Origin of the sequence: Pseudundibacterium arcticum, from assembly GCF_042646465.1 — a bacterium.
Taxonomy (GTDB): Bacteria; Pseudomonadota; Gammaproteobacteria; order Burkholderiales; family Burkholderiaceae_D; genus Undibacterium_A; species Undibacterium_A arcticum.
Map to the genome: position 1 here is coordinate 1 of NZ_JBHRTP010000038.1, position 163,989 is coordinate 163,989.

General features: G+C 58.5%; 137 protein-coding genes and 5 pseudogenes. 67 read left to right on the forward strand and 75 right to left on the reverse strand.

Annotated features, from left to right (window positions below; genetic code table 11):
- The 6 genes and pseudogenes from ACFOFO_RS12470 to ACFOFO_RS12495 form a co-directional block, all read left to right on the forward strand.
- Positions 1-201 (forward strand): annotated as a pseudogene (locus ACFOFO_RS12470) (MlaD family protein); the annotation flags it as partial.
- Entirely contained in the window at positions 191-436 is a 246-nt protein-coding gene (locus tag ACFOFO_RS12475) for a hypothetical protein (protein ID WP_390324791.1), read from the forward strand. The pseudogene ACFOFO_RS12470 and the gene ACFOFO_RS12475, both read left to right, overlap by 11 nt.
- Before the next feature lie 157 nt (positions 437-593).
- Entirely contained in the window at positions 594-1,223 is a 630-nt protein-coding gene (locus ACFOFO_RS12480) for a malonic semialdehyde reductase (protein WP_390331664.1), read from the forward strand.
- A 149-nt stretch (positions 1,224-1,372) separates the two neighbouring features.
- A complete protein-coding gene (locus ACFOFO_RS12485) occupies positions 1,373-1,639 on the forward strand; it encodes a DUF1275 family protein (protein WP_390331665.1) in 267 nt (88 codons plus the stop codon).
- A 16-nt stretch (positions 1,640-1,655) separates the two neighbouring features.
- The gene (locus ACFOFO_RS12490; protein WP_390328084.1) at positions 1,656-1,820 is read left to right on the forward strand and encodes a hypothetical protein; all 165 of its coding nucleotides are present in this window, start codon (positions 1,656-1,658) and stop codon (positions 1,818-1,820) included.
- A gap of 266 nt (positions 1,821-2,086) precedes the next feature.
- The gene (locus tag ACFOFO_RS12495) at positions 2,087-3,655 is read left to right on the forward strand and encodes a thioredoxin family protein (protein WP_390324789.1); all 1,569 of its coding nucleotides are present in this window, start codon (positions 2,087-2,089) and stop codon (positions 3,653-3,655) included.
- A gap of 141 nt (positions 3,656-3,796) precedes the next feature.
- On the opposite strand, the gene ACFOFO_RS12505 is transcribed toward ACFOFO_RS12495, so the two are convergent.
- The 10 genes from ACFOFO_RS12505 to mltG all read right to left on the reverse strand — a co-directional run bounded on the left by ACFOFO_RS12505 (position 3,797) and on the right by mltG (position 12,990).
- Positions 3,797-4,939, reverse strand: coding sequence for an extracellular catalytic domain type 1 short-chain-length polyhydroxyalkanoate depolymerase (locus ACFOFO_RS12505; protein WP_449369373.1), 1,143 nt, complete (start codon positions 4,937-4,939; stop codon positions 3,797-3,799).
- Between the two features lie 183 nt (positions 4,940-5,122).
- Positions 5,123-5,689: a TIGR01841 family phasin gene (gene phaP, locus ACFOFO_RS12510; RefSeq protein WP_390324787.1), complete on the reverse strand. Its 567-nt coding sequence runs from the start codon at positions 5,687-5,689 to the stop codon at positions 5,123-5,125.
- A gap of 296 nt (positions 5,690-5,985) precedes the next feature.
- Positions 5,986-7,356 (reverse strand): nucleotide 5'-monophosphate nucleosidase PpnN, encoded by a 1,371-nt coding sequence (ppnN, locus tag ACFOFO_RS12515; protein ID WP_390331666.1) that lies wholly within the window; start codon positions 7,354-7,356, stop codon positions 5,986-5,988.
- A 260-nt stretch (positions 7,357-7,616) separates the two neighbouring features.
- The gene (locus ACFOFO_RS12520) at positions 7,617-8,282 is read right to left on the reverse strand and encodes an ankyrin repeat domain-containing protein (protein WP_390324785.1); all 666 of its coding nucleotides are present in this window, start codon (positions 8,280-8,282) and stop codon (positions 7,617-7,619) included.
- A 7-nt stretch (positions 8,283-8,289) separates the two neighbouring features.
- On the reverse strand, positions 8,290-9,069 hold the full coding sequence (locus ACFOFO_RS12525) for a TatD family hydrolase (RefSeq protein ID WP_390331667.1): 780 nt from the start codon (positions 9,067-9,069) through the stop codon (positions 8,290-8,292).
- Between the two features lie 138 nt (positions 9,070-9,207).
- Positions 9,208-9,705, reverse strand: coding sequence for a GNAT family N-acetyltransferase (locus ACFOFO_RS12530; RefSeq protein WP_390324782.1), 498 nt, complete (start codon positions 9,703-9,705; stop codon positions 9,208-9,210).
- A gap of 107 nt (positions 9,706-9,812) precedes the next feature.
- Positions 9,813-10,193, reverse strand: coding sequence for a PilZ domain-containing protein (locus tag ACFOFO_RS12535; RefSeq protein WP_390324779.1), 381 nt, complete (start codon positions 10,191-10,193; stop codon positions 9,813-9,815).
- A 20-nt stretch (positions 10,194-10,213) separates the two neighbouring features.
- Positions 10,214-11,278, reverse strand: a complete 1,065-nt coding sequence (locus ACFOFO_RS12540; RefSeq protein ID WP_390331668.1) for a DNA polymerase III subunit delta' — start codon at positions 11,276-11,278, stop codon at positions 10,214-10,216.
- 42 nt (positions 11,279-11,320) lie between these two features.
- Positions 11,321-11,932, reverse strand: coding sequence for a dTMP kinase (gene tmk / locus ACFOFO_RS12545; protein WP_390324778.1), 612 nt, complete (start codon positions 11,930-11,932; stop codon positions 11,321-11,323).
- A gap of 71 nt (positions 11,933-12,003) precedes the next feature.
- On the reverse strand, positions 12,004-12,990 hold the full coding sequence (mltG, locus tag ACFOFO_RS12550) for an endolytic transglycosylase MltG (RefSeq protein WP_390324777.1): 987 nt from the start codon (positions 12,988-12,990) through the stop codon (positions 12,004-12,006).
- 129 nt (positions 12,991-13,119) lie between these two features.
- Between mltG and ygfZ the strand changes: the two genes are divergently transcribed.
- The 3 genes from ygfZ (at position 13,120) to ACFOFO_RS12565 (ending at position 15,396) form a co-directional block, all read left to right on the forward strand.
- On the forward strand, positions 13,120-14,226 hold the full coding sequence (gene ygfZ, locus ACFOFO_RS12555; RefSeq protein ID WP_390331670.1) for a CAF17-like 4Fe-4S cluster assembly/insertion protein YgfZ: 1,107 nt from the start codon (positions 13,120-13,122) through the stop codon (positions 14,224-14,226).
- Positions 14,227-14,356: 130 nt separating this feature from the next.
- Entirely contained in the window at positions 14,357-14,668 is a 312-nt protein-coding gene (locus ACFOFO_RS12560) for a DUF4936 family protein (protein WP_390331671.1), read from the forward strand.
- Positions 14,659-15,396, forward strand: a complete 738-nt coding sequence (locus ACFOFO_RS12565; protein WP_390331672.1) for an NRDE family protein — start codon at positions 14,659-14,661, stop codon at positions 15,394-15,396. The genes ACFOFO_RS12560 and ACFOFO_RS12565 overlap by 10 nt, the downstream gene beginning before the upstream one ends.
- Positions 15,397-15,431: 35 nt before the next feature.
- Here ACFOFO_RS12565 and ACFOFO_RS12570 read toward each other — a convergent pair whose 3' ends face one another.
- Together ACFOFO_RS12570 and ACFOFO_RS12575 are read right to left on the reverse strand one after the other, a co-directional pair.
- A complete protein-coding gene (locus tag ACFOFO_RS12570) occupies positions 15,432-18,452 on the reverse strand; it encodes an efflux RND transporter permease subunit (RefSeq protein WP_390331673.1) in 3,021 nt (1,006 codons plus the stop codon).
- Complete coding sequence (locus ACFOFO_RS12575) at positions 18,449-19,471, reverse strand: efflux RND transporter periplasmic adaptor subunit (protein WP_390331745.1); 1,023 nt, start codon at positions 19,469-19,471, stop codon at positions 18,449-18,451. Before ACFOFO_RS12575 ends, ACFOFO_RS12570 begins: the two co-directional genes overlap by 4 nt.
- Between ACFOFO_RS12575 and ACFOFO_RS12580 the strand changes: the two genes are divergently transcribed.
- Positions 19,392-19,718, forward strand: a complete 327-nt coding sequence (locus tag ACFOFO_RS12580) for a hypothetical protein (RefSeq protein ID WP_390331751.1) — start codon at positions 19,392-19,394, stop codon at positions 19,716-19,718. The two genes, ACFOFO_RS12575 and ACFOFO_RS12580, sit on opposite strands and share 80 nt — an antisense overlap.
- A gap of 316 nt (positions 19,719-20,034) precedes the next feature.
- Here the strand turns inward: ACFOFO_RS12580 and ACFOFO_RS12585 are convergent, their stop codons facing one another.
- Positions 20,035-20,460 carry a GNAT family N-acetyltransferase gene (locus tag ACFOFO_RS12585; protein ID WP_390324772.1) on the reverse strand — a complete coding sequence of 142 codons (426 nt, stop codon included), beginning with the start codon at positions 20,458-20,460 and terminating at the stop codon, positions 20,035-20,037.
- A gap of 335 nt (positions 20,461-20,795) precedes the next feature.
- On the opposite strand from ACFOFO_RS12585, the gene ACFOFO_RS12590 reads away from it, so the two are divergent.
- On the forward strand, positions 20,796-23,009 hold the full coding sequence (locus ACFOFO_RS12590) for an FUSC family membrane protein (protein WP_390324770.1): 2,214 nt from the start codon (positions 20,796-20,798) through the stop codon (positions 23,007-23,009).
- Between the two features lie 18 nt (positions 23,010-23,027).
- Here ACFOFO_RS12590 and ACFOFO_RS12595 read toward each other — a convergent pair whose 3' ends face one another.
- On the reverse strand, positions 23,028-23,381 hold the full coding sequence (locus ACFOFO_RS12595; protein ID WP_390324769.1) for a YkgJ family cysteine cluster protein: 354 nt from the start codon (positions 23,379-23,381) through the stop codon (positions 23,028-23,030).
- 347 nt (positions 23,382-23,728) lie between these two features.
- Here ACFOFO_RS12595 and ACFOFO_RS12600 point away from each other — a divergent pair, with 347 nt between their 5' ends.
- The 4 genes from ACFOFO_RS12600 to ACFOFO_RS12615 all read left to right on the forward strand — a co-directional run bounded on the left by ACFOFO_RS12600 (position 23,729) and on the right by ACFOFO_RS12615 (position 30,944).
- Positions 23,729-27,790, forward strand: a complete 4,062-nt coding sequence (locus ACFOFO_RS12600; protein ID WP_390324766.1) for a Pls/PosA family non-ribosomal peptide synthetase — start codon at positions 23,729-23,731, stop codon at positions 27,788-27,790.
- Positions 27,790-28,407, forward strand: coding sequence for a 4'-phosphopantetheinyl transferase family protein (locus ACFOFO_RS12605; RefSeq protein ID WP_390324763.1), 618 nt, complete (start codon positions 27,790-27,792; stop codon positions 28,405-28,407). Before ACFOFO_RS12600 ends, ACFOFO_RS12605 begins: the two co-directional genes overlap by 1 nt.
- Positions 28,408-28,469: 62 nt before the next feature.
- Positions 28,470-30,233, forward strand: coding sequence for an ExeA family protein (locus ACFOFO_RS12610; RefSeq protein WP_390324762.1), 1,764 nt, complete (start codon positions 28,470-28,472; stop codon positions 30,231-30,233).
- A gap of 3 nt (positions 30,234-30,236) precedes the next feature.
- Positions 30,237-30,944 (forward strand): general secretion pathway protein GspB, encoded by a 708-nt coding sequence (locus ACFOFO_RS12615; RefSeq protein WP_390324760.1) that lies wholly within the window; start codon positions 30,237-30,239, stop codon positions 30,942-30,944.
- Positions 30,945-30,983: 39 nt separating this feature from the next.
- Here ACFOFO_RS12615 and nhaR read toward each other — a convergent pair whose 3' ends face one another.
- A complete protein-coding gene (gene nhaR, locus ACFOFO_RS12620; protein ID WP_390324758.1) occupies positions 30,984-31,913 on the reverse strand; it encodes a transcriptional activator NhaR in 930 nt (309 codons plus the stop codon).
- Positions 31,914-32,063: 150 nt separating this feature from the next.
- Here nhaR and ACFOFO_RS12625 point away from each other — a divergent pair, with 150 nt between their 5' ends.
- Both ACFOFO_RS12625 and ACFOFO_RS12630 read left to right on the forward strand, forming a co-directional pair.
- Positions 32,064-32,744 carry a Bax inhibitor-1/YccA family protein gene (locus ACFOFO_RS12625; RefSeq protein ID WP_390331675.1) on the forward strand — a complete coding sequence of 227 codons (681 nt, stop codon included), beginning with the start codon at positions 32,064-32,066 and terminating at the stop codon, positions 32,742-32,744.
- Between the two features lie 89 nt (positions 32,745-32,833).
- Positions 32,834-33,862: a DUF475 domain-containing protein gene (locus ACFOFO_RS12630; RefSeq protein WP_390331677.1), complete on the forward strand. Its 1,029-nt coding sequence runs from the start codon at positions 32,834-32,836 to the stop codon at positions 33,860-33,862.
- Positions 33,863-33,913: 51 nt separating this feature from the next.
- Here the strand turns inward: ACFOFO_RS12630 and ACFOFO_RS12635 are convergent, their stop codons facing one another.
- The gene (locus ACFOFO_RS12635) at positions 33,914-35,440 is read right to left on the reverse strand and encodes an ABC transporter permease/substrate-binding protein (RefSeq protein ID WP_390328078.1); all 1,527 of its coding nucleotides are present in this window, start codon (positions 35,438-35,440) and stop codon (positions 33,914-33,916) included.
- Between the two features lie 294 nt (positions 35,441-35,734).
- Between ACFOFO_RS12635 and fusA the strand changes: the two genes are divergently transcribed.
- Positions 35,735-37,846, forward strand: coding sequence for an elongation factor G (gene fusA, locus ACFOFO_RS12640; protein WP_390328077.1), 2,112 nt, complete (start codon positions 35,735-35,737; stop codon positions 37,844-37,846).
- 310 nt (positions 37,847-38,156) lie between these two features.
- On the opposite strand, the gene ACFOFO_RS12645 is transcribed toward fusA, so the two are convergent.
- Positions 38,157-39,179: a helix-turn-helix domain-containing protein gene (locus ACFOFO_RS12645; RefSeq protein ID WP_390331679.1), complete on the reverse strand. Its 1,023-nt coding sequence runs from the start codon at positions 39,177-39,179 to the stop codon at positions 38,157-38,159.
- Between the two features lie 300 nt (positions 39,180-39,479).
- Between ACFOFO_RS12645 and adh the strand changes: the two genes are divergently transcribed.
- The 15 genes and pseudogenes from adh (at position 39,480) to ACFOFO_RS12720 (ending at position 60,697) form a co-directional block, all read left to right on the forward strand.
- Positions 39,480-41,000, forward strand: a complete 1,521-nt coding sequence (adh, locus tag ACFOFO_RS12650; RefSeq protein WP_390331680.1) for an aldehyde dehydrogenase — start codon at positions 39,480-39,482, stop codon at positions 40,998-41,000.
- A gap of 80 nt (positions 41,001-41,080) precedes the next feature.
- Complete coding sequence (locus tag ACFOFO_RS12655; RefSeq protein WP_390331681.1) at positions 41,081-41,452, forward strand: DUF779 domain-containing protein; 372 nt, start codon at positions 41,081-41,083, stop codon at positions 41,450-41,452.
- Between the two features lie 277 nt (positions 41,453-41,729).
- On the forward strand, positions 41,730-43,124 hold the full coding sequence (gene eat, locus ACFOFO_RS12660) for an ethanolamine permease (RefSeq protein ID WP_390324750.1): 1,395 nt from the start codon (positions 41,730-41,732) through the stop codon (positions 43,122-43,124).
- A 134-nt stretch (positions 43,125-43,258) separates the two neighbouring features.
- Positions 43,259-44,068, forward strand: coding sequence for a TorF family putative porin (locus ACFOFO_RS12665; RefSeq protein WP_390324749.1), 810 nt, complete (start codon positions 43,259-43,261; stop codon positions 44,066-44,068).
- Positions 44,069-44,174: 106 nt separating this feature from the next.
- A complete protein-coding gene (locus tag ACFOFO_RS12670) occupies positions 44,175-45,476 on the forward strand; it encodes an HAD family hydrolase (protein ID WP_449369375.1) in 1,302 nt (433 codons plus the stop codon).
- A gap of 111 nt (positions 45,477-45,587) precedes the next feature.
- The gene (locus tag ACFOFO_RS12675; RefSeq protein WP_390324747.1) at positions 45,588-47,012 is read left to right on the forward strand and encodes an ethanolamine ammonia-lyase subunit EutB; all 1,425 of its coding nucleotides are present in this window, start codon (positions 45,588-45,590) and stop codon (positions 47,010-47,012) included.
- A gap of 29 nt (positions 47,013-47,041) precedes the next feature.
- Positions 47,042-47,863, forward strand: coding sequence for an ethanolamine ammonia-lyase subunit EutC (gene eutC / locus ACFOFO_RS12680; protein ID WP_390331683.1), 822 nt, complete (start codon positions 47,042-47,044; stop codon positions 47,861-47,863).
- Between the two features lie 701 nt (positions 47,864-48,564).
- Positions 48,565-50,523, forward strand: a complete 1,959-nt coding sequence (locus tag ACFOFO_RS12685) for a serine protein kinase (RefSeq protein ID WP_390331684.1) — start codon at positions 48,565-48,567, stop codon at positions 50,521-50,523.
- A gap of 40 nt (positions 50,524-50,563) precedes the next feature.
- Positions 50,564-51,736 (forward strand): DUF444 family protein, encoded by a 1,173-nt coding sequence (locus tag ACFOFO_RS12690; protein ID WP_390331686.1) that lies wholly within the window; start codon positions 50,564-50,566, stop codon positions 51,734-51,736.
- 8 nt (positions 51,737-51,744) lie between these two features.
- Positions 51,745-53,142 carry a SpoVR family protein gene (locus ACFOFO_RS12695; RefSeq protein WP_390331688.1) on the forward strand — a complete coding sequence of 466 codons (1,398 nt, stop codon included), beginning with the start codon at positions 51,745-51,747 and terminating at the stop codon, positions 53,140-53,142.
- A gap of 190 nt (positions 53,143-53,332) precedes the next feature.
- Positions 53,333-53,795, forward strand: a pseudogene (locus ACFOFO_RS12700) (YaiI/YqxD family protein).
- Between the two features lie 227 nt (positions 53,796-54,022).
- Positions 54,023-55,237: a formate-dependent phosphoribosylglycinamide formyltransferase gene (gene purT, locus ACFOFO_RS12705; protein WP_390324743.1), complete on the forward strand. Its 1,215-nt coding sequence runs from the start codon at positions 54,023-54,025 to the stop codon at positions 55,235-55,237.
- Between the two features lie 3 nt (positions 55,238-55,240).
- Positions 55,241-57,880 carry a bifunctional diguanylate cyclase/phosphodiesterase gene (locus tag ACFOFO_RS12710; protein WP_390331690.1) on the forward strand — a complete coding sequence of 880 codons (2,640 nt, stop codon included), beginning with the start codon at positions 55,241-55,243 and terminating at the stop codon, positions 57,878-57,880.
- Between the two features lie 115 nt (positions 57,881-57,995).
- Positions 57,996-59,609: an L-aspartate oxidase gene (gene nadB, locus ACFOFO_RS12715; protein ID WP_390324741.1), complete on the forward strand. Its 1,614-nt coding sequence runs from the start codon at positions 57,996-57,998 to the stop codon at positions 59,607-59,609.
- Positions 59,610-59,767: 158 nt separating this feature from the next.
- Complete coding sequence (locus tag ACFOFO_RS12720; RefSeq protein WP_390324739.1) at positions 59,768-60,697, forward strand: hypothetical protein; 930 nt, start codon at positions 59,768-59,770, stop codon at positions 60,695-60,697.
- Between the two features lie 19 nt (positions 60,698-60,716).
- Here the strand turns inward: ACFOFO_RS12720 and nadC are convergent, their stop codons facing one another.
- From nadC to ACFOFO_RS12735, 3 genes are all read right to left on the reverse strand, one after another.
- A complete protein-coding gene (gene nadC / locus ACFOFO_RS12725) occupies positions 60,717-61,595 on the reverse strand; it encodes a carboxylating nicotinate-nucleotide diphosphorylase (RefSeq protein ID WP_390331692.1) in 879 nt (292 codons plus the stop codon).
- Positions 61,592-62,731: a quinolinate synthase NadA gene (gene nadA / locus ACFOFO_RS12730; RefSeq protein ID WP_390324738.1), complete on the reverse strand. Its 1,140-nt coding sequence runs from the start codon at positions 62,729-62,731 to the stop codon at positions 61,592-61,594. Before nadA ends, nadC begins: the two co-directional genes overlap by 4 nt.
- A 264-nt stretch (positions 62,732-62,995) precedes the next feature.
- Entirely contained in the window at positions 62,996-64,507 is a 1,512-nt protein-coding gene (locus ACFOFO_RS12735; protein ID WP_390324736.1) for an aldehyde dehydrogenase family protein, read from the reverse strand.
- Between the two features lie 296 nt (positions 64,508-64,803).
- On the opposite strand from ACFOFO_RS12735, the gene ACFOFO_RS12740 reads away from it, so the two are divergent.
- Positions 64,804-65,412 carry a hypothetical protein gene (locus tag ACFOFO_RS12740; protein WP_390331694.1) on the forward strand — a complete coding sequence of 203 codons (609 nt, stop codon included), beginning with the start codon at positions 64,804-64,806 and terminating at the stop codon, positions 65,410-65,412.
- A gap of 151 nt (positions 65,413-65,563) precedes the next feature.
- Here the strand turns inward: ACFOFO_RS12740 and ACFOFO_RS12745 are convergent, their stop codons facing one another.
- The 7 genes and pseudogenes from ACFOFO_RS12745 to ACFOFO_RS12775 all read right to left on the reverse strand — a co-directional run.
- Complete coding sequence (locus ACFOFO_RS12745; RefSeq protein WP_390331696.1) at positions 65,564-67,162, reverse strand: ABC-F family ATPase; 1,599 nt, start codon at positions 67,160-67,162, stop codon at positions 65,564-65,566.
- A gap of 297 nt (positions 67,163-67,459) precedes the next feature.
- Positions 67,460-68,377: a muramoyltetrapeptide carboxypeptidase gene (ldcA, locus tag ACFOFO_RS12750; RefSeq protein WP_390331698.1), complete on the reverse strand. Its 918-nt coding sequence runs from the start codon at positions 68,375-68,377 to the stop codon at positions 67,460-67,462.
- A gap of 161 nt (positions 68,378-68,538) precedes the next feature.
- Positions 68,539-69,072 carry a tRNA adenosine(34) deaminase TadA gene (gene tadA / locus ACFOFO_RS12755; protein WP_390331749.1) on the reverse strand — a complete coding sequence of 178 codons (534 nt, stop codon included), beginning with the start codon at positions 69,070-69,072 and terminating at the stop codon, positions 68,539-68,541.
- Between the two features lie 37 nt (positions 69,073-69,109).
- Entirely contained in the window at positions 69,110-69,556 is a 447-nt protein-coding gene (gene queD / locus ACFOFO_RS12760) for a 6-carboxytetrahydropterin synthase QueD (RefSeq protein WP_390324730.1), read from the reverse strand.
- A gap of 26 nt (positions 69,557-69,582) precedes the next feature.
- Positions 69,583-70,215, reverse strand: coding sequence for a 7-carboxy-7-deazaguanine synthase (gene queE, locus ACFOFO_RS12765; RefSeq protein ID WP_390331700.1), 633 nt, complete (start codon positions 70,213-70,215; stop codon positions 69,583-69,585).
- Positions 70,212-70,484 carry a DUF1272 domain-containing protein gene (locus tag ACFOFO_RS12770; protein ID WP_390324728.1) on the reverse strand — a complete coding sequence of 91 codons (273 nt, stop codon included), beginning with the start codon at positions 70,482-70,484 and terminating at the stop codon, positions 70,212-70,214. Before ACFOFO_RS12770 ends, queE begins: the two co-directional genes overlap by 4 nt.
- Positions 70,485-70,663: 179 nt before the next feature.
- Positions 70,664-70,894 (reverse strand): annotated as a pseudogene (locus ACFOFO_RS12775) (hypothetical protein); the annotation flags it as partial.
- Between the two features lie 174 nt (positions 70,895-71,068).
- Between ACFOFO_RS12775 and ACFOFO_RS12780 the strand changes: the two are divergent.
- On the forward strand, positions 71,069-75,493 hold the full coding sequence (locus tag ACFOFO_RS12780) for a DEAD/DEAH box helicase (RefSeq protein WP_390324725.1): 4,425 nt from the start codon (positions 71,069-71,071) through the stop codon (positions 75,491-75,493).
- A gap of 612 nt (positions 75,494-76,105) precedes the next feature.
- Here the strand turns inward: ACFOFO_RS12780 and ACFOFO_RS12785 are convergent.
- Positions 76,106-77,011, reverse strand: coding sequence for a DUF72 domain-containing protein (locus tag ACFOFO_RS12785; RefSeq protein WP_390324723.1), 906 nt, complete (start codon positions 77,009-77,011; stop codon positions 76,106-76,108).
- 247 nt (positions 77,012-77,258) lie between these two features.
- Between ACFOFO_RS12785 and ACFOFO_RS12790 the strand changes: the two genes are divergently transcribed.
- The 6 genes and pseudogenes from ACFOFO_RS12790 (at position 77,259) to ACFOFO_RS12815 (ending at position 81,758) form a co-directional block, all read left to right on the forward strand.
- Entirely contained in the window at positions 77,259-77,855 is a 597-nt protein-coding gene (locus ACFOFO_RS12790; protein ID WP_390331701.1) for a DUF6088 family protein, read from the forward strand.
- Positions 77,848-78,873, forward strand: a complete 1,026-nt coding sequence (locus ACFOFO_RS12795) for a nucleotidyl transferase AbiEii/AbiGii toxin family protein (protein WP_390331702.1) — start codon at positions 77,848-77,850, stop codon at positions 78,871-78,873. Before ACFOFO_RS12790 ends, ACFOFO_RS12795 begins: the two co-directional genes overlap by 8 nt.
- Before the next feature lie 154 nt (positions 78,874-79,027).
- Positions 79,028-80,356: a TIGR02677 family protein gene (locus ACFOFO_RS12800; RefSeq protein ID WP_390324720.1), complete on the forward strand. Its 1,329-nt coding sequence runs from the start codon at positions 79,028-79,030 to the stop codon at positions 80,354-80,356.
- 92 nt (positions 80,357-80,448) lie between these two features.
- A pseudogene (locus ACFOFO_RS12805) lies at positions 80,449-81,006 on the forward strand (TIGR02678 family protein); the annotation flags it as partial.
- Positions 80,987-81,355 (forward strand): TIGR02679 domain-containing protein, encoded by a 369-nt coding sequence (locus ACFOFO_RS12810; RefSeq protein WP_390328073.1) that lies wholly within the window; start codon positions 80,987-80,989, stop codon positions 81,353-81,355. The pseudogene ACFOFO_RS12805 and the gene ACFOFO_RS12810, both read left to right, overlap by 20 nt.
- Positions 81,240-81,758 (forward strand): annotated as a pseudogene (locus ACFOFO_RS12815) (TIGR02679 family protein). The gene ACFOFO_RS12810 and the pseudogene ACFOFO_RS12815 overlap by 116 nt, the downstream one beginning before the upstream one ends.
- Before the next feature lie 43 nt (positions 81,759-81,801).
- On the opposite strand, the gene guaA reads toward ACFOFO_RS12815, so the two are convergent.
- Genes guaA through guaB form a run of 3 tightly spaced genes read right to left on the reverse strand, consistent with a single transcriptional unit; the run spans position 81,802 to position 85,989 of the window.
- Positions 81,802-83,394, reverse strand: a complete 1,593-nt coding sequence (guaA, locus tag ACFOFO_RS12820) for a glutamine-hydrolyzing GMP synthase (RefSeq protein ID WP_390324717.1) — start codon at positions 83,392-83,394, stop codon at positions 81,802-81,804.
- A gap of 32 nt (positions 83,395-83,426) precedes the next feature.
- Complete coding sequence (locus tag ACFOFO_RS12825; protein ID WP_390331704.1) at positions 83,427-84,473, reverse strand: sensor domain-containing diguanylate cyclase; 1,047 nt, start codon at positions 84,471-84,473, stop codon at positions 83,427-83,429.
- Positions 84,474-84,528: 55 nt separating this feature from the next.
- Complete coding sequence (guaB, locus tag ACFOFO_RS12830) at positions 84,529-85,989, reverse strand: IMP dehydrogenase (RefSeq protein WP_390324714.1); 1,461 nt, start codon at positions 85,987-85,989, stop codon at positions 84,529-84,531.
- A gap of 159 nt (positions 85,990-86,148) precedes the next feature.
- Between guaB and ACFOFO_RS12835 the strand changes: the two genes are divergently transcribed.
- Positions 86,149-86,661, forward strand: coding sequence for a DUF4124 domain-containing protein (locus tag ACFOFO_RS12835; RefSeq protein ID WP_390331705.1), 513 nt, complete (start codon positions 86,149-86,151; stop codon positions 86,659-86,661).
- Positions 86,662-86,709: 48 nt separating this feature from the next.
- On the opposite strand, the gene ACFOFO_RS12840 is transcribed toward ACFOFO_RS12835, so the two are convergent.
- On the reverse strand, positions 86,710-87,036 hold the full coding sequence (locus tag ACFOFO_RS12840) for an RnfH family protein (RefSeq protein ID WP_390331706.1): 327 nt from the start codon (positions 87,034-87,036) through the stop codon (positions 86,710-86,712).
- Positions 87,029-87,460, reverse strand: coding sequence for a type II toxin-antitoxin system RatA family toxin (locus ACFOFO_RS12845; protein ID WP_390324709.1), 432 nt, complete (start codon positions 87,458-87,460; stop codon positions 87,029-87,031). The genes ACFOFO_RS12840 and ACFOFO_RS12845 overlap by 8 nt, the downstream gene beginning before the upstream one ends.
- 65 nt (positions 87,461-87,525) lie before the next feature.
- Here ACFOFO_RS12845 and smpB point away from each other — a divergent pair, with 65 nt between their 5' ends.
- Positions 87,526-87,975, forward strand: coding sequence for an SsrA-binding protein SmpB (gene smpB / locus ACFOFO_RS12850; protein WP_390331708.1), 450 nt, complete (start codon positions 87,526-87,528; stop codon positions 87,973-87,975).
- Positions 87,976-88,040: 65 nt separating this feature from the next.
- Here smpB and ACFOFO_RS12855 read toward each other — a convergent pair whose 3' ends face one another.
- From ACFOFO_RS12855 to ppsA, 3 genes are all read right to left on the reverse strand, one after another.
- Positions 88,041-88,964 (reverse strand): SPFH domain-containing protein, encoded by a 924-nt coding sequence (locus tag ACFOFO_RS12855; RefSeq protein ID WP_390324707.1) that lies wholly within the window; start codon positions 88,962-88,964, stop codon positions 88,041-88,043.
- A gap of 78 nt (positions 88,965-89,042) precedes the next feature.
- A complete protein-coding gene (locus tag ACFOFO_RS12860) occupies positions 89,043-89,453 on the reverse strand; it encodes an NfeD family protein (protein ID WP_390331709.1) in 411 nt (136 codons plus the stop codon).
- Positions 89,454-90,062: 609 nt separating this feature from the next.
- Positions 90,063-92,492, reverse strand: coding sequence for a phosphoenolpyruvate synthase (gene ppsA, locus ACFOFO_RS12865; RefSeq protein WP_390324704.1), 2,430 nt, complete (start codon positions 92,490-92,492; stop codon positions 90,063-90,065).
- A gap of 31 nt (positions 92,493-92,523) precedes the next feature.
- Between ppsA and ACFOFO_RS12870 the strand changes: the two genes are divergently transcribed.
- Both ACFOFO_RS12870 and ppsR read left to right on the forward strand, forming a co-directional pair.
- Positions 92,524-92,733 carry a hypothetical protein gene (locus ACFOFO_RS12870; RefSeq protein WP_390324702.1) on the forward strand — a complete coding sequence of 70 codons (210 nt, stop codon included), beginning with the start codon at positions 92,524-92,526 and terminating at the stop codon, positions 92,731-92,733.
- Positions 92,734-92,790: 57 nt separating this feature from the next.
- A complete protein-coding gene (gene ppsR / locus ACFOFO_RS12875; protein WP_390331711.1) occupies positions 92,791-93,636 on the forward strand; it encodes a posphoenolpyruvate synthetase regulatory kinase/phosphorylase PpsR in 846 nt (281 codons plus the stop codon).
- 96 nt (positions 93,637-93,732) lie between these two features.
- Here the strand turns inward: ppsR and ACFOFO_RS12880 are convergent, their stop codons facing one another.
- The 16 genes from ACFOFO_RS12880 to rpsB form a co-directional block, all read right to left on the reverse strand.
- A complete protein-coding gene (locus ACFOFO_RS12880; protein ID WP_390324698.1) occupies positions 93,733-94,518 on the reverse strand; it encodes a TrmH family RNA methyltransferase in 786 nt (261 codons plus the stop codon).
- Positions 94,519-94,659: 141 nt separating this feature from the next.
- Positions 94,660-95,271: a ribonuclease HII gene (gene rnhB, locus ACFOFO_RS12885; RefSeq protein WP_390324696.1), complete on the reverse strand. Its 612-nt coding sequence runs from the start codon at positions 95,269-95,271 to the stop codon at positions 94,660-94,662.
- A gap of 12 nt (positions 95,272-95,283) precedes the next feature.
- The gene (gene lpxB / locus ACFOFO_RS12890) at positions 95,284-96,441 is read right to left on the reverse strand and encodes a lipid-A-disaccharide synthase (RefSeq protein WP_390328070.1); all 1,158 of its coding nucleotides are present in this window, start codon (positions 96,439-96,441) and stop codon (positions 95,284-95,286) included.
- Between the two features lie 25 nt (positions 96,442-96,466).
- Positions 96,467-97,255, reverse strand: coding sequence for an acyl-ACP--UDP-N-acetylglucosamine O-acyltransferase (gene lpxA / locus ACFOFO_RS12895; RefSeq protein ID WP_390324694.1), 789 nt, complete (start codon positions 97,253-97,255; stop codon positions 96,467-96,469).
- The gene (gene fabZ, locus ACFOFO_RS12900) at positions 97,255-97,725 is read right to left on the reverse strand and encodes a 3-hydroxyacyl-ACP dehydratase FabZ (protein WP_390324692.1); all 471 of its coding nucleotides are present in this window, start codon (positions 97,723-97,725) and stop codon (positions 97,255-97,257) included. The genes lpxA and fabZ overlap by 1 nt, the downstream gene beginning before the upstream one ends.
- The gene (gene lpxD / locus ACFOFO_RS12905) at positions 97,725-98,780 is read right to left on the reverse strand and encodes a UDP-3-O-(3-hydroxymyristoyl)glucosamine N-acyltransferase (RefSeq protein WP_390331713.1); all 1,056 of its coding nucleotides are present in this window, start codon (positions 98,778-98,780) and stop codon (positions 97,725-97,727) included. Before lpxD ends, fabZ begins: the two co-directional genes overlap by 1 nt.
- 102 nt (positions 98,781-98,882) lie before the next feature.
- Complete coding sequence (locus tag ACFOFO_RS12910) at positions 98,883-99,356, reverse strand: OmpH/Skp family outer membrane protein (RefSeq protein WP_390328068.1); 474 nt, start codon at positions 99,354-99,356, stop codon at positions 98,883-98,885.
- Between the two features lie 81 nt (positions 99,357-99,437).
- Positions 99,438-101,762, reverse strand: a complete 2,325-nt coding sequence (bamA, locus tag ACFOFO_RS12915; RefSeq protein WP_390324690.1) for an outer membrane protein assembly factor BamA — start codon at positions 101,760-101,762, stop codon at positions 99,438-99,440.
- A 61-nt stretch (positions 101,763-101,823) separates the two neighbouring features.
- Positions 101,824-103,200 carry an RIP metalloprotease RseP gene (gene rseP / locus ACFOFO_RS12920; protein ID WP_390331714.1) on the reverse strand — a complete coding sequence of 459 codons (1,377 nt, stop codon included), beginning with the start codon at positions 103,198-103,200 and terminating at the stop codon, positions 101,824-101,826.
- Positions 103,200-104,372: a 1-deoxy-D-xylulose-5-phosphate reductoisomerase gene (gene ispC / locus ACFOFO_RS12925; RefSeq protein WP_390324689.1), complete on the reverse strand. Its 1,173-nt coding sequence runs from the start codon at positions 104,370-104,372 to the stop codon at positions 103,200-103,202. The genes rseP and ispC overlap by 1 nt, the downstream gene beginning before the upstream one ends.
- Positions 104,373-104,384: 12 nt before the next feature.
- On the reverse strand, positions 104,385-105,203 hold the full coding sequence (locus tag ACFOFO_RS12930; RefSeq protein WP_390324688.1) for a phosphatidate cytidylyltransferase: 819 nt from the start codon (positions 105,201-105,203) through the stop codon (positions 104,385-104,387).
- Positions 105,203-105,961: a polyprenyl diphosphate synthase gene (gene uppS, locus ACFOFO_RS12935; protein WP_390324687.1), complete on the reverse strand. Its 759-nt coding sequence runs from the start codon at positions 105,959-105,961 to the stop codon at positions 105,203-105,205. Before uppS ends, ACFOFO_RS12930 begins: the two co-directional genes overlap by 1 nt.
- Positions 105,962-106,002: 41 nt before the next feature.
- A complete protein-coding gene (gene frr / locus ACFOFO_RS12940; RefSeq protein WP_390324685.1) occupies positions 106,003-106,563 on the reverse strand; it encodes a ribosome recycling factor in 561 nt (186 codons plus the stop codon).
- A 182-nt stretch (positions 106,564-106,745) separates the two neighbouring features.
- Positions 106,746-107,462 (reverse strand): UMP kinase, encoded by a 717-nt coding sequence (gene pyrH / locus ACFOFO_RS12945; protein ID WP_390328066.1) that lies wholly within the window; start codon positions 107,460-107,462, stop codon positions 106,746-106,748.
- A 166-nt stretch (positions 107,463-107,628) separates the two neighbouring features.
- Positions 107,629-108,540 carry a translation elongation factor Ts gene (gene tsf, locus ACFOFO_RS12950; protein ID WP_390324684.1) on the reverse strand — a complete coding sequence of 304 codons (912 nt, stop codon included), beginning with the start codon at positions 108,538-108,540 and terminating at the stop codon, positions 107,629-107,631.
- Positions 108,541-108,673: 133 nt separating this feature from the next.
- The gene (gene rpsB / locus ACFOFO_RS12955; protein ID WP_390331715.1) at positions 108,674-109,420 is read right to left on the reverse strand and encodes a 30S ribosomal protein S2; all 747 of its coding nucleotides are present in this window, start codon (positions 109,418-109,420) and stop codon (positions 108,674-108,676) included.
- Between the two features lie 265 nt (positions 109,421-109,685).
- On the opposite strand from rpsB, the gene map reads away from it, so the two are divergent.
- From map to ACFOFO_RS12970, 3 genes are all read left to right on the forward strand, one after another.
- Positions 109,686-110,528: a type I methionyl aminopeptidase gene (map, locus tag ACFOFO_RS12960; protein WP_390331716.1), complete on the forward strand. Its 843-nt coding sequence runs from the start codon at positions 109,686-109,688 to the stop codon at positions 110,526-110,528.
- 5 nt (positions 110,529-110,533) lie between these two features.
- Positions 110,534-113,098, forward strand: coding sequence for a [protein-PII] uridylyltransferase (locus tag ACFOFO_RS12965; protein ID WP_390324680.1), 2,565 nt, complete (start codon positions 110,534-110,536; stop codon positions 113,096-113,098).
- Between the two features lie 61 nt (positions 113,099-113,159).
- Complete coding sequence (locus ACFOFO_RS12970) at positions 113,160-113,909, forward strand: pseudouridine synthase (protein ID WP_390324678.1); 750 nt, start codon at positions 113,160-113,162, stop codon at positions 113,907-113,909.
- 131 nt (positions 113,910-114,040) lie between these two features.
- On the opposite strand, the gene def is transcribed toward ACFOFO_RS12970, so the two are convergent.
- The 5 genes from def to smc all read right to left on the reverse strand — a co-directional run bounded on the left by def (position 114,041) and on the right by smc (position 122,386).
- Positions 114,041-114,577 carry a peptide deformylase gene (gene def / locus ACFOFO_RS12975; protein ID WP_390324676.1) on the reverse strand — a complete coding sequence of 179 codons (537 nt, stop codon included), beginning with the start codon at positions 114,575-114,577 and terminating at the stop codon, positions 114,041-114,043.
- Positions 114,578-114,742: 165 nt separating this feature from the next.
- A complete protein-coding gene (galU, locus tag ACFOFO_RS12980; RefSeq protein WP_390331717.1) occupies positions 114,743-115,630 on the reverse strand; it encodes a UTP--glucose-1-phosphate uridylyltransferase GalU in 888 nt (295 codons plus the stop codon).
- Entirely contained in the window at positions 115,627-117,723 is a 2,097-nt protein-coding gene (gene ligA, locus ACFOFO_RS12985; protein ID WP_390331718.1) for an NAD-dependent DNA ligase LigA, read from the reverse strand. Before ligA ends, galU begins: the two co-directional genes overlap by 4 nt.
- A gap of 2 nt (positions 117,724-117,725) precedes the next feature.
- The gene (locus ACFOFO_RS12990) at positions 117,726-118,859 is read right to left on the reverse strand and encodes a cell division protein ZipA C-terminal FtsZ-binding domain-containing protein (RefSeq protein ID WP_390331720.1); all 1,134 of its coding nucleotides are present in this window, start codon (positions 118,857-118,859) and stop codon (positions 117,726-117,728) included.
- Positions 118,856-122,386 (reverse strand): chromosome segregation protein SMC, encoded by a 3,531-nt coding sequence (smc, locus tag ACFOFO_RS12995; RefSeq protein ID WP_390331722.1) that lies wholly within the window; start codon positions 122,384-122,386, stop codon positions 118,856-118,858. Before smc ends, ACFOFO_RS12990 begins: the two co-directional genes overlap by 4 nt.
- A 23-nt stretch (positions 122,387-122,409) precedes the next feature.
- Here smc and ACFOFO_RS13000 point away from each other — a divergent pair, with 23 nt between their 5' ends.
- The 8 genes from ACFOFO_RS13000 (at position 122,410) to ACFOFO_RS13035 (ending at position 130,926) form a co-directional block, all read left to right on the forward strand.
- Complete coding sequence (locus ACFOFO_RS13000) at positions 122,410-122,670, forward strand: hypothetical protein (protein WP_390324674.1); 261 nt, start codon at positions 122,410-122,412, stop codon at positions 122,668-122,670.
- Positions 122,671-122,780: 110 nt separating this feature from the next.
- A complete protein-coding gene (gene dapC, locus ACFOFO_RS13005) occupies positions 122,781-123,992 on the forward strand; it encodes a succinyldiaminopimelate transaminase (protein WP_390324672.1) in 1,212 nt (403 codons plus the stop codon).
- 93 nt (positions 123,993-124,085) lie between these two features.
- Positions 124,086-124,925: a 2,3,4,5-tetrahydropyridine-2,6-dicarboxylate N-succinyltransferase gene (gene dapD, locus ACFOFO_RS13010; protein WP_390331724.1), complete on the forward strand. Its 840-nt coding sequence runs from the start codon at positions 124,086-124,088 to the stop codon at positions 124,923-124,925.
- Positions 124,926-124,989: 64 nt separating this feature from the next.
- Complete coding sequence (locus ACFOFO_RS13015; RefSeq protein WP_390331726.1) at positions 124,990-126,132, forward strand: PilT/PilU family type 4a pilus ATPase; 1,143 nt, start codon at positions 124,990-124,992, stop codon at positions 126,130-126,132.
- Between the two features lies 1 nt (position 126,133).
- Positions 126,134-126,499, forward strand: a complete 366-nt coding sequence (locus ACFOFO_RS13020; RefSeq protein ID WP_390324670.1) for an ArsC family reductase — start codon at positions 126,134-126,136, stop codon at positions 126,497-126,499.
- Positions 126,500-126,530: 31 nt separating this feature from the next.
- Positions 126,531-127,679, forward strand: a complete 1,149-nt coding sequence (dapE, locus tag ACFOFO_RS13025; RefSeq protein ID WP_390324668.1) for a succinyl-diaminopimelate desuccinylase — start codon at positions 126,531-126,533, stop codon at positions 127,677-127,679.
- Between the two features lie 181 nt (positions 127,680-127,860).
- Positions 127,861-128,754: a 50S ribosomal protein L3 N(5)-glutamine methyltransferase gene (gene prmB, locus ACFOFO_RS13030; protein ID WP_390324666.1), complete on the forward strand. Its 894-nt coding sequence runs from the start codon at positions 127,861-127,863 to the stop codon at positions 128,752-128,754.
- Positions 128,755-128,931: 177 nt separating this feature from the next.
- Complete coding sequence (locus ACFOFO_RS13035; RefSeq protein ID WP_390324664.1) at positions 128,932-130,926, forward strand: ATP-binding cassette domain-containing protein; 1,995 nt, start codon at positions 128,932-128,934, stop codon at positions 130,924-130,926.
- A 37-nt stretch (positions 130,927-130,963) separates the two neighbouring features.
- Here ACFOFO_RS13035 and ACFOFO_RS13040 read toward each other — a convergent pair whose 3' ends face one another.
- On the reverse strand, positions 130,964-131,527 hold the full coding sequence (locus ACFOFO_RS13040; protein WP_390324662.1) for a GNAT family N-acetyltransferase: 564 nt from the start codon (positions 131,525-131,527) through the stop codon (positions 130,964-130,966).
- 134 nt (positions 131,528-131,661) lie between these two features.
- Here ACFOFO_RS13040 and ACFOFO_RS13045 point away from each other — a divergent pair, with 134 nt between their 5' ends.
- Positions 131,662-132,771, forward strand: coding sequence for a CaiB/BaiF CoA transferase family protein (locus ACFOFO_RS13045; RefSeq protein WP_390324660.1), 1,110 nt, complete (start codon positions 131,662-131,664; stop codon positions 132,769-132,771).
- Positions 132,772-132,824: 53 nt separating this feature from the next.
- On the opposite strand, the gene ACFOFO_RS13050 is transcribed toward ACFOFO_RS13045, so the two are convergent.
- The gene (locus ACFOFO_RS13050; RefSeq protein WP_390324658.1) at positions 132,825-134,441 is read right to left on the reverse strand and encodes a DUF342 domain-containing protein; all 1,617 of its coding nucleotides are present in this window, start codon (positions 134,439-134,441) and stop codon (positions 132,825-132,827) included.
- Between the two features lie 412 nt (positions 134,442-134,853).
- Here ACFOFO_RS13050 and ACFOFO_RS13055 point away from each other — a divergent pair, with 412 nt between their 5' ends.
- Positions 134,854-135,672: a cystine ABC transporter substrate-binding protein gene (locus tag ACFOFO_RS13055; protein WP_390331728.1), complete on the forward strand. Its 819-nt coding sequence runs from the start codon at positions 134,854-134,856 to the stop codon at positions 135,670-135,672.
- A 103-nt stretch (positions 135,673-135,775) separates the two neighbouring features.
- Positions 135,776-136,441: an amino acid ABC transporter permease gene (locus ACFOFO_RS13060; protein WP_390324656.1), complete on the forward strand. Its 666-nt coding sequence runs from the start codon at positions 135,776-135,778 to the stop codon at positions 136,439-136,441.
- 39 nt (positions 136,442-136,480) lie between these two features.
- Here ACFOFO_RS13060 and ACFOFO_RS13065 read toward each other — a convergent pair whose 3' ends face one another.
- From ACFOFO_RS13065 to ACFOFO_RS13075, 3 genes are all read right to left on the reverse strand, one after another.
- Positions 136,481-137,653, reverse strand: coding sequence for a DUF1501 domain-containing protein (locus ACFOFO_RS13065; protein WP_390324654.1), 1,173 nt, complete (start codon positions 137,651-137,653; stop codon positions 136,481-136,483).
- Between the two features lie 76 nt (positions 137,654-137,729).
- Complete coding sequence (locus ACFOFO_RS13070) at positions 137,730-139,334, reverse strand: DUF1800 domain-containing protein (protein WP_390324652.1); 1,605 nt, start codon at positions 139,332-139,334, stop codon at positions 137,730-137,732.
- A 68-nt stretch (positions 139,335-139,402) separates the two neighbouring features.
- A complete protein-coding gene (locus ACFOFO_RS13075) occupies positions 139,403-139,825 on the reverse strand; it encodes a hypothetical protein (protein WP_390331729.1) in 423 nt (140 codons plus the stop codon).
- A 170-nt stretch (positions 139,826-139,995) separates the two neighbouring features.
- On the opposite strand from ACFOFO_RS13075, the gene ompR reads away from it, so the two are divergent.
- The gene (gene ompR / locus ACFOFO_RS13080; RefSeq protein ID WP_390331730.1) at positions 139,996-140,775 is read left to right on the forward strand and encodes an osmolarity response regulator transcription factor OmpR; all 780 of its coding nucleotides are present in this window, start codon (positions 139,996-139,998) and stop codon (positions 140,773-140,775) included.
- 57 nt (positions 140,776-140,832) lie between these two features.
- Complete coding sequence (locus ACFOFO_RS13085; protein ID WP_390331732.1) at positions 140,833-142,170, forward strand: ATP-binding protein; 1,338 nt, start codon at positions 140,833-140,835, stop codon at positions 142,168-142,170.
- A 363-nt stretch (positions 142,171-142,533) separates the two neighbouring features.
- Here the strand turns inward: ACFOFO_RS13085 and ACFOFO_RS13090 are convergent, their stop codons facing one another.
- The 3 genes from ACFOFO_RS13090 to ispD form a co-directional block, all read right to left on the reverse strand.
- Positions 142,534-142,824 (reverse strand): encapsulin-associated ferritin-like protein, encoded by a 291-nt coding sequence (locus ACFOFO_RS13090; protein WP_390324646.1) that lies wholly within the window; start codon positions 142,822-142,824, stop codon positions 142,534-142,536.
- 293 nt (positions 142,825-143,117) lie between these two features.
- Positions 143,118-143,606, reverse strand: a complete 489-nt coding sequence (ispF, locus tag ACFOFO_RS13095) for a 2-C-methyl-D-erythritol 2,4-cyclodiphosphate synthase (RefSeq protein ID WP_390331734.1) — start codon at positions 143,604-143,606, stop codon at positions 143,118-143,120.
- A gap of 96 nt (positions 143,607-143,702) precedes the next feature.
- Positions 143,703-144,416 (reverse strand): 2-C-methyl-D-erythritol 4-phosphate cytidylyltransferase, encoded by a 714-nt coding sequence (gene ispD / locus ACFOFO_RS13100; RefSeq protein WP_390331736.1) that lies wholly within the window; start codon positions 144,414-144,416, stop codon positions 143,703-143,705.
- 268 nt (positions 144,417-144,684) lie between these two features.
- Between ispD and mfd the strand changes: the two genes are divergently transcribed.
- The 3 genes from mfd (at position 144,685) to ACFOFO_RS13115 (ending at position 149,546) form a co-directional block, all read left to right on the forward strand.
- On the forward strand, positions 144,685-148,131 hold the full coding sequence (gene mfd / locus ACFOFO_RS13105; RefSeq protein ID WP_390331737.1) for a transcription-repair coupling factor: 3,447 nt from the start codon (positions 144,685-144,687) through the stop codon (positions 148,129-148,131).
- Between the two features lie 104 nt (positions 148,132-148,235).
- Positions 148,236-149,078: a phosphoserine phosphatase SerB gene (serB, locus tag ACFOFO_RS13110; protein ID WP_390324640.1), complete on the forward strand. Its 843-nt coding sequence runs from the start codon at positions 148,236-148,238 to the stop codon at positions 149,076-149,078.
- A gap of 105 nt (positions 149,079-149,183) precedes the next feature.
- Positions 149,184-149,546, forward strand: a complete 363-nt coding sequence (locus tag ACFOFO_RS13115) for a DUF4870 family protein (RefSeq protein ID WP_390324638.1) — start codon at positions 149,184-149,186, stop codon at positions 149,544-149,546.
- 165 nt (positions 149,547-149,711) lie between these two features.
- Here ACFOFO_RS13115 and ACFOFO_RS13120 read toward each other — a convergent pair whose 3' ends face one another.
- The 5 genes from ACFOFO_RS13120 to phaC form a co-directional block, all read right to left on the reverse strand.
- The gene (locus ACFOFO_RS13120; RefSeq protein ID WP_390324636.1) at positions 149,712-150,878 is read right to left on the reverse strand and encodes a cystathionine beta-lyase; all 1,167 of its coding nucleotides are present in this window, start codon (positions 150,876-150,878) and stop codon (positions 149,712-149,714) included.
- Between the two features lie 159 nt (positions 150,879-151,037).
- Positions 151,038-152,399 (reverse strand): 30S ribosomal protein S12 methylthiotransferase RimO, encoded by a 1,362-nt coding sequence (gene rimO / locus ACFOFO_RS13125; protein WP_390324634.1) that lies wholly within the window; start codon positions 152,397-152,399, stop codon positions 151,038-151,040.
- Positions 152,400-152,491: 92 nt separating this feature from the next.
- The gene (gene phaR / locus ACFOFO_RS13130; protein ID WP_390324632.1) at positions 152,492-153,046 is read right to left on the reverse strand and encodes a polyhydroxyalkanoate synthesis repressor PhaR; all 555 of its coding nucleotides are present in this window, start codon (positions 153,044-153,046) and stop codon (positions 152,492-152,494) included.
- A gap of 268 nt (positions 153,047-153,314) precedes the next feature.
- The gene (locus tag ACFOFO_RS13135) at positions 153,315-154,055 is read right to left on the reverse strand and encodes a 3-ketoacyl-ACP reductase (protein WP_390324630.1); all 741 of its coding nucleotides are present in this window, start codon (positions 154,053-154,055) and stop codon (positions 153,315-153,317) included.
- Positions 154,056-154,091: 36 nt separating this feature from the next.
- A complete protein-coding gene (gene phaC / locus ACFOFO_RS13140; protein WP_390331739.1) occupies positions 154,092-155,810 on the reverse strand; it encodes a class I poly(R)-hydroxyalkanoic acid synthase in 1,719 nt (572 codons plus the stop codon).
- 54 nt (positions 155,811-155,864) lie between these two features.
- On the opposite strand from phaC, the gene ACFOFO_RS13145 reads away from it, so the two are divergent.
- The gene (locus ACFOFO_RS13145) at positions 155,865-156,113 is read left to right on the forward strand and encodes a hypothetical protein (protein ID WP_390324628.1); all 249 of its coding nucleotides are present in this window, start codon (positions 155,865-155,867) and stop codon (positions 156,111-156,113) included.
- A 43-nt stretch (positions 156,114-156,156) separates the two neighbouring features.
- Here the strand turns inward: ACFOFO_RS13145 and pgeF are convergent, their stop codons facing one another.
- Together pgeF and ACFOFO_RS13155 are read right to left on the reverse strand one after the other, a co-directional pair.
- Positions 156,157-156,939 carry a peptidoglycan editing factor PgeF gene (gene pgeF / locus ACFOFO_RS13150; RefSeq protein WP_390324626.1) on the reverse strand — a complete coding sequence of 261 codons (783 nt, stop codon included), beginning with the start codon at positions 156,937-156,939 and terminating at the stop codon, positions 156,157-156,159.
- A complete protein-coding gene (locus ACFOFO_RS13155) occupies positions 156,933-157,973 on the reverse strand; it encodes an RluA family pseudouridine synthase (RefSeq protein ID WP_390324624.1) in 1,041 nt (346 codons plus the stop codon). The genes pgeF and ACFOFO_RS13155 overlap by 7 nt, the downstream gene beginning before the upstream one ends.
- 53 nt (positions 157,974-158,026) lie before the next feature.
- On the opposite strand from ACFOFO_RS13155, the gene ACFOFO_RS13160 reads away from it, so the two are divergent.
- The gene (locus tag ACFOFO_RS13160; protein WP_390324622.1) at positions 158,027-158,824 is read left to right on the forward strand and encodes an outer membrane protein assembly factor BamD; all 798 of its coding nucleotides are present in this window, start codon (positions 158,027-158,029) and stop codon (positions 158,822-158,824) included.
- A gap of 337 nt (positions 158,825-159,161) precedes the next feature.
- Here ACFOFO_RS13160 and yaaA read toward each other — a convergent pair whose 3' ends face one another.
- On the reverse strand, positions 159,162-159,938 hold the full coding sequence (gene yaaA, locus ACFOFO_RS13165) for a peroxide stress protein YaaA (protein ID WP_390324620.1): 777 nt from the start codon (positions 159,936-159,938) through the stop codon (positions 159,162-159,164).
- A gap of 28 nt (positions 159,939-159,966) precedes the next feature.
- Between yaaA and ACFOFO_RS13170 the strand changes: the two genes are divergently transcribed.
- A complete protein-coding gene (locus ACFOFO_RS13170) occupies positions 159,967-160,416 on the forward strand; it encodes a putative toxin-antitoxin system toxin component, PIN family (protein WP_390324618.1) in 450 nt (149 codons plus the stop codon).
- A gap of 235 nt (positions 160,417-160,651) precedes the next feature.
- On the opposite strand, the gene ACFOFO_RS13175 is transcribed toward ACFOFO_RS13170, so the two are convergent.
- Positions 160,652-162,634, reverse strand: a complete 1,983-nt coding sequence (locus tag ACFOFO_RS13175; protein WP_390331741.1) for a type IV pilus assembly protein FimV — start codon at positions 162,632-162,634, stop codon at positions 160,652-160,654.
- Positions 162,631-163,782, reverse strand: coding sequence for an acyl-CoA dehydrogenase family protein (locus ACFOFO_RS13180; RefSeq protein WP_390331743.1), 1,152 nt, complete (start codon positions 163,780-163,782; stop codon positions 162,631-162,633). The genes ACFOFO_RS13175 and ACFOFO_RS13180 overlap by 4 nt, the downstream gene beginning before the upstream one ends.
- Positions 163,783-163,989 lie beyond the last annotated feature (207 nt).

Consider the following 163,989-nt stretch of genomic DNA (forward strand, 5'->3'; position numbering starts at 1 on the left):
GTGGGGCAGACGAGCCAGGCTTTAAAAGATTCTCTTCCGCAATTGCACGGCATGATCAACGACTTTTCTCGTAGCTCTCATGTGCTGGACCGCGTGCTATCGGACGTCCAGCAGCAACCACAAAGTTTATTGTTCGGGCGAACGCCAGGATTACCCGGCCCCGGTGAACATGGATTTGTGGCGCCGCCTGATGCACATTAATTCATTGCGCCCCTATTCTGTCGCAATCGAAATCGCGCTTCATCCTGCTGACAATTCTCCGCCTCTTTCGCAGATCAATCGCTGGCGGAATTTTAATGGCGCATGGTGGTTTAAGTTGAAAAAAGTGCTGGCGAACGGTGATCACTCACGCTGTAATGATTGCGGAATTTTGCCAACCATGAATTTTCCAGCTCGGCGCAATTTAGCGATTCGCCAATATTGGGCTCAGCAATGAAGCAATCACTAAATGGCAGCACAGAAAAATTCCTGACAGCAGGCGCCATTCCACAGCGCGACTGACTCATGAGCAAAGTCATTCCATTTTGCTTGATTGCTCCTATACTTTTCTGGTGGCGGCATCGTCAACGCTAACCAACATTTGAGATATGACCATGAGCAACCAACTGAGCGAAGACGGACTTGATCTCCTATTTTTCAAGGCGCGCACGCACAATACCTGGCTAGATAAGCCGGTGAGTGACGATACCTTGCACCGCCTCTATGACATCATGAAATGGGGGCCGACCAGTGCCAATTGTTCTCCGGCGCGAATTTTATTCCTGCGCACGCCCGAAGCGAAAGAGCGACTACGACCGGCGCTGGCACCGGGCAATGTGGAGAAGACCATGGCAGCACCGGTCACGGCCATCATCGGCTACGACGGAAAATTTTTTGAGCTATTGCCAAAACTATTTCCCCATGCGGATGCACGCGCCTGGTTCGCCGATACCCCGGAACTCGCAGAGGTCACTGCCAGGCGGAACAGCTCGCTGCAGGGAGCCTACTTCATGATCGCGGCGCGCGCCCTCGGATTGGACTGTGGGCCGATGTCCGGATTCGACCAAACGAAAGTCGACCATGAGTTCTTCCCGGACACGAAGCGAGTGAACTTCGGGTACGAGTATTTTCCGGACAGCCACATCAAGACCAACTTCCTGTGCAACCTAGGCTACGGAGATCCAACTAAACTTTTCGCGCGCAGCCCTCGCCTCGATTTCGATGAGGCATGCAAACTACTTTGATCCGGAAACCAAAAACTTATAGTGTCTTAAAAATAGGCACTCTTTATCCGTCAGGCAGATACGGGAAAACGGTTTCCTTATTCATGAAAAAATACATCAACGGCAATGTCAATATGCCGACGTTGCCCTCCAACCGACGGTGACTGCCTTTGGGTTCCTCATTACCAGTCGTATTTCTAGTGTTGGGTTTAAAGGCGGCGCCGATCGCACAAGCCGATGCTGACGCGCTGCTGACGGTGATGACCGGCATGTTCGGCGTGGCGGCGATGGCTGTGCAAAACGCCGCATCGCGATTGCTGTTCGGCGCGCTGTCCCCTACCACAGTCATGACGGGGAATGTGACACAGGTGGTAATCGACGCGGTCGACATCTTGCGAAACGTCGGCAACCGTATCGGCCAACACCGGCGCGCCTAACACCGACGCGGCCAAAATACCAGCAAAAAAGATGGCACCCCTGGTGTTAGCCTTTGCCGTGGGCGCCATCGCCGGCGCATTGGGCTATCACACGCTGGGTTTTGCCTGCCTCGGCATCGCGGTAGTTATCTTGGCCGTGGTTTGCTGGATCGTGCCATCTGAGCAATCGCTCCTGCCTTAGGAGCGAGTCCCATTGGTCGAGGGCGAACGCGCACCGGTTACGCCGCCCTACTCCTCCTCGAGCTGCTCAAATCGCATTGCCAAAACGTCAATCAGCTTGCGAACGGAAGGACGCAATCCGCGCCTGGCCGGAAATACCGCTGAGGCGAGACAACGGCGCTCATTGGCCTTACTATGCTATCCGTATAGCAACATGTGATCGGCCGGTGTCGGACCAAACACGGTCGACTGCAAATGCTTATAACAACCATCCATGGAGCCCACACTATGTCTTTGCGTACCGCCGCGATCGTGGCATTACTGATTTCTGTGGCACCCGCCTTGTCGATTGCCGCCAACCTGAAACCCGCGACGATGTCTGCGTCAGGCCAGGCAAAATCGCCTGACGGTATCGCTTGGTACGATGGCGATATCGATGCTGCATTTGCTTATGCGAAAGCGCATGACAAGCCTTTGTTCTTGTATTGGGGCGCGGCCTGGTGTCCGCCTTGCAATCAGGTCAAGGCTACGATATTTAACCGTCAGGACTTCATCGAACGCTCCGGTTTCTTTGTCCCGGTCCATATAGACGGCGACGCACCAGGTGCCCAGAAGCTCGGCGATCGCTTCAAGGTGCGCGCCTATCCGACCATGATCCTGTTCAAGTCCGACGGCAAGGAAATTACGCGGTTACCGGGCGAGGTGGATGCAGACCGGTATTTGAAGACCTTAACCCTCGGCCTGAACGCCAATCATCCGGTCAAGGAAACCTTGGCGGCGGCGCTGGCCGGAAAAAAACTGTCCGCCGACGAGTGGCGGCTGTTGGCATTTTATTCCTGGGAAACGGACGAGCAGCAACTCGTCGGAAGCAGCGACCTGTTGCCGACCTTGCAGCGACTGGCCAAAATCGCTCCTGCCGGCGATACCGCAACGCGGTTGGCGCTCAGTGTACTGGTGGCCGCGGCTAACCAAAAGCCGGAACCAGTGTCGTTCGATAAGGCCGCCGCTAGCAAACAATTAATGGGCGTGCTCGCCACTCCGCGTATCGCCAGGGACAACATGGATTTGCTGGTGAATTATCCTGCCGAGATCGTTGGCTTCGTCGCGCCACCGAAATCCGCTCCCCGTGCGGCGTTGGTTCTGGCTTTCGATAAGGCAATGCAGGTACTCGACGCCGATCGCCGCCTGTCAAAAACTGATCGCCTGTCGGCGCTGGCGGCGCAAGTGTCACTGGCGCGCATCGACGTACCGCAAGGGCCCCTGTCTGCGGGCTTGCTGCAGCAAGTGAAAGCGCGAATTGCCGAAACCGATCGTGCTACCACCGATGTGTACGAGCGCCAGTCGGTGATTAACATCGCCGGCCACATCCTGACCGATGCCGGTCTGCTGGCTGAGTCGGACCTCCTGCTCAAGGCTGAGCTCCAGCGCTCGCATTCGCCCTATTATTTCATGTTGAGCCTGGCATCGAATGCCAAGAAACGCGGCGATAATGCCGCGGCGATCGGTTGGTATGAGCAGGCATATCAGGCTTCCAAGGGGCCCGCGACTCGTCTGCAATGGGGTGCAACTTATCTCAGTGGCCTGATCGATCTGGCACCACAGGATGAAGCCCGGATCGGCAGCGTGGCGCGCAGCGTTTTCGAGCAGGTCGGCCAGACGCCGGGGGCCTTTTACGAACGCAATCGTTCGGTGCTGGAACGCGTCAGCCGCAAGCTGACCGACTGGAACAAATCGGGCCAGCACGCAGCGGTATTGCGCAGTGTGCGTGCTCAGCTTGACGACGTTTGCCGCAAATTGCCGGCGGCCGATGACCAGCGTTCGACCTGTCAGGGGCTGCTCAAACCGGCCAAAGTCTGATCTCCCGCCCTTCCCGATTGCGTCTGCGCCGCAATCGGGCGGGGGACTGATCGTTTATTGAATGACGCCAGAATTGGCGTGCTGATTGTAGCCCTCGCTGCAGGATTGCGGCGACCTGAGCAAGGTGCAGGCGCCCATCGGCTACACGATAGGCGAACTCGTTTCAACCTCGCGCCGGTGTTTCGCAAAGAAATCCCACATCATCTTGCTGGCGTCGGGTCCCTTGTGCTCGTGAAAGCGCACCGAGGCATCCCCGCCACTCCATGCGTGATCCAGTTGCTGAATCTCGCAGATCTTCAATATCGGCTGTTTACCGATGAAGTATTCACTGGTGCTGTATGCATTACCGGAGCGAGGGCCGCCCGGCTTGCTCCCCTCCTTGATCAGTAGTGGCGCGCCTTTGCTGCCGGACAAGCGGTTCAGTACTCTGAATTGTCTGGTCAGGTGCACCAGATTGATCGGGCGCACGATTCCGTCCTGCTCGCCATGGATCAGGATCGCCGGCATGATCGGGAATAATTCGAATTTGGAGGTCGCGTGCCTGATGGCCGTTTTCAGTGCATCATCGGCACCGTTCTGCATCACCGAGTAGGCTTCCATGCGCGAATCGGCAGCGCCAAATACGGTCCCGGAGTGCAAACCGACGGCGGCGATCAGGTGCGGATGATTCAGTGCGACGATGTGGGCCATTGCAGCGCCGGCCGACAGACCGGCCACATAGATACGGCTCGGGTCGATCGGGTGTTTCTGAATCGTATTCTCGAGAATGGCGACGATCGATTTGACTTCGCCACCACCCTGCTGCACCGTTCGTTTATACCAGCGCCAGCATCGGCTCGGGTCGGGCGTCGCCGATTGTTGCGGATAGAGGACGGCAAAGCCGTGTTGTTCGGCCAGCAGATTCATCCGCGTACCCTGCGCAAACTGGGTCGCGCTCTGCGCGCATCCATGCAGCATCACCACTAGCGGCATCGGAGTGCGCATCTCCCGATCAGGCAAATAAAGCCAGTAGCTCATCCTGCTGGCCGTCCTCGCGCCGTCGATCAGCGGCGATGTGTAGGTTGATTTCAGCCATTTTCCTGGCGCAGTCGTCGCAAAGGCATGCGCCTTCTCAGGCGCGCTTGCCGGAGCCGAGCGGGTTCGTGATGGATTGACGCGGCGCTTCGCCTTGCCTGCCACTGTGGCAAACATACCTTTGACCAGCTTTAGATTCTTGCTTTGTTGGGATTTGATGATGCGTTTGACACTGCGACCCCAGATACTGGTGAGTTTTTTGAGTATCATTCGTTGCCTCGTTCAGTGCCGGACCATCCCGACACTGTGCTTCTGGCACATTCGTTGCGCCGACAATCGCCCGTTAAAACGATGGCCGAAGACGACAACGGGCCGCAAGCGCGACCCGTTTACTTCCTTTGGCTGAATATTCCGCCTCGTATGCTGCTTACATCTGACTCATGCTACCAATATTTATTTCTTTGAGGAAATATTCACTGCTTTTTCGGCGGCTTGGGTGAATTGGTCGGCGGCCTTGGTGACATGGGCTTCGACTTTTTCGGCGTTCTGCTTGACGCTCGTGGATAGTTGCTCGTAACCGGTATTGGCATTGGCTACGACCGACTTCAGAATGCCGACTGCGCTTTCGGAACCGGCAGGCGCATTTTTCGCGACTGCGTCGACTGCTGCATTCAAATTTGCCTTGGCCTCTGCGATTTGCGCTTCGGTTGTCTTGGCAAACTCTGCCTGGATGCCGGATACGATCTCGCCCAGGTGGCGGCCATACGACGTGGCTTTCTCGGCAGCCGGTTTGGCTTGGGACGCCGCTAATGCGAAAAATTCCTTGGCGTCCTTGGCGGCAAACAATTCCTTGGCCGATGCGGTCGATTCCTGTACCGATGCTTTGGTCGCGGCCAAATTCAACGCGATCACTTTTTCCGTACCTTCGAATGCTTTTGCGGCCAGCGCATGGAATGCGGCCAGTTGGGATTCGAAAGCGGCTTTGGCATTGTTTGAAAATTGTTCTTGAAATGAAAACATAAACTTCTCCTTGGAATGCAATGGGTTAAGTATGTAGATCGCCGTGGAAATGGTGCGCTGCAACAAAACCCATTTTACGCGAGGATGGCCGTATGTCTAGCGTTTTTTTAGCAAAAATTCGAATTCATGGAGATAACTGGCGTAGATTTTATTTAAGGCAATAAAATCAATTGCTTACAAGGAAAAAATTTACCTAAAGCATTACAAGACCTGCTTTCACGCGAACTGCCGTCGATGCTTTCGCAGCGTGAACTGATGTTGCTGCCGCGCAGCATGATGATGATGCGCAGCAGCGGTTATTTTACAATCCGATAACAAGGTTTGTACACGGTGCCAGGCAATTTCATCCGGTGTTGTGCGACAAAGGCTGCCAACAAGGCATCCATCGGTTCCATGATGCTGGCGTCGCCGTGAATCTCGAAAAGACCATATTGTTCGATCGCGCGTATGCCCTGATCCTTCACGTTGCCGGCCACCACGCCGGAAAATGCGCGGCGCAGATTGGCCGCCAGCAAGTGTGGTGGCTGATCACGTTGCAGGTGCAGGTTGCGCATGTTGACGTGCGTTGGAACGAACGGCTTTTGAAATTCATGGTCGATCCGCAACAACCAGTTGAAATAGTAGGCATCGCCCTTGCTCTTGCGGTATTCCCGCACCTCCTTGATACCTGCCTGCATTTCCTGCGACACCAGCGCCGGGTCGTCGATGATGATTTTGTAGCGTCGCTGGGCTTCCGGGCCCAAGGTAATGCCGACGAAGTCATCGATCTGGTTGAAATAATCGGCAGCGCTGGCGGGACCGGTAAAAATCAGCGGGAACGGCAACTGGGCATTATCGGGATGCATCAGGATGCCGAGCAGATAAAGGATCTCTTCGGCGGTGCCGGCGCCGCCTGGAAAAACCACGATGCCATGGCCGGTGCGGACAAATGCTTCCAGACGTTTTTCGATGTCCGGCAATATCACCAGGTCGTTGACGATCGGGTTCGGTGATTCCGCGGCGATGATGCCCGGTTCGGACAGGCCAAGATAGCGGCCGCCGGTGATACGCTGTTTGGCGTGACCAATGGTGGCGCCCTTCATCGGGCCTTTCATCGCGCCGGGACCGCAGCCGGTGCAGATGTCCAGTCCGCGCAGGCCCAGTTGATAACCGACTTCCTTCGTATAGTTGTATTCGGCATTCGAGATCGAATGTCCGCCCCAGCACACCACCAGATGCGGATTGCTGAGCGGTCGCAGCACATTGGCATTGCGCAGGATGTGGAATACCGAATCGGTGATCCCTTCGGACGTGCCGGCGTCGAACTTCGGGTTGTCGGTGATCTCGTCGCTGACAAAGATCACGTCGCGCAGCACGGCGAACAGATGCTCCTGGATCCCCTTGATCATCTTGCCGTCAACGAAGGCATCGGTCGGTGCGCCCTTGACCTCGAGCTTGATGCCGCGCTCGCGCTGAATGATGCTGATGTCAAATCCCTGGTAGCGCTCCAGCAGTTCCTTGCCGCTGTCGATCGGACTGCCGCAGTTAAGGGCGGCCAGCGAGCAGTTGCGAAAGATGCTGTACAAGCCGCCCTGGCTGGTATCGAGCAATTTGTTGACTTCGGCCTTGGACAACACGTCCAGACGGCCTTCCGGCGAGATTTGGGTGTCGATTACGTCGTATTTCATATTGCGCTTTCTGAAGAGGGGGCAATCCGACCTTGGGTGGAATGCCTCAGTACTTGCCATTGCCGCTGATCCAAAAGCCCAAGGGCAAGGTTAATGCGGCGCCATACATTGGGGCCGCGAATGCTACATCTTACCTTGATATACTCCATAGATTATATGGCTGCAGCCGCATACAATACAGTCTAATTTCACACATACTGTCAATGACGCATATGCCGATGATGGTGCCTCGACGTGACAGCGGCGCTGCAAGACAGGCCCTACCGTTTGCCCGCCTTCTTGAGCCGATAGGTCAGGCCTTCTGCAATGTCCTTGTGCTCGTACATCGTCGCGATATCGATTGCGGAGAGCCCCTGGACGTTCCTCAGCGTAGCGTCGGCGCCTTCATCGAGTAGCAGCTTTACCGTATAAATATGGCCGCCGCGTGCGGCCATCATGATCGGCGTCGTCTTGTTCGGGGATTCGGCATCGATATAGGCCGATTTGTCGAGCAGCAACTGGACGATCCGGTTGTTGCCGCTCGCCGCGGCGTAGTGCAACGCGGTCCAACCCGGTTGGTTGACCTCGGCGTCCTTGGCCAGCATCGCCTCGACCGCCGGCAGATTGCCCTTGAAGGCGGCGATCATCAGCGCGGTGTCGCCGTTGCGGGAACGCGCTTCGAGATTGATATCTGCGGCGTGCAGCAGCACCTGGAATACTTTCATCGAATCTTCACGCAGCGCCAGGATGAGACCGGTATCGCCGCGCTCTTCTTCGATCAAATTCGGATCGAGACCGCGCGCCAGCAAGGATTGGACCGCACTCGCGTTGTCGATCTGAACTGACTTGAAAAAGTCTGAATAAGACCCGGCGACACTGACGGCAGGCATCAGGAGCACGATGCACACGACCCAGAACCAGCGTCGAATTTTCGTCATAATCAACATTAAATTATCACCGTACTATATTGAATAATTTAAAGAAATTATCGGTAGTCTGCTGTGCCACCTGGGCCAGCGGGAGGCTTTTCAGTTGCGCCAAAAATTCGGCGACATGCTTGACATAGGCCGGCTCATTGGTCCTGCCGCGAAACGGTACCGGCGCCAGATAAGGAGAATCGGTCTCGATCAGGATCCGCTCCAGTGGGACGGCGCGCGCCACGGCCTGCAGGTCCTTGGCACTCTTGAAGGTTACGATGCCGGAAAACGAGATGTAAAACCCCATCGCCATCGCCGCCTCGGCAACTTCCAGTGATTCGGTGAAGCAGTGCATCACGCCGCCCACGCCGCCGGCATCGGTACCGGCGCCCTCCTCCTGCATGATACGGATCGTGTCGGCCGAGGCCGCGCGGGTATGGATGATCAGCGGTTTGCCGCTGGCGCGCGAGGCACGGATATGGACCCGGAAGCGCTCGCGCTGCCATTCCAGGTCGCCCTGCAACCGGAAATAATCGAGCCCAGTTTCGCCGATAGCGACGATGCGCGGGTGCCTGGACAACGCCAGCAGCGACTCGACGCTCGGTTCCGGCGTATCTTCATAGTCCGGATGGACCCCGACCGACGCATAGACGTTCGGATATTTTTCCGCCAGATCAAGCACTTGCGGGAAATCCGGCATGTCGACCGACACGCACAAGGCGTGACTGACCTGGTTTTCCGCCATGTTGCGGAAGATTTCCGGCAGGCGGGCCGCGAGATCGGGAAAATTGATGTGGCAGTGAGAATCGATATACATAGGGGAATTGTACGCTGCGGCCCGCATGTCTTGGCGTACCGGCCAGCACGGAAATTGAGATTTGGCAGGGGCCGACGCATATGGCCCGCTGAAAGAATGCAGCAATTAGAATGCAGCAATTGCGCGCCGCTGGTCAGACTAGGCGACGCGCTTGCCGACGATGATTACGTCCCGCTCGACGCCATCCAGTGTGGCCACGCGTGGCAGGGTGGCCCAGCGCTCGAAACCGAACGCATCAAACAAGGCCAGGCTCGGCATGTTGTGCCCGAAGATGAAGCCGAGCAGCGTGTGGACCGATATCTGCGGCGCAAATTCGATCGCCTGCATCAGCAGGTAGCGTCCCAGCCCTTTGCCGCGCGCCTGTTGACTGACATAGATCGACAGCTCGGCGGTGCCGGCATACGCCGGTCGACCATAAAAGTCGGAATACGACAACCAGGCAACCACCTTGTCATCCTGCTCCACCACCCACAGCGGGCGCCTTTCCGGGGTATGTTCCGCGAACCAGGGCAGTCTTGATGCGACCGTGATCGCTTCGGTATCGGCGGTGACCATCCGTGACGGAATGGTGGTGTTGTAGATCGCGACGATGGCGGCTAAGTCATCGATCACCGCATGGCGGTGGGTAGTGGACATGGGATGAAGTCGGTGTTGTTGCCAGCGGTGATGGCAGTTTTCTATGTTGATGAATTGCGGCAATAAAAAGCAGCGTTCTAAACCGCAACGCCTGTATCAAGCCTGTATCACAGCGTGTGCGTGCTGCGCGTCGATTTCAGCGCGACGCCGAGGAAATCCTCGATGCATTGCTTGGCGCGCAGGCCGCTTTCATCTTCCGGGAAGTGCACGCCGATGCCCTGCGCCTTGCTGTTGTTGGCGCCTGCCGGTGTGATCCAGACCACCTTGCCGGCGATCGGATATTTGTTTGGATCGTCCATCAGGGTCAGGATCAAATAGATCTCGTCACCAATCTTGTACGGTTTGTTGGTTGGTACAAAAATGCCGCCGTTCTTCAAAAATGGCATGTAAGCCGTGTACAGCGCCGACTTTTCCTTGATCCCGAGCGACAGAACCGATGGCCGCGCAACTGCAACGGCTTTTTCTGGGGTGGCATTGGTGGTGCTCATAATGGTCCTCGGTGTTCTTGTCAGGTCTGCAGTGGCAGTGGCGAAGGTAGCGACACGTAATCGAGCAGCATGTCTTCAATGAAGAGTTTGGCCGACAACGGGTGATCCGCGATCGCGCGGCGGTCGTTGATTGCCTTGCACGCACCGAGCAAATGCGTGACGTTGATCTGTGCCGCTTGCGCCATAATTTCTTTGCGGTAACGAGGATAATACCGGATTGTGCCCGACATCTTGTAAGAAAATAGGTCGTACAACCAGCGTTGTAACCACGCAACGAGCTGAATGGCTGGCGTTTTTTGCAATTTTTCCGCTGTTTTCAGCGCACCGTCGACACTCGGGTTCGATAATTGGCGCAGCAACTCTTCCATCTCGTCCCGATTGCCGTCCTGCGCCAGTTGCAACGCTGTCAGGGGTGCACCGCCCTGCTCCGCCAGCCACATGTCGGCATCCTTGACCCCTTGTTGTTGCAACCAGAGCAAGGACTCGGCCGGTGATGGCGTCGCCAGTGCAAACTTGCGACAGCGCGACAGGATGGTCGGCAGCAAGCGGTCGAGGCTGTTCGAAATCAGCAGGAATACGGTATTCGGTGGCGGTTCTTCCAGCATTTTCAGCAGCGCGTTCGAGGCGGCGGTATTGAGCGCTTCGGCCGGGTACAACACAATCACGCGCATCCCCTGGCGATGCGTCGAGACATTCATGAAGTCGGTCAGCGCACGGATCTGATCGATCTTGATTTCCTTGGACGGTGCTTTGGTCGCCTTTGCGCCTTTTTTTCCGTCGCCGGGATCGGCGGCACCAGCCTCTTCCGTGTCGGCGACGTCGCCATCTTCCAGTACTTCAGGCCGCACCCGCCGATAATCGGGATGTCCATATTGCAGGAACCAGCCACACGATGGACAGGTTCCGCAGGCATGGCCGTCGTCGGCCGGCGCCTCGCACAACAGCGATTGGGCGAATTGTTCGGCAAAAGCAGTCTTGCCGATGCCTTCGGCACCATGCAGCAGGATCGCGTGCGGCAGCCGCACGCGCATGTGCTGCAACTGCTGCCAAGCCTCATGTTGCCAAGGATACATCGAGTTAGTCATGCCGCTTCAAGTAGCCTATTTTTTTTAAAAAACATCAATAAATCAAATGCTTGCAACGATGTCCGCAAGTAGTGCGCGAACATCATTCAGGGGCCGCGTCGAATCGATCACGCGAAAACGCAGCGGAAATTGCTTGGCCCGCCGCAGGTATTCGTTGCGGGTCGCGGCAAAGAATCCAGCCTGTTCCTGCTCGAACTTGTCGAGTGCACGCGTCGCGTCCAGCCGGGCGCGCGCGATTTCCAACGGCACGTCGAACAGCAACGTCAGGTTGGGCTGCAAATGCGGGTGCACCCATTGCTCCAGCGCTTCGAGCTTTTGCAACTCCAGTTTGCGTCCGCCGCCCTGATAGGCAAAGCTGGCGTCGGTAAACCGGTCAGTAATCACCCAGTCGCCCCGCGCCAGCGCCGGCTCGATCACCTGCGCCAGATGTTCGCGCCGCGCCGCGAACATCAGCAGCGCTTCGGTTTCCAGATGCATTTTTTCGTGCAGCAGCAATTCGCGCAATTGCTCGCCGAGCGTGGTGCCGCCCGGTTCACGCGTCGTCACCACGGTCAGGCCGCGCGCCGCCAACAGTTCGGCGACATAACCGATATGGGTCGATTTGCCGGCGCCGTCGATGCCCTCGAAACTGATGAATTTGCCGCTTGCAGCCATGTTTACAGTCATCTTATACAGTCACACTCATTATGCATTGCTCTGAGAATCGATCTTGCTCATGAACCTGCTCATCTTTGGTATTGATTGACGGCCCGGTTGTGATCGGACAGCGTGCTGGAAAAGTGGCTGGAACCGTTGCCGCGCGCGACGAAGTACAGCGCATCGGTGCTGGCCGGATTCAGGGCTGCGTTAAGCGACTCGATCCCGGTCAGCGCAATCGGTGTCGGCGGTAAACCGCCGCGGGTGTAGGTGTTGTACGGCGTATCGCGTTCCAGATCACGCTTGCGGATATTGCCCTTGTACAGATCGCCCATGCCGTAGATCACGGTCGGATCGGTCTGCAGGGGCATCCCGAGCCTCAGCCGATTGACGAAGACAGCGGCGATCATGTCGCGTTCGGACTTTTGGCCGGTCTCCTTTTCGACAATCGATGCCATGATCAACGCCTCGTACGGTGTCTTGTATGGCAGCGACGGGTCGCGCGCGCGCCAGGCATCGTTCAGATGCTTGAGCATCGCCTGATACGCCTGTTTGTAGATTTGCAGGTCGCTGGCGCCCTTGGCAAACAGATAGGTGTCAGGGAAGAATAATCCCTCGGCAACCGGGTAGTCGCACGCAATTTTCGCGAGTATTTCCTGGTCCGACAATTGCGCCGTGTCATGCTTCAGCGCCGTATTGTCGGCCATCGCCTGCCGCATTTGCTTGAAGGTCCAACCTTCGATGATGACCAGCGATTCCTGTGCGAATTCGCCGCGCACCAGTTGATCGATCAGACGCAGCGGCGTCGTGTTCGGTTTCAATTCATAACTGCCCGCCTTCAGCTTTGCGCTCTTGCCGGTCGTGCGCGCCAGCAGGATCAACAGCATCGGCTCGACCGGTACGCCGGCATCGGCGATCTGCTGAGCGGTACTGCGCAGGCTGCTGCCGGGCTTGATCGAGAACTCGATGGCTTGCGGCGCCGTGCCGATTGGCTGTTGCGCCCAGAACGCGAGGCCGGCAGCGCCCAGCAGGCCGAGGAGAATAATGCCGACGAATAATTTTTTAATGAATGCCATGCGTGAAGTGGTGAAAGCGCTGAAAAAATGCTACTGCCGACGTGATTCTGGCGACATATCTATAATAAGACCGTAATCATAACGGCTAACCGGGAATCCTCTGAGAATATGCATAATTTGGCAAGCGACATGTTGAACAATACGGCCGGCGAAACGGTAGCGGCAAGCCTGTCGGACTGGCACCAATTTTTGACGCAATACGGCACGGCGACTAGCGCTGCACCTAATGGTGAGTCCCCCATCAGCAGCGGCGTCATTGGCAATGGATTTGTCGCCCCCTTGAACGATCTGGGCCTGATTGCCGTGGCCGGCGAAGACGCGACCAGTTTCCTGCACAATCAATTGACCAACGACGTCGAGCATCTGGGCGCCAACGACGTAAGACTGGCCGGCTATTGCTCGCCAAAAGGCCGGCTGCTGGCGACCATGCTGATGTGGAAGAGCGCGGACGCGATCATGTTGCAACTGCCGCTGGAGATTCAAGCGGCGGTACAAAAACGCCTCCAGATGTTCGTGCTGCGCTCCAAGGCCAAACTGGCCGATGTCGGCGCCCAGCAGGTGCAGCTTGGACTGGCTGGGGTAGCGGCGCAAGCCGTCCTCAAGAACTGGTTTCCCGATCTGCCTGGCGCGCCGTATGCGAAAGTCGACAGTGCGGCTGGGTCCTTGCTGCGCCTGGCCGACGCGCTCGGTGCGCCGCGCTATCTGTGGATCGCCACACCCGACACGGCAATTGCCGCCTGGCCGAAGCTGGCGACCAGCCTGACGCCGGCCGGCAGCCAGTGGTGGCGCCTGTCGGCAATCCATGCCGGGGTGCCGCAAATCACGCTGCCAACCCAGGAGCAATTCGTGCCGCAGATGGTCAATTACGAACTCATCGGTGGCGTCAATTTCAAGAAGGGTTGTTATCCCGGCCAGGAAATCGTCGCCCGCACGCACTATCTGGGCAAACTCAAGCGCCGCATGATGCTGGCCTCGATCCCGATGTCCGGCGCAGCAGTCGAAGCGCGCGCCGGCGCCGAAGTGTTTTCCAGCGCGGATCCGGATCAGCCCTGCGGCATGATCGTCAATGCGGAAGCCAATGGCGATCAGCGGATCGACTGTCTGGTCGAGCTCAAGCTGGCGGTGCTCGATGCTGGTAGCGTGCATCTCGGTTCGGCCAATGGCCCGGTATTGCAGTTCGCCGACCTGCCATACGCGTTGCCCCATGAGTTGCCGGCCGGGGCGAGTCCCGGCTGAGTTATTTGGTCGAAAATATACTGGATGGGGTATTTTTTTATCCGCGCCATAGCATTGCGGGATAACCCAATTATTAACCATACCCCCGCATTTTTTGTAAAAAGTGCATAAAATTGGAAGCGCCGCCGGCATGGATTTTTATATTTACTATCGGGTCCGGCCTGAGCACGCCGCGGCTTTGCAAACACGCGCCACCGCCATGCAGATGACGCTGCGACAGACCTTTGGCATCCGTGCCGGCATCAAGCGCCGTCCGGTGCCAGTCGAGAGCGGTGAACCAAACATGCAAACCTGGATGGAAGTTTATTTAGCAGTACCGCCGGAAGCCAGCGACGATTTCGCCGTCGCGCTGGACCGCGCAGTGCAGCAATCCGACTTGGCCTTGTTGATCGACGGCCAGCGTCATGTCGAACGTTTTATGGATGTCAGCCCATGTGCCTGATTGTTTTGGCGTGGCAGGTGGTGCCGTGCGCACCGTTGATCGCAGCCGCCAACCGCGATGAATTCTATGATCGTCCGACTGCCACCGCCGACTGGTGGCCTGACCATCCGCAGATCTACGCCGGGCGCGACTTGCGCGATGGAGGCAGTTGGATGGGGGTGACCCGCGACGGTCCGCGTGGCAGCCGCTTCGCGGCCATCACCAATATGCGATCCGCCGCAGAAAAGAAACAGGACGCGCCATCGCGCGGCATGCTGGTCGCCGATTTCCTGGCGTGCGAACTCACGCCGCAGGAATATATGGCGCAACTGGCGGAACGGGCCGATCAATTCAATGGCTTCAACCTGCTGGTCGCGGAGCGCGACACGCTGATCTGGTTTTCCAATCGCGGGCAGCAGGACCCGCGCAACGGCGTCCCGCTGGCGCCCGGAATTTATGGCTTGTCGAATGGGCTGCTCGATTCGGCGTGGCCGAAAGTAGTCCGCACCAAGGCGCAATTTGCCAGCCTGATCTGCCAGTGCGCGTCCGAAGAGGCCTATTTCGAGATGCTGGCCGACACCACGCGCGCGCCCGACGTGCGCCTGCCCGATACCGGTGTCGATCTGGAATGGGAAAGAATCCTGTCGTCGGTCTGCATCGAATCACCGAGCTACGGCACCCGTTCATCGACGTTGGTGCGCCTGCATACCGAGGCGCCGGCCATGTTGCACGAGCAGATCATCAGATAAGGTACTGTCTGACGGGGCGTTGCGTTAAAACATGTTCAGCATGATCGCCTGTCGTTGCTGTCACGCGGCACCATCAATCCTCCGACCACGGCGAGGCCGAGCGGTCTTCTGGCCTCGCCCCCGGCGCCGATACCCAAGGCGATCGGCAGCGTCCCGAGCAAGGCCGCCATGGTCGTCATCATGATCGGACGGAAGCGGGTCAAGCAGGCCTCGTGGATCGCTTGGTCAGCAGGTAAGCCGCGATGGCGGCTTGCTTCGATGGCGAAGTCGATCATCATGATGGCGTTCTTCTTGACGATGCCGATCAACATGATGATGCCGACGAAGGCGTAGATATTCAGATCGATATGGAACAACCAGAGTGTCAGCAGCGCCCCCAGTCCAGCCGTCGGCAGGCCGGACAGAATGGTAATCGGATGGATGGTGCTTTCATAGAGTATGCCAAGCACCACGTAAATGACGAATACCGCCATCACCAGCAGCAATCCCAAGCCGGTGACCGATGCCTGGAAAGCCTGGGCCGAGCCCTGGAAGCTGCCGGTCAGCGTATTGGGTATCCCCAAGTTGGCCTGTGCCTTGTTGATGTCATTGATAGCGGTGCCTAGCGCTACCCCCGGTTCGAGGTCGAATGAAATCGTCACCGCTGGCAATTGACCGAGATGATTCACAGTCAGCGGCGATACGCCACGACTCACATGCGTGACGGAGGACAGCGGCACCAGGCTGCCGCTGGATGAGCGCACATACAGCATCGACGGTGTGGATGGGTCGGCCTGGTATTGGGGAGCGACCTCCAGAATGACCCAATACTCGTTGCTCGGCGTATAGATCGTCGATGCCTGGCGCGATCCATATGCGGTGTACAAGGCGTTTTCGATCTGCTGGGCCGTCACGCCGAGCGCTGCCGCGCGGTCGCGGTCGATGTCGATGGCGATTTTCGGGTAAGTGATCTGCAGGTCGCTGGTGACGTCGCGCAGCCCAGGCAATGAGCGAATCTTGCCTTCGATCGCCGGTATCCAGCGATAGAGTTCGTTGGTGTCGGCATCTTGCAGTGTGTACTGGTACAGGCTTTTGGTGAGCTGGCCACCAATCCGTATCGACGGCACATTTTGCAGGAACACCCGCATGCCGGGAATCTGCGTCAACCGCGGGCGCAGCGTGTTGATGATGTCCTCCACCGGCGCACGCTGACTGCCTGGTTTCAGGCGGATGAACAGCCGGCCCTGGTTAAGCGTCTGGGTCGCGCCACCAGAGCCAATCGCCGACATCACCGATGCCACTGCCGGGTGCGCCAGCGCGATACGGGCGGCTTCGCGCTGTTTTGTCGCCATCGCATCGAACGAAATGTCTTGCGCCGCCTCGGTAATGGCAAAGATCTGCCCGGTATCTTCGCTTGGCAGAAAGCCCTTGGGCATGGTGGCAAACATCCAGCCGGTCGCCGCCACCACGACAGCGAAAGCGGCCATGGTGGCGCGGGGATGGCGCAACACCCGTTGCAGGCTGACGTCATAGCCATGCCGCCAGGCGTTGAACATCGACTCCATTAGATTGTAGAAACGGCCGTGCCGGATGGTGTCGCTGCGCTTGAGCATGGTCGCGCAAAGTAACGGGGTCAGCGTCAATGACACGAAGCCGGACATCAGCACGGCGACCATGATGGTGATCGAAAATTCACGCAACAGACGGCCGAGAATGCCGCCCATGAACAGCACCGGGATGAACACCGCCATCAGCGACAAAGTCATCGAGACAATCGTAAAAGCGACTTCCCTGCCCCCCTCGAGCGTCGCCTGCAACGGGCTTTTACCCATTTCCAGGTGGCGCGCGATATTCTCCAGCATGACGATCGCATCATCGACCACGAACCCGACGCAGAGTGTGAGCGCCATCAGCGAGATATTGTCGAGGCTGAAATGGAACAGATACATCACCGAGAAGGTGCCGATGATGGACATCGGCAGTGCGAGGCTAGGAATGATCGTCGCCGACAGGTTGCGCAAAAACAGGAAAATGACCATCACCACCAATGCCAGTGCCAACACCAGCGTGAATTTCACGTCGTTGACCGATTCCCGGATCGTCTGTGAGCGGTCATACAGAATGCTCATGGTGATGGCGGGCGGTATCTGGGCGCGGAACGACGGCAGCAGCGCGCGGATCGCATCCGCCAGGCCGATCGTATTAGTGCCGGGCTGGCGCTGAATTGCCAGGATGATGCCGCGGTTACCGCTGAACCAGGCTGCCACCTTGTCAGTCTGGACGCTGTCGATCACCCTGCCGACATCGGCAAGCCGCACCGGCGAACCGTTGCGGTAGGCGACGATCATGCGCCGGAATACGGTGGCGTCCTTTAACTGGCCGTTCGCTTCCACGTTGAATACCCGCTCCTGGCCGTACAGCGTGCCAGTCGGCAGATTCACATTCTGGTTGCCGATCGCGGTTTGCACCTCATCTAACCCGATGCCGCGGGATGCCAGCGCGTTGGGATCGACCTGTACCCGTACCGCGTATTTCTGCGATCCGAACACCTGCACCTGCGCCACGCCGGCGATGGTGGAAATGCGCTGGGCAAGCAGCGTTTGCGCGTATTCGTCCACCGCCGAGAGCGGCATGGTGTCTGAGGTCAGCGTCAGGTAAAAGATCGGCGAATCTGCCGGGTTAACCTTGCGAAATGACGGTGGCGTGGTCATTTCCGGCGGCAACAGGCGCAGTGCTGCGGCGATTTGCGATTGGACGTCGAGAGCCGCGGCGTCAATGTTGCGATCAAGCGAAAACTGCAGCGTGATCTGGGTCGACCCTTGCGCATTGACCGAGCTCATCGAGTCCAGCGCTGCGATCGTCGAAAACTGCTTTTCCAGCGGTGTCGCCACTGCCGCTGCCATCGTTTCGGAACTTGCCCCCGGTAGCGTCGCACTGACCTGGATGGTCGGAAAATCGACGTTGGGCAGGTCGGATACCGGCAGTGAGCGATAGGCAACGATCCCGAAGATCAAGATGCTCAACATGATCAAGCCCGTCATCACGGGGCGCCGCACAAAGGGCTCGATAACGTTCACGATCCGCTCGCTGTGCTCTTGATGCTGACGGCTGCGCCCGGTGCCAGGCGTGACTGGCCATCGACCACCACCGTTTCGCCGGGTGCCAGCCCTTTGGCTACCACGGTCAAAGGCCCTTCGATACGATCGACTGCAATATCGCGCGGCTGCACAATCTTCGTGGCCGGGTCCAGCAGATAAACAAATGTCCCGTTGGGCCCGTTCTGAAGCGCCGTGGACGACACCACGACCGCCGGTTGCTGGTTGCCGAGCAACAAGGCCGCGTGCACGAATTGTCCGGGCCATACGGCCGCATCGGCATTTTGCATTTCAGCGCGCAGCTTGACGGTTCCCGTGGCTGGATCGACGGCATTGTCGAGAAAGGCAAGTCGGCTGGTGCGTTTGAACCCGCCCGGACTACCGGGCAAGGTACTCACTTCCACCGCCAGCGGTCCGCCAGTCATTGCCGCGCGGATGCGCTCGATCTGAAGTTCTGACACGGCAAAGTTGACATAGATCGGATGGATCTGGTTGATGATCACGAGCGAATTCACGTCGTTGGCCTTGACCAGATTGCCAGCCTGGATCAGCGTCTTGCCTACGCGTCCGGCGATCGGCGCTCTGATGGTCGAATAGTCCAGTTGCAGCTTGGCCGATTCGACCGCCGCCATGTCGGCCGCGACCACGGCCCTGGCAGACTCCAGTGCGGTGCGGATCTGCGAATACGCATCGGCCGAGATGAAATGCTTGTTCAGCAAATCCTGGTAGCGCACATCCTGATCCTGAGCATGGTGCAATTGCGCGGTGTCGCGCGCCAGATTGGCCTTGGCTTGATTCAGTTGAGCCTGAGCAGGACGCGGATCGATCTCGAACAGCAACTGTCCTTTGCTGACCGCGTCGCCATCGTGAAACTTGACCTTGGCAATTTCGCCGTCGATGCGCGATTTTATTGCGACTGACATGATCGTTTCCACGCTTCCTACTGCTTCAATGCGCAACGGCACTTGGCGCCGCTCGACTTGGGCCACCACTACGGGCACTGGGTTGGGTCTATTCTTGGCGGCGGCATTGCGGGCATCCCCGCTCTTGTCGCAGCCGGCAATCGCCGTCATGAAAGTTATGGCCAGCGATGCGATGAGAGGCGAAAGCAAGCACTTATTCGCATTTTTCCATACCGGAAACAACGCAATCCGTCTCATGACCGCCTTGGGCGTATATCGCTGCATGAACCGCTATGTCGTCATGCAGGTGTTATGGAGGATTATTTTTCTATCGTCACGATTTTAAAAGACTGCGCACGATTTGAAGATTGTCCCTGCGATCATCATAGTATGAAGATTCAGCGGTATTGTTTCAATTTGTAACGACTTGACGAGGGGACGGATTACATGATGAAAGGCACTAACATCCGCATGAAATCATGGCGCTGGCGCGTGGCAGAAGGAAACGCACCATGCCCGTACGGGCCGATCCTGGCGCAAGCTGCAACTGGCCGTTGATGCCAATACCGACACACGCGGCAGCCCGGGCAGAGACTATTGAGTGCGTCATGAAGCGTGTGAATGGCGAATGATGAATGGTGAATGAAGCGCAGCTGGCGCGGTCACGCAAATTTCAGGCGCATCTCGATATGCGGGATTCCGGCATCGTCAAATTCATCGCCGTCGCGCACAAAGCCGAAGCGTCCGTAAAATCCTTCGGCTCGCGTCTGCGCGTTCAGCACCACACTCCTGTCTCCGCGTTGCTGCGCGGCCTGCATCAAGGCTTGCAGGATCGCGCCACCGACGCCGGTGCCGCGCGCCACTTTCAGCACCGCCATGCGGCCGATATGCCCGTCCGGTAACAGGCGGCCGGTGCCGACCGCTTGGCCGCCGGCGTCGTAGGCGAGCGCGTGCAGGCAGACCGGATCCATCTCGTCGAGTTCGATGTCCGCCGGGACCTGCTGCTCCCTGACGAAAACATCGAAACGAATCGCCTGCGCTTCCGGTTGCAAGGTGGTCCAGTCGCCGAGTTTGATGTGATATTTCATGATCGATAGATGGCAAATTTCAAGAGGCAGCATTATCACACGCGGAACCAGCGCCGATTGCGTGCAGACCGCGGCGCGCAGACCATGGCGCGCAGTCTGCCGGATGCAATGAAAATTTTATGAAGAGAATATACTGCCTTCAATACATCGCCATTTCGCTATAATTTAATGGCAATTATCGATATACTCTTCATTTAATGAAATATTTCAATTTCTGGCACGTTTGAAAATGACGCAACGGGCAGCTTTGTCCCGGTCCATGCCGGAGCGCCTTGCGATTTAAATAGTGCCTTCTACGTTACACTGCATTTTCGCCTTACTGCCACCAGCCGCCCATGCATTACGCGCTCAATCCCCGCACTTTCCTGTTCAGTCATTATTTTTATAGCGGCCTGCGGGTCGCGGTCGGCGTGATCGGATTGACGCTCGCGGTATTCGCCTACAGCAGTCTGCCGGTGGCGATGACGGTCTGTATCGGCGCGCTATGCACCAGCCTGATGGATCTGCCGAACCCGCTGCGTCACAAATTCAATGAAATGCTGGCCAGTGTGCTGTTGTGCACTGCCGTCACCCTGATCATCAGCCTGTGCGCGCCGGTGCATTGGCTGCTCGGTGTGATGCTGGTGCTGGTTAGTTTTCTGGCATCCATGATGGTGGTGTATGGGCGCAGGACCTTGCCGCTGCAATTTGCCGCGCTATTCATCATGACTTTATCGATGGAAAACGAGTTGACGGTGCCGCAAGCCTTTTTGCACAGCGCACTGTTCCTGGCGGGCGGGTTGGCCTATCTGGCGTATGCGATGCTGGTGGCCTGGTTTCTGCGCCGCCGGATCAAGCAGCAGGTGCTGGCCGAGGCCTTGTTCGAACTGGCGCGCTACATCGAGATCAAGGCCGATTTTTACGACATGCACACCAATCTGCATGCGCAGTTCAACAAGTTGGTGCGGCAGCAGATCGTGTTGGCCGACAAGCAGCAGGCATCGCGCGACCTGATCCTGCGCGGCACGCCCGGCGCGCGCGATGCGGTGCTGATCCAGGTGCATTACAGCATGATCGACCTGTACGAAACGATACTGTCGACGCACACGGACTATGCGCTGCTGCGCCGCCATTTCGCGGATACCGATGTGCTGAACCGGCTGCACGAACTGATACGCAAGGCGGCACACGATCTCGAATCGATCGCCTTCGCAGTAACACGCAAGCGCGCCTCGTATGCCGATGTCAGCTACGAGACCGAGTTTCAGGCGATCGAGACGGTATTGCAGCAATTGCAAACTGCGCATGCCCATGAAGACCGCCTCATGCCAGGCATGCCGGATGAAGCGGTGATCGTGTTGCGCACCTCCTACAACAAGGTGCGCGAGGTGGTCGACATGATCGGTCAGCTGCATCTGGCATCGCAAACCGCGGTTGCGCCGTTGCCGGTCTTGCCGCATGCCGACATGACGCCGTTCTTGACCCAGCAGAAGTATGAGCTGGGTCTGTTGATTGCCAGCCTGAATTTGCGCTCGTCGGTGTTCCGTTTCGCACTGCGGGTGGCGATGGCCATTTCCGTCGGTTTGCTGGTGGCCGAACATCTGCCGTATGCGTCACATGGCTACTGGATCGTGCTGACCATCGTCATCATCCTGAAACCCAGTTACAGCATGACCAAGCAACGGCGCGGCGACCGTCTGCTCGGCACTACGATCGGCTGTGCGCTGACCGCGCTGATCCTGCATCTGGTACATGCGCCGCTGGCGCTGCTGGGTTTTCTGTTCCTGGCGACCGTGGCGGTGCCGTCGTTCGTGTACATTAAATATCGTTACACCGCGATCGCTGCCAGCATGCAGATTCTGCTGCAGATCAACCTGATGATACCGAACAGCACCGGTGTGATCGGCGAACGATTGCTCGACACCTTGATCGGTGCCGTCATCGCGACCGCCTTCAGCTTCGTTCTGCCGAGCTGGGAATACCGCGCGCTACCGCGCCTGATCAAGAGTGTGCTACAGGCCAATCGGCGCTATATCGAAGCCACCCGCGACCTGTTGCAGAGCGGCGGGCGCGACGATCTGTTGTATCGGCTGTGCCGAAAACGCTTCATGGATTGCGTCGCCGGCCTGTCGGCGACGCTGGTGCGGATGCTCGATGAACCGGCCAACAAGCAATACGCGGTGGAAGAGCTGAATCTGTTTATTGTTGAAAATTACCTGGTGGTATCGCATGTCGCCGCAATCCGGTTGCTGCTGCGTCGGCATGCCGAAGGATTGCCGAAGGAGTCGGTCGACGCGATTTTGCAACAGGTCAGCGCTCGCGTCGGCAACATGCTGGATCAGGCGCAGCGATTGCTCGATGATCCGCCGCCATTGCAATCAGAAGCGGCAGAGACTAAGCCGTTGCATGATGACGTTGCCGGGCGCATTGCCGGGCCAGAACATTTAGCGTGGTCAGGTTGGCAGTTATTGCAACGCCGCTGCAAGATGCTGCAGGCGGATGCCGACAAAATAGTCGCGCGCAGCGCCGCACTCGGACGCGAATTGCGGGTATTCAGGCAGCGGGTGTGAGTGCCGTTGCCGCATGCATTACACCAGCACGTGGCGCACCTCTTCGAAGTAACGAAATATCTGGCGCTCAACCGCCGGATCGATCATGACTTCAGGCCGCTTGCCGTTAGGACAGACCAACTTCGGCGTGGTGCCGAACAGACGGCAGATCAGCGGACGCTCGTCATACACCTGACATCCGTGCTCGCCCAGATGCGGACAACTCAAGGCAGCGAGCGCCGCCTCATGCTCGACCTCGGTCTTGACAGGCAATGCCGCCATTTCTTCGGTCGAGGTCATCACCGGTCCGCAACAGTCGTGACACCCGGGCACGCAGGTGAATGACGGAATGCGCTCACGGAAAAACTTGATTTTGTGGGTATTTTCGGTCATGTAGCGAGTCCAGACGATAGGCTAAATGGTGCCGTTGCTGTCTTTGACATTCATGATTTCATTTCTTGTGCGTAAACCATACGAAGACGCCATTTTCCACTGTATTCCGGGGTTTTTCAAACAATTCGGGAAATCAGGATTACTTCGGTGAAAAAAGCCCTCTACAATTCGTTCTGGATTGATCGCGTGGCAACCGCCCACCCTCTCCAACGCAGCTTGCGCCCATATACTCCATAGTGTCGATGGCATGTTGCGCATATAAATAAACATTTTTTTCAACATACTGCCAATAGTTCAATGTTTTCGCATCAAGAGCCAGCCGTGCATACACAGAAAAGCACGATAAAATGAACGATCTGTCCACTGTTGCGCGTCGCCATGCGCAACTGCATCCCGACATCCTGTACGGGCCGAGTCAACCGGAATTGCTGCGCGACGAAGTACTGGCTGACCTGCTGGAGGCGAGCGCGCTGCGCTGTCCGGATCACACCGCGCTCATCTTCGGCGAGCGCCGGCTCAGTTATCGCGAACTGAACCAGCAGGCCGATCTGGTGGCGTCCAGACTGATCGAGGCCGGCGTGTCGCCGGGCCAGATCGTCGGCCTGTGGCTGCCGCGAGGCATCGACCTGCTAGTGATGCAGGCCGGCATCGCAAAGGCCGGCGCGGCCTGGCTGCCAGTCGATGAAGATACGCCGGTCGAGCGGCTGGAAGTGTGCCTGGACGATGCACAGGCCGCCGGTATCGTGAGTTGCGCCCAATTCGCGCCACGCCTTGAATTGCTAGGCCGCCCAGTCTGGAGCGCAGAAGCATTGCTGGCGCCGCCTGTATCCGCGGCACCATTCTTTCGCCGCAGCGACATGCTGCCGAGCCATCCGGCCTATGTGATTTACACCTCCGGCTCGACCGGCAAGCCGAAAGGCATCCTGATCGCGCAGCACAGCATTTGCCATTTCCTGCGCAGCGAGAACGCCGTCCTCGGCATACGCGGCGACGATCGCGTGTATCAGGGCTTTTCGGTCGCATTCGACATGTCATTCGAAGAAATCTGGATCGCGTACCTGGTCGGTGCGACCTTGTGGATCGCGCCGAAGGAAGTGACCGGCGACCCGGAGACCCTGCCCCGGCTGTTGGCAGCCAACCACGTCAGCGTGTTGCACGCGGTACCAACCCTGCTTGCGCTGTTCAATCAGGATGTCGCGAGCCTGCGACTGATCAATCTCGGTGGCGAGATGTGCCCGGAAACGCTGGTCGAGCGCTGGGCCAGGCCCGGGCGTCAGATTTTCAATACCTATGGCCCGACCGAGGCCACCGTGTCCGCCAGCCTGGCGCAATTGCAGCCCGGCCAGCCGGTGACCATCGGCACCCCGCTGCCCAATTACGGCTTGCTGGTGATCGATGCCGATGCCGGTGTCAATGAAAGTGGCGCGCATGGCTTGCGGTTGCTGCCACGCGGCCAAACCGGAGAGCTCTGCATCACCGGACCCGGACTGGCCGCCGGTTATCTCGGCCGCCCCGACTTGACCGCAGAAAAATTTCTGCCCAATCCATGGGCTAATGGCCAATACGATGCGCGACTGTATCGCACCGGCGATCTGGCGCGGATCGACGCCGATGGTCAGGTGGTATGTCTGGGACGGGCTGACGATCAGGTAAAGATACGCGGCTTCCGCGTCGAACTGGGCGAGATCGAGGCGCTGCTGGTGCAACAAGTCGGTGTCGGCACGGTCGCGGTGTTGCTGCGCAATGACGATGGGATGGATCAACTGGTTGCCTACATCGTTCCCGAAAACGCTGCCGATGCTGACACCATATCGGCCAGCGAGTTGCGCAAGGCATTGGCGGGACTACTTCCGCCTTATATGGTGCCGGGCCGATTCGAAATGCTGCCCGCGATGCCACGCCTGACCTCGGGCAAGATCGATCGCAAGGCGTTGAAGGCGCTACCGTTGGGAGCGGTGCCAGCCGGCAGCAACCAGGATTCCGATCTAGCGGAAACACCGGCCGAAGCGGCATTGTTTGCGGCGCTGGCCAAGCTGTTTCCGGGTCAGCCAATTCGGCGCGATGCGGATTTTTTCTCGGACCTGGGCGGCCACTCGTTCTTTGCCGCCAGGCTGGCGTCGGCCTTGCGCGCCGATCCGCGCTATGCCCACGTGACGGTGCGCGATATTTACCAGAATCGCGAGATCGGACGGATCGCCGCGGTGCTGGCCGATGCCCCAGACGGCGGTGGCACCATCGAACCGGACTGGACACCGCCATCGGCAGCGCGTCGCTGGCTGTGTGGCGCCGCCCAAGCCGTAGCCGTGCCCGGCCTGGTAACCTTGCGCATGGCGCAATGGCTGGCGCCATTTTTCACCTATCACTTCTTTACCGGCGATCCCAGCGACTCGATCCCGCGCGCGATCGCGGCATCGGTCGGCATCTTTCTGCTGGCGACGGTGATGGAATTTGGCATCGCGATCGCCGGCAAATGGCTGATCGCCGGCCGTTTGAAGCCCGGCAGCTATCCGCTCTGGGGTCTCACCTACTACCGCTGGTGGCTGGCCGACCGGCTGGTGGAATCGGCTCCGACCTATCTGTTGAGCGGCTCGTCGCTGTATGTGTGGTGGTTGCGTGCGCTCGGCGCATCGGTCGGGCGCGAGGTCATCATTGGTTCGATGACGCTGCGCGCCCCCGATCTGCTGCGCATCGGCGATGGTGTCAGCATCGGCAATGCGGCCAATTTCGAAAACGCTCGGGTTGAACGCGGTCAGTTGCGGCTCGGCATCATTACGCTCGGCAATGATGCCTGCGTCAGTTCCTACGCCATATTGGAAGGCAATACCACGGTCGAGCAAGCCGGCCACTTGGAAGGCCAGTCGGCGCTCGGCGATGGTGGCCGCGTTCCGGCCGGCCGGGTCTGGAGCGGCTCACCGGCGCGCGACATCGGCGTGTTCGATCCGAACGGGCAACCACCACGGCCGAGCGTCAGCTCCACCCGGCTGGCGCTGGAAGCGCTGTTCTTCATCTTCGGCATATTGCTGATCGCCACGCTGTTTTTCATGCCGGTGTTTCCTAGCTTCGTACTGATCGACTGGTTCGACGAGGCTAATCTGTTGCCCTGGTTGCAAGGCGATGATGTCCGGATTCAACTGGCACGTTATTTTGTGCTGGCATTCCCGGCCAGCGCCGTCCTGATCGTCCTGACCGCGCTGGTGTCGGCGGGTATCCGCTGGACTGTGCTGCCGCGACTGAAGGTCGGACGCTCGCCGGTGCACAGCAATACTTATTGCTCCAAATGGCTGGTCAGCCAGATTCAGGAGTCGAGCCTGAATGTGTTGCACGGCATATACGCGACGGTATTCGCGCCGGTCTGGTACCGTCTGCTCGGTGCCAAGGTCGGACGCGATGCGGAAATTTCGACCGCTTTAGGCGTGGTGCCCGATATGCTGACCTTGGGCGACGAAACATTTATCGCCGATGCCGTCATGCTGGGCGACGAGCAGATCGACGGCGGCTGGATGACGATGCAACCGACCGTCGTGTCCCATCGTAGCTTTGTCGGCAATGGCGCCTATATTCCGGACGGCACCGTCCTGCCGGAAAATGTACTGATCGGCGTCCATTCGCGCGCGCCGGACAATGTACAGATGGTCAGCGGCGATACCTGGCTCGGTTCGCCACCGATCAATCTGCCGGCCCGGGAACAGGTCACCGGCTATCCGGAATGGCTCACCTTCCGCCCCTCCCCGCTGCGCCGATTGGGCCGCGGGCTGATCGAAGCGTTCCGGATCGCGGCGCCGCATGCGGTCGTGATCGCCGTCGGCTACACCGTGGTGCTGGATGTGATGCCGGTTGCCGGCGCCGGCCACTGGGGCCAAGTGGTATGGGACCTCAGCCTGGCCGGGCTGGCTTACGGCATTGGCAATTATTTCTTCGTGATGGCGTTCAAATGGCTGTTGATCGGGCGTTACAGCAAACGCGCGGAACCGATGTGGACGCCGTTCGTCTGGCTGTCGGAAGGCGTGACCAACCTGTACGAAGGCATCGCCGTGCCGAACTTCATGCGTTACCTGCGCGGCACACCGTGGTTGCCGCTGGCGTTCAATCTGCTCGGCTGCAGGATCGGACGTGGCGTGTATCTCGATACCACCGACATTACCGAATTCGATTGCGTCGCGATTGGCGACTATAGCGAACTGAATGCGTTGTCCTGCCCGCAAACACATTTGTTTGAAGACCGCGTGATGAAGATCGATCACGTCAACATCGGCCGCCGTGTGTATATGGGACCGCGCAGTGCGGTGCTGTATAGCGCCGAGGTCGGCGACAATGCCAAGCTGGGTGCGCTGACCCTGGTGATGAAAGGCGAGAATATCCCGGCCGCCAGCAGCTGGGTCGGCTGCCCGGCGGCGCCGGCACGCGCCTGATGCCGGCGTCATCCTGGCTCGATCAGCGGGTCGAAAGGCGGACCGTACATCCCTGGTCGGGCGCGCTGCCGGTGCCTAGCGACGGCCTGATCGTGATTGGTATTGCGACAGCTGGCAACACAATCCGGGACCTTGCCCGCCAACAGATCAGGCTGGCGCTACAGCAACTGCTGGGCGAATTGCTGGGGCTGCCGCCGGACGGCATTGCGCTGAAGTCGGAAACGGGACAGGCGCCTCGCATCGCGCTGGGCGCCAACGCTGCCGCATGCAATGTCGGCTTGTCGATCAGTCACGAGGCGGGTCTGTCGCTGGCGGCGGTCAATCTGCATGGCGCAGTCGGCGTCGATCTGATGCAGGTGCAGGAGGTACCGGATTGGGAAATGGTCGCGCGCGATTATTTGGGCGCCGCGGTTGCCGATGCACTGGCCGGCACTTCGCCCGAGCGACGCGCGCAGGCTTTTGTCAGGGCATGGACCGCGCGTGAGGCCGGTCTGAAATGCCAGGGACTGCCGCTGACCGAATGGACGCCCCCGCCGCCGTGTCAGACTGGACCTTGCCGCAGCTTCGAACTTGCCCTGCCGCAAGGCCTGATCGGCACGCTGGCCATCCCGGCATAGCATCGCGCCTCGATCACGCACACGAATGTGCTAGCCTTGGCACAATATCTCCTTCGACAGCCATGTACACCCAATTTTTCGGACTGAATCAAGCACCCTTCTCGATTGCGCCCGACCCACGCTATCTGTTCATGAGCGAACGGCACCGCGAGGCGCTCGCGCATTTGCTGTATGGCGTCGACAGCGGCGGCGGTTTTGTGCTGCTGACGGGCGAGATCGGGGCCGGCAAGACTACGGTGTGCCGGTGCTTCCTGCAGCAAATTCCATCCAATTGCAACGTTGCCTATATCTTCAATCCGAAACTGACTGAGACGGAATTACTGCAGTCGGTCTGCGACGAGTTTCGTATCGGCCTGCCATCATCTGCAGGCAGCGTCGGCGGCGCGCCTGACAGCGCCAAGATCTACGTCGACGCACTCAATCGTTATTTGCTGGAGGCGCATGCGCGCGGCGAAAACAATGTGCTGATCATCGACGAGGCGCAAAATCTATCGGCCGGGGTGCTGGAACAACTGCGCCTGCTGACCAACCTGGAAACCAACGACAGCAAATTGTTGCAGATCATCCTGATCGGTCAGCCCGAGCTGCGCAGCATGCTGGCCCGACCGGAGCTGGAGCAACTGGCGCAACGGGTGATCGCGCGTTACCATCTCGATTCGCTGTCGCCGGAAGAAACCACGCGTTACGTCCAGCATCGGCTGTCGATCGGAGGACTGACATCGGCACTTCCGTTCGACAAACGCGCATTACCGGAAATTCATCGACAAACCAACGGCGTGCCGCGTCGCATCAACGTATTGTGCGATCGCGCCTTGCTCGGCGGGTATGCCGAAAACAAACACGTGATCGATCGCCGCATCGTGCGCAAGGCGGCGGCAGAAGTATTCGGCAACACCGCTGCGCCGCGGCCTGCAGCGATGCTGAACTGGCCCACCGTCGGCACGGCAACGCTTGCCGCAACGACCATCGCCGCTATCGCCATCGCCGCAGCCGCCGGCTGGGCCATGAACCAGCGTGTGCCATCCCAGCGCCCGAGCGTTGCGGCGAAGGCGCCGTCGGGGGCGATCAGCGCGATCGGCAAGCCTTCCACCGTGGCGGCAGCCGCCAGCGGCGCGGCTGTCACACAAACTACTTCACCGGATGCAGCCAGCAACCCGGCGAGGGCTTCCCCCAGTCCGCTGCCGATCGTCATCGAGGACTGGAACCCGATCAATACGGTCAGCCGCGACGAAACCAGCACCTACCGCCAGCTGGCACAGTTGTGGCAGGTGACGCTGGAAAATGCCGGATCGCTGTGCCGGGAGGGAGTGAAAGGCCCGTTGCGCTGCTACAAGAGCAGTGGCGGGCTGGCGGAAATCAGGCAACTTGACCGCCCGGTAGTACTGACCCTGCGCGACGACAAGGATCAGATTTATTATGCGTTGCTGACGGGCTTGACCAATGCCGAAGCCAGTTTGCGGATTGGCGATAGCAGCCAGACCGTCAGCCTGGCTGCGCTGGCACGGCGCTGGCGCGGCGATTTTTCGACCTTTTGGCGCGCCCCGCCCGGGTACCGCAAAGAACTGGCGCTGGGCGACAGCGGGGTAGAAGTCGACTGGCTGGCACGGCAACTGGCGACGCTGTCCGGTATCAAGGAACCACCCGCCGGCCGCCAATTCGAGCTGACGATGCGCCAGCAAGTGCGGGAATTCCAGTTGGCGCAGGGGCTGGCCGGCGATGGTGTCGCCGGACCCAAAACCTTCATGTTGCTCAACAACGCTGCCGGCGTGCATGAGCCGCGGCTGCAAAACAATCTGCTGGTTGCCAACGCGGTGCCGGGGAAATAAGTCATGTCATACATACTGGACGCATTAAAAAAAGCCGAAGCGGAACGCAATCTGGGCAGCATCCCCGACCTGCACGCACAAACGCATGCTGCGCCTGGAGTGCGCTCCACCGGTAGCCCGCCGTGGCGTAGCTGGATTGGCGTCGCTCTGACCATGACGCTGATATTACTGGCCGTGGCCTGGTTCAAACCATGGCAACCCAGCACTGCGGTAGTCGCGACAGCGCCTTTGCCGCAGACACCAACCGGCGGGCCGACCGCGACCGCGCTACCGCTCGCGACGGCTGCGCCTGAAGCGGTCGTTGTCACGCCAGCCAAACCAGACATGCCGGCCGGTCCTGCCAGCGCCACGGCGACCACGGCGCAGGCTGTTACAGCAATGCCAGCGGCAAAGCCGACGCCGACGGCACCAAAGGCCGCGGCGCAGCTCCCCAAAAAATCCGATGACAGAAAAACATCGCGCGATACAGCACCCGCAGACGATGGCGTTCTGACACAACGCGAACTGCCGCAGCATATTCAGAGCGAACTGCCGCCGGTGGCCGTCGGTGGCTATATCTATTCGGACAATCAGGCCGATCGTCAGTTGTTGATCAACAAGAGTTTGCGCCGCGAAGGTGATGAAGTCGCGACCGGGCTGGTACTGGAAAAAATGTCACCGCATTCGGCGATCCTGAACTACAGAGGTTATCGTTACCGGATCTCGTATTAGCGTGTATTTCGAGGGTTACGGCCCTGAGCCCTCGTTATGTCAAGCGGCATTGGCATCATCCCGGAATCGAAATATGCCGTCCCCCGTCGCAGTCAGGATCGCTTCGACCGCCGGATGCTTGATTTTGCGTTCGTTCGAGATCGCATAAAATTGTTCCCGCACCTGTGAAATTTCGCCGACCGGCACGGCGTCGAATCGTTCTTGCATGTCCCGCGCCAGTACCGACGGTGCTGGAAACAGGCCCAGTCCGCTGCTGCCGAAGGTGTTTAGCAATGCGCTGTCCTCGAATTCGCCGACCACCTCCGGACGCAAGCCCTGCGTTTCAAACCACTGATCGAGCCGGCCCCGGATCGCACTGTTGCGCGTCGGCAGTAATAGCGGCGCCCCATTCAAACTGTCGGGAAAACCGCTGCGATAGCGTTCGGCCAGTGCGCGCACGCCGAACAGCATGATTTCGCACTCGCCGAGCGAATGGCTGAACACCCTCAGGCTGGTGCCCGAACTGACCGGCCGGTCAGTCAGAACAACGTCCAGCTTGTGCAGCGCCAAGTCGCCCAGCAAGGACTCGAAGGCACCGTCGTAACATACCAGACGCACCGGTTGCGGCAGCTTCAACGCGACTTCCAGCAGGCGGAAGGCCACCAGTTTCGGCAACGCATCGGAAATGCCTACCGTCAGCCGCATGGTGCGCCCGATGTCGGCTTCATCCAGCGCATCCTGCATCTGTTCGCCCAGCAGGAAGATCTGGTCGGCATAGCCGAGCGCCAGACGGCCGGCTTCGGTCAGGACCAGACGCCGCCCCTGTTGGGTCAGCAAGGATTTGCCGATCGATTGTTCCAGCAGGCTCAATTGCATGCTGATGGTTTGCACTGCCACGCCCAGTCGTTCTGCGGCGCGGGTAATGCCGCCCTCCTTGGCCACCACCCAGAAATAATAAAGATGCCTGAAATTAACACCGGTGGTTTTCATTTTTCCGCTTCCATGGTTCTGTTTTTATGAAGTAATGATCATATTATCTTCGCTTTTTAAAAAATGGCAATGCTTCTACGATGACGGCTGCAATCGAAAGCGCAACGGCTGTGCCATGCGTGATTTGCATGAACCAACCAGGAGATAAGCATGAATGATCGTTTCAACACTCTGCGCGCGGCGCCGTCGGTCAGTACCGTGACAGACAGTTCGGCGCGGCGCGTTTTGCGCAATACCTATATGTTGCTGTCGCTCTGTCTCGCCTTCAGCGCGGTGACGGCAGGTGCGGCGGCGACGCTGGCGCTGCCACATCCGGGCCTCATCATCACGCTGGTCGGCTATTTCGGCCTGCTGTTCTTGGTCACCAAATACCGTGACAGCGGCGCCGGTGTCGCGCTGGTCTTTGCGCTGACGGGATTCATGGGCTATACGCTGGGGCCGATCATCAGCCATTATCTGAAGATGCCGAACGGCAGCCAGATCGTGATGACCGCGCTGGGTGGAACCGCCGCCATCTTCATGGGATTGTCGGCTTATGCACTGACCACCAAACGCGATCTGTCGTTTCTGGGCGGTTTTCTGACGGTGGGCGTGTTGCTGGCCTTCCTTACAGGACTGGCGGCGATTTTCCTGCAGATCCCTGCATTGTCGTTGACCGTGTCGGCCGTGTTTGTGCTCTTGATGTCGGGTCTGATCTTATTTGAAACCAATAATATCGTGCGCGGCGGCGAAACCAACTATGTGATGGCAACGGTCAGCCTGTTCGTCTCCATTTTCAACCTGTTCACCAGCCTGCTGCAATTGCTGGGCTTCGTCGGCAGCAACGATTAAATAATGCCGGCCGGGTTGCGATCTGCAACACACCACCACATCCATCCATTCTTATGGGCCGCGCCGAACGGGTGCGGCCCACGCTTTTTATGAAATCACTATTATCGTATTTCGGCGGCTCGCTGATCTTTTGCGCCATTGCAGTGATCGCGGCGTATTTTATTGGCGGCCCCCAAGCGGCGGTAACGGTCATTTTCCTGACCGTACTGGAAACCTCCTTGTCGTTCGACAACGCCATCGTCAACGCCGGCATCCTGAATGGCTGGAATGAAGTCTGGCGCCGCCGCTTCCTGCTGTGGGGCATCCTGATCGCGGTGTTCGGCATGCGTCTGGCTTTCCCGCTCCTGATCGTCGGCGTGAGTGGTGATGTCGGACCGATCCGCGCGATCGATCTGGCGTTGCATTACCCGGCAGAATACAGTCGGATTCTGGCATCGGCCCACCATCAGATCGCGGCGTTCGGCGGCACCTTCCTGATGATGGTGTTCTTCAGTTTCTTCGTCGCCCGCCACAAGACCGAACACTGGCTGCAGTTCATCGAAAAACCGCTTACCCGACTCGGTAAGATGGAAGCGATCGAGGCCGCGTTGACACTGATGGCACTCGTCGCGGCCGCCAGTCTGCTGGATCCGGCGCTGCGCAACGGTTTCATCGAAGCCGGCGTATGGGGCGTGATCACCTTCATATTGGCAAAAGGCGTGGCGGCGTTGCTGGGTGGCGACGAGTCGGGTATCGCCCAGCACGTCGTCAAGCAGGGTATCGGCGGATTTCTGTACCTGGAGTTAATCGATGCCAGTTTTTCTTTCGACGGCGTGATCGGCGCATTCGCGATGACCAATAATCTTTTCATTATCGCGCTCGGTCTGGGCGCCGGTGCGATGTTCGTGCGCAGTTTTACCCTGCAACTGGTCGACCATGGCACGCTGACGCGCTTTCGCTATCTGGAACACGGCGCGTTCTGGGCGATTGGCGCGCTGGCGGTACTGATGCTGATCGGCGTCGGCATCCATATCTCGGAAGCGGTGACCGGCCTGCTCGGCGCCGCATTGATCACGGCGTCGTTGGGCAGTTCCATTCTGGCCAATCGCAAGAAGTCAGGAGTCTCGGAAAAGGTTTGATTCAGGGCCACGAGGTAGTCCGGGGCGCCGCGCCCTAAGTCCGGCAGGCTCCTAGGATCGGGTGCGCAGCATTGCCCACTCGATCAGTTCAAACAGCAATTGCGTGACTAAGGCCAGCATCGCTGCCGGAATCGCACCGGCCAGCAACATCTGATTGTCGTTCAGCGCCAGTCCGGTCGCGATGCGTTCGCCGTAGCCGCCGGCACCGATGAAGGCGGCAATGGTGGCGGTGCCGACGCTCATGACCGCTGCCGTTTTAACACCGGCCAGTATCACCGGCATGGCCAGCGGCAAGTCGATCAACAGCAGGCAATCCTTCGGTTTCAGTCCTAGGGCCCTCGCCGCCAGTCGCAATCCTTGCGGCACTTGGCCGATGCCGGTGCAGGTGTTGCGCACAATCGGCAGCAACGCATACAGAAACAGTGCAATCAGTGCCGGCGCGGTTCCGATCATGCCCAGCACCGGGATCAGCATGGCCAGCAAGGCCAGCGACGGCACGGTCTGCAATACCCCGACGACCGCCATCACGGCTTGCCGCATGCGCGGCACAAACGCAGCGACAACGCCGAGCGGGATCCCGACGATGGCGGCGGCCGCAACCGACAGCACCACCAGCAGGATATGTTGCCGTGTCAGACGCCACAAATTGCCATCGAACAATTTGTTCCAGAATCCGTTTTCCATGTTTGCGTCGGAACCAACGCGCTTTTCTCGACTTTTCTCGCCGGACACCATGGACGATGCGAGAAAGGACTGCGCAATGCCCCGAAACGACTTGCCCTCCAGTTCGGCGGCCGCATTCATCGCAATCATGTCGTCGGCATGGATGCCGCCCTGCAGTTGCTGCAAACTGTGCCAAGCTTGCGGAAAACGCTGCGCCACGTCCAGCCGGTACAGAATCACCGCATCGTAGCGCGGAAAGTAGCCGGCATCGTCGACCAATACGGTCAGTCCAAGCGATTTGATCTTGGCGTCGGTCGAATAAATGTCGATCACGTCGACCTGGCTGCTGGCTAGCGCCTCGTAGGCGATGCCATGATCGAGGCCGACTGGTTTTTGCGGCAAGTGATAACGCTGCGCCAGCCCGGGCCAGCCATCGGCACGGCCCAGGAATTCATGCGACAGGCCCAATTTCAAATCGACGTGCTGCGCCAGATCGCTCAGGCGCTGAATCGCCCGCTGCCGGCTGTCGGTGGCGCGCATCGCCAGCGCATAGGTATTGTTGAAGCCGAACGGCACGGCGACGCCCAGACCCAGTGGCGCCAGTTCGCGATTGATCGCGTCGATGCCGCCCGGCGTGGTGTGCTTCAAGATTTCCTGGTCGATCGTGCCCAGATATTCCGGATAGAGATCGATGCTGCCGGTCTTCAATGCCTCAAATACGATTGCCGTATTGCCCAAACCCTGCCGGTGTTCCGCTTGGGTCGATGCAGCTGCGGTTTGGGTCAGGATTTCGCCCAGGATATACGACTCCGTGAAACGTTTTGAACCGACATGCAGTACCGGATCGCTCGCCGCGTGCACCATGCCGACCGCTGGAAGGAACGCCCACCAGCCGCAGCAGACTACACCCGCCATCAGACGCGCCCAAGGTACCGGTATGATACGGAAGATACGACGTGGACCCATGCGATTCCCGGAAAAGTGATCGAGCGCCGCAGCCGCGTCACGAGGGATACAGCCGGCGACCCGAACAAACATGCTATGCGGGCAAGTATAACCAGAAGCGGCAATTCGTTGGTGGCCGCGATTCCCATGATGACCAGCGTAACTATCTGAACAATTATTTGCCTGGATCAAACACTGGACGCTAAAAGCGCCGATGCTGTTGATTGGTAAAATCATTTGATCCACATCATGAAAAATAACGAGCTGCTGCGACAAACGACGATCGAACGCTATCGCAATATCGGCATTTCGGCGCATATCGACGCCGGCAAGACCACGCTCACCGAACGTATCCTGTTCTACACCGGTGTCAGCCACAAGCTGGGCGAGGTGCATGAAGGCGCGGCGGCGATGGATTGGATGGCGCAGGAACAGGAACGCGGCATTACCATCACTGCGGCGGCGACCACCGTGTTCTGGAAAGGCATGGCGGGTAGCTATCCCCGGCATCACATCAACATCATCGATACGCCGGGCCACGTCGATTTCACGATCGAGGTAGAACGATCGATGCGGGTGCTGGACGGTGTGATCATGGTGTACGACGCGGTCGGCGGGGTGCAACCGCAGTCCGAGACAGTATGGCGTCAGGCCAATAAATATGCGGTGCCACGGTTGGCCTTTGTCAACAAGATGGACCGGGTCGGTGCTGATTTTTTTCGGGTAGAGAGCCAGATGCGGGAGCGGCTAGGCGCCAATCCGGTGCCAATCCAGATTCCGCTAGGTAGCGAAATCGACTTTCATGGCGTGATTGACTTGATCAGCATGCAGGCAATCAGTTGGGACGATGCCACACAGGGCGTTAAGTTCAGCTTCGGCGAGATTCCGGATCACCTGCTGGAGTCGGCGCGGCAATGGCGCGACCGCATGCTGGAGGCAGTCGCCGAGGCATCCGACCTGCTGATGGAAAAATACCTTGGCGGCAAGACCTTGTCCGATGCCGAGATCAAACAGGGGCTACGCCAGCTCACAATCGCGGGTCAGATCGTGCCGATGGTGTGCGGTGCCGCATTCAAGAACAGGGGAGTGCAGGCGTTGCTGGACGCGGTGATCGACTACCTGCCTTCGCCGCTCGACCTGCCACCGATCGAGGGCAAACTGGACAATGGCGAGCCGGCCCAACGCCATGCCACCGATGATGAACCGTTTGCCGCACTGATCTTCAAAATCATGACCGATCCGTTTGTCGGACAGCTGATTTTCTTTCGCGTGTATTCCGGCGTAGTCCATGCCGGCGACATGGTCCGCAATCCAGACAAGGGCAAGAACGAGCGTATCAGCCGCATCCTGCAAATGCATGCCAACCATCGCGAGGACATCAAGGAAGTGCGCGCCGGCGATATCGCGGCGGCGATCGGTTTCAAGGAGGCGACCACCGGCGACACGCTATGCGATCCGTCGGCCATCATCATTCTGGAAGGGCTGGAATTTCCGAAGCCGGTGATTTCCCAGGCGGTGGAGCCGAAAACCGCCGCCGACCAGGAGAAAATGGCGCTCGCCCTGCACCGCCTGGCGCAGGAAGATCCGTCCTTCATGGTCCGCACCGATCAGGAGTCGGGCCAGACCATCATTTCTGGCATGGGCGAGCTGCATCTGGAGATCCTGGTGGAGCGAATGCGGCGTGAGTTCGGCGTCGAAGCCCACGTCGGCAAGCCGCAGGTTGCGTATCGCGAAACCATCCGCCGCAGCTGCCCCGAAGTCGAGGGAAAATTCATCAAGCAGTCCGGCGGCCATGGCCAATACGGTCATGTGGTGCTGAAGCTGGAGCCGCAGCCGGCCGGTAGCGGGGTGGAGTTCGTCGACGCAATCAAAGGTGGCGTGATCCCGCGTGAATTCATACCGGCCGTCAACAAGGGCGTGCAGGACTCGCTGACCGCCGGCGTCCTGGCCGGTTATCCGGTGGTCGACGTCAAGGTCACGCTGCTGTTCGGTTCCTATCACGAGGTCGACTCGAACGAAAACGCGTACCGGATCGCCGGTGCCATCGCCTTTACCGAAGGCATGCGGCATGCTCAGCCCGTCTTGCTGGAGCCCATCATGGCGGTAGAGATCGAGACGCCGGAAGAATTCATGGGCCACGTCATGGGCGACCTGTCTGCGCGCCGCGGCAATATTCTCGGGATGGATGCCATGTCAGGCAGCATTAAATCGGTCCGGGCCCAGGTACCCTTGGCAGAGATGTTCGGCTATTCGACTGCGTTGCGCTCGCTGACGCAGGGGCGCGCCAGTTACTCGATGGAACTGGCGCATTACACCGATGTGCCGCCCCATGTCGCCGCTGCGCTGCTGGTCAATACCGCCAAACGTCGGCATTAGTCGGTATCACCTACGGCGACCAGCCGTCAGTACTTTGGCAATTTCCGCCATGCGCTTATCTGGGAATGCGCGATCGGCATTGCATTCTAGACCGATGCCGACCTCGGTCCGCCTCATGATCCATGATTAGCTCAAGCTGTTGTTATACCCGCCTCTTTCATATTAATCATACTGGCAGGTGTATTTTTACACGCCGCCTAAACATTGGGGCACAGCGCAGAATTCAGGGCCCACAACACAAGGGTCAACGAAATCGCTGATACAAATTTACTTTACACCGGTCAACGGGGAACCATTTTGCGTCAGTCTATTAGTGCGTGCGCTGCCGCAACGATTCCGACGGACTCTGGCCAAATAATTTCCGGTAGTCACTGGAAAACTGGCTGAAATGCCAAAATCCCCAATCTGCCGCAACATCCCGCACCGTCAGGCTACCTGACAAACCTTCCCGCAGATGCCGACGTGCACCGTTGAGGCGGATGATACGCAGATACTGTATTGGACTGATACCCAGCACGTCTTCGAAACAATATTGCAGGGTGCGGCGACTGACATGCAGACGTTCGCACAACTCAGGCACGGTAATCACTTGGTCGCGGTGCGCCAGCACATAGTCACGCGCCTGCGCAACGATGCGTTGGCGCCGCATGAAGCTGTTGCTGACTGCACGGTCCACCTCGCTGGTATCAAGCATGGATAGCATCGCCATCATCACGGCTTGCTGCGGCAACTCCAGGCTGGCGACCGGATTACGTTCACTGCACACATCATCTTCCGAGAGCAGATATGCCAGCGTCTGCAGGCAGGCTGTCTTTGCCGGCTCCGTCACATGCAACACTTCGGCACTGGCCAGTCGTAACCAGTCAATCCGGCAGCCCATTTGGTCGGCTACACACAACAAGGCATTGCGCTGGATAACAATGCCGTAGATGGCGTAATCGACCGGCGTCACCAGCTCAAACTCGCAATTGCCCGGCCGCACCATGATTGCACCCGCATCGCCCAAACGGCCATTGATACGGCCATTGACGCGCCCGCTATCCGCATGACCCTGCAGACCGAACCAGAATGCATCTGGCCAGACGCAGCAGGATTGGCGCACAGCCTGGCTGGTTTGCTCGAGAAACACCTGCATCTGCGGCATCTGCAACTCCGCCAGCATCCCGTGAAATTGCCCTGGCGTAATCTGGTCGTAACTCTGCTCCCATGCTGTCAAATTGCGCGCATGGTCATCAGCATCGTGCGCTTCGACTGTGCGAATTTGGTGCGCCCCGTTCCGCAATGGCGCAGCCTGAACCTCGGCCTTGGGCTGCGAATCCGATGTCAACAGCATCTTGCACTTCCTTCCAACAGTTAACTTGCGACCAACTTGCGACTAATTACAGACTGTTGCTGCAGCTATTCTAACCATGTCTGGGGCGTATCCCAAAGCGCATAGCGAAACTTTGCCGAAATTCGATAACGCCAGAAAATGGGTCTTGTTATATTTAAAGTCAAGCAAATGCCATACCGCCAATCGGCTCTGATCGCATTAATTGTCGTGGGCAGAATTTGTTTACCGTAGGTAAGTCGCGTAATTGTTCCAAACCATTTGCAATCACATACCACAATCACATACCAGTTAGAGGACGACATGAATCTCGCAGACATCAGCAAACTTGGCGTAAAAAATCCATTCAAACAACGCTACGACAATTTCATCGGCGGCAAATTCGTGCCACCGGTCAAGGGTGAATACTTCGCCAATATCACACCGATTACCGGCCAGCCATTCTGCGAAATCGCCCGTTCAACCGCCGAAGACGTCGAACTGGCGCTCGATGCAGCGCACGCCGCCAAAGCCGCCTGGGGCAAGACCTCGCCCGCCGAACGTGCCAACATCCTCAACAAGATCGCCGATCGCATGGAAGCGAATCTGGAACTGATCGCCACTGCCGAGACCATCGATAACGGCAAGCCGATCCGTGAAACCATGGCCGCCGACATCCCGCTGGCGATTGATCATTTCCGCTACTTCGCCGGCTGCATTCGCGCCCAGGAAGGCTCGGTTGCACAGATCGATGCAGAAACCTATGCCTATCATTTCCACGAGCCTTTAGGCGTGGTTGGCCAGATCATCCCCTGGAACTTCCCGATTCTGATGGCAGTATGGAAATTGGCACCCGCCCTGGCGGCAGGCAACTGTGTGGTCATGAAGCCGGCCGAGCAGACCCCGGCATCGATCATGGTCCTGATCGAAATCATCGGGGATTTGTTGCCGGCCGGCGTATTGAACATTGTCAACGGCTTTGGCCTGGAAGCCGGCAAACCGCTGGCCTCCAGCAAGCGCATCGCCAAAATCGCCTTCACCGGCGAGACCGGCACCGGTCGCCTGATCATGCAATACGCGGCGCAAAACCTGATTCCGGTCACGCTGGAGTTGGGCGGCAAATCGCCCAACATCTTCTTTGCCGACGTAATGGACCAGGACGACGAATTCTTTGACAAATGCCTGGAAGGTTTCGCGATGTTCGCGCTGAACCAGGGCGAAGTATGCACCTGCCCATCGCGGGTGCTGATCCAGGAATCGATTTACGAAAAATTCATGGAGCGTGCGTTGAAACGCGTCGCCGCCATCAAGCAGGGCAACCCGCTGGATAGCGCGACGATGATCGGCGCCCAGGCGTCGCAAGAGCAGCTGGAAAAAATTCTGTCGTATATCGATATCGGCCAGCAGGAAGGTGCAAAAATGCTGACCGGCGGCGAGCGCAACAACCTCGGCGGCGATCTGGAAAGCGGCTATTACATCAAGCCGACAGTATTCCAGGGCAACAACAAGATGCGCATCTTCCAGGAAGAGATTTTCGGACCCGTGGTCTCGGTCACTACCTTCAAGGATGAGGCCGAAGCACTGGAAATCGCTAACGACACGCTGTACGGGCTGGGCGCAGGCCTGTGGACCCGCGACGGTTCGCGCGCTTTCCGCGTCGGTCGCGGCATCCAGGCCGGTCGCGTCTGGACCAATTGTTACCACCTTTATCCGGCCCACGCAGCATTCGGCGGCTACAAGCAGTCTGGCATCGGCCGTGAAAATCACAAGATGATGCTCGATCACTACCAGCAAACCAAGAATCTGTTGGTAAGTTACAGCCCGAAAGCACTGGGTTTCTTCTGATCGTCGATTTGAAGTGAAGCCTCAGGCGCGCCAGCGAATATGCCGGGTGCGCCTGAGGTTTTTTGATTGGGAGGTAGTCCATGCAACATCTTATTTCGCGCGTTCTGGCCACTGAGGCGGCGCTGGAGCTGATTCGGACGCTGCGCCAAAAACACGGTCCACTGCTCTTCTTCCAGTCCGGCGGCTGTTGCGATGGCAGCGCGCCGATGTGCTATCCGGCCGATGACTTCAATATCAGTGCAACGGACATTTATCTGGGCAACCTGGATGGTGTGCCGTTCTATATAGGGTCGGAACAATATGAATACTGGAAGCATACGCAGCTCATCATCGATGTGGTGAGCGGCAATGGTGGCATGTTTTCTCTCGACAACGGAACCGGAAAGCGCTTTCTGACGCGCTCGCGTTTGTTCTCGGATGAGGAAAACGCTGCCGCATCCGGAAGAAATTAGAGTCAAGGCAAGCCGCTGCCGTAGATGGCGTCATCGGCCAGTTCCAACGGCCCAGACTCTCAATTGCCCGAGTGCACCAGACATCCGGTCAGTCTTCCTTATGCCCGGAGCACGCTCCAGAGGTCGTCCTGAAACTTTGCCGAAATTCGATAACGCCAGAAAACAGGGATTGTTATAGTAAATCCAGGGCAATTGCCATGTCCGCCGATTGGCCGCTATGTGGCTGATTTTAAAACTATTACTGGCACCAGAGACTAGATAGGATAGGAGAACACAGATGAATCCAAATACGCACTTGCACGGTGGACACGTGCTCAAGCCGGTACTCAGCACCCTGCAACTATGGGGCATTGCAGTCGGCCTGGTTATTTCCGGAGAATACTTCGGCTGGAGCTACGGCTGGGCCTCCGCCGGCACGCTCGGCTTCACCATCACGTCGATTTTCATTGCCGCGATGTATGGCACCTTCATCTTCAGCTTCACCGAACTGACCACTTCGATTCCGCACGCAGGCGGACCGTTCGCCTACAGCAAGCGCGCTTTCGGCGAGACCGGCGGCTATCTGGCCGGCGCTGCCACCCTGATTGAATTCGTGTTCGCGCCGCCCGCCATCGCATTGGCAATCGGCGCCTACCTGAACGTGCAATTCCCGTCACTCGATCCCAAGACGGCTGCCTTGGGTGCGTATATCGTGTTCATGACACTGAATATCATCGGAGTGCAGATTGCCGCCACTTTCGAACTAGTTGTGACGCTGTTCGCGATTTTCGAGTTACTGGTATTCATGGGCGTGGTTTCTCCCGGCTTCTCGATGGCAAACTTCACCAAGGGTGGCTGGTCCGGCCAAGACAGCTTCAGCCTGGCGTCGATTCCTGGCATGTTTGCAGCGATTCCGTTTGCGATCTGGTTCTTCCTCGCGATCGAAGGTGTCGCAATGGCGGCAGAAGAGGCTAAAGATCCGAAACGCTCGATCCCGATCGCCTACATCACCGGCATCCTGACGCTGGTGGTGCTAGCCATCGGTGTAATGGTATTTGCCGGCGGCGCTGGTGACTGGACCAAACTGGCCAACATTAACGACCCGTTGCCGCAAGCGATGAAACTGATTGTAGGCGAACACAGCGGCTGGCTGCACATGCTGGTCTGGCTTGGCCTGTTCGGTCTGATCGCTTCCTTCCACGGCATCATCCTTGGTTATTCGCGCCAGATTTTCGCGCTGTCACGGGAAGCTTACCTACCGTCGTATTTTGCCAAGGTGCATCCACGCTTCAAGACCCCACATCGCGCCATTCTGGCGGGTGGCGCAATCGGCATCGCCGCCATTTACAGCGATGAACTGATCAAGATCGGCGGCCAGACCCTGACCGCCAATATCGTCACCATGTCGGTGTTCGGCGCTATCCTGATGTACATCATCAGCATGCTGAGCCTGTTCCAGTTGCGTCGCAAAGAGCCGAACATGGCGCGCCCTTTCCGTGCACCGTTTTACCCATTCTTCCCAGCCTTCGCACTACTGGGCGCTTGCGTCTGCATGGCCACGATGATTTATTACAATCTCTTGATTTTCGGCATTTTCGTGGCTTTCCTGGCACTCGGTTACGGTTACTTCCTGTTGACCGGCCACCATCGCGACAACGCGGTCTCTGCCGCAGCGGAGTGGGTCGGAAGCTGATCCAGGAGCCTGCCGGGCTTAGGGCTCGGCATCCCCCCGGAGAATCGGCTACAAAATACCCTGAGTCCGACGGACTCTTAGGCTGCTCCATCGCTGTTTTGTCGCTACCAAAAAATCATCAGAGAAGACGTAATATGAAGTATTCAGTCAATCAACTCGTGCCGGCACTATGTCTCAGCTTGTTGGCGGCGGCGGTGCAGGCGCAAACGGCCGAACCGGACAACAAGGCCTTACCAGTTGCCTCGTCGACCGGGCCGATTACCGCCAACGTCAGCTTGGCAACGCAATATATCTCGCGCGGATTTCGGCAGACTTGGGGGCAGCCAGCCTTACAAGGCGGCCTCGACTATGCCCACCCGAGCGGCTTTTCGGCCGGCACCTGGCTCTCCAATATCAGCAATCGCTACATTGAAAACGGCACGCTCGAATGGGATTTGTATACGGGTTATGCGGCCACTGCGGGCGATATCGGCTATAGCGGCATGATTTACTATTACAAATATCCCGGCGCCGAATATAAGGCGACGGCGACGAAATATGACTACGGCGAGTTGTCGTTTGGCGTCACCTACAAATTCCTGTACGCCAAATACAACTACACCTACACCAAGGATTTTTTCGGTATAACTAATGCGCGCGGCACCGGCTATCTAGATGTGGGCGTCAACTATGATATGGGTTCCGGCTATACCTTGAATCTGCATGCAGGCGATGGGCGCGTCGCCGGCACCGGCAACAATATCTGGAACTGGAAGGATATTAAGGTCGGCGTCAGCAAGACATTTGAAGGCGGCTGGACCGCGGCCGGCGCTTACACCAAGGCGAAGGGCGCGACCAATGTATATGACTCCTACACGACCGGCGCGCTCAACTCGGCTGGCGTGGCGGAGTCGTCGAATCCAGCAACCGGCACCTTGGTTTTATCTATCAACAAAGCGCTCTAAAATTATGCGTTGAGCAAACGCTAGTGAAACCAGGCCCAGCGTGAATACGATGCGTTGGCTTGCATCACAGTTTTGTTGCCCCACTTTTTAATCAGGAATACACGTAATGAAAAAAATGATACAGGGAGTAGAACGAAGGGGCTTTTTGGGCGGCTTGCTGACGACCGCAGCCGGTGCGGCATTAGCGGGCGTGCCCGCGATAGGCAATGCTGCACCGGCGAAGAACACTGGCGTTGGTCTGGACCGCGCCAAATGGTCGCCGCGCAACCGACAACTGATAGCGGACCTGATCGCAAGCCACGGCAGCACTGCGCCCGGTTACAAGGCCAGCCGTCGTCCTTATGCGGTATTCGACTGGGACAATACCAGCATCATGAACGACTGTGAGGAAGCGCTGCTGATGTATCAGATCAATACGCTGTCATTCAAGCTGACCCCGGCCGAGTTCAGCGTGATCATCCGTCAGAATGTTCCGTCCGGGCCGTTCGCGGCCGATTTCAAGAACGCGGCCGGCACAGTTGTTGACCTGGAGTCAATCTGCGCCGATCTAGACGCTGACTATGCCTTCCTGCACGCAAATTTCAAGGGGTTCGCGGGCAACAAAACGCTGGAAGAGATCAGTGCCACGGTCCAGTTTCTGGATTTCCGCGCCAAACTGTATTACCTGTATGAAGCGGTCAATGACACGCATGGCGTCAATGTCGGCTATCCGTGGGTGATCTACTTCTTCGCCAACATGAGCGTCGCCGACGTGAAGGCACTGACCGAAGCGTCGAATGATGCGGCGTTAGGCGCGGCGCTGACCAAAGTCAAATACACCAGCCCCGCTGCGCAACCCGGTAAAGCCGGCGTGGTCAGCGTCACGCATTTTCACGGTATTCGCTTGTGCACCGAAATCGGCGGTCTGATGGGTACCTTCCGCGATCACGGCATCGATGTCTACGTCAGCTCCGCATCGCTGGAAGACGTGGTCTCCGTCTTCGCCAGCCTGCCGAAATACGGCTACAACGTGCTGCGCCAAAATATCCTGGGCCTGCGCCTGGAGCGTGACGGTGAGATCTACAAAAATGCCTACCTGAAAGGCTGGCCGCTAAACTGGGGACCGGGCAAAACAGAAGTGATCAAACGCGAACTGTCCGGCAAAAAAGGCTACGGTCCAATTTTCGTTGCCGGCGACAGCGACGGTGATTACGACATGCTGCGTGACTTCCCGGATACCAAGCTGGGCATGATCGTCAATCGGATGAAAAAAGGCAAGATCGGCGATCTGTCCAAGCTGGCTGCCGAGAAATTGCAGGCCGCGCACCCGCGTTTCCTGTTGCAGGGACGGCAGGAATCGACGGGCAACTGGCTGCCGGTGGAAACCAGCATCAAATTCGGCAAGTCGGAACCGCTATTGACCGCATGAACAGCGCCCGTCAGCGTTCGCCGGCGGTAGGCTGCCGACGAACGCAACAGGCCGAAGTTGACGGGGCCGCTGATGCAGCGCTCCGAAGCACTCCCAACGGATTTCCTCATCATGACCAATACAAGTACCGTGCCACCACATCAGTACACCCACACCGTCGGCAGCAAGACTTACGGCTTTCGCGACCTGAAGGATCTGATGGCCAAGGCCACACCGGCGCGCTCCGGCGACATGCTGGCGGGCGTTGCCGCGCACAGTGCGGAACAGCGCGCAGTGGCACAAATGGCGCTAGCTGAATTACCGCTCGCCACCTTCCTAAGCGAAGCGCTGATTCCCTACGAAGACGACGAGATCACGCGCCTGATCATCGACAGCCACGATGCCGCCGCCTTTGCGCCGGTCAGCCACCTGACGGTCGGCGACTTCCGCAATTGGCTGCTTGGCGACGAGGTGGACGGTGCCGCGCTGGCTGCACTGGCGCCAGGCATCACGCCGGAAATGGCGGCCGCCGTGTCCAAGATCATGCGTAACCAGGATCTGATTCTGGTTGCGCAGAAGTGTCGCGTGGTGACCGCCTTCCGCAACACCATTGGGCTGCCGGGGCGCATGTCGACCCGCCTGCAGCCGAACCATCCGACCGACGACGCCAGCGGCATCGCCGCCAGCCTGCTCGATGGCTTGCTGTATGGCAGCGGCGATGCGGTGTTCGGCATCAATCCGGCCACCGACAACGTGCCGCAAGTCATCAAGCTGGTGACGATGATGAATGACATCATCGCCCAATACGATATTCCGACGCAATCCTGCGTGCTGACCCACGTCACCAACACCATCGAAGCCATCAATCGCGGTGCGCCGGTAGACCTGGTGTTCCAGTCGATCGGCGGCACCGAGGCCACCAACCGCAGCTTCGGCGTCAGCCTGGACCTGCTGGGCGAAGCGCGCAGCGCGGCGTTGTCGCTGAAACGCGGCACGGTCGGCGATAACGTGATGTATTTTGAGACCGGCCAGGGCAGCGCGCTGTCGGCCAATGCGCATCACGGTGTCGATCAGCAGACCTGCGAAACCCGTGCCTACGCGGTGGCGCGCCAGTTCAAGCCGCTGCTGGTGAATACCGTGGTCGGTTTCATCGGCCCCGAATACCTGTACGACGGCAAGCAGATCATCCGCGCCGGCCTGGAAGACCACTTCTGCGCCAAGCTGCTCGGCTTGCCGATGGGCTGTGACGTCTGTTACACCAACCATGCCGAAGCCGACCAGAACGACATGGACGTGCTGCTGACCCTGCTCGGGGTGGCCGGCTGTACCTTCGTGATGGGGATTCCCGGCTCGGACGACATCATGCTCAATTACCAGACCACCTCGTTCCACGATGCACTGTACGCACGCCGCACCTTGGGCCTGCGGCCCGCGCCGGAATTCGAGGCATGGCTGCAGAAGACGCAGATATTCAGCAGCGGCGGGCAGTTCCGGCTGAATCCGTCCTTGCCGCCATCTTTTGACAAAGCATTATTACGCCTGTCCCAGTCGGCCTGACGCATCAATGCCGCGAATAAAAACATGCAATGAACGATAAAAAATCACCCGTCATCGCCAACCCATGGGAAGCCCTGCGCCAATTTACCGATGCCCGCATCGCCCTCGGGCGTGCCGGCGTGAGCTTGCCGACCGCAGCACAACTGGCATTCCAGCTGGCGCATGCAAAGGCGCGCGACGCGGTACATCTGGCTCTGGATGTACCGCAGTTGGCACGTTCATTAAGCGCATCGCTTGAAGAACAAGGTACGTCTTGCCGAACGTTGCATAGCGCCGCCGCCGACCGCAACATCTATCTGCAGCGCCCCGACTTGGGACGCAGGCTTGACGCCGCATCGCGGGAAGCACTGAAGACCCCAGTAAAACCGCAGTCGGCACGCCCGTACGACGTGGCATTCGTGGTGGTTGACGGCCTGTCGGCCCTGGCAATCGAGCAGAACGCAGCGCCATTCCTGACTATCCTGCAGCGCCGGATCGCTGCGGAAAACTGGTCCATCGCACCGATTAGCATCGTCCAGCAAGGGCGGGTTGCGGTCGGCGACGAAGTGGCCGAATTGCTCGGCGCCAAGGCCGTCGTGGTGTTGATCGGCGAACGGCCGGGATTAAGCTCGCCGGACAGCATGGGCTTGTACCTAACCTGGATGCCGCGCGTCGGGCTGACCGATGCCAGCCGCAATTGCATCTCCAACGTGCGCCCTGCTGGACTGCGCTATGAGGAAGCCGCCTACAAGTTGCACTATTTATTGTCGGAGTCACACAAGCGACAATTGTCCGGCGTCGACCTCAAGGACGAAACGGCGGGCGACCCTGGCCTGCTGACTGCGCCGCAAAAAAATTTCCTGCTGGAATAAGCGCTCTTCCACAGTCGCAGAGCAAGCAATGCCTGTAATCGCCTTGCTCATCAGCGACGTGCCGGGTTAACCGCCGCAGTGCTACCTTTTTATAATCAAGGTAATCGGAGCTTGCATCCAACGCGACGACAAATGATTTCTTGCTGGCAGCACTTTGCCACTGTAATTGTTGCTTGCATACAAAGTGGATGTAGACCACTCTTATCCCTATCCCCGCGAAAATAGAATTTCCGTGAATGATTTCCGCGTCCGCCATGATGCAATTCGTTACAGATTATGACTATATTTGCATGAACTTTTGCAGCGGAAAATTGCCGAATGAATATACAATTAATGAATCATCAGTTTCTAGTTGTCGGGTCCTAAACAGATGAGACCCGACATATTGATACCTCTGAACGACGGGAGGTTTTGTTGTGAGCGGGTGTTTTTCAGTCATGGGAAACGACACACATCGTGATCTACAACCTCGGAACGAGCCGTACGCCGGCCACATGACGGGCTGGCATTTTTTGGAGGCGTCGGGCGTCGGTCAGACCTCGCCGACTAGCTTTTACGAGAAAATATTGCACTTGCCGTGATTGCAAGTTGTTTATTTGGCGCATATTTCATGGAAGACATGATGATAGTCAAAAAAATGTCCAAGGTTTTGCGCTATACCTGAATCAGGACCCAATTTCATTTGGGTTGGGAGGATAAGGATGAACCACGATAATCTGGATCCAAATCGGGTTGGACAGCAAGAAAATTTTGTAAAGAGCCTGGTAGCGTTTACCAAGGATCACAAAGCTGCACACTGGTCTGGACCGTTTTCCGACTTTGTCTCCAGCATCTTGGCGGCCGACACGCAAGGTGTGGCGCGCAGTTCGCACCAATATATGTGGGACATGATCCGCTGGACCGGCTGTGAAGACCAACATGGTCATTTCCGATGCCGGCTATTCGAGGACGAATTGTTCGGCGTCGATGAAGCGATCGAGCGCGTGGTCGATTATTTCAAGGCAGCGGCCGCTGGTTCTGAAGTTGGGCGGCGCCTGCTGCTGCTGTTGGGCCCGCCATCGGGTGGCAAGTCGACCCTCGCAATCCTGCTGAAACGTGGCCTAGAAGAATATAGTTACACCGATGCCGGTGCACTGTATGGCATCCAGGGTTGCCCGGTGCACGAATCACCGTTGCATCTGGTGCCGCACACCCTGCGCCCATCGTTCCGCACTACCTACGGCGTTGAAGTCATCGGCGAAATCTGCCCGTATTGCCGCGCGCGACTCGAGGATCAATACAACGGCGATTTCATGCAGATGCCGATTGAACGCATCTTCATCTCGGAAGCCGGCCGGATCGGGATCGGCACCTATGCGCCGCACGATCCCACCACCGCCGATCTGGCGGATCTGGTCGGGTCGGTCGACCTGTCCAAGGTTGCGGAATATGGCGATGAAGGCGATCCGAGGGCGTGGTCATGGTCGGGCGCGGTCTACGCGGCCAGCCGCGGGCTGTTGGAAATGATCGAAATCCTGAAGGTCAAACGCGAGTTCCTGTACCTGTTGCTGACGTTGACTCAGGAAAAGAACGTCAAGGTATCGCGTTTTCCACTGATTTTCCTGGACGAAACGATTCTCGCACACACCAATCTGGCCGAATTCCGCAAGTTCCTGCAGGAAAGCGAAAACGAGGCGCTGCTGGATCGTATGGTGATCATCCAGGTGCCCTACACGCTCAACTACAAGGAAGAGGCGCGGATCTATAAAAAACTGATTTCATCGGCCGCACCGGCCTTCCGTGACGTCCATCTGGATCCCCATGTGCTGCATGCGGCCGCAGTGTTCGCGATCCTGACCCGGATGCATGAAAATGATGACAAAGAAGCCGAACTCACCAAGAAGGTCAGGATCCATGGGGATGAAGAAGTCGAAGGCGTCAACCGGGCCGAAGCAACCCGGATCAGGCAAAAGGAAAAGCTGCCCGACGAAGGCTTGTCCGGGATCTCGCCGCGCTTTGTCATTAATGCGCTGTCCAATGCGATCATCCAGTCCGATGTGAAGAGCCTGACGACGATGGATGTCTTGCTTGCGATCAAGGACGGGATTGAGAGCGATGCCCGCATCGAGGCCAAGAAGAAACGTAAATGGGTCGATTACCTGGTGCTGGCACGCAAGGACTTTTATAACCGCTGGGTCAAGGAAGACGTGCACAAGGCGCTGTTCGTGTCATTCGAACAGGAAGCGCAGGATTTGCTGAACAAGTACCTGGATGAAGTCGAAGCGACGCTCGACAACCGTCAGATCAAGGATCCGATCACCAACGAAGAGCGCAAACCGGACGAGCGTTTCCTGCGTGCGGTCGAGGAAAAAATCCAGATTTCGGATTCCGGCAAGCAATCATTCCGGCAGGAGGTCGTGCGCAAGGCCATGGGCGCCTACAAGCGCGGCGAAAAATTCACGCTCGACAGCCACGCCCAGTTGCACGAGGCGGTCCAGCAGTATCTGTTCGAGCAGCGACGGGATGTATTGCGGTTGGTCAGCTCGAATACCCGCCCCGATGAAGAAGTGAAGCAAAAGATCTCGGTGGTCGAAAAACGGCTGGTCGACGAATACGGTTACGACCTGCATAGCGCACGTGAAGCGCTCAACTACGTCACCACGTTACTGGCGCAGGAATGACCTGACGTGGCGGCTTGACTTTCGAGTCTAAAGGAGGCATGTGAACCGTAACACTATCCTTGCCGAAACGCCGTGGTATGAGTTGTTCTCGCGCGGCGCACGTGACTGGCTGCGGCACAATGAAAAAGTCCGCGAGGCGGTCCAGGGCCATCTGGCCGACATCATCGCCGGCCCGGATGTCATCACGGGTTCCCAGGATCGCACCGTGCAGGTGCCGGTGCGCTTGCTGGAGCATGCGCGGTTCCGGCTGGCCGACAAGGAGTCGCAGACCGGTGCCGGTCAAGGTGAAGGTGAGGCGGGCGAAGTGTTGCGCCCCTCCTCCCCGCGCCCGGGCGACAATGACGGCGACGACGGGCGCGGCGGCAACGAGGATGGCGGGGTCAAGCTATTACTCGAGTTCAAGATTGACGACATCGTCGACTGGCTATGGGAAGAACTGAAGCTGCCCGATCTCATTCCCAAGCGCTCCAGCGGCAGTGATGAGCAGGAACTGGTGCGCGAAGGCTGGGACAAGCGCGGTGCCCGCTCGCGGCTGGATCGTCGGCGCACCATCAAGGAAGCGATCAAGCGGCGCGCGATTCAGGTAAATCCGGCGCCATTCACCAATGATGATCTGCGCTTTCGCCAACTGGTCAAGCGTCACAAGCCGGTGACCAATGCAGTCGTGATCTTCGCGGTGGATGTGTCGGCCAGCATGACTGATGCCGAACGCAAACTGGCCAAGACGTTCTTCTTCTTCGCGTTGCAGGGTATTCGCCGCAAGTACGCGAAAGTCGAGACCCGTTTCATTGCACATACGACCCAAGCCTGGGAATTTTCGGAAAGCGAATTTTTCCAGGTCGCCGGTTCAGGTGGGACGATGGCATCGACCGCTTTCCATCTGACACAGGAATTGCTGCATCAGCAGTTCGACCCCGCTCAATACAACAGCTACCTGTTCTATGCTTCCGATGGCGAAAATTTCACCGAGGACCGCAGCGCCGCGGCAGAACTCCTGGCCCACTTGACCGCACAGATGAACTACATCGGCTATGTCGAAACGCTACCGGGCATGCGTCCGCCAAACAAGACAGAAATGATGAAAATATGCGATGAACTCGAGCGCAACGGCGCCCAGATCGGCAGTAGCGTGCTGGCTAATCCGAATGATGTCTGGCAGGCCATCCGAAAATTTTTTGTGCAGCAGGCAGAGCACGCGGGAGCGCAGGCATGAGCACACCCATGAACACACCCGCCCCTGTACTGAAGGATTATGCCGAGCGCATCGAGCAGCTCGCGACCAAGCTCGGCCTGGATTTTTACCCGGTCGATTTTGAACTGGTCCCGAACAATTTCATGATGGAAATCGCCGTCTATGGGCTACCGGTACGGATGCGCCACTGGTCGTTCGGCGTGCGTTACATCCATCAGCTGATCCGCCAGAGCATGGGACATTCCCGTATCTTCGAGGTGATGTTTCCGGGCGACCCCTGCCATGCCTATCTGGTCGAGAACAACTCGCTACCGGAAAATACGCTGGTCACCGCCCATGTGCTTGGCCATGCCGATTTCGCCAAGAACAACCATCTGTTCGCCCGCTTCATGGAAATGGCCGGCGGTCATATTCTGGAGCAGGCCGCAGCACGTGCACATCGGATCGAGGCTGCGCTGACACAGTACGGTCAGCAACGGGTCGAAGCGATCCTTGATGCAGCGCTGGCGCTGGAGCCGCATATCGACATTAATCAGGAATTGCACCGCCGCCCGTACGACACCAACAACGGCGCGGTACCTGCCGGCGCTGGCTTCGAACCCGCCGCTTTTCAGAAGCGCTACCAGAATCTGCCTGGCGAGAAAACGGCATCGAGACCGCAGCCGACATATTCACGCGCGCCGATTCCGCCGCAACCGGAATACGATCTGCTGTGGTTCATCGCCAACTATGCGCCCGATCTGGAAGGCTGGGAGCGCGACATCTTCCTCGCTGTGCGCGAAGAATCGTATTATTTTTATCCAGTCTTTGCCTGCCAGATCATGAACGAGGGCTGGGCCTCGTACTGGCATGCACGACTGCTGCGCGAGGCCGATTTTCTGCCGCACGACTTGTATCTGTCCGCCATCAAGGCCCACTCCGACGTGGTGCGACCGTATGCCAGCGGAGACCAGGTCGCGTTGTCGATCAACCCGTATCACCTCGGCTTTTCGATGTGGGAACACATCATCGAAACCCGCGGCCTGGCGGCGGCGCGCCAAATATGCAAGGAAGAGGACGACTTCGGCTTCATCCGCAATTATCTCGACGAGGACCTGGCGGAAAAATTGGGACTGTTCGTCTATCAGGCCGATCAGGATGGTGAAATCAAGATCGCCGACCGCGACATTCACGCGGTGCGAGAAGCGATCCTCGCGCCCAAATTCAATTACGGCGCACCAAGGGTGGCTGCCAGCCTGCTGCACCTCGACGGCAGCCTGGAACTGACGCACGATTCCAATAGCGACGGTGGCGGCCTCGACACCGACAGTGCGATGCGGGTCCTCGATTACGTCGAACGCATCTGGCGCCGCCCAGTGACCTTGCATACGGTCGATCGTCGCGGCGACCCGCGCCGCGTCAGCAGCAAGAGCAATTTTGCGAGCTAGGCGCTCCCGGTCACCGAATTACCTGCATTTTGACAGGAGTATCTGTCAAAACAGGCGTATTCCCCGCGCAGTCATTGGGCATTAAAAAATACTGGATGGTGTATTGCGATGATAAAAAATCATCGTAATATGCCACGCAGGCCAAAACGGATCGTCACGAAAGCGACGTCCGCCTTCCACTGGACACCACATGCAAATCTGGATCGATGCCGACGCCTGTCCGCTCGTCATCAAGGAAATCCTGTTTCGCGCCGCGCAACGCACTTCCTGCATGCTCACACTGGTCGCCAACAAGACGCACCGCATTGCGCCGTCACTGTTTGTCACTGTTGATCAGGACGCTTCAGGTGCCGTCCGGTTTTGATGTCGCCGACAACAAGATTGTGGCGCTGGTTCAGGTCGGCGACCTGGTGGTCACGACCGACATTCCGCTGGCGGCCGAGGTGCTGGCAAAGGGTGCGCATGCACTCGATCCGCACGGCGATTTCTATACCACGGACAACATCCGTGAGCGCCTCAGCACGCGCAACCTGATGCAGGAACTGCGCAGCAGCGGGTTCGAAACTGGCGGCCCCGCGCCGTTTAGCCAACGCGACCGGCAGCTTTTTGCGAATCAGCTGGACCGTTTTTTGATACCGCAAATACACAATTAAACGCATCGGTTCGCATTGAATCAACGCAGCGCAAACCATGAAGCGCCGACTGTTTAGCATATGCTGCTCTGCAGCAAGCATGACGGTTTGGCTGTCCAAAACTGCAAAAATTTGATATTGTCGGTTACGCCATTTTATTGCCCAAACAGATTTTCCTCAGGGCAATCACCCGTGCCTGTTTTTGTTTAATTTCGACTAGCATCCGACCTCCATTCCCGACAGCCCATATGAAGATACCGAACCGCCTTGGCACGCCCTTATCGCCGTCCGCCACCAAAGTCATGTTGCTCGGTTCGGGCGAGCTTGGCAAAGAGGTCATCATTGCGCTGCAGAGGCTGGGCGTCGAAGTGATTGCGGTGGACCGTTATCCGGGCGCGCCCGGCCATCAGGTGGCGCACCGCGCTCATGTGATCGACATGACGGACGGCAAGGCGCTGGCGGCCCTGATCGCGCAAGAGCAACCCGATCTGGTCGTGCCTGAAATCGAAGCGATCGCCACCCAGACCCTGGTCGACCTGGAGCGCGCCGGCAAGGTCAATGTGATTCCGACCGCACGCGCCGCCTGGCTGACCATGAACCGCGAAGGCATTCGACGACTGGCGGCGGAAGAATTGGGCCAGCCGACGTCACCCTACCGTTTCGCCGACACGCTGGCGGAATTGAAGGCCGCGTGCGCCGAGATCGGTTTTCCCTGCCTGATCAAGCCGGTCATGTCATCGTCCGGCAAGGGCCAGTCCAAGATCGACGCCGCGGACGAAGTTGCCGACGCCTGGGACTATGCGGCGGCCGGCGGACGAGTCGGCGCTGGCCGGGTAATCGTCGAAGGCTTCATCGATTTCGACTACGAGATCACCCAGTTGACGGTACGCGCCATCGGCGCCGATGGCGCAGTCGAAACCCATTTCTGCGAACCGATCGGCCATCTGCAGGTAAAAGGCGATTACGTCGAATCGTGGCAACCGCATCCGATGCCCGCGGCGGCGCTCGCCAAGGCACGCGAAATCTCCCAAAAAGTGACTGACAATCTCGGCGGTCTCGGCATTTTTGGGGTCGAATTGTTTGTCAAAGGCGATATGGTGTGGTTCTCCGAGGTCAGTCCGCGGCCGCACGATACCGGCATGGTGACGATGGCGAGCCAGGTGCAGAGCGAGTTCGAACTGCACGCAAAGGCGATACTCGGCCTGCCGGTCAATGTTGCGTTGAGGAACCCGGCAGCGTCAGCCGTGATCTACGGCCAGCACGAGGCACTCGGCATCGCGTTTGAAGGGGTGGCCGACGCGTTGAGGGTGCCGGGCGTCGATATCCGGCTGTTCGGCAAGCCGGAATCGTTCGCGCGCCGTCGCATGGGTGTCGCGCTCGCCAGCGCCGATGATGTCGGCACCGCACGGCGTCACGCCAAGGAAGCGGCAGTCCGGATCAGACCGGTGCTGCCAGACAACTAAACGATGAAACGCAATTTTTTACCGTTCAAGGACATCATCACCGGGGTTGAAATATTCCGCCTGGTGTCGCCTATTTTTTATGTGACACTGTTGCTGCAGCTGGCCATGTCGTCATACGGGCAATTACCGGTGTTATCGGATACCAGCAGCATCGCCGGCATCTGCCTGATGTTCCTGTTCTTTGCGACGCTGGCGCGTTTCTTTCGCTTTAAAGCCGTGGCGATCGGCCGCGGTCAGGTGCTGCTGGAATTTGTGGTCGCCAACCTGATCATTACGGTGTTAACGCTGCAACGCACGGTCCCGGCACTGCCCTGGCCCTGGCTGGTGGCGATGGCGGCATTATTCCCGCTGGTGGTCGAAGGCTGGCTGGCGGTAGCGCCATTGACAGCGCTGGCGCTGATCGGATGCGGGCTCAGTCTCGCCATCGGTATGCCGCTTGGCGACTGGCTACCCTCGCTGTTCCAGATTCTGTTCATCGGTATGCTGTCGATCCTGCTGTCGCGCGTGCTGCTGATCAATGTCTCCGCAATTCGCCACGCCAGGACCAACAGCGCGCGCTTTGAAGCGATCGTGCATGTGACCCAGCACGTATTCCTGATGACGGACGACCATTACACACCGATGTTCATCAGTCCGGCGATCCAGGACATGCTCGGCTATACGGTCGACGAAATCACGCAAGCGCATGTGCAGCCGAAAGTGCATCCGGACGACCTGAAGGAGCATCAGGAAAAATTGCGCTTCCTGGCGCAGACGCCCAACAGCAGCATCTTCATCTGTCACCGCATGCAGCATAAGAACGGCACATGGTTATGGCTCGAAACGCGCGGCTACAACATGATGCACGATCCAGCCATTCATGGCCTCGTGTTCGGCACCAAGGATGTGACGCTCAGGCGCACCGCGGAGCTGAAGCTGGAGCAGGAGCGCGCTTTGCTGCACGCGGTGCTGGACCATAATCCGGCGATGATTTACGCCAAGGATACCGACGGTCGCTTTACGATCAGTAACGTCGGTTTCCAAAGGCGCTTCGGTTTTTCATCCGAAGATGAAGTACGTGGCAAAACGGTCTATGAGGTATTGCTGAACCGGGTGCTGGAAGGCCAGGAGGCGAAGGCGCATGAGGTTGCTGAAAAAATCCACCAGCAGGACACCGCTGTGATCGAGTCGGGCGAGCCGCTGGAAGACCTGGAGAGCGAGGGATTCTGGCGCCAGAATGCCCAACGATGGTACCGCACCAATAAATACCCGCTGCGCGACGCACAGGGTGAAACGGTCGGTGTGCTCGACGTCACGCGTAATGTGACCACCCGCAAGGAATTCGAACTGCGGATGAAACATCAGGCCTTGCACGATCCGCTGACCGGCCTGCCAAACCGCCGTTATCTGCTCGAAGAAATCAGCGACGCGATCGACCGCACGCGTGGACATCACCTGAAATTGGCGCTGCTGTTCTGCGATCTGGACGGTTTCAAAAACGTCAACGACATCCACGGTCACGAGTTCGGGGACAAATGCCTGAAGGAAATCACGCACCGGATTCAGGCGCATTTGCACCCATCCGACTTTTTTGCCCGCTTTGGCGGCGACGAGTTCGTGGTCCTCACCAATGCATCAATGCTGGAAGCGAACGCCAAGGCGCAATCGTTGCTGCAAGCCATGTCGCTGCCGTTGGTAGTCGACGACGTCTTGGTCAAGATTGGCAGCAGCATCGGCGTCGCGATGCTGCGGTCGGACCATACCAGCCCGGCCGAACTGATCCACGATGCCGATGCCGCGATGTACCAGGCCAAGGAGTTGGGCCACAATCGTGTTGAAATTTTCGATTCGGCACTGCAAAGCCGCACCACCAAGCGCGCTCAGATGGACGTCGCGCTGCGCTTTGCGCTGGAACGCAACGAACTGACTGTGGCGTACCAGCCCAAGGCCTGCCTGCAGACGGGGCGCTTGCAAGGTTTCGAATTGCTGCTGCGTTGGGACAGCCCGGAATATGGTCATATTTCGCCGGCCGAATTCATCCCGATCGCCGAACATTCCGGCGTGATCGTACCAATCGGCTTATGGGTGTTGGAACAGGCTTGCCAACAATTTGCCACTTGGCAAGAGCAATACCCGGGCATGGGTAATATCACTATCGCGGTCAATGTGTCGATGCGTCAGTTGTTGCATTCATCTTTCCTGACCGAAGTTACGCGCATCCTTTCCACCAGTCATATCCGTCCGCAATCGCTGGAGCTCGAATTGACCGAAACCGCGGTCATGGCCAATCCGGTGCAGACCATAGAAAACCTGACAATGTTGAAAAAGCTGGGGCTGCGTCTGGCGCTGGACGATTTTGGTACCGGTTATTCGTCGCTCGCCTATCTGCAGCGACTCCCGATCGACGTGCTGAAAATCGATCGCGCGTTCGTACATGGACTGGGAGAAAATAAGGGCGATGCCGAGATCGTGCGGCTGATCGTCGCGTTATCCAAGGCCCTGAATCTGGAGACCGTTGCAGAGGGGGTCGAAACCATTGAGCATGTGAAACAGCTCAATAGACTGGGTTGCAATCTGGGACAGGGTTATGCGTTCTCGCCCGCCATTTCTGCCGACGAAGCCGAGGAGCTGCTGCGCTTTCCACGTAATTTCCTGGTCGCCTGAAGCCGTTCAATTATCATGCAGCAACACGATCCACGGCAAAATCTCGCCAAATCGACTATAGTCATTGGTCGCGCTACCAATCGCAATTATCGCAATTTCAATAAAAATGAATCTCATGAAATTTGATGTCGCCATCGTCGGCAGCGGCTTGGCCGGTCTGTCGGTCGCCCTGCATCTGGCAGAAACACGCAAAGTCGCAGTCATTTCCAAGCGCGCGCTGCTCGATGGCGCCAGCAACTGGGCGCAGGGCGGTATCGCCGCAGTGCTCGATTCGCACGACAGCTACGGCGAACACATCTCGGATACGCTGATCGCCGGTGGCGGTTTGTGCGATGAACCAGCCACCCGCTACATCGTCGAACACGGGCGCGAAGCGGTCGAATGGTTGATCGCACAAGGCGTGCCGTTCACCCGCGACGACTCGGCCGAAATGGGTTATCACCTGACCCGCGAAGGTGGCCACAGCCAGCGTCGCATCATCCACGCCGCCGACGCCACCGGCCATGCGGTGCAGGTCACGCTGGAACAGAAAGTCCGCTCGCATCCGAACATCAGCCTGTTCGAGCATCACTGTGCGATCGACCTCATCACCTCCGACAAGATCGTCGCCGCGCATGCATCTCGTCACGGCGCGTCGCAGTGCTACGGTCTGTACGTGCAGGATGAAGCCACCGGCCAGGTGCTCACTTTTGCCGCCGATCAAACGGTGCTGGCCACTGGCGGCGCCGGCAAGGTCTACCTATACACCACCAACCCGGACACCGCGACCGGTGACGGCATCGCGATGGCGTGGCGCGCCGGTTGCCGCGTGTCGAATATGGAGTTCATCCAGTTCCATCCGACCTGCCTGTACCACCCGTATGCCAAATCCTTCCTGATCACCGAGGCGATCCGCGGCGAAGGCGGTCTACTGGTCCTGCCGCCGGAAGCTGGCGCCGCCGCCGGCACCCGCTTCATGCCGGCCCACGACGCGCGCGCCGAACTGGCGCCGCGCGACGTGGTGGCACGCGCCATCGACTTTGAAATGAAGAAGCGCGGGCTCGATTATGTCCACCTCGACATCAGCCACAAGTCGCCGGAGTTCCTGAAAGAACATTTCCCGACGATCTATGCGCGTTGCCTCGCATTCGGCATCGACATCACGAAACAACCAATCCCGATCGTGCCGGCGGTCCACTTCACCTGTGGCGGCGTCGTCACGGATTTACATGCCCGCACCGACCTGCGCGGCTTGTATGCGGTCGGCGAGACCACCTGCACCGGCCTGCATGGCGCCAACCGGCTGGCCAGCAATTCGCTGCTGGAATGCCTGGTCATGGGCCGCGCGGCCGCGCAGGATATCGAACGCCAGCCCAAGGTCGACCTGCCGCCGTTGCCGGCCTGGGACGAGAGCCGCGTCACCGACGCCGATGAGGAGGTCGTGATCGCGCACAACTGGGACGAGTTGCGGCGCTTCATGTGGAACTACGTCGGCATCGTGCGTACCACCAAGCGACTGGAGCGCGCGCAGCACCGGATTCGGCTGCTGAAGGAAGAAATAGACGAGTATTACGCCCATTTCCGCATCACGCACGATTTGCTGGAGTTGCGCAACCTGGTCGACGTCGCGTCGCTGATCATCGAAAGCGCGCTATCGCGTCGTGAAAGCCGTGGCTTGCATTTTAGCCGCGATTATCCCGAGACCTTGCCCAAGGCCTTGCCCAGCGTCTTGTCGCCGGCCCGGCGCTAAATCTGAAGCGCAATAATTCGTTACAGTATGTGATGAGGTTCACGATTATACTTGCGGGCTAACGCCGTTGTTGACGGAGTATATGCCGGCAAGAGCGTGATCCTTTTGAACTTCAGGAGCGGGGCGCCGTCACATCCGGATAGCCACTCTTCGCAACAATGACAAAAAACTCCCCCGATCTGCGCACGCTGGGCGCGCCTGCATATGGCAACCCATCGAAGCGCCGCAGTTCGATCGCGACCGGCATCCTGCTGAGCCTTCTGATGCACGGGATAGCACTTTGGTTTGTCATGCATCGCGACCCGATGATTATCAAGCCGGCGCAGCGCGCGGCTGCCGGCGGCACGATGGTCTATCTGTCGCCGCTGGCGGCCAATCCGACCGAGCGGCGGCCGAAACCGACTGCGCCTGCGCGCAAGACACCGCCGAAGCCCCCAACCACTGCACCCAGGCCGAAAAAAATCCCGCCGCCGAAGCAGGCCAAGACACCCGAAAATCCGGCCGCGATCGCTCTCCCGGCAGCGCAAAACGCGATCGCCGAACCGGCGCCCGCACCGGCGCCGGCCACGAAACCGGATGCATCCGCGCCCGACGACATGTTTGCCTACGTGCAGGCGGCGCGGAAACGCCGCGCCGCTGCCGAGCCGACGCCTTCGACCGAGACCGAGAACACGCCGCCAGCCGAAGACGCTAACCAGCGCGCCAATCGGATCGCGAGAGAAAACGTCACGTTCTCGCAAAAGCACGGGCCCGGCGCGGAGCGCGACGATAGCGGCGGCCTGTTCCAGCTTCGCAATGTTGGCCTGAACCATGCCGAATTCCTGTTCCGCGGCTGGAACACGAATTTCCGCCGAAACTGGAGCCAGATGGTCGCGGTAGATCAGGGTGGCGAGCTCGATATCGAAACGGCAGTGGTGAAGAAAATGATCGAAATCATCCGTAGCAAGAAGTCGGACGATTTTATCTGGGATTCACATCGCCTGGGCAAGGAAGTGACACTCAGCGCTAGACCAGAACACAGCCGCGAACTGCAGCAATTCCTGTTGCGGGAATTTTTCCCAGACTACGCGCCGCTGGCGCGGCGCTGATGGAAGAGGCGGCGTTAAACTAGCCCACAATCCGCAGCGAATAATCGGTCGCCCGTACGTCCTTGGTCAGGCTGCCGATCGAAATTCGGTCGACCCCCGTCTCCGCAATCGCGCGCACGGTCTCCAGATTGACGCCACCGGACGCTTCCAGCAGCGCCCTGCCCGCCGTGACCTGCACTGCCTGGCGCATCGCGTCCAGCGTGAAATTATCGAGCAGTACCGACGTCGCGCCGGCCGCCAGTGCCTGCTCGAGTTCCTGCAGGTCTTCGACCTCAACCTGGATCGCGACGCCGGTGGGCAGCTTCTGGTTTACGGTTTGCGCCGCAAGCACCGCCTGGGTCACGCCGCCAGCGGCGGCGATATGGTTTTCCTTGATCAGGATGCCGTCGTACAGCGCCAGCCGCTGGTTCTGCCCGCCCCCGACGCGCACCGCATATTTTTGCGCAAGTCGCAGCCCCGGCAAGGTCTTGCGGGTGTCCAGCACAGCGGCACGGGTGCCCTTGACCACGTCGGCGTAACGGCGGGTCGCGGTGGCGACGCCGGACAGCAACTGCAGGAAATTTAGCGCTGCCCGCTCAGCGGTCAACAGGCTGCGTGCCGGGCCATCGATGGAGCACACCTCGCTGTCGGCGCTCATCATCTGGCCTTCCTCATAGCGCCAGTCGATACGGATATGCGGATCGATGCTGACCATCACGCCCTCGAACCACGCGGCGCCGCACAGCACGGCGGCCTCACGTACGATGACGCGCGCCTTGACCCGTTCGTTCTCCGGCACCAGCAATCCGGTGAGGTCGCCGCTACCGATATCTTCGCTCAAGGCTACCGCGATATTGGCTTCAAATGCAGCGGCCAGCGCCGGATCGAACGGCGCGTGCGGATTCTTCAAGGTGCTCATGCAGGACCTATTCCTGAAAATAATTTTTGTTCTTGTGCCAAATCGCTGCTTGGGCGCACCTTGGCTTTTTGTTGTGCCGCGAAGTCGAGCATGCGGTCGATGCTTCTGACCGCCAGCTTACCGATGGCGGGGTCGACGTGAATCTCGTTACCGCCATTTTCCAGCACGTCGGCCAGATTTTGCAGTCCGTTCATCGCCATCCACGGACAGTGTGCGCAGCTCTTGCAGGTGGCGCTGTTGCCGGAGGTCGGCGCTTCGATGAAGCGTTTGCCGGGCGCGGCCAACCGCATCTTGTGCAGGATGCCGTTGTCGGTGGCGACGATGAATTCTTGCGCATCCAGTGTCTGCGCGGCGGCGATCATTTGCGAGGTCGAGCCCACCACGTCGGCCAGCGCCACTACCGCCGCCGGCGATTCCGGATGCACCAGCACCTTGGCGTGTGGATGCTCGCGCTTCAGCAATTCCAATTCGATGCCCTTGAATTCATCATGCACCAAGCAGGAACCCTGCCACAGCAACATGTCGGCGCCGGTCTGCTTCTGGATATAACTACCCAGATGCTTGTCCGGCGCCCACAGGATTTTTTTGCCCTGTGCGTGCAGATGGGCCACGATTTGCAGTCCGATGGACGAGGTCACCATCCAATCGGCGCGGGCCTTGACCGCTGCGCTGGTATTGGCGTACACCACCACGGTGCGGTCGGGATGGGCATCGCAGAAGGCGGCGAATTCATCGGCCGGACAGCCAAGGTCAAGCGAACAGGTGGCGTCCAAATCGGGCATCAGCACGCGTTTCTCAGGGCTGAGAATTTTCGCGGTTTCGCCCATGAAACGCACGCCGGCGACGACCAGCGTCTTGGCCGGGTGATCGCGTCCAAAGCGCGCCATTTCGAGCGAATCGGACACGCAGCCGCCGGTCTCCTCGGCCAGATCCTGAATATCCGGATCGACATAGTAATGCGCGACCAGCACTGCTCCACGCTCCTTCAGCAGGCGTCTGATGCGTTCTTTGAGCACGGCTCTTTCTGCCTGCGTCGGCGTGGCCGGGGTGCGCGCCCACGCTTGGGCCGTGCAACTGGCGCCGCGATCCATTTGCGGGCGCTCGAATTCGACGGTTTTGATGGATTGAGTCTGCATGGTTCTGTCGCGCTTATTGATGTGGGTCTGATACAAAAATCGATTTAACTGAACACTGGTCCCGAGTTTCCTCGCCATGGTTGGGTCATCCAACCAAGGTTAAGACCCGCTGTCTGGTGTGATTTTTTTGCCTAACTACATTTTATGCCAACAAATCGGATCCGTGTCTGCCGCGCACGCCACTGTAACGACACATTCATGAGTATATTGAAATTCAGAATGTATACTGGCTCACGCAGCCGATAACATAGGGAGTATATAGGTCTAGGCAGCAGCGCTCGTCATTTGCAAGGCCTTGAACTGCAAATATTCCTCCAATCCGTAGCAGCCATTTTCGCGCCCCACCCCCGACTGCTTGTAACCGCCGAACGGCGCCAGTGGATTAAACGCACCGCCATTGATGTCGACCTGACCGGTCCGGATGCGACGTGCGACCCGCACCGCGCGATCCTCATCGCCACTCCAGACAGCGCCGCCCAGACCGTAAATGCTGTCGTTGGCGATGCGAATCGCATCGTCTTCGTCCTGATAAGGGATGATGGTCAGTACCGGACCAAAGATTTCTTCCTGTGCCAGCACCGCTTTCGAATCATTGGTCGCAAAGACGGTCGGCTTCACATAAAAGCCGGTCGGCAGCGGTGCGCCGGGGCCGCCTGTCACCAATTCCATGCCGTTTTCGATACCTTTTTCAATCAAACTCACCACCCGGTCGCGCTGCACTGCCGATACCAGCGGGCCCAGGCGCGTGGATTCGGCGCGCGGATCGCCGACCGTGTAGCCGTCGGCAAAACGCTTGGCCAAAGCCTTCGCCTCCTCGACGCGGAGGCGCGTGGATTCGGCGCGCGGATCGCCGACCGTGTAGCCGTCGGCAAAACGCTTGGCCAAAGCCTTCGCCTCCTCGACGCGGCTGTGCGGCACCAGCATACGGGTATGTGCCGAGCAGGTCTGACCGGAATTGAGGAAACAAGCGCCGACGGTGCCCTTTATCGCCTTTTCGAAGTCTGCATCGTCCAGTATCACCGACGCCGACTTGCCGCCCAATTCGAGTGCGACGCGCTTGACACTGGCAGCGGCCAGTTCCGCCACGCGCTTGCCGGCGCGGGTCGAACCGGTGAAGCTGACCATGTCGACATCCGGATGTGACGCCAGCACTTCGCCGACCACCGGGCCATAACCGGTGATCATGTTGAAGACACCGGCCGGCAGCCCGGCAGCATGGATAACTTCGGCCAGGATGAACGCATTGATCGGCGCGACTTCGGACGGTTTGAGCACCACCGTGCATCCGGCAGCGAGTGCCGCGGCAACCTTCAGCGTGATCTGGCTGAACGGGAAATTCCATGGCGTAATGCACGCCACCACGCCGATCGGCTCCCGCACCACCAAGGAATTACCCACTTGCTGTTGCCACTCGAAGCTTTGTATGATTTTCGCGTAATTCCCCCACTGCCAGATCGGTCCGCTGACCTGCAGCCGTCCCGACACTCTGAGCGGGATGCCGACTTCGTCCGAGATGGTCTGCGCCAGCTCCTCGCTGCGCGCTTTCAGACCATCCGCAATTTTTTGCAGATAATCGGCGCGCACTTCAGGTGGTGTTTGCGACCATGCGTCGAATGCCGCACGCGCGGCGGCGATCGCCTGCTCCGCTTCTTGTACCGTAGCTTCTGGAATACGGGCGATCACCTGCTCGGTATGAGAATTGACGACGTCGATCTGTGACTGCTGGCTAGGCTTGACCCAGGCGCCATTGATATAGAACTGTGTCGTTTGTGTCATCGAAAAACCTTTTTATTGGGGTCTGGCTATCGTAAATATATGATTTTGGGAAAATATGCAGGATACTAGAAGTGCATGTCGGCAACTTGTTGGCAACGAAATGAGCACGGTCGCCTTGTTCGATGATTTAATTCGATTTTGAATCCGATAGGCTTCATGCTGCAGAAGTGACAGTGGGCGTAAAACGATGACAGTTTTTTATTATAAATTCGATTCCGGATTTGCGCCCGGTTCTGGTCGGCGTGAACAAGTCGGGCAGCGATCGTAACCTTTCCCCATCGCACATCAATAAACACATGACGACACTAATTTTTGACAAATCGGACAAAGGGCGCGAAGAAATTGCAACGCGCAAACACCAACTCGCATCGCGCCTGCGCAGCTTGCTGGTATTGATCGATGGCAAACATCCAACCGAAGATTTGCTGAAAAAAGTCGTTGGCCTTGGGCTCGACATTCAGAGCGTCAACGAATTGCTCGACGGCGGCTTCATCAACGGGATTCAAGCGCCCGCGGCTGCACCTGCAACGGCACCAGCAACACCACTCGCGGCGGAGTCCGCGGTATCCATGACTGTCCCCGGAGAACGGCGCGGCACCGGATTGCCGGCAGAAGATGCGCGTGTTCTATCTGAGACTAATGGGCCGTTGCGCGCCGGCGAAAATACAATTCAGGCGCTGCACGCGTTTTTCAATGAAACGATTAAAAGCACCATCGGTTTGCGTGGCTTTACCTTGCAACTGAAGGTCGAGCGCGCCAATACAGTGGCCGATTTCCGCGAATTGCGGCAGCCATATCTGGAAGCGGTACTGAAGGCAAAAGGCAACGACATCGCGCGCGGCTTGCGCGATCGTCTCGATCTGTTGCTATTGCACGCCGACGCGGCGGCACTGAACAAACACTGATCGACCGCGGTCCAACGCGACCCGGTCCATCGCGACCCGGTCCAGCGCCATCAAATAGACGCACAATGGACGCAAAACGGCAACGCACATGACGGCCTAAAAAAAACGGCACGGATTTCTCCGCGCCGTTTTTTATTGGGTATCGATAAACTTAGTCGATGCCTTGGCTGGTCAGGTAATCCTCGTAGTTACCGTGGAAGTCGATAATCTGATCCTCCTTCACTTCCAGCACCCGGGTCGCGAGCGATGACACGAATTCGCGGTCGTGCGACACGAAAATCAGGGTGCCGGCGTATTTTTCGAGCGCGATGTTGAGCGATTCGATCGACTCCATGTCCATATGATTGGTCGGCTCGTCCATCAGCAACACGTTGTGCCGGCCCAGCATCAGCTTGCCATACATCATGCGGCCCTTTTCGCCACCGGACAGGACCTTTACGGATTTCTTGACGTCGTCGCCGCCAAACAGCAGACGGCCGAGGATCGACCGTACCGCCTGGTCGTCGTCGCCTTCCTTGGTCCACTGCCCGATCCAGTCGGTCAGATTTTTGTCGCTCGCAAAGTCTTCGGTCGGATCTTGCGGCATGTAACCGATGTTGGCATGCTCGGCCCATTTGGTCATGCCCTTATCGGCCGCCAGACCGGTCACCTGCGACGCCATGCAGCGCAGCAGCGTGGTCTTGCCGGCGCCGTTGGCCCCAATGATTGCGATCCGCTCACCGGCTTCGACCATCAGGTTGAAGTTGTTGAAAATCGTGCGATCGTAACTCTTGGTCAGACCCGCAATTTCGACTGCCTGGCGATGCAGCTTCTTCTCACCGTCGAAACGGACGAACGGGTTGGCGCGGCTCGATGGCTTCAGATCTTCCACCTTGATCTTTTCGATCTGCTTGGCGCGCGACGTGGCCTGGCGTGCCTTCGACTTGTTGGCCGCGAAGCGACGCACAAATTCCTGCAGTTCCGCGACCTTGTCCTTGGCTTTCGCGTTGACTGCCTGCTGCTGCGCACGGGCCTGGGTCGATGCGAACATGTAGTCGTCGTAATTGCCCGGATAAACTTTGAGCGTGCCGTAGTCCATGTCTGCCATGTGGGTGCAAACCTGGTTCAGGAAGTGGCGATCATGCGAAATGATGATCATGGTCGAATTGCGCTCGTTGAGCACATCTTCCAGCCAGCGAATGGTGTTGATGTCGAGGTTGTTGGTCGGCTCATCGAGCAGCAGGATGTCAGGATTCGAGAACAGTGCCTGTGCCAGCAGTACGCGCAGCTTCCAACCCGGCGCCACGTTGCTCATCGGCCCTTGATGCTGGTCGATCGAGACGCCAACACCCAGCAGCAATTCGCCGGCGCGGGCCTCGGCGGTGTAGCCATCGTATTCCGCGAATCTGGCTTCCAGGTTGGCGGCTTTCATGTAATCGTCGTCGGTCGCCTCGGGATTGGCATAAATCGCATCGCGCTCGGCCATCGCGGCCCACATTTCTGTATGGCCCATCATGACAACGTCCAGCACGCGCATCTCTTCGAACGCAAACTGATCCTGCCGCAATTTGCCCAGACGTTCGTTGACGTCGAGCATCACCGTGCCGGCCGACGGCTCCAGATCGCTGCCCAGAATCTTCATGAAGGTCGATTTGCCGCAGCCGTTGGCGCCGATCAGGCCGTAGCGATTGCCATCACCAAATTTAACGGATATGTTTTCAAACAACGGCTTGGGGCCGAATTGCATCGTGATATTTGCAGTAGAAAGCACTGATAACGCCTTTTATAACGAGAATTAGATAACCTTTTATTTTACCATGCGCGGTTTTCCCCGCCCAATGTGACAGGCGTAATGCCGTGCCGCGCACGAAAGCGGCTCGCGGTCGCTTGTAATCTGCAATCCAGGAGGATGGTTCGGCTATCCCGACAGAACATCGCGCAGCGCGAACTTCCTGCATCTGGATGCGATCCTTGCGACACTGATCGGACCGGCGTGGCGGTCAAGCTTGCTCGATCTATTTTTCCGCTTGCGCACGGCACGCGGGAGCGGCCGCCAAACGAAGGCCTGTCAGCATTCCAGCACAGGGTAGCCGCGCATCGTCAGCTGCCAGTTCTGCGTATCCGAACGCAGCGTCGCCTGGCAGCCGACGGCCAAGGTCGCCTTGTCGCGGACGTGACCAAACGGCAGCCCGGTCAGCACCGGCACCGGCGATTGCGCCCGGAAGTAGGCCAGCATCGCGTCGAAATCGTAGCCATTGTCGAAATCGCCGAGGCGATAATTGGAAAAATCACCCAGCAATACTGCTTTTTGGCGCGCCAGCACGCCCGAATACAGCAGTTGCAGCAGCATGCGTTCGACCCGATACGGATGCTCGCTGACGTCCTCGACAAACAGGATGCCTCCATCGACCTGCGGCATGTACGGCGTGCCGACCAGATGAGTCAGCATGGTGAGATTGCCGCCCCACAGCGTTCCGCTCACCTCCAGCGCTGGATTATTCTGCGGGATCAAATTCGTCACGGCATGGGTCGGGCCGATCAGGCATTGCCAGAATTGCCCGCACATGAAATCGCTCGGCGCTTCGCGGGCAAAGTCATCGCACAACATCGGCCCGGAAAAACTCACTGCGCCGGTATGTTTCAGCAGCGCCATCTGAAACGCGGTCAAGTCGCTATGGCCGACAAACAATTTCCCGCTCTCTGCCAGCAGGTTGTAGTCGAGCACAGGCAGCAGGCGTGACAGCCCGTAGCCGCCGCGCAGCGCCATCACGATCTGCACTTCGGGGTCCGCTGCCGCCGCATGAAACTGCGCAAGTCGTGCCGCATCGGTGCCGCCGAAACGCTGGAATTTTTCGGCCGGATCGTAATAATTGTGTACCCGGCAACCCTGCGCCTCCAGCGCTGCGATGCCACGCTGTAATGCAGCCGGATCCGGCGCGAAACCGGCCGGCGCGACGATGGCGATCCCGATCTTGTTATTGGACATGTTTGCGCTCATCCGCGTGCACCATTTTCGCTATGTGTTGAGGAATCTGCCGCAATATGCGACTCACATTGAGGGAGTATATGCAAAAACATATTAACTCCCCTAATTGTAATAACGGCATTTAAATATACAGGGCCGAGTATCTAAAGCGCACAGTAATCTCAGACAGCGGAATCAAGGCCGTCGTCGATCCCGGACGTGCGGCGTTGCGCCTGGCTGCGGCGCTCGGCAAAGAAGCCTTTCAGCAAAGCGCCGCAGTCTTCTGCCAGCACGCCGCCGATCACGTCCGTTTGATGATTCAGCTGTTGTTGTGCAAACAGGTTGACGACCGAGCCGCAGGCGCCGGTTTTCGGGTCGGCTGCGCCGTATACGACGCGCGCCATGCGCGCATGCAGCATCGCGCCGGAGCACATCACGCACGGCTCCAGGGTCACATACAGCTCGCAATCGGGCAGGCGGTAATTGCCGAGGAGTTCGGCTGCCGCACGCAAGGCGACAATCTCCGCATGCGCGGTCGGATCGTGGCTGCCAATCGGCTGATTGAAACCGGTCGCGATCACCACGCCATCCTTGACCACTACCGCGCCCACCGGCACTTCGCCCAGCGTCCACGCATTGTGTGCCTGGTCCAGCGCCAGTCGCATGAAGATGGTGTCGCGACCGTCCGCCGCGGTCGCAATCGCGTCGTCGGGCATCTCGGTCACCGTTACGCCGGATTCAAGCATCGCGCATTTAGTCTTCACTGATCTCGGCCCAGCAATTCGGCGTCTCGTGCAGTACCAGCTTATGCAGCCGCAAACCGGTGCCAAAGCGGTCCTGATACGCCGCCTTCAGGATGTCGAATGCAGTTTTCGCCAGATTTTCGACGGTCGGAATACAGTTGATGACAACTGTTTTATGGTCAGGGAGGCTATTCAGGAATTGCAGCACCTTGCTGTCCTTTTCATACACCAGGAAGGCGTGATCCCAGACATCGACCAGATGCTGCTTGGCTAACGCCTTGATGTCGGAAAAATCCATGATCATGCCGTTGTCGGAACTGCCCTCCTCGTCGATCACCGCGCCAAGCAAGGTGATTTCGAGCGTATAGCGATGGCCGTGCAGGTTGCGGCACTGGCTCTTGTGGTCGGGAATCCGGTGTCCGGCGTCGAATTCGAGTTTGCGGGTAATGGTCAGCATGGCGGGTTATATACCAAAATGGTTTCTTACGGAATCTGCAATAATTTATGGGTCTGCAAGCTTAACTTCCACTTTGGGTTGTTTTTGCAGGTATCAATCGCCAGTTGGGTATTGCGATCGAGATCGGGGCCGTCCATCGGTTGCACGAAGAAGTTATCGAAAGCCAGTGCTTCATAGTCAGCCAGATTCTGGTTGGCTTGCGGGATCACCGCCTTCAATTCATTGCCGCGCTGTACCACCAGGGTCGATCCGACTTTTGGGCTGACACAGACCCAGTCGACACCAGCCGGCACCGGCAGCGTGCCATTGGTTTCGATGGCAATCTCGAACCCTGCCTCGTGCATGCTGTCAATCAGCGCCTGATCCAGTTGCAGCAATGGTTCGCCGCCGGTGAACACCACGTACTTGCTGGCCGTATACGACTTTGGCCAGAGCCGGTTAATCGTCAGCTCCAGCGATTGCGCATCGTATTTGCCGCCGCGTTCACCATCGGTACCGACGAAATCGGTGTCGCAAAATTTACAGACCGCGGTGGCGCGATCGCTTTCGCGTCCGGACCACAGATTGCAGCCTGAGAAGCGACAAAATACTGCGGGTCGCCCGGCATGGGCGCCCTCCCCCTGCAAGGTGTAAAAAATTTCTTTGATGCTATAAGTCAATGTGTTTCCTGATCCTGAGAGTGCTGGCGGTATTGGCGATCCGCTGGTTGATGGACGCGTTTGGTGGATGGCGGATAAAGGGCAAGCTTTTCGGCGACGCGACGCGGCCGCACGACCAGCTCACCACCACAGTTTGGGCAGATGCCGCGCAATAATGTATCGGTACAGTCCGCGCAAAACGTGCATTCGAAGCTGCAAATGCGCGCCTGGGTCGAATCCGGTAACAGATCCTTGTCGCAGCATTCGCAATTCGGTCGCAACTGAAGCATTATCGTCCCCTTTGTTTGCCGGAAATCTGTTTAATCCACCGGCCAAACGAGTAATTTTAGCGCATTGCAACAAGAATGACCGAATGCTTGTTTACCGGAATGCAGTGCGCGCACGCGCCACCCGCGACCAGTCGAGTCTGCACTTGACGCTATAAGCACCGTTCAATTACTGCCGATCATTACGTCGATAGTGCGCGGGGGAAGGATTGCCAGTCAATGTACTCAAAAATGCGCGAAGGCCGCGCTTTTCTATCGACGTCATATTGATCGGTGCGACCAATGGACAGGGACTCACCGTCAAAAACGGCTTCGAACATGCCGCGATAGTCGGGAAACGCGCGTAGTCGGTCCAATACCTGGGCAGCGGATTGGTTGCCCATCTCATCACTGGCCAGTAGTGGGTCCCATCCCTGTTTCTGAAGGAGACTAAATCATTCCCATTCAATTGTTTCCTGCTTCTGCAAACCCGCATGGATATTAGGTCCGCTAGGGAGACACGTTCTGTTTACCGTAGCTTTTACCGTCAGAAAAGATCTGGACCAGCGCCGGATCGTCGTCCGTGCCCCGAGCTCATATAATATTTCATGACTACCCCATGTCCCGCCGCCGACAGCTGGGAGGATTTCCACCCCGCCGTCGCTGCCTGGTTCCGCTGCACCTTCACCAGCGCGACGGAAGCGCAACAGCGCGCCTGGCCGTTGATCCGCAGCGGGCGCCCGACTCTGGTCGCGGCGCCGACCGGATCGGGCAAGACGCTTGCCGCTTTTTTGGCGGCCATCGACGCGCTGGTCCGCGACGGCATTGCTCACGGAGGCGCACTACCGGACGCGACCACCGTGGTCTATGTCTCGCCGCTGAAAGCGCTGTCTAACGATATCCGCGTCAACCTTCAGGCGCCGCTAGAGGGCATCACGCGCGAACTGGCCCGCATGGGTCTGCCCGACCCCGCCATCCGCACGGCGGTGCGCACGGGCGACACCACCGCCCACGAACGGCAGGCGATGCGTAAGCGCGCGCCGCACATCCTGGTGACCACCCCCGAATCCCTGTATGTGCTGCTCTGCTCCGACAGCGGTCGCGCCATGCTGGCCAGCACGCGCACCGTCATCGTCGACGAAATCCACGCCGTGGCCGGCAACAAGCGCGGCAGCCATCTCGCGCTCAGCCTGGAGCGGCTGGACGCGCTGTGTGCCCGGCGCCCTACCCGCATTGGCCTGTCGGCGACCCAGAAGCCGCTGGACGCGGTGGCGCGCTTTCTGGTCGGGCGATCCAAGGAAGGTGACTGCGGCGACTGCGCCATCGTCGATGTCGGCCACATCCGCCGGCGCGATCTGGCGCTCGAACTGCCCCCGGTGCCGCTCGAAGCGGTAATGGCCAACGACGTCTGGGAACGGGTCTATGACCGGATGGCGGAGCTGGTGGCGCTGCATCGCACGACACTGGTGTTCGTCAACACGCGGCGCATGGCCGAGCGCGCCGCGCGTCATCTGGCCGACCGCCTCGGCCCTGTGGCGGTCGCAGCCCACCATGGCAGTCTCGCCAAAGAACACCGGCTGGACGCCGAACAGCGGCTCAAGCGCGGCGAGCTGCGGGTATTGATCGCCACCGCCTCGCTGGAGCTCGGTATCGATATCGGCGACGTCGATCTGGTCTGCCAGGTCGGCTCGCCGCGCAGCATTGCCGCCTTGCTGCAACGCGTGGGCCGCTCCGGGCACCAGGTTGGCGGCATCCCCAAAGGCCGGCTTTTCCCTACCTCGCGCGACGACCTGGTCGAGTGCGCGGCGCTGCTCGATTGCATCAGGCGCGACGAACTTGATGCGCTGCGCATCCCGCGCGCGCCGTTGGACGTCCTGGCGCAGCAGATCGTCGCCGAGGTCGCCTGCCAGGAATGGCACGAAGATGCGCTGTTCGCCCTGGTCCGCTGCGCCGAACCTTACGCAGAACTGGAGCGTGCGCGCTACGACGCGATCCTGCGGATGCTGGCTGAAGGCTACACCGGCCGCAATGGTGTGCGCGGCTCCTATCTTCACCGCGATACGGTCGCCGGCACGCTGCGGGGGCGGCGCGGCAGCAAGCTGACCGCAGTGACGTCCGGCGGCACGATCCCCGACAACGCCGACTACACGGTGTGGCTGGAGCCGCAGGGACACGCCATCGGCACCGTCAATGAAGACTTCGCCGTAGAAAGCCTGGCCGGCGACGTTTTTCAGCTGGGCAATACGTCTTACCGCATCCTGCGGGTGGAGGCCGGGCGCGTGCGTGTCGAGGACGCGCACGGCGCTGCGCCTAACATCCCGTTCTGGCTGGGCGAGGCTCCTGGCCGCAGCGACGAACTGTCGGCCGGCGTCGCGCGCCTGCGCGCAAAGATCGACCAGCTGCTCTCAGGCACGGCCGGCGCCCTGGCCGCGCGGGATACCGGCGTAACGGGAGATATCCCCGGCGCACCCGCCCTGAACACCGCCATCGACTGGCTGGTGGATAGTGTCGGCATCGACGCTGGCGCAGCGCGCCAGATCGTCGATTATCTGGCGCGCGCCCGCGCGGCGCTGGGTGCGCTGCCGACGCAAGACACCCTGGCGATGGAACGCTTCTTCGATGAGTCGGGCGGCATGCAATTGGTGCTGCATGTGCCATTCGGCAGCCGCATCAATCGCGCTTGGGGGCTGGCGCTTCGCAAGCGGTTTTGCCGTACCTTCAATTTCGAACTGCAGGCCGCCGCCACTGAAGACGCCATCGTATTGTCGCTGTCGACCAGCCACAGTTTCGCGTTGGACGAAGTATGGCGCTACCTGCGCTCCGGCAATGCCGAGCATCTGCTGATCCAGGCGCTGCTCGACGCACCGCTGTTCAACGTGCGCTGGCGTTGGAACGCGACGACCGCATTGGCCCTGCCGCGCTACAGCGGTGGACGCAAGGTCGCGCCACAATTGCAGCGGATGAAAAGCGACGATTTGCTGGCGGCGGTGTTTCCGGATCAAGCGGCTTGCCTGGAGAACGTGGTCGGCGAACGCGAACTACCCAGTCACCCGCTGGTCGAGCAGACGATAGCAGACTGCCTGCACGAAGCGATGGACAGCGACGGCTGGCTGGCTCTCCTCAGGCGCATCGAACACGGACAGCTGAAGCTGATCGCGCGCGATCTGCCCGCGCCGTCGCCGCTGGCAATGGAGATACTCAACGCGCGTCCCTATGCTTTCCTTGACGACGCGCCGCTGGAAGAGCGCCGCACCCAGGCCGTACTGAGCCGTCGCTGGACCGATCCCGCCTCGGCCGACGATCTGGGCGCGCTGGATGCGGACGCGATCGCAAGCGTGAGCGAGGAAGCGTGGCCGCGCGTGCGCGATGCTGACGAGATGCACGAAGCGCTGATGAGCCTGGCCTGTGTGACGCAAGCCGAGGCGCGCCAGCAGGACGGTTGGCCGGACTGGCTGGACGCGCTGGCGCGCAGCGGCCGGGCGACACGGATGCAGGTCAGTACCGGCGACATCTTGTGGGCGCCGCTGGAACGCGTAGCCTGCCTGCGCGCGGCCTATCCGCAGGCAGACTTCGCCCCGGCGCTAAAGGCCCCGGAAAGCTGCGGCAGAGCCTGGGACCGGGACGAGGCGATCGTCGAGATTGTGCGCGCCAGGCTGAGCGGCTTCGGACCGCAGCCCCTGTCCAGGATCTCGCAGGCGCTTGGGCTGCAAGCTAGCACCGTGGCCTCCGCACTGGCCCGCCTGGAAACCGAAGGCTATGTCATGCGTGGCCGCTTCACGCCGGGTACTGCGTCCGAGGAGTGGTGCGAACGGCACCTGCTGGCACGCATCCATCGCTACACTATCAAGCGCCTGCGCCGCGAAATCGAACCGGTCGAACGGCAGGATTTCATGCGTTTCCTGTTCGACTGGCAACACCTGGCTCCGGATGCACGACTGCAAGGACCTGACGCGCTGCCGCAGATCATCGCCCAATTGGAAGGATTCGAAGCGGCAGCCGGCGCATGGGAAAGCGACATGCTTCCCGCCAGACTGGGCGACTATTCGACCTCATGGCTGGACGACTTGTGCCGCGCCGGCAAGGTGGTCTGGACCCGGATCGCCGCGCCGCTGCGCGCGGCCGGCGGGCCGCTGCGCAGCACGCCGATCGTTGTGCTGCCGCGGCGCCATCTGGGCATTTGGAATGCCCTGCCAAACCTGGATGGGCAGCCCGAGATATCGGCACGCGCCCAGCGAGTTCATGCCGCACTGCTGCGCGACGGCGCGATGTTCTTCGATGAACTGCTCACCGATGCGCGTTTGCTGCCGGCCGAACTGGAAAATGCCTTGGGCGAGCTGGTCTCGACCGGCCTCGTCAACGCCGACAGCTTTGCGGGGCTGCGCGCGTTGCTGCTGCCGGCGGCCAAGCGCACAAGCCATGCGAGGCAACGGCGTCGCGGCTGGTCCATGCCGACAATGGACGAGGCCGGCCGCTGGGCGCCGGTGCGCCGCAGCGATGCAAGCAACACAAGCAACACAAGCAACACAAGCGTCAACGCCGGCCTGCCGGCCGTCCCCGGCAGGAAGCCACGAACAGATCCGCAGGCGCTGGAACACATCGCGCTGGTTTTGCTGCGCCGCTACGGCGTCGTGTTCTGGCGCCTGCTGGAACGGGAAGCCGGGTGGCTGCCGGCATGGCTCGAACTGCTGCCGGTCTTTCATCGTCTCGAAGCCCGCGGGGACATACGCGGCGGGCGTTTCGTCGGCGGCTTGGCCGGTGAGCAATTCGCATTGCCGGAAGCGATCCCGCTACTGCGCGAAGTCCGCAGGCGGCCTGCCGACGACAGCCTGATATGTATCTCGGGAGTCGATCCGCTCAATCTGTCCGGAACCCTGCTGCCCGGCGAAAAAATCCCGGCACTGGCCGGCAACCGCGTGCTGTTCCGTGACGGCCTGCCGGTCGCGACGATGATTGCGGGGAAAACACATTATTTGGTCGAACTGGAGCCGCCCGACAGGGAACAGGTGCGCGCCGCGCTGGTCGGGCGCCGCTGAAGGTCGCTGGCGGTTGCAGTGTCAGGGTAAGAGTGGCCACCGCGCCAGCGGCACAAATTTTCCTAATGTCAGCCAACATCGCAATTCAAGCATTTGACCGTAGCCTCTCAGGCGCATCTGTTCGCAGGCTTCAGATTTTCAATTTTAAAAACAAAATAGTCAGAAAAAAACATGCCGAGGAACGCCAGAACCTCTCTATGGTATGGATTGCCATAGTTTGGCGATCAATTGTCCCAAATTCGTCCCAGAAATCGGCTCGAAAACTGTGTTATAGCCCAGCGTGTGTGAGCGTATCCAGGACAGCCTTCGCTCCTTCGCAGCCCCTTTCCCTGGCTTGGGGAGATTCAATGGGTACGGAAGGTATCCACTGGTGCGTGGATAGTTCGACGGGCGCAAAGGGCTCGAAGACATACAACTCCAAGGAATTTTCGATCTCGACCAACGAAACATACACGCCTTGCAAGCACCGCTGTGCGGGCAGTGAACGCGTCTTGAAACGCGGGAAGCTTCATGCTCGTCGCCCGCCTACCGGTCATTTGCATACGCCGCTTTGCGATAGCGTAGGCCAAGCTTGCCGTTGGTGCGGCTGGCCTGACGGGCGGTGGGCGCCGTTCAGCCGGAGGGCTGGCCGAACGGCGCCAAATCCAGCTTTAGTCCCAGCTTGTCGATCAGGCGGCGCGCGTCGAACGGCGCCTTCACCTTGACGTCGTTATCGAAGTAGCAGTAGATGTCGCGGCTGGTCCGCTTCGGTGGCTTGGTGCTGGAAATCCGTTTGCCTTCTTCCGGTTGCGAACCGCTGTTCCAGGCGCGGATGCGTTCCGCCCAGTGATCGATGGCCTCCTCGGTATAACCGTCCGAGTACAATTCCTTCTCCCCATGCAAGCGCAGGTACATGAAGTCCGCGGTCACGTCTTCCTGGTAAGGCCATTTCCCGGCCGTGTCCGCCACCACCAGGGCCACATGGTATTTGCGCAGCAGCGCAATGAAGGATTCGTCGATAAAACTGTCATGGCGGATTTCCATCGCGTGGCGCAGCTTGCGCTTTTTGTCGATGGCCAGCGCGCTGTGGCCATGCATGCGCGGTTCGCAGTGGCGCGCCAGTTCCAGCGCCTCTTCCGTATCGTGCGGCAGCAGGCTGAGAAAGTGTTCAACCCGTTCGGCATCATAGCGAAAGCTGGGCGGGAATTGCCACAGGAAGGGGCCCAGCTTTTCGCGCAGGTTGAAGACGCCGGAGGCGAACACATTCGCCAATGGCCCTCCGATGTCGCGCAAGCGCTGGATATGGGTGATGTAGCGGTTGCCCTTGTGGCTGAAGATGAATCCCGGGGGCGTCGCCTCGTACCAGGCGGCATAACTTTCAGGCCGTTGCAGTGCGTAAAACGAACCATTGAGTTCGATCGACGGCAAGGCGCGCGAAGCGAACGCCAGCTCGTCGGCCTGTTTCAAGCCCTCTGGATAAAATACTCCGCGCCAAGGTGCATAACGCCAGCCGGCTATGCCGATGTAAATTTTTCCCATGAAATTAGTATAAATACAAACCGGAAACCGGGTGCGCCCGCTTGTGGCGTCCGGTAGCACGCTGTTGAACCAGCTGCATACGTTTGCGAGCCAGGTCGCGTACCGCTCGACGTCGCCACGGATTCAATTTGACGATGCATCAATCTGATTTCAGTCGGAAAAGTAATGGGTGTCTGGGCACCAAAGAATTCGTTCATAGTCAAATGTCAGAAACTGGTATAAGATTCTAACCATTCGAGGTGCCCATGTGAACACGCTGCCTAAAACCATCCTGCTGCACGCCCAATCCCTGCCCGAGGGCGGCGTGCTGTCGCCCAAGGAATTCCTGCATCTGGGCAGCCGGGCAGCCATCGATCAAGCCCTTTCCAGGATGACAAAGGAAGGCAAGCTGCTGCGTGTGGGCCGCGGAACTTATGTCACCCCGATATGCAGCCGGTTTGGCACGCGCCCGCCCGCGCCAAAAAAAGTCGTGGAATCCCTGGCCGCGCAAAGTGGCGAAGTGGTTGCCGCACACGGCGCTTTCGCGGCCAATGCGCTAGGGCTAACCCAGCAAGTGCCTATCCGCGAGGTCTACCTGACTTCTGGGCGCACCCGCAAGCTGAAGCTTGGCCGCTCTGAAGTGCTGGTGAAGCACGTACCAAGCTGGATGCTGGCCTTGGGCATCGGCCCGGCTGGCGCGGCAGTGCGCGCTCTGGCCTGGATGGGGCCGCCACATGTTGAAGAATCGTTGGCGACATTGCGCCGGACCCTACCTCCATCGGAATGGCGTGCATTGGCGTCCTCACGTGCGGCATTGCCATCCTGGATGGCGCGTGCGATCGGTGAGGAAGCGGCCCGTGGCTGAAGCTTTCTTTGCCCTCAGCCGAGACGACCAGCGCGAAGTCCTGGAACAAGTTCGCGCCAAAACGGATCGCCCAACGCATTTGCTCGAAAAGGACGTGTGGGTCGTCTGGACACTGGGCGCCCTCTTCGATTCATCACTGACCGCCGACCTGACATTCAAGGGCGGCACCTCCTTGTCCAAGGCCTACAAGGTCATTGATCGGTTCTCCGAAGACATTGACCTCACCTACGACATCCGCAGGCTGATCGAAGATTTGATTGACGGTGAAGGGGCTTTGCCAGCCAGCCGCAGCCAAGCCAACAAATGGACTAAGGCGGTGCGCGAGCGCCTGCCCGGTTGGATCGCGACAAACGTGCGCCCGATCATTGAGGCTGCGCTGGCCCGCGAACAGCTGGATGCCAAGCTCGAAATCGGCGGCGCGGAGAACGATAAACTGCTGCTGCATTATCCTGCGCTCAAGAACGGCACCGGCTATGTCCCTCCGGTCGTGGTGCTGGAGTTCGGCGGCCGTGCTACCGGCGAGCCGCATCAGGTGTTGCCCATCACCTGCGACATGGACGGGCACGTTCCGAATATCTCATTCCCCACCGCATCACCCCTGGTCATAAGTGTGGCGCGAACCTTTTGGGAAAAGGCAACAGCGGCGCACGTCTACTGTGCCCAGAGCCGGATACGCAGCGAGCGGTACGCACGGCATTGGCACGACTTGGCGGCACTCGGACGCAGCCAATACTTTGCTGGTGTGATTGCAGACCGCGCTGTAGCCGCTTCCGTCGCACAGCACAAATCGTTCTTTTTCATCGAAAAAGACAGTGCCGGTAGCGTCATCGACTACCTGCCGGCCGTGAGGGGGCATCTGAACATTGTGCCCGCTGGCGATGCGCGTACCGCATTGGCCGATGACTACGCGAACATGCGCGCCGACCAGGTTATGCTCGGTAATGCTCTCAGCTTCGATCAGCTGATGCAGGCTTGCAGTGAAGTCGAGACCCAAGCAAACAAGGCTGCCGTGCTATGACAAGCAAACCAGCCACCTCATGAGAACGGTGAACGATTCGGCCGAACTGTTCAGGCACGTCAGTGCCGAGAAGTCTGCGCTCTACCGCAACATCATGGACAGCTTCGCCGCCGCGCATTGAAGAAGTCCAGTCAGCACTGGCTCAACTCGCCGAGTGGGCAACCTCGAATCGCAGCCCGATACGGCCCGCGTCGCCAGCATCAGCGACTTCTACCGGGCGCGCTATCTGTACCGGCTGTCGCGGGGCGGCGAGGCCGTAGAATCGGCACTGGCGGTGTTCGAGCGAACCCTGCGCCACCGGGCCGAACTGCAGACCTTGGCGTTGGAAGACATCACCAACCGTCTGCAGACCTTGTTGACCCTTTCCAGTGAATCTCTGCCCGACGCCGCCAAAGTACACGAAACCTTGCGTGACCTGGTTCGCGTGTTCGAGAGTCTGGCCGACAACGCCCAGGCGTTCATGGCGGGCATCGGACGCAGCATCGAGTTGCAGCAGGCCGAGGCCAGCGCTGTGGTGGCCTACAAGAAGCGGCTGATCGACTACCTCGAACGCTTCATCGGCGACCTGGTCGCGCGCTCCGGTGCTATTGCACAGCACATCGTCGCCTTGTCGCCGCACATCGAACCCTTGCTGTGGCAGGCAGCGCAACGCGAAGCACGCGATGCTGCCCCGGGTGATGCTAACGAACAGGCCGATGTGGTGACACGCGGATGGCAGGCGTGGCGCGAGCGCTGGAAAGGGCTGCGCCGCTGGTTCGTTAGCACCGGCTTTGAGCCGCCGCAGGCAGAGCTGTTGCGATCTAAGGCGCGCTCGGCGATCCCGCAGTTGTTAGCAGCCGTTGCGGCACTGAACGAGCGCCGCAGCGGACGCAGCGGACGCAGCGACCGCTCCGCTGACTTTCGCATGCTCGCCGGCTGGTTCGCTGCCTGCGCCGACGACGCACAGGCCCATCGGCTGGCGCGCGCTGCCTTCGCGTTGAACCCGGCGCGGCACTTTTCGCTGAACTCTGCGCTGGAACCGGGCGCGCGGGATCTGCCGTCCAACACGCCCTGGGCTGAGGCGCCGCCGCTGCGCATCCACCCACGTTTGCGCGAATACGGCGAAGCCACGCCACGCGGTGCGCTTCCGCGCGTGCGGGAGCGCGATGAAGAACGCCGCTTGCTGGCTGCGCAGTTTCGTGAGGAACATGCGCAGATCGAAGCCGCACGTGAGCGTTTGGCGACTGGGAAACTGACGCGGCTGTCTGAGCTCGGTCAGCTCGACGGGCATGCATTTCAGTTGTTTCTGAGCTTGCTGAGTGAAGCACTGACCGTGCAGGCAACGCCCGATGAGGCGGTCGAATTGCAAAGCGGCGACGGCCTACTGCGCATCTACCTCGTGCCGCTTGGTGCCGAGTCGCGCGCTGAGGTGTCGACACCGACCGGTGTCTTCAGAGGCCGGGACCACTTCATCACCATCACCCAGATCGAGGACGCAGTGTAATGGTAGACAGCCGCAGTATCGGCCTGCAACAGGCCCAGCACCAACACGAGGAACGCAGCCAAGCTTTGCGCGCTTTGCTGATGGCCCCGTTGATGACACCGGCCCATGCCGAGTTCGCGGCAGTGCGCCGCCATGCCGACGATCTGCGCGCCTGGTTTGCCCGAAAGACTGGCTGGGCGCTGCACATCGAACGCGACTGCGCCCGGCTTTACAAGCGTCCGGCCAATCTGGTTGATGCGGGCCGTGGTCTACCCGGCTATGACAGACGACGCTACGTGTTGCTGTGCCTTGCCTGCACGGTACTCGAACGTGCCGATCCGCAAATCACGCTGCGCGTGCTGGGCGATCGACTGTTGGTGCTTGCCGCCGAACCAAGCCTGTTGTCGCGTGGCTTCAGCTTCACGCTGCAAGCCCAGCATGAGCGCCGCGAGTTGGTGGCGGTGTGTCGCAGCCTGCTCGAGCTCGGTGTGCTGCTGCGCGTAGCGGGTGACGAAGAAGGCTTCGTACGCAGTGGTGGTGACAACAGCGTTACCGACGCACTCTACGACGTACAGCGCCGCGTGCTGGCCGGAATGCTGGCAGCCGTGCGCGGCCCATCAACCTGGAGCCCCGAAGAAGCGCCGGTGACGCTTGACGACCGGTTGTCGGCGCTCGTTACGGAACACATTCCAACTGCGAGACGCGTGTGCGCACGCGGAACTCGCCACTCTACTTCAGATACCAAGCGGCCTTGGGCTGCTGAAACGCCTGGCCGGGCAAAACCGTGCGGCGGCGTCGTGTTTTCTGGAAGATGCTCAAGCCGTTCTCAACCGATTACCCGCCCAGGGACTCACACGTGCGCAGCTCGCAGCCCAAGAGCTTGGTGACGCACACGCCCGCCCTGATGCTCAACCTACCTGGTATCGCAACGCTTGGCGAACCCGCATACTTGTCGTTGCGCAACCTGCTACGCTCACCGCCCGAATGGACCGTCCGGGGGCGCACGGTCTTCGTGTATGAGAACCCCAACCTGATCGCCATCGTAGCCGATCACTTGGGCGCAAGCTGCGCGCCGATGGTCTGCACCGACGGCATGCCGGCCGCAGCGCAGCGCACCCTGTTGACCCAGCTCGCGCAAGCAGGTGCCACGCTGCGCTACCACGGCGATTTCGACTGGCCCGGCATACGTATCGGTAATCACGTGATGCGCGAACATGGTGCTCTACCGTGACGTTTCGGCGCGGCCGACTACCTAGCTGCGCTGGGCATCGCACCGCGGCCAAGTCGCCCGCTGCAAGGTGCTGAGGGCGAGCCGTCGTGGGATGCAACGCTTGCCTTAGCGATGCGCACAGAGCAACAAGCAATTGACGAAGAAATGGTGGCCGAGTTGCTGATTCAGGATCTCGCGCAGCGGAGCGAGTAACTATCCCCCCGCAAAACCGGTGGATAGTTACTCAAAGGGCTCCCTACTCCCACTCAATCGTGGCCGGCGGTTTCCCTGAAATGTCATACACGACACGATTGATGCCGCGCACTTCATTGATAATCCGATTCGATACCTTGCCCAGCAACTCGTGCGGCAGGTGCGCCCAGTGCGCTGTCATGAAGTCCTGAGTCTGAACTGCGCGCAAGGCCACCACGTACTCATAGGTGCGGCCGTCACCCATTACCCCGACTGATTTCACCGGCAGGAATACAGCAAACGCCTGACTGGTCAGTTCGTACCAGTTCTTGCTGCTGTTGATATCGACCGTATTGCGCAATTCTTCGATGAAAATGGCATCGGCGCGGCGCAGCAGGTCGGCGAATTCGCGTTTCACTTCACCCAGAATCCGCACGCCAAGACCAGGTCCCGGGAACGGATGGCGGTACACCATGTCGTGCGGCAGACCAAGCGCGACACCCAGTTCACGCACTTCGTCCTTGAACAGTTCACGCAGCGGCTCCAGCAGCTTCAGGTTCAGGGTTTCCGGCAAGCCGCCAACGTTATGATGGCTCTTGATGGTGTGGCCTTTTTTACCCTTGCCGGCACTCTCGATGACGTCTGGGTAAATCGTGCCTTGGGCCAGCCATTTGGCATTCTCAATCTTGCCCGCTTCCAGCTGAAACACCTCGACGAATTCACGGCCGATGATCTTGCGCTTGGCTTCCGGGTCAGTGACGCCCGCCAGATGTCCCATGAACTGCCCGCCGGCGTCGACACGGATCACCTTGACGCCCAGGTTCTTGCCGAACATGTCCATCACCATATCGCCTTCACCGAGGCGCAACAGGCCATGATCGACGAATACGCAGGTCAACTGATCGCCGATCGCGCGATGAATCAATGCTGCCGCCACACTGGAATCGACACCGCCGGACAGGCCGAGAATCACGTCATCGCTACCGACTTGCTCGCGGATGGCCGTGACTGCTTCGGCGATGTAATCGGGCATGTTCCAGTCCGACTTGCAGCCACAGATTTCATGCACGAAGCGACCGAGAATAGCCTTGCCTTGCTCCGTATGGGTGACTTCAGGATGGAACTGCACCGCGTAGAACTTGCGTTCCTCATCGGCCATGCCGGCAATCGGGCAATTATCGGTCGATGCCATCAGCTTGAAGCCGGGCGGCATTACATTGACCTTGTCGCCATGGCTCATCCAAACCTTCAGCATGCCGTGTCCTTCCGGCGTGACGAAGTCGCTGATGCCGTTAAATAGCGCAGTATGGCCGCGCGCGCGCACTTCGGCATAACCGAATTCGCGCAGCTTGCCGTTTTCAACCTCACCACCGAGTTGCGCCGCCATCGCCTGCATGCCGTAGCAGATCCCAAGCACCGGCACGCCCAGCTCAAACACCGATTGCGGCACCCGCGGCGTATCGTCATCGATCACCGAATTCGGTCCGCCGGACAGGATCACGCCACGCAATGCGCCATCCTTGGCGTAATTCGCTATAAATTCGTCGCTCACGTCGTATGGATGGACTTCGGAAAAAACACCGGAGTCACGCACGCGACGCGCGATCAATTGGGTGACTTGTGAACCGAAATCGAGAATCAGGATTTTAGAATGCATAGGACGCTTCAGGTAAGAGTAATACGGGCGAATCAGGTCGATGGCGGTACCGCCTGAACCACGCAGTTGCGCCCGCCTTGTTTGGCGGCACGCAATGCGCAATCGGCCTGGATAATCAGTTCTTCGGTTGTGGCGGACGGAAAACGGTCGGTCGACACGGTGCCGCAACTGACCGTCAGCTTCAATGCAGTATTGCCGATCTGCTCCACCTGCGACATGACCGCAAGCCGCATCCGTTCTGCGACTGCCATCGCGATGATGTGTGATGCACCGGGCAGCACGACCATGAATTTTTCACCTTCGTAGCGGCCGAGCGCGTCATGCGGGCGGATGCAGGACCGCAGCCGACTGGCGGCCTTCAGCAACACGGTGTCGCCGGCCGGATGGCCGTGACTGTCATTGATCGCCTTGAAGGAGTCGATATCCACGAAGACCAGCGACAGCGGCTTTTGTTCCTTGCCGCAGCGGTCGGCCTCGAGTGTTAGCAGACGCGTGATCGCTGCGCGATTCCAGGTGCCGATAAGCGGATCGACCATCGATTCGCGACGCAGGTTGCGATTCTTTTTCTGCAAATCGAGCTGGGATTCGTTCAATTTGCTGACGCGCAACTCGAGTTCGACCAGCTTGGCCAGATCGGCCAGCATTTGCCGGTCTTCCACCTCGAAATCACGCGCCGTATAATCAATCAGGTTGACACTGCCTACTGCCTGCTGGTCGCCATTAAAGATCGGCTGCGCAGCAAAGAAACGGATATACGGCGCGCCCATCACGGAGCGGTGCTTCGACAACGGTCCTTCGACTCGCGCATCCATCACGATCACAGGATCGTTTGCAATCGGAATACTGTCGCAGAACGCGGCCTCGATCGCCCCCATCGAGCGTTCGCCGATCGCGAAAGCAGCCGACGCATCGCCAAACGAGACGATGCAGCTTGCGACGCCAAACAAGCGCAGCCCAATACGCTCGATGCGCTGTACCTGCAAGTCGATCTCACCAGCTGGAAAACGTGACAACAGCTGGGACGAGCCGCCGCCGAACCCTTGCGTATGCAACTGACTGGACAAGTCGAGATTGGTCATAAGGTGGGCTTATGCATGTAACGGGCGAAAAGAGATGACAGCATTGGCGCCGCAATCAATCTGCGCGGTAATTCGGCGCTTCCTTCGTGATCTGCACATCATGCACGTGCGATTCACGCATACCGGCCGACGTGATTTCGACAAATTCAGCCTTCTCGCGCAACTCGTCGATGCTGGCGCAACCGCAATACCCCATCGACGACCGCACGCCACCGACCAGTTGATACAGGATCGCGATCACGCTGCCTTTGTAAGGCACCCGACCTTCGATTCCTTCCGGCACCAATTTATCGGACTTGCTGGCCGCATCCTGGAAGTAGCGGTCGGCTGATCCATCGGTCATGGCGCCGAGGCTGCCCATGCCCCGATACGACTTGTAACTACGGCCCTGGAACAGGATTACTTCACCAGGCGCTTCCTCGGTGCCGGCGAACATGCTGCCCATCATCACGCTGGAAGCACCGGCCGCCAGCGCCTTGGACACGTCGCCGGAAAAACGAATCCCACCGTCGGCGATACAAGGGATGCCCGTGCCTTTCAAGGCTTGGGCCACATTCGAAATGGCTGAAATCTGCGGCACGCCAACGCCGGCGACGATCCGCGTGGTGCAAATCGAGCCTGGGCCGATACCGACCTTGACCCCGTCCGCGCCGTATTCAGCCAACGCCTTGGCGGCGGCGGCGGTCGCGATATTGCCGCCGATGACTTCTACGTGAGGATAGTGCGTCTTGACCCATTTGACCCGGTCCAGTACGCCTTGCGAGTGACCGTGCGCGGTGTCGACCACGATCACGTCAACACCGGCATGGACCAGCAGCTCGATCCGTTCGTCGTTATCCGCACCTACACCGACCGCAGCGCCGACCAGCAACTTGCCGTGCATGTCTTTGGACGCCATCGGGTGCTCGGTCGATTTCTGGATATCCTTGACCGTGATCAGACCGCGCAATTCGAATGCGTCGTTAACCACCATCACGCGCTCCAGCCGGTGCTTGTTCATCAAGCGTTTGGCTTCGGACAGTTCGGCACCTTCCTTGACGTACACCAGCTTTTCGCGCGGCGTCATCTTGGCGCGAACTTCAGCGTCCAGCTCTTCTTCGAAGCGCAGGTCGCGGTTGGTGATGATGCCGACCAACATATTGCCGTCGACCACAGGGAAGCCACTAATGCCGTGTTGCTCGGTCAACGCGATCACGTCGCGGATCTTCATCGTCGGTGGAATCGTGATCGGGTCACGCAACACGCCGGACTCGAAGCGTTTGACCTTGGCCACTTCGCGGGCCTGCTCTTTTGGCGTCATATTCTTGTGAATGATGCCGATCCCGCCTTCTTGCGCCATTGCTATCGCCAGCCGCGCTTCCGTGACGGTATCCATCGCAGCCGAGACCAGCGGGATATTGAGCGAGATCTTGCGGGTCAGACGCGTTCTAAGGGAGGTATCGCTGGGGAGGATGTTGGAGTAAGCCGGGACCAGCAGCACGTCATCGAAGGTGAGTGCTTTTTGAAGTAGACGCATAGTATTTCCTATCGGCGCAAAACCGAATTATACAGATATAAATGAAAAACGTCGTTTCCGTGCACGACTAAATGACGGATAAACCTGCGAATTCATTGACATGGCGGACAAAGCGTGGCGAAATCTGAGGCGGCGCCTCACGACTGGATAAGGATGACAATGAAACAAGTTTTATTGAAAAAGACCGCCATGGCAGCAACAGCACTGCTCGCGCTGAGTTTGGCGAGTGTGGCTCTGGCGCAATATGTCTGGCTGGATGACAAGGGCGTCAAACAGTACTCGGACGTGCCGCCGCCGGCATCAGTGCCAGGCAAACGTATTCTGAAGGCCCCCGGACTGTCGTCGCGTCCCGCGTATTCCACTGGTGGAGCGGCAGCGACTGGAGAGGATAATGGCGCTGCCAACGCGGCACCGAACATCGCCGAAAAGAATGCCGATTTCATGAAACGTAAAATCGAGCAGGCCGACAAGGACAAGAAAACGGCTGCGGAAGCCAAAGATAAGGCAGACAAGGCAAAAAATTGCGAACGTGCCCGCGATTACCAGCAGGCGCTGGATTCGGGAGTGCGGATTGGGCAGGTAGACCAGAACGGTGAGCGCATCGCGATGACCGATGAACTGCGTGCCAAGGAATCGCAGGGGAACAAGCAATATCTGGTTGCCTGCAAATAGCAGGGGCGGCCAGCGTCGGCCACTTTGCGATTACGGTTAGCCGCGAAATCAGCCGATTTTAGTGCTGGCCTTTTTCTCTGCGCGTTTTCGTCGGGATTGTTTGGGATCGACGATCAGGGGCCGGTAAATTTCAACCCGGTCATGCTCGCGCAGCACGGTATCGAGCGTTTTCAGCTTGTTATAGATGCCGACCCGGCAATTGGACAGGTCGATTTCCGGCGCATCCAGCAACACACCGCTGTCCACGATCGCCTGCTGCAATGTGCATCCTTGGGCGACGATCAAGTCGCGCAATATCTGCCGTTGCGGTGTCGCATAACACACCTGCACCCTAATGGTTGCAGGCGTATCGGCGTCGGGAATGGTGTCAGCCATAGACGGTCTCCGCGCGCTTGCAGAACGAGTCGACGAAACTGTTGGCAATCATGCCGAATACCGGGCCGATGATCTGCTCCAGCAATCGGTTGGAGAATTCATAGTGCAGGTCGAACTCGATTTTGCAGGCATCTTCCCGCAGCGGCTTGAACGTCCAGGTGCCATCCAGGTGCTTGAATGGTCCCTCAATCAATCGCATGGTCATCGAGGTTGGTGGCAGATTGGTGTTTTCGGTGGTAAAACTCTGCTTGACGCCGTGATAATTGATCGCCAGCGTCGCAATCAGCTTGTTTTCTTCGCGCTGCTTGACGTCGACACTACCGCACCATGGCAAAAATTTGGGATAATCCTCGACCTTGTCGACCAGTGCAAACATCTGTTCTGCGCTATATCCGAGAAATACTGATTTATGCACTACTGCCATTGAATGAACCGTTTGATAAAATCGCAGCTTGCTAGTTTAACCGACCGCCAGAGATTCGCCACCCCATGACCATTGTTGACAATAGAAAAGCGTTTCACGACTACTTCATCGAGGACCGCTTCGAAGCCGGCATCATGCTGGAAGGCTGGGAGGTCAAGGCGATCCGCGACGGTCGGGTGCAATTGAAGGAAGCCTATGTGATTGTGCGCAAAGGGGAAATTTTCCTGTTCGGCGCCCATATCAGCGCGCTGCCAACCGCATCGACCCACATTCATCCGGAAGCGGTCCGCACCCGCAAATTATTGCTGCACGCGGCCGAGATCAGCAAATTGATCGGCAAGGTCGAGCGCTCCGGTTATACGCTGGTGCCGATCAATCTGCACTTCCTGAAGGGCCGCATCAAGTGCGAAATCGGCCTGGCAAAGGGGAAGAAGCAGCACGACAAGCGCGCCACCGAGAAAGATCGTGACAGCCAGCGCGAGGTGCAGTCGGCAATGAAGCAGCACCGCCGCTAGCCGGCCGTGGTTTGACTGGCCCCGGATTCTTGCCCCCCGAGGCGGAACCAGGCGCTGGCCAATAATCAGGCTTTTTGCTGCGACTTCACTACCTGCATCGCCGTCGCGATCAGGCCGCTCATGTCGCCCAGATTGGCCGGCACGATGATCGAATTATTGGTCTTGGCCAGATTCGCGAATGCGCCGACATACTGCTCCGCCACTTTCAGGTTGACCGCATCGGAGCCGCCCGGCTCCCGAATCGCGGCCGCCGTCATGCGCAGCGCATTGGCGGTCGCCTCGGCGATCGACACGATCGCGGCCGCCTGCCCCACGGCACGGTTGATCGAGGCCTGCTTTTCACCTTCTGACTTGGCAATCGATGCCTCACGTTCACCGGTGGCGATATTGATCTGCTCCTGCTTGCGACCCTCCGATGCTGCGATCAGCGCGCGCTTTTCACGTTCAGCGGTGATTTGGGCCTGCATCGCATGCAGGATTTCCTTCGGTGGCGTCAGATCCTTGATTTCGTAGCGCAATACTTTGACACCCCAGTTGGCGGCCGATTCGTCGATCGCATTGACGATGCTGGTATTGATGTGGTCGCGCTCTTCGAAAGTCTTGTCGAGTTCCATCTTGCCGATCACCGAGCGCAAGGTGGTTTGCGCCAGTTGGGTAATCGCGGCGATGTAATTGGACGAACCGTACGATGCGCGCATCGCGTCGGTAATCTGGAAATACAGGATGCCGTCGACCTGTAACTGGGTATTGTCCTTGGTGATGCAGACCTGCGGCGGCACGTCCAGCGGGATTTCCTTGAGCACATGCTTGTAGGCGATGCGGTCGACGAACGGCACCACGATATTCAGACCTGGCCCCAATACCGCGTGAAATTTGCCGAGACGCTCGACCACCCAGGCGTGCTGCTGCGGTACCACGTTGATGGTCTTGAATACGAAGACCAGCGCGAGGATAAAAAGGATGAAAGTGACGTTTCCGAAACTGAACATAGCGTCTTCCATAGTGAGCCCGATGATGTTGGTATTGTTGGCGTGCGCCCGATTAAGCTTACTTCAGTTCACATCGCTTCAGGCGCGCCGCACGATCAGCCGACTGCCCTGCACTTCCTTGATGATATAAACGCCAGGCACCGGCCGTTCGCCTGCGGCCAGATCGACGTCCCATTGCGCGCCGCGGTACATCACGCGCGCGGTGTCGTCGACATTCCAGTTGTCGACCGTGACTTTTTGCCCGACATCCATGTTGACGTTGGGATCGCTGCTCGCATCGGTTTGCGACGGAAGGGCAAATTTGGTCCGCCGCAGTGCCAGAATCGCGATCACGCTGACCACCCCGGCCGTCACCATCTGACTCGATGAACCGACGCCGAGCAAGGCCGCCAAACCACCGGCCGCCAGTCCGATACTGATCATCAACAGGTAGAAGGTGCCAGTGAATAATTCGGCAATCACCAAACAGCCGGCCCATACAAACCACATTATCCAATCCTGCATACGATTCCCTTATCTGCTGGTCGACACTCTTCGATCGCCACCATCGCCACTGAACCTTGACAACTACTATTACAAAAGCAAAAACCCCCGCCGGCTTGAAAGCTGCGAGGGTTTGCTACAGGGTGCGGGGGTATAAATATTATATTTCTGAAGTTGCCGGTAAGCTAAGTGTAGCGCAAATTGCAATTGGGTCAATTGAAAGCGATGATATTTCCATCATTTCAACGTTAGGCGGATCGAAATTTAATATACTCCACCAGAGTGGTATTCAACTCCGCTACAAATACACCGCACTATCAACATACTCCCAATAAAAAATCTTCATGTGGCTGTTCATCCCGCTATGACGGTTTGAATGATGGTAATAAAATACCGTTCGCCCTGGTAGTGAAGCGTATCGAAGGGGGCATATCGAAGGCTGGGCAGCCTTCGATATGCCCGATGGGCGACTCAGGATGAACGGCTGGTTGGGATTGCTAAATTATCGGTCGCTGCGGGCTGAATAGTTACTAGTTGCATCTTCATCCCGCAACCGGCCGTGCCATAGTGATTTCGTGTTCACCCGGGCACGGGCGGAGGCTGATTAGATCGGTGTCAGGCAACCGACTGCGCCAGCTTGGTCCAAGTGTCGATCACTGAATCCGGATTGAGCGAGATCGATGCGATGCCTTCCTTCATCAACCATTCGGCAAAATCGGGATGGTCGGACGGGCCCTGGCCGCAGATGCCGATGTATTTGCCCTGCGCCAGACAGGCGGCAATCGCGCGCGACAGCAGCGCCCGCACCGCCGGATCACGCTCGTCGAAATCGGCGGCCAGCAATTCCATCCCGGAATCGCGATCCAGACCCAGCGTCAACTGGGTCAGATCGTTGGAACCGATCGAGAAACCGTCGAAGTGTTCGAGGAATTCCTCGGCCAGAATCGCATTGGAAGGGACCTCGCACATCATGATCAGGCGCAGGCCGTTTTCGCCCCGCACCAGACCGTTCTTGCCCAGCAGTTTGACGACCTTGTCGGCTTGCCCCAGCGTCCGCACGAACGGCACCATGATCTCGACATTGGTCAGGCCCATCTCGTTGCGCACCCGTTTCATCGCCAGACATTCCATCTCGAACGATTCAGCGAAATCCTTGGCCAGGTAGCGTGCCGCACCGCGGAAGCCGAGCATCGGGTTTTCTTCATCCGGTTCATAACGCGAACCCCCGATCAGCTTCTTGTATTCGTTCGACTTGAAGTCGGACAGGCGAACGATCACCGGCTTGGGCCAGAATGCGGCGGCGATAGTGGCGATCCCTTCCGCCAGCTTGTCGACGTAGAACGCTTTTGGCGACGCATGGCCGCGCGCCACGGATTCGACCGCTTTCTTGAGGTCGGCGTCGATGTTCGGGTATTCGAGAATCGCTTTCGGATGGACGCCGATGTTGTTGTTGATAATGAATTCAAGCCGCGCCAGTCCGACGCCGGCGTTCGGAATCGACTGGAAGTCAAATGCCAGTTGTGGATTGCCGACGTTCATCATGATCTTCAATGGCAGCTTCGGTAATTCGCCGCGCGCCACTTCACTCACCTCGGTTTCCAGCAAGCCGTCGTAGATCCGGCCCTCGTCGCCTTCGGCGCACGACACGGTCACCAGCGTGCCGTCCTTCAGGATGTCGGTGGCGTCGCCACAGCCGACCACCGCAGGCACACCCAGCTCGCGCGCGATGATCGCGGCGTGGCAGGTGCGGCCGCCCCGGTTGGTGACGATCGCCGAGGCCCGCTTCATCACCGGCTCCCAGTTCGGGTCGGTCATGTCGGCTACCAGTACGTCGCCCGGCTGCACCCTTTCCATCTCGGATGCGTCGCGTATCACGCGCACCGGACCGGCACCGATCTTTTGGCCGATGGCGCGGCCGGAAGTGAGTACCGTGCCGCTGCCTTTGAGCTTGAAGCGCTGCTGCACGTCGGTCGCTTTCTGCTGCGATTTGACGGTTTCTGGCCGTGCCTGCAGGATGTACAGCTGGCCGTCACGCCCGTCCTTGCCCCACTCGATATCCATCGGGCGTTGGTAATGCTTCTCGATGATGACGGCGTACTTGGCCAGTTCGACCACTTCGGCGTCATTCAGCGAATAGCGATTGCGCAGCTCGATCGGCACGTCGACGGTCTTGACCGAATGACCGGCCTTGGTCTCACCGGTGAATTCCATCTTGATCAGTTTGGAGCCGATATTGCGCCGAATGACGGGCGACTTGCCCATTTCCAGCATCGGCTTGTGGACATAGAATTCGTCCGGATTGACCGCGCCCTGTACCACCGTTTCGCCCAGTCCGTAGCTCGACGTGATAAACACCACGTCCGTGAAGCCGGATTCGGTATCGAGCGTAAACATGACGCCGGCCGCGCCGAGGTCGGATCGCACCATCCGTTGCACGCCGGCCGACAGCGCGACGTCGGCGTGGGTAAAGCCCTTGTGGACGCGGTAGGAAATGGCGCGGTCGTTATACAGTGATGCAAACACATGCTTCATCGCGTCCAGCACGTTGTCGATGCCGACCACGTTCAGAAAGGTCTCCTGCTGGCCGGCGAAGGAGGCATCTGGCAAGTCTTCGGCGGTTGCCGAGGAGCGCACCGCAAACGACATTTCACTCGAAGAGTCAGCGACAAGCCGTTGATAAAATTCACCAATTTCTTTTTCGAGGCGCGGCTGGAACGGTGTTTCCACGATCCATTGGCGAATTTCGGAACCCGCCTGCGCCAGCGCGCGCACGTCGTCGATGTTCAGGTTCGCCAGACGGTCGGCGATGCGGGCCGCCAGCGGCTTGCCGCCCTCAGCGCTGTACGACAGAAAATCGCGGAACGCTTGCGCGGTGGTCGCAAAACCGCCTGGAACCCGCACGCCCGCACCCGCCAGTTGGCTGATCATTTCGCCCAGCGACGCATTCTTGCCACCGACCGAATCGACATCGGTCATCCGTAACTCTTCGAACGACGCGACATACCTAGCGCCGGCACTGCCTCCAATATTTGCTGCGTGAGACATAACAACCTCTTTTTAATGATAAGAAATCTTTATGCGCGCCGTCACCCTGCTTTTGTTATTCTTCTGTTGCAGTGCCGCGATCCAGCCATTGGGCGACATTTTACAGGTCGCGCCCGAATTTGGCAGTGCACAATACCAACTTTTGGCGCGATTTAATTCCATTTTCAAATCAACGCTGAACGCGGCGGCTCGCAGTCCTTACTTTAGTAAGGCAACAGCCGACAACAAAGTGCAGGTTTGATTGAAAATGGAATAACGTGCGGTCAAGCACCGCGGCGCCAATTCACCGAACGATACCATGATGCCAGACCATACCATCCCGCCTTCCAATATCGCCAGCAGCGCCGCGCGCACCGTGTTTTTTGTGTCCGATGGCACCGGCATTACTGCCGAGACCTTCGGCCATTCGGTGCTGACCCAGTTTGAGCTGCGCTTCCGGCAGATCCGTCTGCCATTCATCGATAGCATCGACAAGGCGCACGACGCGGCGCGCAAGATCAACGAGGCCTACACCAACGACGGCAAGCGCCCAATCGTGTTTTCGACGCTGGTCAAGCACGATTTGTCGAGCATCATCCGGCAATCGAACGGCATGCACATGGACCTGATCAAGACCTTCGTCGATCCGCTGGAGCAGGAACTGGGGGTGAAATCGACGCATACGATCGGCCGCAGCCACAATGTCGTCGATAGTGAGGAATATAAGAACCGGATCGAGGCGATTAATTTTTCGTTGGCGCACGATGACGGCCAGTCGCACAAGAGCCTGTCGACCGCCGACGTGATCCTGGTCGGCGTGTCGCGCTCTGGCAAGACACCGACCAGCCTGTATCTGGCGATGCAATACGGACTGAAAACCGCGAATTACCCGTTGATTCCGGAAGATTTCGAGCGCGGAAAACTGCCGTCGGCGCTACCGCTGTTCAAATCAAAGATTTTCGGCCTCAGCATTACCGCCGAGCGCCTGTCAGAAATCCGCAACGAGCGCATGCCAGGCAGCAAATATGCGTCAATCGCGAATTGCCGTTATGAAGTGAATGAGGCGGAACTCATGATGCGACGCGAAGGGATCCGCTGGCTGTCGTCGACTGCCAAGTCGATCGAGGAAATCGCAACGACGATATTGCAGGAAATTAAATCCTGATTGCCGCGCATTTCGTTATTTGCCGCCAGTATAGGCAATAACCTTATATATTACGTGCGAATACATCCAAGTATGACTGGAGTATTAACGCAATGATCAATTTTCCAGCTGGCGGACCTGCTCGAATAGGCACACCGCCGCGCAGGCCGCCACATTCAACGATTCCATCGGTCCCCGGTGGGGAATCATGACCCTGTGCCGTGCCAGGGCCAACAAATCGTCGGCCACGCCCTGCCCTTCATGCCCGAACAGCCACGCCACCGGCTGCCGTAAATCCAGTTGATAAATGGTCTGCTCGACGTGCGAACTGGTCGCTAGCACCGGCACGCTGGCGCCTCGCATCAAGGCCGCCAGATCGACATTTTCGTGAATCGTCAGCACAAAATGCGCGCCCATGCCGGCCCGCAACACTTTGGGCGACCACGCGAAGCTGGTGCCGGCACTACAAAACACCTGTTTGATGCCTGCCGCCGCCGCGCTGCGCAGGATCGAGCCGAGATTGCCCGGATCCTGCAGATTGTCGAGCAGCACCGCCGACTCCGTCAGCGCTGCGGGCAATTCCAGCTGCGGGGTATCGACGACGAACAATAGGCCGATCCCATGTTCAACTTGACTCAGCGCGCCAAATAGCGCATCGGGCAGCACGATGACTTGGGTGGGCGGGGCCCCACATTGGGCCAGGATATCGGCCACCTCCGGATGCGCCACGGCGCCTTCGCCAACCAGACACAACGGCGGCGCACCGCGATACTGCAAGTAACCCTGACACAGGTGAACCCCATCGAGCAACGTGCGCCCCGCCTGGCGACGCGCCTGCGAGCTGGTCGCCAAGTGTTTCAGCTCCTTGTAGAGCGGGTTGTCGCGGGACGTAATATGCTTCATGGTCAAGGCTGTTCAGTGGGAGGTTGGCACGATGTTGCTTGTGCCAGTCAGATTCTCAGCACGTTCTGGTGAGTATATTCGATGTTCATCTGTCTTATATGCGGATCAAGATGATTAACACTGGAGTATATTAGCTGCGCATCACGATTTTTCCAGCAGAATGCGGACCGGCGCATAGGAGCGGCGATGCACCGGCGACACGCCATGCAACCGCAGCCGCTCCAGATGCAACGCGGTCGGATAGCCCTTATGCTGGTCGAACGCATATTGCGGGTATTGCAGATGCAATTGCGCCAGCAGCGCGTCGCGCGCAGTCTTGGCCAGAATGGACGCCGCCGAAATCGCCGGCACCGTGTCGTCGCCCTGCACGATGGCCTCGGATCGGATCGTCAGTACCGGGCAGCGATTGCCGTCGATCAGCGCCAGGGTCGGCCGGGTACTCAACCCTTCCACCGCGCGCCGCATCGCCAGCATCGTCGCCTGCAGGATATTGAGCTGGTCGATTTCGGCTTCCGAGCACTGCGCGATGGACCAGGCCAGCGCATGCGCCTTGATCTCGACTGCCAGCCGGTCGCGCCGCGCTGCTGTCAGTTTTTTGGAATCGCGCAAGCCGTCGATCGGATGCAGCGGATCGAGGATCACCGCTGCCGCAAATACCGGCCCGGCCAAGGGGCCGCGCCCGGCTTCATCCACGCCGCAGAGCAGCTCGTTGGCGTGGTCGAACAAAGGCAAACTGAATTCGCGAGGTGTCACTGATGTTCCGTATTAATCGAGTTTAGGGCGCGCCTGGCGGCCTGACGATTGCCGCATTACCTGCAGCACCGCCTGCGCGCTTTCCTGCGCGGTATTGCGCAGCAGCGAGTGATGCATGTCGGTGAAGCGGCGCTGCAGCGTGGCGCGCAAGGCCTGGTCGTTGAGCTGGGTCCATAAAGCATCGGCCAGCGCCTGTGGGGTCGCGGCATCCTGCAACAATTCCGGCACGAGAAAATCGCGCGCCAGAATGTTCGGCAAGCCGATCCATGGCTGGTAGCCCATGTGGCGCATGATCTCCCACGATGCGCGCATCATCTTGTAGGCAATCACCATCGGTTTTTTGAACAAGGCAACTTCCAGCGACGCAGTGCCCGATGCGACCAGCACGGCATCGGCCGCCGCCATCGCGACGTGCGATTGGCCATCGATCAACTGCAGCGGCACATCCTGCATGCCAGCCGCTGCCACCAACTCCGTGAAATAGGTGCGCTGCCGTTGGCCCACCATCGGCACGACGAAGCGCAGTGCCGGATCGCGCTGCGCCAGTAGTTTGGCGGCACCAATAAATGCGATCGTGTTGTACTTCAGTTCCGACGTCCGACTGCCTGGCATGATGGTTACCACCCGCGCGTCCAGCGCAAGACCCAGCTTGCTGCGCGCCGCAGCGACATCGGGTTGCAGCGGAATCACTTCCGCCAGCGGATGCCCGACATAGGTTACCGGTATCCCGGCATTTCGGTAGATTTCCTCTTCAAACGGAAACACCACCAACATATGGGACACCGCTTTCGCGATTTTCTTGATGCGTCCGCCGCGCCAGGCCCAAATTTGCGGCCCTATGAAATGCATGGTCGGAATGCCGGCGCGTTTCAACTGCATTTCAAGCCCGAGATTGAAGCCCGGATAGTCGACACCGATGAACACGTCCGGTTTGTCGGCCAGCAATTGATCGCGCAGATCGTTCTGGATTTTCTTGATTTCGCGGTAACGAGGGATGATTTCGAACAAGCCGCGCACCGTCAGCTTTTCCATTGGCCAGGCACTGTGGAAGCCATATTCGGCCATATGTGGGCCGCCGATACCATGCAATCTGGCGTTCGGCAATTGCGGGCGCAGGCCCGATAACAACCGTCCGGCCAGCAAATCGCCGGAGGCTTCACCGGCCACCATCGCAATCGATGGCGCGCCGCCTTCGTTAGCGGATGATGCCACGGGTCGCGCCGTCGAGGAAAGAGCGCAGCAGGCCGATATGTGCGGACGACTCTACCGCGCTGGCTTGCTCCTTTTCCAGCGCGCTCTTGGCCTCTTCCAGCGACAAGCCGGATTTGTAGAGTAATTTGTAGGCGCGGCGTATGGCTGCGATCTGCGTGCTACTGAACCCGCGCCGCTTCAAGCCTTCGGCATTGATGCCGACCGGGGCTGCGCGATTGCCTGCCGCGGTGACGAACGGCGGCACATCCTGGCTGACCGCCGCGGTGAAGGCCGTCATGGCATGGGCCCCGATATGGCAGAACTGGTGAATGGTCGTGAAACCGCCCAGGAATACCCAGTCATCCAGCTGCACATGGCCAGCCAGAGTCGCGTTGTTGGCCAGAATGATCTGATCACCCAACTGGCAATCATGCGCAATATGGACATAGGCCATGATCCAGTTGTCGCTGCCGATGCGGGTCACGCCAGCATCTTGCGCGGTGCCAATATTAAAAGTACAAAACTCGCGGATCGTATTCCGATCGCCAATCTCGAGTCGGGTCGGCTCGCCCGCATATTTTTTGTCCTGCGGCGCGGCACCGATCGACGAAAACTGAAAGAACTGGTTGTCGCGGCCGATCGTGGTGTGGCCGTCGATCACGACATGCGGTCCAACGGTGGTCCCCGCGCCAATTTTGACGTGGGGCCCGATTACCGCGTAGGGACCCACGGCGACCGAACTATCGAGTTCTGCCTTCGGATCGATGAGCGCGCTGGGATGGATACCAGCCATTACTGACCCGCGGGCTGGCTGGCGTCGGTCGCGCTGCGCATCGTGCACATCAGCTCGGCTTCGACCGCCAGTTGGCCGTCAACCGAGCCTTTGGCGGCATACTTCCAGATCCCGCGTGCATTGCGCAGGATCTGCACTTCCATCTTTAGCTGGTCGCCCGGCACCACCGGACGCTTGAAGCGCGCGCCGTCGATACCGATGAAATACACCACCGACTTGTCATCCGGCTTCTGACCCGTTGTCAAAAACGACAGCAAGGCTGCGGTCTGCGCCAGCGCCTCGATCATCAGCACGCCCGGCATGACCGGCTTGTGCGGGAAGTGGCCGTTGAAAAATTCCTCGTTGGCGGTCACGTTCTTGATGGCCGTCATGCTCTTGCCTGCTTCCCAGTCCAGTACGCGATCGACCAGCAACATCGGATAGCGGTGCGGCAAGTATTCCTTGATTTGGGTGATGTCGAGAGTCTTCATTATTCTTTGGATGTGGGCGTTAGCGATTTAATGGTTTTTTCGAGCTTGCGGATTTTCTCACGCATGGATGACAAATTGCGCACGATGGCGGCTGATTTTTCCCAATCTGCATTTTTTGACAGTGGATAAAAACCGGTATATTGGCCAGCCTCAAGGATCGAGCGCGACACCATGCTGCCCGATGAAATATGCACGTGATCCACGATGGTCAGATGTCCCAGCACCATCGCGGCGCCGCCGAAGGTGCAGTATTTGCCGATCTGGGCACTACCGGCGACGCCGACACAACCGGCCATCGCGGTATGCGCGCCGATATGACAGTTGTGACCGATCTGAATCTGATTGTCCAGTTTGACGCCGTCTTCGATGATGGTATCGGCCAACGCGCCGCGGTCAATGCTGGTGTTGACGCCGATTTCGACATCGTTGCCGATGACCACCACGCCGGTTTGCGGAATCTTGATCCAGGTGCCGCCTTCATTGGCGAAACCGAATCCGTCTGCGCCAATCACCGCGCCGGAATGGATGATGCAGTTTTTGCCAATCCGGCAACCGGCGTGAAAAGTCGCGCGTGCGAACAGATGGGTGTTGGCGCCGATGACCGCACCGCGTCCAATGAAACATCCGGCATCGATGATGCAGCGGTCACCGATTATGGCGTCGGCCTCGATCGACACATGCGGACCGATGCAGGCAGTTGCTGCCACCTGTGCCGATGGATCAATAATCGCTGACGGATGGATGCCCGGCACGATCGGCGGCGCCGATTGCGCGGCAAACAACTGCGCCGTCCTGGCAAAATAGGCGTACGGGTTTTCAACAATGATGCGGGCTCCGGCATAGCGGCCAGCAATATTGGTATCGTCCGTCGCCGACAGTATCAGCGCCGCAGCTTGCGTCTGCGCTGCCTGCTGCCGCAGTTTCGGGTTGGCGAGGAAAGTGATATGCGAGGCGTTGGCGTCGTTTAACGGCGCGATGCCGGATATTTCGATATCCGGATCGCCCATCAATTGCCCACCCAAGCGTTCGACCAACTGTCCCAGTCGAGTGCTCATCGCGGTCCTAACAAAGATTGAGCGCAGCAACTAACTGCGGAAATTAAATGCAAAATGATTGAAAAACAAGTGCAACCCTGCTGACCAATTGACAGCACGGTCTTATTTGTTTAACGCCTTCAATACCTTGTCGGTGATATCGATACGCGGGCTGGCATAAACCGCTTCCTGAAATACGATGTCGTACTTTTCCAGTTCGGCGATTTGCTTGATCACCTTGTTGGCGCGCTCCAGCACCAACGCCAGTTCCTCATTGCGTCGCTGGTTCAGATCTTCGCGAAATTCGCGCTGTTTGCGCTGATAGTCCTTGTCGAGATCGGTCAGTTCACGTTGGCGTTTGACACGATCCGATTCGGACAACACGCTGGTGTCCTTATCCAGTTTCTCGGACATGGTTTTCAGTCGCGAAGCCAGATCCTGAATCTCTTTGTCACGTTTGGAAAACTCCTGCTCAATTTTTGCCTGCGCAGTCTTGGCTGGTGTTGCCTCACGGAAAATACGTTCGGTGCTCACGAAACCGATTTTCCCTTCTTGTGCATGGGCGAATGTGCACACGCACAAGCCCACCAAGGCGATATATTTAGAGACAGAAGCTGATGCAGTTAAGGACTTCAAGGTCGTTCTCCGTCATTCAAATGTGTATTTGCCGGTGGGGGATCAGAAGCCGGTTCCGACCTGAAACTGGAAATTCTGCTTTCGGTCACCCAGTTTTGCGTTCAAAGCCTTGCCATAACTTATCTTTAGCGGCCCCAGCGGCGATATCCAGCTCATTCCTATGCCGGCAGAATAGCGCAATTCCGAAAAACTCATTTTCTGGCCTTCCTGATAGACATTCCCGCCGTCGACGAATGTGAACCAGCGCAAGGTGCGGTCCTTGCCTGACCCAGGGAACGGAAATTGTAATTCAGCATTGGCAAACATGCGCGATGCGCCGCCGAGCGGGTCGCCATTGACAGGATCACGTGCGCCAAGCGACGAACTGTCATAGCCACGCACCGAACCGATACCGCCGGCGTAGAAGTTCTTGAACAGCGGATAAGCCTTGCCGCCGATGCCGTGCCCAAAATCAACTTCGCCATTCAAAGCCAGCGTTATATTGCTGAGAATCGGCTTGAAATATTGATGCTGATAGATCGCGCGATAAAATTTCAGGCTGCCAATGACGTCCAGCTCCAGATTTGCACGTTGATAGCGACCCATCGTCGGCGTAATCGCACTATCTCGGTTGTCTCTCTGCCATGCTGCGGTCAACGGTATCGAGGTAGTCGTCGCATTTACGCCGTCGCCGAAATCGGTGACATATTTTTTATAACGATAAGGACTGTCGGGAAAAGTTTCGACGCGGGTCCGTTCCAACCCCAGCCCGAAAAACACCGTATCCAATTCCGAAAACGGCACGCCAAAGTTAACGCTGCCGCCGGAAGTCTGGACCTTGTAGTCGCCGATCGTATTTACGGGCGGCCGCGTCGTGCGCAAAAAGAGTGAATAACTGCGGCTAACGCCGTCATCTGTAAAATACGGATCGGTTTGCGAAACTGAAATAGTACGGTTACGGGCGCCGGTGTTGACCTCCACGCCGACCGTGTTGCCGCTACCGGCGAAGTTGGCTTGCTGGATCGAACTGGAAATGGAGAATTTGTCCGCTTGCGAATAGCCGACACCGAACAGGAAATTCCCCGTCGGTTTTTCCACCACAGTCATCGCGACGTCGACCTGATCATTGGTGCCAGCCACTTCCGGCGTGTCGATGTTGACTTCCTTGAAGTAACCCAGGCGGTCGACGCGGTCGCGCGACAGGCGGATCTTGTTGCCGTCGTACCAGGACCCCTCGAACTGACGGAATTCACGACGTATCACTTCATCGCGCGTTTTGGTATTGCCGGCCAGGTTGATACGGCGAACGTACACACGCTTGCCGGGATCGAGCAGGATGGTGAATGCCACTTCCTTCTTTTCTCGATCAATTTCCGGATTCGCATTCACATTGGCGAAGGCATAGCCAAAATTACCCATCCGCTCCGAAATCCTTTTAGTGCTCGCGGTCAGTTTGTCGCCCGAATAAACATCGCCGCCTTTCAGCAGGATCAGCGATTTCAACTCATCTTCGCGGCCAAACATTTCACCTTCCAGCTTCACGTTCGACACCGTGTATTTTTCACCTTCGTTGATATTGATGGTGATATAAATGTCTTTCTTATCCGGTGTGATCGATATCTGGGTCGACTCCACCTGCATTTCGATATAGCCGCGATTCAGATAGAAAGACCTTAAGGCCTCGATATCGCCGGTCAATTTTTGCTTCGAATATTGATCCGCCTTGGTATACCAGGTAAACCAGCCCGGCGTTCTCAGGTCGATCAACTCCTTCAACTGGCCATCGGTAAAAGCCTTGTTGCCGACGAAGTTAATCTGCTTGATGCGCGCGACCTCGCCTTCATTCACGGCAAAATTGATCGTCACGCGATTGCGCTCGATTGGCGTCACGGTGGTGGTGATTTGTACGCCATACAAGCCACGCGACAGATATTGACGTTTCAGTTCCTGCTCTGCGCGATCGACCGAAGCCTTGTCAAAAATGCGGGATTCACCTACGCCGATTTCCTTCAATGCCTTGATCAGCACGTCTTTCTCAAACGATTTTGCGCCGGAGAAATCGACCGTTGAAATCGTCGGACGTTCTTCAACCAGCACCACCAGTACACCATCCTCGACTTCGATGCGCACGTCCTTGAAGAACCCGGTCGCGTACAGCGCTTTGATTGCGGTCACACTTTTTTCGTCGGTGAAGGTTTCACCGACGCGTACCGGCAAATAGGAAAACACGGTGCCGGCTTCGGTGCGCTGAATACCCTCGACACGAATATCTTTCACCTTGAATGGTTCGATCGCCAACGCGGGAGCGGTGCATAAGGCGAAGACTGCTGCGGCGACGAGATGACGGCGGAAATTCGGAAGGGACAGGCGCTCGGAATGTAATTTCATTGGCTATCGTTTTTATCTATGGACTTGTCAGACATGCAGTGAGCCAGGGGTCGCAAAATTTTTAGGACATGAGGCGCATGATGTCGTTGAATACAGCGACGATCATCAAAGTCAGAAGTATGCCCATACCAGCGCGCTGGGCAATTTCGCCGAACCGCTCCGATACTGGGCGTCCGGTCAAAACTTCCAGCGAATAATACAGCAAAAGCCCCCCATCCAACACGGGAATGGGTAGCAAGTTCATCACGCCGAGACTGATGCTGATAAAGGCGATGAAGCTGAGATAACTGATCGCGCCGACACGCGCGGTCTGGCCCGCATAGTCGGCAATCGTAATGGGACCCGTGATATTCTTCCAGGAGACTTCGCCGAGCACCATCTTGCCGAGCATTTTGATCGTCAGCACACTGGTATCCCAGGTTCGGACGACGGCCTTGACCAGTGCCGTGTACGGTGACACGCTGATCGTGACCATCTCCGGCGCCAGCGGCAATTCGACCTTGATTCTGCCGATGACATGGCCTGCTACGACTTCGGACTGCGGGATCACCGTCACGTTAAATTCCGTCCCGTCCTGGCCATGATGCAAGCCGCTGACTGTGAGCGGCTTGCCGGCGGACGCCCTCACCCGTTCGACAAAGTCGAGGCCGTCGACAATCGGTCTGCCGTTGACGGCCAGTATCAGATCGCCCTGTTCCAGTCCTGCCAGCATGGCTGGACCTTGCGGTTCAACCTTGCCGAGCGTCGCCTTGGGCCGCGCGAGCGCGACGCCCAGTTTAGCTAAAAAATCGCCATCGAGATCGTCCGCCGTCACACCATCCAGCCGAATCGTGACGGAGTCGGAGTGATTGCGATCTGGTCCTGGCGGTACGGGGCGCTGCACTTGCAGCCGTGCCGGGGTTTTTTCGAGTGCGAGTTGAATCAGTTTCCAGCGCAGATCCGCCCAGGTCTGGATCGGTTCGTTATTGACTGCCACGATCAGTTCGCCGCCGCGCAGGCCAGCTTGATAGGCTGCCGTATTTTCAGCGACCGCTCGCAACCGGGCCACCGGTTCCGGGGTGCCATGCACATAAATTGCGGAAAATATCGCGATGGCAAGCATGAAGTTGGCGATAGGTCCAGCGGCCACGATGGCGATACGACGCCACACGTTTTGCCGGGTAAATTCCCGTTGCAGCTCCTGCGCGGACAATGCGCTGACATCCTGCTCGCGGGCGTCGAGCATTTTCACATAGCCGCCCAGCGGCAACATCGAAATCGCCCATTCAGTCTGATCGCGTCCCAGTCGACGGGAGAAAACGACCTTCCCCATACCGACCGAAAAACGCAGCACCTTGACACCACACCAGCGCGCAACCAGATAATGCCCGAGCTCATGGATCACCACCAGCGATCCAAGCGCAACAGCAAATGCCAACAATGTCTGTAACAGTATCATCAGTCGATCAAGGCATAAGCCTCAAGTCGCGCCAGACGGTCTTGCTCGAGCAAGCTGTCGACGCAGGAAACGCTGGACTGGATCTGCACCTTGCCAAGTACGCGTGCGATCACCTGGTCTATCATACGGAAACCGATTCTACGATCCAGAAAAGCCTGCACCGCGATTTCATTGGCGGCATTCAATACTGCGGGTGCGGTACCGCCAGCCCTCAAGGCCTCGTATGCCAGTTTAAGGCACGGAAAACGATCGAAGTCCGGTGCCGCAAAATCGAGCGTCGCGAGCCGGGCGAGATCCAGCGGCTCGACACCCGACACGATGCGTTCCGGATATGCTAGCGCATGTGCGATCGGGGTGCGCATGTCCGGATTACCAAGTTGTGCCAGCACCGAGCCGTCGACGTAGGACACCATCGAATGAATCACACTCTGCGGATGAATCACCACGTCGATCTGGCTGGCTGGCGCGCCAAACAACCAATGCGCCTCGATGACCTCCAGGCCCTTGTTCATCATGGTCGCGGAATCGACCGAAATTTTCCGTCCCATCACCCAATTCGGATGGGCTACCGCTTCCTCGGGAGTGACCGTGTCGAGCGTTTCTACTGCACGCGTCAGAAACGGGCCGCCGGAAGCCGTCAATAAAATTCTGGCTATTCCGTGTTGATGCGGAACGCGCCGGTAATCGTGCGGTAAGCACTGAAATATCGCGTTGTGCTCACTGTCGATCGGTAACAGCGTGGCGCCGTTGATGTTGACGGCATCAATGAACAGCTGCCCTGACATGACCAGGGCTTCCTTATTGGCCAATAAGAGCTTCTTGCCCGCACGTGCCGCGGCCAGCGTCGGCATGAGTCCGGCGGCGCCCACGATCGCGGCCATTACAACATCGCATTCGGGTGCGCCGGCGACCGCACAAAGTGCCGCCTCGCCGTACTCAACTTGCGTATGCAGGCCTTTTTGCTTCAGTATCCGCGACAATCGTTGCGCTGCGTCGGCGGTACCGACTACCGCGACGGCTGGTCGAAATTGTTCACACTGCGCGGCAAGTTCGTCGACGCGGCTATGTGCCGTCAGTGCATGCACTGAATAGCGCTCGGGGTGGCGGGCCAGTACATCGAGAGTTGAAACACCAATCGAGCCCGTGGCGCCCAAAATTGTTATGCCTTGCATTCTGCGCCTATCTTAAAACCAGGAATCGAGTAAGGCCGCCAGCGGCAGCACGGGTATCAAAGCGTCGATCCGATCCAGCACACCGCCATGACCTGGCAACAAATGACTGCTGTCTTTGACTCCGGCCTTACGCTTCAACTGCGATTCAAATAAATCACCAACAACGCTGGCGGCTACCAGCACCATCAGTACCAGCACAAAGCCAGTCCAACCCCAGCGTGAAAAGGATTTTGCAGCAAAGGTATCACTCAGGGCTGGAATGAAGGTCGTCAACGCTGCGACCAGCAAGACGGAAAAGGCGCCGCCAACCGCGCCTTCCCAGGATTTTCCTGGTGATATGGATGGCGCAAGCTTGTGCTTTCCGAATGCCTTGCCAAAAAAATAGGCGCCGATATCGGCCATCCAAACGATAGCCATGACAGATAACAGGTAGAGCGCCGAATGCCTGAACAAGACGGTCATGGCGATAAAACAAGCCAGAATGGCGATGCCGTAAATGCCGTTCAGCAAGCGGCTGGCAAAACTGTCGATTGCCGGCAAGCCGATAAGCAACGACGGTACCAGCCGAATCAGCCAGATGACGATGCTCAGACCAAACAGTAAATTCGCGCGAGAAAAATCATCACGGAACAAGATGAAAGCGAAGACCACGGTCCAGATCGCCGCGCCAATGGCCGGTTGCTTGCTGTTGAACAGGCGAAAACACTCCCATGCCGCGGCCGCAAAAAAAATCGCGACGATCACGGCAAACGCCGGATATGAGCCGGAAAATAGCACCGGCAATAACACCGCAAGCAACAGCAGCGCGGTAATTACGCGCGTTTTCAGCATCAGGATGCCTTTTTCTGCGTCAGGAGTTGCTCACTGGTGCGGCCAAATCGTCTCTCGCGTTGCTGGAAAGAATCGATTGCGATATCCAGTGCCCCCACATCAAAATCAGGCCAATAGGTCTCGGTAAAAAACAGCTCGGTATACGCCAGCTGCCATAGCAGGAAATTCGAAATCCGCTCCTCCCCTCCAGTGCGGATAAAGAGATCGGGTTCCGGCGCATACGCCATCGCCAGATGCGGATTGAGCTGTTCTTCGGTATACGCGTGGCCCTTGCCATCGGCCGCGATCATCTTGTTGATCGCCTGCATGATGTCCCAGCGCCCGCCGTAGTTGGCGCAGATCGTCACAGTCAATTTGCTGTTGTTGGCGGTTTTGCGTTCCGCATTAACGATCAGTTCCTGCAATTTGGCATCGAAACGACTGAGATCGCCGACTACCTTCAACCGAATGCTATTGGCGTGCATCTTTGCGACCTCACGTTCGAGTGCCGTCACAAACAATCGCATCAACAACGATACTTCATCCGCCGGGCGCCGCCAGTTTTCGGAGCTGAACGCAAACAGGGTCAGGTATTCGACCCCGCGCAACATGCACGCCTCGACCACACCCCTGACCGCATCTACTCCCTTGACGTGTCCTGCCACTCGCGGCAGCATGCGTTTGGTGGCCCAACGGCCATTGCCATCCATGATGATGGCAATGTGGCGCGGTACTGCGCGCGGTTGCGGTACGGCTTGAGTCGAGCTTGAATATGTCATGAAAAGACCAATGCCGTAAATAGTTTGAGACAGGACAATGGTCAGACCGTCAGGATTTCTTTCTCTTTATCAACTACCAGTTTGTCGACATCTGCGACAAATTTGTCAGTCAACTTCTGGATCTCATCCTGTGCGCGGCGTTCTTCGTCTTCCGAGCAGGCCTTGTCTTTCACCAGTTTCTTCAACCCTTCGTTGGCGTCACGGCGGATATTGCGGATGGCAATCTTGGCATCCTCTGCCTCACCCTTGACCAGTTTGACCATTTCCTTGCGGCGTTCTTCGGTCAGTGGAGGTGTTGGCACGCGGATCATGTCGCCCTGAGAAGACGGATTCAGTCCCAGATCGGAATCCCGGATCGCTTTCTCGATGGCCCCGGCCATCTTCTTTTCATATGGTTGCACACCAATCGTGCGGGCATCGATCAGGGTCACGTTGGCAACCTGGCTCAACGCGGTCGGATTGCCATAGTATTCGACCTGGACATGGTCCAGTATGCCGGTATGTGCGCGGCCGGTACGTACCTTGGCGAGATCCGCCTTCAAGGTATCGATCGACTTATGCATTCTTTGTTCGGTGTTTTTTTCGACTTCAGCGATGCTCATGCTGCTCTCCTGTTAGGCGGCGAGTTGTTTGTGGCATCTCTATAAATCCACTGCGCGGCGCAATCTCGAATCTGCGGATTTGCAGGATGCGTCGCCGTACATCTTGTATGACAATGGCGCACGACTGCACTTCTCGATTCGACCTTGAGCCGCTCGCTACGATTTTTAGAGTTGCCCTTTAGTTATACGTGAACCAGTGTACCTTCGTCTTCGCCCATAATCACGCGCTTCAGCGCGCCGGGCTTAACGATGGAAAATACTTTAATCGGCAGTTTTTGGTCGCGGCACAGCGCAAACGCAGTAGCGTCCATCACTTGCAGATGTTTGGCGATTGCCTCATCGAAGCTGATGGTCGAATAACGCGTCGCATTCGAATCCTTTTTGGGATCGGCAGTATACACGCCGTCCACCTTGGTCGCTTTTAGAACGATTTCAGCGCTCATTTCCGAACCGCGCAGCGCGGCGGCCGTGTCGGTGGTAAAGAACGGGTTGCCGGTTCCGGCGGCGAAGATAACGACCTTGCCCTCTTCCAGATATTGCAACGCCTTCGGCCGCACATAGGGCTCCACCACTTGCTCGATACTGATGGCAGACATCACGCGGGCGGTGATACCAGCGTGACGCATCGCATCGGCCAGCGCCAGCGAATTCATGACCGTTGCCAGCATACCCATATAGTCGGCAGTGGCGCGATCCATCCCTTGCGCGCCGGGCGCGACGCCGCGGAAAATATTGCCACCACCGATAACGATGGCGAGCTCCACGCCCAAGTGCGCAATTTCCGCCACATCGGCCACCATGCGCTCGATCGATCCGCGATTGATCCCATACTGATCGTCGCCCATCAAGGCTTCACCGGAAAGTTTGAGGAGGACACGCTTGTAGGCAGGTTTTATCATGGGCAAAACTCCGTGTGATTGTCCGCGGGCAACAGAAATAAAATGATCTATCCTGCAAGTGTGAATGCCGGGATATTTTGGGGCAAAACCTGCCCAAAATCCATGCCTGGCCATTTCAGACGCAGACAGATTAAAAAAACGGGCCTTTCGGCCCGCTTTATATCGCTTACGCCTGCTTGGCGGCTGCGACCTGCGCCGCAACCTCTGCAGCGAAATCATCCTGCTTCTTCTCGATACCTTCACCGACCACGTACATTGTGAAAGATTTCACGGTAGTGTTGGCCGCTTTCAGCATTTGCTCAATCGATTGCTTGTCGTTCTTAACGAACGGCTGATTCAGCAAGGAAACTTCCTTCAGGAATTTCTGCACCGAACCATCGATCCGCTTGGCCAGGATTTCAGCCGATTGCGGCGTCTTGCCTTCGGCCTGCGCCTTGACGGCATCTTCAGCTGCCTTTTGCGACGCCACCGAGCGCTCTCTCTCGATCAGTTCGGCCGGCACTTGCTCTGACGACAGGGCAACCGGCTTCATGGCAGCCACATGCATGGCAACGTCCTTGCCGACTTGCTCGTCAGCACCGTTGAAATCGACCATCACACCAATCCGCGTACCGTGCAGGTAAGACGCCAGTTTGCCAGTGGTTTCGAAACGTGCGAAACGACGGATCGACATGTTTTCGCCAATCCGGCCAATCAGGGCTGCGCGCTGCGCCTCGACCGTGGAACCGTCCAGCGGCAACGCCGACAATGCGGCGACGTCCGCCGGATTGTGTTCGGCGACCAGTTTGGCGCAAGCATTTGCCAGCGCGATGAATTCATCATTCTTGGTCACGAAATCGGTTTCGCAATTGACTTCGACGATGGCGCCGACGCCACCAGCGACATAGGCCGCGACCACGCCTTCGGCCGTGATCCTGGACGAAGCCTTGGATGCCTTGCTGCCCAGCTTAACGCGCAACAGGTCTTCGGCCTTGAGCATATCGCCGTCGGCCTCGGTCAGTGCTTTCTTGCATTCCATCATTGGCGCGTCTGTCTTTGCGCGCAACTCGCCTACCATCGCTGCTGTAATTGCCGCCATGTCTTTCTCCTAACTATTTAAATATTCATGATGAATGCCTTGCGGCCTTTCACCATCAACCGAATTCAAAATTTACTTAAAAAAAGGGGTGCACTGCCGCCCCCTTTTTATACCCGACGGATCGGACTACGACTTACGCCTGCTCGCTGACCTCGACGAATTCATCACCACCCTTGATGGTTTCGATGACATCGGTCATTGCATTGGCACGGCCTTCGAGAATTGCATCAGCAACGCCACGGGCGTACAGCATGATGGCCTTGGACGAGTCGTCATTGCCCGGAATGACGTAGGTCACGCCTTCTGGCGAATGGTTGGTGTCAACGATGCCGATCACCGGGATACCCAGTTTGGCGGCTTCGGTGATCGCGCCCTTGTGGTAGCCGACGTCGACGACGAAGATTGCGTCCGGAATGCCGCCCATGTCCTTGATGCCGCCGATCGATTTTTGCAGCTTGGTCATCTCGCGCTGGAACATCAGCCCTTCTTTTTTGCTCAGCTTTTCAACGGAACCGTCTTCGATCGATGCTTCCATGTCCTTCAGGCGCTTGATCGAGGTCTTGATGGTCTTGAAATTGGTCAGCATACCGCCCAGCCAGCGTTGATCAACAAATGGAACGCCGGCGCGCTGCGCTTCGGTTGCAATGATTTCGCGCGCCTGGCGCTTGGTGCCGACCATCAGAATGGTGCCGCGATTTGCGGACAGTTGGCTGATGTACTTCATCGCCTCCTGGTACATGCCCAGGGTTTTTTCCAGGTTGACGATGTGAATCTTGTTGCGGTGACCGAAGATGAACGGCGCCATCTTTGGGTTCCAGAAACGGGTTTGATGGCCAAAATGGACGCCGGCTTCCAGCATTTCACGCATTGTAACGGACATAATATCTCCAGGGTTGGGGTCTGGAATCCGCTCAGTTACCCGCATCAGTCAGTTGATTTGGGCACCCTTTTCGAGCGGATTCGCGATTTAAAAATGTGCTTGATTGACAGTCAATCCAAGCAACCCGTAATTCTACTCCAAAACCACCGCTTCTTTCAAGTGCCGCGCCGCGCATTGCCTGAGCGAACGACAGGCGTCTCGTTTATAATTTCATACTGATCCGTCTTGATCCTATTACCGCCTTTCTGCTGATTGTGACCCTGCCATGACCTCAATTTCAATAAAATCCGATGACGATATCAAGGGCATGCGAATCGCCGGCCGACTGGGTGCCGAGGTGCTCGACTACATCACGCCGTTCATTAAACCCGGCGTCACCACCGGTGAACTGGATCGCCTGTGCCATGAATACATGGTCAACGTGCAGGGAACCATCCCAGCCCCGCTCAACTACTGCCCGCCTGGCTATACGCCGTATCCGAAAGCGATTTGCACCTCACTCAATGATGTGGTCTGTCATGGCATACCGGGCGACAAGGTTATCAAGAACGGCGACGTCATCAATCTCGACATCACGGTGATCAAGGATGGTTATCATGGGGACAACAGCCGCATGTTTTTTGTCGGTGAGCCGTCGATCCTGGCGCGGCGCCTGAGCGAAATCACGTATGAATGCATGTGGCTCGGGATTTCCAAGATCAAACCGGGTGCACATCTGGGCGATATCGGCCATGTGATTCAACAGCACGCCGAAAATGCCGGTTATAGCGTGGTGCGCGAATTCTGCGGTCACGGCATCGGCAAGGTTTTCCACGAGGAACCACAAGTACTCCATTACGGACGCCCCGGAACGCTGGAAGAGCTCAAGGCCGGCATGATTTTCACGGTGGAACCGATGATCAACGCCGGCCGCCGCGATATCCGCGAAATGGGCGACGGCTGGACGATCAAGACCAAAGATCGCAGCCTGTCCGCGCAATGGGAACACACCGTGCTGGTCACCGATACCGGTTACGAGGTGTTGACGGTGTCTGCGGGCACTCCGCCACCGCCCGCGTTCGTGCTCGCCGCCAGTGGCCCCGCCGCCGCGGTGGCCACTGCGGCATAAAGCGCATGGCGTCCCTTGCGCTGACGCTTAAGGAGCGACTTAAATCGGAACAGCAGGCCGCGATTGCGGTCTTCCAGTCCGACGGCAAGCCGGAAAAACTACTTAAAAAGCTACGTCAGAACGTTGATGCCGCGCTGACCGAGGCCTGGCAATATTGCGACCTGGGCGATCAAGCCACGCTGGTTGGCGTCGGCGGCTACGGCCGCGGCGAATTGTTCCCGCATTCCGACGTCGATGTGCTGATCCTGTTGCCGGAGCAGCCCAATCCTGCGCTAAAGACACGATTGGAGCAACTGGTCCAGTTGCTATGGGATATCGGTCTTGAAATCGGTCACAGCATTCGCACCATTGACGAATGCCTGGTCGAATCGGCAGCCGACATCACGGTCCAGACCAGCCTGCTGGAAGCTCGTCGCATCACCGGCAGCCTGAGCCTGTTTGGGTTGCTGGGAGAATGCTACGACGCCGCGATGGAGCCGCAAGCCTTTTTCCAGGCCAAGACCCTGGAAATGCGCCAGCGCCACGTGAAATATGAGGACACCCCATACAGCCTCGAACCTAATTGCAAGGAAAGTCCTGGCGGTCTGCGTGACCTGCAAGTCATTCTGTGGGTCGCCAAGGCGGCGGGATTGGGCAACTCCTGGGGTGAACTGGCGGAACGGGGCCTGATTACCGCGACCGAGGCGCGCCAGTTGACCGACAAGGAACGTGCCTTCAAGGACATTCGGATCCGGCTGCATATCCAAAGCGGGCGGCGCGAAGATCGGTTGCTGTTCGATGTGCAGACGCCAATCGCGGAGAGCTTCGGCTTTCAGACCACCGGCAGCGGGGCAAATACGCGGCGCGCCAGCGAGATGTTAATGCAGCGTTATTACTGGGCGGCCAAGGCGGTCACCCAGCTCAACACGATTCTGCTGCAAAATATCGAGGCGCGACTGTTCCCGCAACCGGCCAGTATCCAGGTGATCAACCAGCGCTTTAACGAAGTCAATGGCTTCATCGATATTGCCGCAGACAACACCTTCGAGACGACGCCGTCGGCAATGCTGGAAATTTTCCTGCTACTGGCCACCCATTCCGACCTGAAAGGCATGACCGCGCGCACCTTGCGCGCGTTGTGGCATGCACGTTTCAGAATCGACGCCCAGTTCCGGCGCGATCCGGCCAATCGTGCGCTGTTTATCAGTATTTTGCAGGCACCGGAGGGCATCACGCATGCGCTGCGCCTGATGAACCGCACCAGCATCCTTGGCCGTTACCTGCCGAATTTCCGCCGCATCATCGGTCAGATGCAGCATGACCTGTTTCACGTGTATACCGTCGATCAGCACATCCTGATGGTGGTGCGCAATGTGCGCCGCTTCACGATGACCGAACATGCGCATGAATACCCGTTCTGCAGCCAGCTGATCGCCAATTTTGGGCAGCCGTGGCTGCTCTATATCGCGGCCCTGTTTCACGATATCGCCAAAGGTCGCGGCGGCGATCACTCGCAACTGGGGATGGCCGATGCACGCCAGTTTTGCGTCGAGCATGGCTTGTCGGAACAAGAAACTGAATTGGTGGTGTTTCTCGTGCAACATCATCTGACGATGTCGGTGGTGGCGCAAAAACAGGATTTATCGGATCCCGATGTGATTCAGGGTTTCGCCACGCTGATCAAGGATGAGCGGCATCTGACGGCGCTGTATTTGCTGACCGTCGCCGATATCCGTGGCACCAGCCCGAAGGTGTGGAACGCATGGAAAGGTAAGCTGCTGGAAGATCTGTACCGGATGACGCTACGCGTGCTGGGCGGCGAGGCGCCGTCGGCCGACCGGGAACTGAAGAATCGGCAGCAGGAGGCGCATGCGACGCTGCGGCTGTATGGTTTGCCGGACGATGCGCACCTGGCATTGTGGAGCCAGCTCGATGTCGCGTATTTTCTGCGCCATGAGGCGTCCGATATCGCCTGGCAGACGCGGGCATTGCATGACAAGATCAACAGCGATAAACCGATCGTCAAATGCCGCCTGTCGCCTATCGGCGAAGGCTTGCAGGTCGCGGTCTACACCCGAGATCAGGCCGACTTGTTCGCGCATATCTGCAGCTATTTCGACCGCAAGAATTTCAGCATCCTGGATGCCAAGATCCATACGACCAAACACGGCTATGCGCTCGATACCTTCTTGGTAACGGAGCCAACCTTTGCCAAGAATTATCGCGACATCATCAACCTGATCGAGCATGAACTGACCGCGCTGCTGCAATTGAACGAGCCCTTGCCGGCACCCAGCAAAGGTCGCTTGTCGCGCCTGTCGCGCACCTTTCCGATCACCCCGACGGTCGATCTGCGGCCCGACGAGCGCGGCCAGTATTACCTGCTGTCCATTTCGGCCAACGACCGCAACGGCCTGCTGTATTCGATCGCCAATGTACTGACAAAATACAAAATCAACCTGCATACCGCTAAAATCATGACTTTGGGCGAACGCGTCGAAGACGTTTTCCTGGTCGATGGCCCGGTGCTGAATAATGCGCGTAGTCAAATCCAGTTGGAAACCGATTTGCTGGAAGCGCTGCGGGTCTGATCGGTCCCAGCGCCACCCCTTCCCTTCATTTCCTGCACTATTTACCTTAGCTTTGACTCCCATGACCGAACCGCTCCGCCTATCCAAACGCATGTCTGAACTCGGGCTCTGCTCGCGCCGCGAGGCCGATGCATGGATCGAACGCGGCTGGGTCCGCGTGGACGGTAAAGTGGTGTCCGAACTTGGCAGCAAGGTTTTGCCGAGCCAGCGCATCACGGTTGAACGCCAGGCCAGCGCCGAGCAATCGAAACGCGTCACCGTGCTGATCAACAAGCCGGTGGGCTATGTCAGCGGTCAGGCCGAGGACGGCTACACGCCGGCAGTCGCGCTGATCAAGGCTGAAAATCGCTGGAACGAGGACAAGGCGCCGGAGCAATTCCATCCGACCCAGTTGCGCAGCCTGGTACCGGCTGGTCGGCTCGACATCGATTCGATCGGCTTGCTGGTGTTGACGCAGGATGGCCGGATCGCCAAGCAGTTAATCGGCGAAGACACCGCGGTCGAAAAGGAATATCTGGTGCGGGTGCGCTACCTGAAGCCGCCGGGCAAGCTGCCCGATGCGGAGTTGAAGCGGCTGAACCACGGCCTGTCGCTCGACGGCAAGGCGCTGCTGCCGGCCAAAGTCCGGTGGCAAAACGACGACCAACTCAGCTTTACGCTACGGGAAGGGAAGAAACGCCAGATCCGGCGCATGTGCGAACTGGTCGGGTTGAAAGTTCTCGGCCTGAAGCGGGTACGCATCGGGCGCGTCAAACTGGGTGATTTGCCGGTCGGCCAATGGCGTTATCTGGGTCCTGACGAGCAGTTTTGAGTGCAATCCGTCGCATTGCAGTGCCCCTACGGACGCTCTTAGCGGCGCTGCGATCAGCATATACTCCACGATTTAAGCTTGATTAGCGCAGATACACAGTGCGCAAATGGCAAATACCCACTATATCGATGTCATTCTTCGTTGCCCGGGTCCAGATCGGGAAACAGCACATCAACATAGCCGAACTGCGACAGATCCTTCATCCGCATCGGATACAAGATGCCTGCCAGATGGTCGCATTCATGCTGCACCACGCGCGCATGGAAATCCTCGGCATCGCGGCTGATCCGGTTGCCGAACTGATCGAAACCTTCATAGTGCAGACGGGTCCAGCGCGGCACCACACCGCGCAGGCCGGGGACCGACAGACAGCCCTCCCACGCTTCATCGATCGCATCCGACAGCGGAGTCAGCGCTGGATTGATCAACACAGTCTCCGGTACCGCCGGTGCGTCGGGGTAACGCGCGTTCTGGTTGAAGCCATAGATCACCAGTTGCAGGTTGACGCCGATCTGCGGCGCGGCCAGGCCGGCGCCGTTGGCAGCATGCATCGTGTCGAACATGTCGGCGACCAGCGCCTCCAGTTCCGGCGTGCCGAACTCGGTCACCGCCTCAGCTTGCCGCAGCAGGCGCGGGTCGCCCATTTTGAGAATTGGTCTGATGCTCATTGACAGGTTGCGCGCGGTGCAGCGCGGTTAAAATTAAAATTAATTGGCAGTATATACATATTGCACACGAAAAACTTGCGCAATGAGATATCAGCGCAGAGAGTATGTTTTTTGCCAAGGGTACCCAAAATCTCGCCAAGCGGTCGCGGTCCGCCCCTCGCCCGATCAAGTCCGTGCCGAATATGTTTCATTCAGATAAGCTGAAAATGCCTTGGCGGTTTCCGGATGCTTCAATCCCAGCGCCAGCGTTGCCTTCAGGTACCCCAGTTTGGAGCCGCAATCATAGCGCTGGCCCTGATACCGGTATGCCATCACCGACTCGTGCTGCATCAGCGCGACGATGCCGTCGGTCAGTTGAATCTCGCCACCAACGCCCTTGCCCAATTTTTCAAGGTGGTCAAAAATCTTGGCGCTCAATATATAGCGGCCAACCACCGCCAGCGTCGAAGGTGCATCCTCCGGTGCCGGTTTTTCGACCATGCTGTTGACCCGTTCCAGGTTGGGTCGGTGCGGGCTGACGCTGACGATGCCATAGTTCCGCGTGTCCGCGCGCGGCACGTCCTGCACGGCGAGCAGACTGACGCCCTCCTCCGCATAGACATTGGTCATCTGTGCCAACACCGGCCGCTGGCCGACGTCGACATCCATCAGATCGTCCGCCAGCAGCACCGCGAACGGCTCGTCGCCAACCACCGGCCGCGCGCACAGCACCGCGTGGCCGAGACCGAGCGGGGCCGACTGGCGGATGTAGATGCACGTAATGTGCTTGGGCACCACATTCTGGATCGATTCAAGCAAGGCGATCTTGCCGGCCGCTTCCAGTTCGGTTTCGAGCTCATAGGCCTTGTCGAAATGGTCTTCGATGGCCCGCTTGTTGCGCCCCGTAATGAAGATCATCTCGTTGATGCCGGCCGCGACTGCCTCCTCGACCGCATACTGAATCAGCGGCTTGTCGACCACCGGCAGCATTTCCTTCGGCTGCGCCTTGGTGGCAGGCAGGAATCGGCTACCAAGACCGGCGACAGGAAAAACGGCCTTTCTGATTGGTTTCATAGTTCGACCCCATTTCGCGAATTTAACAAGTCCAGCAGTTGTTGTTCATCAAGTACGGTCACGCCCAGTTCCTGCGCCTTCGCCAATTTGCTACCGGCGTCTTCGCCTGCCACCACATAGCTGGTTTTTTTCGAGACCGATCCGGCGACCTTGCCGCCGGCAGCCTCGATCTGTGCCGATGCCTCTTCCCGCGTCAGGGTCGGCAGCGTGCCGGTCAATACAAAGGTCTGGCCCAGCATCGGCTTGGGCGCGGTTTCGGCGCGCTCGCTTTCGTTCCAGTGCACGCCGGCAGCACGCAGTTGTTCGATCAGTTCGATGTTTAAAGGATCAGTCAAAAATGCCTTGATCGAACGCGCAACCACTGGACCGATATCGGGGACCTCCAGCAGCTCCGTTTCGGATGCGTCCAGAACGGCATCGAGCTTGCAGAAATGTTGCGCCAGCGCCTTCGCGGTCGACTCGCCGACATGCCGGATGCCGAGTGCATAAATAAAGCGCGCCAGCGTCGTCGATTTCGATTTCTCCAGCGCATCGATCACATTTTGCGCCGATTTGGCGGCCATCCTGTTGAGCGCCGTCAACGAACCCAAGCCGAGCTTGTACAGGTCCGCGGCGGTCGTGATCACCTGCTTGTCGACCAATTGATCGATCAGCTGGTCGCCCAGGCCTTCAATGTCCATCGCGCGTCGCGACGCGAAATGCTGCAGGCCACCCTTGCGTTGCGCGGGACATTTGATCCAGCCGCCGGAGCAGCGTGCCACTGCCTCGTCTTCCAGTTTGACAATCGCCGACCCGCAAATCGGGCAGCTGACCGGCATCACGAATTCACGCGCATCGGCCGGACGCTGTTCCAGGACATGCGCCACCACTTCCGGTATCACGTCGCCGGCGCGGCGCACGATCACGGTGTCACCGATCCGTATATCCTTGCGCCTGACCTCATCCTCATTGTGCAGAGTCGCATTGGTGACGGTGACGCCGCCGACGAAGACCGGCGCCAGACGCGCGACCGGCGTGATGGCGCCGGTACGCCCGACCTGCACTTCGATATCCTGCACCGTGGTCAAGGCTTCCTGTGCCGGGAACTTGTGGGCGATGGCAAAGCGCGGCGCGCGCGACACGAAACCCAGGTGTCGTTGCTGGTCGAGACGATTGACCTTGTAGACCACGCCATCGATGTCGTACGGCAATTGCTCACGTTGTTCGCCGATCTGACGGAAATAATCGAGCAGACCCGTTGCGCCGGCCAGCACTGCACGCTCCTGACACACCGGCACACCGAGTTCGGCATACCAGTCGAGCAAAGCGGCATGCGAAGCGGGCATGTCGGCACCTTCCAGCGCGCCGATCCCGTATGAGAAAAAACGCAGCTTACGGTTCGCCGTGATGCGTGAATCGAGCTGGCGCAGGCTACCGGCAGCCGCATTGCGCGGATTAGCGAATTCTTTTTGCCCGGCATCGCGCTGACGCGCATTCAGCCTGGCGAAATCGCTTTTGAACATCAACACCTCCCCGCGCACATCCAGCACGGCCGGCGGCTTGTTCCCATGCAAACGCAAGGGAATGCTCTTGATGGTGCGGATGTTGACTGTCACGTCTTCACCCGTGGCGCCATCGCCGCGTGTGGCAGCTTGCACAAAAATGCCGTTTTCGTAGCGCAGATTGATGGCCAGACCGTCAAATTTCAGCTCGGCGGCATATTCGACTTCGGCGGCATGATTTTCCAGTCTCAAACCCTGTTTCACGCGCTGATCGAAAGCAATGATATCGCCGTCGCTGAAGCCGTTATTGAGTGATAGCATCGGCACCGAATGCGTCACCTGCGCGAACTGCGGCGAAGGTCGGGCACCGACCCGATGGGTTGGCGAATCAGCGGTCAAGAGTTCCGGGTGCGCCGCTTCGAGCGCCTGCAACTCGCTAAACAACTTGTCGTATTCAGCGTCCGGGATACTCGGATTATCGCGTACGTAATAGGCGTAATTGTGACGGTCCAGCTCGCTTCTGAGCCATGCCGCACGGGTCGGCCAATCCGTGTTGTCGGGCACCGAATTAGTGGAGTTCTTTGATGATGGGCTGAAGGAATCGGGCTGCATACTCAACTGAACAAACGCAACGCACGGGTCGCACCGGCAGGGATATCGACCGCTTGCATGTCGTCGTAGAACGCATCGACCTGGCCTGAAATCTCGCCCAGTGCCGCATCCGACAGCGCTTGATTACTGTCGTCGACGATCGTGCCATCGAGCCGCTTGACCAGCGATTTGGCACAGGCGACCATCGCGCCGAAACCGTCGCGCAGCGGCGCGACGCAAGGCACGTCCAGCAGCAAGGTCAAATGCGAAGTGGTCTCTGCCGCCAGCGTGACATTGGTAGACAACGAAAACAACACACCGCCATCGCCGTCCTGCATCACGAAGCGACCGTCCGGGCGCAGGTCAAAGCCTTGGCGCTCCAGCGCGGTCAGCAAGGTATTGATAGCCCACGGCGCGCCATTGGAATGGATATTCACACCGAGCTGTGCATCGTGCTCGGACACGAACTGATACAAGGCTTTGGCGGCCGACATCACTTCTCCCATGTCGGGTACGTCGAGCTCCGCTCCCAAGCCGTCGGCGATCTGACGTAGCCGCATCACGAGTTCGGAATATTCGATTTCATTGAGCGCGCTGCTGCGGTTCGCAATCTGCACACCGGCCTGCAACTCGGTGTAGATATTGCCATGGGTCACAGGCTCCCATTCGCCCTCGAGCCGCAAGCCAATGTAATGGATCGATTTATTGCCGACATGGCGCAAGCTCTGCAAGGCCGGAAGAATTTTTTCGCCGCGTAGCGGCGATTCCATTTCCAGCGCGATCGCGCAATCGATCAATTCGTCGACCGGCAGTTCGCGCACGGCAGCGGTGGTCAATGCATCAAATTCGTGGGTGTCTGGTGGGGCACTATCGGTCGGATCGCGTTCGATCGCGTTGGCGGCCCCATCTCCCGCCACATGAGGCGAAGGTGCCTCTGCGCCCCGTGCGACCAGCACTGGTTCCTGACGTTCCAGTTGTTGTTGCGTTTCTGCGCCAGGGGCCGCGGGTGCCGGCGTCATCAGGACATCGTCGTGCGCATTGGAAAACGCGCGTTCGACACTTTTTCTGGCCTTGTATTCATGCCATTTGTTATAGGAGTAGACGCCGGCCACGATGGCGCTACCGCAAAAAATCAGGATAGTTTGAAGATCTGTCATGCGGCTTGTACCTCGGTAGCGAAATCGGCGGCGGACTCCATATCCACCGCGACAATACGGGAAACTCCCTGTTCCTGCATGGTCACGCCGATCAATTGATGCGCCATTTCCATGGCGATCTTATTGTGCGAAATAAACAGGAACTGGGTGTTGATCGACATCCGTTTGACCATATTACAAAAACGTTCGGTATTGGCATCGTCGAGCGGTGCATCGACCTCATCGAGCAGGCAGAACGGCGCCGGATTGAGCTGGAACATTGAAAACACCAGCGCGGTTGCCGTCAACGCCTTCTCGCCGCCAGACAACAAATGAATTGTCGCGTTTTTCTTGCCGGGCGGCTGTGCCATCACCTGCACCCCGGAATCGAGAATTTCATCGCCGGTCATGGTCAGCTTGGCCTGGCCGCCGCCGAACAGTATCGGGAACAATTCCGCAAAATGGCCGTTGACCTTGTCGAAGGTGTCCTGCAACAGCTCGCGCGTTTCCTTGTCGATCTTGTGGATCGCATCTTGCAGCGTGTTGATCGCTTCGGTCAGGTCGGCGTTTTGCGCATCCAGGAAGTTCTTGCGCTCCGACGCTTGCGCCAGTTCGTCCAGCGCCGCCAGATTGACCGCCCCCAGTGCGGCGATCGCATTGTTCAGACGCGTCACCTCGCCTTGCAGGTAGGACGGCTTCAGGTCGGCGTGCAGTTTCTCGGCCAGCGCTGCTTCATCGGCCTGCGCCTCGACCAGTTGCTGCGCAAATTGTTCGTGATTTAACCGAGCCGCCTGCTCTTTCAACTGCAACTCCATGATTTTGTCACGTTGCGGCTGCAGGCTGCGCTCGGATTGCATGCGCGCTTCTTCTGCATGGCGCAGTTTTTGCGTCAACTGGTCCAGTTCATGCCGCGCATCGGCCAGCGCACGCTCCTGATCGGTGCGTTTCTCCAGCAGGGATTGCAAGCCGGCCTGGGCAGTCTGGTCGTCCAGATTTTCCAGCTCCAGATTGCCTTGCTGCATGCTGGCAAACAGTTGCGCCGATTGTTCCAGCGCGGTAGCAATATTGCGGCGTAACTCCTCGATCTTGTTGCGCTGCGATTTTTCGGCGTATTCCGCCTCCTGTGCGGCGCGCTCACCTTCGCGCAAGCGCTGGCGCGCATCGCTCAATTGCTGCTCTTTGGTCAGGTAATCGGTCTGGCCATCCTCGTGCGTTTCCTGCAATTGCGCCAGTTCGAGATCGAGCTGTTCGAATTTTTCTTCCGACTCCGCCTTGACTTGCTGATGCTCGGCTTCCTGCTCCGCAATTTCCGCCAGGTCGTTGACGATTTGCGCACTGCGCTGATTGAAACGCTCTTGCACTTCGGAAAGTTTCACCACGTCGATCTGCAGCCCATGCACCGCCTGGGTCAGGGTATTGACGCGTTGGCGGTATTCCTGCAACTGCCGCGTCACATTCGACAAGGCCGCCTCGGCCCGGACCGAACGGGATTTGGCTTCATCGGCCAACAATTGCTGGGCGCGATGCTGCTTGCCGATATTTTCGATTTCCTGTTGCCGCGCCAACATGCCGTCCTGTTCGGAATCGGACGCATAGAAGCGCACGCTGGTCTTGCTGATCACATGGCCCTGGCGGGTGATGAAATAACCACCCAACGGCAACTTGTCGCGCGCAATGAACGCCGCGGTGGCATCGTCGGCGATGAAAACATTGTGCAGCCAGTCCTGCAGCAGCGCGCGCAGACCGGGGTCATTCAGCTTTAGCAGTCCCAGCAGCGGCGCCAAGCCGGCCGGCGGGTCCTGATTGCTAGCGCTGGCATGTCCGTTGACCGTGAACAGCGCCAGCTTGGCCGGTGGCGCATCATTGAAAAATGCCTTGGCCCAGTCGATGTTCGATACTTCCAGCGCCGCGGTGCGCTCGCGCAGTATCGATTCCAGCGCGGTTTCCCAGCCCTGTTCAATCTGCAGCTTTTGCCATAGGCGCGGCAAGCCGTCCAGTTCATGTTTTTGCAGCCAGGGTTGCACCTTGCCCTGGGTTTGCACTTTCTCCTGCAACTGCTTCATGGCAGCCAGGCGCGCTTCCAGTTGAGCGATATTGGCGCTCTCCACGTTGACTTGCGCCTGCGCCGCGCGCCGCTCTTCTTCCAGCGCCGGTTGTTGCTCTTGCGCAGCTTCCAACAGTGCGCTGGCCTCTTCCAGCGCCGCGCGCTTTTCTTCCAGCTGCATTTGCAGATTCGACAGATGGGTGCTGTCGGGGATATTCAGTCCGTTCTTTTCTTGCGACAGGCGTTCGCGGCGTGTCGCCAGGCCGGACAGAATATTCGATGCATTGCGCTGATGCGCCGATTCCAGCTCGATCTGTTGCTGCGCCTGCATGATCCTGGCGCGCGATTCGGTGGTTTTCAGCTGGGCTTCGCGCCAGGCGTGCTCCAGTGCCGGTAACTTGTCGTTGTTTTGCTGTGCCGCTTCCTGCGATTGCTCGACCTTGGCCGCCAATTCTTCCAGCCGGAATTCGGCCTCGGTCAGGTCGTCCTGATGCAAGCTGCTCTGGCGCTGCCATTGGTCGCGTTGCGCAGTCAGCGAATTGAGCTGCGACTGCAGGCGGTTACGCGACTCGATGACGAACTTGATTTGCGCCTCCAGACTGCCAATCTCAGAATTGGTCTGGTACAGATGACCTTGCGCCTGGTGCATCTTGTCGCCGACCGCGTAATGGGCCTGACGCATATGCTCCAGCTCGGTTTCGACATGGCGCAGCTTGGCGGTCTGCTCTTCCAGATCGGTCTGCGCCTGTTCGATGTCGCGGAAAAATTTGGCCTGCTCGGTCTTCGCTTCGTTCTTGCGCAGCAGCCACAACAGCTTTTGCTTCTCGTCCTGATCCGATTGCAGCGCATGGAATTTATGCGCGACGGCGGCCTGTGCTTCCAGCTTTTCCAGATTCGCGTTCAGTTCGCGCAGGATATCCTCGACGCGAATCAGATTTTCCCGCGTGTCATGCAGCCGATTTTCGGTTTCGCGACGCCGTTCCTTGTACTTGGAGACGCCAGCGGCCTCTTCCAGGAATACCCGCAATTCTTCCGGCCGCGCCTCGATAATGCGCGAGATCATACCTTGGCCGATGATCGCGTAAGCACGCGGTCCCAGCCCGGTACCCATGAAGATGTCCTGAATATCACGCCGCCGCACTGCCTGGCTGTTGATGTAATAGGTTGACGTGCCATCGCGCGTCAGCGTGCGCTTGACGGCGATCTCTGCGTACTGGCTCCACTGCCCGGAGGCCTTGCCGTCACTGTTGTCGAATACCAGCTCGACCGAGGAACGGCCAGCCGGTTTGCGATGCGACGAGCCGTTGAAGATGACGTCCTGCATCGATTCGCCGCGCAGTTCCGACGCCTTCGACTCACCCAGAACCCAGCGCACTGCGTCGATGATATTGGATTTGCCGCAACCGTTCGGCCCGACCACGCCGACCAGCTGCCCAGGCACCTGGAAATTGGTGGGATCGACAAAGGATTTAAACCCCGACAATTTAATGGAAGTTAGGCGCACGTTATCTTATATATCGCGTATGTTTGAAGATGTTATCGATTTATGCCGAGAACAAAAAGAAATTTTGGCAGCTTTCTTCAGCTGCGGACAGTGGTCTCGCCAGCGACGCCAAGGCGTCAGCCCAAGGCGCCATTATCATAGCATTCCAACCAGTTTGTCCGACTTTCCGACCCGCGATCCGCACTAAAAGTTCCGAGAAGCAAATGCCTGGCCGCCATCATGCGCACGATGAACTGCCGCAAGGCAAGTTATTGGCGGCGATGGCACGCTATGGGACGCTATAATGCAGGATTAAAATTGCTGCGGCACGCATCATCGCTGCGATTCTCATTGTTTCATTGCTGTGTCATTCTTGTTTTCAGTCTCACCTCCTTTGCTCATTAGCGTATCCGCCGTGAATCCACTTCTCGACCAGCTGCAACCCTATCCTTTTGAAAAGCTGCGACAGCTTTTTGCCGGCATTACTCCCGATCCAGCGTATCGCCCGATCAGTCTCGGCATCGGTGAGCCCAAGCATCCGACTCCTGCCTTCATCCAGCAAACGCTGGCGGACAGCCTCGGCGGGCTGGCCAGCTATCCAACCACCGCCGGCTCGGACGCGCTGCGGGCGACGATTGCCGGCTGGCTGGAGCGGCGCTACGGTTTGCCGAAACTGGATCCTGCGACGCAGGTATTGCCGGTCAACGGATCGCGTGAAGCCTTGTTCGCACTGGCGCAGACGGTGATCGATCCATCCCGGGACGCGCTGGTGCTGTGCCCCAATCCGTTTTATCAGATCTATGAAGGCGCCGCCTATCTGGCCGGCGCACAGCCATATTTCGCCAATTCCGATCCGGCCCGCAATTTTTCCCCGGACTACAAGAGCATCCCAGCCGAAGTCTGGGCGCGCGTGCAACTGCTGTACCTGTGCTCGCCCGGCAACCCGACCGGCGCCGTGCTGTCGCTGGACGAGTGGGAGGAACTATTCGCATTGTCGGACCGCTACGGCTTCGTGATCGCCGCCGACGAATGCTACTCGGAGATTTATTTCAAGGACGTGGCGCCCTTGGGGGGCCTGGAAGCCGCGCACCAGCTCGGCCGCACTGGCTATCCGCGCCTGATTGCGTTTTCCAGCCTGTCCAAGCGCTCGAATGTGCCCGGCATGCGCTCCGGATTCGTGGCCGGTGACGCCGATATCATGAAAAAATTCCTGCTGTATCGCACCTACCACGGCAGCGCGATGAGCCCCGCGATCCAGGCCGCCTCGATCGCCGCATGGGATGACGAGGCGCACGTGGCGGAAAACCGTGCCAAGTACATCGCCAAATTCAGCCAGATTACGCCGATGCTGCAGCAAGTGCTGGACGTTGCGCTGCCGGACGCCGGCTTCTATTTGTGGGCGCACGTCGGGAAATTGACGACGCTGTCCGATACCGAATACGCCCGACGTCTGTATGCCGAATATAATGTGACGGTTTTGCCGGGAAGTTTCGTGGCGCGCGACGCGCATGGCATCAACCCGGGCCAAGGCCGCATCCGGATGGCGCTGGTGGCCGAACAGGACGAGTGCCTGGAAGCCGCACGCCGCATCGTCGAATTCACGCAAAAACAGGCGAATCGTCGCTAAATGACCCGATAATCACCCGACTATCACCAAGAATCACCAAGCATCATCAAGCAAACACCACATTTTCGCTAACCATTCAGGCAGATCAAGCAGATGACCCAACAACTCCAGCAAATCATCGACCAGGCATGGGAAGACCGCGCCTCCTTTTCACCATCGTCGGCACCTGCCGAAGTGCGTGACGCCGTCAGCCACATCATCGAACAGCTCGATCTCGGCTCCATCCGCGTCGCACAAAAGATCGGCAATGACTGGACCGTCAATCAGTGGGTCAAGAAAGCGGTGCTGCTGTCGTTCCGCCTGGAAGACAACTTCGTGATGCCAGCCGGTGCCGATGGCATCAATGCGATGCAGTTTTACGACAAGGTTCCAACCAAGTTCGCCAATTACACCGCGGCCGACTTCGCCAAGGGCGGGTTCCGCGTGGTGCCGCCGGCGGTCGCCCGCCGCGGCAGCTTCATCGGCAAAAACGTCGTCATGATGCCGTCTTTCGTCAACATCGGCGCCTATGTCGATGAAGGCACGATGGTCGACGCGTGGGCCACGGTCGGCTCCTGCGCCCAGATCGGCAAGAACGTCCACCTGTCCGGCGGCGTTGGTATCGGCGGCGTACTGGAACCGATGCAGGCCAATCCAACGATTATCGAAGACAACTGCTTCATCGGCGCCCGTTCCGAGATCGTCGAAGGCGTGATCGTCGAAGAAAATTCGGTCATTTCGATGGGCGTCTACATCGGTCAGTCAACCAAGATCTACGATCGCGCCACCGGCGAAGTCAGCTATGGCCGCGTGCCGGCAGGCTCGGTGGTGGTATCGGGCAACCTGCCGTCGGCCGACGGCAAATACAGCCTGTACTGCGCAGTCATCGTCAAGCGCGTCGACGCCAAGACCCGCGCCAAGACCGGCATCAATGAATTGCTACGCGGCGACTGAGCACCGGGAAGCCGTTTTCACCGGCTATTTTTCTTTCGTATTTCGTTAGAGGTAGGAGCGCATCATGGCGATGGACCGTTTGTTCCAGTTGATGAAGGAAAAAGAAGCGTCGGACATGTTCTTCGCGGTCAATTCGCCGGTCCATCTGAAGATCAATGGCAACGTGATCCCGATCAACCAGCAAAAGATGGACAACGCCAGCATCCTGGCGTTGCTGTCCGAGGTCGTATCTGCTGCCGAGCTACAAACGCTGGAACGCGACCACGAGCTGAACATGGGGATTTCGGCGCCCGGCGTTGGCCGTTTCCGGCTGTCCGCATTTCGCCAGCGCGGCACGTTTTCGGCGGTGTTTCGCTATGTACCGGTGACCATCCCGGCGCTGGATCAATTGGGTTTGCCGCCGATCCTGTCCGAGCTAATCATGGAGAAGCGTGGCCTGATGCTGCTGGTCGGTGCCACCGGGTCCGGCAAGTCGACCACCATCGCATCGATGCTCGACTATCGCAATGAAACCAGAACCGGTCATATCCTGACGCTGGAAGACCCGATCGAGTATGCGTTCCAAAACAAGAAATCGTTGGTCAACCAGCGTGAAATCGGCAGCGACGCGGTCAGTCTGCAAATCGCCCTGAAAAACGCACTGCGTCAGGCCCCCGATTGCATCCTGATCGGCGAAATTCGCGACAAGGAGTCGATGGCATCGGCGCTGGCGTATGCCCAATCGGGCCATCTGGTATTGGCCACGCTGCACGCCAACAACAGCTACCACGCGTTGAACCGCATCATCAGCTTCTACCCGATCGAAAACCGTCCGGCGCTGCTGCAGGATCTTGGCTCCACCGTCCGCGCCATCATTTCCCAGCGCCTGATCCGCGCCATTGATGGCGGCCGCCTCCCGGCGGTCGAGATCATGCTCAACACCCGCTATGTTTCCGATCTGATCGAAAAAGGCAGTATCGACCAAATCAAGGACGCGATCGAAAAGAGCCTGGCACCAGGTTCGCAGTCGTTTGAGCAAGCCTTGCTGAGCCTGATCAGGTCGGGTCTGATCACGCAGGATGAGGCACTGGACAATGCCGACTCGGCCAACAACCTGTTGTGGATGCTGAACAATAACGAGAAGGCCAGCAAGGTGTTCCAGCCTGAGGAAGAGAAGGTCAAGAATGATGCCGATGCCTCGTTCACCGAATTTACGCTCAATAGCTGAGATGCAGATCACGCTGTACGGTATCCCGAATTGCGACCAGGTGAAGAAAGCCCGCACCTGGCTAGACGCGCATGGCAAGCCGTATGCGTTCCACGATTTCAAGAAGGCCGGCATCAACCGCAGCATGATCGACGGCTGGCTGTCCGATCTGGCATGGGACGTATTGCTGAACCGCAAAGGAACCACCTGGCGCGCACTGCCGGACGAGCGCAAGGCAGTCGCCGTCGATGCTGTGGGTGCGGCCGCCCTGATGCTGGAATCGCCATCGATCGTCAAGCGGCCGGTATTATGCGTTCGCGATGCCGGCGGCGCGCAGCGTCATTTCACCGGGTTTTCGGACGAGCTGTACCGACAGATTTTTCAATAACGTAACTAAATACTACTAAAGCGGCACCACTATGAGCAAAACCCTGGCGCTCACCGAAGAACTGATCGCCTTATCCTCCGTCACGCCCGAAGACAAGGGCTGCCAGCAGCGCCTGATCGCACTGCTGGAGCCGCTCGGCTTCGTCTGCGAGACGATCCGTTCCGGCGACGTCACCAACCTGTGGGCCAAGCGCACCGGCGCGGCAGGTAACGGCGCGACGGCACAACCGCTCTTGGTGTTCGCCGGCCATACCGATGTGGTGCCGACCGGCCCGATCGAGCAGTGGCACTCGTTGCCGTTCGTACCGACCCGGCGCGACGGCAAGCTGTACGGTCGCGGCGCGGCTGACATGAAGACCTCGATCGCGGCGATGGTGGTGGCGGTGGAGGAATTCACCTCGGCCCATCCGGGCCACAAGGGTTCGATCGGATTTTTGATCACCAGCGACGAAGAGGGTCCGGCCACGGACGGCACCGTCGTGGTGTGCAATGAACTGAAAAAACGCGGCGAACAAATCGATTACTGCCTGGTCGGCGAACCGACCTCGGTCAATCTGCTTGGCGACATGAGCAAGAACGGGCGGCGCGGCTCGATGTCGGGCAAGCTCACGATTCGCGGCGTGCAGGGCCACATCGCCTATCCTCAGCTGGCCAAGAACCCGATCCATCTGGCTGCACCGGCGCTGGCCGACCTGGTGGAAGAACATTGGGATGCCGGCAACGAATACTATCTGCCGACTTCCTGGCAAATGTCGAATATCCACGGCGGCGCCGGCGCGTCGAACGTGATTCCGGGCGAAGTCGTGATCGACTTCAATTTCCGTTTCTCGACCGCCAGCACGGTCGACGGTCTGCAGCAACGGGTGCATGCGATCCTGGACCGGCACAAGCTCGAATACAGCCTGAAGTGGACCGTCAACGGACTGCCATTCCTGACGCCGCGCGGCGTACTCAGCGATGCACTGTCGGACGCGATTCGGGCCGAGACCGGGCTCGAGACCGAGCTGTCGACCACCGGCGGCACTTCGGATGGGCGCTTCATCGCGCAAATCTGCCCGCAGGTGATCGAATTCGGGCCGCCGAACGCCAGCATTCACAAGATCGATGAACATATCGAGTTACGCTTCGTCGAACCGTTGAAGAATATTTACCGGCGCCTGCTGGAAAACCTGCTGATATAGGAATGAGTGACGATGGCCGGCAATCGGGCGGACATGCCGGTTGCACGACCATCGAATACTCCCATCGCCAAGCCATGCTTCCGCAAATAAAAATTGGAGCGTGAGAACATACTCCATGAAAACACACTATTACCAATATCGGCGGCATCCGCATTGATCGCCCAGACCCCTTAAAGCTGCAATGAATCCACTCGCCCACACCTTCCAGACCCCGCGCGACTTGCTGCGCTATGCGATCACCCGCTTCAACGGCGCCAAGCTGTTCTTCGGTCACGGCAGCAGCGATGCGCTGGACGAGGCGGCCTATTTGATCCTGCACACGCTGAAACTGCCGCTGGACAAGCTCGATCCCTTCCTCGACGCGCGCCTGCTGCCGGAAGAAGTGGACAGCGTGCTGACCGTCATCGAGCGGCGCAGCGTCGAACGGGTACCGGCGGCCTACCTGACCAACGAAGGCTGGCTTGGCACCTACCGTTTTTACGTCGATGAACGCGTGATCGTGCCGCGCTCGTTTATTGCGGAACTGATCCCGCACCAATTGTCGCCATGGGTCGGCGATCCTGATGCAGTGACCGACATTCTGGATCTGTGCACCGGCTCCGGCTGTCTGCCGATCATGCTGGCCGATGCGTTTCCGCAGGCGCAGGTGGACGCGGTCGATATCTCGACCGATGCGCTGGCAGTAGCGCGGCGCAATGTCGACGACTATGCGTTGCAGGAGCGCATCACGCTGATCGAATCGGACTTGTACGACCAGGTGCCGGACAAGAAGTACGACCTGATTATCAGCAACCCGCCGTATGTCAATTCGGACTCGATGGCCAAGCTGCCGCAAGAGTACCGGCGGGAACCGCAGATCGCGCTCGCTGGCGGCAGTGACGGCATGGATCTGGTGCGCAAGATCGTTGCTGGCGCTAAACAACGATTGAAGCAAAACGGTGTGTTGATGGTCGAAATCGGCAACGAACGGGCATTTGCCGAGGCCGCCTTTCCCGATCTGGAGCTGACCTGGGTCTCGACCAGCGCCGGCGACGACATGGTGTTTTTAGTGACCGAGGAACAATTGAAACGATAAGCTGCCAAATTAGCGCAGCGTGGTCCCCAATGCGCGCTTTCCCCCGCAACAGGAACACCAGCAAGAGCAGCATCGCGGGAGTCTGACCCAAAGTCATACTCCCCTCTGTATTTTTTAACTCGCAACAAAAACATGCGGTAACAGCATGGTTTTACCGCATACTCCCATAGAAATAAGATGATTCGTTTTCAACAAGTAAGCCTGATGCGCGGCGTCAAACCGCTGCTCGAGTCGGTCGACGTCACCCTCAATCCCGGCGACAAGATCGGCCTGATCGGTGCCAACGGCGCCGGCAAGTCCAGCCTGTTCGGCCTGTTGCGCGGCGAACTGCACGCTGACCAGGGGGAAATCGACTATCCCGCCAAGTGGCGTGTCGCCTACGTCGCACAGGAAACCCCGGCCTTGGACCGCGCCGCGCTCGATTACGCGATCGACGGCGACATCACGTTGCGCAAGCTGGAAGCAGAACTGGCTGCGCTGGAGGCGCAACCGGAAACCACCGAAAACGGCATCGCCATCGGCAACCTGTACGGCGCGCTGGCCGACGCCGACGCCTACACCGTCAACTCACGCGGCGAGCAACTGCTGCTCGGTCTCGGCTTCACGCTGGACCAGATGCAGCAACCGGTCGCCAGCTTCTCCGGCGGCTGGCGCATGCGCCTGAATCTGGCGCAGGCGCTGATGTGCCAGTCCGACCTGCTGCTGCTGGACGAGCCGACCAACCATCTGGATCTGGACGCCATCATCTGGCTTGAAGACTGGCTCAAACGCTACGCCGGCACGCTCCTGATCATCTCGCATGACCGCGACTTCCTGGATGAAGTGGTGAACGTGATCGTCCACATCGACGAACGCAAGCTGAAGCGCTACTCCGGCAACTACTCCGGCTTCGAACGCCAGCGCGCGGCGCAGATGATCCTGGCGCAAGGCGCGATGGAAAAGCAGAACCGCCAGCGCGCCCATCTGGAATCCTTCGTCAACCGCTTCAAGGCGCAAGCGAGCAAGGCGCGCCAGGCCCAGAGCCGCATGAAAGCGCTGGAAAAGATGGCGGAACTGGCGCCGCTGCGTGCCGCTGCCGAATTCTCGTTCGAGTTCCGCGAACCCCTGAATGCACCGAATCCGCTGCTGGTGATGGAAGAAGTGAATGCCGGTTACCAGCTCAAGGATGAGCACGGCGACCAGATCGGCGAAAAAATCATCGTCAACAACATCAACTTCTCGCTCCAGATCGGCCAGCGCATCGGTCTGCTCGGCGTCAACGGCGCCGGCAAATCGACGCTGATCAAGACCATCGCCGGCGACATCAATCCGGTCACCGGCACCTTTACCACCGGCAAGGGCCTGACCATCGGCTACTTTGCCCAGCACCAGGTCGAAATGCTGCGCCACGATGAATCGCCGCTATGGCATCTGGCCAAGATCGCGCCGACCGTGCGCGAGCAGGAACTGCGCAACTTCCTCGGCAGCTTCAACTTCCCTGGCCAGATGGTGACCGCCTCGATCGCCCCGTTTTCCGGCGGCGAAAAGGCGCGCCTGGCGCTGGCCCTGATCGTCTGGCAGCGCCCCAACCTGCTGCTGCTCGATGAGCCGACCAACCATCTGGATCTGGAAACGCGCGAGGCGCTGACCGACGCGCTGGCCCAGTTCGAAGGCACGCTGGTGGTGGTCTCGCATGACCGCCACCTGCTGCGTGCGACCACCGACCAGTTCATCATCGTCGCCGACGGTAAGCTGCAACCGTTCGATGGCGACCTCGACGACTACAAGGACTGGCTGGTTCAGACCAAGCTCGGCAAGGGCACCCACGTGCTGCCGGTGGCCAAGGACAAGAGTGTCGACCTGCCGGTCGCGTCTCCGGTAGCGTTGGCTGCCACACCGACGGTCGATCGACGCGATCAAAAGAAACTCGATGCCGAACAGCGCCAACGCACGACGACGCTGCGCAAACCGATTGACGCCCGCATCAAACGGTTGGAAGAGCAGATCGCCAAACGCAATGTGCAAAAGGCGGAGATCGATGCGCAACTGGCCGAACCGGGTGTCTATGACAACGCCAACAAGGCCAAGCTAAAGACGTTGCTGACCGATCAGGCGTATTACACCAAGGACCTGGCGCAACTGGAAGGTGAGTGGCTGGAACAGCAGGAAGAGCTGGAAAAGCTGGCCGCGTGATGTTGCCTATCAAATGGGTTCTGGTTATCCCAACGGCCTAGCTGGAACAGCTCCGCTCGGTGGGAGGAGAAGGCGGTTGTAGGGAGAGCCCGCAACCCAGATCGCACCACATGTGCACCTTCGACACGAACTCGGCGCCAACGGCAACCGCAAACGGCTCCAGGCCAAACTGAACGAAGCCACAACGCTCATACAGCGCTTGTGCGGCCGCGTTGCCGTGCCTGACCGTGAGTTGCACCACCCTCACGCCGTCGCGGCCCCTCGCGTGCGCAAGCGCTGCCAGGACGAGTTGGCGACCGAGGCCGCCTTGCCGAGACTCGGCTGGCACAACCATGCCGAACAGCGTGGCCTTATGGCGTGCCTTCTCGCGTGACTCGAACGACAGGCCGGCCACTCCGGCGAGGCGCTCATCGCGAAATGCGCCGAACACCACCTCCGAGGCCAGCGGTTCAAGCTGGAGCCGGGACTCCCACCAAGCGAGCGGAAGCGCTGTGCGCTCGGACACGCTGGAGGTGAAGGCGTCGGGGTGACGCTGGTAGGCGTCGAGCATGAGTGCGCGATACGCGGGAGCATCGGTAGGGGTAAGGCGGCGGATGTTCATAGGCGGATGTTCGTCATCCCCGATCAAACTGGTGGAAACACCCTGCGGATATCAGGCCTCCGCCTTCCGAGATGTTGGAAGGCTTGGCGCATAATCTCGGCACAATCAATACCATCAATCAACCCAAACCGCCCATGAACACCTCCGTCGACCACCCCCTAACCGGCATCCGCATCCTCGACCTGACCCGCCTGCTGCCCGGCCCGGTCGCGACCCAGCACTTGGCCGACATGGGGGCCGAGGTGATCAAGATCGAGGACACCGGCGCCGGTGATTACGCGCGCAGCATGGGCCATGTGCGGCATCAGGTGTCGCAATTCTTCCTCGCGGTGAATCGCGGCAAGCAAATGCTGAAGCTGGACCTGAAGGATGCCGCCCAGCGCGAACAGTTCTTGCAGATGGTGGAGACGGCCGACGTGGTGGTCGAAAGCTTCCGCCCCGGCGTGATGGACAAGCTCGGGGTCGGCTGGCAGGTGCTGAAGGCACGCAACCCGAAACTGGTGATGTGTGCGATTAGCGGCTACGGACAGCATGGTCCGTTCGCGCATCTGGCCGGCCATGACATCAACTACATCGGTTATGCCGGCATGCTGGAGCAGAATGTCAGGCAAGCGGATGATCCGGCTGCACCACCCGCGACACCGGCGCTGCCGAATTTGCAAATCGGCGATTTGCTCGGCGGCGCGCAGACTGCGGTGCAAGGAATGCTGGCCGCGTTGCTGGCGGTAAAGATGGGCGGCGCGGGCAGTTTTGTCGATGTGTCGATGACTGACGCGGTGTTCGCCCACAACATCATGCCGCTGGTCGCGGTCAATAATTTCGGCCGGCCGGCGCAGCCGGGGCGCGATCTGCTGACCGGTGGCGTGCCTTGCTACAACGTGTATCGCACCAGCGATCAGCGCTTCATGGCGGTCGGGGCGCTGGAACTGAAATTCTGGGAAACTTGCTGCGATGTTTTGGGTCGTCCCGACCTCAAGGCTAGGCACTGGAGTTGCGGCCAGCAGATTGGCGGCGCCGACGCGATGGCGGTCAAGGCCGCGCTGGATGCGATTTTTGCCCAGCAGACCCTGGCATTCTGGACCGAAAAATTTGCCGGCGTTGACTGCTGTGTGACACCGATATTGCGCGCCGACGAGGCCATCGCGCATCCGCTGTTTGCGGCCCGCGCAATGGCCAAGCAGGTCAACCACGAGACCGAGGGTGACTATTGGCAGGCCGCGCCCGGCGTCAAATTTTTTGCATAAGGCGCGCTGTCACCGATTCACTAATTTTGCGCATCCCCCGCTGATCACAGCCGTCATGCGCGGACCGTGATCTTGCCGTCCCTCACCAGCACAGTGCCGGCGCCGATTTCATCTAATACTTGCCACACCTGATTGCCGATGCGCACTTCCACGCCGTCATACAGCGCCGTGCCGATTTCGATTCGCGCTTTGTCGATCGAACCCATTTTCTCGGACAGTTGGGCCTGTTCGGCACCGAGACTGTCGATCTCTTCCAGCAACCGCAGGCGGGTGGCTTCGGCCTTGGCGCCGATGCCACCGACGTTCTTGTGCGGATTCTTATTGAAATAGGTGATCAGCTTCAGCACCTGTTCGAAATCCCCCAACTTGCGCTGCTGCTGCTGCTCCAACCCGTGCAGCACTTGATCCAGATACGGATCAAAGCCGACCTGCACGCGGGTCTTGATGCCGTTCGGCGAACCGAGCAATCCGACTTTGACCCGATGCGTGGCCAGTGCGCTGCCGCCGACGATTTGACTGGATTTTGGATTCTTCTTGCCGACAATTATTTCATTCCTGGCCACCAACTCGCATTGGCGCGCACTGCCGTGGATCAGGATGGAATCGCCGGCCTCCACGTGGACGTTCTCCATGAACAACGCCTGTACAGAACCCTTGGAAATGATGCGTGCAGTCGATGGCGTTAGCACATTGCCGGCGAAGTGGGTGTCGGCATGTCCGATGATGCCGCCCTTCACGGCGACGTTACCGCCGGCGGTGATTTGCGCCGCCTCGACCGTTCCACTGACGAACACATCGCCCGTCACGTCCAGTCGCATGCCGGCCTTGACGTCGCCGCTGATGCGAATCGTCCCTGCAAACACGACATGGCCGGTACTCAGATCCACGTTCGGCACTTCGATCACCGAATTGACGATCACACCATCGGCCATCGGCACCGGCTGTCCGGCGATGGTCGCCAGCAGCAGATCCGGATCATCGGGCGCCGGCGCGGCGCCTTGCAAATTCTTGTCAAACGGCCGGTCCGGCACTGGTTTCGCGAGCAAGGTCTGGCCCCTGATATCGATCCCGTCACACCCCTGAATTGCCGGTGTACGCCGCATCAAGCGATCGCCCGGCTCAACCAGCAACAGATGGCCGAGATCGCGATATTGAATGTTCGCCATTTCATCTACGTGCGACAACTCCTGGTCCTTGTCGGCCAGCAGAGCTTCAAAACGTGCTTCGGTACCATCGAGCGGCCAATTGCCGGCGGCGATAATCAGATCCTCGCATGCACCGGCCGCCAGCGCCGCGTCCAACTGATTGTGCAAAATGCCGTGCACGATGCCTTGTTCTTGTAGCGCTGCGCGCACGGCGCCGGCCACCGCCCGGCCACCTTGCGGCGGGATCAGCGTCAAACGGGCCGACATCAGATCGGCAGCCACTTTCAAGGAAAATTCGCCATCGCGCCGTTTGCCGATCACGGCAGTCAGCTCGGTACTGGCAGTTCCGCAGGCGTTGATGAAACCCGTCAGCGCGTGCTGATAGATATGGAGGTTGCCAAAGCCACTATCGACCAAAGCCTGGTTAAATGTCGCGACATCGGGCGCCGGCGCGGCGACAGCCGGATCAAAGCGGACCTCCAGCTCGCCATTGGTGTCATTGCAGGTAAACGTTAGTGATGACAAGGTGAAATTGCTCCCTTATGTGCTTACTCGTGTGCCTGCAATTGATGCACCTTGCTGCACTGCTATGGCGGCCCGCTTGGGTGCGCAGCACGGTCGTCTCATGCTGGCCCGGAAAAGACCAGGCCTGACCTGGTTCCGGAAGATTGTGCGCAGAACAACACTCTGGCACAATTGCCACATCGTCAAACTAGCCGAGCGGTACGGCGGATTGGTCCGAATGAACTATCGGCACGCGGTTTCGCGAACGCCAGGGCATCTGTTTCGACTGTTCGAATTTATTAATATACTCCTGTTGGTTAGATCGGCTACCGCAAATATTAAACCGGGGATGTTAATATACTGGCAAGAAAATCAATCATCACTGCGATACCTCACCACGCATTTTTTCTGCAGTCCTTCTCAGGAGCCTTAAATGAAAAATGATTCGACCCACACTATTTCGCTGAAATTCTCAAAACTGCTCGTCGGCGCGCTGCTGGCCGGCGTTGCGTTACACGGCGTGGCGGCCGACCTGCTCGATACGGTCAAGGACCGCGGCACATTGAGAATCGCGGTCGAGGGCACTTACCCGCCATTCAACTTCAAGGACCAGACCACCAAGGAGTTGACCGGTTTCGATGTCGATGTGGCGAAATTGCTGGCTGCAAAAATGGGCCTCAAGCCGGAATTCACCACCACCGAGTGGAGCGGCATCCTGGCCGGCCTGGCCAGCGGCAAGTACGATGTGATCGTCAACCAGGTCGGGATCACGCCGGAGCGCGAAAAGACTTTCGACTTTTCCGATCCATACACCATTTCCAGTCCCCAGCTGATCGTGAAAAAAGACGAGAAGCGTAACTTCAAGGATCTGGACGACCTGAAGGGCAAAAAGCTCGGTGTGGGCCAAGGTAGCAACTTCGAACAAAAGGCCAAGGCCATCAGCGAAATCGACGTCAAGAGCTATCCCGGTGCCCCGGAATACCTGAACGACCTGGCGACCGGCCGCATCGACGCTGCGCTCAACGACAGCCTGATGGTGGCGTACCTGCTGAAGACCTCGCATCTGCCGATCAAGGCCGGCGCGCCGATCGGCAGCGTGGAGAAGATGGGAATCCCGTTCCAGAAAGATAATCCGAAGTTCAAGGCTGCCCTCAACAAGGCGCTGGCCGATGCGATCAAGGATGGCAGCTTCAAGAAAGTATCGGTAAAGTGGTTCGGCGTCGATGTCAGCAAGGCGCCCGCCGCCCGCTAAATTTTTCGTTTGCCGTTAATTTGCCCTGTTTCACCGTTCCAGTTAATAATGGAAACACTCCATCCCCGCACAGGCGGGGATGGTTTTATCAGGGGCGAGAACAATGGATTTTGCAGAATTACAGGGGCTGTTGCAGCTGGCTGCGCCCATCATGCTCAAGGGCGCCGGCTACACGCTGCTGTTTGCGGTAGCGTCGATGTTGGGCGGCCTGCTGCTGGGATTTCCGCTGGCGGTCGCGCGCATCCTGCCGTCGCCGCTGCTGCAACGCCCCGCCGCTGTCTATGTGAGCCTGATGCGCGGCACCCCATTGCTGGTCCAGGTGTTCGTGATCTATTACGGCTTGCCGAGTATCGGGATCGAGTTCACTCCCACCACCGCTGGCGTACTGGCACTGAGTCTGAATGCCGGCGCCTATCTGTCGGAAAGCCTGCGCGGTGCGATTTTGGGGGTCAGCAAGGGTCAATGGGCCGCCAGTCACAGCCTGGGCCTGACTTACGCCCAGACGCTGTATTACATCGTCGCGCCGCAAGCGTTGCGCATTGCAGTGCCGTCGATGAGCAATACCCTGATCAGCCTGATCAAGGACACCTCGCTGGTATCGGTGATCACGGTCACCGAACTGATGCTGGCAACCAAGGAAGTGATCGCAACCAGCTTCCGACCACTGCCGTTGTATCTGGCCGCCGCCGCGGTGTACTGGTGCCTGAGCCTGTGCTTTGAAGCGCTGCAACGCCGCGCCGAGCGCAAGTTAAACCAGGCACATCAATAAGGCTGGCTGGGGTTTTACTCGCCGGGAACGCATGGGCGATCAGGTCCGCAGCAAATCGAGCGTCTGGAATTTGTCGCCCAGCACCTTGCGCGAATTCACGCCCCACCACTGGTCCAGTACCATCGCATTCAGACTGCGGAAATCGACGTCAAACATCAGGTTGCCCGAGCCGTCGAGCCGCGCCAGATCAGGCGCCTTGCCGAATAGTCCGCCCTTGACGCGGCCGCCCATCACAAACTGCGGCGACACGGTGCCATGGTCGGTGCCTTTCGACAGGTTTTCTTTTGGACGCCGGCCAAATTCGGAATATGTCATCACCAGCGTCGAATCCCAGCGCTGCAACTCCTGTAGCGACGACTTCAGGGCGCTGATGCCTTCCGCCAGTTGTTTCAGCAAAGCGGCCTGGGTGCCTTGCTGATTTTGATGAGTGTCGAAACTACCCAGTGTCAGTCGCAACACCGCCACTTTTTTTCCGCTCTGTTCGCCATTGGCGATCACCTGCGCCGCGGTTTTGACGACATCGCCAAAGCCACCTTTCGGAAATTCTGTCTTGAAGTCAAACTTGCCCTGTGTCGGTCGCAGGCCGTCGGCCGCCTTGACGATGTCGGCCTCGACCTTGAGCATATGTTCCAGCGTCGCATTGCCATGCACCTTGGCCGGCATCGCCAGCCGTGCGTTATTGAGGAACTGATCGGTATTGGCCAGCGCCACCACGCGCGCACCGCCGGACAATGGCCCCATTTCCTGGCTGCCGATGATCACGCCGTCGGCACTGTAGAACCCCGGTGGCGGACTGGCAGCGAAGGCGCGTGTCAACCAGCCCTGTTGCAGGAACTGTTCGGAGCGGGATGCGGTATCCCAGATTTCGATCGACCGAAAATGGGACAGATTCGGTTGCGGATAGCCGACACCTTGTATCACGGCCAGGTCCTGGTCCCGCCACAGTGCCATCAAGGGCTGCAGGCTTGGATGGAGACCGACGTTCTGGTCCAACTGCAGCACTTCTTCACGCCGGATCGCAATTTGCGGGCGCAGCCCGTAATAAGCTGGATCCGCATACGGCACGACCGTGTTCAGCCCATCGTTGCCGCCTTTGAGTTCGATCAGAATCAGCAGGTTCTGATAACCAGGATGATCTTGGGCCAAGCCATGTTGGGCCAGCAAGACCGCGCCCAGGCCACCGGAAAATTTAAAAAAATCACGACGGTTCATCAGGGCGTCCCTCACTACCGCGGTTAGACAGCTGCAGACACAGGGGCAAGCAATGTGTTTGGGTGCGCATCGTTCATCATTTCAGCTGAAATACCGGATCCAGCACCATGGTGCGCAACAGGGCAGTACCGGTCAGATCGCTCTTTATCGGCGCCGTCGGCTCCAATGGCAACAACGCTTGTTGCATCGCAATCCGTTGCGCAGGAGTGGGAAGCGCATCGACACCGACGCCAAACTGGGCGAACCAGCTGTTCGGGTCGTAACTGATCATCGCAGCGGCGTTCGCAAACTGAATGCGGCCTTCACGGCCAAGGGCGCCCTGCCCCTTGATTTTTCCCAGAGCGCTTTTGAAAGCGATCGATTGCGCTTCGTTTGGCTGTGCCATTTTGGTACTCGGCGCGTTCGCCATATTCGGCTGCGTCGTCATCCGAGCTCCATGCTCGGTTGCGCGGAACAGCCGCTCCAGCGTGCTCTTGCGGGCCAGCAGCGTGCTGCTGTTGATCCACGCCTCGCCACCTGGCCAGCCTTTCACATTAGGAGGGTTAAACAGGTTTTGACCGAGCTGCGCCACCGCAAACGTGAACGGCAGCGGGTCGTCATAGCTGAACTGGAACTGGCGCAACGTGCCGACCATCAGTTCGACCGGCGACTTCACCAGCGTGCCGCGATTGCCCAGGTCCCAGAAAAAAGGCGACAGGAACAAGTCGTGCAATGCAGTCTTGATATCGTAGCGGCTATCGCGAAAATGTCTGGCGATGCGTGCCACTTCTGCGGGATTCGGGTTGGGCGACACGAATTCCCGCCACAATTTACTGACGACAAACTCGGCACAGGCCGGTTGCGCCAACAGGATGTCGAGCACGGCATCGCCGTCGAAATTACCGCTGCGCCCCAATACGGTCTTGCTACCCTCATCGTGAATGCGTGGCCGCCATTTGAATTCGCCGGTGTCGCCGTCAATGCTCCAGCCGGTAAATGCCCGCGCGGCTTCCTTGATATCCTGCTCGCTGTAATTTCCTTCGCCGAGCGTGAACAGCTCCATCACTTCGCGCGCGAAATTTTCGTTCGGCGTCCCCTTGCGGTTGTTGGCGCCGTCGAGATAGATCACCATCGCAGGGTCTTTCGACACCGCATGCAGCATGGCGCCGAAGTTGCCGAGCGCATGCTGCCGCAACAGGATGTTCTGGCGATACATCAATTGGGAATATTTGACCTTTTGCTGAGCGGACACGAAATGGTTATGCCAGAACAGCGTCATCCGTTCGGTCAGCGGCGATGGAGTGACCAGCATTTCTCTCAGCCACCAGCCGCGCAATTCGAACGCCTTCTTTTGTTCGTTCTCGCGGAAGGCCTTTTTTTCTTCGTCGCTCTTGTCCTTGATCGTCCTGTAAGGCACCAGTGCTTCGCCAGTCCATGCCGGTGCCGGCGTGCTGGCTGCGCGCGTGGTCTGCACCAGCAACTGGTCGACCGCCTGTTGTCGCGTCAATTGCGCGTACTGGTCGACTTCGGAAGTTTGCGGCGTGAAGCCGGTGCGCGCCAGCAAAAAGCGTGCATCCTGCATGCCGATCGGCTGGGCGACGGCGGTCGCCGCCACCGAACTCAATACGGCGGCAACCAATAGAAAAGTGGGATAGATGCTACGTGAGGTACGTGAGGCACGCAACAAGCGCAAGGTGATCATGGCAAGAAGCGCTGGTGGCGGAGTTAGCTGGCGGCCTGACGACGATTTTCAGCTGGTTTGGTCAATCGTCACTTCTTGTTAGGATAGATATCCTGCCCCGCCTCGTTGATCTGCCGACGCAGTGCGCGCCGTTCCTCAACCGACAGTCTGTTGGTCTTTTGCTGTGCTTGTGCGTCGCGGCCGCCATTCTCGCCACGCATATTGGCATCGCCAGCCTGCGGTCGCGCGCGGCGCATGTCATTCTGGTCCCGACGCTCTTCCTGATTTTGCATTTGCCGTTGCGCCTGACGCTCTTCACGCTGCATTTGCTGTTGCACCTGGCGCTCGTCGCGCTGCGCTTGCTGTTGCACCTGACGCTCGTCGCGCTGCGCTTGCTGGATCGGCTGATTTTCGGCGCGGCCTCCGAACTGAATAAGCGGCAACGCGAAGGCGAGCGTCATGCTTGCCATCAATAAAGAAAACAGACCCAATTTTTTTAGCGCCGTATCCATAAAGGTTTTCTTCCGCGTTACTGATTTAACGGTTAAGCTTTCCCCGTTGATGACCCAGTGTAGGCCGCTTTATCCTCTGCCATAAGTCTAATCAGGTAAAGGATGTAACAGTTTGTAATGCCTTCTGCCATAGACTTTCCCCGCCCAATATCTGACGTTACCATAGCGCTATGAATACAACAAACTCGCCAGCACCAACGCCAAATAATCCTGCCAGCACGTCAACCAGTGGCCATCAGGCAAAAATTTTGGTGGTCGATGATGATATACGACTGCGCGACCTGCTGCGACGTTACCTGAGCGAACAGGGCTTCAATGTCGTCACCGCCGAAAACGCACAGGCGATGAATAAACTGTGGATCCGTGAGCGCTACGATCTGCTGGTACTGGACCTGATGCTGCCGGGTGAGGACGGCCTGTCGATCTGCCGCCGGCTGCGCGGCGCCGGCGACCAGACGCCGATCATCATGCTGACCGCCAAGGGCGAAGACGTCGATCGCATCGTCGGGCTCGAAATGGGCGCCGACGACTATCTGCCCAAACCATTCAATCCACGGGAACTGGTTGCCCGTATTGGCGCGGTGCTGCGCCGCGTTGGCCCGGATGAGATTCCCGGCGCACCGTCCGAGACCCCGCAATCGTTCGAATTCGGCGAGTTCGTACTCGATCTGGCGACCCGCACGCTGAAAAAAAGCGGTGAAACGGTGTCGCTGACCACCGGCGAATTCTCGGTACTCAAGGTGTTCGCGCGTCATGCGCGGCAGCCGCTGTCGCGCGAAAAGCTGATGGAGTTAGCGCGTGGCCGCGAGTATGAGGTGTTCGACCGCAGCCTCGACGTGCAGATATCGCGACTGCGCAAGCTGATCGAACCCGACCCTTCCAACCCACTCTATATCCAGACAGTGTGGGGCCTCGGTTACGTGTTTATTCCAGAAGGCCAGCCCCGCTGAGCTTGCTGACGCCGCTGATTCCAACACAAGTTGCCCGACCGCAATCACCCTCGACGGATGCGCATCCCACTGAACCGGCTCGCCTGGCTAAAAAGCGGCCTCTTTTGGCGCACCTTCGTGCTGCTCGGCTTCCTGATCACGGTCAGTATGGCGGTTTGGGTGCTCAGTTTCAGGATGCTGGAACGTGGGCCACGGGCGCAGCAAATGGCCGCTCAGATCGTCTCGATCGTCACCATTACGCGTGCCGCGCTGACGCACTCCGCGCCCGAAATGCGCCGTGAACTGCTGTTCGATCTCGCCAGCGACGAGGGTGTGCGCGTCTATCCGCTGGAACAATCCGACCAGGTCGAACCGGTGCCGGAAGACATACTAATGCCGGAGCTGCAAACCGACGTGCGCGCAAAACTGGGCGGCGACACCAAATTCGCCGGCAAGGTCAATGATGTCTCCGGCTTCTGGGTCAGCTTCAAGATCGGCGATGACGATGAATACTGGCTGATGCTGGAGCGCGACCGGCTGGAGCACGCCGGTCTGCAATGGTTCGGCTGGGCACTCATCGTACTGGTCATCTCGCTGCTCGGCGCCGGCTTTATCTCCGGCCTGATCAATCAGCCGCTGTCGCGTCTTGCGTTTGCCGCGCGGGCCCTGGCCAAAGGTCAGCAGCCGGATCCGCTACCGGAGGCTGGCCCGACCGAGATCATCGAAGCCAACCGTAGTTTCAACCAGATGGTCGACGATCTGAACCGTGTCGAATCGGACCGCGCGGTGATTCTGGCCGGCATTTCGCACGATTTACGCACGCCGCTGGCACGCATGCAACTGGAAATAGAAATGGCGAAACTGCCGGCAGATGCGAGAGACGGCATGCAGTCCGATATCGGGCAAATGGACGCGATCATCGGCCAATTCCTCGACTATGCGAAGCCGACCGATGCTGCCAGTTTTGCCAGAGTCGACCTGAGCGCGTTGCTGGCCGAATCCGCGCATGAAGCGACACGCCTGCCGGAGGTACGGATCACAACCGACATCGGCAACAACATATCGATCCCGGGCAATGCCACGGATATTCAGCGGGTGATCAATAACCTGATTGAAAACGCGCGACGTTACGGCAGAACGGCCGGCAGCACCATTGCCGAGATCGACATCAAGGCCGGCATTGAATCCGATCAGGCGGTCATCGAGATCAGCGACCACGGCAATGGCGTCCCTGATGCGGACAAGGAGTGCCTGCTGCGACCGTTCACCCGGCTCGATACTGCTCGCGGGCAGGCCAATGGTTCCGGGCTTGGGCTGGCGATTGTGGAACGGGTGGTAAAACGCCATGGCGGCCAGCTGCAGCTGCTCAATCGTAAAGGCGGTGGATTTCGCGTCAGGATATCGATACCGCGCTGAGCGCCCAAGGCGGCAGTCCTGCTGCGCGGCGGAGAAATACTCCATCGAGCAGTAGCCAAATCCCAGCGCAATAGGCCCGGCATTGCAGCATACTCCCACAAAATTATGGAATGATTGCCGAGCACAGGCGCGCCTGCGCTGTCAGCCCGCGCCGGCCACTGACAGTTCGCCTAGGAGGCTGTCAGACTTACGGAATCGATGCGAAAACACGCTGAACGAGGACAGATTTTGCCGGATTTGCAGCATCAATAGCGCGCTAAATCGCGGGCTAATGAGCAAAAAGCCGGTGACACTGTACCGTTCAGTGACTTTAACAGCCGATTCTCCGGGGGGGGGGCGCCGAGCCGTAAGTCCGACAGACTCCTAATGGTCGCCGGTGATTGGTCCGGTCTTGAATAGCGCATCGCGTAATTCATGATCCAGCTTCGGATCGTGGCGGCGGATCCATTCCAACACCATTGACGCGTGCTCTTTTTCCTCGTCGCGGTTATGCGCCAGAATTTTTTTCAATTCGGGATCGCTACAGGCATCAACGCGCTGGTTATACCAGTCGACCGCTTCCAGTTCTTCCATCAGGGAGGTCAGCGCACGGTGCATGTCCATCGTCGCGACTGACAACTTTTCGATCGGTTCGTGATAGCCTTCATTTGACATGATGCAACCCTTTCGGAGAATGAAAAATTTATCTGAAAACGAGCCTGCGGCACCAGACTCTAAATGAGCCTTAGCGTATTTTATTGAATTTGTATTTTATTGAATTTCTGGCGTAGGTCCGGCGTCCCGGCGGCCCGGCGTTCCGGCTGAAAGACCTCGCTCTGGATATACTCCGTCAATCGATGTCTATTTCCGCGTCAAAACAAAGCGACATATCAACATACTCCTACACCAATAGAAATTCAAGCATAACATCAATCGCACGTATGCTGCCCGACCTCGGGGATTTTGTGTCAGCGCCGGAACAACAGTGCCACAGCTTCCGCTGCAATCCCCTCTTCTCTTCCCAGGTAGCCCAGTTTTTCATTGGTCTTGGCCTTGACATTGACTTGCCCAGCCTCGACGCCAAGATCGGCCGCAATGTTGGCCACCATCTGGGCGATGTGCGGCGCCATCTTGGGCGCCTGCGCGATGATGGTCGCATCGATGTTGGCGATCGCATAGCCGGCTTGCGCGACGCGCTTGACCGCCTCGCGCAACAATGCGCGCGAGTCGGCGCCGGCAAACCGGGCATCGGTATCGGAAAAATGGCGGCCAATATCGCCCAGCGCCGCGGCACCGAACAGCGCGTCGGTGATCGCATGCAACAGTGCATCAGCGTCCGAATGGCCGAGCAAACCGCTACTGTGCGCGATCGTCACGCCGCCCAGGATCAGTTTGCGCCCAGGAACCAGCGCGTGGCAGTCGTACCCTTGACCGATGCGAAATGGAAATGGATTCATGCTTGATGGCATATCAGTGGTGTGGTTGAGGTTAATTCGACCCGTGTCATCGGATTGCGGCTGCGGTCATATCAAGCCGCGGCCAATCCAATCGCGCTATTCCTGCAAATACATTTCGGCGATCCGGATATCGCTCGGCAAGGTGACCTTCAGATTGCGCGGGTGGCCGGTCACCAGCTTGGGATTGTATCCAAGCGCCTCCAGCGCGCTGGCCTCGTCGGTCACGTGCGTGGCCTGTGTCAATGCCCGGCACAGCACGCCATAGCGAAACATTTGCGGCGTCTGTGCCAGCCATAACGCTTCGCGCGGGATCGTGCGCACGCCATCCGCGCCGACCTGTTTCACCGTATCGACCACCGGCAGCGCCAGCAAGCCACCGACCGCATCATCGCCGATTTCTGCAATCAAATGCGCGATCAGCTGCGGGGTCAACCCGGGCCTGGCCGCGTCGTGTACCAGCACCCAGTCATCGTCCGCAATCGTGGGTCGCAAGAGCTGCAAGCCATTCAAGACCGAATCGCGCCGTGTCGCGCCACCGCAGCGCAGCGTCGTCACCTTCGGCAAGGCCGGCGGGATCACGTCGTCAATATACGCATCAGCCACACTGACCACGACAAAGGTATGCGCAATTTGCGGACTCGCCAGAAATGCGTCAGCGCTATGGCGCAACATCGGCCGTCCGGCAATCGCCAGATATTGTTTCGGACATCGCTCTGCCATGCGGCTGCCGACGCCGGCGGCCGGGATCAGGGCGAAGTAGCGTGCCGATCTCGCAGGTTGACTCACAGACTGGCTCTCGGATTCGCTCATAGGCGCTGGTAAAGGGTGTTAAAAGTCTAGGTGGCACGGCGCCATCGAAGAAAAATTCATCAGTTTTGCCGTGTGCAGCACCCGGTATTCACCATAGTGTTGCCTGCAGTGTTGCAACGAAGGCTTCGTTTATAATTGCAGATTGAATTTTAACCTTCAAAACCAGCCAACAAACGGCATTTTGAAGCAAACGACCGGCACCAGCCAATCCTGCCGATTTTCGACTGTTACCTCGCCTGTTACCGCCGTTATCACGCTGCCTCCCTGCATGCCATTTGACCTGAAAAAATCTCTTCCCAAGCCTGGCAACCGCTTCGCCCTGCCCACCTTGCATGGTTCGGCCGATGCTTACGCGCTGGCGCACGCGGCGGCCGTACTGAAGTCCGAACGCCGCATGCTGGCGGTGGTAGTGGCCAATGCCACCGACGCGCAACGCCTGCTGGATGAGATCCCGTGGTTCGGCACCGATCCCCAAGCCAAGCTGCGCTGTCATTTGCTGCCCGACTGGGAAACCTTGCCCTACGATGCGTTCTCTCCGCATCAGGATCTGGTATCGGAGCGCCTGGCGACGCTGTATGAAATCCAGAACGGTCAGTGCGACGTGCTGATCGTGCCGGCCACCACCGCACTGGTGCGAATCGCGCCGCCATCCTTCCTGGCCGCCTATACCTTCTTCTTCAAACAGGGTGAAACGCTGGACGAGGCGCGGCTGAAGTCGCAACTGACGCTGGCCGGCTACACCCATGTATCGCAAGTAATGTCACCCGGCGAATACTCGGTGCGCGGCGGCCTGATCGACCTGTTTCCGATGGGCTCGGCGCTGCCGTACCGGCTCGACCTGTTCGGCGACACCATCGACGCCATCAAGACCTTTGACGCCGACACCCAGCGCTCGCTGTATCCGGTCAAGGAAGTACGCCTGCTGCCGGGACGCGAGTTCCCGATGGACGAGGCGGCGCGCACCGCGTTCCGCAACCGCTGGCGCGAACAGTTCGAGGGCGATCCGTCCAAATCGACGGTATATAAGGACATCGGCAGCGGCATCGCATCGGCCGGTATTGAATACTATCTGCCGCTGTTCTTCGACCAGACTGCAACCCTGTTCGACTATCTGCCGGCCGATATCACGTTTGCGCTGGTCGGCGACATCGACGGCGCGATCAAACGCTTCTGGAGCGATACGCAGTCGCGTTATCAGTTTTTGAGATCCGACCGCGAGCGCCCATTGCTGGCGCCGGAGTCGTTATTCTTGACCGATGAGGCCTTCTTCACGCTGGCCAAACCCTACGGTCGCTGGGTAATCCAGAGCAACGATCAAGCCTCGGAATTATCGGCGCCGATTCCGAATATCACGGTCAATCGCCGCATGGACGACCCGCTGACCAATTTGCGCGCGTATCTGCTGCACACCGGCAAGCGGGTGCTGATCTGCGCCGAATCGAACGGCCGCCGCGAGACACTGCAGCAATATTTCACAGAATACGATCTGGCACTGACGCCGTGCGAAGGTTTCGACGGCTTTCAATCGTCCGGCGCCAAACTGATGCTCGGTGTCGCGCCGTTGCACGCCGGATTTGAACTGAATATGCCCGACGGCAGTCTGGTCTTCATCACCGAAACCGAGCTATACGCCGGATCCGGGCGCCGCGCCGGCAAGAAGAAGCAGGAAGGCGCGACCCAGGTCGAGTCGATGGTGCGCGACCTGTCCGAGCTGAAGATCGGCGACCCGGTGGTGCATATCAACCACGGCATCGGCCGCTACATGGGCCTGATCAGCATGGATCTGGGCGAAGGCGAAACCGAATTCCTGCATCTGGAATATGCCAAGGACACCAAGCTCTACGTGCCGGTGTCGCAGCTGCACGTGATCTCGCGCTATTCCGGCGCCTCGCCGGAGGACGCGCCGCTGCATGCGCTCGGTTCCGGGCAGTGGGAAAAAGCCAAGAAGAAGGCGGCGGCGCAGGTGCGCGACACGGCGGCCGAACTGCTCAACCTGTATGCCCGGCGCGCGCTGCGCCAGGGTCATTCATTCGAGTATTCGGCGCATGACTACGAACGCTTTGCCGACAGTTTCGGCTTTGAGGAGACGCCCGACCAGGACGCCGCGATTTCCGCGGTGATCAAGGACATGACGGGCGGCAAGCCGATGGACCGGCTGGTGTGCGGCGATGTCGGCTTCGGCAAGACCGAGGTTGCGCTGCGCGCCGCCTTCATCGCGGTGATGGGCGGCAAGCAGGTCGCGATCCTGGCGCCGACCACCTTGCTGGCCGAGCAGCATGCGCAGACCTTTGCCGACCGCTTTGCCGACTGGCCGGTACGCATCGCGGAATTGTCGCGCTTTCGCAGCGGCAAGGAAATCACCCAGGCAATCAAGGGCATGGCCGATGGCACGCTGGACATCGTGATCGGCACCCACAAGCTGCTGTCGGACGACGTCAAGTTCACACGGCTGGGCCTGGTCATCATCGATGAGGAACATCGCTTTGGGGTGCGCCAGAAAGAGACTCTGAAGGCCTTGCGGGCCGAAGTCGACGTGCTGACGCTGACCGCAACCCCGATCCCGCGCACGCTCGGGATGGCGCTGGAAGGCTTGCGCGACTTCTCGATCATCGCCACCGCGCCGCAGAAGCGACTGGCAATCAAGACCTTCGTTCGCAGCGAAGGCGAGTCGGTGATCCGCGAGGCCTGCCTGCGCGAACTGAAGCGCGGCGGTCAGGTCTACTTCCTGCACAACGAGGTCGAAACCATCCAGAATCGGCGGGCGATGCTGGAAGAGCTGCTGCCGGAAGCGCGCATCGCGGTCGCGCATGGCCAGATGCACGAGCGCGACCTGGAAAAGGTCATGCGCGATTTCGTCGCGCAGCGCTTCAATATTCTGCTGTGCACGACGATTATTGAAACCGGTATCGACGTACCGACTGCCAACACCATCGTCATGCATCGCGCCGACAAGTTCGGCCTGGCGCAGCTGCATCAGCTGCGCGGCCGGGTCGGTCGCTCGCATCACCAGGCTTACGCCTACCTGCTGGTGCACGATGTCCAAGGGCTGACCAAGCTGGCGCAGCGTCGCCTCGATGCGATCCAGCAGATGGAAGAACTGGGCAGCGGCTTCTATCTGGCGATGCACGACCTGGAAATTCGGGGCGCCGGCGAGGTCCTGGGCGACAGCCAGTCGGGCGAGATGACCGAGATCGGCTTCCAGCTGTATTCCGACATGCTCAACGAAGCGGTGCGCGCGCTGAAAAATGGCAAGGAGCCGGATCTGGCCGCGCCGCTGTCGACCACCACCGAGATCAATCTGCACGTGCCCGCCCTGCTGCCGGCGGACTATTGCGGCGATGTGCACGAACGGCTATCGCTCTACAAGCGCATGGCCAATTGCGCGACGCACGACAAGATCGACGACCTGCAGGAAGAAATGATCGACCGCTTCGGCAAACTGCCCGACCCGGCCAAGGCCTTGATCGAGACCCACCGGTTGCGGGTCGCAGCCAAGGCGGTCGGCATCATCAAGATCGACGCCCATGGCGAGGCAGCGGTGCTGCAATTCATGGCCAACCCGCCGATCGACGCGATGCGCATCATTGAGCTGGTACAGAAGAATCGGCACATCAAACTGAACGGGCAAGACAAGCTACGCATCAGTGCCAACATGCCGGATCTGGCCGCGCGCGTGCAGCAGGTGAAGACCACTATCCGTGCGCTGGTGGCGTGAGCGCGGTTCGGTCACCGACATATACTCCATGATACGCACGCCTATTCCGCAAATAAATTGATCGAAATGACGTGATACTCCCAATAAACTATAAAAACCTCCCAATGAATCTGATTCTGCAAGGCCTGGCGACCGACCGCCCCAGCATCGACCGTATCGCCGCACTGGTGCAGGCGCAACGCATCGCGTCGCTATCCGCAAACGCCTGGCGCTGCGAAGACGTCATCTGTGCGCCAGCATTGAAAGCCGAAGTCGAAGCGATCTGCCTGGAAGCGCAGATTGACTGCTGCTTCGTCGAGTCCGGCCGCGTGCTGTCCGACTTCAAGCTGCTGGTCATGGACATGGACTCAACCCTGATCACAATCGAGTGCATCGACGAGATCGCCGACATGCAAGGCCTGAAGCCGCAGGTGGCCGAGATTACCGAAGCCGCCATGCGCGGTGAAATCGAATTTCGCGAGAGTCTGACGCGCCGCGTGTCACTGCTCAAGGGACTCGACGCGTCCGCGCTGCAGCGGGTGTATGACGAACGGCTGCGCCTGTCGCCCGGCGCGGAACCGATGCTCGCGGCAATCCAGGCTGCCGGCCTGAAAACGCTGCTGGTGTCGGGCGGCTTCACCTTCTTTACCGACCGGATCAAGGATCGGCTCGGTCTCGATTACACGCACTCCAATTGTCTTGAAATCGCGGATGGCAAGCTGACTGGCCGCGTGGTCGGCGTCATCGTTGACGCCGACGAGAAAAAACATACGGTGGAAAGGGTATGCGCCGAACTCGGCATCACGCCCAAACAGGCGATCGTGATGGGCGACGGCGCCAACGATCTGAAGATGATGGGCATCGCCGGCTTATCGGTCGCCTTCCGCGCCAAACCGATAGTCCGCGCGCAAGCCGATGTGGCCTTGAATTTTGTCGGCCTGGATGGCATCTTGACGTTGTTTGCCTGATCGTCGGAGCCGCAGCGGCCCCGGCTGTTCGATGGTGACGGTCCGAATCCTGATCGGGTCGATGCTTTGGCTTTGGAACGATTTGATTCACACCGAGGAGACCGCATGTCCAATGAAATCGTGTTTGACACCAGAATGGAGTCGCTCAAGAACCTGGCCTGGTGGCTATATCTCTTCCACGGCGCCAGCCTGGTGTTTTCGATGGGTGCGTTCTCATGGATACCGCTGTTGATCAGCTACCTGAAGCGCGGTTCGGCCGCCGGCACCTTCGTCTACAGCCATCACAACTGGCAAATCCGCTCGTTCTGGTGGTATTTGATCTGGATGATCGTCGGCGGTGTGCTGTTCGTCACCGTCATCGGCGCGCCGCTGGCGTTTGTGGTGTGGGGACTGGCCTGGTTGTGGAAGGCTTATCGCTTGCTGAAGGGCTTGCTGGACCTGAACGAGAACAAGGAAATGCCGGCCTGAGGCGTGCAGGGCAAGGCATGAGGCTCAAGGCCACCTAGCAGTTGCAGGCGCGGTGGCCTGAACGGTGCCTGTCCCAAAGCGGCCCAGCCTGCGGCGCCGCATCACCGCAGCGAACTGGCACGACGCAGCGCCGCACATCCGGTTATTGGCTACTGTCCAGTGCCATCACAACGCCGCCAGAGCCCGTTCGATATCCGCAATCAAATCCTGGGCATCTTCCAGTCCGATGTTAAATCGCACCAGATGGCCCGGGATGGTCCAATTTTTGCGCATGTTCTGAATGTGATATGGCACGCACAGGCTGTTGCTGCCGCCCCAGCTGAAGCCGATCTTGAACAATTGCAGGCTGTCGACGAAATGGTCGATTTGTTGCTGCGTATAACGCGCATCGAACATCACTGAAAACAGTCCGCCGGCGCCGGTGAAATCGCGCTTCCACACCGCATGGCCAGGGCAATCCTCGAACGCCGGGTGCAGGATGCGCGTGATTTCAGGGCGGGTCTTGAGCCAGCTCGCCACGGCGCGGGCCGCAGCGTCATGCGCGTCGAATCGCAGCTTCATGGTCGACAGGCCGCGCAGCACCAGATAGGTGTCATCGGCGCCGACGCCGAAGCCAAGCCGCATGTGCGCCATTGTCAGCTTTTGGTGCACCTCGTCGTTGCGCGTCATCACGGCGCCCATCAACACGTCGGAGCCGCCGGACTGGTATTTGGTCAGCGCCTGCATCACGATATCGACACCATGTTCGAACGCGCGGAATGCCAGCCCGGCCGACCAGGTATTATCGATCGCTACCAGCACACCCTTGTCATGCGCCGCCTTGCAGATCGCCGGAATATCCGGCACTTCCATCGACACCGAGCCTGGCGCCTCGGTCCAGATCAGCCTTGTATTCGGTTGGATCAGATCGGCAATGCCGGCGCCGATCAGCGGGTCGTAGTAGCGCGCGCTAATGCCGAAATCCTGGCCCAGCCAGTTACCGAGATCGCGGTTCGGGTTGTACACATTGTCCGGCAGCAACACGTCGTCGCCGCTCTTCAACAGTGCAAAATCGACCATTGCGATCGCCGCCAGACCGCTTGGCGCCAGCAGGCAGTATTTGGCGTCCTCTATTTCGGCCAGCCGCGCTTCCAGCGTGAAGGTGGTCGGCGTGCCGTGCAGGCCGTAGGTATAGGACGACTTGTTGGCCCAGCTACGCGAACGCATTGCCGCGACATTCTTGAACACCACGGTCGAGGCGTGATGGATCGACGTCGACAACGCGGAGAAGCCTTCGGGCGCCGTATAGTCGCTGTGGGATAACAGGGTTTGCAGTGATTTCTGGTCGGACATGGGGCACCGGTTTGCGGTTGGATCGAACAAAATTGGGGTGTCAGGCTAAAGCGGTAAAAAAAACGGTCAAAAAAAATGCAACCCCGGCCAGGCCGGAATTGCATCTTATCAAATCGCCGTGTCGCGCGGTATCGCGCAGTGTCACGCGATGTCAGTAAATCAGGCGGCAGCCCACAAATCATGCGCATCGGCAGCGGTCACCGTCACATCGACGAACTCGCCGACCACCAGTTTCTTGTGCGGTTCGTACGGCGGCTTGACATACACCACGCCATCAATTTCCGGCGCGTCGGCGCTGGAGCGGCCGACACCGCAGGTGCGATTGACTTCATCGATCAGTACCCGCATCGTGCTGCCCACCTTCGCCTGCAGTCGCTTCTTCGAAATACCTTCCTGCAGCTGCATCAAACGCCCACGCCGCTCTTCGCGCACTGCTTCCGGGACCGGGTTGGCGAGCTGGTTCGCAGTTGCGCCCTCGACCGGCGAATAGGCAAAACAGCCGAGCCGGTCGATTTCCGCTTCCTCGATGAAGTCGAGCAGATATTGAAACTCCGCCTCGGTTTCGCCAGGAAAGCCGGCGATGAAGGTTGAGCGTATCGTGATGTCCGGGCACATCTTGCGCCAGGCCTGGATCCGTTCAATGTTCTTTTCGCCGCTGGCAGGACGCTTCATGCGTTTCAGCACATCCGGGTGCGCATGCTGCAGCGGCACGTCCAGATAAGGCAGGACATGGCCGCCGTTCATCATCGGAATGATCTGGTCGACATGCGGATAGGGATAGACGTAATGCAGGCGCACCCAGGCACCGTAGTGCTTGGCCAACTCACCCAACGCTTCCACCAGTTGCGTCATGTGGGTCTTGACCGGCTTGCCGTTCCAGAATCCGGTGCGAAACTTGACATCGACGCCATAGGCGCTGGTGTCTTGCGAGATCACCAGCAGTTCCTTGACGCCGGCCTTGAATAGATTTTCGGCTTCCAGCATGACGTCGGCGATCGGGCGCGACACCAGGTCGCCGCGCATCGACGGAATAATGCAGAAACTGCAACGGTGGTTACAGCCTTCGGAAATTTTCAGATACGCATAGTGCTTCGGGGTCAGCTTGATGCCCTGTGGTGGCACCAGATCGATGAACGGCGCGTGCGGTTTCGGCAGGTGAAGATGGACCGCGTCCATGACTTCGCCCAGTGCGTGTGGGCCGGTGACGGCCAGCACTTTAGGGTGCACTTTCAAGATGATGTCGTCGCCGGCCGCATCCTTTTTCGCGCCCAGACAGCCGGTCACGATGACCTTGCCGTTCTCATGCAGCGCCTCGCCGATGGCATCGAGCGATTCCTGTACCGCGGCATCGATGAAGCCGCAGGTATTGACGATCACCAGATCGGCACCGTCATAGGATTTGGCGGTGTCGTAACCTTCGGCGCGCAATTGAGTAAGGATTTGTTCGGAATCGACTAGTGCTTTCGGACAACCTAGCGATACGAAGCCAACTTTGGGTGTTTGTTGAGCGGAGCTGGACATAAAAGAAAGAGGTACAAGACGAATCCGCCATTGTACCTCTTTCATCGCCCTGCCCCCGTGACTTGCCGCATCGTGGCGCAGCTAACCTCGAATTACTTGGGCTTGTCGGTCGGATTGAACGGGAAGGAACCAAACATCGACTTGGTCTGATTTTCCATCTGCTCCTGCATCTGGACGAACAGGTTTTTGCTCTGATCGATGTAATTGCTCATCATGCCCTGCATCATGGGACCTTGCACATTCATGAATTGCGCCCACATCTCGGGGCTGAAAGGCTTGCCTTCGTACAGATCCTTCGAGTTTTCGGTGAGCTTGCTCTGGATCTCGGTAAAAGCCTGCACGTTCTTTTCCAGGTACGAGCCCATCATGCCCTGCATCGCATGGCCGTAGTAGCGAATGATCTGCGACAGTGCTGAACTGGAGAACATCGGCTGTCCGTTCGCCTCTTCTTCCAGAATGATCTGCAGCAAAATGCTGCGCGTCAGGTCTTCGTTGCTCTTGGCATCGACCACCTTGAATTCTTCGGTATCGAGCACCAGCTGCTTGACGTCGGTGAGCGTAATGTAGGAACTTGTTTGCGTGTCATACAGACGACGGTTTGGATACTTCTTGATCAGGCGCTCAGACATCTTTTTTGCACTATTCATCGACGCTCCCATTTACATATATTGCGCCGCAACGTATATCAGTTGAGCCGTAAAAAAAGCGAACGCATGTTCGCTTGCGATACCTTCATTATAGTGCGTAAAACAACGATTACATCAGCCGATGTTGTTCTGCCGTAATTTTACTGCAACGCAACGCGAACCACCCACAGCACCACTGTTGAAGCCACTACTTAGCAATGGCAGCGCTCAGGATCAACAGCGCAAACGAGGCGGACAACTGCCGCCTCGCACCACAACTACCGCACGACTACCCCATGTGCAAGCCGCCGTTCAGTGAGAAGTCCGAGCCGGTCGCATAGCCGCCTTCTTCCGAAACAATCCAAGAAATGATCGAGGCAATTTCTTCCGGCTCACCCAGGCGTTTGACGGGAATGCCTGCCACGATTTTCTCCAGCACTTCCGGACGAATGGCTTTGACCATGTCGGTACCGATATAGCCCGGCGACACGGTATTGACTGTCACACTCTTGGTCGCGACCTCCTGCGCGAGCGCCATCGTGAAGCCATGGATGCCAGCTTTGGCGGTCGAGTAATTGGTCTGGCCGAACTGCCCCTTCTGTCCGTTAACCGATGAAATATTGACGATACGGCCCCAGCCACGATCCGCCATGCCATCGATCACCTGCTTGGTGACGTTGAACAGCGAATTGAGATTGGTGTCGATCACTTCAAGCCACTGGTCCTTGGTCATCTTGCGGAACTGGCCGTCGCGCGTGATACCGGCATTGTTGACCAGGATATCGACTTCGCCGATCTCCGCCTTCACCTTGTCGAATGCGGCCTTGGTGGAATCCCAGTCAGACACGTTGCCTTCGGACGCGTGGACATCGAAGCCCTGCGCGCGCATGTCGGCCAGCCATTTGTCCTTGCGCGGCGAATTCGGGCCGCAGCCCGCCACCACCGTATAACCATCCTTGCACAGGCGCTTGCAAATCGGGGACCCGATCCCGCCCATTCCACCAGTTACATACGCGACACGTTTGTTCATCATCGACTCCTGTTTAGTTGATACATTTGGGTTAGTTTAGTCTGCCCTCACCTTGACGTAACGTCCGGGTGCGGCTTCGATCGGCTTACATGTTGCACTTCCAAATTTGCTCGGGGCTTTCACCTGCTTACCGGCATGTTCCGCCAAAAAAGTGGACCATTCCGGCCACCAGCTGCCAGCGTGCTCAGTCGCAGAGGCCAGCCAGCCATCGGCATCCGCCACCGGTTGATCGTTGCTCCAGTAGTTGCGCTTTTTCTTGCTGGCCGGGTTGATGACGCCGGCGATATGGCCCGATGCGCCGAGTACGAAACGGTTCCGGCCTGCCTTTTTCGGATTGAGTATGCGCATCGACGCAAATGCCGCAGTCCACGGCACAATATGGTCTTCGCGCGAACCGTAAATGAAGGTCGGTGCATTGATCTTCGTGAGATCGACCTTTTCGCCCGCCACGGTGAGCTTGCCCGGCACTTTCAAACTGTTTTCCAGATAGGTGTTGCGCAGGTACCAGCAGAACATGGGACCTGGCAAATTGGTACTGTCAGAATTCCAGTACAACAGATCGAACGGCGGCGGCTCCTCGCCTTTCAGGTAATTCGACTGCACATAATTCCAGACCAGATCATTCGGTCGCAAGCTAGAGAACGTACTGGCCAGATCGCGGCCCGGCATCAAACCACCACTGCCGAGTTTCTGTTCGCGCATGTTGACCTGCATCTCGTCGATAAACACATCGAGAATACCGGTATCGGAAAAATCGAGCAGCGTGGTCAGCAACGTCAGGCTGGCGGCCGGATTCTCGCCGCGTGCCGCCAACACCGCAAGGGCCGTGCTGACAATTGTGCCGCCAACGCAGAAGCCAAAAACACTGATCTTTTCCTGTCCCGAGATTTCTTGCGCCAGCTGGATCGCCTTGATCGCACCGTCTTCAATATATTGGTCCCAGGTGGCCACCCTCATTGATTCGTCAGGATTGCGCCATGACACCAGGAACACCGTATGGCCTTGCTCGATGGCATAGCGTACGACCGAATTCTCCGGTTGCAAATCGAGAATATAAAACTTGTTGATGCACGGCGGCACCATCAGCAACGGCCTTTGGTGCACCGTTGTCGTCAGCGGTTTGTATTGAATCAGCTGGAACATCGCGTTTTCAAACACTACCGCACCTTCAGTGGTGGCGACATTTTTGCCAACCTCGAAAGCGGTTTCGTCGGTCAGTGAGATGCGGCCTTTGTGCATGTCGGCCAGCATGTTGGTGACACCCTTGGTCAGACTCTCGCCCTTGCTGTCGATAATCTTTTGCTGTGCGTCGGGATTGGTTGCCAGGAAGTTGGCCGGACTCATTGCGTCGATCATTTGCTGGACCGCGAAACGAATCTTCTGTTTGGTCTTGGCCGGCGCCTCGACCGCATCTGCCAGCGCCAGCAGGAAGCGGGCGTTCAGCAGATAGGATGCGGCATTGAACGAATAAAACACGTTGGATTGCCAGCCCGCGGTCGAAAAACGCTTGTCCGAAATGGCCGGAACCTTCGACGTCATCACGTCCTGCCATAATTTCGAACACTGGCGCATGTAGTCGCTTTCCAGCTTGGACAGAACCTCAGGATCGATTCCGACACCGGCCTCTTTCAAAATATCGGCAAGTGGATTGGCCCCCGTTTGAGGAACCGACTTGACCCAGGATTGCATACTGGCCGGATCGGCGAACTGCGATATCCATGCTGCGGCCATGGCTTGAGGGTCACGCGTATTCATGCTGCTCTCCTAATTTGAGCGTATCTTTACAGTTTGCGCTGAAAATAAATATTTATGTATATCGTTGCAATCGCATGGATCTATGTCGTGCTCATGATGTCTCTGACAGAGACCTCATTTGTTGCAGGAATTATGACGTTTTTCATGTACTGCGTGTTGCCTTTGATAATAATTTTATATCTGATGGGCGGGTCGCGACGCAAGCGAAAACGTGAGGCCATGGCGCAGACAGATATGTTGGTCGCACAACAGGCGAAAAAAAATCCATCCGGCCATGACGAGCAGCCTCCGAAGGATTTTTAAAGGAAAAATAGGCGACTGGATCATCGCCGATATGGACCGATGTTTACTTGATCCATATCAACGATGCCATCCGGCCCGTCACCCGGTCGCGCCGATAGGAATAAAACCGGTGCGCGTCGCTGACGGTACTTAGATCACCACCGCTGATACGGGTCACCCCGAGCCGATGTAGCACCGATCTGGCCAGCAGATAGATGTCAGCCAGATATTTTGTGGTGCCGGGCACCGGACGAAATGCCGCGCGCGCCTGATCGGGGTCGATGCCTTGATCCACAAACCGTTCGACAAACGCTTGCCGCACATCCTCACCGACCTCGAAGTGCATGGGACCGATCGCCGGACCAAGCCAGGCCAGCATCTCGCCGGCGCCGGCGTCGCGCATGTTGGCGACGGTATTGTCCAGCACGCCGGCAACCAACCCACGCCAACCGGCATGCGCGGCCCCAACCATTTTCCCGCTCGAATCGCACAACAACACCGGTAGACAATCGGCGCTCTGCACCGCGCACACTACCTCACGCACGGTGGTAAAACTGGCATCGGCTTCCGGTGCACCGCTGGCAACTGCCGCGTCCACCACCCGGGTCCCATGCACCTGCGACAGCCACGTCGGCTCCGCTGGCAGCGAACTGCGTAGCAACGCGCGATTGTGCTGCACCGCCTCCGACCGATCGCCGACATGCACCCCCAGATTCATGCCGCCGCGTCCGATACCGCTACCGTCGTCATAGGGCATCATGCTGACGCCACCCTGGCGCGTGGTGGACAACGCGCCGATATTGCCCGGCAGGTCTGGCCAGTCAGGAATCAGCAGATGTTTCACCATTGTTCCGGAATCGCGATTTCGGCGCGCTCCAGCAGGGCTGAAAAGTCCTGCGCCAGCGGCACCGACCATTCGCAAAATTCGCCGCTGACCGGATGAACCAGTCCGAGACGCCAAGCCTGCAAGGCCTGACGCGGGAAAAACGGTGCCAGGTGTGACTTCCCATACAAGACATCGCCGACCAGCGGGAATCCCAGCGACAGCATGTGTACGCGAATCTGATGGGTGCGGCCGGTTTCAAGTTGACAGCGCACCAGGCTGACGGCACGGCGATCCAGCGCCCCCGACGCAATACGCTGATAGTGGGTGATCGCCGGTTTGGCGCGCATGCTCTCCTCCAGTACCGCCATTTTGATACGGTCGCGTGGATGACGCCCCATTGGCGCATCGACCGTACCGCTCAGATGCGGCAAGCCCCAGACCAGCGCCAGATATTCGCGTTTCACGGCGCGTGCCTGCAATTGGCGCACCAGATCAGTATGCGCTTCGAGCGTTTTTGCGACCACCATCAGGCCGCTGGTGTCTTTATCCAGGCGATGCACGATCCCGGCGCGCGGGACCCCCGCAATCTGCGGAAAATGATGCAACAGGCCGTTGAGCAGGGTGCCCGACCAATTGCCGGCGGCGGGATGCACGACCAGGCCGGCTGGTTTGTCGATCACAAGAATCGCGGCATCCTCGTACACGATCGCAAGATCCATCGGTTCCGCCTTGTAGGCATCGTCTTCCGGCGCTGCCTGCGGCAAAATGAGGATACTTTCATCGCCGAAAACCGTCATCTTGGCGCGTGCAGGCTGGCCGTCGACGGTAACAAAACCAGCCTCGATCCATTGCTGCAGTCGGCTGCGCGAAAATTGCGGCACCAGTGTCGAGATGATCTTGTCCAATCGCTGCCCGCAGGCGCCTGGCGTGAGCTTTAATGCAATCGGCGGCATGTCCGCCAGGTTGGCGCCGACATCGTCGAGATCGTCGATCTCGACATCGGAAATCCGTTCGTCGCTATTTGGCGCGGTCGTTAATATCACAGCAAGTCCCATCGGCTATAATCTGCCTAATTCAGTCCAAAGTTGAAATCCGTCCTGCAAAAAATATGCAAAATAAATTCTTGAAAATCGCCACAATCGTAGTTGCCCTATCGCTGTCAGCATGTGGTCTGCTGCCAGAAAAAATCGACGAAACCAAGACGTGGTCAGCTGCCAAATTATACTCGGAGGCCAGCGATGAACTAGCAGGCGGCAATTACGAACGATCAATCAAGCTGTTTGAGAGCCTGGAATCGCGCTATCCGTTCGGCACTTATGCACTGCAGGCGCAAATGGAAATCGCCTATGCCTACTATCGTCAGGCCGACCCGGCGCAAGCGTTGGCCGCCGCCGAGCGCTTCATCAAACTGCATCCGAATCACCCGAATGTGGACTACATGTATTACCTGCGCGGGTTGATCAACTTCAATGACAAGCCCGGCCTGCTCGACTTTCTGACGCGTCAGGATCTGACCGAGCGTGATCCGAAAGCGACGCGCGACGCTTTCGATGCCTTCAAGCAATTGGTGCAAAAATTCCCCAATAGCACCTACACACCCGATGCGATCCTGCGCATGAAATATCTGGTGAACGCGATGGCGCAGTACGAGGTCCATGTCGCCAACTACTACTATCGCCGCGGCGCGTATCTGTCGGCGGTCAATCGCGCACAGGCGGCGGTGACGGACTATCCCGATGCCCCAGCGACCGAACAGGCCTTGCTGCTGATGGTACGTTGTTACGACAAGCTGGGGACCACCGACCTGCGCGATGACGCTGACCGCGTGTTCAAAAAGAATTTTCCCAACAGCGCCTTGCTGAAAGCAGAGAAAAAAAGCAACGAGCCCTGGTGGAAAATCTGGTAATCGATTGGCTAACTGATCCAACAGTCAGGCCAGCGCAGTCAAGTCAACTTTAAGGGTGTCCCTGAATTCAAAGGCCGGGTCGTTCCACAGGTCGCTGGAACCCAGTGTCTTTCGTCACGCACCGTTAACGCCTAACGCGAACAGGAAACACGTCGTTTTAAGGCTAAACGAGGAGCAAGATGGGTCTTAGCGCAACGTACGCCACTGGGTCCCAGCGTTCGTTGGGACGACAAAAGATATCCTTAAATTCAGTCATCAAACAGCCTCGCAGTACATGTCGCGAGGCTTTTTTCTGTGCGAGCCGAATCCAGCCCAGTGTATGCGTCCATGCCAACGCTTAACCCGGCAGCCGACGCCGGAACAGCCAGCTGCGCTCGCTGGAACCATTTTCGTCGAACGCATAGCCCTCAAGGTTGAACGCCTTCAGTTTTGACGGCCGCGTGATGCCTTTTTGCGCGGCGAAGCGCGCCATCAGCCCGCGCGCGCGCTTGGCATAGAAGGAAATCACCTTGTATTTACCGTTCTTCCAGTCTTCGAACACGGGCGTGATCACCGGCACCGTCAGTTGCGCGGGCTGGACGACCTTGAAATATTCTTCCGAAGCCAGGTTGACCAGTGCTTCCGAATTTCGCTCGGCGACGACGGCATTGAGCGCCTCGGTCACCAATCCGCCCCAAAACGCATACAAATTCCGGCCGCGATGATTCGGCAACCGGGTTCCCATTTCCAGCCGATAGGCTTGCATCAGGTCAAGCGGGCGCAACAGACCGTATAAGCCGGATAAAATGCGCAGGTGCGCCTGCGTATAGTCGAGTTGTTTGGCGCTCAGTGAAGCGGCATCCAGGCCTTCGTAGACGTCGCCATTGAACGTCAGGACCGCCTGTTTCGCGTTATCCGGCGACAATTTCGGCGACCAGGCTGTGTAGCGCGCGGTATTTAGCTGTGCCAATGGTGCGGAAATTTGCATCAGACTGCCGATCTGTGTCGGCGAGAGCGTGCGCAAGGTATCGATCAGTTCAGCCGAGTGCTTGATGAAATCGGGCTGGGTAAATTTTCCGGTGCCGGCGGGTGTGTCGAGATCGAGCGTTTTGGCCGGCGAAATAACAATCAGCATTTAACATCCAAAGAAAAGAATCAACGCAATGATACCGAAGCGCGTCGTACTCGACACCAATGTCTGTCTGGATTTATTCGTTTTTCGCGATCCACGCTGGGCCGGGCTGCTGGCAGCGATCAAAAACGGCACGCTGGAGGCCGTGACGCGCGACGACTGCCGGACGGAATGGCAGATTGTGCTGAATTATCCGCACCTGCCGCTCGACCCGGAATCGCGGGCACGAAGTGCTGCCGAGTTCGATGCACTGATCCGCTGCGTCGCTCCGGTGGCACTGGTCGATACGCCGTTACCGCTGTGCCGCGACAAGGACGATCAGAAGTTTTTGGAATTGGCGCGCGACGCCGGTGCCAGCGCACTGATCACGAAAGACAAGGCCTTGTTGAAATGCGCACGACGCACCGCGAAAGCTGGATTGTTCACCGTGATTTTGCCTGAGGCCTGGGTTCCGGATCCGGTGCATCAAGCCGCCTTGTAGTGATGCGGGAGTGTCATGCTCCCCACTTTCCGAAAAATATACTACTACCGGTATTTAATTTTCCGCAATATCTGCTTGGGGGTCAGGCCATTTATTAAACATACTCCCAATAAGAGTAAGCGCTCGATACCTGACAGGTGCCCGACCGCCGAGCTTCGGCATGGTCGTCCGTGCATCTGGTAAGGTCGCGGGCCCGATCCGGTACGGACGCAGCCTGACGAAAGGGCGCCGCGACTTACTCGGTCGGCGGCTGCGGTTGAATATCGATTTTGAAATCGACCGGCTCGAAATCGATCGTCCCTTCCGGGGTCGTGCCTTCCGGATCTTTCCAGCGGAAAGTCGGCTTTTGATGCGGCCGATGGATAGCGGCTTTGAGCTTCGCCAGGTCGGCACCGGGAAATTCAATGGCCAGCGCACGATCGAGCTCCCGCACGATGGCGATCAGCATCAGGATCTCGCGATAGACTGGCAGATCGAAGCCGACGCGCGCACCATCCCGGTCGTCGATCAGCAGACTCTCGAGGAAGGGCATGATGCCGTCAGTATTCCAGGCATCGCAGATGCGTCCCATCAGATTCGGGAAATCTTCAAGGCTGCGCGGGCGCAGGGTCAGGACGTCTTCCTTGAATATCGGGATATGCGCGTTGAAGATCAGCTGGAAGCGGTCACGCAGCGCATTGTATTTGTCCTCACTCCCCATGTCCCGGTACAAATCAAGCAGGTACAACCACGGCACCGGCGAATCGGGGCTCGCAACATCACTTTGCGGCTCCAGGATTTCGAGTGCGCGCTGCGGGTCGTTGAGCGACATCCAGAATTCCGCTTCCTGGGTGACGTCGGAAATCTCTTCCACGTTCAGCGCGTGGGTCTTGACTGAATAGGGATTGAGACTGCTGCTGTTGGTACTTTCCAGCGTCGGCAATCCGAAAGCCAGGTTCTTGTTCCATTGCGAGCTTAGCTGCGCACTCACCGTGGTATCGCGGGCTCCCGGTTGCATCGAACGATAAATTGAATCGGAAGCGGCAACCGGCTCATTCTGCATTTCAAAATCCGGGCCACGTTCCAGGTTAAAACGCGAATCAGGCGCCACGGTATCGCCGCTCGACCCGCCTGTTTTGCGCGGGAAATTCTGTTCCCACCAAGCGGCCTGATGTTTTTTCATGCTGCGTGCATGCCACAGCAATCCCGCGATCGCACCCAACGCCAGCAATAACAAGCCGCCCAATGCGGCCAACCAGACTGACGGATAGGATTTGTCCCGGATTTCATTAAGTGCGGCGCGGTCATTTTGACTTTGATGCTTGATCGCGTCGATTTGCGCCTGCAGCTCCTGCACCTGCGCCTGCGCGGCTTTCACTTTCGCCTCGGTGTCCCGCAGCGGATCTTCGCCGCGCATGACAGCGTCGAATTGCTGGCGCGCAGCCTTGGTCGCCTCTGCCGTGCGTGGATCGACGGCCGTTGTGGGTGCCGGTTCAGACAAGGTGTCGGACAATTTTAGGCGCGAAACCGGAGTGCGCTCTTCGCCTGACAGCCTGCGCGCGTCACGCTGCGATTTCCTGGCCTTGGTCCGGATCGGAGCATCTCCACTGATTGGAGATGGCTGCGCATCCGCACCTATCATGGCAGTTGCGGGGCCGCGGGTTGCCCGGCGAACCTTGCCTTTTCTTGGCACACCCTGCGCGGAGCCATCGATGGACGAGGCTGTCTCGGCAGATTGGTTGGCTTGCGTCTGTTGTGGCGGCAGGCCGTTTGCGACCGCACCCCGCTCAGCGGCCTGTGGCGGCAATTGCGCCAGTACCGGCGAAGCGTAGGGCGGATCCAGCAGCACCTGATATTGGCGATGGATCGGCGCCGTGCAGCCGACATCGACGGTGATTGTGACTGCCGGTTCATTGACGACCTGACGCGAGGTCAAGGCGATAGTCGCGCCTTGCGCGCTGCGCATCACGACGATTTGCGGAGAAACGACAAAAGCGCCGTCAGACGACTCGACCCGCGCCTTGATGCAGGTTGTGCTGACATCGTTATCGTTACCGATGATAGGAATGCTGGCGTGCAGTGGCTGGCCCAGTGCCGACTGCAAGCTCACCGTCCCTACGCCGACTGCATGCGCGGCCGACCCGCACACAGTCAACACTGCAAGCGCGATCAGGCGCAAGGCTGGCATTTGCCCATGGCGAATAATAATTATGTCTCCCCGAGCATCATTGATAATCATGTTTCTCCGAGCACCATTGCGCGCCCAATCACCAACTGCTGGATCTGGCTAGTACCCTCAAAAATTCGGAATAATCTGACATCGCGATAAAAACGTTCTACCGCATAGTCGCTAATATACCCGGCTCCGCCATGAATTTGTACGCAACGGTCCGCGACCCGCCCCACCATTTCGGATGCAAACAACTTGCAGCACGCGGCATCGATTTTCACATTCTCTCCCGCATCGCGCTTTCTTGCGGTTTCCATGACCATGCTGCGGGCGGCCAGCAACTCCGCGCGGCTATCGGCTAGCATGGCCTGGACCAGTTGAAATTGACCAATCGGCTGGCCGAATTGTATTCGCTCCTGGGCATAGCGCAGCGCATCATCGAGCAGGCGCTGTGCTGCACCGACACAAACCGCGGCGATGGTGATGCGCCCTTTATCGAGCACCTTCATCGCAGTCTTGAAACCCTGGCCCTCGATACCACCGATCAAATTGGCAACTGGCACCTTGACGTTGTCAAACACCACGTCGGCGGTATGAGCACCCTTCTGCCCCATCTTGCGGTCAATCTTGCCGATTGTGATGCCGGGCGTGTTCGCCGCAACAATAAATGCCGAGACGCCGCGACTATCGGTAGACGACGCATCGGTACGCGCCATGACGGTAAAAATGCCCGCCTCCGGGGCGTTGGTGATGTAGCGCTTGGTGCCGTTGATGACATAGTGATCGTCCATCCTGACCGCACTAGTGGCGAGCGATGCGGCATCCGAACCGGCGCCCGGTTCGGTCAATGCAAATGATCCTATCAGTGCGCCGGAAGCCAATTGTGGCAACCAGAATGCTTTTTGCTCCGGCGTGCCGTCAATCACGATGCCTTGCGAGCCGATCCCATTGTTGGTGCCAAGGATCGAACGGAAAGCCGGCGATGCGTAAGTCAGCGCGATGATGACCTGCACCTCCTCCTCCATCGTCAAACCGGCGCCACCATACTCTTCGGGGATGGTCAGGCCGAACAGTCCGATCGCACGCATTTCGTCAATAATCGCGGGCGGAATGGAATCGGTCTCGGCCACCTCTTGCTCGCAGGGTATCAGCTTGTCGCGCACAAATCTGTGCACAGTGGCAAGTATTAAATCAAGCGTCTGTTGGTCTCGGATCACTAGTTTCTTTCCCTACAAGGGGCCTGCGGTAGCTCTGGAAGGATACCACCGTCGCCGAGCTCCTCTCCAACTCGTTGCTACCGCCACCGATGAACAACGCAGATATGGGGAGTATGCGGATTAAATGCTCGCTCGCCCAAATGAAGTGGACGGGCGGTTTCAATGTCCAAGTGCAACAAGACCAAGCTTATCTGCCCAGTATGCGTT

What these genes read in the sequence shown, in the direction of transcription:
- ACFOFO_RS12475 (WP_390324791.1), top strand. Translation starts at nt 191, where the DNA reads ATGCACATTAATTCATTGCGCCCCTATTCTGTCGCAATCGAAATCGCG.
- ACFOFO_RS12480 (WP_390331664.1), top strand. Translation starts at nt 594, where the DNA reads ATGAGCAACCAACTGAGCGAAGACGGACTTGATCTCCTATTTTTCAAG.
- ACFOFO_RS12495 (WP_390324789.1), top strand. Translation starts at nt 2,087, where the DNA reads ATGTCTTTGCGTACCGCCGCGATCGTGGCATTACTGATTTCTGTGGCA.
- ACFOFO_RS12505 (WP_449369373.1), bottom strand. Translation starts at nt 4,939, where the DNA reads ATGATACTCAAAAAACTCACCAGTATCTGGGGTCGCAGTGTCAAACGC.
- phaP (WP_390324787.1), bottom strand. Translation starts at nt 5,689, where the DNA reads ATGTTTTCATTTCAAGAACAATTTTCAAACAATGCCAAAGCCGCTTTC.
- ppnN (WP_390331666.1), bottom strand. Translation starts at nt 7,356, where the DNA reads ATGAAATACGACGTAATCGACACCCAAATCTCGCCGGAAGGCCGTCTG.
- ACFOFO_RS12520 (WP_390324785.1), bottom strand. Translation starts at nt 8,282, where the DNA reads ATGTTGATTATGACGAAAATTCGACGCTGGTTCTGGGTCGTGTGCATC.
- ACFOFO_RS12525 (WP_390331667.1), bottom strand. Translation starts at nt 9,069, where the DNA reads ATGTATATCGATTCTCACTGCCACATCAATTTTCCCGATCTCGCGGCC.
- ACFOFO_RS12530 (WP_390324782.1), bottom strand. Translation starts at nt 9,705, where the DNA reads ATGTCCACTACCCACCGCCATGCGGTGATCGATGACTTAGCCGCCATC.
- ACFOFO_RS12535 (WP_390324779.1), bottom strand. Translation starts at nt 10,193, where the DNA reads ATGAGCACCACCAATGCCACCCCAGAAAAAGCCGTTGCAGTTGCGCGG.
- ACFOFO_RS12540 (WP_390331668.1), bottom strand. Translation starts at nt 11,278, where the DNA reads ATGACTAACTCGATGTATCCTTGGCAACATGAGGCTTGGCAGCAGTTG.
- tmk (WP_390324778.1), bottom strand. Translation starts at nt 11,932, where the DNA reads ATGGCTGCAAGCGGCAAATTCATCAGTTTCGAGGGCATCGACGGCGCC.
- mltG (WP_390324777.1), bottom strand. Translation starts at nt 12,990, where the DNA reads ATGGCATTCATTAAAAAATTATTCGTCGGCATTATTCTCCTCGGCCTG.
- ygfZ (WP_390331670.1), top strand. Translation starts at nt 13,120, where the DNA reads ATGTTGAACAATACGGCCGGCGAAACGGTAGCGGCAAGCCTGTCGGAC.
- ACFOFO_RS12560 (WP_390331671.1), top strand. Translation starts at nt 14,357, where the DNA reads ATGGATTTTTATATTTACTATCGGGTCCGGCCTGAGCACGCCGCGGCT.
- ACFOFO_RS12565 (WP_390331672.1), top strand. Translation starts at nt 14,659, where the DNA reads ATGTGCCTGATTGTTTTGGCGTGGCAGGTGGTGCCGTGCGCACCGTTG.
- ACFOFO_RS12580 (WP_390331751.1), top strand. Translation starts at nt 19,392, where the DNA reads ATGATCGTTTCCACGCTTCCTACTGCTTCAATGCGCAACGGCACTTGG.
- ACFOFO_RS12585 (WP_390324772.1), bottom strand. Translation starts at nt 20,460, where the DNA reads ATGAAATATCACATCAAACTCGGCGACTGGACCACCTTGCAACCGGAA.
- ACFOFO_RS12590 (WP_390324770.1), top strand. Translation starts at nt 20,796, where the DNA reads ATGCATTACGCGCTCAATCCCCGCACTTTCCTGTTCAGTCATTATTTT.
- ACFOFO_RS12595 (WP_390324769.1), bottom strand. Translation starts at nt 23,381, where the DNA reads ATGACCGAAAATACCCACAAAATCAAGTTTTTCCGTGAGCGCATTCCG.
- ACFOFO_RS12600 (WP_390324766.1), top strand. Translation starts at nt 23,729, where the DNA reads ATGAACGATCTGTCCACTGTTGCGCGTCGCCATGCGCAACTGCATCCC.
- ACFOFO_RS12605 (WP_390324763.1), top strand. Translation starts at nt 27,790, where the DNA reads ATGCCGGCGTCATCCTGGCTCGATCAGCGGGTCGAAAGGCGGACCGTA.
- ACFOFO_RS12610 (WP_390324762.1), top strand. Translation starts at nt 28,470, where the DNA reads ATGTACACCCAATTTTTCGGACTGAATCAAGCACCCTTCTCGATTGCG.
- ACFOFO_RS12615 (WP_390324760.1), top strand. Translation starts at nt 30,237, where the DNA reads ATGTCATACATACTGGACGCATTAAAAAAAGCCGAAGCGGAACGCAAT.
- nhaR (WP_390324758.1), bottom strand. Translation starts at nt 31,913, where the DNA reads ATGAAAACCACCGGTGTTAATTTCAGGCATCTTTATTATTTCTGGGTG.
- ACFOFO_RS12625 (WP_390331675.1), top strand. Translation starts at nt 32,064, where the DNA reads ATGAATGATCGTTTCAACACTCTGCGCGCGGCGCCGTCGGTCAGTACC.
- ACFOFO_RS12630 (WP_390331677.1), top strand. Translation starts at nt 32,834, where the DNA reads ATGAAATCACTATTATCGTATTTCGGCGGCTCGCTGATCTTTTGCGCC.
- ACFOFO_RS12635 (WP_390328078.1), bottom strand. Translation starts at nt 35,440, where the DNA reads ATGGCGGGTGTAGTCTGCTGCGGCTGGTGGGCGTTCCTTCCAGCGGTC.
- ACFOFO_RS12645 (WP_390331679.1), bottom strand. Translation starts at nt 39,179, where the DNA reads ATGCTGTTGACATCGGATTCGCAGCCCAAGGCCGAGGTTCAGGCTGCG.
- adh (WP_390331680.1), top strand. Translation starts at nt 39,480, where the DNA reads ATGAATCTCGCAGACATCAGCAAACTTGGCGTAAAAAATCCATTCAAA.
- ACFOFO_RS12655 (WP_390331681.1), top strand. Translation starts at nt 41,081, where the DNA reads ATGCAACATCTTATTTCGCGCGTTCTGGCCACTGAGGCGGCGCTGGAG.
- eat (WP_390324750.1), top strand. Translation starts at nt 41,730, where the DNA reads ATGAATCCAAATACGCACTTGCACGGTGGACACGTGCTCAAGCCGGTA.
- ACFOFO_RS12665 (WP_390324749.1), top strand. Translation starts at nt 43,259, where the DNA reads ATGAAGTATTCAGTCAATCAACTCGTGCCGGCACTATGTCTCAGCTTG.
- ACFOFO_RS12670 (WP_449369375.1), top strand. Translation starts at nt 44,175, where the DNA reads ATGAAAAAAATGATACAGGGAGTAGAACGAAGGGGCTTTTTGGGCGGC.
- ACFOFO_RS12675 (WP_390324747.1), top strand. Translation starts at nt 45,588, where the DNA reads ATGACCAATACAAGTACCGTGCCACCACATCAGTACACCCACACCGTC.
- eutC (WP_390331683.1), top strand. Translation starts at nt 47,042, where the DNA reads ATGAACGATAAAAAATCACCCGTCATCGCCAACCCATGGGAAGCCCTG.
- ACFOFO_RS12685 (WP_390331684.1), top strand. Translation starts at nt 48,565, where the DNA reads ATGAACCACGATAATCTGGATCCAAATCGGGTTGGACAGCAAGAAAAT.
- ACFOFO_RS12695 (WP_390331688.1), top strand. Translation starts at nt 51,745, where the DNA reads ATGAACACACCCGCCCCTGTACTGAAGGATTATGCCGAGCGCATCGAG.
- purT (WP_390324743.1), top strand. Translation starts at nt 54,023, where the DNA reads ATGAAGATACCGAACCGCCTTGGCACGCCCTTATCGCCGTCCGCCACC.
- ACFOFO_RS12710 (WP_390331690.1), top strand. Translation starts at nt 55,241, where the DNA reads ATGAAACGCAATTTTTTACCGTTCAAGGACATCATCACCGGGGTTGAA.
- nadB (WP_390324741.1), top strand. Translation starts at nt 57,996, where the DNA reads ATGAAATTTGATGTCGCCATCGTCGGCAGCGGCTTGGCCGGTCTGTCG.
- ACFOFO_RS12720 (WP_390324739.1), top strand. Translation starts at nt 59,768, where the DNA reads ATGACAAAAAACTCCCCCGATCTGCGCACGCTGGGCGCGCCTGCATAT.
- nadC (WP_390331692.1), bottom strand. Translation starts at nt 61,595, where the DNA reads ATGAGCACCTTGAAGAATCCGCACGCGCCGTTCGATCCGGCGCTGGCC.
- nadA (WP_390324738.1), bottom strand. Translation starts at nt 62,731, where the DNA reads ATGCAGACTCAATCCATCAAAACCGTCGAATTCGAGCGCCCGCAAATG.
- ACFOFO_RS12735 (WP_390324736.1), bottom strand. Translation starts at nt 64,507, where the DNA reads ATGACACAAACGACACAGTTCTATATCAATGGCGCCTGGGTCAAGCCT.
- ACFOFO_RS12740 (WP_390331694.1), top strand. Translation starts at nt 64,804, where the DNA reads ATGACGACACTAATTTTTGACAAATCGGACAAAGGGCGCGAAGAAATT.
- ldcA (WP_390331698.1), bottom strand. Translation starts at nt 68,377, where the DNA reads ATGTCCAATAACAAGATCGGGATCGCCATCGTCGCGCCGGCCGGTTTC.
- tadA (WP_390331749.1), bottom strand. Translation starts at nt 69,072, where the DNA reads ATGCCCGACGACGCGATTGCGACCGCGGCGGACGGTCGCGACACCATC.
- queD (WP_390324730.1), bottom strand. Translation starts at nt 69,556, where the DNA reads ATGCTGACCATTACCCGCAAACTCGAATTCGACGCCGGACACCGGATT.
- ACFOFO_RS12770 (WP_390324728.1), bottom strand. Translation starts at nt 70,484, where the DNA reads ATGCTTCAGTTGCGACCGAATTGCGAATGCTGCGACAAGGATCTGTTA.
- ACFOFO_RS12780 (WP_390324725.1), top strand. Translation starts at nt 71,069, where the DNA reads ATGACTACCCCATGTCCCGCCGCCGACAGCTGGGAGGATTTCCACCCC.
- ACFOFO_RS12785 (WP_390324723.1), bottom strand. Translation starts at nt 77,011, where the DNA reads ATGGGAAAAATTTACATCGGCATAGCCGGCTGGCGTTATGCACCTTGG.
- guaA (WP_390324717.1), bottom strand. Translation starts at nt 83,394, where the DNA reads ATGCATTCTAAAATCCTGATTCTCGATTTCGGTTCACAAGTCACCCAA.
- ACFOFO_RS12825 (WP_390331704.1), bottom strand. Translation starts at nt 84,473, where the DNA reads ATGACCAATCTCGACTTGTCCAGTCAGTTGCATACGCAAGGGTTCGGC.
- guaB (WP_390324714.1), bottom strand. Translation starts at nt 85,989, where the DNA reads ATGCGTCTACTTCAAAAAGCACTCACCTTCGATGACGTGCTGCTGGTC.
- ACFOFO_RS12835 (WP_390331705.1), top strand. Translation starts at nt 86,149, where the DNA reads ATGAAACAAGTTTTATTGAAAAAGACCGCCATGGCAGCAACAGCACTG.
- ACFOFO_RS12840 (WP_390331706.1), bottom strand. Translation starts at nt 87,036, where the DNA reads ATGGCTGACACCATTCCCGACGCCGATACGCCTGCAACCATTAGGGTG.
- ACFOFO_RS12845 (WP_390324709.1), bottom strand. Translation starts at nt 87,460, where the DNA reads ATGGCAGTAGTGCATAAATCAGTATTTCTCGGATATAGCGCAGAACAG.
- smpB (WP_390331708.1), top strand. Translation starts at nt 87,526, where the DNA reads ATGACCATTGTTGACAATAGAAAAGCGTTTCACGACTACTTCATCGAG.
- ACFOFO_RS12855 (WP_390324707.1), bottom strand. Translation starts at nt 88,964, where the DNA reads ATGTTCAGTTTCGGAAACGTCACTTTCATCCTTTTTATCCTCGCGCTG.
- ACFOFO_RS12860 (WP_390331709.1), bottom strand. Translation starts at nt 89,453, where the DNA reads ATGTGGTTTGTATGGGCCGGCTGTTTGGTGATTGCCGAATTATTCACT.
- ppsA (WP_390324704.1), bottom strand. Translation starts at nt 92,492, where the DNA reads ATGTCTCACGCAGCAAATATTGGAGGCAGTGCCGGCGCTAGGTATGTC.
- ACFOFO_RS12870 (WP_390324702.1), top strand. Translation starts at nt 92,524, where the DNA reads ATGCGCGCCGTCACCCTGCTTTTGTTATTCTTCTGTTGCAGTGCCGCG.
- ppsR (WP_390331711.1), top strand. Translation starts at nt 92,791, where the DNA reads ATGATGCCAGACCATACCATCCCGCCTTCCAATATCGCCAGCAGCGCC.
- ACFOFO_RS12880 (WP_390324698.1), bottom strand. Translation starts at nt 94,518, where the DNA reads ATGAAGCATATTACGTCCCGCGACAACCCGCTCTACAAGGAGCTGAAA.
- lpxB (WP_390328070.1), bottom strand. Translation starts at nt 96,441, where the DNA reads ATGGTGGCCGGTGAAGCCTCCGGCGATTTGCTGGCCGGACGGTTGTTA.
- lpxA (WP_390324694.1), bottom strand. Translation starts at nt 97,255, where the DNA reads ATGGCTGGTATCCATCCCAGCGCGCTCATCGATCCGAAGGCAGAACTC.
- fabZ (WP_390324692.1), bottom strand. Translation starts at nt 97,725, where the DNA reads ATGAAGACTCTCGACATCACCCAAATCAAGGAATACTTGCCGCACCGC.
- lpxD (WP_390331713.1), bottom strand. Translation starts at nt 98,780, where the DNA reads ATGAGCACTCGACTGGGACAGTTGGTCGAACGCTTGGGTGGGCAATTG.
- bamA (WP_390324690.1), bottom strand. Translation starts at nt 101,762, where the DNA reads ATGAAATTACATTCCGAGCGCCTGTCCCTTCCGAATTTCCGCCGTCAT.
- rseP (WP_390331714.1), bottom strand. Translation starts at nt 103,200, where the DNA reads ATGATACTGTTACAGACATTGTTGGCATTTGCTGTTGCGCTTGGATCG.
- ispC (WP_390324689.1), bottom strand. Translation starts at nt 104,372, where the DNA reads ATGCAAGGCATAACAATTTTGGGCGCCACGGGCTCGATTGGTGTTTCA.
- ACFOFO_RS12930 (WP_390324688.1), bottom strand. Translation starts at nt 105,203, where the DNA reads ATGCTGAAAACGCGCGTAATTACCGCGCTGCTGTTGCTTGCGGTGTTA.
- uppS (WP_390324687.1), bottom strand. Translation starts at nt 105,961, where the DNA reads ATGACATATTCAAGCTCGACTCAAGCCGTACCGCAACCGCGCGCAGTA.
- frr (WP_390324685.1), bottom strand. Translation starts at nt 106,563, where the DNA reads ATGAGCATCGCTGAAGTCGAAAAAAACACCGAACAAAGAATGCATAAG.
- pyrH (WP_390328066.1), bottom strand. Translation starts at nt 107,462, where the DNA reads ATGATAAAACCTGCCTACAAGCGTGTCCTCCTCAAACTTTCCGGTGAA.
- tsf (WP_390324684.1), bottom strand. Translation starts at nt 108,540, where the DNA reads ATGGCGGCAATTACAGCAGCGATGGTAGGCGAGTTGCGCGCAAAGACA.
- rpsB (WP_390331715.1), bottom strand. Translation starts at nt 109,420, where the DNA reads ATGTCCGTTACAATGCGTGAAATGCTGGAAGCCGGCGTCCATTTTGGC.
- map (WP_390331716.1), top strand. Translation starts at nt 109,686, where the DNA reads ATGACCTCAATTTCAATAAAATCCGATGACGATATCAAGGGCATGCGA.
- ACFOFO_RS12965 (WP_390324680.1), top strand. Translation starts at nt 110,534, where the DNA reads ATGGCGTCCCTTGCGCTGACGCTTAAGGAGCGACTTAAATCGGAACAG.
- ACFOFO_RS12970 (WP_390324678.1), top strand. Translation starts at nt 113,160, where the DNA reads ATGACCGAACCGCTCCGCCTATCCAAACGCATGTCTGAACTCGGGCTC.
- def (WP_390324676.1), bottom strand. Translation starts at nt 114,577, where the DNA reads ATGAGCATCAGACCAATTCTCAAAATGGGCGACCCGCGCCTGCTGCGG.
- galU (WP_390331717.1), bottom strand. Translation starts at nt 115,630, where the DNA reads ATGAAACCAATCAGAAAGGCCGTTTTTCCTGTCGCCGGTCTTGGTAGC.
- ligA (WP_390331718.1), bottom strand. Translation starts at nt 117,723, where the DNA reads ATGCAGCCCGATTCCTTCAGCCCATCATCAAAGAACTCCACTAATTCG.
- ACFOFO_RS12990 (WP_390331720.1), bottom strand. Translation starts at nt 118,859, where the DNA reads ATGACAGATCTTCAAACTATCCTGATTTTTTGCGGTAGCGCCATCGTG.
- dapD (WP_390331724.1), top strand. Translation starts at nt 124,086, where the DNA reads ATGACCCAACAACTCCAGCAAATCATCGACCAGGCATGGGAAGACCGC.
- ACFOFO_RS13015 (WP_390331726.1), top strand. Translation starts at nt 124,990, where the DNA reads ATGGCGATGGACCGTTTGTTCCAGTTGATGAAGGAAAAAGAAGCGTCG.
- ACFOFO_RS13020 (WP_390324670.1), top strand. Translation starts at nt 126,134, where the DNA reads ATGCAGATCACGCTGTACGGTATCCCGAATTGCGACCAGGTGAAGAAA.
- dapE (WP_390324668.1), top strand. Translation starts at nt 126,531, where the DNA reads ATGAGCAAAACCCTGGCGCTCACCGAAGAACTGATCGCCTTATCCTCC.
- prmB (WP_390324666.1), top strand. Translation starts at nt 127,861, where the DNA reads ATGAATCCACTCGCCCACACCTTCCAGACCCCGCGCGACTTGCTGCGC.
- ACFOFO_RS13035 (WP_390324664.1), top strand. Translation starts at nt 128,932, where the DNA reads ATGATTCGTTTTCAACAAGTAAGCCTGATGCGCGGCGTCAAACCGCTG.
- ACFOFO_RS13040 (WP_390324662.1), bottom strand. Translation starts at nt 131,527, where the DNA reads ATGAACATCCGCCGCCTTACCCCTACCGATGCTCCCGCGTATCGCGCA.
- ACFOFO_RS13045 (WP_390324660.1), top strand. Translation starts at nt 131,662, where the DNA reads ATGAACACCTCCGTCGACCACCCCCTAACCGGCATCCGCATCCTCGAC.
- ACFOFO_RS13055 (WP_390331728.1), top strand. Translation starts at nt 134,854, where the DNA reads ATGAAAAATGATTCGACCCACACTATTTCGCTGAAATTCTCAAAACTG.
- ACFOFO_RS13060 (WP_390324656.1), top strand. Translation starts at nt 135,776, where the DNA reads ATGGATTTTGCAGAATTACAGGGGCTGTTGCAGCTGGCTGCGCCCATC.
- ACFOFO_RS13065 (WP_390324654.1), bottom strand. Translation starts at nt 137,653, where the DNA reads ATGAACCGTCGTGATTTTTTTAAATTTTCCGGTGGCCTGGGCGCGGTC.
- ACFOFO_RS13070 (WP_390324652.1), bottom strand. Translation starts at nt 139,334, where the DNA reads ATGATCACCTTGCGCTTGTTGCGTGCCTCACGTACCTCACGTAGCATC.
- ACFOFO_RS13075 (WP_390331729.1), bottom strand. Translation starts at nt 139,825, where the DNA reads ATGGATACGGCGCTAAAAAAATTGGGTCTGTTTTCTTTATTGATGGCA.
- ompR (WP_390331730.1), top strand. Translation starts at nt 139,996, where the DNA reads ATGAATACAACAAACTCGCCAGCACCAACGCCAAATAATCCTGCCAGC.
- ACFOFO_RS13085 (WP_390331732.1), top strand. Translation starts at nt 140,833, where the DNA reads ATGCGCATCCCACTGAACCGGCTCGCCTGGCTAAAAAGCGGCCTCTTT.
- ACFOFO_RS13090 (WP_390324646.1), bottom strand. Translation starts at nt 142,824, where the DNA reads ATGTCAAATGAAGGCTATCACGAACCGATCGAAAAGTTGTCAGTCGCG.
- ispF (WP_390331734.1), bottom strand. Translation starts at nt 143,606, where the DNA reads ATGAATCCATTTCCATTTCGCATCGGTCAAGGGTACGACTGCCACGCG.
- ispD (WP_390331736.1), bottom strand. Translation starts at nt 144,416, where the DNA reads ATGAGCGAATCCGAGAGCCAGTCTGTGAGTCAACCTGCGAGATCGGCA.
- mfd (WP_390331737.1), top strand. Translation starts at nt 144,685, where the DNA reads ATGCCATTTGACCTGAAAAAATCTCTTCCCAAGCCTGGCAACCGCTTC.
- serB (WP_390324640.1), top strand. Translation starts at nt 148,236, where the DNA reads ATGAATCTGATTCTGCAAGGCCTGGCGACCGACCGCCCCAGCATCGAC.
- ACFOFO_RS13115 (WP_390324638.1), top strand. Translation starts at nt 149,184, where the DNA reads ATGTCCAATGAAATCGTGTTTGACACCAGAATGGAGTCGCTCAAGAAC.
- ACFOFO_RS13120 (WP_390324636.1), bottom strand. Translation starts at nt 150,878, where the DNA reads ATGTCCGACCAGAAATCACTGCAAACCCTGTTATCCCACAGCGACTAT.
- rimO (WP_390324634.1), bottom strand. Translation starts at nt 152,399, where the DNA reads ATGTCCAGCTCCGCTCAACAAACACCCAAAGTTGGCTTCGTATCGCTA.
- phaR (WP_390324632.1), bottom strand. Translation starts at nt 153,046, where the DNA reads ATGAATAGTGCAAAAAAGATGTCTGAGCGCCTGATCAAGAAGTATCCA.
- ACFOFO_RS13135 (WP_390324630.1), bottom strand. Translation starts at nt 154,055, where the DNA reads ATGAACAAACGTGTCGCGTATGTAACTGGTGGAATGGGCGGGATCGGG.
- phaC (WP_390331739.1), bottom strand. Translation starts at nt 155,810, where the DNA reads ATGAATACGCGTGACCCTCAAGCCATGGCCGCAGCATGGATATCGCAG.
- ACFOFO_RS13145 (WP_390324628.1), top strand. Translation starts at nt 155,865, where the DNA reads ATGTATATCGTTGCAATCGCATGGATCTATGTCGTGCTCATGATGTCT.
- pgeF (WP_390324626.1), bottom strand. Translation starts at nt 156,939, where the DNA reads ATGGTGAAACATCTGCTGATTCCTGACTGGCCAGACCTGCCGGGCAAT.
- ACFOFO_RS13155 (WP_390324624.1), bottom strand. Translation starts at nt 157,973, where the DNA reads ATGGGACTTGCTGTGATATTAACGACCGCGCCAAATAGCGACGAACGG.
- ACFOFO_RS13160 (WP_390324622.1), top strand. Translation starts at nt 158,027, where the DNA reads ATGCAAAATAAATTCTTGAAAATCGCCACAATCGTAGTTGCCCTATCG.
- yaaA (WP_390324620.1), bottom strand. Translation starts at nt 159,938, where the DNA reads ATGCTGATTGTTATTTCGCCGGCCAAAACGCTCGATCTCGACACACCC.
- ACFOFO_RS13170 (WP_390324618.1), top strand. Translation starts at nt 159,967, where the DNA reads ATGATACCGAAGCGCGTCGTACTCGACACCAATGTCTGTCTGGATTTA.
- ACFOFO_RS13175 (WP_390331741.1), bottom strand. Translation starts at nt 162,634, where the DNA reads ATGATTATCAATGATGCTCGGGGAGACATAATTATTATTCGCCATGGG.